Genomic DNA, 212,148 nt, shown 5'->3' on the forward strand with positions numbered 1-212,148 from the left:
CGCCTGTTCCTGCGGCTGGCTGCACTGGCGCTGGCCGCTGTGCTGGCGCTGGGGCTTACCGCCTGTGACAGCAACGGCGGACACATCGTCAAGCCCTCCACCGGGGCAAGCCAGCCCTTTGAGATGCACTTCATTGACGTAGGGCAGGCGTTGAGCGTATTGGTAGAGTGTGACGGACAGTTCATGCTCTACGATGGCGGCAATGTGGACGACGGCAGTCTGGTGGTATCCTACCTGCAAAAGCAGGGGGTGGAGCAGCTGCAATATGTATTCTGCTCCCACGCCCACGAGGACCATGTGGGCGGCCTTGCCGCCGTAATGGCAAAGTTCCCGGCTGGGCACGCTTACAGCCCGGTGACCGAGAGCAGCACCAAATGCTTCAACGATTTTGTCAAGTACACCCAGCAGCAGGGCTTGCAGCTGGAGGTGCCCTCCGTGGGCACGGTCTGGCCGCTGGGCAGCGCCACCGTTACCCTGCTTGGCCCGGTAACGCAGTACAGCGAGACCAACAATACCTCGCTGGTGCTGCGCATCGACTACGGCAATACCAGCTTTCTGCTGACCGGTGACATGGAAAATACCGCTGAGACCGACCTTGTGAACAGCGGTGCCAACCTGAAAGCCGATGTGCTGCAGGTAGGGCACCACGGCTCCAGCACCAGCACCGGCTACTTGTTTTTGAACGCTGTTCTGCCGGAAATGGGCGTCATCTCCTGCGGCAAGAACAACAAGTACGGCCACCCCCACGAGGAGACGTTAAGCATCCTGCGGGACGCAAAGGTGGACGTCTACCGCACCGACCTGCAAGGTACCATCACCATTGGCAGCGACGGTCAGAACTTCACCGTGGGCACCGAGCACTTTGTGCCGGACAGCCAACTGAACCCCACCGACCCGTCGTCCTCCAGCACGGCGCAGCAGGCCTACATCGGCAACGTGAACAGCAAAAAGTTCCACCTGCCCACCTGCGCAAACCTGCCTGCGGGAAAGAACCAAATCCTCTTTTCCAGCTATGACGAAGCCATCGCTGCAGGCTATACCCCCTGCGCAAGCTGCATCAAATAAAAATATTTTTATAAAAAGAAAGACACCGGCGGCCTGCAAGGCTGTCCGGTGTCTTTCTTTCATAATCGTTACTGTGCAGCGGGAAACTCCTTCTCCCGCTCTTCTTTCAGGATGGCAGTGGCGCGCTGCATGGTGGCAGCGGCGCGGCGCAGCTCCTCGTCCCCAAGTTCGGCACGCATCCGGCGGTAGCAGCGCTGCAAAAGTGCCTGCTCCTCCGCCATCAGCTCCACCGCCTTGCTGGAAAGCTCCACATAGGTGCGCCCGGCCTCGCGGTCGGTTTTCCATGTTACAAAGCCGCTGTCCTGCAGCTTCTCGATGCCCTTGGAAAGCTCGGTCACCCGCAGCCCCATGGCGGCGGCAAGGTCGGCAAGATAGAGTTTTTCGCCGGGGTGTTTCTCCTGCGCCACCTTGATATAATACAGGATGAGATAATCTGCCCGCTGGATGGTGCTGAACACCTTATCCACGTTGAGCTCGTGGAGGAAGAACCATTCCCCCTGATGCTGCTGCATTTCTTCCATGCCGATGCCCTCCCTTTATGCCCGCTGGCTGCGCGGGATATAATCGTGGGTGCCGCCAAGGCTCTTGTAGGCCGGGCGGATGATCTTGTTGGCGCTGAGCAGCTCCTCGATGCGGTGGGCGCTCCAGCCCATGACGCGCGCCACGGCAAACAGCGGGGTGTACAGCTCCATGGGGATGCCCAGCATCTCGTACACAAAGCCGCTGTAAAAGTCCACATTGGGGCTGACGCCCTTGAAGATCTTGCGCTCCTGCGCAATGAGCTGGGGTGCCATGCGCTCGATGCGGGTGTAGAGGGAAAGATCCTTGTCCCGGCCTTTTTCGTGGGCAAGCTGCTCCACATAGCCCTTGAACACCACCTCGCGCGGGTCGCTGAGGGAGTAGACGGCGTGCCCCATGCCGTAGATCAGCCCCTTGCGGTCGAAGGCCTCGCCATGGAGCAGCTTTTTCAGGTAGGCTTCCAGCTCCTCATCGTCCTCGATGTCGTGGAGGTTGTCCCGGATGTTCTGCATCATGTGCATGACCATCAGGTTTGCACCGCCGTGGCGCGGGCCCTTGAGGGAGCACAGCGCTGCCGCCATGGCCGAGTAGGTGTCGGTGCCGGAGGAGGTGACCACGCGGGTGGTAAAGGTGGAGTTGTTGCCGCCGCCGTGCTCGGCGTGCAGCAGCAGCGCCACGTCCAGCACGCGGGCTTCCAGCGGGGTGTACTGCATATCCGGGCGCAGCATCCTCAAGAAATTCTCTGCGGTGGAAAGGCTGGGGTCCGGGCGGTGGATATACATACTGGCGTCTTTTTCGTAGTGGTTATAGGCGTGGTAGCTGTACACCGCCAGCATGGGGAAGATACCCGCCAGCTGGATGCTCTGGCGCAGCACGTTGGCGGTATCTAAATCTGCCGCCTTGGGGTCGTAGGAAGCCAGCGTCAGCACGCTGCGCGCCATGCTGTTCATGATATCGTGGCTGGGTGCCTTCATAATGACATCGCGGGTAAAGTTGGTGGGCATGGTGCGGCACTCGCCCAGCACCGCGCAGAACTGTTCCAGCTGCTCCGGGGTGGGCAGCTGACCAAACAGCAGCAGATATCCCGCCTCCTCAAAGGCAAAGCGGCTGCCGCGGCTGCCGTTGATGAGGTCTTTTACGTCATAGCCGCGGTACAGCAGCTGACCGTCTGCCGGGTGCTTGACCCCGTCCACATACTGGAACGCCCGGATGTCCGAGATGTTGGTCAGACCTGCCAGCACGCCCTTGCCGGTCTCGTCGCGCAAACCGGCCTTGACCCCGAACTCCCGATAGAGGTCCTTGGGGATGCGGTCATGCTCTGCGCAAAGGGGCTGCTGCTGGTCGAAGTAGCTTAATACATTCTGCAAATGATCCATGTGTCTGGCTGCTCCTTTCCTGTTCGTCCATATCAGTTTCTCGTTTTTTAATAGCTTTTATATTACAGAACGGATACTTCGCTGTCAACCAACATTTTGTAAAAAAATATGAAACAATTCAACCGTAGGGGTCGTACAGGTCGTACTCCTCCGTCTCCTGATGCTTCTCCTCCAACACCCGGATGGCCTGCTCCAAGGCGCTCTGAGAGCAGCCGCTCTCGCTTACCAGCGCATGAACGGCGGCGGCAAGGTCGCCGTCAAACAGGGTGTCCAGCCGCTGCCGCATACAGTACACGCCGTACGCCCGCCGGGTGACCAGCGGCACATACACGTTGCAGTTGCCCTGCTTTGCCGACCTGACCCAGCCTTTTTCCTCCAACCGGTAGAGAAAATTCAGCACCGTAGCCGCCGCCCAGCCGGTGGCCTTGAGCTTTTGGCTGATGTCCCGCCGCGCCGCCGCGCCCGGGCACGCCCACACGGCAAGCATCACCTGTTCTTCTGCCGCCGAAAGCGGCCGCAGGGTATCCGGTAAGCCATACATCTGTTGTACCTCCATAAATTTTTTTAGCGGGAGCGCCCTCTCAGTCAAAGCCTATCGGCTTTGCCAGCTCCCCCAAAGGGGGAGCCAAGGTTTAAAGCCCATTGCTAAAGCGTTATGCGTAATGCGAAAGTTTCCGGCAGTGCTCTTGCCTCTCCCTTTGGGAGAGGTGGCACGGCGTAAGCCGTGACGGAGAGGGCGCACGCCGTCGCCCTCAGTGCTAAAGTATCAAATGCAATAAGAAACCTTCCCGCCATGCCAGAGCCTCCCTCTCTGAGGGAGCTGGCAAAACCATCAGGTTTTGCCTGAGGAAGTTTTCTTTTACATTTGTCTTAGTATTTCCAGTATACCGCATTTCTGCCAAAGGTGCAAGGGCGGAAAATCCGCATGGAATCAAGGCATAGTGCGCTTCTTTTACAATTGTCTTATATTTTGTCTCCGCATGGCGTACATTTGTATGCTTTGTGCCATCAGGCGGGGTACAGGGGCCATATCTTTGTGCAAAGATGCTCTTGTTTTCGGCAGGGAAAAACCGGTATACTACGGCTACGGAAAGTAACAGACGCACCGCAAAACAGGCGGTACTGCGTAATAGGTGTATCACAGGAAAAGGAGAGGTTCATTATGGCACGAGTATATAACTTCAGCGCAGGCCCCAGCATGCTGCCCGAAAAGGTACTGCGGCAAGCACAGGCCGAGCTGCTGGAATACGGCGACAGTGGTCAGAGCGTGATGGAGATGAGCCACCGCAGCAAGTGGTTCGACGCCATCATCAAGGACACCGAAGCTTCCCTGCGCCGGGTGATGAACATTCCCGATAACTACAAGGTGGGCTTCTTTCAGGGCGGTGCCACCCAGCAGTTTGCCATGGTGCCGCTGAACTTTATGACCACCGGCAAGGCAGACTACATCGTGTCCGGCAACTTCTCGGGTCTGGCTGCCAAGGAAGCCGCCAAGTTTGGTGAAGCCAAGATCGTAGCATCCAGCAAGGATAAAAATTTCACTTATATCCCGGATGTAAACGCTATCGACTACGACAAGGACGCCAGCTACATCCACATCTGCCAGAACAACACCATCTTCGGCACTCAGTATGTGGAGCTGCCGCAGGTGGAGGGCGTGCCGCTGGTGGCAGATATGAGCTCCATGATCCTTTCCAAGCCCGTGGATGTCAGCAAGTACGGCTGCATCTACTTTGGCGTGCAGAAGAACGTAGCCCCCGCCGGTATGGCCATTGCCATCATCCGGGACGACCTGCTGGGTCACGCCGCAGATAACGTGCCCACCATGATGAACTACACCACCCTGCTGGCGAAGGACAGCATGTACAACACCCCGCCGTGCTGGTGCATCTACATGACCGGTCTGGTGCTCAAGTATCTGGAAAACGACATCGGCGGTCTGGCCAATATGCAAAAGATCAACGAAGCCAAGGCCAAGGTGCTGTACGACTATCTGGATGGGCAGGAGTTCTTCACGAACCCTGTGGAGCACCGCTACCGCAGCACCATGAACGTCACCTTCACCAGCCCCAACCCGGACATGGACAAAAAGTTCTGCGCTGAGGCCGCCGAGGCGGGCTTTGTGAACCTGAAGGGTCACCGTCTGGTAGGCGGTATGCGCGCTTCCATCTACAACGCCATGCCTGCTGAGGGCGTGGATAAGCTGGTGGACTTCATGGAGAAGTTCCGCAAAGAGAATGCATAAAGAGGGGTTTCAGATATGTACACCATTAAAACGCTCAACGCCATCAGCCCGGTGGGGCTGGCAAAGCTGCCCAAGAACCAGTTCGATGTCACGGTGGATGCCGACGCCCCGGACGGTATTCTGGTGCGCAGCGCCGACCTTTTGAACACCACCTTCAACGATAATCTGCTGGCCATCGCCCGCGCCGGTGCGGGTGTGAACAACATCCCGCTGGAGCGCTGCAGCGAGCAGGGCATCGTGGTGTTCAACACCCCGGGTGCCAACGCCAACGCCGTGGCGGAGCTGGTCATCGGGATGCTCATCGCAGGCAGCCGCAATGTGGCCGCCGCCGCCCAGTGGTGTCAGGGTCTGGCCGGTGACCCCGCCATGGCAAAGAGCGTGGAAAAGGGCAAAAAGCAGTTCGTGGGCAACGAGATCAAGGGCAAGACCCTTGGCGTCATCGGTCTGGGTGCCATCGGCTCCCGGGTGGCAAACTGCGCCATCGAGCTGGGCATGGAGGTCTACGGCTACGACCCCTACATCTCCATTGAAGCCGCATGGAACCTGAGCAGTCAGGTGCACCACTGCGTAAACCTGAACGATATGCTGCCCCTGTGCGACTACATCACCATCCATGTGCCCTACCTGCCCACCACCAAGGACACCATCAACACCCAGACCCTTGCCCTGTGCAAGGACGGCGTCAAGATTTTGAACTACGCCCGCGGCGAGCTGGTGAACACCGCCGCCCTGCTGGAAGCCATGGACAACGGCAAGGTGTCCGGCTACATGACCGACTTCCCCTCCGAGGCCATTCTGGGCCGTCCCGGCATCGTGTGCACCCCGCACCTTGGCGCTTCCACCCCGGAAGCCGAGGACAACTGCGCCATCATGGCGGCACAGGAACTGAGCGATTACCTGCGCAACGGCAATATTACCCACTCGGTCAACCTGCCGGAGGTGCACCAGCCCCGCGCCGGCGGCAAGCGCATCTGCATCATCCACAAGAATGAGCCGGGCATGATCAGCCAGATCACTGCCCTGACCACCGAAGCCGGCCTGAACATTGAAAACATGGTGAACAAGAGCAAAAAGAACATGGCCTACACCATGCTGGACGCCACCGGTGCTGTGGACGCCCGCCTGAGCGAGAAGCTGAGCAGCATCCCCGCCGTCATCCGGGTGCGTATCCTGTAAACCACCCAAAGCAGTACCAAAAAAACCCGCCCTGCCGGAGCACCTTCTGCCCCGCCGGGCGGGTTTTGTGCACTGCGGGCGCTTTTGCCGCCCGCCGGGCTTTCCGCTTCGCACCCCGTAATACGGCCTTTTTTCCTGAAAACGTCCTTTTCTTTTGCTGCAAAAAGAGGTATAATAGTTTTGTATTATGCGTTCTTCCCTGTTTTGCGCGTATTTTTCGCGCTTTTCCGGTGAAGTTTGCTATTACAACTTATCCCCGCAAGGGGACGGTAACTAAGCACCCATATTTCTTATTCACAAAATCATTTAAGATTACAACTTATCCCCGCAAGGGGACGGCAACCTTCGGCTTAATGTCTGTTCCGAAAAAACAGGCTGATTACAGTTTCTCCCCGTAAGGGGACGGAAACCTATCTGATACGAGATGGTAAATGACATACTCAGAATTACAACTTATCCCCGCAAGGGGACAAAAAAGCCCCTCCGCGCTGGTATGAACCAGTGCGGAGGGGCTTTGCTTTTCAGGATTCTTCTGTTTTAGGGTCAGCGGGCGGGCGTTCCGGCGGGGATGGCCGCGTCAACGGGAATTTCCTCGATGTCCTGCGGGACGTTCCGCTTCAAGGGGCGGATCTCATTCAGATAGGCGGTGATCTTTTGCAGGGTCTCTTTAATGCTCTCGGTATCCAGCGGCAAAACGTGCTTGCTCTGCAAGCCCAGGTCGTTGGCGCTGGCGTGATTGATCTGGTTGCGGTACTGCATCACACACTGGTAGTGCAGGGCAGCCTGCTCCAGCTGCGGGCGGATGGCAGGGTCGATGACCAGCTGGTCAGAGGCAAGTACCCTATTCAGATATTTGTGCATTTCTTCATCGTTTGCTACGCCGAACAGCATATTGCCGCCCGCATCATCTTTACTTTTGGTCAGGCACAAATTAGTTGTACAAACTTCTTTCCAGCGCCCTTTCTGTAACAATGCCAACCGGCAGAAATGGAAATGGAACAGCGGGTACACCCACGGCTTGCCCTTGTTCTGCTTCTGATCTGCCAGATAGTCCCAGCCTTTGGAGGTGGGCTGCACAAAGAGATGCTGGCAGACATATTCCGGCATCTGCTCGCACAGCAGGGTCAGCGCCTGCTGGTACATCCCGTGGTCGGCGCACCAGCTCACCAGTGCAGGCAACGCCTTTTCGCCGGAGGAAAGCAGCTCTGCAAACTCGGTGCTGAAACGGTCTTTCAGCATCCGGAAGAACAGGTCGGTCAGGTTCTGGCTCTTCTCGGGCGTTTCTTTCAGTGCCTGATCGATCTGGTTCAGATCGTCGTTCAATTTCTGCACCCGACACAGCGCCAGATCTTCCGAGAACTGGTTGATGCGGGTCAGCAGCGTGTGCAGCACCGGGTCTTTTTCGCCCTCGCTCCACAGATAGCTCTTCAGCTTTTGCGCGGTGCCGGTGGAGAAGAACGCGTCCATGGCGGTAACAAAGTCGAACAGATCATACAGCTGGGTGCGGTCGTGCGCGACAGGCTCTTCCCCGCGCAGCTCTGCATAGATCACCCGGCGGGTCTGCACACCGCGCAGGTCCCGCATGCAGCGGGCAGCGGTCACCAGCAGCATGGCAGTGTCCCGCATACCGCCGGAAAGGTCGATGGAAAGGGTGTCCCCTTCGTTGATCTTTTCCAGCAGCTGCGAGATGGCCTGAAACTGCTTTTTTTCGTCATCCATGCTGTCCGGCACTTCGATCACCACCAGCCGCTCTGCCGGGATGCCCACCCTGCGCAACGCATCGCGGAAATATTCCAGCGTGGTGCAGGTGCTGCCGTCCGGCATTTCCACCACAGCTTTTTTGCGCACCGTCTCGCTGCACAGTGCCAGAATGCAGTCCGGGGTCTCCTTTTCCTTTATCAGGTACCGCACCGCGCCCTCGTTGGTCTGGGTCGTGTACTTCGGGTTTTTCGGGCTCATATATAAAAGTAAAACATCGCGTCCCATCTTATATGTCCTCCTGTTCCGTTTTCATCTGCACCAGTTTTTGCTGCCATGTTTTGCGCCGCTGCGACACCGCCGCCCGGCTCACACCAAGAAATTCTGCCACGGTCTTATCCTGCGCCGGGTTGCGCTCCGGGTCCAGCAGAGCGTGGAGCGCGGCGCATTCCAGCGCTTTGGGTGCATAGGGCGGCTGAACGGTAAACGCCACATACTTATGCAGCAGCAGGATGTCCCACAGACAGTTGTCCTGTTCCAGCGGACGCAGATCATCGCAGTTTGCCAGCCGCGCGGGGGTATCCTCTGCCGGGGGCAGCACGTCCCTGTTGCGCAAAAAGCCCAGCAGTACGCTGCTCCACAGCGGGCCGGCAGTCTTGCCGTACTGCTCCTTCTGCTGCAAGCTCATCAGCCCAATGCCGCGGTGCAGCCATGCCAGCAGCTCACCGGTCTGCTCGGCCTGCTCCTCCACGCTTTGCGCAGGGGCGGCGACCCGCGTTTCCAGTGCCGTCTCCTCGCCGTCGGTGCCGTCCAAGCTGAGGATCGACTGCTTGTTGCGCAGCGCCTCCCGCAGGGTCTTGACCCCGACCCCAGCAATATCGGCCACCAGCTGCTCTTTTTCCGGGTCGTGGCAGAGCTTTTCCTCGGTGATCTGGTTCTTCGCCATATAAGCCAAGGCATTTTTGATCTTGCGGTTGGTCTCCCGGCCAAAGCCGGTCACCGCCATTTGTTCCTGCTGCGCGTCATGGGCGTTCTGGTGCTTCAGGGCGCTGCGCAGATAGGCGCTGAAGGTCTGCCCGGGCTTCGGCACCCAGAAGTCGAACGCCTTCAGGAAGATGCGGCAAAAGTCCCCGCCGTCCACCGGCTGCCCAAGGGTCAGCGCAGCGGCAAAGCAATCTCCCCAGAGGGTGCGGAACTGTTCATCCCCCGCCTCGTGCAGCGCTTTGCGCTGCTCCGGCGGCAGCTGCAGCAGGGGCGAAGCATCGATCTTATCCCATACTTTATCATTCTTCATGGCAGTTCAGTCCTCCCGGTGCTGGCTCATCCAGATCAGCTGACGGAACACCTCTTCTGCGGTCTTGCTGTCCCGCATGGTGCCCACCAGCCCGGCCAGCTGGTACAGTGCCGACATTTCGTAAAGCCGCGCACCCACCACCTTTCCGTTCTCCCGCTTGACCTCGCCATAATAGACGCCGCCCACCTCCAGCTCGGTGTGGGTGGCTTCGGCGCAGCTAAGCGCGGTCAGCGTGACCACCGGGATGCTCTTGGATCCGTAGGTGATGCAGGCATACACCCGGGTGACCTGCGGCAGGGCATCCACCAGATCCCGGCACAGGCCGATCAGCGTTTCCGGGCGCTGATCCTCAGGCAGGTGCACCAGTTCCACCTGCGCTTCTGCAATGCCCAGCTGCGCCAGCTCTTCCAGCAGGCGCTGATAGTTGCGGGCAGTATCGGCGTTTTCCTGCCGGATAGCCAGCAGCCGCACCGTGTCCCCGGGTTCAAGGGTATCCCGCATTACCTGCACGATGGGAAAGCAGGTGGCCGTGGGGGCCTCTGCCCGCTCCCGCTGGTACAGCATGGGGTCCAGCTTTCCCTGCAAAGGCACGGTGGTGATATAAGTCTTTAGCACAGGGCAACACTCCTTTTTATAAGATTTATTATCTGCATCATACCATAAAAAGGCCGCTGCTACAATGGTTTAAAAAATTTATGCAGATTTATTTTTTTCCGCCTTAACTGCACCCTTGCCATGGGCTTTTGGTAGGTGAAAGGAGGTGAAAAACATGTTCGAGCTGATCTCTACTCTGGGCTGCGCCGCAGCCGGCGCCGTCGCAGGCGCCGTGAAGGGCGCCACCATCGGCATCGCCGTGGGCGGCCCTGTCGGCGCCATTGCCGGCACCATCCCCTGCGCCATCGTTGGCGGCGTTACCGGCGCTCTGGCCGGCAACAACGTTGGCCACCGCATCGACGAGCGGTGAGCCCCGCGCCAGCGCTCCCGTCCGTTTTGTGCGGACGGGAGCCTTTTTTAAAGAACCGGGAGGTACACGCTATGTTCATCAACTTTTCCAACCACCCCTACGCCCTGTGGAGCGCCGAGCAGCAGGCGGCTGCACAGCGCTACGGCACGGTGGTCGATCTTGCGTTTCCCGCCATCGACCCCGCCGCTGACGAGGCCGCGCTGGACTCCCTTGCCACGGTATACGCCGACCACATCCTGCACCTTAACCCGGACGCCGTGCTCTGTCAGGGCGAGTGCACCTTTGTGTACCGGGTAGTCCAGCGGCTGGAAGCCGCGGGCATCCCCACGCTGGCCGCCTGCTCCCGCCGCAAGAGCCAGGAGACCACCTGCCCGGACGGCAGCACCCTAAAGCGCAGCATCTTCGCCTTTGCAGGCTTCCGCCGCTATGGCTCGCCCTGAGCTTCCCGGTGCAGCTGTCCCCATTCAGCCGCCTGTTTCTCCATTTCGGTGAGCGGCTCGCACCCGCTTTTCCAGCCTCCTGCCAAAATGCTCTTTTATTTTTCGTATGGTTGTGGTATATTGGTCTTGAAATTGTGAAAGCTGCCCTGAAATCAAGTATTTTTCTCTTTTTCTTAGAACAGCTTTGCTATTTCAACTTATCCCCGCAAGGGGACGGAAACTCGAAAGTAGCCATGAATCCATTAGGATGGACAAATTTCAACTTATCCCCGCAAGGGGACGGAAACTCTTTAACTTCGTCTTCGCTATAAGTCTTATTGAAATTTCAACTTATCCCCGCAAGGGGACGGAAACATCCGCAGTTACCGATACCCACAACAGAGATGTTTAGATTTCAACTTATCCCCGCAAGGGGACGGAAACCCTTTGATCAGAGGCATGACTCTGATATCATCACCATTTCAACTTATCCCCGCAAGGGGACGGAAACTTTTCAGTCTCTGCGCGGAGACGCTTTTCTTCGGATTTCAACTTATCCCCGCAAAACCCTCTCAGGCGCTGCGCGCCAGCTCTCCCGAAGGGAGAGCTTTTCCAGCTGCCACTTACCTTGTACTAAGCTCCCCCTTTCGGGGGAGCTGGCACGGCGTAAGCCGTGACTGAGAGGGTTCTCCCCGCAAGGGGACGGAAACAAGAAATTATAATCACCAAACTTGCCCTCACCGTATTTCAACTTATCCCCGCAAGGGGACGGAAACGATCATGAACCATCTTGGTGAACCGGTCAAGACCAATTTCAACTTATCCCCGCAAGGGGGCAAAAAACTCCGCACCAAAAATGGTGCGGAGTTTTTCTTTTGCGTGCCTTAACTTTTCGGTTTTCGTGGGCTTTTTCTCTATGAACAGAGCTGCTGCGGCATTTTCTCTGCCATGGCTTTTGTATTGCGACAAAATGTGCTATAATAGAGCCAAATTAAAGCATCTCTCACAAAATATACAATTATACTCTTCGTTTGTTGTGCAACTCTTCCACAATTTGTAAAGGAGATGGTATTTTGAACGTTCTCACCCTGCAGTCCACCTATGGCGGGCTGCTGCACGACACCGGCAAAGCGGTGTACCGTGCCGGTGGGCAGCGCGGCAGCCACAGTGAACAGGGCTGCCAGTTTTTGCGCGGTGTTTTGTCCGGCGCAGACTGGGCCCCGGTTCTGGACTGCGTGCGTTACCACCACGCCGCCGCGCTGCGCGGTGCTGCAAAGGCGCTGCCGGCCGATTCTCCGGCGTATCTGGTCTATCTGGCCAACCTGCTTTCCGGCGCGGCTGACCGCCGGGAGACCGAAGGCGAAAGCGATGCCTACCGGCGGGAGCTTCCGCTGGATGCGGTGTTCACCCACCTGAACGGTTCCCACCCCGGCTGGGCGATGCCCGCGCAGCCGCAGGACGGCAGCCTGAAATTGCCGCAGAAGTCCCAGCCGCTTTCCGCTGCCGTCTATGTTGAGGCCGTGCGCACGCTGGAGGAGCAGCTGCCGCAGTTGCAGCCCCAGCCGGAACAGCTCGGCAAGCTGCTGGGGCTGCTGGAAACGCAGCTTGGCTGTTTCCCGTCCAGCATCTATCCCGGGGATGGCGCGGATATTTCTCTGTTCGACCACGCCAAGACCACCGCAGCCATTGCGGCGTGCCTTAGCGAATATGTGCAGGCGAACCACATCACCGACCTGCGTAAAACGCTTTTTGAGCAAAAGAACGATTTTTGCCGGAAGGGCGTTTTTCTGCTTTACACCGCAGATTTTTCTCGCATCCAGAAGTTCCTTTATACCGTCCGCACCGAAAACGCCCTGCGCTCCCTGCGCAGCCGGTCGTTCTTTCTGGAGCTGTTCATGGAGCACTATCTGGACGAACTTCTGGCCGGGTGCGGCGTGTCCCGCGCCAACCTGATTTACAGCGGCGGCGGGCACTGCTATGTGCTGCTGCCCAACACCGCCGCCGTAACCGATACCCTGACCCGCTGGAACCGGCAGTTCAACCGCTGGCTGCAACAGCAGTTCGGCACCCAGCTGTTTCTGGCAAACGCATGGACGCCCTGCTCCGGCAACGACCTGACCAACACCCCCGCCCAGAGCAGCCCCTATAAGGAGCTGTTCCGCCGGGTGAACCGGCTGCTGGAGCAGCACAAATTCCATCGCTACACCGCCGAAGATCTGCGGCTGCTGAACGATGCCGCCGCATTTCCGGGTGGCCGGGAATGCAAGGTGTGCGGCACCAGCGCCGCCCTTGCGGACGAACTTTGCCCGTGGTGCAGGCTGTTTGTGAAGTTTTCTGACAAAATTCAGCACAGGAGCGTTCTGGTGGTAAGCCGTCAGCCCTCGGCAGCCGATGACTGCACGCTGCCCACGCTGGACGGCGGCAGCGTCTACCTGACCACGACCGACCGGGCTTCGGCGCAAAAGCGCCTTGCTTCCGGCGAGCCGGTCCTGCGGATGTACACCAAAAACACCCCGTACAGCCCCCTTCCCTCCACCACCAACCTGTATGTGGGCGATTACGCCGCCAAAAACAGCATGGATGAACTGGCCGAGCAGGCTGCGGGCGTGCGCCGCATTGCGGTCTGCCGCATGGATGTGGACAATCTCGGCCACGCGTTCATCTCCGGTTTTGAGCAGGAGAACGAAAAAGACCCAGTGCGGCGGATGCGCTATGTCAACCTGTCCCGCACCTCGGCATTCTCCCGGCAGATGTCCCTGTTTTTCAAGGGTTATATCAATGGCATTCTGGACGGCTTGCAGGTGAGCATCGTCTATGCCGGCGGCGATGACGTATTCCTTGTGGGCGCATGGAACGATGTTCTGGAAGCCGCGCAGCGCATCCAGCGCAATCTGACCGCCTTTTCCTGCGGGGCGCTGACCCTCAGCGCAGGCATCGGCATCTTCGACCCCCACTACCCCATCCGGCTTTCTGCCGAGGAAACCGCCGCACTGGAGGAAGCCGCCAAGCATCTGCCCGGTAAAAATGCCGTGGCGCTGTTTACGCCGGAGCGCAAAGCCGTCCGGGATGCAAAGGGCAATCTGCTGGTGCAGCCGGAGCAGGGGCATACCTATGCGTGGGACACCTTCCGCACAAAGGTGCTGGAAGAAAAGGTTGGCTGCTTGCAGCGCTTCTTCCAAGCCTATGACCGCAGCTGCGCAGACAAAGGCGAGACCCCGCGCGGAAATTCCATGCTCTACAATTTGCTGGCACTGCTGCGGGAAGCGGAGAACGACCGCATCAACCTTGCGCGGTATGCCTATCTGCTGGCGCGGCTCTCCCCCAAAAAGAACGCGCCGGACTATCCGCTCTACGAACAATTTTCTCACAGCATGATGGACGACTGGGCCTTTGATGCCGTGCAGCGTCACCAGCTCATCACCGCGATCTACATTTATGTGTATCAGAACAGAAAGGGTGGCGACACAGATGGCAGAACAGAATAACAACAGCCGCGGCGGCAAAGACCCGCAGAAGGCGCTCCCGCCGGAGACCATACCGAGAAAGGTGCCGGAGAATTATGTGGACGAGGCCGAGCGCATTATGCGCGCCCTGATAAGCAGCGGCACGACCGTGACCACCAGCAAGATCCGCAACTTGCTAAGCCTTGTGACCGATATCTATAATGACGAAAGCATCCGCACCGAGGACAAGCTGAAACCGGACAGTGTGGTCAAGCTCAACCTGATGCGGGTGCGCGTAGCCTACGAGTATGGCCGCGACAACGGAGAAAGTGTCGGTAAAGATAAAGTTTATCCCATGAGAGAGTTTATTACACAAGCGCATCTGCGGGAATACCTCAAGGGCATTTCCACCGACCGTGCGGATCTGATCCGTTTTGCACACTACATGGAAGCGCTGGTCGCTTTCCACCGCTACCTTGGCGGCAAGGAGAATTGATTATGTATGGAAAAATTCTGATCCGGTGCGATCTGATCGTGCGCACCGGTATGCACATCGGCGGTTCCTCTGCGTTTTCTGCCATCGGTGCTGTGGACAGCCCGGTGGTGCGCGACCCCTATACCGGTCTGCCCATCGTGCCCGGAAGCAGCCTGAAGGGCAAGCTGCGCACCCTGCTGGCCCGCAGCCTCTGTCAGGATATTGAGAATATGCCCGATCTCAGTGCGGACGACGCACGCATTCTGCGCCTGTTCGGCTCCGCCGAGCCGGTGCGCCGCTCCCGCCTGCAATTTGCAGACGCCTTTCTGACCAATGCAGAGGCACTTTCCAGCAAGGGCGTGCGCGTGACCGAGGTCAAGACTGAAAACACGATTTCCCGTGCAAACGCGCAGGCAACCCCCCGCCAGATCGAGCGCGTGATCGCCGGTGCAGTGTTTGGCGTCAGCATTGTTTACGATGTAACCGACCCGGCACAGGTGGAGGAAGATCTTGCCCTGCTGGCCAAGGGCATGAAGCTGCTGCAATGGGATTATCTGGGCGGTCACGGCTCCCGCGGCAGCGGCCGCGTCAGCCTGAAAAACTTTACGCTGAAAAACTACGGCGCACCGGTGGAACTTGACAGCCTGAACGCCCTCTTTGATGAGGTGGACAGCTATGAACTATTTTCTGTTTAAGCTTCAGTTCGACACCGCTGTGCATTTCGGCGGTTCGGACTCCGCATTGTCGCTCTACACCTCCGAGGAGACACTGCGGGCAGATACCCTGTTTTCTGCCCTCTGCCACGAGACCCTCGTCCAGCAGGGGGAAGCCGCGCTGGAGCGGCTATGCGAAAGTGTCCGGCAGGGCAAACTCCTGTTCAGCGATACGATGCCGTGGTACGACAAAACGTTCTATCTGCCCAAACCCATCGCTGCATCGGAATCCACCGAGGAGGTGGAGACCACCCTGCGCAAAAAAGTCAAAAAGATGGCGTGGATCCCTGTGCTGGCCTTTGACCGCTATGCCAAAAGCCTGCACGCAGGGCATTTTACGCCCGATGACCAGCCGGAAAGCTTCGGCACGCATTACGAGCAGACCAAGGCAAAGATCCCCGCGCAGGGAGACACCGAGCCCTATCAGGTAGGGCTGTTCCGCTTTGCACCGGACTGCGGGCTGTATTTCATCTGCGGCGTCTCGGAAAGCGGACAGGACAAAAAGCTGCACGCCCTGCTGGAAGGGCTGGGCATCACCGGGATCGGCGGCAGGGTCAGCACCGGTTACGGCAAATTCCATGTGGTGCAAAAGCTCTGCCTGAATACGCCCCCTGACGCGCAGGCCAAGTGGCTGCGCCGTGCACTTGCTGCCAACCGTGCGCCCTATCTGCTGCTGACCACCAGCCTGCCGCAGGCGAACGAGTTGGACAGCGCTTTAAAAGACGCCTCCTTCCAGTTGGTGCGCCGCAGCGGCTTTATGGCCTCGGACCGCGTGGAAACGCCGCTGAAGAAAAAAACGCAGTATGCCCTTGCCGCCGGCTCTGTGCTGCAGCACTCCTATCAGGGGGCGCTGTACGATGTCAGCCTGACCGATGCGCACCCGGCATACCGTTATTCCAAACCGATCCTGATGGGGGTGACCTTATGACGAAACAGCAGGATCATCTGCAAATATTCGACCTGACCCTGACCGTGCGGTCGCCCCTGTTCATCGGTGACGGCCGCATGTACACGAAAGCAGAGTACCTGTATTGCACCCGCAACGGAAGAGCCTCCTTGCTGGACGAACAGAAATTTTTCACCTTTCTGACAGATCGCGGGCTGATCGACCGGTACATCCAGTTCATGCTCTGCAATCAGTCCAATCTCCGGGATTTTCTGACCGAGGACTGCGGCGTTTCTGATACGGATCTGAACGCGCTGACCCGCTATACGATCGAGGCGGGAGATGCCGTTACAAATCCGCCGAAAAATCTCTACACCTTCCAGCGGGATGCCCATGACAGGGCGTACATTCCCGGCAGCAGCCTTAAGGGTGCACTGCGCACCGTATGGCTCTTGCAGGCCGTTCGGGCCGACCAGAGCACCGGGCACAGCCTTGCGTCAGACGATAACGCCGCATTCCCGGAGGAAAAATACATCAATCAGCTGCATCTGCGCCTTCAGGAGGACGGCAGCATCGCTTCCGATGCGGTCAACAGCCTGTTCCGGGGTGTTCAGGTCTCCGACAGTAAGCCCATCCCGAATGAGCGGATGGCTCTTTGCGGAAAATTCGATGTACTTCCGGACGGTTCCTTTCCAAAGAACAGCAAGAAAGGCCTTCCCCTGTTCCGGGAATGCGCGATCCCCGGCGCTAAGGTTCGTTTTAAGCTGACGCTGGATCAATCGGTGCTGAAGGGGCGTATTACCAAAGAGTCCCTTATGGATGCCATCCAGCAGTTTGATACTTATTACGAGCAGACATACAGCAGGCACTTCACCGCGCCAAGCGGTGCCGTCAACCTGCCGCAGCAGCCACACCTGATCCTTGGCGGCGGCTCCGGCTTTTTTGCCAAGTCGCTGGCGTATCCCTATCTGGGCGAAGAAAAGGGGCTGCGCTGGACGGCAGAACAGATGACGCAAATGTTCTCCAACCACAAGCATCAGGATGACGTGAAGCCGTATGGCATCTCCCCGCACACCATGAAATACGCCCGCTTTCGCGGCCAGTTCTATCCCTATGGGTATTGCGAGGTGAGTATCCTATGATCCAGCAGCTTCAGCTTGTTTTAGCGCCACCCACAGGGGTACGCGTCCCGCAGGCATGGGCCTACCGCCTGTATGGCTGGCTGATGGCACAGCTTCCGGCAGACGTTGGCGATGCCCTGCATCTGCAAGGGGAGCACCCCATTGCGCATTTCCTGCATTTTTCGCCGGAAAAGCAGGCGCTGATCTGGACGGTCAACCTGCTGAACGAAACCGTCCGGCAGAGCGTCTCTCCCCTTCTGACGTCCGTAAAGGAGATTTCTCTGCACGAACTGACCCTGCCGGTCACAGAAGTCCGTGTTTCCCCGGCAGTCTCCGCCGCCGAGCTGATCCGCTTTGGTCGTTCCTTCGATGAAAACCGCGCAAAGCTTGTTTTTCTGTCGCCCTGCGCCTTCAAGCAGTCCGGCCGCTATGCTATTTTTCCGCAGGAAACGCTGCTTTTGCAAAGCCTGACCGCGCATTGGAACGCCGCTTTCCCGGAATACGCTCTTACGGATGATGATGCGCTGCTGGCCTTGCAGCAGGGGCTGCATATCGTGGACTACAACCTGCGCACCACACGTTATCCGCTGAAGGAAACGCGCATTCCGTCCTTTCAGGGCAGCGTAACGGTCGAAGCGCATCTTGCGCCGCCGCTTCTGGAGCTTTGGAACGCGTTGCTTTCTTTCGCGCCCTACGGCGGGGTCGGCATCAAAACGACCCTCGGTATGGGCGGCACAGTCTGCTCCATCGGGCGCACCGGTGCGCCATAAAAGCACAGTTTACCGCAAACAAAAAAGGTGAAGTGGCCAGCGGTCACTTTACTTTTTTATAAAGGATCCACGCCCGGCAAAAGCTGGCCGGACAGGCCTTGCCTGAACTGCTTTCACTCATGATATGAACCAGATGAAAAAACAGACGGGTCATATCCCTTGACTTCAGTCCCCCATGGGAGTATACTCCGGGCAGTGAAATATTCGGCTATGACGAGAAAGAGTACCCGGAAAGAATGTTACAGAGAGCTGCCGGTTGGTGTAAGGCAGTGCAGGGCATCCGTGGGAAGATCCTCTCCGAGCTTTCCGGCTGAATGGGCGGTGTCTACGCCCCAGTAAGCGGGAACGGCAGGCCCCCGTTATCACGGGCCGCGCATTGTTGGATGCGCACTGAGGGGCCGGGCTTTGCACCGGCAATAAGAGTGGTACCGCAGAGGAGTTTATACGCCTTTGTCTCTTACGAACCGTAAGGGGCAAAGGCGTTTTTATTTGCGGGAAAGCCATTTCCCGGATGTTTCATTGCCTTTACATCCGCAAAAATAAGTGTTCAGGAAAAAGGAGAGTTTATCATGAAAACATTGGAAAAAGTAAGCGACTTTGTGGGCAAGTATATGGCCGCCATCGTCATTGTGGTGGCGGCACTGGCGCTGCTGTTCCCCGGCACCTTCAGCGTGGTAAAGACCGCATGGGTCAACACCTTGCTGGGCATCGTCATGTTCGGCATGGGTCTTACCCTGAAGCCGGAGGACTTCAAGGTGGTGTTCAGCCGCCCGAAAGACGTGATCATTGGCTGCATTGCGCAGTTCACCCTGATGCCCTTCCTTGCATGGGCGCTGACGCAGCTGTTCCACCTGCCCACCGAGCTGGCTATCGGTGTCATCCTTGTGGGTACCTGCCCCGGCGGCACCTCCTCTAACGTGATGACCTATCTGTCCAAGGGTGACGTTGCACTGTCCGTCGGTATGACTGCCGTTTCCACCGTGCTGGCACCCTTCCTGACTCCCCTGCTGACCCTGCTGTATGCCGGTCAGCGCGTGGATGTGAACCCTGTAAATATGTTCCTGTCCATCGTCAAAGTAGTGCTGGTGCCCATCGCACTGGGCTTTGTGGTCAACCACTTCTTCCACGCCTTCACTCAGAATGCTGTCCGCGTGCTGCCGCTGGTCTCCACCACCGCCATCGTGCTCATCATCTGCGCCGTTGTTTCTGCAAACTCCGCCAAGATCATGACCAGCGGCCTGCTGATCCTTGCCGTGGTCATCCTGCACAACCTGCTGGGCTACCTCACCGGTTTTGGCGTGGGCAAGCTGCTGAAGCTGGATACCACCAAGTGCCGCGCGATCTCCATCGAGGTCGGCATGCAGAACTCCGGTCTGGCCACCTCGCTGGCCGCTGCTCACTTTGCACAGTATCCGCTGGCAACTATCCCCGGCGCTGTGTTCTCGGTGTGGCATAACATTTCCGGTGCTGTCCTTGCCAACTTCTTTGCCCGCACCGCAGAGAAGAAGGACTGATCTTATACAATCAATAAGGGGCTGCTGCACAAGGTTTCTTCCCTGTACAGCAGCCCCTGTTTTGTTTATTGCAGGCAGCGTCTCAGCTCCGGTATTCCGCCGGCAGCTGCTCCATGGTCTGCCACTTGTCCATGGCTTCTTCCAACTTCATGCCCTTGGCCACTGCATCGCGGCGGCAGGCGTTGACAGCCTGTATTTCCTTCATCTTGGCACCGGTCAGGGTGTAGCCCTTCATGGCGATGAGGGTAGCTGCCCAAGCCACCATGGGGATGATGCAGAACAGCACGATGACCACCCAGTTCATGCCCGGAGTGTAGGGGTCATACTGAGTGGGCAGGCTCTGCAGGCCCACAAAGCTGACAGCAATACCCACAACGGTAGCGGAAAGGCTGGACACCAGCTTGTCCACCAAACTGAACAGGGTGCCCATGATGCCGGGGATGTAGTTGCCGCTGCGGTAGGTCTCGTAGTCGGAGCAGTCGGCAACCATGGGGATGGGCATATCGGCGGTTGCGTAGTAAGCGCCGTAGCCGATGCCAAAGAAGGCGATGAACAGGATGGTGTACAGGTTCAGGGACAGGCCGTTCTCCCCCAGAATGGACAGGGTGAAGGCATCGCCGCGGCCCCAGAGCAGCAGCAGTACCAGCACGCCCACATAGCACACCAGCGCCACGGTGACGTACTTCATCAGGCTGGCCTTCTGGCCCTCTTTCTGGCTGGTGCGGACGGTCAGCAGGAAGAAGGGCACGCTGCACACATAGCCCAGCACCATCATGGGCAGGTACAGACCATCATAGTTGCCCATCATGCAGCCGTACAGCATGCACAGCACGGTGGTGTTGGTGGCGATGGAAAGTGCCAGCTTGCAGCCAGCACCGGCCACCATCAGCCGCTGCATGGGGTTATTGTTTTTGATGATCTGGAGGTACTCGCGCAGCTTGACCTTCTCGCTGACCTCGCCGCCGATGCCGAAGTACTTGGGCTGATCCTTCTCCCAGATGCCGATAACGGCCAGCAGGGTGAGCAGAATGGAGATGACGATGCCCACCGGCGCCAGCGTGCGGAAGAACCCGGCAGAGGCGTAGCCGCCCTCATAGTTCTTGGCAAGGATGGGAGCAAAGAACTGCATAGCGCCCATGCCCAGCAGACTGCCCACGGTGTTGAAGATGGTAAACAGCGGACGCTGCTTCGGATCATTGGTCAAAACGGTCTGGCCGGAGCGGGTGCAGCTGGTCTGGAAGGTGTAGCCGATGACCCACACGGCGTACAGCCCCACAAAGGCAGCGTAGCGCAGCCCCATGGCACTGGCGGGGATGAGCGGGGTAAGGCAGTACAGCACCAGAATGCTGACTGCCATGATGAGGTTGCCGATGACCATAAAAGGCCGGAACTTGCCGAATTTGCCGTTGGTGCGGTCCATGAGGGCACCGATGATGGGGTCGGTGATGGCGTCAAACAGACGCATACCGGTGACCATCACCGAAGCAAACAGCATGCTCAGCGCCAGCACCTTGCTGCCGAAGGTGGCGATGTAGGAAAGCACCAGCACATAGTACACATTCGTTGCGCCGTTGTTCAGCGGAAACAGCACCAGCTGGTAGGTTTTGGCGCGGTTCACACTCGACGCCGTTGTTTTTTGTTCGCCCATTGCGGTCTCTCCTTTTGTCTTTGATAAAAAAGCGGCAGCCTGCCCCGCCTTCGGGGCAGGCTGCCGCATTCTTTTATAGGGATCAGCCTTCCTTACGGTTCTTCAGGAAAGCACCCACGATCAATGCCAGAATCGCCGCCACAAAGCAGACAATGCAGGCAATCGAGACATAGAACACGCGCCAGCCGATCATATTCTGGGAGTTCCAGGAGAACAGACCGGAGATCAGCAGGATGCGGCTGCTGATGATCTCGCCGATGTTCAGGGTCAACAGTGCGATAGCGCACATGACAGCCAGCAGGCTGACAACGTCCTTCTTGCGGTTTGCCGCTGCAATCGAAGCGCACACCAGCACCATAGCCAGCACGGCAAATGCAACCAGCTTGCCAAAGGAGTTCAGCGGGTTTGCAGTGTCCATCGTGTGGCATACGCTCATCACGATCGTGCCTGCGATGCCCAGGATCACTGCCACTGCGTCAGCATAAAACGCAGGGCCTTGTTTTTTGATAGCAGACATATTACTGAGCCTCGCTTTCTTCTTTCTTTTTGCGGTTGCTTACCGTGTACATTGCAAAGCTGCCAACCATCAGCACACCAGAAACTGCGATCAGTGCAATGTAAGCGCCACGCCACCAGGTCATGGTCTGCTTAATGCAGGTCGTGCTGTTATAGCGGTTCATCAGGTTTGAATTTGCCAATGCATACAGGATATTGTGAGTAGCCTGCTTGACTTTGCGCTGGAGATTTGCATCACCGTTCAGCAGCGTTGCGCTGACCTTGGTGCCATCGTTCTGCGCAGCGAAAGTAGAGCAGTTTTCCAGCGTGGTGCTGCCATGGAAGCCGGAAATGCCGCGGGTATCAAAGCAGGTGACACCGGAGTTCAGCACTGCACCGTACAGATCGGTATCATCATAGATATCGGTCACGGCATAGCCCTTGAAGCCCCACTCGTTCATCAGGATCTCGGTCATCAGGCCGGTGCTGACGGTGCACTCCACACCGCCGATCTTGGAGAAAGAAGTCATCAGACCACGCATACCTGCATCGTAGTCGTCGGTGTCGTACTTGGATGCCTCAAATGCGATCTGGTATGCACGCAGGTCAACTTCGCGGGCACGCTGTTCCGTCATATAGGGAGCAACGCCTGCACGGTTGGTCTCCTGGTCATTGAATGCATAATGCTTGGGAGCTGCGATCAGGCCGTACTCCAGAGCGCCGATGGCAAATTCCATGGCAGCGTTGCCTGCGAGGACGGGATCCTCCGAATAGTATTCACCGTTGCGGCCGTTGTAAGCCTGACGATGGGTATTCAGGCCGGGGCCCCACAGAATGGGAATACCAACAAACAGGGATTCCTCACCAACGAATTCGCCGACTTCCTTGTACAGATCCGGGTTGAAGGAGGAAGCCACAAGCGGTGCGCTTGCAAAGACGATGGGATACCAGTTGCCGTTCGGATCGTCCGCACTGATGTTCCAGGGGGCACCGGTGTCCTTGGAAGCGTTCAGATTGACATCGATGCCGTTTCCGGCATTCTCAGTCGCATAAGTCTCAATGGTGCCAATGGACTCAATGCCGGGGATGCTGGGGCCGCCAAAAGTTGCCATGTACTGTGCTTCTTCCAGCGTGATCTTGTCCAGCAGCTCATCCCACGCGGGATCGTCAAAGTTCTTGCCGTACATCTGGTAGAACATCAGATCGCTGTTCTTGCCCCACTGGATGTCCGAGGTATCATCGGTGGTGTTGATGGTGTAGTAGTTGCCGTTCAGGTCGCTGATCAGCTGCTCGCTGGTCAGGGTCATGCTGTCATAGGTCTTGGGGAAGGTGCCTGCCCAGTCCGCACGGGACAGGTAGGTGACCTCGCCATCCTGATAGTAGTTCCAGTCTGCATACGGCAGCTGGTTGGAGATCTTTGCACCGGTCTTGGAAATGGAGAACGCGGTCTTGGAGATCATGTTCTCGTCGATCTCCTGTGCAACTGCTGCGGCAGCGCTGCCAGTGCCAACCATCTTGGAGGCATCTGCGCCCTGAAGGGTCAGGATGTTGTTCAGTGCGTCATGTGCGCCGTTGCCCACTGCAAAGAAGTAGGTGCCGGGATCAAGGATGTAAGTGCCGGTGGTACCGTCGCCGTTGTCGTAGGTGGAATCGTAGCTTGCGATATACTCCATATCGACCTTGATCGGCATCACAACGGATTCACCGGGCTGGAGGGTCGGGGTCTTGTCAAAGCCCAGCAGCTGGATCGCAGACTTTTCCACACCGCCCACGGTGTAAGGAGCCTGACCATAAATCTGGACAGGAGTCTTTGCGGCAACGTTACCGGTGTTGGTCACCTTCACGTTGAAGGTCGCGTAGATGCTGGGTGCGCCCGTCTCATCATCGTAATCGATGCTGAACTCCGGCTGCCCCTGAAGCTCACGCTCAAAGGTGGTGTAGCTCAGACCATAGCCAAAGCCGTATGTCACCTCGTTGTCGTAGTTCCACTCGGTGGAAGAAGCGTATGCACCCACCGGAGAAGCAGCGTTGCCCACGCCATTCACAGCATCAGCATATCGAGTCTCATAGTAGCGGTAGCCGACATAGATTCCCTCCGCCTCGATGATGTAGTTCTGGGACTTTGCGCGGGTGACGACATCCTCTGCGTTGGTGTAGGTAAAGTTGCCCATGTTCTGCATTGCGGGAGCAGACATGTTATAGGTCGCGTAGATATCGGACATTGCGCCAGAGGGGCTGACACGACCGCACAGGATATCTGCCACGCCCAGCATACCATAGCAGCCGGGCAAACCGATCCACAGGATCGCATCAATATCGGGGTCATTCTTCAGGTCGCCGATCTCCACTGCGTTTGCGGTGTTGATCAGGACGATGACCTTATCACTTGCCTTCTTTGCAGTCTCGATCACGTCACGCTCGTTGGTGGTCAGTTCCAGCGGCTCAGAAGCGCCGGTGCCCTCTGCTACGCTGCCGGGCAGGTAGTCCTTGGATTCTGCAGTCGGGCGGCTGATCACAACGATCGCAGCATCGCCGTACTGTGCAAAGCTTGCCTCGTAATCGGGGTTCGTTGCTTTAACCTCTGCCAGAGACGGCTCCTGCGGATCGTAGTTTGCAAACGGAGTCTCATTCTCAGAATGCTGATAGGTCTCGTTCAGCTTGGTGTAGACGTCCACCATGGTGGGGTTGACATTGAAGCCTGCACCCTCAAACTCGAACTCGTCGCCGTTCCACTCGCTCAGTGAAAGAGCGCGGGTGACTTCGCCGGTCTTATAGTTTGTGTTCAGGGTGTAAGCGATGGTGTTATGGAAGTCCGTCTTGTTCTGGCTCAGCGCCTGCTCCAGGCTGATGTAAGGACCCTTTGCCTTCACGCCGAAGCTGGAGCCCAGCAGAGAAATATGAGAACGGATGCCCAGCAGCGTCACATTGGAGCCGCTTGCAAGGGGCAGAGTGTTGTTCTCATTCTTCAGCAGAACAGCGCCCTCCACTGCCTGCTTGTGACCCAGATCAATTGCCTTCTGGATCAGGGCATGAGAGTTGCCGGTTCCGTCCGCATTCAAAACTTCAGCAGAGGGAGTGAACTTGTCATAAAGCGGGTCGTCAGCGGTATTTTCCGAGACGAACTTTTCACTCTGGGTGCCAAGGTTGGTGTCGATCGTCGCTTTATAGCCTTCCAAGATCGTGCCTGCCACACAGGACAGGGTGAACACAAAGGCAAACAGCGCAGAAAGACCGCGCCAAAGCGTTTTTCTTTTAGCCATGGTTTTCTCCTTTTCTTTTTGTGTTGTCCTTATCCTGCCACACCAGACAGCCGTTTTCCGGTTCTGACTCCTCCTTTGGATTCAATTTCTTCAAAGTGCAAAACCGATGCTCAGACCCAGTTCGCACTCTTCGACTTGGTTTTTACCAGCTTGTAGCTGGGGTTCGGGGCCGCCACACTGCGGAAGCAGGCGGTGTCGATGCAGTCGCCTGCAACGGCTTTCAGCTCCACCTTCCCGTGCAGCGGCACGCGGAACTTAAAGATATGCTCCCCGGTCTGCTCTGCCAGCTTTTTGCCGTCCGCATACAGGGTAACGGATTTCTGGTTGGAGTAGACCTTGACCTCGATCTCCTTCTCGGTGCGGTCGGTGAACCGCTTGGAGCAGATGTGGACGAAGTTCTCCTCGCTCCACCATGCTTTATAGAGGTAAAAGCTGTCCTTTTTGGTTTTTCGGTCAAAGGTGACCAGACCCTTGTGGTTCATGCCCGGCTCGCCGCCCTGATCCCGGGCGTCTGCTGCAAAGTCGAACATATTCCAGACGTGGGTCGCCCACAGCCACGGGTGGCGGTCAAAGCACTTCAGCATGTACTCGTGGTACTTGGCCTGATACTCCTCGGTGTGGTCGCCCCGGCGGGGATGGGCACTGTGGAGGTTGGGCATACCCTCCGCGCCGTACTCGGAGAAGCCCAGCGGACGATTGGGATACACCAGATGGAAAAAGCCCATCCACAGGTCGTTCAGGAACAAGCCCGGCACATACCAGCCCAGATACAGGTTCCAGCTGACAAGGTCGGTGATGTGCGCCACCGGGTTGAAGGGGCCGCACATGGCGTAGCATGCCAGCGTAGTCAGGCGGGTGGGATCCATCTTGTGGCACAGCTCGTTGAGCACCCGATGGTTATCCAGCATATCCGCCTTATCCTTGGTGGAGATGGTGATCTCGTTGGACACGCCCCAGCAGACGATGGAGGGGTGGTTGTAGTTCTGGTAGATCAGCTCTTTCATCTGGCTGATGGTGTTTTCCCGGCCATTGGGCAGGTGCTCAGAGATATAGGGGATCTCTGCCCAGACCACCATGCCGTACTTGTCGCACAGGTCGTAGAAATACTGGTCGTGCTGGTAGTGCGCCAGCCGGACGGTGTTTGCACCCAGCTCCCGGATCAGCGCCATATCCTCGTCGTGCATCTCCCGGGTGATGGCATTGCCCAGACCCTTGCGGTCCTGATGGCGGGAAACGCCGTGGAGCGGGTAGGGCTTGCCGTTGAGGAAAAAGCCCTTTTTTGCATCCACCGAGAAGCTGCGGATGCCCACCTTGGTGGTCACTTCGTCCACCGGCTTGCCGTCCTGCATCAAACGGACGATGCAGGTGTACAGGTAGGGGTCCTTCACGCCGTTCCACAGGTGGGGAGCATCCAAATGGAGGGAAGCCTTTTCGCCCTCGCCCTTTGCAACGGTGCTGCCCTCGGCATCCAGCAGTTCCACCACAACCGTGCCCTCGCCTTCCACCAGCGTTTCCACCTGAATGTCGGCGCTGCCCTCTTTCAGATCGGGGGTGATTTTCACGCCGGTGTCGCCAAAGTGACCCAGTGCAACGTGGTTTTTGTTCACCACCAGCAGGCTCACATCCCGATAGATGCCGCCGTAGAAGGTAAAGTCTGCTTTCTGGGGATAAACGCGGTCGTTGACGCTGTTGTCTACCTGCACCGTGAGCTGGTTTTCTGCCTGCAAAAGCTCCGTGACCTCTGCTCGGAAGGTAGAATAGCCGCCGTCATGGGTGCAGAGCTGCTGACCGTTCAGCAGCACGGTGGCGCTGGAATTGACGCCCTCAAACTGCAGCCAGACCTGCTGCTGTGCCGGGTCAAAGGCCGGTGCTGCAAAGCTGGTACGGTAGGTGCAGGTACCCCGCCAGTAATCGTTACCGCCATCCTGACCGTCCACGGCGTTCCAAGTGTGGGGCAGTACTACGGCAGCGGTCACGCCGTCCGGGCCGGTGAACTGCCAGTCCTTCATAAGCTTTGCAATACTACGCATCCGATTCCTCCTGTTTTTTGCTGTGCTCCGGTAATTTTTCCGTACATTTTTCTTTCGTTGTTATTTTATCAAAGCGACCAATTTTCGCAAGATGCCCGCGAAAATCGGTCGCTTTGCGTGCGCATTCGGTTTTCGGCTCCCAAATGTGAACCGATATATTTGTATATTTTTCACAAACAGATGTATCCAACAAGTTCTAAAAAGAAAGCCGCCGCAGGACTTCCGTTTTCGGAAATACTGCGGCGGCTGCCGTTTCCTTAACTTATTTTTGCAGCGGAAAGATGATCTTTTCCGCAAAGAATTCGCCCTGTTCCTCCAAGGTCAGCGTGCCTTTATATTTCTGTACGATACGCCGGATCACCTTCAGCTCATACTGTGCAGAACGGTTTGCCTGCTTTTCCGGCGGGCGCAGCGGACTGATGATATTCACCACCACAAAGCCCTGCCGCACACAGACCAGCAGGTCGATGACCCGGCACTCCGGGCGGGCGGTCTGCACTGCGCTTTCCACAGCATGGTCCAGCGCATTGGCAAACAGCGCGTACAGATCCCCTGCCTCGATAAAGCCAAGACAACTGCCGTTTGCCACGGCATTCAACTGGATCCCCCGGGACTCGCACAGCAGGCTCTTCTCGGTCAGCACCACATCCAGCACCTCGTTGCCGGTGTTGCGGTTCGCATCATAAAGGCGGGCTGCGCGCTCGGCCTCCTCGATGCGCTCCGGCGGCACCGCTTCAGGCGACAGCTTGCGGAGATTGGCGATCTGCACCTTCAGTTCATGGCAGCGCTTATTGATGATCTGCACATTCTGCCGGGCGACCTGATACTGCTGGCGCTGGCGCTCGTACAGCAGATTCAGGGCATTCATCTCTTTTTCCATGGCAGACTTCTTGAACAGCTCACTTTGAAAATACAGCAGGGTGATAAAATAGAACTGCCCGATCAGAATGGTGGCTATAACGCTCCGCGGAAACTGTTCCGCGCGGAAATTGTCCAGCACTGCTGCCTGTACCATGAACAGGATGCCGATAAAAAATGCGCTGAATAGCTGCCGGGGACCGATATGATACTCTCCTTTATAAGGCAGCTGCCGTGCCAGCAGGATGTACACTGCCGCAAAGAATACCGCCCCGGACAGCAATTGTACCAGAACCGCCCAAGGGGAAGCCATGTTCAGCGGGTGTCCGTACCGGGCAAATTGCAGCTCTAGAAAGCACCAGCCCTCGTAGGCGCACTGCGCGATGAGCAGACTCCACACCGCGCAGTACATCGCCCCTTTTTTATTGATATCCGTACACAGGTAGATCATCCCACCCAGCAGCGCAAAAAAGGAAACATAAAGTACCAGCAACAAGAGCTGCTGCTGCCACAGTGTTGTGGACTGTGCCAGTGGGTCCAGCAGCTGCGCCAGCAAAAGCAGCGGAAACAGCATCCCGCAGGCGCGCGCCCAGAAATGGGAACGATGCCGCAAGGGCAGACAAAAGACCATTGCTGCACCCCAGCGCAGCAGCGCCCGGAGCAGGCTGTTCAGCAGGGATGTGGTCACAGCACACCTCCCATGTAGGACGCCACTGCGGTAAGAAAGGCCGTGCGCTGCCGTCGGCTGATCTCCAGCCGGTCGTCTTTCACAAGGGCAAAGTCGCTTTCAATGCCCTTGACGTAGGCCAAGTTGACCAGATAGCACTGGTTGCAGCGGACAAAATGATACTCTGCAAGCTGCTTTTCGGCGCTTTGCAGGCTGGCGCGCACCGCAAATTCTCCTTTGGCGGTGTGGTAGTACAGCATCCGGCTGCGGGTCTCCAGATAATAGATATCCGCCGTGTCCAGCAGCTGGATGCCGCCGCCCGCCAGCTGCAACACCACCTGCCCGCCTCTGCGCCGCTGTACCCGCTGAATGGCGCGGGAGAGCTTTGTGCAGAACTGATAATAATTCACCGGCTTCAGCACATAATCCAGTGCGTCTACCTCGTACCCTCGGATGGCATACTGCGCCATGTTGGTCACAAAGACCAGCACCACCTCCGCATCCACTGCCCGGATGGCTTCGGCAGCGCCAAAGCCGTCCAGCCGGGGCATCTCCACATCCATAAAAATGATGTCGAACCCCGGCGTATAGTGCTCTGCGATTTCGGAGCCGTCTGTAATGAGGCTGATCTCCACCTGTACTCCCTGCTCCTCGGCATATTGCCGGACGAACCGGTTCAGGCATTCCCGTGTTTCATCCTGATCCTCCACGATCGCGATTCTGAACATCCTGCCCCCACCTTCTCTCTGCGTCTGATCGCCGTATCACTCTTTTTATTGAAACACACTTTTCCGTGAAATGCAATGGAAAACCTTGTTTGAAACAAGGCTGTTTTTAGACGCCTGTCTTGTAGGAAGCGGTCAGGCTCGCACAACGCAATTTTCCTTCTGCAAAGCAAAAAGGCAGGATACCATCGCCGTGATGATACCCTGCCTTTGATCGTTTACCGCTCCGTTGCGTAAACGCAAACCTCCGTGGACAAAAAGCACACCTGAACCCCAGACCCTGCGTGTGATGCATGATGACTTTTCAATTTTTTGACGACGATTCGTTAAATGAAAGCAATTGCTACAGATCTGCTACAAACGGCAGTTTTTCGACTTGCATCAGTAACCTGTTTTTTTATATTCTCACTGGCCAAACTTTCAACTCCTATACTCTCCCCTCGCCAAAAAAGTCTCAAATGTTTTGTGTGGTTTGATGATAGTATTTTCAATTGACGTATGATACACTGAATTTTAAGGAGTTATTCAGTTGTACTGTGACTACTTATCTAAGCATTTTTACGGACACCAAATCTTGCATACAAAAATGCGAAATCTGCTTTGAATGGGGTATTTGCTTATGTTTAAAATCAACAATCTGGCAAATCAGACAAGTCACATCGTCACCGAACAGAAGGGTATCTTTTCCATTGTTGAGCACAATGTCGATTTCTCCGTAGCGCCTTGCAATGCAATGGAAGAATACTATATGAGCCAGATGAATGTCAAACGGAAACAGGCCATTGCCAATCTCAACGGAAAAGTTGGGCTTGTTCTCCAAGCGGGCGCAATGCAGTACATTGTTGGCAACGTGCAAGCAACCACCGGATTGAAGGGTGTTGGCGACTTCTTAGGCAAAATGGTAAAAAGTTCCGTCACAAAAGAAAGCGCAATCAAGCCGGAGTACGTCGGAACGGGTGTGCTCGTGACCGAACCCACCTATAAATATCTTCTGACCGAAAATGTCGGTGACTGGACAGGCGGTCTTGTAATGGAAGACGGCATGTTCCTAGCCTGTGAATCCACTGTCAAGCACGAGATTCAGGCACGCTCCTCGCTTTCTTCTGCAGCACTCGGAAATGAAGGACTCTTCAATCTACGGCTTGCTGGCAATGGTGTATGTGTACTGGAAAGCAATGTTCCCCGTTCGGAAATCGTAGAAATCGACCTTCAAGACGACGTTTTAAAAATTGATGGCAGCTTTGCGATTTGCTGGTCCGGCAGTCTCAGCTTTACGGTTGAACGTTCCGGAAAAACCTTGCTTGGTTCTGCCGCATCCGGTGAGGGTCTGGTAAATGTTTATAAGGGAACTGGCAAAGTATGGCTTGCTCCATTAACGCCTTCTCAATCACTGGTTAGCGCAACGCATGCAAAAAATGCAAAGTAATTGACCACCTGTTCTTATTGCTTTCACTGTTTTACTTCTTTACAGCATCATCTTTGCAAAAAGCTCTTGGCCTTTAATATAGAGGTCAAGAGCTTTTTTGCTTGCCGCTGAACTTCTGTTTCAGGAGGTCATCAGCGTATTTGTTTTCGGACACCTTGCTGGGGTTGTGGTAGGTCTCACCGTCAATCTCGATTGCAATTTTGGACTCAGGAGATTCCAGCGCAAAGTCGATATAGCGGTGCCGACCATAGATGTCCACGCAGGGGTACTGGACCTGCAAATTCTCGGTTTTCTCAGGTCCAAAAGCCTCACAGAAAAGCTGTACAAACAGCTCCTCTGCACGGCTGTTGACACCGGTTGCTTTTGGCTCCATGATGGTCGCCTGTTATTTTAACCCTTATCACCTTTTAGAGGTTCTGACAATCTATAATAAATCATTTTTATTTTACTCCTGCAACCAACCGAAAGCAATGCACGGGTTGCACTGCATCAGTCTCTTTTTATTGTAGCATCATAACCTGTATGCTCTCTCAGACAGTCCCGTTTTGCTGGGGGAACTACAGGCACTTTTGCAGTATCAATATGACCGCATTGATTTTATCGACGAACCTGTGGATGTGGGCTTTGATTGTCCGCTGGATTTGCACTGTACTTATACCCGTGACCAGCTACTGGTGGCGCTGGACTTTTTGAAGCCTGCTACCGTCCGCGAGGGTGTGAAGTGGCTGCCGGAAAAGCAGCTGGACGTATTCTTTGTGACCCTGAACAAAGCGGATAAGGATTACTCTCCCACCACCATGTACAAGGATTATTCCATCAACGAAAGCCTGTTCCACTGGCAGAGCCAGAGCACCACCGCCGAAAACTCTGCCACCGGGCAGCGCTACATCCATCACCGGGAAAAAGGAAGCCGGGTGCTGCTGTTCGTGCGCGAGTTCAAGGCAGATGCCCGTTTTGGCGGTGCAGGAGCGTATACCTATCTGTGCCCGGTGCAACCAGCCCATCAAGAGGGTCAAGTTGAAGGATGGCTCCATCATGCAGGCGGCAGAGTTTGCAGCCACCCATGAAGGGATGTGCGCAGACTGCTGCAAAGCCACCAGATTGAACGTAGCATAATAAAACTGCTCTATTTCGATGTCACTTAATTCTTGTATGATTCTATATTTCATGGTACACTTACAGTAGTGAGTTCTGAAAGCTCTCCTCTGTGAGCGGAAAGGAGCATTGCATGAAAGATTTGCAGTTTCCTGTCGGAATCTCGAATTTTGAGAAGATTCGAGAAGGCGGGTATTATTATATCGACAAGACCAATCTGATTTCTGAACTTCTTAGCGGTGGTATCGCTGAAGTAACATTGATCACTCGTCCTCGCCGTTTCGGAAAATCACTTGGTATGAGCACTCTCGCAAATTTTCTGGATATCCGCAAAGACAGCAAGCAACTGTTTGAGGAATTGGCGATTTCCAAAAATACAGAGCTTTGCAAAAAATGGATGAACCAGTGTCCTGTGGTATTTTTCTCTTTCAAGGACACGGACGGTCTGACCTTTGAAAGTGCCTATGGAATGCTGCGCATGAAACTGGCATTTGCATTTCAGGATTATCAGTTTCTTCTGGATGACGCTGCTATTTCCGACGATGACAAAGGCATCTTTAAGCGGATTCTAGGACGCACTGCATCCATGGATGAAACAAAAAGCTGCTTTCTGCTGTTGACCCGGATGCTGGAAATCCACTTCAAAAAATCGGCGGTCGTCATTCTGGATGAGTATGATGTTCCCATTGCAAAAGCCAGCAGCAACGGATATTATTCGCAGATGCTGGACGTGATGCGGGCTATGATGAGCACCACGCTCAAAGACAACACCTCCCTCAACTTTGCTGTTGTTACTGGCTGCCTGAAAATTGCCAAAGAAAGCATTTTTACCGGGACGAACAATTTCGTTTCGGACACGATTCTTTCTCCCCGGTTGAGCGAATCCTTTGGTTTCACACAGGCAGATGTAGATCAAATGCTGAAAGATGCTGGTCTTGAATCGCAGTCTGCTGAAATCAAGGCATGGTACGACGGTTATCATTTTGGCGATGCAGACATTTATTGTCCGTGGGACGTGATCAGTTATCTGCGAGATTTCCAGTATGGTGTAGCACAGAAGCCGAAAAGCTATTGGAAAAACACCAGCGATAATGCTATTATCCGTTCTTTTATCGACTATGCAGGTGACAATATCACCACAAAGCTTGAAACTCTGATGGCTGGCGGCTCTATTGTTCAGCATATTGAAGAAAACCTGACCTACGATTATCTACACTCCTCTGAGGAAAATCTTTGGAGTGTGCTGTATCTGACAGGCTATCTGACCAAGGTGCGGGATAAGGATCTGACAGATTCGCTGCCGGATGGCTGCTCTGCGCTGATGATTCCCAATGCAGAGATTCGGGAAATTTTTGAAACCACCGTAAGCAAATGGTTTGACGACAGCGCTAAGGCATGGAACCGCAGCCCGTTGTTTGATGCAGTCTGGAGTGGAAACAACGAAGCTCTGACAAAAGAGATGACCAAGCTGCTGCGTATCACCATCAGCTACCATGACTATCGGGAGGATTTTTACCACGCTTTCCTTGCAGGCATCTTTACTGGTGCTGGCTATGTGGTGGAATCCAACAAAGAGCATGGCGAGGGGCGCAGCGATGTTATTGTAAAGGATATCCGCAATGGCCGTGTGGCAATTTTTGAAGCCAAGTATGCCAAAACTCTGGATGCTCTGCCGGATGCCTGTGATACTGCCATTCAGCAGATCAATGACCGGATGTATGCGGCAGATTTCCGGGACGACTATGATGACATCCTCTGCTATGGCATCGCATTCTTTAAAAAACGCTGTATGGTAAGGAAAAAATAATTATCTACTGGGGAGTATCTTCGGATGCTCCTCTTTACTTTTGCAGGGCAGTCCGAGTGGATTGTCCTGTTTTTATTTGGAGGTACACAATGGAAGAAGAAAAAATCAAAGTCCTTGCGCTCCTGCCAATGGAGTTGCCAAAGGAGATCGAGCTGGACAACACGCTTGAAGCCATGCAGAACTTTGTAGGCGGGCTGATCGAATGCATCACATTGAGTGACACCGGTTCAGCGGTCACACTGGTCTGCAATGATGAAGGCAAGCTGCTTGGCCTGGCGCTCAATCGTCCGCTGTGGGATGGAGCCGATGTTCTTGCCGGGCCGGGATTTCTGGCCGGATGCGACAACGAAGGGAATCTGACTTCCCTGCCGCAAAGTGCAATGGATTTCTACAAAGAGAAATTCAGAGCTTTTATCGAAAAAATCAAAAAGCGCAAGCTGAACTACGCTGCCATGCGTGCAGACGGCGAACTGCCAAGAGAGGAATACCAAGCCCTCTGCAAACAGGCAGATGACGAGATTGCACACTTAGAGCAGGAGCTGAAAGCCATCTCCCCTGCGCCCGATCCCCAGACGGTTTCTTCGGACATGAAAGAGATCCACGATTTTCTCTTTCAGAAGTTCGATGTGCACGGTGCCCGTCTTGCTCCCGAATTGATTGACCGGTTCGTTGAAGTGGTCACCCCCCATTGCCGATTACTCCTACCGCTGGAAGCTGAACACCGGCTGCAAGAAGTCCAAAGAGGAGCGCACCGATTTGATGGCTGTATCGGAAAAGCCCATCCTTACCTTCACCATCGACTTTGAAACTGCCAAGCGTTACTGGGAAGCCAGCAAGATGCCCCACCAGTTCCGCCGTGCAGCGTGGACCGACCTGACTGTGGAGGTGTATCTGTGATGCTTCTGGAAAGCAGCCCTGTGTTAAACGCAATTCATCTCATAAATGAGAAAACAAATAAGGCCCACCGTCAAAATTGACGGTGAGTCTTATTTTAATCTTGATTTTTAACGATAGCTCGCTATAAAGCTCTTATGCTCTCGTTTTTTAATAGCAGCCTGAGCGGGTGCCAAAATTACAGAGCATTGGGCATCATTCTTCTCCCTCCGGGTACTGCTCAACGCTTCCTTTTGAACTGAGCAGCATCGGCTTGCGATGTTTTTTTACTTCTTCTATTTTCATCACACGGATGGCAAACATCCAATCGTCGCCAAAGTCATAATGGAGCGAGAATTTTTGTCCTTCGATCAGCCCCAGTTCATCCAATGCAATATCGGTTCCTTCTGCATCATCTTCGTCAAACAGGTCATCTTCCATCGGATTGAATCGATAGCAGTCTTCGCTGTACATCTTGTTGTCCATGCAAAATTCATACAGATGCTCTGCCGTAAAATCAAATGCATTCAAAATCGCCATGCAGAGCTGATCCAGTGTATCCGTACCACAGATGGTTATCGTTCTGTATACGCTGCGCCCAAGCCCTGCCGGATAAACCTTTAATGTATACTGTATCCTCATTACGATTCCACTTTCTTTTGATTTTATTTCAATTCGACTTTCTGCATCTGTCCCAAAATCGCGTTTTTCACACCATCCCTCAGATAGGCCTCATTCAGCGTTTTCTTAGTATAATTCAGATATGTCCCAGCCGCTTTCTCTATCAAAAGTGCCGTAAAGTAGCGCTCCCAGCTAAAATATTCCTTACTATCGATGTAGCCAGACGGTGTTTGCAAAATCTGTGTGGTCTCTGCATCTTTCAAAATTCCAGAGGAAAGGATCAGCCATTCAAAAGATTCTGGCAAATAAAGTGCCAGATTCTCTCTTGTCTGCACCAACTGCAACACTCTGTCCATTTCCGGGCCAAAGGCAGCGCCATCTGCAATTACCAAGATTTTTTCATTCCTATGAGCTTTCAAATAGGAAAACACATTTGACTTTCCGTTTGCAGTGTCACACTGCATTTGATGCTCTGCGCAGACCGCATCAAAGAATTGATACCCCGAATTGCTGTCCTCTGTCAAGATCTTCTCCGGTTTAATATTTTCAGTCGTACTATCCGGGTAAATTCGATAGAACGAATGATAACTCTGTTTCAGTGTCCCATACTTTCCAGAGGTTCGGATTCCATACACTTCTTCCACACTGTATGGCAAGGCTGGCAAACCCTCTCTGGTCACGATAACATAATAGTTATCCGTCTGCTGAATCGCACGCGCAAAATCTTTGGTCCTGACAAACTCGTTTCCTTCGTCGATAAAAACAATGCCGTCCTGAATATTGTCAAGTTGTCCCTTCCAAAGATTTCCTTCTACCACGTAGCAACTTTTATCACAATTTAGAGTGACCGGTCCACTCTCTCCATCGTTCATATGGGTACGAATCATATCTACGAGAGTCGTTTTACCCGTTGCGCTATCCCCGCGAATGATGGTCAAGTTGCGTCGCAGTTCAAATTCATATTTCAGGTACTTTGTGCCAACGACCACTTTATGAATGCCTTTCATTTCTGTCAGCCCCTTTACACAAACTCACCTGCGGCCAAAATCAGCTCTTCCATACTGTGAACGATTTGATTCGTATTCAGCACTTTTATTGTAAACGGCTTTTTGCCAAAATCCATCAGGTGACGCAAATTCACCGTGCGATCCTCCTGCTCTGCAATTTTGAGCAGCCACTTTGCACAGTTGTCACCGCAAGTCGATACATTGAACACTTTCTCCGGCTCAAACTTTACCAAAATCAGTGTCTTTACGCCACCAGACAAACCAATCGGTGGAATTTTACCCAAGACCGGGCTGTCAATTACACCACTGTCGATAACGGTAGACTTATCCACATCCTGAATCATTTCCTTGACCATCGGGTCAACGATCCAGCCTTCCTCGTAATCATATTTGAAATAGGAAGCTGTATTATACACAGCTTCCTTCATATCACCGTAAAAAATGTTCAGCATCTTATCACCTCATTGATGTGCGTACTTCTGTTACCATTGTACCCTCTTTCAGCTTACAAAACAAGATGCAAAAAGCTCTTGGCCTCCATTACAGAAACCAAGAGCTTTTATCTTCTTTGTCCTATCAGATTTTATTTCCGGGGAGACTTAATCGCAGCCTGGGCGGGTTCCAAAATTACAGAGCGCTCGGAGTAACGATGATACGTTATTTGTGAATTTCCAGTGTGTTTTACCCCATCTCCGCAATGATCTTCTCCAAATTTTCTTCCTGCAAATAGAATTCCGGCAGTTTTGCCTTGTCATACCGCATATAGGAAATGTCTTTCGTTCGCTGTTCCAGCAAGTTCGTGAAGAATCGCTCCCAGCTGAAGAATTCGCTGCTCTCGATGAAATCTGCCGGATGTTCCAGAATTTCAAGAACGTCCGGCTGTCCTAGCAAATCCGCTTTCAGAAGTAGCCATTCCAGCGATTCCGGCAGGTACAAGCTGAACTTTGTGCTATCCTCCTGCATCAGACGATAAATGTCGTTCATCTGCGGGCCAAACGCCGCACCATCCGCAATTACCAGAACCTTCTCGGATTTCATTGGGAAGATCTTTTGTTTGATATTATCTTTTCCTGCCGCAGAGATACAGACAATGCCGTATTTCTCACCGATTTTTGTAAACAGCTGATACCCGGAATTTGCATCCTCTGTCAGCAGCTTTTCAACACCTTCCAGCTGCACATTGCTGGCTGTCAGCGAATCATAGATCGGGTACGCTTTGTTATAAGTCCGTTTGAAGCGGCTCGTGGTCTTTTTTAGTTCCAGAATCGCGGTTACGCTGTACGGCAGGGTGCTCAAATCTTCTCTTGTGACCAGCACATAGTAGTTGTCCGAATGCTGAATCGCACGGGCAAAGTCCAAACTCGAAACAAAGGTACTGCCTTCATCCACAAACATGATGCTGTCATGGGTCGCATTCAGCTGCAATTCCCAGTTGACACCCGACAGCACCCGGCACGGTTTATCACAACTCACCGTCACGCCGCTCTGTCTGCCGTAGGTCTCGTATGCTTGCAGCATCTCTACCAGCGTTGTTTTTCCGGTGGCGCTGTCCCCTCGCAGAATCGTAATGTTCCGTTCCAGTTCGATCGTGAAAACGACCCGTCCGCTTCGGACTTCGATTTTATGTTTTCCCTTCATCCTATCGCCTCACACAAACTGAAATGCAATCGGCATCAGTTCTTCCATGCTGTGCACCACATCACCGGTGTTCAGGACTTTCACATCCACCGGGAATTTTTTCTTACCAAAGTCCATGAGGTGCCGCAGGTTGATGGTCAAGTCCTTCTTTTTCGCCAGCTTCAGAATGAAGGGTGCACAGTTGTCACCGCAAGTTGAGGCATTGAATACCTTTTCCGGGTCGTTTGCCATCAACAAAAGTGTTTTCGTGCCGCCGGACAGTTTTTCCGGCGAGATGACACCCAGAACCGGACTTTCCACCGCATGAGGGCCTTTGACATCGGACTTATCAATTTTCTTGATGACCTCTTTGGCAAAGTCAGAAGTCAGCCATTCATCCTCATAAGTGTAATTGAAATAGACCGAAGTATTGTAGACAGCCTCCGGCATATCTCCAAAGTAGATGTTCAGCATGGTATCACCTCGCAGATGTGAGTCATTTGCTATTATTGTACCTTCTTTCCACTCACAAAACAAGACACAAAATGCCCGCTGGCTCTTGATAAAGAAAACCAGACCTGTCTGATCGGACGAAAACCATCCCAAATGTCGAAACTGGATTTATTGCAGTCTGTAATGATTTTTCCATTTGTCACAATGAAATTGAAGGGCAGAGATCGAAAATACACTACCTTTGATCAAATCGCCCTATAAGAAATCCCAAAAAGCAGTTTATTATCATCCTATTAGATTTCGATCTATGGATAACAGTGTCATAAATCACCAGATAGAATGCTATGCGTTTTTATAGTAGTTGTTCCTCCTGATCAATTTCTATTTGATTCATAACATCCTGATAAATCACAAAATGAGGTGTTTTTATGGCAATGGCAAAGAAGCTCCCACTTTTAGCACCTTCCATTCATACGTTTGAAGTGAATGGAACGTATACCGATTGCGAAGCGAAGCGCACTGTATTTATAGCAATTCAAAAAATGGTATCCGCTGGAAAATACTATCGGATTCCGTATCATGGCTCCTCGAAAAAAGGCTACTCTTATAAAAGAAAAGATGGCGGTTTGACCATCACATTGGCAGATTATCCAGATTTTAAGAAGCGATACATAACGTTATCTGGTGTGAACCTCGCTCGGATCGCAGGTGATCCATCTCGTTTAAGTTTAACAGACTTATCACCAGAAGGTTTGGTCATGCAAGAGCAGGCATTTCTGGATGAATTGGAGCAGCTTGGACTCCTTGAAATTGAGGATTCTGTTAAATGGAAAATGCATCGGTTGGATATTACACAAGACTTCTATGTGAAATGCGATCCCTCGCTGATGGTAAAAATTATTCGCTATGCAGGAAGCGTTGACCCGTACAGAAAAGGTCGCGCACTACACTATAACCAGCACAATGAGATCCGAAGCTGTAAATTTGAAAAAACGTGGTACGGTTTTGCACTCTATGACAAGCATCAGCAGCTCTTGAATTGTAAAAAAGAGAACTATCCGATTTCTCCAGATGATCTGGAACGCTCAAAAAATCTGGTTCGATATGAAATTCAATTAAAGCGCCCCAGTCTGAAAGAATTTGAACACGATAAGTTGGAATCGAAATCTTCAAAGTTCCAGTTTGAAAATCATGCGCTGTTTCATTATTTTGACAAAATCAGCGATGATATTCCGCTCTTTCTATATCGGTATGCCGTCGATTATTTTGGCAAGCATTCGTGGTATAACGTCCCAACTGCCCTGAAAGCCGTACAAACGAGCAACCTTGATGACGATACCAAGGAACTTGTCGCTGCGTACATCGAAGCGCAGGATGAGCCGGAACTGACCGATAAGATACATCATAAAAAGAAAATCGCAAAGGCTTTGGAAAAATTAGAGATCAACGACGTGGTCATCCCTTGTCGCATCCTGAACGATCGTCAATGCGGCAGATTTCCATGTGCGCCCTTATGCACAAGGGTACAAGGGCTTTGAGCGAACAAAAAATGATCCGTGCAAAACAGAACGAAAATTCACCATAATCACAAGAATGGAGTTGATTTTCAATGCTAGACAACTATCCCGATGTTCTGAGCTTCCGGCAGGTCATGGAAATTACGCATGTTGGCAGAAATCTACTGCTTCGTCTTCTGAACAGCGGCGAAATTCCCGCCTTCAAGATGGGAAAACTCTGGAAGGTTTACAAACAAGACCTGATCCAGTATATGAGCCAATGTCAGTGAGCCTTATCTTTCGTTTGGGGCAAAAAGAATCCCGTTGGACTCCGCAATAGGAATCCAGCGGGATTTAATCTTATTGATTTTTAATGCACTTGCTCGTTACTTAGTTGAAGATCATGTCCGCATTATTCTTCTCTGCAAGAGCAAGAACTTCATCTACATAATATCCGGCCTCATCATCTGTTTCCATTCCAGTCGGCGCATTATTATAGATACTATCATAATCCTTCAAGCGTTCACTTCCAAAAATGCCCTCGTAAAAGTCCAGATAATCGCCAAACTGTTCCCATGCAACCAGATAGCCATATCTTCCCCAGCACCGATATACATCGCTATACATTGCGTCTTGCCATGCCGAATAAAAAGCATTCTCTCCGTAGCTCCGGAACTCTGCTTTTTGTTCTTCTGTCATATTTCCACTTGTATAATCACCGATAGAGATATAGATATCTTCAGCCAGACTGTTTTGGTGGATCTCATATCCAGTGCTATCAGACTCTGTCTGATTTTGTGTATACTCCTCCGGTTCATCGTATACCGTACTTTCTGCAACACTCACCGTTTCGCTCTCAGGTTCTGCCATGCTGACGCTGGAAGATGAATCCGCAAGAGCATCATCCAGTGCATTTTCCAGTTCATCGAATGCACTGTCCAGCGCATTGCTGCTGGCAAGGCCGTGAGATTCCCGGTAGCTGTCGTTCAGAGCTGAGATCACGCCAAGCTGTTCCAAGGTATTCATGGTATCGCCGTTCCATGTCATCCGGTCGATGCCAAAGGTTTTATCGCTGTTCAGCTTGAAATAAATGCCAATCACGATCTTCTCACCGGTCTGCGTATTCTGCCCGATGCCAGTATAGCTGACATAGGTCACGCCGTTCTGCTCGTAGTTGTCCCATTTGCCGTCCGCAAAGAAGTCATCCAGCACTTCTCCCACGGTAGCTTCCGACGGGAACACATTCAGATAGCTGTCCGAGATACCTTTGGAGCGGGCACTATCCGAATAGAGCGTGGTATAGAGCACATACGCCGCGAATGCAACAAATGCTGCTGTAATCGCCAGTTCAATGACCAGAGGCATCTTGTGTGCGCCGAACAGCTTCCGGACTGCTGCCTTTTCTTCTTCCACCTGCTCCGCAGAAATTTTTTCAGGGTACAGGATGGCGATCACCTGCGACAGCAGAACGCTGCTGAAAACTGCATACAGATATTCTTTCTTACTGCTTTTGGACGGTTTGGTCAGGATGGTCATTTTCAGACCATCGGCTGTGTTTTTCAGCTGATAGGTACCACGCTTTTTGCTGTAAAAGGTCACGGCATCCGCAGTATCCGTAACCTGTTCAACGTCCGGGTTGGCAAATCCGCGGCGGATGCGGTCTACAGCTTCTTCCCAGCTCATTCCTTCCGGCAAAGGAAGCTGACCTCTGTCATGCTCCGGGCCGTATACTTTTTTGTAGATATCATCCCGGAAGCCGAAGTAGATCACTGCGGCGATCAGAAGCCCCAAAAGGACGGATACCGCTCCGGCACCGGTTGCAACACCTGTCACCACGCCCACAACGAACCCCAGCAGCAGCCAGATCTTTAAGGAATCCAGCGCAATGCTTCTGCGCGCAGCTGCGGTAAACAGCGGATGAAAGCCGCTCAGATTTTTGGATTTTCCTTTGGCTTTTTTAGCTTCTGCACTACCATCATAGATTTCAAATCGCTCTTTCATGGTTTTTTTCCTCCCATCTCAATGGATGCGTAGCCTTTTCCGTTCGGAATGATTCGATTGAATCATTTTGATGCTTTTATTATAAAGCGTTGATTGGACACCAATATTGTCCATCCGGCAAACTTTCATTGGGATTTTTCTATATAGCCTTACATAGAAAAACCGCCCCGGCTTCCTGTAACGGAAACCGAGGCGGTTCGTTTACTTTATGGGTGCTTTTTCAAACACTTAATGCCTACCAACTGGCATTCAGTTTTTGAAGTTTTAGTCATATCTGTATTTAGAGGACTTTCCGTACACCTTCCGGAGCGATTTTTTCAGGTTGACCACCGTTTCTTTGATGATCTTTGCCTCATCGGCAGAGCAATCCGCAAGCTGTTCGGTCATCCAGCTGTCGAACACCGGCTTTGCTTTTTTGATCTCGATGCACAGCAGCTCATCCGCGGAGCAGTTCAGTGCGTTGATGATGTCGATCAGCGTTTTCAGGCTGGGCACGGAGTTTCCTGTTTCGATATGGCTGATGTGCGTGACCACCACGCCGACCTCATTGGCCAGCTGTTCCTGCGTCATGCCCTTTGCAAGGCGGCAGGCACGGATGCGTTTTCCGATGTCGGCGTAGTCCACCATAATACAAGTCCCCTCCGTTTTGTGAAGTGATACTTGTATTGTATGTGCAATTTGAACCGTTTGTAATGTCCTAAAAGTGCAGTAGACTTTTAAGAGACTCTCTTTTTAACTTTTTAGTACAGGTTCTCGATGAATTGCTTCAGATTTTTTCCTGTAGAGGTTACATCCTCTGTCTCATGATCCCAGAAAACAACCTCATTCTTATCCAGCGCGTAACAAATATAATTGCCAAACGGATCGATTGCAAATGGAATCAGTTTCTTATTTTTGATTGCATCCAATGCCGGATACACACGATCCGCTTCTGTTTCCGACTCATCATATGAGAGCACGGCACCAAACACACGTTCTGTCGAGCCCACCATAAAATGATAGTTCGACGGTGTTGCTGCATTATGCTCTTCAATAAACTGCCTTAATTCTTTGGGAATACGAATTTCTCGCAGCGTTTCCACCTTTGCAAATGCCTGCGGGTCTTTTAAATCAATCTTATATTTCCATGCATTTTCCATTTATCACACGCTCCTTATCTGCACTCTGAGCCGCCGCCCCAGACGCTCCGGCCACCGGTATGGCGGCATTTACTATGTACATCTGAGTCTATCAACTGCATCTGTCCAGGATGCTCTGTATGGTGCCATGTCAAACCGGATATCCTAGGTTCGCCGTTCTTGATTTGTTCCAGCTGACGAGGCGTAAATTGCTTAGCAAGTGATGGGTCTTGTTCAATTTTTTTCGCCAATGCTCTTGTGCAATACGAAAATTGTTGATCGTCAGATGCCTCGTATAGTTTTCTTGGTAGCACCTCTCTGTCTTTTCCTTCAAATTGAGGAAATACCCCCTCAATTTTTTCACCGTGATACTGAATACGGACACGCTTGTATTCCACATTCGTTCCGGGGTAGGTTTTTCCTTCGTACTGCTCATTGATTGTATGAATGCGTTTTACTTCCTTCGCATCTGCTTTTTTATCATTTTCAAATGCAGTACTGGTCTTCTTCTTTTCCGTCTCAGAGGTTTCGTTTGCCTCTGCAACTTCCTTGAAATAATTGCTCATTACAGCACCTTCCTTTTGCAGAAATCCTGCCACTGCGTCAGGTATGTTTCAGGACGGCCAAAACGTTCTATCTGCTCGCGTAAGATCAATTCTCCTATCTGGTTCTGCACATTGCGGCTCAAATCCGACAATTCCACATTTCCAGAATAGACGATCACATCACGCCATTCTTCAATGGATTCTACGTTGTCCAACTCTTTTTCCACTACAGATGTGCAGACCAAATCATACACTACAGCTTGAATATCCTTTTGCGTACACCGGCCATTCTTCTGCAGTGCTTTTAACGCTGCGATTTTTGTTTTTGTTGGAACTGGCAACCGCAGCAAAATTTGCCTCAGCTGCTGTATATTTAGCTCCAACGATTCTCCTTCTTCTTTTTTCAAAAGATTTTGCAGCAAGAGCTTTTCACCCGATGCAGTCTTGATATTATCCAATGTCCGTTTGTGCACATACGGCTTTTCTTCACCATCGAACTTTCCAATCTTGCACAACACCGGCTCAACCCAATCATTTTGATATACAACCGCCACACCTTTGGGCAAACGCGCAATTTCATCCAGCTGATTTTCCTTCAACGCAGCAGCCTTACCGGCCAGCTGACGATCCTGCTCGTCCGGCAGACGCATGATGATCTTCGTATTGGTGTTGCGGATCGCTGAAATATCAACCGCACTCGGAGACTGGTCTGCAATAATGAAGCCCTCGCCGTAAGTGCGCATTTCTGCAATAGAGTTTGCAATCATCTCCACCGATTTTCCCGCTACATTAGAGCCCTCTTCTGATTGCTCTGTAGAAGTCCGGCGCAGAATGTTGTGTGCTTCTTCCAGCACCGTAACATGACGCAGCGGAGCGTTCATTTCCGTGCAGGAAGTCATCCGATATTCATTCAGCCGCATAATAAGGATGCCCATGATCAGCGCTTTAGATTCTGCCGAACCGACCCGGCTCAAATCTATAATAACATTTTCATCAAACAGGATCTTCTCCAGAATTTCATTTGCCGAGAAGATCTGCCCGTTCAGTCCATTTGCCAGTGACCGAACACGGGTCTCCAATGAACCACGATAGTTGCTCTTGACTTCCTGATCGTAGGCAGAACGATTGATCACATCCACCAATTCCGTCAGCAAGTCTTGAAAGGTCGGGAACAGTTCTTCACTGTATTCATTCTCTGAGGTCTGCAAATCCCATCCGCATACTTCATAGGCCTGCAGCATGGCGTCCTTGAGAACCGCGGGCATTGCCGCATACATCGGCCAGCAGACATTGAAGATCTCGGTCAGACGGTCGATGTGCTCCAGTACATGGATGCCCTCCGGGAAGCGGAACGGATTGATCCGCAGCAGTTCTGTGATCTTCGGGTTTGTGCCATACACATGAACATCCGAACGGTTACCAAACACATTCTTGTACTCGCCCTTGGCCGGTTCCACGACCATAAAATTTACGCCGCCGGCATCCAGCTGGCTGAGTATTTCATACACGGTATTGCTCTTGCCGGAACCTGTAGAGCCGGTTACAAAGGTGTGCATCGCCAGACTATTGCGGTTGAGCCGTACTGTATTTTTGCAGACACTGCCCATATTGAAAATCTTGCCTAGCAGAAGGTCTGCGCCTTCTTCCTTCTGGTTATAGGAGACCACTTCCTTGCCAAAATCTGCGTGCTCTACCACCGGAAGTCCGCACACCGACCGCCGAGGCAGCCCCATGTGGATCGCCAGTTCGTTGCCGCTGACCAGTGAGCAGGGGGTCACCTGCAAGCGGCCAGCCGGGCCGTTATACCAAAATACTGGGTGGATAAAGTTGGCAACATATTGCCCTACCTGTTCTGTCTGTTGCTGTCCCTGTCCCCACAGGTTAATCGCAGCCACCTCTACGCCAGAGTTTTCGCCGCGCATCAATGCTTTATAGGTAGCTGCCGCCATTTCTGCCGCATACTGATCCTCTGAGGTAAAGTACGCTGCGCACTCAAACATACCCAGGCTTTCAAATTCATCCATGCGTTTCAGCTGCTTGTTAATGCGTTCCAGCATATCTTCCACAGTTTTGTTATGCATGGTAACCGTCATGCCCTCGCCGCTGCTGTTCGTGGTGCCGTTTGCTTCCGTTGTGCTTTGGTTGCTGCTATCCGACCAGTTTTTGCTGGAGCTGTAGGTCTTGGAATTGGTTTCCGACTGCGATGTGCCATTGCTTTCGCTGCGAGAGATAAACGAGCCCGCCATTCCGACTGCACCGGAAACAATACCGCCTACCGCCATACTGGCTCCGCCTGTAAATGGTGCCAGCGCGGCTCCGACGAGTGTAGCCGCTGCTGCTACGCCCTTAACTGCTTTAGCCGCTGCATTCTCCTGCGAAACGCTGTGAGATGTGCCGGACGAGGTACTTTCGCTTTCCGAGGTGGATTTTGATTTTCCTTCCGTATGGCTGGTTCCGCTGGTGTTGGAAAGCGTATAGCTTTGCGCCCGGTTCTGGGTATAATTCACCTGCGTACTTGCAAAGGAGGAAAGCTGGCTGTATACGGTCTCGTACCCGCGGCGCAGTTCGCGGAGCTGCGCCTGCGTAGTGCCATTGGCCATGATGATCCCTGTATATTTTTCGCCCTGCATGGAGAGCACCAGTTTTTCCAGTCCCTGTACAAAGTTAGCATTCGTATGCTCCTGCTGGAGTTTATTATTGGCCACACAGGTGACTGCCGCAATGCTATTTGTCTTGATCCGTCCCAGAACTTCCTGCACTTCATCCAAGGTGTCATAATCCCGTGTTTTCACCCCGGGGAACTGCCCCTTGAGTGTTTTTTCCACCAGATTCTTCAAAGAACTGGTCGTTCGTTCTTCGTCCGATGCACGGATGCCCATGTAAAAATCCGTTTTTACACCGTCGCTGTTGATGATCACATACACAGCGCTTTCGGTCAGCGCTAGCGTATTGAACACGCTGGCAAACTTGTGGACAGCTTCTTCCTCTTTTTCGTAGACCATTTCGGTGATCTTAAAAAAGTCCACATTATCCCGGATATTATTTTTGAGCGCTTCCTTATCCAGCGGCACGATCTCCATCTGCGACAGGTCTGTGACATAATTTTTCAGGATCATGTCATCCACTGCACATAAGGCCGTCTGATAGTCATGGTTCAGCTTTTGCATCGTAATGCTTTTTTCGCCGACATTCTGCAAGGCCACAGTATTCTGGTTTCCTTCATCCATTTGCACAACCTCCGTTCTTCAGGAAAAACGCGGCCACAAGGAGCATAATCACCACAAGTACCACACCAGCTGCCACCCAAATACCGCCGGACAGCTTGCCCCGCTCCGGTGCGGACGTTTCCGTCCGTTCTGTCGGTGCAGCAGTTTCCGCTTTTTCTCCAAACAGCGCCGCTGCCATCTTTTTCAGCAGCGCCACCCGTTCTCGTGAAAAATTGCCGACGAGCTTTGTCATCTGTTCATTGAAATAATTAGCTGTCCACTGCTCCGGCTGGTTTAGCAAGGTCTCTTCATCATGTGCTTCATACAGTTCCGGCACGCGCTCTGCGGCATACTGCTCCATCTTGTCAAACGTATCGCCGGTTTTGTCCAGCAGAAACGCATCCTTGAGCATAATGCGGACCCGCAGCCGGTTTTTCTGCTCAACAGCATCTGTAAACTCTTTCGTAAATTTCATAGCTCTCACCTTTTTGTCGGCAGATTGTCTTTATACTGTCTGACTGCATTCAAAATACGGTTAGCCGCCTTTTCCATGTCATCCACATCTTTCTTAGTCCATTTCCTTCCTGCTGCTTCGGTGTGCTCAAGTACCTCTTTGATATTGTCGCCTTCAGTTCTCATAGTGGCAAGTGCTTCGCCAATTGAATCGTTAGAGGCCTTCCACTTGATTATCGTCTTACCGTTTTTGTTTCCCTGTGCGCCAAGTACTGTTTTTGTCATCGAACGCAAATTTCGGATTCGATTTTCTGAGAAATTATTCATCAGTTTTGCAAGTTCATCGTTCAGTGCAGCACGATTCCATTCACCGGAAAATCTTTTCATAGCACCGCCATCATAAGGTTCCATGAGTTTAAGTCCATTATCTTTCGCATACTGGAGCATCTCGTCCACCAGTGCACAGCTCGGGTCTGTCACAAAAGCGTCTTTGATCATGATCCTTGTACGGAGAACATTACGGCTTTTTACCGCCTCTTTAAATTTCGGAGAAAGCATTTTTCCACCTCCTCAGATATCCAGAATCGCATTCAGCTGGTTCTGGACATCCTCCAGCCATGCCTGCTTTTCCTGCGATTCCTTCAAGCGCTTTTCAGCATTTTTCTTATCGTCAACGCATTCATTCAGTTCGTCCATCTTTGCCCGCAAAAGACGATCCAACTCATCAAATTTCAGTGAGAACTGTCGTTTTACTTCCCGGGTCTGCTGCTGGGCAAACCGAATCGCATTTTCACGGTTCATGAACAGGTTTTCCTCAATGGGCGCAAAGAACTGCTGTGCCAACTGGTTTTTATCAATGAAAGTCCGGTCTTCCATCACATCCCTCCAGTGGCCTTTTTTCTGGAGCCAGGTCCACGGCTTATACCACCGCTTGCTGGTATTTTCCACCCACTCTTCGTCCACTTTGACCTGTTCTGTCTGAGACAGCTGCGTGATCAACTCCGACACATTGGAATTGATTGCACCGGACATCAGGCTGATCGGCGCAATGTTTACACTGCCCACTTCCAGATCTTCTGCCAGATCCGAGAGCCTTTTGCGGTATTCTTCCAGCAGCTTTCCGGCATTTTTCTTCACATGGTTCTCGATCAGGTTTTCCAGTTTTACCTGCATATCCTCCTGCAGGTTCTCAGCGAACTGAGCAAACTCTGTGCAAAGTTGTTCTGCCTGTTCCGGGCTGAGTTTTTCTTCGCCCTCTGTCAGTTCCGTTGTAATTCGTTTCTGTGCCTCCTCAACTGTACGGTTTGCTTCGCGCTGGATCTCCTGATCGTAGTTGATTGCCTGCACCTTCTGCTTGAACGCTTTCGCAGTCTCACCATCTTCCAGCTTCTGCTTGATCTGCTCGATCTGCTGTTTGTACTCTTCCGCCCGGTCGCTCTGCTCCACGATCTCCTGCTTGACCTTTTCCATGGCATGGGCACTTTCCAGATTTGCGGTAAAGGTATCCACAATGTTCTTGATCTTTGCCGTCTTGGCGTATTTCTGCACATACATACGGATCGCAGCTTCCACCGAGGGGATTCCGCAATGGATCAGCGCTTCGCCCTTAGCGTCCTTGGCTTCTTTTGCCGCAGCCAATTTCTGCTCGATCTGATTGCGGACGGAGGGTGTAAGCGGTGCCATCGTTTCAAAGTGCTTTTCTTCCTGCTTATTGAATTTTTTCACTCTACTCATAGCATCTTCGACATCATCCTCGTCCGCATCAGGGTCTGCCAGCAATGTGCGAATTTCCAGTGCCGTTAATGCCGATACCGGATAAATATTGGGGTTCTCGATACCGTGGTTCTTCAAGATGGTTTGTGCTTTTTTCAGTGCAGAAGGAACACTGTCCTCTCCCTTTTTGAATTCATCCAGCTTGTTCACCACAAAAATAAATCGATCGCGCGACTGTTTACCGCCCGTTTTCATACTCTCAGCCACTTCGCTCAGCAGGATGTTATCATCATCCACGCCAAGCTGCGTTGCATTCATGACATACAGTACCAATGCCTTGGAAGATTCCGAAAGCATTCTTCTGGTTGCGATCCGGTGGGAGGGGTCGCAGGCATTGTTGGGACCCGGCGTATCGATCAATACCAGCGATACATCATCAGCCGGTACAAAGGGGATATTTCCCTTCGCGCGCACTCTGAACGCCTTACTTTCCTTCTTGTTCAGTTCGTTCATTACGCCCAGCGTAAGGTTCTCATAACGTCCGAGCAGTTTACCAGCTTTATCGAAAGCCTCTGCCGAGAAGCAAGGCTGGTCATTATCATGGATCTCCGTGATTTTAGCTGTACACGCCTCATTCTTAGCCGGCATTAGTTTCTGCCCCAGCAGCGCATTGATCAATGTAGATTTGCCGGAGCTCATGGTCGCTACCACGCTCACCTCAAAGTCGCTGCTTTTGGCCAGTGTGAATGCGCGCTTGATATCCGGCGTTTTCAGTTCTTTAAAGGGACCGTTCTGAATCTCCTGAAAGATCCTGTCAATGCTGGCCTCCTTATCTGCCACTTCCCTTGCCGGTAAGTGCTCCAACGAAATGTGAAGGCCGATTTTTTCTGCATCAATTGCCATTGCCTCCACATCTTCATAGTCCGGGTTCGTACCATGAAATGTAAGCTGATACTCCGTATCGCGGCACTCCTCCTTCAGGATCTCCGGCATATCCTCAATCCACTCCTGCAAACGGCGATCCTTTACCTGTAGACGGCTGTTGCGCTTGGGTGTCACGTCATCCACAAGAATTTTTGTTTCGACCTTGTAAGGATTGTACTCAAGATAGATTTTTCTCATTTTACTGCTCCTTTATATGATAAATCATATTTTCCAAATTCAAAATGCCGGAATGCAGCATCAGCTGCTCTGCCTCACTGCAATCAGCAGGCAAGTCAGACCCTGCGCTCTCTTTCGGATAAAGGACATCCAACCGGAATGCATCACGTTTCAGCTTATGTGCCAGACGTTCCATGTCGTCCGCTTCTTCTTCCTCCATCGGCTCTCCCCAATAGGCCTGCTTGGCCAGAAAAGCCGCATATGCAGATACCGGCACCACACAGGGAGATTGGAACCCGACCTTTTCCAATTCCTTCCGGGTAGTTTCCAGTGTTTGCCGGATCGAGTCTTCATTTTTACGGTAGGAATCTACTTTGTTGATTACAAACAGGATCCGGCATCTGCACTGCTCCTTAAGGAAGAGTAGATGCTTTCTTTCATCGTCCGTTCCGATTGCCTGTCCATTCAGCACACAAATCACCATGTCAGGGTCTGTTTCCCGAATCAATTTTTCCGTGATTATTTTATGTTCTACGTTATCCGCAGAATTCACACCCGGCGTATCAATCAGCCAAACCCGGCGTGTTTCTGGAAAACATGAACGGAAAAACGTACCAACAGAAATATATTCCGCCTGGTTGTCCACGCTGTCATTCATCAGGTCTTCCAGACCGGCATTCAGATTCAAGGCGCCATCCCATTCATAGCTGAATCCATCCTCATACGGTTTATTAAAAATAGAATGGATCTTTGCAGTGCAGGCTTCGTTCTGCGTTTTGTTTACTTTTTTGCCTGCAAGCGCATTCAGAAGAGTAGATTTTCCGGCACTCATCGTTGCGGTGATCAAAACTTTTATCGGAACCTGCTGCTGAAATGCCCTGTTTTTCGTCCAGCAGTCTCGGAAGTATTCAAGTTGACTGATACCTTTCAACGAATTTTCTGCTCCATACAAAAATTCAAAAACTTCTCGCAGCTTTTTCCGATATCGCTTCTGGTACAACGCTTCCAGCTCCGCAAAGATCTTTTTGCCCTTTTCCCTGTCCGAAAATGCTGCTATAAAAATGCAATCTGCCAGCAGGCAATACCGGTAAGAAAAAAACTTGAACGCACGGAATTTAGTTGCAGTCGCCACCTTCAGGTTCTTCGGCAGTCCTCTTTCGGTATGTTCAGGTTCTTTTCCATCCAGCAATACCGAACGATACAGCGTTAAAGCTGCATTGGCCCAATCATCTTCTGTAGAATACTTACGAACCACATAGTCCAATACCCAAAGGTATCGCTGCCGGTATCCTTCCTGCTCGTTTTTTATTGGGTGTTCCTGAAGCATCTGTGCCACAGAAAGGCGATCCAATTTCATATTCTCACTCTTTTCCATTCTTAAAGTACCTTTACATAGTCCCCCTGACTACGTATCCACATCTGGATACCCGTGCCAAACACCTCCGCTTCCACGACCCAGCCCTTTTCCGTTACCTGCAAAACCTTTGCAGTGGGCAGTCGGTCAAGCACCGATTCCAGACTAGGCCCAGTATACTCGAAGCGGATGGTCTGCAATTCACCACCGTACATAAACTGGATGCGCTTCCGCATCTCACCTTCCTGAAAGCGGTTGACATACCGCTGTGTGAAATGTCGGTCAAGCGTCTTATAGCTCTGGATACGGTCAATTCGGTAAATGGTAGGTGAGTTATCCTGTGGGTTCTTGAAGTGCTTATCCTTGTCGATGCCCTCGATGAACGCTGCCAGATAAAAATAATACTCACTGAACAGGATGCCAACCGGCTCAATAGTGCGCACACGGGTCTCGCCGTCATGGGTGCGGCAGTAGGTAATTTCCATAACATTGTGATTTTCTACTGCCGTACCGATCTCCCACAGGCTCTCGATGAACTTCCGGCCGTGCTGCGGCTCAACGTAATGGAAACGCTCATTGCTGATGAGGCTCTTCACCTGATTCAACCGGTCCAGCGGGGTGCACACCTGCACCAACTTGTCCAGAATGGGGAACATCTCCTCCTTGACCATGGAGCGGCTCTCCAGCAGGATCTTGCACACTGCCAGAATCTCGCTGCTGGTGAGGAAGCGTGAAAGCGTGTCATCCAGCAGATAGCCGCCCTTTGCGGAGTTGTATAAGATCTCCCGGCGCGGCTCGCTGTCTGCAAAATGATTGCGCAGGGTGTCAAGGTCGCGCTGGATGGTTTTCTCACTGACACCGAAGCGGTCAGCCGTCTGCTGTTTGTTCAGCACACCGCCCTGTACCAGCACCTGTTGGATATAGAGTATACGGTCCAATCTACTATTACGCACAGTTCATTCTCCTTCTCTGCTCATTGTAACACAGTGCAACAGCAGTCGCAATTCTTTGTGTGATTTTTGTCGTTTTACAGAATTACAAAAAAATTTTTGTCTCTTTTGCACAACTCCAGTATACAAAAAAAGATGGACAAGCAGCCTGTCCATCTTCTAAAAAGTCAAGGTAGACTATTCTTAAATTGCCAACCTTTTTTGAAGCGATATGCACTGTTCATCAGCTCGTCTGTGATTGTGTAAAGCGCCCGGCGTGGCGAACCATATCCGCCAATCAGCCCAATCACAATTGTAAGATTCAGCACAAATGCAATGCTCAACAGTACCATCAAAAATTTTTTCATACGCTCTTCTCCTTCTGTCTTATGATTCCGTCACTTTTCTGCCCTCATTATACAGATTTGGCTGGACGGTATGGTTGTCCATCCTACACAAGCCACAAAAAAGGAACACGGCATTCTCATTTTGAATGTACCGTGTTCCTTCTGTCCGCTTTTGCAGCACTTCTTCTACATAGAAGTCAATCCTTCATTTCAGCGTCCTCCCGAATCTGACGCTTATATTTATAATAGGTATTCCGGGCAAGACCTGTGAGTTTCATGCACTCGGCATCGTCAAGTGTGCCGCCAAAGGTCTTGCAGTGGGTGCGGATGATCTGCTTGGCTTCTCTGGATTTTTTCGTTTCAAATCCAGTACCCTTTTTCCGGCCGATCTGTTTTCCGTTCAGCTTCGCTGTCACAAGCCCCTCACGGGTGCGCTGGTGCAAGTCGGCAACTTCTTTTTCGGATTGATCAAAGGCCAGCTTGATCTGCTCCTTGGCCAACGCCATCAGATATTCATTGATGCCCTTCAAGATGAAATCCACATTTGTCCCTGTCATGGCGATGCTGCCGGACAGGGCTTTTTTGTAGGTTTCGGTGTCGATGTGGTGCTCTCTCAAGAACACCAGTCGGATACCCTTGTGGTAGAGGTCTTCGTACAAAGAAAAACCTTCTTCTGCATTTCTGGACATCCGGAATACTGAATCGAATACCACTATATCACCAGATTTCAAAATCCGATAGAGCTTCAGCCACTCCGGGCGAAAAATGGATGTACCGGTGTAAGCTTCCTGCACGATATGGGCAGTCGGGTATTCTGCCTTGATGTTGCGGATCTGGCGGTCAATGCTCTGCTTTGCCGTAGAGATGCGGCAATAGCCATAGATGCTCATAACTCTTTTCTTTCTGTATCAAAAATGCCGAACGTCATTTTAGCGTTGCCGATTTGCTGACGCACCTCTCTCAAATGATAGAGAATTTGATACTCTTTTACCTCTACGGCATTTTTAATACTTTTCCGGCACAAGTTTTCTGTCATTTCTGCTTCACATAGGTCTTTATAAATTCTTCCACTGTGACACATGGCTTTTGATTTTTCTCTGTTCCTCCAAACGGAGCATAATTCCAGTCCGTTTCCTCGTCAATATATCGCCGCCCATCGTCCAGCGGTTCCGCAAGGATGATGGTGCCCCAGTGGTTGACCATCACAAAGGGTGCGATCTCACACGGGATGCCCCGGCACTCATTGTCGTGCCGGACATCGTAGGTGTACAGACCATCCGGGACAGTATCTCTCTTGATGCGGATGCTGGTGAACAGCGCAGGCTTTCCGCAAACCGTAATTTCTTCGTAGTGTTCGGTCATTGCATGAAAGGTCATAATCTGTCTTCTCCTTATATAAAGAAGCAGGACAATCCACACGGACTGCCCTGCAAAAGTAAAGGGAGAGCATCCGAAGACGCTCCCCCAGTTGTACATATAATTTTTTTCTTAGCTGATGCCGAATTCTTTCATCAGCCGAGTGCGATAATCCTTATCTTCAGAAGCCTGCTTTGCATCTTCGATACGGTTCTGATCGAACAATTTCTTCATCAGTAAAGCCAGCGTATCTTCGCCTTCGATTTTGCCTTCAGCCTTGCCTTTTGCAATGCCTTTCGCAATGCCACGGTTTTCCACTTTATCAAGCACATCGCACATATTGTGTGGGCCTCCGGTCTTATCGAATGCCAAATTCTTTTATCAACTGATCGCGGTACACTTCATCTTCAGAAGCCCGCTTGACATCATCAATACGGCCTTGATCGAGGAGTTTCTTGACAAGGAGAGCCATTTGATTTTTGCCTTCAATTTCACCCTCAGCCTTACCTTTCACAACGCCTTTTGCAATGCCTTTTTCAATGCCTCTGCTTTCCACTTTATCAAGCACATCACACATATTGCGTGGGCCTCCTTTCTGGCCATCGGTATTTGTATTGTACGCTTCCTCAAACCGATTATCATTCGTCATAATACTCAGCAGTTGAAGCGTTTCCTGCACATGAGTCAAATCCTGTGAACTCGGAATATAGTCGCCGTTTTCCCGCTTCTGTACAAAGTAGTCTGCAACGACCTTAAAATCACTCCGGAAAAGCTCCACTTGCTCATGGGTCAAATAGGCAATCTGGAACAGATTGATCTTATAGTCGTTGATATACGGCTCAAACTCTTTGGGAATATTCAGCCGTTCCTTCAGGGACAGTGGGCCATTCCACGGTTTATCATGGCCGAAGTAGAGCACCAGCGTCACAACAGGATAAAGATTTTCGCTGTCGTTGAGCAGTTGCGTCCGATATTCTGCGCCATCATAGCCCATGACACGGAGCGGCATATTGGGATCAGAAGCGGTCTGGTTTTCAAAACCGATACAGGCCACGCGAATATTTCCGTTCTTCCAGCGTTTGGCAACATCTCGCTCAATTTCACGAATCTTGCCATCTGCCTTGTAGTAGGAGCGTGGAGCCTGATCTTCCAGTTCATCTGCAGACAGAACCTGTTTGCCGTTGAACAGAAGCACATTCACAATGTCCGAAAAGACATCGTTATAGGATTCCAGAATTTTTTCAGATGTATCCTTTTGCGCCATCCCATCACCTTCTTTTCTCCTGTTATTATAGTAGCATACAGATGTGAAATTTACAAGCATTTGCCTTATGCTACGTTCAATCTGGTGGCTTTGTAGCAGTCTGCGCACATTCCCTCATGGGTAGCTGCAAACTCTGCGGCCTGCATGATGGAGCCATCCTTCAGTTTGACCCTCTTGATAGGTTGATTGCACCGAGCACAGATGCACGGCACTGGTGGCTTTTCTTGCTTTTGGCTGGTGGATTTCGGCTTCGGCTGCTGTTGCGGTTCTGCCTCCGGCTGCGGTGCAGCATCTTCCGGCAAACCCTCTCCGGCATAAACGTACAGGCCCAGCCCAAACATAGCGAGGTTCTTCACCAAGCACCGCATGATAGCCTTATTCACATCGAACATGGAGGCTGCTTCTACGGTGCGTTCTTCCATGCCGATCTTTTCACGGCGGCGGGTCTGCGGATTGTAGTCTCATTTCGGGGTGGTGTAGGGTAATCTGTTGTTGCCTGCACAGTCATAGAAATAGTGCCGTCCGCTTCTTTTAAGCAGAGGTTCGCACGGTCTGCCTTATCTTCCATGACAAGGACAAAATCACCCACAACCGCCGTATATTCTGGAAATCCTGCCTTGCCTGTCTGGTGCTTTGACGCTGTTTTCAGTGCATCATTGATAGGAACAATATTACTGCCTTGTGTGTCTGCCTGAATGCCAGTTTCAACCAACAAATCATGTAGGTATAAGTCAAAATTTGCTTCTTTCTTTGACATAGTTTCGCGCCCCAACTTTCTGTATGTATTTTAGGTGCAAAATCCAAATACAGGAATATCATAAATCGGAGGAAATCTCAATCCGGCTATCATGAAAATCCATGAATAAAATTTGTTGCTTACCCTATTCTTTCTATCACTTATCATTTTCCATCTTCCAGTATCTTACAGTCTGCATTGTTTTCAACCTGCTTCACACCTTACATAAGAAAAAACTCCCCCTGATCTCCTGTTGCGGAAATCAGGGGGAGTTGATGCTTTACTTGTGCTTTTTCAAGCGCTCACGCAATCACTTGCGGGGGTTCTTGATCGCAGCCTGAGCAGCAGCCAGACGTGCGATAGGCACACGGAAGGGAGAGCAGCTGACGTAGTCCAGACCGACGTTGTGGCAGAACTCCACGCTCGTGGGGTCGCCGCCGTGCTCGCCGCAGATGCCCAGACCCAGATCGGGGCGGGTCTCACGGCCGTCGTGAGCAGCCATCTTGACCAGCTTGCCGACACCGATCTGATCCAGATGCTGGAACGGATCGCTCTCGTAGATCTTGTTCTCGTAGTATGCGCCCAGGAACTTGGCAGCGTCATCACGGCTGAAGCCGAAGGTCATCTGGGTCAGGTCATTGGTGCCGAAGCTGAAGAACTCAGCTTCCTTAGCGATCTCGCCGGCAGTCAGGGCTGCACGGGGGATCTCGATCATGGTACCGACCTGATACTTCATATCAACGCCAGCAGCAGCGATCAGCTCGTCAGCAACCTTGACGACAACGTCCTTGACGAACTTCAGCTCCTTGACCTCGCCGACCAGCGGGATCATGATGTGCGGGGTGATCACATGGCCGGTCTCAGCAGAGACGTTCAGAGCAGCCTTGATCACAGCGCGGGTCTGCATAGCAGCGATCTCGGGGTAGGTAACAGCCAGACGGCAACCACGGTGACCCATCATGGGGTTGAACTCGTGCAGAGAAGCAACCACATTCTTCAGGTCTTCGTAGGTCATGCCCATGTCGGCAGCCAGTTCCTTGATGTCCTCGTCCTTGGTGGGCAGGAACTCGTGCAGGGGCGGGTCCAGATAACGGATGGTCATCGGGCGCTCACCCATGATGCGATACATGGCCTCGAAGTCGCCCTGCTGGAACGGCTCAACCTTGGCCAGAGCAGCCTCGCGCTCTTCCACGGTGCGTGCGCAGATCATCTCGCGGACAGCCTTGATGCGGTCCTCAGCGAAGAACATGTGCTCGGTACGGCACAGGCCGATGCCCTCAGCACCCAGATCCACTGCCTGCTGTGCGTCACGCGGGTTATCAGCGTTGGTCATGACCAGCAGCTGACGAGCTGCGTCTGCCCAGCCCATGAAGCGGTTGAAGTTCTTGTTGCCGGTAGCTGCCACGGTAGCGACCTGCTCGCCGTAGATGTTGCCGGTGGAGCCATCAATGGAGATCCAGTCGCCCTCAACGAACTTGTGGCCGTTGATCTCGAAGGTCTTGGCCTCCTCATCGATCTTGACCTCGTTGTCGTTGCCGCAGCCGGAGACACAGCAGGTGCCCATACCACGGGCAACAACGGCTGCGTGGCTGGTCATGCCGCCGCGAACGGTCAGGATGCCCTGAGAGACCTGCATACCCACGATATCCTCGGGGCTGGTCTCCAGACGCACCAGAACGACCTTCTTCATCTTGCCGGACTTGACCATCTCCTCTGCCTCTTCAGCAGTAAAGACGATCTGGCCACAGGCAGAACCGGGAGAAGCTGCCAGACCCTTGCCGACGACCTCTGCAGCCTTCAGGGCAGCAGCGTCGAACTGGGGATGCAGCAGGGTATCCAGCTGCTTGGGCTCCACGCGCAGGACAGCCTCCTGCTCGGTGATCATGCCCTCGTCCACCAGATCGCAGGCGATCTGCAGAGCAGCCTGTGCAGTACGCTTGCCGTTACGGGTCTGCAGCATATACAGGTGGCCGTCCTCAATGGTGAACTCCATATCCTGCATATCGCGGAAGTAGTTCTCCAGACGGGTAGCGATCTCGACAAACTGATCGTACACCTCAGGCATCTGATCCTTCAGGTGGCTGATGGGAGAAGGAGTGCGCACGCCGGCAACAACGTCCTCGCCCTGTGCATTGATCAGGTACTCGCCCATCAGCTTCTTAGCGCCGGTGGCGGGGTCACGGGTGAAAGCAACGCCGGTGCCGGAACGGTCGCCGGAGTTACCAAAGGCCATCTGCTGCACGTTGACAGCGGTGCCCCACTCGTAGGGGATCTCGTTCATCTTACGGTAGACGTTTGCACGGGGGTTATCCCAGCTGCGGAACACAGCCTTGACAGCCTCGATCAGCTGATCGCGGGGATCCTGCGGGAAGGGACGGCCTTCGTTCTCCTCGTAGATCTTCTTGAAGGTGCCGACCAGTTCCTTCAGGTCGTCAGCAGTCAGGTCCACGTCATTCTTGACGCCCTTGGCTTCCTTCATCTTGTCGATCTCGACCTCGAACAGGCTCTTCGGGACCATCATAACGACGTCGGCGAACATCTGCACAAAGCGGCGGTAGCAGTCGTATGCAAAGCGGGTGTTGCCGGTCTTTTTAGCCAGACCCTCAACAGCCTCGTCATTCAGGCCCAAGTTCAGGATGGTGTCCATCATACCGGGCATGGACTGACGTGCGCCGGAACGGACGGAGACCAGCAGGGGGTTGGTGTTGTCGCCGAACTTCTTGCCGGTGATCTTCTCCAAGCCCTTGAGGTGCTCAAAGATGTCAGCAGTAATTTCGTCATTGATCTGACGGCCGTCTGCGTAGTACTGGGTGCAGGCGTCGGTGGTGATGGTGAAGCCCTGCGGCACCGGCATACCGGCTGCGGTCATCTCGGCCAGACCGGCACCCTTGCCGCCCAGCGTGTTCTTCATGGTGACCTTGTCACCGCCGAAAGCTTCATTGCCTTCGCTGAAGTAGTACAGATACTTTTTGCTCATGCGTTGTTTACCTCCCATTCGTGACCGGCGGCATGGCAGCCGCGGTCTCATCGTTTGCCTTGTCTTGAACGTACGATGAACATTGTTTTATGAATGCTAAACTATTATACCAGAAAATCCATTCCTTTCCACCATGCAAAATCCCGAATTTGTCTGTTATTTTTTATGCAAATCCCTTGAAATTTGCCAAGTTTTAAGGTAGTATAGAATGGGAGAAAGTTCGAGAGGTTTTTTGTTTGTACACGCGATTTCTCGTCCTGTTGGATACAACTTTCTATCCCTGTAACTTTTCAAATTCTATTTTGTCGGAACAAAGCTTTCCGTAGCGGGGTGCTGGGGCGGACAGGCAACATTTTTTCCGGTCGCCTTTTCTGTCTCTCTTCCGCCGCGCGCTTTGGTGGGAAGGGAGATTTTTTTCATGCAGAATCCTATTTCTGAGCAGGCCCGTGCCGCTGCTCTGGCACAGCTGGACGCCGCCGAGGCTGCCCGCGAGGACATCCTTGTGCAGCACATTGCAAACGGCGTGGTCATTGACAGCCGCACCGTGCAGATCGCCCCGGAAGTGGTCATTGCCCCGGGTGCTGTCATTCTTGCAGGCACCATCCTGCGGGGCAAGACGGTCATCGGCGCAGGCTGCGTCATCGGCCCCAACACCCTGATCGAGGACAGCACCGTGGACGAAGGCACCACCGTGAACGCCAGCCAGATCTACGGCAGCCATATCGGCCCCCACAACAACATCGGCCCCTTCACCCATGTGCGGGTGAACACTGTCACCGATTACGGCGTGCATCTGGGTGCCTATGTGGAGACCAAGAACTCCAACTTTGCCCGCGGCAACACCGTGAGCCACCTGACCTACATCGGCGACAGCGATGTGGGCAAGTACTGCAACTTTGGCTGCGGCACCGTCACCTGCAACTACGACGGCAAGGATAAGTTCCGTACCCAGATCGGCGACTACTGCTTCATCGGCTGCAACACCAACCTTGTGGCCCCGGTCAAGGTGGGCAACGGTGCTTACACCGCCGCCGGCAGCACCATCACCAAGGATGTGCCCGCACAGGCACTGGGCATTGCCCGGGAGCGCCAGACCAATCTGGACGGCTGGGCAGCGCCCAAGATGGAAGCCTACATCGCCAAAAAGCAGAAGCTGGAAAACGAGCAGAGCAAGTAACGCTCTGTCGGAAGGGAGCTGCCTATGAAGTCTGAAAACTTTCGCAAGCAGGCGCTGAGCCTTGTCCTTTTCTTCGCGGCTGTTGCCGCCGTGTTTGCCCTGACCCGTCTGCGCAGCGACCCCGCCAAAAAGCAGGCCGAGTTCGTGGTGCAGCAGCTGCTCTCCTGCTCCTCTGCCGTAGAGCAGGCCGTGGATGCCGCCGCGCCCGCCGGCAGTGAACCGGGGCTTGCTGCTGTGGACACCGATGGTCTGTACGCCTTTCTTCAGGCGCAGCTGGGCGATGCCATGACAGCCGACTGCCTGAACAAAGTCATGGCAAACCGCCTGCCCACCCGCATCACCGCGCTGGCCGGGCAGTCCGGCGGCAAGCTGGTGCCCAGCGACCTCACCCTGAAAAAGCGCGCCGGGGCAGAAAACTGCTACGATTTTTCCGCCGCCCTGCTGACCGCCACGGACAGCACCGCCGCCGCGCAGGTGTCCGGCACCATCACCATGGTGAAGGAGGATGGCCGCTGGAAGGCCTCTGCCATCACGCTGAACCTGTAATATAATGCTTCCCTGCCCCTGTGCCCTGCGGCATGGGGGCATTTTTTTGCCCATTTTTCGCTTATAATGTATATCTTTTTGCGCGCGCGTATGTTATACTTAGATGTTGTATCACACTATTATCAGAAAAAGGTATTATCACATCATGAATGAAAACGATATCTGGCTCATTGCAGGGCTGGGCAATCCCGAAGCAAAGTACGATGGCACCCGCCACAACGCCGGTTTTGCCGCGCTGGACGCGCTGGCCGACAAGTGGCATATCTCTGTGTCCAAGACTAAGTTCCAAGGCCTGTGGGGACAGGGCCAGGTGGACGGCCACAAGGTAGTGCTGCTGAAGCCCCTGACCTACATGAATCTCTCCGGCGATTCCATCGCCCCCATGGCGGGCTTTTTCAAGATCCCCGCCGACCATGTGCTGGTGCTGTGCGATGACATTACGCAGGCACCCGGCAAGCTGCGCATCCGCCCCTCCGGCTCTGCGGGCGGGCACAACGGCCTGAAGAGCATCATTGCCCGGCTGGGCGGGGAGAATTTCCCCCGCATCCGCATCGGCATCGGCGCAAAACCCCACCCGGACTACGACCTTGCCGCATGGGTGCTGGGCAAGTTCCCGCCGGAGGACGCCAAGGCCATCGCCGACCGTTACGCTGACCTTGAAGCCGCCGCAAAGCTTATCATGGACGGTAAGCTGGGTCTGGCGCAGAGCAAGTATAACGGGTAAGCGGAATGAACCCTCTCAGTCGCCTGACGGCGACAGCTCCCCCGAGGGGGGAGCTTTTCCGCATCACCCCATAAACTTTCCCTTAAACGATAAACAAAATCTCTTTGTCAAAAGCTCCCCCTTTCGGGGGAGCTGGCATCGCGTCAGCGATGACTGAGAGGGTTTTGAGAAAGGAGGTTTTTCCATGTACGAAGCCTTACTCAAGGCCACCCCGGAATATCAGAAGGTCGCCGCAAGCTTTGGCTCGGCAGGGCCGGCGGCGCTGTTCGGCTTGCCGCCCGCAGGCAGGGCGCTGCTGTATGCCGCCCTGCAAAAAGACCTTGACCGGGTGCTGTGCATCGTGACCCCCGGCGAGGCCGAGGCCACCCACTTTGCGGACGACCTCAAGGCGCTGGGGCTTACTGCTGCGGTGTTCCCCCCGCGCGACTTTATGCTGCGCCCGGTGGAGGGCGCAGGCCGCGAGTACGAGTACCGCCGCCTTTCGGTGCTGGGCGCACTGGCGGGCGGGCGGCTGCAGGCCGTCTGCGTGCCCGCCGAAGCGCTTTTGCAGTACACCGTGCCCCGGGCTGAGTTCATTCAGAATACCCTCACCTTAAAGCCCGGCATGGTGTATAACCGCGAAGCACTGGTGGCGCGTCTGTTCGCCGCCGGGTATGTGCGGCGCAGTCAGGTGGATGGCCCAGGGCAGTTCAGCGTGCGCGGCGATATTGTGGATATCTACGCGCCGGATATGCGTCAGCCTGCCCGCGTGGAGTACTGGGACGACGAGATCGACTCCATGTCCTCCTTTGACCTGCTGACCCAGCGGCGGGACGGCGCACTGGAAAAAATATACCTCTCCCCTGCCCGCGAGGTGCTGTTCGGCAGCACCGCCGAGACTGCCGAAGCGCTGCGCGATGCCATCAAAAAGGCGCGCGGCAAGCGCCGCACTGCGCTGGAAAAGGCCACCGAAGCCGATCTTTCCCAGCTGGATTCCGGCCTGATGCCGGAGGCTATGGATAAATATTACGGCATCCGTTACCCCGCCCCCGCCACGCTGCTGGACCATCTGGACGCGCCGCTGTTCATTCTGGATGAAGTTGGCGGCATCCGGGATGCCCAAAAGGCCACTGAGTTCCGCCGCAGCGAGGAGCTGACCGGACTGCTGGAAGAGGGCGTACTCTGCCCCGGGCTGGATGTGCTGTACCAGACCATGGACGATCTTGTCATTGCCGCCCAGAACCACAGCACCCTGCTGTGCGAGAATTTTCTGCGCGGGATGAACGAGTTCAAACTGAAAGACCTCATCAACGCCGAGGCCTTTGCCGCCCCTAACTGGAACGGCGACCTTGCCTCCCTGCGGGAGGACTTAGACCCGCTCATCGCCCAAGGCTATGCCGTCACCCTGTTTGCCGGTACCCCCAAGGGCGCAGCTGCCCTGACCCGCGACCTTGCCGACAAGGGCTATTCCGTGAGCATGAGCCGGGATGTGCGCCCTGCCAAGGGGATTTTGCAGGTGCTGCCCGGGCACCTGACCGCCGGGTGCACCTTCCCCTTTGCCCATGCGGCGGTGCTTTCCAGCCGCCGCCACGGGCTGGACGAGGAAGCCGCCGCCGAAGCAAAAAAGCGCAAGAAGAACAAAAACGCCCTGTCCAGCCTTTCAGACATCAAGCCCGGAGACTATGTGGTGCACCAGAGCCACGGCATCGGGATGTACGCCGGGATCCAGCGGTTAGAGGTGCAGGGCGCTACCAAGGACTACCTCAAGGTGCAGTATTCCGGCTCGGACGTGCTGTATGTGCCGGTGACCCAGCTGGATCTGCTCAGCCGCTACACCGCCCCCGGCGATGAGGAAAAGGTAAAGCTGGCAAAGCTGGGCGGCACCGAGTGGCAGCGCACCCGCGCCAAGGTGAAAAAGGCCACCGAGGAGATGGCGCAGGAGCTGATCGAGCTTTACGCCCGCCGCCGTCAGGCCACGGGCTACGCCTTCCCGCCGGACGGCGACTGGCAGCGGGACTTTGAGACCCGCTTTGACTACGACGAAACCGACGACCAGCTGCACGCCACCGCCGAGATCAAGCAGGACATGGAAAAGGGCTACCCCATGGATCGTCTGCTCTGCGGCGATGTGGGCGTGGGCAAGACCGAAGTGGCGCTGCGCGCCGCCTTCAAGTGCATCATGGGCGGCAAGCAATGCGCCCTGCTGGCACCCACCACCCTGCTGGCGTGGCAGCACTACAACACCCTGCTCTCCCGCATGGAGGCCTTCCCGGTGAAGATCGGGATGCTGTCCCGCTTCCGCACCGCAAAACAGCAGAAGGAGACGTTGCGCGGCTTACAGGCCGGCAGCGTGGATATCGTGGTGGGCACCCACCGGCTGCTGTCCAAGGACGTAAAGTTCCACGACCTCGGTCTTGTCATCATCGACGAGGAACAGCGCTTTGGCGTGAAGCACAAGGAAAAGCTGAAGGAAAACTTCATCGGGGTGGATATGCTCACCCTGTCGGCCACCCCCATTCCCCGCACATTGAACATGGCAATGAGCGGCATCCGGGATCTTTCCACCATCGAGCAGCCGCCCATCGAGCGCCAGCCGGTGGAAACCTTTGTGCTGGAATACAACGATGTTATTCTGGCCGAAGCCATGAAGAAGGAGCTTGCCCGGGGCGGGCAGGTGTACTACCTGCACAACCGGGTAGACAACATTGAAGCCTGCGCCGCCCATGTCAGCCAGATGGTGCCGGGTGCGCGGGTGGGCATCGCCCACGGCAAGATGACCGAGGAGGAGCTGAACCCCGTGTGGCAGCACCTGCTGAACGGCGAGATCGACATTCTGGTCTGCACCACCCTTATCGAGACCGGCATTGATGTGCGCAACTGCAACACCCTCATCATTGAGGATGCAGACCGCATGGGTCTGGCGCAGCTGTACCAGATCCGCGGGCGGGTGGGGCGCTCCGGCCGCAAGGCCTACGCCTACTTCACCTTCCGCCGGGACAAGACCCTGACCGATATCGCCCAGAAGCGGCTTTCTGCCATCCGGGAGTTCACCGCCTTCGGCTCCGGCTTCCGCATCGCCATGCGGGATCTGCAGATCCGCGGCGCGGGCAGTCTGCTGGGGCACAGCCAGCACGGCCACATGGAAGCCGTGGGCTACGACCTCTACGTTAAAATGCTGGGACAGGCCATCTCCCGGGCACGGGGCGAGCCTGTCCAGCGGGACAAGAGCGATTGTCTTGTAGACCTGCGGGTGGACGCCTTCATCCCGGAAAAGTATATCCCGGACGGCGCGGGACGTATCGAAGCCTACAAGCGTATTGCCGCCATCCAGACCCCGGAGGACGCCGCCGATGTGCTGGACGAACTTATCGACCGCTACGGCGACCCGCCGCCCTCGGTGAGCGATCTGGTCAACGTCTCCCTTGTCCGCGTGCAGGCCGCTGCCGTGGGCGTGTACGAGGTGACCCAGAAGAAGGATACGCTCGTGCTGAATCTGGAAACGCTGGACCTTGCCATGATCCGCGGCCTGTTACAGGCTTTCAATGGCCGTGTCACCGCCGGGGCGGGCACAAAGCCCTATCTCTCGGTGGTATTACAGCCGGACGAAAAGCCGCTGGAACTGCTGCAAAACATCCTGAAAGCAATGGCAGATATCCTGACCGGCACCGAACGCGAAAAAGCTCCCCAAACAGGGGGAGCTGGCACGCGCAAGCGTGACTGAGCAGGTTTTATAAAAACAAACAAGGAGCAAAACGCATGAAAAAGAAACTGCTTGCGCTGGTATGCGCACTTGCACTGACCGTCAGCCTTGTGGGCTGTGCACTCTCCACCCCGGACACCGTAGGCAAGATCGGCGATTTTGAGGTGACCAGCGGCCTGTATCTGCTGGCGCAGTACGATGCCTACCAGCAGGCTGCGCAGCTGGCAGACTCTGAGCAGGACACCAGCAAGGTAAAGTCCTTCCTCAAGGCCACCATCACCACCGATGCCGACACCGGCGAGACCGCCGTGGTAAAGGACTATGTGGCGCAAAAGACCCTTGAGACCCTGCAGACCCTTGCCGCCGTAGACGCCCGCTTTACTGAACTGGGCGGCGAGCTGACTGAGGAACAGAAGTCTGCCGCCGACAGCTACGCCCAGCAGCTGATGGATAACTACGGCGACACCTACACCGCCAACGGCATCGGGCTGGAGACTTTGAAGCTGTTCCAGCAGCTGCAATACAAGCACACCCTGCTGCTGGATCTTGTCTACGGCAAGGACGGCGAGACCCCTGTGGAGGACGGCGAGCTGACCGAGCATCTGGACAGCACCATGTACGAGATCGGTTTTATCACCGTGCCCCTGTACAACACCAGCACCTTCGCTTTTGCCAGCGATGACCAGAAGGCCGAGATGCTCTCCCTTGCCCAGAAGGCTGCGGACAGCTACAACGCCGCCGCCCCGGAGGACACTTCCAGCCAACTGACCGCCTTCAACAGCATCGCAAGCAGCGCACTGACCGATATCTGCGCCGTGCTGGACGCCGAGGTTCCCTCCACCAGCACCCTGCAGACCGACCTGCTGAGTGAAAGCGACTTGACCGACGCCTTTACGCAGGAGGGTGCCGCCGATACCCTGCGCGGCCTTGCCTACGGGCAGGCAGCTGCCATCCAGTACTCCGGCTATGCCCTGATGCTGGCCGTCCGTCTGGACCCGCTGGGCGTCTCCACGCTGGATGCTCTGCGCAGCCAGATTCTGAGCGACCTGAAGGGCGAGGAGCTGGACGACGCCCTTTCCGCCTACGGTGCTCAGATGGCGAGCAGCCTGAGCAGCTCTGCCATGAGCAAGCTGCCCGCCGCCAAGATCGTGAACGCCACCAGCACCAACAGCGCCAACAGCTAATGGCTTTGTAAAAACAACAACGCCCGGGTTTTCCACATCCTTTCTGCGGAAGGTGGAAAACCCGGGCGTTGTTGTTATTTTATTACTTTTGCAAACTCTGCGGCAAGGGCGGCGTTCACCGAACGGACGGCGTTGGCGTCCGGCTTGATGGCGGTGCGATCGTAGGTGAACAGGCCGTTCACCTCGTCCTCCACGTCGGTCAGCTGGGTGTACACCAGCGCCGAAAGCCCCTTTTGCAGCTGCGGCAGCACCGTGCCCAGCTGCAATTTTTTGTAGCGGGCGGTCAGCTCCTCCCGGCTTTTGGCCGTGCCGTAGCCGTAGGTCCTGCGGGGCGGCTCGTGCCCGGGCATGGGCCATGCAATACCGCCGTATTCGCTCAGGGCCACGGTGCGGGTCTGCGGGCGCACCCGCAGGGGGTAGAAGTAGTTGTGCAGGGAGTATACATCCCCGCCGCCCTGATCGTACCAGCCGCTGGCTTCGTCCACAAGACGGGTGTCGTCCAGTGCGCGGATGGCTTGCACTGCCCCAGCGGCATCGTACTGTCCCCAGCCCTCATTGAAGGGCACCCAGCAGCCCACGCAGGGGTGACAGCGCAGCACCTTCACCGTATCTTCCAGCTCCCGGCGGTATTCGGTGCGGCTGCTTTCGCTGCCCCGGCTCAGCAGTCCCCACAGCGCCGCCTTGTCCGGCAGGCGGCGCATAAGCGGCTGCAAAACATTGGTCAGGTAGGTGACGAACCACAGGTTATACTTACTGCCGCCGTTGACCATATCCTGCCAGACTACAAGCCCCAGCCTGTCGCAGTGGTAGTACCAGCGCTGCGGCTCTATCTTTGCGTGCTTGCGCAGCAGGTTGTAGCCCAGCGCCTTTACCTCGCTCAGCTCCCGTTCCACCGCCGCATCCGAGGGCGGGGTGTACAGTCCCTCCGGCCAGTAGCCCTGATCCAGCAGGCCGTTGAGCAGGATAGGCTTGTCGTTCAGGCAGAAGCGCAGCACGCCCCTTGCGTCCGGTGTGCAGCTCCACTTGCGCAGGGCAAAGTAGCTGTGCACGGTGTCGAACTGCTCTTCCTCTCCCTGCGTAGTGCCCACGGTCAAATCGTACAAAAAGGGCGTGTCCGGGCTCCATGGGAAGAAATACTCGTCCGCAATATGCAGCGTCACCTCACCGTCCTGGTCGGCCTCATCACCGCCCCAGTCCTCGGCAATGGTCACGCCCCCGGCGCGCACCACCGCCCACAGGTTCGCCGCGCCGCCGGGTGCAGAGGTATGGGCTTTCACGGTCACGGTGCGGGCATCGTAGTCCGGCGTAACGGTGAGAGACTGGATGTAATTTTCCGGCACCCGCTCCAGCCAGACCGTCTGCCAGATGCCGCTCTGCGCGGGGTAGAACATCCCACCGGGCTGCAAAGTCTGCTTGCCCCGCGCCTGTGTGCCGTGGCCGGTGGGATCCTGCACCGCCACCCACAGGCTGTTGCGGCCTGTGCCGTTGAGCTGCGCGGTGATATCCAGCGTAAAGGGCCAGTAGCCGCCCCGGTGACCGCCCACCAGATGGCCGTTCACCTGCACGGCACAGGCGTAGTCCACTGCACCGAAATGCAGCAGCACCCTGCCGCCCGTCCCGGCGGGCGGCGCAAAGTACCGGTGGTAGTGCAGCCACTGCCCGGGCTGCAATGTGCGCCCCACCCCGGAGGCGCGGCACTCCGGCGCGTAGGGCACTAAGATCTCACCGTCCCAGCCCGCCGGGCGCTGTGCCGAGGCGGTGATGGCGTACTGCCACGGGCCGTTCAGGTTCTCGTAGCTGTCCCGGCGCATGGCGGGGCGGGGATATTCCGTCAAAGGATGCATACACTCACCAGCCTTTTCTACTCGTTTGCTCCATTCTAGCACAGCCCGGGGCATTTGTATACCGGGGAGCGGACGATTTTCACGGGAGAGGTCACAGCGGGAAATCGCAGACACAATGGGAAACAAGCGTCTGCCTTTACAGCCATATAAAATCGTGTTATACTTTATTTTATCGACAATGACAGGAGCGTGGAGATAATAATTCTGACGGTTCTCGGTAATTTAGACCCTACTCCACTTATTTCAACATTTGGGCATCTACAAACCACGGAAGTCATTATAACAGATGAGAGAATCGCTCATATCAAGGAACGCCATCCAGAAGATTATAATTTGTTTGAACAGTACGGGCGTGACTCTATACTTTCTCCAGACATCCTGCTTCAAGACTTAAAGAACGCAGGCACGATATTTGCTGTAAAGAAGCTTCCTGATACAAATCTGAATGTCGTTATCCGTTTAGTCTTGGATACAGATAACCCGGATTTTAAAAATTCCGTTATGACATTTTATCGGATTCGCGATAAAAATCTGAAAAAACTCATGGAGCGGAACCCCATTCTTTACATCAAAGAATAAAAATGCTATAATAATCATAGGATAAGGTTGCATTTGAAGTAGAGAATGTGCTGCTACACGCCCATCGGGCCAAAAGAAATGTGGGAAGGGGCACACCCACCAAATGCCAATCGATGGGGAACGGTTTCAACGCCGTTCCCCGTTCCTGTTCATAGGCCTGTTTAACCACGATGCGCACCACGCACCGTGGTTTTTCTTTTTTATAATATAAAAAGAGCCGCCACACGGCGGCATGGCTGTGCGGCGGCTTTGTGAGAAGGTTGGAAATTGCTTAGTTCTCGGCCAGATTACCGGTATAAAGCTGGTAATACTTGCCCTTTTTGGCGATCAGCTCGTCGTGGCTGCCGCGCTCGATGATGCGGCCCTGCTCCAGCACCACGATGCAGTCTGCATTGCGGACGGTGGACAGGCGGTGCGCAATGACAAAGCTGGTGCGGCCGTACATCAGGCCGTCCATGCCGCGCTGCACCAGCGCCTCGGTGCGGGTATCAATGGAAGAGGTCGCCTCGTCCAGAATCAGCACCGGCGGGTCTGCCACGGCTGCACGGGCAATGGCAAGCAGCTGGCGCTGTCCCTGCGAGAGGTTGGCACCATCGCCGGTCAGCATGGTGTTGTAGCCCTCCGGCAGGCGCTTGATAAAGCCATCGGCGTTGGCAAGGCGGGCGGCGGCGATGCACTCCTCATCGCTGGCCTCCAGCCGGCCGTAGCGGATGTTCTCCATCACCGTGCCGGTGAACAGGTGGGTGTCCTGCAGCACGATGCCCAGCGAGCGGCGCAGGTCGGCTTTTTTGATCTTATGGATGTTGATGCCGTCATAGCGGATCTTGCCGTCCTGAATATCGTAGAAGCGGTTGATCAGGTTGGTAATGGTAGTCTTGCCCGCACCGGTAGAGCCGACAAAGGCGATCTTCTGTCCCGGACGGCCATACAGGTTGATGTCATGCAGCACCGTCTTTTCCGGCACATAGCCAAAGTCTACGTCCGTAAAGGTGATATCGCCCGCCAGCTTGTGGTAGGTGGTAGTGCCGTCGTGGTGGGGGTGCTTCCACGCCCACAGGCCGGTGCGCTCGTTCGTCTCCACCAGCTGGTCGTTGCGGTCGTACTTGGCATTTACCAGCGTCACATAGCCCTCGTCGGTCTCGCTGGGCTCATCCATCATCTTGAAGATGCGCTCGGCACCAGCCAGTGCCATAATGACGCTGTTGGCCTGCATGGACACCTGACTGATGGGCATATTGAAGCCCTTGTTCAGGCTGAGGAAAGCCACCACGGTTCCAAGGGTCATGCCGCCAACGCCGCCCACGGCCATGGCTGCGCCTACCAGTGCACAGATGGCGTAGCTGATGTTGCCCAGCTGGGCATTGACCGGCATCATGATGTTGGAGAAGCTGTTGGCCTGCTTGGCGCTTTCCTTCAGCTGGTCGTTCAACTCACGGAAGCCGGCAAGGGTCTGCTGCTCATGGGTGAACACCTTGACCACCTTCTGGCCCTCCATCATCTCCTCGATGTAGCCGTTCACCTTGCCCAGATCCCGCTGCTGCTGGATGAAGTACTTGGAGGAGCTTTTTGCGATCTGCTTGGAGCAGAACAGCATCAGCGCCACCATGAGCATGGTAACGATGGTCAGCTGCCAGCTGAGCATGCACATGCTGAAAAACACCGATACGATGGTGATGACGCTGGACACCAGCTGCGGGATGCTCTGGCTGAGCATCTGGCGCAGGGTATCCACATCGTTGGTGTACACGGACATGATATCGCCGTGAGGATGGGCGTCAAAATACCGGATGGGCAGGCTTTCCATGTGGGTGAACAGCTTGGTGCGCAGATTGCGCAGCGTGCCCTGCGTTACGTTGACCATGATGCGGGCGTTGGCCCATGCGGCCAGAATACCCACAAGGTAGATGCAGCACATCCGCACCAATGCACCGGCCAGCGGTGCAAAGCTGGGGTTCTGCTGGCGGGTCATGGGGACGATGTAATCGTCCATCAAAGTCTGCAAGAACAGGCTGGCCTGCACATTGGCCAGCGCACTGACCACGATGCAGACAAGCACAAGGATGCAGTGGGGCAGATAGTTGCGGAACACCTCATCCATGATGCGCTTCAGCAGCTTGCCCGGGTTTTCCACCTTGGGGCGCGGCCCCCGTGCGCCCCGCGGGCCGGGGCCATGTACTTCTTTTACTGCCATTACTGCGCACCTCCCTGCTTGTCAAAATCGCCGCCGCCCTGCGTCTGGCTGTTGTAGACCTCCTGATAGATGGCGTTGGTCGCCAGCAGCTCTGCGTGGGTGCCCAGACCGTTGATCTGACCGTTCTCCAGCACCAGAATGCGGTCTGCATCCTGCACCGAGGAGATGCGCTGTGCAATGATGATCTTGGTCGTGCCGGGGATCTCCTCCCGGAAGGCCTTGCGGATCTTGGCATCGGTCGCGGTATCCACGGCGCTGGTGGAGTCGTCCAAGATCAGTACCTTGGGCTTGCGCAGCAGGGCGCGGGCAATGGTCAGGCGCTGCTTCTGACCGCCGGACACGTTGGAGCCACCCTGTTCGATCCATGTATTGTACTTATCCGGGAAGCGCTGGATGAACTCATCCGCGCAGGCCAGTTTTGCCATGCGGATGCACTCTTCCTCGGTGGCGTTGGCATCGCCCCAGCGCAGGTTATCCAGAATAGTACCGCTGAACAGCACATTCTTCTGCAGCACCATGGAGACCTCGCGGCGCAGCACGTCAAGGTTATAATCCCGCACGTCCACGCCGCCCACCCGCACGGTGCCGCTCTCGGCATCGTACAGGCGGGGGATCAGCTGCACCAGACTGGACTTTGCACTGCCGGTGCCGCCGATGATGCCCAGCGTCTCGCCGGGCCGGATGGTAAAGCTGATATCGTTCAGCACCGGCTGACCGCTGCCGTGCTTATACTTGAAGGTAACGTGGTCAAACTGGATGCTGCCGTCCGCCACCTGCTGCACCGGCTGCTTTGCCGGGGGCAGGTCGGTGTGCTCGTCCAGCACCTCCACGATACGCTTGGCAGAAGCGGCGGACATGGCGATCATGACAAAGGCCATGCTCAGCATCATCAGTGCCATGAGGATGTTCATGATATAGCCGAACAGGGCGTTCAGCTGGCCGGTGGTAATGGCACCGTGCAGCACATACTTTGCGCCGAACCAGCTCAGCGCGATGTTGCAGCCGTACACCGCCACCAGCATGGCGGGGTTATTGAAGCTCAGGCGGCTTTCCGCGTTGACGAACTGCTTGTACAGGCTCTCGCAGGCGGCGGTGTATTTTTCGTTCTCGAAGCCCTCGCGCACAAAGCTCTTGACCACGCGGATGGCAGAAACGTTCTCCTGCACCGAGGCGTTGAGGTTATCATAGTTCTTGAACACTCGGTCAAAGATGCGGAAAGTGGGGATCATGATGGCAGCCAGCACCGCCACCAGGAAGGCCACTGCCACCACGAACACCAGCGACAGCGGGCCGCCGATGACCACAGCCATGAACATGGCAAACACCAGATGCACCGGGGCGCGCACACACATGCGCAGGATCATCTGGAAGGCGTTCTGCACGTTGGTCACGTCGGTGGTCATGCGGGTGACAAGACCCGCCGTGGAGAATTTGTCGATGTTGGAAAAAGAGTAATGCTGGATATTTTCATACATGGCATCGCGCAGATTTCCGGCAAAGCCGGTGGATGCCTCGGCGGCATACTTGCCTGCCAGCACGCCCAGCACCAGCGCAATGGCTGCCACCAGAAAGGTAAGCAGGCCGTAGCGGATGATGGCGTTCATGTCGCCCTTTTCAATGCCCTGGTCGATGATAAAGGCCATGATGGTGGGCAGCAGCACATCCATAATGGCTTCCAGCGCAGCAAAGAGCGGTGTCTTGATCGAGGCGGCTTTATACTCGCCCAGATGCGACACAAGCTTTTTGATCATCTGAGTTCCCTCCTGTTGAATTTATTTGTTTGGTACAAAACAATTTTATACATAACAATTTAAATGTCAAGACGTTTCGTGAAATGTTCATAATTACTAATTTAACAAGCCCTTTTTCGGCGCTTTGACGGAAAAGGTGGGGTACCCCTTCCCCAAGGGACGAACCCTCTCAGTCATCGCTGCGCGATGCCAGCTCCCCCGAAGGGGGAGCTTTTTTGCGGCGGCGGGAAAGTTTTGGCTTAACCACAAAGTTTGCGGGCGCGCTCGCTCCCCGGGGGGGAGCTGTCGCGCAGCGACTGAGGGGCTTTGAATCGGCGGAGCCGAAAAAAACGGTTAAAAGATCTTCACGCCGAACAGGCGTGAATCTTCAGGTTTTTCCGGTGGAGCCCACCCCTTTGGGGTTAAAAGGGGCGAGCAGCCCCTTTTTCGTGGCTCCAGCGCGTCGAAATCGCTGGTGGTTTTCTGGTTCTCTTTTGCCACCAAAAGAGAACACCCCTCGGCAAGCATCGTTATTTTAATGCTTCCCGCAGCTTGTTCAGCAGCCGCAGCAGTTCTGCGTTCTCCTCCTCGGTCAGCAGTCCGGCCACATAATCGTCGGTCTGGTGGAAGGAAAGCAGGGTCTTTTCGTGCCGTTGGATGCCCTCCTCGGTCAAAACCAGCTGCTTGAGCCGGGCGTCCTGCGGCACGCTCTGCCGCCGGATGTAGCCCTTGCGCTCCATCAGCTGCAAAATGTTCGTCACCGTGGAGCGGGTGATGGAAAATTCCCGCTCGATGTCCCGCTGGAACACCGGCTCGTCCCGGTGGCGGTAAAGATACTCGATGATCCACCCGTGCATGGGGGTGGTCTGCTCTACCCCGTTGGCGCGGGAAAACTGGTTCAGCCTGCGGAAGATCAGGTTATCCACCCGGCGCAGCTGGGCGGGAATGACCTGCGGCCCATCCCACGGCGGGTCCAGCTTGCAGTGCTCTTCAATAGGGTGTTGTGTACACATAATGGTTTTCCTCTGTTTCGGTCAAATTGTTTGATGTGAAACTGTTTGATACAATACATATATTACTCATCTCCCCGCTCAATGTCAAGGGGCGGGGTGCAAAAAAGGCCGCTTCGGAAAATTTTCCGAAGCGGCCTTGATTTTTATGGATACGGGATACGCTTACAGCTTTTTGCCGGTCAGCAGCTCGTAAGCCTCCAGATACTTGGCAATGGTCTTGTCAATGACATCCTGCGGCAGGTCGTAGTTGCTGTCGGGGTTGGCCTTCAGCCAGTCGCGCACGAACTGCTTGTCGAAGGAGGGCTGGCTGTGACCCGGCTCGTAGCCCTCCAGCGGCCAGAAGCGGGAGGAGTCCGGGGTCAGCATCTCATCGCCCAGCACCACGTTGCCGTCCTCGTCCAGACCAAACTCGAACTTGGTGTCGGCAATGATGATGCCGCGGGACAGTGCATACTCGGCGCACTTCTTGTACAGGGCAATGGTGTAGTCCCGCAGCTTAGTGGCGTACTCCAGACCGTGGCCGGGGAACTTCTTCTCCAGCACGTCGATGCTCTGCTCGTAGGAGATGTTCTCGTCGTGGTCGCCGATCTCTGCCTTGGTGGAGGGGGTGTAGATGGGCTCAGGCAGCTTATCGGACTCCTTCAGACCCTCGGGCAGCTGGATGCCGCACACCTTGCCGGTCTTTTGGTAGCTTGCCCAGCCGCTGCCGGTAATGTAGCCGCGCACAATGCACTCGATGGGCAGCATGGTCAGCTTGCGGCACATCATGCTGTTGCCGGTGAACTGGGGCTGGCGGAAGAACTCCGGCATATCCTGCACATCCACGCTCAGCATGTGGTTGGGCAGCAGATCGCGGGTGTAATCGAACCAGAACTTGCTCATCTGGGTGAGCACGGTGCCCTTTTTGGTGACCTTGTTTTTCAGGATGACGTCAAACGCAGAAATGCGGTCGGTGGCAACCATGATCAGGCTGTCGCCATTGTCGTAGATCTCGCGGACCTTGCCTTCTTTGATGGGTTTGAACTCTGTCATAATCAAACACTCCATTTTCCATGTTCTCAGCAGCGCAGCAGCGCAGCGCAGTTCTTACCCTATTATTCTACCATACTGCCGCGCGGTTTAAAAGGAACAGAATAAAAGAAAAACAGGCAAGTTTTGTGTTTTTATCGTGAAAAGTGCGCAAAAAACAGCAGGAAATTTCGGCGTTTTGACGATAAAAGTCGTACTTTATCCCCAAATACACCCACCTTTGCAAAATGCAGTCATGGACAAGCGCCGCCGGTTGCGGTATCATAGTAGTATGAGTATATCTGCGCTCCGCAGGGGCGCAAAAGTAAACAAGGAGGTAAAGAGTATGGGCAAATTTCCCAAGGGCTTTTTGTGGGGCGGCGCTACTGCCGCCAACCAGTGCGAGGGTGCATGGCAGGCAGACGGCAAGGGTCTGGCTACGGTGGATGTGACCCCCTTCGGCCCGGACCGTTTTCCGGTGGCAACGGGCGATATGGAAATGCTGGGCTGCGATGACGCACATTTCTACCCCAGCCACGAGGCTATTGACCTGTATCACCATTATAAAGAGGATATCGCCCTGTTTGCAGAGATGGGCTTCAAGTGCTTCCGGCTGTCCATTGCATGGACCCGCATCCTGCCCAACGGCGATGACGCTCAGCCCAACGAGGCAGGACTGGCCTTCTACGACAGCATTTTTGACGAGTGCCATAAGCACGGCATCGAGCCGCTGGTCACCATCTGCCACTTTGACACTCCCATTGCCCTCATCAAAAAATACGGCGGCTGGAAAGACCGCCGCATGGTGGACGCCTACGTCCACTACTGCGAGGTGCTGTTCGACCGCTTCAAAGGCAAGGTGAAGTACTGGCTCACCTTTAATGAGATCAACATGCTGCTGCACCTGTCCTTTACCGGCGCAGGGCTGGTGTTCTACCCCGGCGAAAATGTGGAGCAGGTCAAGTATCAGGCTGCCCATCACGAGCTGGTGGCCAGCGCAAAGGCGGTAAAGCTGGCGCACGAAAAAATGCCGGACGCCATGGTGGGCTGTATGCTGGCGGCAGGGCAGTTCTACCCCCGCACCTGCGCCCCGGAGGATGTGCGGGCGGCGCAGGAGGCCGACCGGGACAACTACTTCTTTACCGACGTACAGGTGCGCGGCACCTACCCCGTGTGGGCTAAAAAACGGATGGAGCGTGCCGGGGTGCAGCTGTGCACCCAACCGGAGGATGACCGCACGCTGCGGGAGGGCACGGTGGATTTTGTATCCTTCAGCTACTATTCCAGCCGTTGCATCACGGTGGATAAGGAGCTGATGGCGGCAGAAAATGCGGAAGGCAACGCCGTGTCTGCATCGGTGAAGAACCCCTACCTGAAAGTCAGCGAGTGGGGCTGGGCCATCGACCCGGTGGGTCTGCGGGTGACCCTGAACACCATTTACGACCGGTACGAAAAGCCCATGTTCATCGTGGAAAACGGTCTGGGCGCAGTGGATACCGTAGAGCCGGACGGCTCCATCCACGACAGCTACCGCATCGACTATCTGCGGGCGCACATCGAAGAGATGGAAAAGGCCATCAACGAGGACGGTCTGCCCCTGATGGGCTACACCACATGGGGCCCCATCGACCTTGTAAGCGCCTCCACCGGCGAGATGAAAAAGCGGTACGGCTTTATCTATGTGGACAAGGACAACGACGGCAACGGCACCCTTGCCCGCAGCCGGAAGGACAGCTTTTACTGGTACAAAAAGGTCATTGCCTCGGACGGCGAGGACTTGGCTTGAGCAAGCGCCCCGGCACTGTTTGCGGTATGGCAGCGCCGGGGCGTAAACGTGTGAGGACGAACCGATAACGGAGAAAATTTATGACACCACAGATCATTGCACACCGCGGTGCTTCCTATCTTGCACCGGAAAATACCCTGACAGCCTTTAAAAAAGCCATGGAGATTGGCGCGGACGGCGTAGAGATGGACGTACAGCAGACCATTGACGCCGGGCTTGTGATCCACCATGACTATATGATCGATCTGCACACGGATATTTCCGGCAAGATCTACGATATGACCATGGGCGATCTGAAAGAGCTGGATTTCGGCAGCTGGAAGGACGCCATCTATCAGGACGAAAAGATTGCTACCTTACAGGAAGCCATGGAGCTGTGCAAGCAGATGCCGGAATGCACCGTGCATCTGGAACTGAAATCCACCATGGACAACGACCCGGACTTTGTGCCCCGGGTGCTGGAAGTGTTGCAGCAGACCGAGATGGTAGAACAGGTGATCCTTGTTTCCTTCAACCACGCGCTGCTGCGGCAGGCTAAGCAGCTGCTGCCCGAACTGCGGGTGGGTGCGCTGGTATACGGCGAGCTGGAAAGCATGCTGCTGCCGCCGCCCATCATCTGGAAGGATCTGGGACTGACCAACGGTATGGAGGACATGGAAGCCATGGATGCCGCCCTGCCGGAGAGCGCAGCCGACGAGGAAAATTGCAGCTGGATGACCCGCTGGATGAGCGATAAGGTAAGTATGCTGCGGGCAAGCTTTCCCGGCGAGAGCCTGAACGAGATCTACAAAAACCTGATGGCGCAGCGGGATCTGCCCGGCTACATCCGCAGTCTGGACTTTGTGCCGGAGTGGGTCAGCTGCGAGTACCACACCGCCTACAAAAACGCCGGTTTCATTGACAAACTGCACGAGATGGGCATCAAGGTGTCTTTGTGGACGGTGGATACGGAAGATTCCGTCCGCAGCCTGCTGCGCACCAGCGCCGATGCCTACATCACCAACCGCCCCGACCGCGTGCGGGAGTGGGTGGAGAAGGAGCAGGCGGCGACCGCCCCAACAGAAACCGCCACGGCAGAGTCTGCCCCCACTGCTGAAGCAGACGCCGGGACAGCCGCCGCAGAGTAAGCCAGCTTGGAATAAGCACAAATAACCCCAGCAAAAAAGAGATAGGCTTTCCCGAAAGGGATCGCCTATCTCTTTTTGCATTCATTTTATTCTGCTGCTTCGGTCAGCACAAAGGTCAGCTCTGCGGTGACAGCGCACTTGCCGTCCACCCATGCCGAGGCCTTGCCTACGCCCACAGCGCCGTGCTGCTGCACCAGCTCACAGTGGAGGGTGAGCACGTCCCCGGGGACGACCTGTTTGCGGAAGCGGGCACTCTTGATGCCGCCGAACAGCGCCAGCTTGCCCTTGTTTTCCGGCAGGCTCAGTGCCGCCACAGCGCCGGTCTGTGCCAGTGCTTCCAGCAGCAGCACGCCGGGCATGACCGGCTGTGCCGGGAAGTGGCCGTTGAAAAATTCCTCGTTGCGGGTAACGCACTTGCGGCCGATGGCCCACTGCCCCGGCTCGTAGTCCAGAACACGGTCCACGAGGGCAAAGGGGTAGCGGTGGGGCAGAATTTCTGCAATCTGCACACTGCTCAGGGTGTTGGCGTTTTCACGCACGGTACGGGGCTCTGCCATGGGTCAGCCCTCCCATCTGCGCAGGGCAATGCAGGCGTTGTGGCCGCCAAAGCCCAGACTGTTGCTCAGCGCATACTGCATAGCCTGCTGCCGCCCGGTGTTGGGCACATAATCCAGATCACACTCCGGGTCAGGCTGAGCGTAGTGGATGGTGGGCGGTGCAAACTGATCCCGCAGTGCCAGCGCAGTGAACACAGCTTCAATGCCGCCCGCACCGCCCAGCAGATGACCGGTCATGCTCTTGGTGCTGACCACGGTCATCTCCTTGGCGTGTGCGCCGAACACTGCGTGAATGGCAGCAGTCTCGCAGGCATCGTTCATGTGGGTGCCGGTGCCGTGAGCGTTGATGTGGTCCACCTGCTCCGGTGCAATCCCAGCATCCGCCAAGGTCAGCTTCATGCAGTCGATGGCACCTGCGCCGCCGGGTGCGGGCGCGGTAAAGTGGTAGGCGTCGCAGTTGGCACCGTAGCCCACCACCTCGGCATAGATGTGTGCCCCGCGTGCCCTTGCGTGCTCCAGCTCTTCCAGCACCAGCACACCGCTGCCCTCGCCCATGACAAAGCCGCCGCGGCGGGCGTCAAAGGGCAGACTGGCAGCGTCCGGGTCGGTGGCGGTGGAAAGCGCCTTCATGCTGGTAAAGCCGCCGATGCCCAAGGGGCTGATGCAGCTCTCCGCGCCGCCGCAGACCATCACCGACTCGTAGCCGTCCCGGATGCGGTGGAAGGCGTCGCCCACGGCATTGGTGCCGCCGGCGCAGGCCGTGACCGGACAGGTGCACATGCCCTTCAGACCAAAGCGGATAGCCACCTGTGCCGCTGCCATGTTGGCAATGGCCATGGGCACAAAGTAGGGGCTTACCTTCTCCATGCCCTTTTCCTCGCCGCGGGCGTGCTGCTCCTCAATGGTGGGCAGACCGCCGATGCCGCTGGACAGGATGACGCCGATGTCCTTGCCCTCGGCCTCGGTATCAAGGCCGCTGTCTGCAATGGCTTCGGCGGCAGCGCCCAGTGCCAGCAGGGTGAAGCGTGCCATCTTGCGGACTTCCTTTTTGTCCACCACGGTCGCGGGGTCAAAATCCTTTACCTCACCGGCCAGCTTGCACTTGAAGTCGGTGGTGTCGAACTGGGTGATGGGGCCGATGCCGCATTTACCGGCACGGGCTGCTGCCCAGCTGTCGGCCACATTGTTGCCCAGCGGGTTCACCGTGCCAAGGCCGGTGATCACAACTCTGCGTTTTTCCATAAGGGTTCTCCTTTACATTGCCATGCCGCCGTCCACACAGAGCACCTGCCCGGTGAGATAGCTGCTTTGTTCTGCGGCAAAAAACGCCACTGCCTGCGCCACGTCCTCCGGCTGGCCTGCGCGGCCTGCGGGGATGCCCTGCGTCATGCCGGTGCGCACAGCTTCCGGCAGCACGGCAGTCATGTCGGTGTCGATAAAGCCGGGCGCTACCGCGTTCACGGTCACGTTCCGCGCGGCCAGCTCCCGGGCAAGGCTCTTGGTCAGGCCGATGAGCCCCGCCTTGCTGGCGGCGTAGTTGGTCTGCCCGGCGTTGCCCCGCAGCGCCACCACGCTGGAAAGGTTCACGATGCGGCCATAGCGCTGGCGCACCATGCGGCGGGCCGCCTCCTTGCAGCAGAGAAAGGCGCTTTTCAGGTTGGTGTCCAGCACCGCTTCAAAATCCTGCTCGGTCAGGCGCAAAATCAGGTTGTCCCGGGTGATGCCCGCGTTGTTCACCAGCACATCTACCCGGCCAAAAGCCTCGGCGGCGGCATCGAACAGCGCCTTGCAGCCCTCGGCGGTGGATACATCCGCCTGCACGGTCACCGCCTGCACGCCCTCGGCGCGGCAGAGCGCTGCCGTCTGCTCCGCAGGCTCTGCGCCGTGGCAGTAGTTCACCACCACATTGCAGCCCTGCTTTGCCAGTGCCACGCACACTGCGCGGCCAATGCCCCGGCTGCCGCCGGTAACAATGGCGGCGCGGGTCAGCTTTTCTTCACTCATTCTGCATCCTTCCATGCGGTCAGCACCGCATCCAGCTGTTCCGGGGTCTCCACTGCGGTGCAGACCACCCCGGGCAGGGTCTTTTTCACAAAACCGCTCAGGGCGCTGCCGGGGCCGACTTCCAGAATGTGGTCCACACCCAGCTCGCCCAGACGGCGCAGGGTATCTTCCATGTAGACGCTGCTCTGCACCTGCTTTACCAGCAGCTGCGGGATGCTGTCGGTCTCGGCCTTTTCATGCCCCAGACAGTTGAACAGCACCGGCGTCTCCATGGTGCCGAAGGTCTCACCCGCAAAGCGCTGTGCCAGCGCATCCCCTGCGGGAGCCATCAGCTTTGTGTGGAAGGGGCCGCTGACCTTCAGCGGGATGCAGCGGCGGGCACCGGCTTCCTTTGCCAGCGCGGCAGCCTGCTCCACAGCGGCCTTTTCACCGCCGATGACCAGCTGCCCCGGGCAGTTGTAGTTGCAGATCTGCACACAGCCTGCCTCAGCCGCCTGTTCGCAGCAGGCAGACAGTTTTTCTCTGTCCAGCCCCAGCACGGCGGTCATGCCGCAGTCGAGGCCCTTTGCAGCCTCGGCCATAGCCTTGCCCCGGAAGGCGGTCAACTCGATGGCCTGCTTTGCGGTGAACACCCCGGCTGCCTGCAGCGCGGAGTATTCGCCCAGCGAAAGCCCCGCCAGATAGGCGGGCTTTACGCCCTTTTCGGCCAGCACAGCGGTCACGCCGCAGGCAAAGGCCACCATGCAGGGCTGGGTGTATTCGGTCTGATTCAAAACGCCGTCCGGGTCCTCAAAGCAGACGCGGTGCAGGTCAAAATCCAGCGCTGCGCTGTCAAAGGCCGCCCGGAAGGCGGGAGATGCTTCGTAAAATTCCTTGCCCATGCCGGGGTGCTGCGCACCCTGACCGGCGTAAAGTACGGCAAGCTTCATAAGTTCTGCCTCCATTCGGTCACAAGTTCGTCCATCAGCTCGCGCACGGTGCGCATCCGGTCCAGCCTGCCCACGTTTTCGCCGCAGAAAAAGAGCCCTTCCTCCACGTTGCCCTTCACCGCCTCGATGAGGGCGTGGGTGATGCAGTAGGGCACAGCGGCGGGGTCGCAGGTCTTGAGACACCGGGCGCAGTGCTTGGGCGGGAAGCGCTTGCCCTCGGCCAGCGCCTGCACCAGCGGGGTGTTCAGCGCGCGGCCGGGCATTCCCACCGGGCTGTGGATGATGCGCACATCCTCCGGCTTTGCGGCCAGCAGCACGTCCTTGTAGGTCTGGGAGGCGTCGCACTCGTAGGTGGGGATAAAGCGGGTGGCAAGCTGCACGCCCGCAGCGCCAAGCTTTGTAAAGTGTGCCATGTCGGCACCGGTGTACACGCCGCCCGCCACAAATACCGGGATGGCGTGGCCGTATTGCTCCTCGTAGGGTTTTACCTCCGCCAGCACCCCGGGCAGAATTTCGTCCAAGGTCTGGCAGCGGTCGGCCAGCAGGTCCTCCTCGGCAAAGCCGAGATGCCCGCCCGCCTTGCAGCCCTCGATGACCATAAAATCGGCGGTGCGGTCAAAGCCCTTTGCCCAGCGGCGCAGGATGAGCTTTGCCGCCCGGGCACTGGATACGATGGGCGCAATGGCTACCTCTTTGGTGCCCACGATGCCCGGCAGTTCCAGCGGCAGACCCGCACCGGAGACCACGGCATCCACCCCCGCCGCCACAGCGGTGCGGATGGCGTCGGCATAGTCCCGGGTGGCTACCATGGCGTTGATGGCCACCAGACCCATGCCTTTGGCAATGGCCTTGGCCTTTTGAATTTCTGCGGTCAGGGCGCGGTGATTGGCTGCCACCGGGTCGCGGGCAAAATCCGGCTCGCGGTAACCTGCATCGGCGGTGGAGATGCACCCCATGCCGCCGCAGGCTGCTACCGCACCGGCCAGCCCGCCCAGCGAGACGCCCACGCCCATGCCGCCCTGCAAAATGGGTACTTGCAGGGGCTTGCCGCCAAGGGTCAGCATTCGGTGTTCAGCGCGGCAATGCGCTGCCTCCCGCCCTGCCACAGGTCGGCAAGGATGTCCGCCACGGGGCGTACCTCGTGCAGCATTCCGGCCACCTGACCGGCCATCAGGCTGCCGCTTACCGTGTCGCCCTCAAAGACGGCGCGGCGCAGGCTGCCCAGCGTGTATTTTTCCAGTTCCATCTTATCCGTGCCCGCCTTTTCCTGACGGACATACTCCCGGCTCATGCGGTTTTTCAGCACACGCACCGGCGCACCCACGGTGCGCCCGGTGACGATAGTGTCACTGTCCCCGGCTTTGAGCAGCGCAGCCTTGTAGTTGGGATGAATGGGGCATTCCTCGCTTGCCAGCAGGCAGGTGCCCACCTGCACCCCGCAAGCGCCCAGCGCCAGCGCAGCCGCCAGCTGACGGCCATCGGCAATGCCGCCCGCCGCGATGACCGGCACGCTGACCGCGTCCACCACCTGCGGCACCAGCGCCATGGTGGTCATCTCACCCACATGACCGCCGCTCTCGGTGCCCTCGGCAATGACGGCGTCAATGCCCAGCGGCTCCAGATGCCGTGCCAGCACGGCAGCAGCCACCACCGGGATCACCTTGATGCCGGCAGCTTTCCACATGGAAACGTACTTTCCCGGGTTGCCTGCGCCGGTGGTGACCACGGCGACCTTTTCCTCCACCACGATCTGGGCAAACTCATCTGCCTGCGGGTGCATGAGCATGATGTTCACACCAAAGGGCTTGTCGGTCAGCTCCCGGCAGCGGCGGATGTTCTGGCGCAGGGTATCGGCATTCATGCCGCCTGCACCGATGATGCCCAGTGCACCGGCGTTGGAGCAGGCGGCGGCAAACTCGCCGGTGGCAATGTTGGCCATGCCGCCCTGAATGATGGGGTATTTCGTCCCCAAGATCTCATTTAAAAGTTTCATTGAAAAACCCTCTCAGTCAATGCCTTCCGGCATTGCCAGCTCCCCCGAGGGGGGAGCTTTTTTCTGCTTTTCTGTCAGTTTAACCTTTCCTTGGAAAGCACGCTGACCCTACCCGCCCATAAAGCTCCCCCTTCGGGGGAGCTGGCGCGTCAGCGCCTGAGAGGGTCATATTCCACGATCATGCCGCCCCATGTCAGGCCGCCGCCAAAGCCGATGCAGGCAAGGGTCTGGCCGGGGTGCAGCTGGCCGCTCTCAGCCAGCTCGTTCAGTGCCACCGGGATGCTGGCAGCACTGGTGTTGCCGTGGCGATCCATGTTTTTGTAGAACTTTGCACCGTCGGCGTGCAGCGCCTTGACGCAGTGGTCAATGATGCGGCTGTTGGCCTGATGACAGACCACCCAGTCCAGATTGTCCAGCGTAAGGCCGGTCTCGTCCAGCACGGTGTGCAGACATTTGGGCAGGGCATCCACCGCAAAGCGGAACACCGCCCTGCCGTCCATGCTGATGGGTGCCGAGCCTGCGCGGCTGGGGCCGCCGGCATGGATGGCGGCATCGCCCCGGGCGCCCAGCGTGATGGCAAAGGGCACCGAGGTGTCGGTCAGTTCAAACACCGCCGCACCGGCACCATCGCCGAACAGCACACAGGTGGAGCGGTCGGCGGGGTCCATCAGGCGGGAGAGCGCCTCTGTGCCGATGACCAGCGCGTACTGCCCGCCCAGCGTAGCCAGCAGGCCGCGCGCCACCGCCGTGCCGTACAAAAAGCCGGAGCAGGCGGCGTTCACGTCCAGTGCAGGGCGGTTTTCCGGCAGTGCCAGCGCCGCCTGCACCTGACAGGCCACGCTTGGGGTGGCATCCGGCGCGGAAAGGGTGGCGCAGACGCAGCAGGCAATGTCTGCCGGAGCAAGACCGCTGCGCTGCAGCGCCTGCTTTGCGGCGGCAATGGCCAGTGTGGCGGCGTTTTCGCCCTCGGTGCAGTAGTGCCGGGTACGGATGCCGGTGCGGGTGGTGATCCACTCGTCGCTGGTATCCACGGTGCGGCTCAGCTCTTCGTTGGTGACCGTGCGGCCGGGCAAAGCCCCGCCGGTGGCGATCAGACGCAAACCCTTCATGCTTTCCTCATTTCTCCGATCTGACGGAATTTCTGGTAGCGCTGCTCGGCCAGCTGACGGCCGTTCATGCGGGCAAGGCTGCGCAGCTGACGCCGCAGTGCCTCATCCAGATCACCGAACAGTACCCCGTGGGCGCGCTGTGCGCCGCCCACCGGCTCCGGGATGATCTCCTCCACGATGCCGTCCTTGTACAGATCCTGTGCGGTCAGCTTCATGATCTCGCAGGCTTCGCCGCTGCGGGAGGAATCCTTCCACAGGATGCTGGCAAAGCCCTCGGGGCTCAGCACCGAGTAGACGGCGTTTTCCAGCATCAGGATGCGGTTTGCCACACCCAGCGCCAGTGCGCCGCCGGAGGAGCCTTCACCGGTGACCACTGCGATCACCGGCACGGTCAGGCCGCTCATCTCCATCAGGTTGCGGGCAATGGCTTCGCCCTGTCCGCGCTCCTCGGCGTCCTTGCCGGGGTATGCGCCCGGGGTGTCAATGAAGGTGATGATGGGACGGTCAAACTTTTCGGCCTGCTTCATCAGGCGCAGGGCCTTGCGGTAGCCCTCCGGCCCGGGCATACCGAAGTTGCAGCGCAGGTTTTCTTCCAGCGTGCTGCCCTTGCGGTGGCCGATGACTGTGACCGGCTGGCCGTGGAACAGCGCCACACCGCCCAGAATGGCGGCATCTTCCTTGCACTGGCGGTCGCCGCACTGCTCAAAGAAGTCGGTGAACAGTGCATCCACGATCTCATCGATGTGGGGGCGCTCCGGGTGACGGGCCAGAAAGACCCTGTCCTCTGCGGTCAGTGCCCCGCAGCCGGACAGCAAAGCGTCCTCCTGTGCGGAAAGCTCTGCCAGCTCGGCAGCGTGGTTGGTGATATCGGTCATGTTCTCGTCCGCCGGGTCGCCGCGCAGGGCGGCGATCTTTTCATCCAACGGTGCGAGCTGTTGTAAGATGTCCTTGATCATAAGGCGCTCCCTCCCTCAGGCGTGCAGCCGCAGCAGCTGCGCCAGTGTTTCGCGCATCTCGGTACGGGGCACTACCTTGTCCACAAAGCCGTGCTCGTACTGGAACTCGCTGCGCTGGAAGCCTGCGGGCAGCTTTTCGCCGATGGTCTGTTCAATGACCCGGGGGCCCGCAAAGCCGATCAGCGCCCCGGGCTCGGCCAGCATAATATCGCCAAGGCTGGCAAAGCTGGCGGTCACGCCGCCGGTGGTGGGGTGGGTCAGCACGCTGATGTACAGCCCGCCCCGGGCAGAGAACCGCTCGATGGCGGCAGAGGTCTTTGCCATCTGCATCAGGCTGAAAATGCCCTCCTGCATCCGGGCGCCGCCGCTGGCCGAGAAGATAATCAGCGGCAGGTGCTTTGCTGTGGCGTGCTCCACGGCGCGGGTGATCTTTTCACCCACAGTGGTGCTCATACTGCCCATAAAGAACCGGCTGTCCAGCACTGCTGCCACCACCGGGGTGCCCTCAATGCGCCCCGTGGCGGTGATGACGGCTTCCTTCAGGCCGGTCTTGCCGGTCTGTGCTTCCAGCTTTTCCGGGTAGCCGGGAAACTGCAGCACATCCTGCGGGGCAAGGTCGGCATCCAGCTCCCGGAAGCTGCCCTTGTCAAGGATCAAGCTCAGGCGGTAGTACCCGCCGATGGGCAGGTGCACCCCGCAGTTGGGGCAGACGTACTGCGCCTTGTTCCAGATCTGGCGGGTGGCGCGGCGTCCGCACTTTTTGCATTCCACGAACTGCGGGTCGTTCCACACGGCACCCGCATCCCGCCGGGCTTTCAGCTGGAAGGTGCGCTCCCGCATACTGCCCGGCAGCAGGTCTTTGATACTGTTCATCGCGTTTCGCCTCGGTCAGCCTCAGACATGGGCATTGATGTAGTTGAAGATATCGCCCACGGTCTTGAGGTTTGCCAGCTCCTCATCGGGGATGGACACGCCGCAGGCCTCCTCCAGTGCCATGTTCAGCTCCACAGCGTCCAGGCTGTCGGCCTCCAGATCCTCGGTCAGGCTGGCCTCCATGGTCACCTTGTCCTCATCGCAGCTCAGGGTATCGACAACGATCTTCTTCATTTCCTCGAAAGTCATGGTAGTATTCTCCTTTATGTTTACTGCTTGTGTTTAATTATTTACCTAAAATTTATGAGGTATCGAACACGACCATTATAATCAAACCGTCGGATAAGTCAATGGTTTTAGTTAAAGATTTTTATCTTTTACATTTCTGACACAGTTTGCTTCCTTTTTATATAGGGGCTCCCAAAGGGCACAAAAAGGCCGCTGCACAGTAACCCTCTCAGTCAAAGCCTTTCGGCTTTGCCAGCTCCCCCGAAAGGGGGAGCTTTTTAACATCTACCGGTCAGCAGCAATAAAGCTCTCCCTTCGAGGAAAGACTTCCCCCGCTCCGGGGGAAGATGTCACCGCAGGTGACAAAAGGGGGAATCTGGCGCGCAGCACCTGAGAGGGTTCATTCTCGTGAAAAACAAATGAATCTTCAACAAAAATCCACGATTTCCCCATAAAAACAAAACACCGAAGCATCCGCAGACGCTCCGGTGTTCCTGAATCCAACTATTCTTTTTTGCTTATTCCAGCCCGATCTGCTGTGCGTATTCTTCCAGCAGCTCCCGCTCAAGGAAGGGGGTCTTGACGCCCTCGCGGTCGCGGTAGGTCTCGTGCCCCTTGCCGATGACGGCGATCAAATCGCCCTCCTGTGCGTGATCCACTGCGTAGTGCAGCGCATCCAGACGGTCGGGGATCTCCACGAACTTTGCGTCTGGGTTGCCCTTGTTCATGCCCTCGCGGATATCCGCAAGGATGTCCTCCACCTTTTCAAAGCGGTTGTTGTCCTCGGTGAGGATGGAGAAATCGGCCATCTTGGCGCAGATCTCGCCCATGCCGTAGCGGCGCAGCTTGGAGCGGTTGCCGCCGCAGCCGAACACCACCACCAGACGGTGGGGCTTGTAGGCGCGCAGGGTGGTAAGCAGGCTCTCGGTGGATACCTCGTTGTGAGCGTAGTCCAGCAGGATGGTGAACTTTTTGCTGATGGGCACCAGCTCCACACGGCCCTTCACCACGCACTTGCCCAGACCATCGTGGATGGCGGCATCCGGCAGACCCAGCACCTTGCCCACGGCCAGTGCAGCCAGCGCGTTGTACACGCTGAACTCGCCGGGCATATTCACCTTGACGTCCATCTCGTCCTTGCCGGTAACGTGGAAGGCAACGCCCAGAAAATCGTGGGTGCGCAGCAGTTTGTAGCCGGTCTCGCGGTAGTCGGCCTTTTCATCGCGGCCGTAGGTCACCAGCTTGCAGGTGTGGCCCTCCAGCAGGGCGGCGGTGTTCTCGTCATCGATATTCACCACGCCCACGTCGCAGCGCTTGAACAGCTGTCCCTTCCAGCTGCGGTACTCCTCAAAGGTCTTGTGCTCACCGGGGCCGATGTGATCCGGCGAAAGGTTGGTGAACACGCCCACATCGTAGTGCACGCCCGCCACGCGATCCATCATCAGACCCTGACTGGATACCTCCATCAGCGCGGTGTCGCAGCCGGCATCCAGAAACTCCCGGAAGGTCTTTTGCAGCTCGTAGCTTTCCGGGGTGGTGTTGGCGGTGTCCTTGTGGCGTCCCATATAGTAGATGCCGTTGGTGCCGATCATGCCCACCTTGCGGCCTGCGGCCTCAAGCACGCTTTTGATCATGTGGGTGGTGGTGGTCTTGCCCTTGGTACCGGTGACGCCGATCATGGTCATCTGGCGGGCAGGATTGCCGAAGAGGTTGGCGCTCATCAGCGCCATGGCATAGCGGCTGCTCTCCACCTTGACCACGGTCACCCCGGACAGAGCAGAAAGGTCGATGTCGTGCTGGATGACCAGCGCGCTGACCCCCTTGGCGGCGCAGTCGGCGGCAAACGCGTGGCTGTCCCGCTGGGTGCCCACGATGCACACGAACAAAAGCCCCGGGGCAGCCTTGCGGCTGTCGTAGATGATATCTGCGATCTCAGTATCCAGACTGCCCTGCACAAGGGTAAAGGGCACGCCTTCCATCAGTTGTTCCAGCTTCATACAGTCTCCTCCAAAAAGCTTCTTTACATGGGGTTTTCTTCTTCGTTGGCCGTCATACGGTCAGGGTGGGTCAGGGGCAGCTGCTCGGTGTCCGCGTCAGCTGCCGGTTCGGTGGTGTCGGCAGCATCCGCGCTTTCCGTGCTGTCCGTGCTGTCGGCGGCGTCCTCTGCCGGGGCGGGTTCCTCGACCTTAGGCGGCACCACATAGCCGGAGGGCAAAGCAGGCTCGCCCTGTGCAAAATAGATCTTGCGGGTGCTGCTGGCGCTGGTATGGCTGAAATCCAGCCGTCCGGTGTCGGTGGGGCCGCAGCCTTTGCCATCGGCGTTGGTCAGCACATAGCGGGCGCGGTCCAGCTTATAATCCAGATCGTTCAGCGTACCCAGCAGCACGCTGATGCGGTCCTGATACAAAAATGCAAGCTGCTCGGTGTCTGCCACTTCCAGCCGCGTCACATCCTGCGACAGGCCGTATTCCTCCAGCTTGCTGCGCAAGGTGCGCAGCGCTTCCATGCGGGCGGTTTCGGTGCTCACCGTGCTTTCACTTTCGGCGGTTTCCGACCCGGAGGCGCTTGCCGCGTCCGCATCGTCCACGAACCAGAAGCCCTGTCCCGGAGTGGTGTCCTGCAGCTTGCCGCCGTACAGGGTGCAAAGCCCCTCGGGCTGGGTGCTTTCCTCGGACAGGATCTTCCATTTGTCCGAGATCACAAGCCATTTATTGCCGTTTTGCACCGCGTAGGCGGGCACGGCCTCGGTCACCTGCACCACCACGGTGTTGGGGTAGTCCCGGATCACCTTGATGGAGCCCAGCAGTGGGAAATTCTGCTCCAGCACAGCGGCCTTTTCGCCGGGTTCAAAGCTGAAGATGTTCTCTTCCAGCTGCACGCCCATCTGCTGTAAAATGCTGTCTGCGGAGTAGCCCGCGATCTCAGTCACCTGCTTGCCGTCCGGGGTCTGCACCTGAATGGAGTTGATACGGAACAGCATGGTCATGGTCAGGTAGATGCCTGCGCCAATGACGCACAGCAGCATGGCAAAGGCGGTCAGGCGGCGCAGTATCCGGCGGCGGCGCAGGGTAGCGCGGGTCACCTTGCGCTTTTTGCGCATTTCCCGCCGGGCAGGGTTTTGCTGCGGGGCGCTTTGCGCCGGGCGCAGGCGCTGACCGTTGCCCGCCGGGTGCTGCCGGTTCGGGTGGTTCTGCGCGTTCTGGTTTTTCCGGCTGTTCTGCCCGCTGCGGGCATTGTTTGCCGGGCGGCGCTGCTTGCCGCCGGACTTCGCGTTTTTGGGTCTGCTGCCCGCCGGACGGCTGCCAGAGGGGTACTGGGTGGTATTGCTCCCCTGCCCCTGCGCCGGGCGGCGGGTCTGGGACTGGGTGGGGAACTGGATGCTGTTATCTGCCCGGGAGGAGCGCACACTGCCGTTGGCGCTGCGGGAGGGCGGGCGGCTGAGCGGCTCGCCGTTGTAGCCGTAGCGGCTGCTACCGGTGCTCCGGGGCGTATGATCCTGCGAAGGCGCAGAGGTGCGCGCTACATCCCGGTTCAGATCATAGGGTCTCGTGTTCCGGGGTCTGCCGTTGCGGTCACGGTTCTGCTGCATCATTCGCACCTTCTTTCCTGTTTATTCCACGTCTGCATCACGGGGTCTTGACCAGCTTGAGCAGCGCCGCAGTGATGCGGTCCAGACTGTCGTCCACCGACAGACTGTGGGCATTTTTGCCCATTTCGGCCAGCTTGCCGGGCTGTGCCAGCATAGTAGAAACAGTCTGCACCAGCTTTTCGCCGGTCAGGTCTTTTTCTTCAATGACCACAGCCGCCCCGGCCTTTTGCAGCTCCATGGCGTTGTAGTACTGGTGGTTCTCCGCCACATTGGGGCTGGGGATCAGCACAGCGGCGCGTCCCACGGCTTCCAGTTCGGCCAGCGTCAGCGCACCGGCGCGGCTGATGACGAGGTCTGCCGCAGCCAGCAGCTCCGGCATATTGTTGATGTATTCCTTTACCACAAGGCTGTCGCCGGGGGCAAAGCCCTTCTGCTTTTGCAGCTGCTCAAACAGCTGCACCCCATACTGCCCGGTGGCGTGCAGATGCAGCACCGGCTTGTGCTCGTGCTGCTCCCATGCGCACAGGTCTGCCACCACCTCGTTGACCCGGCGTGCACCCAAGCTGCCGCCGAAGGACAGGATGACGGTGCGGTCGCCCGCACCCAGCTGTGCACGGATGGCCTCGCGATTCGCGGCCTGTACAAACACCTCCGGTCGCACGGGATTGCCCACCACAAGGGTCTTGTCCGGTGCGCCCAGCTTTTCCACAGCGGCGGGCACGGCGGCAAACACGATATCCACATCCGGGGCCAGCAGCTTGTTGGTCACACCGGGGAAGGCGTTCTGCTCGTGCAGGGCGGTGTGGATGCCCATTTTGGCGGCGCAGCGCACCACCGGGCCGGACACATAGCCGCCGCAGCCGATGACAAGATCCGGCTTTACTTCCTTCATCATGGCCTTGGCCTTGGGGCCGGAGAGGGCCAGATTCCACAGGGTAATGATATTGCGCTTGATGTTGTGCAGACTGAGCTTGCGCTGAAACCCGGTGATCTCGATGTGGTGGAAGGGGTAGCCCGCCTGTGTGACCAGACGGTACTCCATGCCCTCCTTACGGCCTGCAAAGTGGATCTCGGCGGTAGGGTCAGCCTTTTTCAGAGCACCGGCAATGGCCAGTGCAGGGTTGATATGTCCGGCAGTGCCGCCGGCTGCGATGAGAACGCGCATGGTGATTCCTCCTTATAAACGCCCGGCCTGCGGCCGAGCGGGCTTGCGGTTTGTTTTACTGTTCTGTGCGGGCTGCGCGGGCAGAAGCCAAGTCAATGGTCTTGCGGGCAAGTTCTGCTTCCCGCTCAGCGCGGGCGGCTTCCCGCTGGGCACGCATCTGCTCCCGCTGCTGCGCCACCCGCTCGCCGTTGCGGCCTATGTTCACCATCACGCCCATTTCTGCCAGCAGCAAAATCAGGCTTGTGCCGCCGGAGGAGAAGAAGGGCAGGCTGATGCCGGTGTTGGGCAGGGTGTTGGTGACCACGGCGATATTGCAGAACACCTGCCACGCGATCTGTGCCATGATGCCGATGCCCACCATGGTGCAGTACAGGTTCTCGGCCTTATAGGCGATGAGTAACCCCTGCACGATGAACAGCACGAACAGCACGATAATGAGCACTGCGCCAATGAAGCCCAGCTCCTCGCACACCACGCTGAAGATGAAGTCGTTGGTGCTTTCCGGCAGCCAGAGTTGCTTTTCCACGCTGTTGCCCAGCCCCAGCCCCTTCAGCCCGCCGGAGCCGATGGCGTAAAGGCTCTGCACGGTCTGGTCGGTCATCTTGCTCAGATCCTGTGTCCATCCGTCCAGACGCTTTTGCAGGTAGGGGATGGAGTCCACATGGGAGAGCAGGGTCTCCAGCAGGGCGCCTGCCGTGATGGCACCCGCCCATGTCAGCACACCGCCGCTGCCGGACAGCAGCAGGATGGTGCCCACCACTGCCACCGTCAGCACGATGCCGGACATGTGCGGCTCCATCGCCAGCAGGATGACCACCGGTATAAGGGGCAGCACCGGCACCACCAGCTGCTTCCACACCCGCACCCGCAGCCACTCCCGGGGGGTAAGCAGGATGCGGCGCTCCGGGTCCAGCCGCTCCACCTGCGGCGCTTTTGCCGCAAGATGGGAGCTGAACAGGATCATTTCAAACTTTGCCACCTCGGAGGATTGCAGTGTAAGCCCGCCGAAGCGGATCCAGCGGCGGCAGCCGTTCAAAGGGGCCATGGTCAGGGTGACGGCCAGCATGGCCAGCACGATGATGTAGCCCGGCACCACCATCTTGCGCAAAAAGCGGTGATCCATATAACTCATCAGGAACATACAGGCCAGCCCGATCATCATGCACAGCGCCTGCTGCTTGATGTAGTGGAAGCTGTCGCCCATGCGCAGGTAACCGGTGGTGTAGCTGGCGCTGAACAGCATCACCAGCCCAAAGATCATAATAACAGCCAGCGTAGCCAGCCAGTCGATCAGCAGCCGGGACCACGGGCCCGGGTCTCGCTGGAACACCGACACCGGCGCTCTGTGTTTTTTGCGGATAGTCGCCATCTGCGCTCCCTTCCCTCTCTGTGCCCGGTCAGCACCAGCGCAGCAGCGCCAGCGCCAGCACATAGCCGACAGCGCTCAGCGCAAAGCTGCACAGGAACACCGTCTCCGGGCTCATTTTATGCTTTTTTACCCAGCAGCGCAAGGGCTTGCCGGTGCGCTTTGCACACAGCAGCTGCGCTGCCAAAAGACCGCCCGCCACCCAGAAGGGCAGCGCCAGCGGCACGGTCAGGCTGGTCATGTCCAGACTGAGCGGGATACAGCCGACAGCACCCGCCGCCAGCAGACTGCCGCAGCAGCCCACCCCCAGCCTTGCCGGAGGGAACGCCCACAGCCCCAGTGCCACCAGTGCCCCGGCCAGCGCTCCGGGCAGCACCGCCAGCCCGGAAACACCCAGACCGGCCTCTACCATCATCAGCGCCAGCATGGCCACAAAGGCCGCACCGCACACCGCGCCCTCGTCCCGCTCGGCAATGCGAGCGCACTCGGCCAGTGCCACCATGAGCACCGCCCACAAAAAGGGCACGGCGCTGCCCAGCAGCACATACCCCGCCCCGGGCACGCCCAGCCCCCGGGGCAGACAGCCCGCTGCCCGCAGCAGCAAAAGGACAAAGGCCGCAGCCAGTGCTTCCAGCAAAAGCCGCACGTCCCGCCGCAGCCCCAGCGCCGCCGGGCTGCGCATCCGGGCAAGGTCCTCTGCAAAACCCACTGCCCCAAAGGCAAGGCTCCCAGCCAGCGCCGTGAGCAGCCGCGTCATCAACCGGCCTTCGCTGCCCAACAGCTCCGGCTGGCCCACGCAGGCGGCAAGCCAGCCCACGCCCACCGCAGCCACCGTGCCCGCCGCAGCACACAGCCCACCCCACAGCGGGGCGCGCAGGGGTGCAGGCCGGGGCTGCTCAGACTGTACCGGCTGCTGCTGTTGTTCGCGGCGTTCCAGCACCCGCCGCAGCGGCACAAACAGGCTGCACAGGGCTGCCGTAAGGGCAAAGCCCAGCACCACCGCCGCTGCCAAGGCGAAACGCTCCATAGATCAGACACTCCATTTCGCCAAATAGTTATACTTCCGCTTCTTTATGCTCTGCGTAGAAGATATCCAACACTTTTTCCAGTGCCATGCCGTGGCTGGCCTTTACCAGAATGGCATCGCCGGGCTGCACCCGGCTCAGCAGGGCATCGGCAGCCTCGCGGTAGCTGTCCGCGTGCAGGGTCTCTACCCCCTTGGCCGCAGCCACCACAGCGGTGCGCTTGGCCTGCTCGCCGTAAGTGATCAGGCAGTACAGCCCGCTCTCGGCGGCAAGGCGTCCCAGCTCCTCATGTGCTTCGCGGCTCAGCTCGCCCAGCTCCAGCATATCGCCCAGCAGGGCAAAGCGGCGCTTGCAGGGGAAATCTTTAAACATCGCCAGCGCGGCCTTCATGCTGTCCGGGTTTGCGTTGTAGCAGTCCTCGATGACGGTCACGCCCTCGCTGTCCACCACCTTCTGGCGGCGGCCGGTCTGCTCAAAGTTGGAAAGGCCATGGATGACCTTCTTGGCGTCGCAGCCCAGACGGGTGGCGGCGCAGTAGGCAGCCAGAGCGTTTGCCACATTATGGCGTCCCATGGCGGGGATGTTCACCACAAAGGTGCCGTGCTCCTGATCTTCCAGCACAAAACTCATGCCGTCGGTCTCCTGCCGGATGGACAGGGCGCAGACGTCTGCGTTTTCATCGCTCAGGCTGAACCACACCGGGCGCACATGGGCGGGGAGCGCTGCCTTGCGCAGGAAGGGGTCGTCGTAGTTCAGCACCAGCGGTGCGCCCTCCGGCAGACCGTTGCAGATCTCCAGCTTTGCCTTGCAGATGTTCTCCTGACTGCCCAGATTGCCGATGTGAGACACGCCGATGCAGGTGATGATGCCCACATCCGGCCGTGCTGCCCGCGCCAGACGGTCGATCTCGCCCGCGTGGCTCATGCCCATCTCGATGACTGCGTACTCGGTGCTGCTTTCCAGCCGCATCAGGGTGCGGGGCATGCCCAGTTCATTGTTCTGGTTGCCCTCGGTCTTGATGGTCTCGCCAAAGCCGCTCAGGGCGGCGTAGGTCATCTGCTTGGTGGTGGTCTTGCCCACGCTGCCGGTCACACCCACCATTTTGGGGTGGTACTGGCTGCGGTAGTTTGCGCCCATCACCATCATGGCGTGGTAGCTGTCCGGGCAAAGGATGGCCTTTTCCTCTGGCACACCGGGCACGGGGTGGTTGACCACCACATACTCCGCGCCCTGCTCCAGCGCACGGGCGGCGAAATCATGGCCGTCGAACCGCTCGCCGGGGAAGGCCACAAAAATGCAGCCGGGTTTTACCTCGCGGCTGTCGGTGGTGACCAGTGCCACCTCCGGGTCACTGGTCAGTTTTCCGGCAGGCACCAGCCCTGCCAGAAGCTTGCTTGCATGGATCTTTTCCATTGTTCTATCCCCTCTCGTTCTATTGAATGCTGCACCCTCATCCGTCACTGCCTTGCGGCAGTGCTTTATGCCGAAAGCCTTGGTCGAGGATGCCGAAAAAGCTGTTTTACCCACAGGTCAGGGTGATGATGGTGCCGCGCTGCACGCTGGAGCCGGGCTCGTCGCTTTGCGCCTGCACCGTGCCGCTGCCCTCCACCACGCAGTTCAGCCCGGCGGCGCTCAGCATCTGGCGGGCAAAGTCCGGGCTCTTGCCTGTCACATCCGGCACCTCGGTGTGGCTGCCCTCGTAGGTATCGGTATACAGGTAGATGGTGGTGCCGTAGGGCACCTTTGCGCCCGCGTGGGGGTACTGGTAGGTGACCGGGGCAGCAGACTGGCTGCTCTGACTCTCCTGCAGCTGATGCTTCAGGCCCTGAATATTCAGGCTTACCTGCGCGTTGCTCCACTCGGTGCCCACAAGGTTCGGCACGGTGACGATGGTGCCGCTGCGGTCCTCGCCGTCGGTGGCGATGCCCAGATAGGGAGCCACCTCGCTGATGATATTGCCCGCCACAGGGGCTGCAAGGATGGAGGAATAGTCCGTCCGGGCGTTGTTGGGGTCGTCCAGCATGACGTAGACCAGAATTTCCGGGTCGTTGGCGGGCAGCACTGCCACGAAAGAAGCCACCTTTTTATAGTCGCCGTCGGCGCGGCGGTGCATATTCAGCTGCTCGGAGGTACCGGACTTGCCGCCAATGCGGTAGCCGGACACATAGGCGTTTTTGCCGCCGCCGGTACCGTTGCCCACCTCGTACTCCATCATCTCCCGGATGACCTCGCTGGCGCTCTGGCTGATGACCTGGCGGCGCACGTTTGCGCCGATCTCCTGAATGACGTTTCCGTTGGCATCGGTGATCTTATCCACCACATGGGGGGTGACCAGATACCCGCCGTTGACGGTGGCCGCAATGGCGGTGCACATCTGCAGCGGGGTGATAGCCATGGCCTGACCGAAGGAGGAGGAAGCCAGCTGCACCTCGCCCAGCTGGTCGGCGCGGTAGTACTGCATAAAGTTGGTCTCGCTGGGCAGGTCTACCCCGGTGCGGGCGGTAAAGCCGAAGGCATCGAAGTAGTTATAGAACTGCTGCGAGCCGACACGCTGCCCCAGCTGGATGTAGTAGATGTTGCAGCTCTTGCGCAGCGCCTCGGCCATATTGAGCAGGCCGTGCGCCTTGCGCCCTGCGCAGTGGTAGGTTTCCTTGGCTACGCCGTAAGCGCCGGAGCAGGTAAAGGTGGTGTTCATGGTCGCCACGCCGGAGTCGATGCCCATGGCGGAAGTGATGACCTTGAACACAGAGCCCGGGTAGTACAGCTCGGTGATGGCCTTGTTTTTCCACAGGATATCCCGGTAGTAGCCGGAATAGTCCGCTTCCTCGTCCAGAATTTTGTTGCCCTGTTCATCGGTGATGTAGTTGCCGTCGGCGTCCTTTTTATAGACGCCGTAAAGCTCCGGCTCTGCGTGCACCAGCTCGTTGAGATAAGCCTCGTTGGCGGTGTAGTTCAGCGGGTCGTTGGGGTCAAAGTCCGGCTTGGAAGCCATGGCAAGGATAGCGCCGGTCTTAACGTTCATTACAATGGCGCAGCCGCGGTTTTCCACCGTATTGGCTGCAATGGCCTCGTTCAGGTACCGCTCCGCGATTTCCTGCACATTCACGTCCAGCGACAGCACCAGATTGGAGCCGTCCTTGGCGGCAAAGGTGGTGGCGTTGGCGTCTGCAATGGCGTTGCCCACCGCGTTGCGCTGGGTGATGGTGCGGCCATCTACACCGGCCAAGGTGGACTGGTAGGATTTTTCCAGTCCGTAGGTGCCGACGCCATCCGCATCCGTAAAGCCCAGCACCGCTGCGGCAAAGGCACCGTAGGGGTAGTTGCGCTGGAAGCTCTTTTCCGAGGACACCGAGATGCGCCCCTTGCGGGAGGTATCGGTGGCCTTTTTGTGCGCCTTGTTGAAGCTGGTGACGTACTTTTCAATGGAAAGCTTCACCGCGTTGTTCACCTTGGTGGCAAGGGTGACGTAGGCAGAATCCAGCCGGGAAAGTGCATCGTACACGGTCTGGTACTGCTGCTGGTACTCTGCCGAGGAGGTATCCACGCTGTCCAAGCTCTCGCCGTCCCCGGAGAGCAGACGCAACGTCAGCTCCCGGCTCACCTCGGCACACATGGCGGGGTCCAGCGTTTTGGTCACGGTGTCGTCATCATTGGTCTTGCTGGTATAAAGGATGCTGCTGTAACTGGGGTCTGCCCAGATGGTCCACACCACACTGGTGGAGGCAAGGGTGATGCCGGAAGCATCATAGATCTCGCCCCGGGTGGCCTTGATGGTGGTATCCAGCAGCTGCTGCTGGGCGGCGTACTGGCGGTACTCTGCTCCGTGGATGATCTGGATATTATACAGGCTGCGGATGACGATGGCTGCCGCCACCACCACCGCAAGGATGCCCAGACGGCTGCAAATCCGCCGCACCCGGCTGTCCAGCCGATCCCGTCCGGTGGCCGGACGCAGGCGGTAGCCCCTGCTTTTTTTGTTACGGAAAGGTTCTTGCATTGGTTCTCTCCTGCGGGGCGTGCACTGCATTCCGCACGCCCTGCGCTGTTATATTTGTTCAGACTGTGGTGTCCATAAACCGAAAAAAGCGTGCGCTGCCGCACGCTTTTTCCGTTTATCTCACGGTGCCCAGAATGTTCACCGCACCGGTGTACAAAAAGTCGGTCCATTGCCGCACGGTGGATTCCCGGCGCACCAGTGCGCCGCTTTCCCCCAAGCGGATGTAGGTGATCTGGCTGGGGTCTACTTTCATCAGACCCAGCCGCCCTGCGGTCTCCTCCACGCTGGCAATGTTGGTCTTGCTGTTCAGAGTGCTGTTGTAGTAGGTATACTGGCTCTGTTCGCTGACCAGCTGCGCCTTAGTGGATTGGATCTGGTCGTTCAGCTCCACCAGCTGTGCCTCGCTCCACAGCAGGCTGATGGCAAAGCCCACCAGCAGTGCTGCCGCCACCAGATTCATGGCATTATGTACAGCGGCCTGCAGCGGGTTCAACCGCCGCTTGCCGCCCTTTGCTACCCGCAGGTTTGCTTTGCGCTGGGGCTGCGGTGCCCTGCGGCGGCGCACCGCGTTACGATCGTATGCTGGCTGACCCATGATTCCTCTCCTCCTCACGATGCCGGTGCTTTCGGCATCTCAGCATTTTTCCAGTACACGCAGGTGGGCGGAACGGCTGCGCCGGTTCTCCTCCAGCTCCTGCGTATCAGCTTCAATGGGTTTGCGGGTGATAAGCTTTGCCTTTGCCTTGCCTCCGCATACACACACCGGAAACTCCGGCGGGCAGGTACAGGCTGTGGACCAGCGGCGGAACTTGTTCTTGACCAGCCGGTCCTCCAGAGAGTGGAAGGTGATCACGCACAACCGGCCGCCCGGTGCAAGGTGATCGAAAATGGTATCCAAGCCCTCTTCCAGCGCGTCCAGTTCGTGGTTCACTGCAATGCGCAGTGCCTGAAAGGTGCGGCGGGAAGGGTTCTTGTTTTTGCGGCGCTCTGCCGGAGGCATGGCGCTTGCCACGATATCTGCCAGCTGCAGGGTGGTCAGGATGGGAGCAGTTTCCCGCGCCTCCACGATCTTTCCTGCGATCTGCCATGCGTAGGGTTCCTCGCCGTAATCCCGCAGGATGCGGGCAAGCTCCTCGCGGCTTTCGGTGTTCACAAGGTCTGCGGCGGTCTCGCCCTGCTGGCTCATGCGCATATCCAGCGGTGCATCTGCCCGGTAGGAAAAGCCCCGGGCGGCATCGTCCAGCTGATGGCTGGAAACGCCAAGATCCAGCAGCGCGCCGTTGATCTTTTCAATGCCCAGCTGCTCCAGCGCCTGTCCCGCATAACGGAAATTGATCTGCACCACGGTGGCAGGCAGCCCGGCCAGACGGGAGCGCGCGGTCTGCACCGCGTCCGGATCCTGATCCAGCGAGATGAGCCTGCCGCCCTTGGCGGCGTCCAGCCGCAAAGCGATCTGGCGGGAATGTCCCGCGCCGCCAGCGGTGCCGTCCAGATAGGTGCCCGCCGGGTCGATGGCAAGCCCTGTCAGGCACTCGTTCAGCAAAACGGGGATATGCTCAAACGAGGCCGGGTCAAAGGGCTGCTGTTCTTCAAAGGCCATTGGCACGGCCTCCTTTCTCGGTTTTAGTTTTTTGCATCAGAGGTGCAGCTTGCGCAGCCGCTCGGCGCGCTGGTCGTTGGTCACGGCGGCGCGGCGGGCGTTCCAGACCTCGGTGGCCCAGATCTCGGCGTGGTTGCGGTTGCCGATGATGGTCACGTCCTTTTCCAGCCCGGCGTAGGCGCGCAACTCTGCGGGCAGCAGAATACGTCCCTGCTTGTCCGGCACCACCTCGCAGGCGGTGCTGAACAGATCGCCGGAGATGGCCCAGCTGTCCATCAACTCATCGCTTTCCAGCTTGTCCGCCAGCCGCTCCACTTCTTCCATGGGCAGCGCGAACAGGCAGTTGTCCACCCATTCCAGCACCACGAAGCTCTCGCCCATGGCATCGCGGAATTTTGCGGGGAAGTTCAGCCGCCCCTTGGCGTCGATGGTGTAATCATAACGGCCAAAAAACACGCGCTGCTCCCCCTTTCAGGGGCGTTTGCAGGGCGTGTGCCCTACTTTTACCCACTTTGCCCCACCGATACATCTTTATTGTAGCAAATCAGACCCGTGAATGCAAGGGTTTTCGGGCGGCTTTTGGCCGCAAAAATCCACAAAAAAAGTCCCTGTGAGCCGTCATTTTTGCTCACAGGGACTGCATTTTCCGCAATGTGTGGAATTTGTGTGGAAAGTTGACCGTTATCAGCCGTTTTTCTTGGCGTTCTGGCGCAGGCTGTTACGGATGTTTTTGACCTGTGCGGCGTTTTCCACCATGGTATCCTCGGTGGTGCGCAGCATATTCTCGCAGTAGTCGGTCACGGTCTGGCGCAGGGTGCGTGCCTCGGTCTGGGCTGCGGAGGTGATCTCAGAAGCACGCTGCTGGGCGGCCTTGACGATCTCGGCGTCGCTGACCAGAATGCGGGCGCGCTCCTCGGCCTTTTTCACAATAGCCTGTGCCTGTGCGTTGGCGCTGTCCACGATCTGTGCCCGGTCGTTCACGATCTGCTGCGCCTGCCGCAGCTCGCCGGGCAGAGCCGCCCGCACCTCGTCCAGATAATCCCGGATCTGCTCCACGTTCACGATGCGCTTGCCGCCGGAAAGGGGCACATTTGCGCTCTCTTCCAGTGCATCCTCAATGGTATCCAAAAGCTCGTTCACGTTCATAAGGCTTCTCCCTCCTGCTCAGCGGCGGGCTGCATGGGCTTTGTGTACTTCCACAGCAGCACCTTGCCGTATTTATACTGTTTTTGCAGGGTCAGACTGCCCGCCTGCGCGGGCAGCACGATGCCTGTTTCGCTCTCGCACAGCACGATGCCGCCGGGGGCAACGCACTTTTCCACGGCCGGCAGGATCTTTTCCAGCGTGCCGCCGCGGAAGGGCGGGTCCAGCAGCACCAGATCGAACTGTTCCCGGCAGGCCGACAAAAACCGCGCAGCCTCGCCGATATTCACCCGGCTGCGGTCAAACACGCCGCAGGCCTTGCAGTTGCGCATCACGATGCTTACAGCCTCCCGGTTCTCGTCCAGAAAGACGCACCGGGCCGCACCCCGGCTCAGCGCCTCGATGCCCAGCTGGCCGCTGCCGGCGTACAGATCCAGCACCCGTGCCCCGGGCAGGTCAAACTGTACGATGCTGAACATCGCCTCCTTCACCTGCGAGAGGGTGGGGCGGGTGACATCGGTGCCGGGCAGTGCTTCCAGCCTGCGGCCCCGGGCTTCTCCTGCGATCACGCGCATGATGTTACCTCCTTGCCGTAGCTGCCGCCCCCGCGGCAGCCGGTTTGAACTCTTTCGTATCCTTTATTATCTCCCAACTGCATAGCATTGTCAAGAGCCCGCATTGCGCTGCGGGCGGCTTTGTGCTACAATCATAGCAGCAATATTGCGCATTTTACGGCGCATTTCAGCAAAGGAGAGTATACAGCATGAAAGTTCTGCTCATCAACGGCAGCCCCCACGAGAAGGGCTGCACCTACACCGCCCTTTCCCTTATTGCCGGGGAGCTGAAGGCACAGGGCATCGAAACCGAGATCCTGCACGTCGGCGGTCAGCCCGTGGGCGGCTGCATCGGCTGCGGCGGCTGCCGCAGCGGCAACGGATGCGTGTTCGGCGGCGTGGTCAACGAAGCCATTGAGAAGGCCAAGACCGCCGACGCCTTCGTGTTCGGCAGCCCGGTGCACTACGCCTCCGCTGCGGGCAACATGGCCAGCTTTATGGACCGTCTGGCCTACGCGGGCGGCAAGTATCTGGCCTACAAGCCCGCCGCCATCTGCTGCTCTGCCCGCCGCGCCGGTACCACCTCCACTCTTGACCAGCTGGTCAAGTACCCCCAGTTCTTCCACATGCCGCTGGTCAATGGCTCTTACTGGGCCATGGTGCACGGCTCCAACCCCGAGCAGGTGCTGCAGGACGCCGAGGGCTGCGCCGTGATGCAGGAGCTTGGCCGCAACATGGCATGGCTGCTGCACTGCATCGAGGCCGGTAAGGCCGCCGGGATCGACCACCCGCAGAACCCGCCCCGCCCCATGACCAACTTTATCCGCTGAGATAAAAGATTTGTTATGCGCTCCGCGTTGCTCTGCGCATCTTCAGCGGAAGAATTATTTTAAATTTATGGATTGGGAAACTCCACAGAGTTTCCCAATCCATTTTTTCACATACAGCCCCTCTCGTGAAAATGATTTCAGAGCCCCGGAACGCCGCCGGCGTTCCGGGGCTCCATTTCTATGGGCGATTTTGTACAATTTTCCCAAGTATTTCTTGGGCAACCTGCCACCGGCGGCTTTCGCAGCGCAGCAAAATTTCTGCTGTTCCGGCACAAAAGGGGCGCGAATGCTTTTTTCGTTCATAACTTTGTGATACCATACCTCTATAAGCTTATCACTCAGACGGAGATCCTGCTATGGAACACTACGATTGGAACGAGGGCTGGCTGTTCACCCCCACATTCGACCCGGCGCTGGTGCGCCCGGAGTGCCCGGAGCTTCCCCTTACCCCGGTGCGGCTGCCCCACACGGTCAAGCCCCTGCCTTATAACTACTGCAATGAGAACGACTACCAGCGCCTGTGCGGCTACCGGCGGGAGTTTTTTGCGCCCAAGGAGTGGCTGGGCCGCACCGTGCTGCTTACCTTCGGGGCGGTGGCGCACGATGCCACCGTGTTCTGCAACGGGCGGCGGCTGTTCCACCATGGCTGCGGCTATACCGCCTTTACGGTGGACCTGACCGGCGCGCTGCGTCTGGGACAAAAAAACGTGGTGGCTGTGCGCTGCGACAGCCGGGAGGATCTGAACATCCCGCCCTTCGGCGGGCAGCTGGATGCGCTGACCTACGGCGGCATCTACCGCGCCGTCAGTCTGGATATCAAGGAGCCCGCCTACCTGCGGGACGTGTTCATTGAAGCAAAGGCGGAGGGCGATTTCCGCATCTACACCGCCACCGTGGGCGAGACGGTCGGCTGCACCCTGCAGGCCGAGATCCGCAGCCCCGCCGGGAGCCGAGCGGTGTACAGCGGCGAGCTTTCCCTGCCCATCACCGGCACGTTGAACAACGTGCACCCGTGGAGCTTAGAGCACCCTACCCTGTACACCCTGACCGTGCGGCTCATCCGCCCCGGCACCGGCGGTCTGCCCGACCGGGTGCTGGACGAAAAAACGGTGCGGTTCGGCTTCCGCACTGTGCAGTTCGTGGCAGGCGGGCTGTACCTGAACGGTCAACGGGTGGAGCTGCGCGGTCTTGACCGGCACCAGAGCTACCCCTATCAGGGCTACGCCATGCCGGACAGCATCCAGCGGCTGGACGCCCAGCTGCTGAAAAAGGAGCTGGGCTGCAACGCCGTGCGCACCTGCTATGCGCCCCCCAGCCCGGCGTTTCTGGACGCCTGCGATGAACTGGGTCTGCTGGTATTTACCGAGATGCCCGGCTGGCAGCACATCGGCGATGAGGTCTGGCAGGCGCAGGCGCTGCAAAACTGCCGGGAGATGGTGTGCCAGTACCGCAACCATCCCAGCATCTTTTTGTGGGGTGCCCGCATCAGCGGCAGCCCCGACAACGAGACCTTTTATAAACGCACCAACGAAGCCATCCACCGGCTGGACCCCACCCGCCCCACGGCGGGCACCCGCAGCATCCGTAAGAGCCAGCTGCTGGAGGACGTGTACGCCTACAACGATTATTCCTACGCTGGGCGCGGCGCGGGCTGCGAAAACCGCGCCGCCGTGACCCCCGACACCCGCAAGGGCTACCTCATCAGCGAGTTCGGCGGACAGAACTTCCCCGCCAAGCCCTTTGACGATGAACCTCACCGTCTGGTGCAGGCGCTGCACCACGCCGCCGTGCTGAACGACAGCATTGCCCAGCCGGGCGTGGCGGGCAGCTTTGGCTGGTGCATGACCGACTACAACACCCACCGGGAATTCGGCAGCGGCGACCGCATCTGCTACCATGGTGTGATGGATCTGTTCCGCAACCCGAAGCTTTCTGCCGCCGTTTATGCCAGCCAGAAAACGCCCCGCGCCCCCTCCGACATCGTGCTGGAGATCTCCTCTGCCATGACGCTGGGCGACCTGCCCGGCGGCGCAGCCGCCGCCTGCTGGGTGTTCACCAACGCCGAGAGCGTGCGGCTGTACCGCGGCAATGACTTTGTGGCCGAGTTTGGCCCCGACCGCCGGGGACGCTTTGCCGCCCTGCCCCACCCGCCCATTGAGATCAATGATTTTGTGGGCTCGCTGCTGGAAAAGTACGAAGGCATGGATCACGCCACCGGCGCACAGGTCGCCGCCATCCTCAATGAGCTGCGGCGGGACGCCATGGCGCTTTCGCCCCTTTCCAAGGCGCGGATGCTCTCGCTGCGGCTGAGCTGGAACGAGCTGCTGCGGATGTACTACAAGTACATCGGTGTGCTGGGCAGCTCCGCGCCGGTGTACCGGTTCGAGGCGGTGTGGCATGGCCGCGCCGTCCGCACCGTGGTGCGGGAGCCGGTGCAGAGCGTCCGGCTGGAGTGCACCGTGCACAATCCCCTGCTGACCGATGGCCCCACATGGGACTGTGCCGCCGTCAGCCTGCGCGCCATCGACCAGAACGGCAACCTGCTGCCCTACTGCGGCGAAGCCGTCTGCCTGTCTGTGGAAGGGCCGCTGAAAATTCTGGGTCCCAGCGTGGTGCCCCTGCGGGGCGGCATGGCGGGCACCTACCTTGCCACCACCGGCGAGGCCGGACGCGCCGTGCTGCACTGCCGCATGGAAGGCGCGCTGGACACCGAAGCCGTGCTCACTGTGCGCAGCCGGGAAGGGTAGACGCACTTAAAGTCCGTCCTTTCATGATAGATTTGCAGTCTGTTCAAAATTTTATCATGGTTGGCTGATATTCTAGAGGTACAAAGTATTCCGCAGGGCGGCGCTGCTGCCCTGCGTTTCCATGTGTAAAGCCCCAGAGAAGAGGATGCGAAAACCTATGAGAGAAAAATTCCGTCAATTCATGATCGGGCGCTACGGCACCGATGGCCTGAACCAGTTTTTGAGCATGAGCTCCATCGTGATGCTGCTGGTATCGCTGCTCACCCGCGTTTCCCTGTTCACATGGCTGGGCGCGGCACTGCTGATTTTGTGCTACTACCGCAGCCTGAGCCGCAACATCTCCAAGCGCACTGAGGAGAACTACCGCTTTTACAGCCTGAAGGACCGGTTCAACAACAAGTTCCGCAGCCTGAAGGAGCAGTGGGCCAACCGCAAGCTGTACCACTACTATCGCTGCCCCCAGTGCCGTCAGAAGCTGCGGGTGCCCCGGGGACGCGGACGCATCCAGATCTCCTGTCCGCGCTGCGGCACCCAGTTCATCAAAAAGAGCTGAGCCGCCATGTTTGGATATGTGATCCCGGATCGGGCCAGCCTCAGCCCCGAGGCGCAGAGCCGCTACCGCTCAGCCTACTGCGGGCTGTGCCGCCGCATCGACGCCTTGCACGGGCTGCGGGGACGATTCAGCCTGAGCTATGACCTGACCTTTTTAAATATCCTGCTGTGCAGCCTGTACGAGGGCGAAACGCCCGCAGACAGCGGCATCGACCGCTGTCCCGTCCACCCGGTACACGGTGTACTTTGGCGCAGCGCCGACCCCACCGACTACTGTGCCGACCTGAGCGTGGCGTTGCACTACTATAATGCGCAGGACAAATGGCAGGACGACCACAACCTGCTGGCGCTGGGCTACAGCGCTTTGCTGGACAACAGTACCGCCGAGGCCGCCCAGCGCTGGCCGCGGCAGTGCAATGCGATCCGCACTTGTCTTGCCAAGCTTGCCGAGTATGAGGCCGCCGGCAGCACCGACCTTGACGCGGTGTCCGGCTGCTTTGGTGCACTGATGGCAGAGCTGTTCGACTACCGGCAGGATCGCTGGGCACCGGAGCTGCGCAGCATCGGCTTCCATCTGGGCAAGTTCATCTACCTGCTGGACGCCTACGATGACCTGCCCCGCGACAAGCGCCGGGGCGCGTACAACCCCCTGCGGGAGCTGAGCACCCACCCGGACTACGAGGAAGAGATGCTGGACATCTTCGAGCTGCTGCTGGCACGCTGCGCGCAGAACTTTGAGCGTCTGCCCTGCGTGGAGGACGCAGATCTGCTGCGCAACATCCTGTATTCCGGCGTGTGGCTGAAATACAACTGCAAAAACGCAAAACGCACCGGAAAGCCCGATGCGTCTTGATTTTGTGCCGATGTTCCGGTAAAATAAAACGGATGCGGTGCAGCGATGCTGTACCGTCAGTATAATGAGTGAGGAAGTATACCGAGCATGAGAGATCCCTATGAGGTGCTGGGCGTTCAGCGCGGCGCAAGCGACGACGAGATCAAAAAAGCATACCGCGCCAAGTGCAAGCGCTGGCACCCGGATTTGAACCCCAACGACCCCACGGCGGAGGAGCATTTCAAGGAGGTGCAAGCCGCCTACGATGCCATTACCAAGGGCGATACCGGCCCCCAGATGGGCGGCAACCCCTACGGCGGCTACCAGCAGCAGAGCTATAACCAGCAAGGCTATGGGCAGCAGGGCTACGGCCAGCAGAACTACGGTTACACCGGCTTTGATGGCTTTGACGGGTTTGAGGGCTTCGACCCCTTTGGCTTCGGTTTTGGCTTTGGCGGCTATCAGCAGGCCGGGCCCAGTGCCTCCGGCACCGACACCCCGGAGATGCAGGCCGCCCGCAATTTTGTGGCCAATGGCCGCTACGCCGAGGCGCGCCGCGTACTGGACGGCATGACCGGTCGCAATGCGCGGTGGTATTATCTCTCCTCGCTGGCCAATCAGGGGCTTGGCAAAAGTGTGGACGCTTTGCAGGACGCCCGCCGCGCCGTGCAGCTGGACCCGAACAACACCGAGTACCAGATGCATCTGCGCCGGATGCAGAACCCCGGTCAGACCTACCGCACCCAGACCACCTACGCCCAGCCCGGCGGGCTTTTGCGCTGGTGCTGGAGCATGATTTTGCTGAACCTGCTGTGCAACTGCTGCTGCGGCGGCTGGGGCTTCCGTGGGTTCAGGATGTGATGGGAAGAGAACGATTTGAATGCGCTCCGCGATGCTCTGCGCATAATTAGCGGAAAGAATGTTTTTATTTGTAAATCGGGAAAATCTGCGGATTTTCCCGATTTGCTTTTTCACGAGGAAGGGGTCGTAGCGGTAAACGGCATTTGCAGCAAGCTAAGCACTCCCCCAGTCGCGGCTATCGCCGCGCCAGCCCCCTCGGAGATGGGGCCTTTGGCATAGAGATAAACCTTCCGGCTAAAGTGCAAAGTTTGCGGGCGCGCCAGAGGCTCCCTCCCAGAGGGAGCTGGCAAAACCGTCAGGCTTTGACTGAGGGAGTTTTACTCTGTCGCGGAAGCCATTTCAAATCATCCACTCTGCCAAAAAAGGCTGCTGCACGCACGGTGCAGCAGCCTTTTTCTATTTGCGGATGTAAGGGGTCGCTCTTACTTCTGGGGAGCCTCGAAAGCAATAGCGGTAGCACCGGCAGCAGCGTCCACGCTCTTCAGAGAGATGGGAGCCACCTCATAGTGCAGGGTGTCAAAGCTCTGGGTGTTGCCGTCCTCGGTGGTGAACTCCAGAACGTAGACAACGTCAGCCTGCTTGTCAGCCTCGACATCGCGGGTGATGACGATGCTCTCGCCGTCAGCCAGACCCTCGCCTGCCAGGTTCTCGCCCTTGTCCTCAGAGCCTGCATCGTACAGGTACAGCTCGGTCACCTTGCTGCCGGTGGTGTTGTACACGGTGTACTCGGCAGAAGTAGCCTCAGCCTCAGAGGAAACGACCTCGGAGGAAGCAGCCTCGGAAGAGGCAGCAGCAGAGGATGCGGTGGAGGATGCAGCGGTAGAGGCAGCACCGCCGCAGGCGGTCATGCCGACAGCCAGTGCCAGAGCGGCAGCGGCAATTGCAACAGTCTTGAGCTTCATAGGGATATCTCCTTTTTTCTTATGTTGGTGTCAGGCCTCCGGCAGCATACCAACTGCCTTGGTTGGGCTGATGTTCTCTTATTATACGCACATTGACAAAAAAAGCAAGCTTTTTTCGTCAAAAATCAACGATGAAACAAGAACTGTTACCATTTTGACATGAATTTGGTACATTTTAGGTGGCAGAAACATGAAACAGGTTGCATATATGCAGCTTTCGTTTCCTGCCGCTGTGCAGACGGCGAAATAGAGCTACAAAAAATTTTATTTTCCCCTTGACAACAGCCCACCGCCGCTGTATACTATGCATCGTGAACGTTGTTCATGTTGGAGGGTGAGTGTATGAATCCAATGGCAACATCCAAGGCGGACATCCTGAAAACCAGCCGGGAGCTGATCCAGCAGAACGGCTGGGCAGCGGTCAACATCCGTGCGGTCGCGGCCGCCTGCGGGGTCTCCGTAGGCTGCATCTATAATTACTTCGGCTCCAAGACCGAGCTGGTGAGTGCGGCAGTGGAAAGCATCTGGAACGACATCTTCCACCACCCGGAGGATGAGACTGTGTTTCAGGACACCCTGTCCTGCATCCGGTGGATGTACCGGCAGATGGAATACGGCTGCCAGCAGTATCCCGGCTTCTTCACACACCATGCGCTGGGTTTTGTGCGGCAGGACACGGACGACGGCAAGCAGCAGATGCGGCAGACATGGCAGCACATTCTGGATGCTTTGTGCAACGTGCTGCGCCACGATGCCAAAGTCCGTCCGGGCGCTTTTACCGAGCAGTTCACCCCGGAACAGTTTGCGGGCATCCTGTTCTCCCTGATGCTGTCCGCGGTGGTGCAGCAGAACTTCGACCCCTCTGCGGTGCTGGAGATCGTGCGCAGAACCATTTATTAAGCAAAAAAACATCCCACAAGCCTTGTGGGAGTTTTTTAAGCCCGAATGTGAACATGGTTCAATTTGGTTTTTGCGCCCCTCGAAACATACTATTACCAGCCTTTTTCCCTACGATGCTTCCGGTACGGCTCTGCCGCGCCGGTTCACTATAAAATCAAAAAACTGCAATCAAAACAAATAAAGGAGAAAAACGTATGAGAGCAATCATTGAGACCGTTTTCGACATCTTCTATCTGATCACCGTACTCACGGTGGGCATCCGCATGATCTGCGGCAGCAAGGCTGGCACCCAGTTCCGCCTGTTCGGCCTGATGGCCGTTGTGCTGGGCGCGGGCGACTCCTTCCATCTGGTGCCCCGCGCACTGGCACTGTGCACCACCGGTCTGGAAAACTACGCTGTGCCGCTGGGTCTGGGCAAGTGGATCACCTCTGTGACCATGACCGTGTTCTATGTGCTGCTGTACTACGTCTGGCGCAAGCGCTACCAGATCGAAGGACAGAAGAACGTGACCGCCGCAGTGTACGCCCTGTCCGCTGTGCGCGTTGTGCTGTGCATGATGCCGCAGAACCAATGGCTCACCAACCACACCCCGCTGGCATGGGGCATCCTGCGCAATGTGCCCTTTGCCCTGCTGGGTCTGCTGATCATCGTGCTGTTCTACCGCAGCGCCAAGCAGAACAACGACAAGGCTTTCCGCTGGATGTGGCTGACCATCGTGCTGAGCTTCGGCTTCTATATCCCCGTGGTGCTGTGGGCAGACGTGAACCCCATGATCGGTATGCTGATGATCCCCAAGACCTGCGCCTACGTCTGGACCGTGCTCATCGGCTACAACGCCATGAAGGCTGAGGCCGGCAAGCAGAACTAACCTTTTTCCCTGCTGCTTAACAGAAAACCCGCCGACAGACAGCGATGCACTGCTCTGCCGGCGGGCTTTTTATATTGTATAAATAAATGTGGCTCCACATTTAAACAGTTTCTTTTCACTCCTCGGTGAAATACTCCGGGTGGACGCTGCGGGCCTGCTCCACCGAAAGCTTATAGCGGTTCAGGTGGCTTTCCAGCGCCTCGCCCAGTTCATCGGCGGTGCCATGCAGCAGCATTTCCAGAATGCGGGTGTGGGCAGCGCAGACGGATTTGTTCTCGTTGGTCTGCAAGCTGAACTTGCGGATACGCTCCACGTGCTGCAGCTCACCCAGCATGTGGTCAAAATGCGCCTCCATGCCGGTGATTTCAAAGGCCTTGCGGTGGAACTGGTTGTCCAGTTCCAGCAGGCGGGTCTCCCGGTTCGGCTGGGTCAGGTCGGCTTCCAGTAAGCGGTAGTTCTCGATGACCTGCCGGTACTCCTGCTCCTGCTGGTCTGTCAAGCGGCCGCGCACCCGGTTCAAGATCTCTTTTTCCAGCGTAAAGCGGGCAAACTGCTCCAGCTCCATCCGCTTCAGGTCGATGGGAGCCACATGGGTACCGCTTTGCGGCTTGATGTCCACCATGTGGGCAATGTTGAGCATGATCAGTGCCTCCCGCATGGGGGTGCGGCTGATGCCCATCTGCTCCGCAAGTTCCCTGTCGTTCAGGGGGTCGCCGGGCTTCAGCTCCATGGTGATGATCCGGCTGCGGATGGTCTGATACGCCTGTTCCCTCGCACTCAAAGATGCCATTGCAGTGTTCTCCCTTCGGGGTCAGTTGGTGATATACTAGTATATGACCATATTACCCAACTGCCGGGCAACTGTCAATAGCAGGAGCGACCGAAAATCAAGGGCAATTTTTTGCTATTTTGTTCAATGAAGTGCCCGCGCCGGGCGGTACACCACCGGCAGCCACACAAAAGCCACCGCCAAGCCGCAGGCCACATCAATGACCGAGTGCTGCTTGGTGAACACGGTGGACAGGCAGATCAGCGCCGCCCACGCCCATGCCAGCACCTTGCGCAGAGGCTTGCCCTCTGCCAGCTTGCTGTGGCTGAAAGCCATTGCCATGCAGGCAGAGCTCTGGCAGTGGATGGAGGGGCAGACGTTCACGGCGGCGTCAGCCTTCCACAGCAGCTGCATGATCCGCAGCGCAGGGTTATCCCGGCCAAGGGTCTCCACGGCGGGGCGCAACTCCAGCCCGTTGGGCAGGATCATGTACACGATCAGGCAGAAGGTCATGCCGGAAAACATGGTCAGGCAAAGCTTATCGTAGGTGGCGGTATCGCACCACCACAGTGCCGCCGTCACCCCTGCCAGCAGCAAAAACCAGCTGCAATAAGGGATCACGAACCACTCGTTGAAGGGGATCAGATCGTCCAGCGGGCTGTGCAGGATATATTTTGGGGCAGTGATGGCGAGATCCAGCCAGAAGAACCAGATCAGGTACACCACCCAGTACAGCTGGTACCACAGGTGCGGGCGGCACCGGCTGCGCAGTTGGTCAAACTTCATGTCGTTTCTCCTATTTTTTATGTGAATTGACGTGTTATTATAGCATATTCCGTCCACTTGCGCAATTGCCGCCCCTGCGCTACAATAAAAATAAACTGTATCTTATTTATAAAAGGAGTACGTCATGCCACAAGAATTTCCCGCCATCCGTCTGGTCGCGCTGGATCTGGACGGCACCCTGCTGAACCGCGAGGGGCACGTCACCCCCCGCACCCGCGCCGCTCTGCAAGCTGCCGTGGACAAAGGCGTGTACATCGTGCCCGCCACCGGGCGTCCGCTGGCCAGTCTGCCGCCGGAGGTGGCGCAGCTGCCCGGCATCCGCTACGCCATCACCTGCAACGGTGCCGCCGTGTGGGACTTGGGCAGCGACCCCGTGGGCGCAGTGTACAGCCGCTATTCCAACGCAAAAGAGCACCGCACCAGCACCCCGGTCTGCCTGCTGCACAGCCTGATGCCGGTGGAGACTGCCCGTGAAGCCTTTGCCGTCTGCGAGAGCTGCCACGCCGACCTGCGCATTTTCTCGGACGGATACGCCTGCACCGATGCCCGCAGCATTGCGCTGGCCGCCGCCCGGGCAGCAAAGAAGGACGGCACCGAAGCGTGCCAGCCCAACGATGGCCGCTTTACCATTCTGCGGGACGCAGCCGAGTGGATGAGCCGCAACGCCTTTGCCATTGAAAAGCTCTGCGTATTCTTTGAAACCCCGCAGCAGGCTGCGGCTGCCTTGCCCCGCTTCCGCGCCGTCCCGGGCGTAGAGATCGTACAGGGGTCGCCGAAAAACGTGGAGGTGACCGCCGCCGGTGTGGACAAGGGCGAGGCGCTGCGCGCACTGGCCGACCGGCTGGGCGTCCCGCACGCGTGCACTCTTGCGGTGGGCGACAGCGAGAACGACCGCGCCATGCTGCAAAAGGCCGGGGTGGCCGCTGTAATGGCCAACGGTATGCCGGAGATCCGGGCGCTGGCGCACCTTGTCAGCAAGGCCGACTGCGACCACGACGGCGTGGCCGAGATACTGGAAACCCTTGGCATCTGAGCCAGTTTTTGCAGCAATTTTCCAGCATTTTTACCGGCTTCTGCCCCAATTTTTCGGGTCATTCGTCATTTTTGTGCAATGTATACAAGCTATTATGCCAAACATTGTGCTTGTTGAGCATTACCAAAGACGGGCTGTTCGTTTATACTAGTATCATAAGCGCGTATGGGGGTATTGCGCCCACAGGAGCAAACCCGACGCACCGAGAGAGTTCAAATATAAAAGGAGAAATGCGTTATGAATCCCATCGTAGAAAAGGTCTATCAGATCGGCATTATCCCTGTTATCGCTTTCAACAGCGTTGATGAGGCCCTGCCCCTGTGCAAGGCTCTGTCTGAGGGCGGTCTGCCCGCAGCTGAGGTCACCTTCCGCACTGCCTGTGCTGAAGAGTGCATCCGCAAGATCCACGAGGAGATGCCCGAGATGCTGCTGGGCGCCGGCACCGTTCTGACCTGCGAGCAGGCCGACCGTGCTATGGCTGCCGGTGCTTCCTTTATCGTTGCTCCCGGCTTCGACCCCGAGGTCTGCAAGCACGTCATCGCCAAGGGCGGCATCATGATGCCCGGCACCTGCTCCGCAGGCGAGATGCAGCAGGCCATGAACATGGGCTGCGAGGCTCTGAAGTTCTTCCCCGCTGAGGCAAACGGCGGCGTGGGCATGCTGAAGAACATCGGCGCTGCCCTGAAGGGTGCTCGCTGGATGTGCACCGGCGGCGTCAACGCCAAGAACGTCAACGATTATCTGGGCTATGACCAGATCTTTGCCGTGGGCGGCACCTGGATGTGCAAGAGCGACGTGATCAAGGCCGGCGACTGGGCAAAGATCACCGCACAGAGCAAGGAAGCTGTTGACACCATGCTGGGCCTGAAGCTGCTGCACGTCGGCATCAACACCGGCAACGAGGAAGAGGCCATGAAGGTGGCTAACCTGATCGGCGCTATGCTGAACATGAAGGTCGCTCCCGGCAACTCCAGCATCTTTGTCGGCAACAAGGAGTTCGAGATCATGAAGAAGCCCGGCCGCGGCACCAATGGCCACATCGCCATCGGCTGCAACAACGTGGACCGCGCCATCTACCACCTGTCTCAGCGCGGCGTGAAGTTCGATCTGGACAGCAAGAACGTGAAGAACGGCAAGACCGTTGCCTGCTACATGGCAGACGAGATCGCCGGCTTTGCCTTCCATCTGGTGCAGGCATAAGCGCCTGTCCCCTTTTACCCGTAAAAGCCCCGCCGCAGCGGGTATGCCCTGCGGCGGGATGAATGAAACACCTGATATAAAGGAGAATAACCAATGAAAGTCGTTACTTTTGGCGAACTGATGGTCCGTCTGCAGCCCTTCAACTACGAGCGTTTCGTTCAGGCTAACAGCCTGGAGTTCAGCTTCGGCGGCGGCGAGGCCAACGTTGCTGTTTCTCTGGCCAACTACGGTCTGGACGCAGCTTTCGTTACCAAGCTGCCCGCACACGCGATCGGTCAGGCCGCTGTCAACAGCCTGCGCCGCTACGGCGTTGATACCAGCATGATCACCCGCGGTGGTGACCGTGTGGGCATCTACTACAACGAGAAGGGCGCTTCTCAGCGTGGTTCCGTCTGCATCTACGACCGTGCCAACAGCGCTATCCAGCTGGCTCAGCCCTCCGACTTTGATTGGGATAAGATCTTCGAGGGCGTGGATTGGTTCCACTTCACCGGCATCACCCCGGCTCTGGGCGAGAACGTTGTCGAGATCTGCCGCGAGGCCTGCAAGGCTGCTAAGGCTCATGGCGTGAAGATCAGCTGCGACCTGAACTACCGCGGCAAGCTGTGGACCCGTGAGCAGGCCCGCGCTGCCATGACCGATCTGTGCCAGTACGTTGACGTCTGCATCTCCAACGAGGAGGACGCAAAGGACGTGTTCGGCATCGAGGCCGAGGCTACCGATATCTACGGCGGCAAGCTGAACGCTGAGGGCTACAAGAGCGTTGCCAAGCAGCTGGCTGACAAGTTCCACTTCGAGAAGGTGGCCATCACCCTGCGTGAGAGCCACAGCGCCTTCGACAACGGCTGGAGCGCTATGCTGTACGATGTTGCTTCTAACGAGTACTGCTTCTCCAAGAAGTACGACCTGCACATCATCGACCGCGTTGGCGGCGGCGACTCCTTCGGCGGCGGCCTGATCTACAGCCTGCTGACCGGCAAGAGCACCCAGGAGGCTGTGGAGTTCGCAGTTGCAGCTTCCGCTCTGAAGCACTCCATCGAGGGCGACTACAACATGATGACCGTGTCCGAGGTCGAGAAGCTGGCCGGCGGCGATGGTTCCGGCCGTATCCAGCGCTAATTGCAGAAGGGAGTCCGCTATGGATATCCGTTATTCCTGCAACCAGAAGGATTTCAAGCGCTATACCACCGAGGAAATGCGGGACGAGATGCTGATCACCGGCCTGTACAAGGCAGATGAAGTGGTGGCCGTTTACAGCCATGTGGATCGTATGGTCACGCTGGGCTGCATGCCGGTACACGAGACCGTGTCTATCGACAAGGGCATCGACATCTGGGCCAACTTTGGCACCCATTATTTCCTGGAGCGCCGCGAGATCGGCATGTTCAACATCGGCAAGGATTCCACCGGTATCGTGGTGGCCGACGGCGTAAAGTACGAGCTGGGCTATAAGGACTGCCTGTACATTACGCAGGGCACCAAGGAAGTCACCTTTGCTTCCGCCGACCCGAAGCATCCCGCCAAGTTCTATATGGTCTCTGCTCCGGCACATTGCGCTTACCAGACCCGTCTGATCAAGATGGCTGACGCAAACCACCGCCCGCTGGGCAGCGTGGATACCTGCAACAAGCGCACCATCAACCAGTTCATCCACCCGGATGTGCTCAAGACCTGCCAGCTGAGCATGGGTATGACCGAGCTGGCACCGGGTTCCAACTGGAACACGATGCCCAGCCACACCCACGAGCGGCGCATGGAGATCTATACCTACTTTGAACTGCCCGAGGGACAGGTGGTGTTCCATATGTGCGGCGAGCCTACCCAGACCCGCCACATCGTGATGCACAACGAGGATGCTGTCATCAGCCCCTCCTGGAGCATTCACAGCGGCGTAGGCACCTCGAACTATACGTTTATCTGGGCAATGGGCGGCGAGAACATGGAGTTTGACGACATGGACAACATCGCTACCACTGACCTGCGCTAAAAAGCACCAATCAAACGCCCCGTACCGGGTTGCCGGTACGGGGCGTTTTGCTAAAAAATTAACTTGGATACTGTAAAAAAGGAGAACATCATGGATCTGTCTGCATTCAACCTGCAGGGCAAGGTAGCCCTGATCACCGGCGGTGCCCACGGCATCGGTTTTTCCATCGCAGAGGGCATGGCCAAGTGCGGCGCCGTCATCTGCTTCAACTGCTCCTCTGAGGCCAGCTTGGAGAAGGGCATGGCTGCCTACAAGGCTGCCGGCATCGACGCCCACGGCTATGTGGCAGACGTTTCCGACGAGGACGCCGTAAACGCCATGGTGGCAAAGATCAAGGCCGAGGTCGGCTCTGTGGACATTCTGGTAAACAACGCCGGTCTGATGAAGCGCGTGCCCATGATCGAGATGAGCCACGCCGACTTTATGCGGGTGATCGACGTCCATGTGGGCGGTGCCTTCAACTGCTCCAAGGCCGTGCTGCCCGACATGATGGAAAAGCGCGCGGGCAAGATCATCAACATCTGCTCCATGATGAGCGAGCTGGGCCGCGAGACCGTCTCTGCCTACGCCGCCGCCAAGGGCGCCCTGAAGATGCTGACCAAGAACATCGCCTCCGAGTACGGCGAGTACAACATCCAGTGCAACGGCATGGGCCCCGGCTACATTGCCACCGCCCAGACCGCGCCCCTGCGCGAGATCCAGCCGGACGGCAGCCGTCATCCCTTTGACAGCTTCATCGTTGCCAAGACCCCCGCAGGCCGCTGGGGCGACCCGGAGGACATGGTTGGCCCCTGCGTGTTTCTTGCCAGCCACGCATCCGACTTTGTGAACGGCCAGATCCTCTACGCCGACGGCGGCATTCTGGCTTATATTGGCCGCCAGCCTAAGTAAATCCTGAAAAAAATCCCCCCGGCGCTGCTCGCCGGGGGGATTTTTTATAGGCAAATTAGACGATTTTGAATGCGCTCCGCTTTGCTCTGCGCATAATCAGCGGAAAGATTATTTTTAATAGAGCAATGCCGGAGCGTCTGCGGACGCTCCGGCATTGCATTTTCACAGGAGGGGTTTGGAACGAACTCCCTCAGTCAAAACCTGACGGTTTTGCCAGCTCCCTCGGGGAGGGAGCCTTTGGCATAACGGCAAAGTTTCTGGCTCAAGCGCAAAGCTTCCGGGAGTGCTCGCTCCCCCTCGGGGGAGCTGTCGCGCAGCGACTGAGGGGTTTTAAATGGAGAAGCGAAAAAAGCGTTAAAGCGATAGCGCCGACTGGCGCAGCGCTAGCTTTTTTGTGCTTCGACTTCTTCTTTAGGATTGTTAAGGGCGTGTAGCCCTTGACCCGTTGCGGGGTGGGTGGAGTCCAGAGGTAGGGAGGGGGGAGTCGGAACACCCCTCCCTGCCTCTGGCCCAGCGGAGCGTCTTTGCACGCTGAATACAAGCAGAAAATTCCCCTGCGGAGCGCTCCAAACGCATTTTCACAGGAGGGGTCGTAACCAAAAACCGGCTGCCGCACGTTTTGTGTGCAGCAGCCGATCGGTGTTTTATTTAGAGGTCATTCTGCCAAAGTGGCCTTTTTCCTCTTCGTCCTTTTTAGTCTCAGGCTTTTCCGCCGGGGTCAGACGCACCTCGGTCACGCGGCGCTTGGCGGTGCGGGTGACCACGCCGTCGTAGCTGCCCAGCGTAAAGCGGTCGCCCACCTTGGGCAGACGGCAGGTCTTTTCCTGCACCAGACCGTTCACTGTGTTGGAGTCGATATCCTCGTCCTCCGGCAGTCCCAGCCGCTCGTACAGGTCGTCCACACCAGCGCTGCCCAGTACGATCCAGCTGCCGTCCGACTGCTTGCGGAAGTCCTCGGTCACCTCATCGTGTTCATCCCAGATCTCGCCTACCAGCTCCTCCAGAATGTCCTCCAGCGTGATGATGCCCTCGGTGCCGCCGTACTCGTCCACCACCACAGCCATGTGATGGTGCTGCTCGCGCAGGGTGCGCAGCAGCTGGGAGATCTGGGTGGAGCCGGTGGTGTAGAGGGTGGGCTTGACCAGATCCTCCAGCTTGACCTCCTTTTTCAGGCGTGCCATGTAGAAGTCCTTTTCATGTACCACGCCAATGATGTTATCAATAGTGTCGTGGTACACCGGCAGACGGGAGTAGCCGGACTCCGCAAAGGTCTGTGCCACCTCTTCCAGCGGCAGATCGTCCTCCACCGCGATCACATCCACGCGGGGGGTCAGGATCTCCTCCACCTCCACGTCATCAAACTCGATGGCGCTGCGGATCAGCTCGCTTTCCCGGTCGGTCAGCTCGCCGTCATTCTCGGCTTCGCTGACCATGGTCATCAGCTCACCCTCGGTGATGGTGTCCTCCTCAGTGCTGTGGACAAAGTGCCCCAGAAAGCGCTTCCACTGGCTGAACAGCCACGTCAGCGGGGTAAATACCAGCATCAGCAGGCTGAGCACCGGTGCAACTGCGGTGGCAACCGTTTCCGGCATCTCCTTTGCAAGGCTCTTGGGGGTCACCTCGCCAAAAATCAGCACCACCACGGTCAGCACCATGGTGGACACCGTAGCGCCCCGCTCTGCACCCAGCATCTTGGTGAAAATGATGGTGCCGATAGAAGCTGCGGCAATGTTTACGATATTGTTGCCGATGAGGATAGTGGAAAGCAGCTTATCGTATTTTTCAGCCATTGCCAGCACCCGGGCGGCAGAGGTATCGCCGTCCTCGGCGCGGCTTTTCAGGCGGATCTGATTCAGGGAAGAAAATGCGGTCTCGGAGGCGGAGAAAAAGGCAGAGAGTGCCACCAATACTACCAGCGCTACCCAGAGCGTCATACTGCCATCGTCCATAAAAAGGAAAATCACACTCAACTTTCTGTTTTGATTTGCCCCGCTCCGGCAACGCGCCTGAGCGGGTTTTGTCTATAAACTTTCCTACATACAAAAATGTGCTTTCCATCGTTGCCGTTTCCGCGATGAAAAGCACATCAATGTTACTTTTTATAATAGCATATTCTGCACACGGGTGCAAGCTTTTGGCCTGTTATCCGCGTACAAAAGCTGTAAAATTTAGCGTAAAACCAGTGCACTGCCGTCATAATCCACCGTCAGGGTATTGCCCTCGGCATAATTGCCCTTGATGATGGCCTTGGCGATCAGGGTCTCCACGCGGCTCTGGATGAAGCGCTTGATGGGACGTGCACCATAAACACTGTCGTAGGCAGAATCAATGATGAAGTCCTTGGCGGCGGTGGTCACCTCCAGCTTGAGTTGCTTGCCCTCCTCCATGCGGTTACGCAGATCCTGCAGCTGCAGATCCACGATCTTGCGCATCTCGTCCTTGGTCAGGCTCTTGTAGTAGACGATCTCGTCCAGACGGTTCAGGAATTCGGGACGGAACTTGCTCTTGAGCAGCAGGTCGATCTGGTGCTTTGCATCCTCGCTCAGCTCGTTAGAGCCCTGCGCACGGCGCTGCTCCAGATCGTTCAGGATGATATCGCTGCCAAGGTTGGAGGTCAGGATGATGACTGTGTTCTTGAAGTCCACGGTGCGACCCTGACTATCCGTGATGCGGCCATCGTCCAGCACCTGCAGCAGGATGTTGAACACATCGGGGTGGGCTTTTTCCACCTCATCGAACAGCACCACGCTGTAAGGTTTGCGGCGCACAGCCTCGGTCAGCTGGCCGCCCTCTTCATAACCGACATATCCCGGAGGCGCGCCGATCAGGCGGCTGACGCTGAACTTCTCCATATATTCGGTCATGTCGATACGCACCATGTTGCGCTCGTCGTCAAACAGAGCCTGTGCCAGTGCCTTAGCCAGCTCGGTCTTGCCCACGCCGGTGGGGCCGAGGAACAGGAAGCTGCCGATGGGGCGGTTGGGATTGGCGATACCAGCGCGGCTGCGCAGAATAGCTTCGCTTACCTTGGTCACAGCCTCGTCCTGACCGATGACCCGCTGGTGCAGCACATCGTCCAGATGCAGCAGCTTCTCGCGCTCACCCTCCACCAGCTTCTCCACCGGGATGCCGGTCCAGCGTGCCACGATGCGGGCGATCTCCTCATCGGTCACGCGGTCACGCAGCAGGCTGTCCTCCTTCTTGGCGGCAGCCACCTTTTCTTCCTCGGCCAGCTGTTTTTGCAGCTGGGGCAGCTTGCCATACTTCAGCTCGGCGGCCTTGTTCAGGTCGTACTCACGCTGGGCTTTCTCGATGGCGGCATTGGTCTGCTCGATCTGCTCGCGCAGGGTCTGCACCTTGCCAATGGCGTTCTTCTCGTTCTCCCACTTTGCCTTCATGCTGCGGAACTTATCCTGCAACTCGGCAAGCTCCTTTTCCAGATCCTTCAAGCGGCTCTGGCTCAGGGCGTCAGTCTCCTTTTTCAGGCTCACCTGCTCGATCTGCAGCTGGGTGATGCGGTGTGCCAGATCGTCCATCTCGCTGGGCATACTGTCCATCTCGGTCTTGATCATGGCGCAGGCTTCATCCACAAGGTCGATGGCCTTATCCGGCAGGAAGCGGTCGGTGATATAGCGGTCGGAAAGGGTAGCAGCAGCGATCAGGGCGTTGTCGTTGATCTTTACGCCGTGGAACACCTCATACCGCTCCTTCAAGCCGCGCAGAATGGAGATGGTATCCTCCACGGTAGGCTCATCCACCTGCACCGGCTGGAACCGGCGCTCCAGCGCGGGGTCTTTTTCGATATACTGGCGGTACTCGTCCAGCGTGGTCGCACCGATGCAGTGCAGCTCGCCCCGGGCCAGCATGGGCTTGAGCAGGTTGCCTGCGTCCATGGCGCCATCGGTCTTGCCGGCACCCACGATGGTGTGCAGCTCATCAATGAAGAGGATGATCTTGCCCTCGCTCTTCTTCACCTCGTTCAGCACGCTCTTCAGACGTTCCTCGAACTCGCCGCGGTACTTTGCACCGGCCACCAGAGCGCCCATGTCCAGGCTGAACACGGTGCGGTTCTTCAGGTTTTCGGGCACATCGCCGCGCACGATGCGCTGCGCCAGACCCTCGGCGATGGCAGTTTTACCAACGCCGGGCTCACCGATCAGGCAGGGGTTGTTTTTGGTCTTACGGGACAGGATACGGATCACATTGCGGATCTCCTGATCGCGGCCGATGACGGGGTCCAGCTTCTGCTTGCGGGCAAGCTCTACCAGATCCTGACCGTACTTCTGCAGCGCGTTGTAGGTGTCCTCCGGGTTATCGGTGGTCACCCGCTGGTTGCCGCGCACGGCGGTAAGCTGCTGCAAAAAGGCGTCCTTTTTCAGGTTGAAGGCGCGGAACAACTCGCTGGTGGTCTGGTCCTGCTCGTCCAGCAGGCCAAGGAACAGGTGCTCCACGCTGATGAAGTCATCCTTCATGGCCTTGGCTTCGCGGGCGGCGGCGCTGAGCACCTTATCAGTTGCCTGCGAGATATAGACCTTATCGGGGTCACGGCCGGAACCGGATACCCGGGGCAGCGCGGACAGCTTTTCCGCCACAGCGGCAGCAAAGCTGCCGGGGTCAACGTTCAGCTTTTGCAGCAGCTGAGGGATCAGGCCGTTCTCCTGCGCAGCCAGTGCGTGCAGCAGGTGGGCGGGCTCCAGCGCATTGTGCTGGTACTCCACAGCCAGCTGCTGGGCTGCCTGCAAAGCCTCAAGGGTCTTTTGGGTATATTGATTGGTATTCATAAAGTCAAGCCTCCATTCATACCGGAAGGTTTATTTTAGCGGACGGATATGTTCTGTGCTAACAGCTTCGCGTCCGGTGGCAGCAGAGCCGTGAGTTGATTATATCGATGTTCTTTTTCATGGTTTTGCACACCTCCTGCGGAGCAGTCCGTTTTGTTTTTAGCACTCTATCTGTTCGACTGCTAAAAATATACTCCTGTCCACCCACTTTGTCAATAGGGTTCACAAAAAGTTTGCAGAATAGACGCAAAACCATGCTTTTTATTTTAGGGTGTATCTGAACCTCCCATGAAAACAAAATACAGCCAAGCCCGCAGGCTTGGCTGAATTTCAAATCAAAAGTATTTTTCCGCTGAAAAAACGTTCCGCTTACAGCAGCGGGATGCCAGCCTTAGCGCAGGCTTCGCGGGTGGCCTTGTCCCAGACGCTGGCCTGCACCTCGCCAATGTGGACGCTGCCCAGCAGCAGCATGCACAGGCGGCTCTGGCCGATGCCGCCGCCGATGGTATAGGGCAGCTCGCCAGCCAGCACTGCCTTGTGGAAAGGCAGAGTGCGACGGTCGTCGCAGCCCGCCATGGTCAGTTGCCTGTCCATGCTCTCCGGGCTGACGCGGATGCCCATGCTGCTCAGCTCGTAGCTGCACTGCAGCGGATCGTTCCAGAACAGCAGATCACCGTTCAGATCCCAGTCGTCATAGTCCGGAGCGCGGCCATCATGGGGCTTGCCGCTGCGCAGGGGTGCACCGATCTTCATCAGGAAGGTGGTGCCATTCTCCTTGACAAAGGCATTCTCCCGCTCCTTCGGGGTCAGATCGGGGTACTTATCCTCCAGCTCCTGTGAGGTGACAAAGGTCACGTTGGGGGTGTGCAGGGGCAGATCCTGCAGCTGGGGGAACATGGCGTGCAGGTTCATCTCGGTGGCGCACACCGCAGACACGATGCAGCGCACCACGTTTTTCAGGTAGGTCTCGTTGCGGTCCTCCACCGTGATGATCTTTTCCCAGTCCCACTGGTCCACATAGACCGAGTGGAGGTTATCCAGCTCCTCGTCCCGGCGGATAGCGTTCATGTCGCAGTACAGACCCTTGCCCACGCGGAAGTCGTAGTCCTTCAGCGCCTGACGCTTCCACTTTGCCAGCGACTGCACCACCTGTGCCTCGGTGCCGCTGTCCTTGATGTCAAAGGTCACCTTGCGCTCCACGCCGTTCAGGTCGTCGTTCAGGCCGGTGGAAGCCTCCAGAAACAGCGGTGCGGACACGCGGTACAGGTTGAGCGTGGCGCACAGGGTATCGGCAAACAGCCGCTTCACCGTGCCGATGGCGCGCTGGGTGTCGTACAGGTTCAGCGCGGGTTTGTAGTTTGCCGGAATGATGATCTTGCTCATAACGTTTACCCCTCATTCTGTGTGGTTTGCGCCCCGCTTTCCCTAGCCGGGGCGTGGCTTTTGCAAAGCCGGAATACTGCACCCATTATGGCACAATTTTTTACGAAAGTAAAGTGATAGCAGAAAAAAGCAGTTCCGAAACGCCCTTGGGCGTTTCGGAACTGCAAATCAAACTATTTTTCCGTTTACCCGCCCAGATAGGCGCTGCGGACGCGCTCGTTGGTCAGCAGTTCGGCACCGGTGCCGTCCATGACTATGCGGCCGGTCTCCAGCACATAGGCGCGGTCGGCCACCGAAAGCGCCATCTGCGCGTTCTGCTCCACCAGCAGGATGGTCATGCCTTCCTTGTGGATGTCGCGGATGATGTCAAAGATCTCCTGCACCAGCAGCGGCGAAAGACCCATAGAAGGCTCGTCCAGCATCAGCATGGAGGCGTTGCTCATGAGCGCACGCCCCATGGCCAGCATCTGCTGCTCGCCGCCGGACATGGTGCCCGCCAGCTGTTTGCGGCGCTCCTTCAGGCGGGGGAACAGGGTGAACACCTTTTCCTTGTTGGCGGCGATGGTGGAAGCGGGCTGGGTGTAGGCGCCCATATCAAGGTTCTCGTCCACCGTCATGTGCAAAAACACATGGCGTCCCTCCGGTACCTGTGCAAGGCCGCTTTCCACGATCTTGTGGGCACGCACGCCCTTGATGCTCTTGCCCTTGTACAGCACATCGCCGGTGCGGGGCTTCAAAAGGCCGGAAATGGTTTTCAGGGTGGTGGATTTGCCCGCGCCGTTGGCACCGATCAGGGTGACGATCTCGCCTGCGTTGACGGTGAAAGAGATATCCTTTACGGCGTGGATGTTGCCGTAGTAGACGTTGATGCCGTCCACCTTCAGTAATGTATCAGCCATGGCTCAGCCCTCCTTTTTGCCCAGATAGGCCTCGATGACCTGCGGGTTATCGCGGATCTCGTCCGGGGTGCCCTTGGCGATGATGCGGCCAAAGTTCAGCACCGCAATGCCCTCGCAGATGCCCATGACAAGGCTCATGTCGTGCTCGATGAGCAGCACGGCAATGTTGAACTCGTCGCGGATGCGGCGGATGGTCTCGGTCAGCTCCGCAGTCTCGGAGGGGTTCATACCGGCGGCGGGCTCGTCCAGCAGCAGAAGCTTCGGGCCGGTAGCCAGTGCGCGCATGATCTCTAGCCGCCGCTGTGCGCCGTAGGGCAGGCTGCCAGCCTGCGCGTTGGCAAGGTCTGCCATGTGGAAAATGTCCAGCAGTTCCAGCGCACGCTCGGTGCACTTTTTTTCCTCTTTCCAGTAGTTCGGCATCCGCAGCAGGGAGGAGGCCAGATTATACTTCATGGACTCGTGCAGACCCACCTTGATGTTGTCGATGACGCTCAGCTCCTTGAACAAGCGGATGTTCTGGAAGGTGCGCGCCACGCCCATGCGGTTGACCTGATAGGTCTTTTTGCCGGCAGTGGGCATCCCATCGATCAGGATGGAGCCGCGGGTGGGCTGGTAGACGTTGGTGAGCAGGTTGAACACGGTGGTCTTGCCTGCGCCGTTGGGGCCGATGAGGCCGGTGATCTCGTTGCGGCCGATCATCAGGTTGAAGCCGTCCACGGCGGTCAGGCCGCCGAAGTCGATGCCCAGCTCACGCACGTCCAGAATGGGCTTTTTGTCCTTGTCGCGGTCGGTCAGAAAACCGCCGGAGGGAACACTGTGCAGTCTGGTCTTGAACTCACTCATGGTCAGCGGCCTCCTTTTCGGTATGTTTGCGGAACAGTTCGCCGTTCATGGCCTTTTCCACGATGCGGCTCAGGGAGAAATCGTAGCTGCCCAGCAGTCCGCCCGGGCGGAAGATCATCATCAGCACCAGCACCAGCGAGTAGACCACCATGCGGTAGCTGTCAAAGCTGCGGGTGGCCTCGGGCAGGATGGTCAGCACGGTAGCGGACAGGATGGAGCCCAGCATAGAGCCCATGCCGCCCAGCACCACCATGACCAGAATTTCGATAGACTTCATAAAGCCGAAGGTGGAGGGATCCAGCACGCCCAGATAGCAGGCGTACAGGCCGCCCGCCAAGCCTGCAAAGGCGGCGGAGAAGGCAAAGGCCATCACCTTATAGTAGGTGGTCTGGATGCCGCAGCTTTCGGCGGCGATCTCGTTGTCGCGGATAGCCAGCACGGCACGGCCGTGGCGGCTCTTCATCATGGCGTGGATGAGGAAGCAGGTGATGACCACGCACAGGAACACGTTCCAGTAGTTGGAGTACTTGGGGATGTTCTTCAGGCCCTTTGCGCCGTAGAACAGCTTGAAGCCCAGCACATCATCAATGTTGTTCAAGGTGATGCGGATGATCTCGCCAAAACCCAGCGTCAGGATGGCCAGATAGTCGCCGGTCAGGCGCAGGGCGGGGATGCCGATGAGCACCCCGAACAGCCCGGCCATGATCCATGCCAGCACCAGACCGATAACAAAGGCAACGCCCTTGGGCAGGTTGGAATACTTCGTAAACAGCGCGCAGGTGTAGGCACCCACGGCCATAAAACCGGCGTGACCCAGCGGCAGCTGCCCCAGATAACCGGTGGCAACGTTCAGCGAGACAGCCAGAATGATGTTGATGCCCACGGTCAGCAGCACCTTGTTCTGGTAGGTGGACAGCACATTCTGGGTGAGGAAGGAAAGCCCCACGAACAGCAGCGCCACCAGCACGGCGTTCATCAGGTAGCGCACGGGCATTTTGATGGTTTTACGGTTGGTTTTCATCGTTATGCCCCCTTACACCTTTTCCTGCACCTTGCGGCCAAGGAAGCCCGTGGGCTTGACCAGCAGCACGATGATCAAAATTGCAAACGTAACAGCGTCCTTCCAAGCGGAAAGGCCGATGGCGGAAACAAAGCACTCGCACAGACCGATGGCAATGCCGCCGATCATGGCACCCGGAATGGAACCGATGCCGCCCAGCACGGCAGCAACGAAGGCTTTCAGACCCAGCATGGAGCCCATGGTGGGGGTGGCCTGCGGGTAGGAGCAGCAGTACAGCACGCTGCCGATGCCCGCCAGCGCCGAGCCCACGGCAAAGGTAAAGGAGATGGTGCTGTTGACGTTGATGCCCATCAGGCGGGCAGCATCCATATCCTCCGAAACAGCGCGCATGGCCTTGCCAAGCTTAGTCTTTTGCACCAGAAAGGTGAGCACCAGCATGGACAGCACGGTGACCACCAGCGTGATGATCGAAGTAAGACCCAGCGGCACCTTGCCCAGATGGAAGGTCTGGTTGGTGTAGTAGGCGGGGATCACCTTTGCACCCGAGCCGAGGATCAGTTCTGCCGTGTACTCCAGAAAGAAGGAGACACCAATGGCGGTGATCAGCAGCGAGATACGGGGTGCGCTGCGCAGGGGGGTGTAGGCGATCTTTTCGATCACCACGCCCAGCAGCGTACAGGTGATGATGGTGGCGCACACAGCGGTGACCGGGCCAAGACCCAGCTGGTTCATGACGAACCACGACATGTATGCGCCCACCATGATGACATCGCCGTGGGCAAAGTTCAGCAGCAGGATAATGCCGTACACCATGCTGTAGCCCAGTGCGATCAGTGCATAGATGCTGCCAAGGGACAAGCCGTTGATCAGCTGGCTAAAGAACACTGTCATGGTTGGATACTTCCTTTCTTTGCGGCGTTTACACTTTTTGATATAAAAAACGGAGAACGCCTGACCAGAAAAAAGCTGTTCCGGCGTTCTCCAGAAAATCATGGGGTTTGCTCTGTGCGGGCGGCTCCATCACCGGTGGATGGAACGGCGCAGATCAGAACATTTCCTTCAGCACGGGGGTTGCGCCGTCGAAGCACAGGATAGCGGTCTGCTTGACGGGGTTGTGGTGCTCGTCGAAGGTAAAGGTGCCGGTGATGCCCTCGATGGTGCCGCCGGCAATGGCGTCGATAACGGCCTGCTTGTACTCGTCAGAGCCAGCCTCGAGACCCTGCTCCTCAGCTGCCTTGATGCCGTACACAACGGTCATGGCTGCATCGTAGCCCAGAGGTGCAAAGCCGTTGGGGTACTCCTCGCCGTACTCAGCCTTGTAGGCGTTCTCAAAGTCGGGGTTGGAGCCCTTTGCGTAGTTTGCGCAGAAGTAAGCATCCTTCAGCTGGTCGGCGGTAGCGTAGCCCTCCAGACCATCCCAGCCGTCGCCGCCTAGGAAGGGAACGTTCAGGCCAACGCTCTCGGCCTGCGCAAGGATCTGACCCACGTCCTGATAGTAGTTGGGGCAGAACACCACCTCGGGACCCTTGCCCAGAATGGTGGTCAGCTGGGTCTTGAAGTCCACATCGCCCTCGGAGTAGCTCTCCTGATCGACGACGGTGCCGCCCAGGCTCTCGAACTCGGTCACGAAGTTCTCGGCCAGACCCTCGTTGTAGTCAGCGCCCTTCAGGAAGATAACGGCTGCCTTGGTGTAGCCCAGCTTCTTGTAAGCGTAGTCAGCCATCTTGATGCCCTGGAACGGGTCGGTGAAGGTTGCACGGAACACGTTGGCGTTCACAGTGTCGGTCTCGGCATCGTAGGTGACAGCCTCGGCAGTAGCGGAAGCGGTGACCATGGGCATATTGTAATCGGCGCTCTCAGCGGCGACAGCCAGCGTCGGGGTGGTGGTAACATCGCCCACCAGAGCGGTGATGCCCTGATCGCACATCTTGGTAAAGCAGGTAACAGCCTGCGTAGCATCGCCCTGCTCGTCCATGGTGATGATCTCCAGCTGCTTGCCGTTGACACCGCCATCGGCATTGACCTGCTTCAGGTACAGGCTTGCGCCGTTGATAACAGCCAAACCGTAAACGGAAACATCGCCGGTCATGGGGCCCAGAACACCCACCTTGATGGTGCTGCCGGAGGCAGCAGCGGAACCGGCGGTAGAACCGGCAGCAGAAGAAGCGGCCGTGCTTGCGGAAGAACCGCCGCAGGCAGTCAGGGCGCTTGCTGCGGCAACAACACCGGCAGCAGCCATGAACTGACGACGAGTGATCATCTTTTTCATAAAAATCTCCTCCTTCGGAGTGTTCTATAAAGTAAACTGATAAAAACGGAAGCAAGGCCCTTCCCCTCTAAAGTGGCCTTGCTCCTGTTCTTATCTGTTATTATAGCTATCTGGGTTCAAATCCGCAATTCACAAACCGTCCATACTTTTGGGCGCATTTTCTCGGCTTTGTTGATACTTTATACAAAAATTAGAACACGATTTTGTGCACTATTTCAAATTGTTCATTTTGTTTATCTGTGAAATGAAATGGATTCACGGGTTGCAAAATGGTTACAGGGTCTCCATCTCGGCGTCGGCGGCAAATTCGGCCTCGGCGCGGGTCTCTGCGGCTTGTCCCTCAGCCTCGGCAACGGCCAGCGGCTCTGCCAGTGCCTTGCGGATGGCGGTGACGTAGAACACCATGGAAAGTGCCGTGCCGATGCACCAGCCCACAGGCCATGCCATCCAGATGCCGGTGGAGCCCAGCGCGGTGGCGCTGAGCACGGCGGCAATGCCCACGCGCAAAATCAGGTCGGTGAAGGTGGCGATCATAAACCGCACCATCAGGCCGCAGCCGCGCAGGATGCCGTCTGCCACCAGCTTGACTGACACCACAAAGTAGAAGGGGGAAAGGATGCGCAAAAACAGCATACCGGTGTCAATGGCAGGGCCCTGCGGGTCGTTCATGAACAGCAGCAGCAGGAAGCGACCAAAGAAGAAGTACAGCACCACCAGCGGCACGCACAGCAGCCACACCAGATTGCGGCCTGCGCCAAAGCCCGCCTTGACGCGGTCCATCTTGCCTGCGCCCATGTTCTGGGAGGTGTAGTTGGAGATGCCGTTGCCTAGGGTGGTAAAGGAGGTGATGACCATGTTGTTCAGCTTGACGGCGGCAGAGTAGCCTGCAATGACGCTGGCACCAAAGGTGTTGATGATGCTCTGCAGGATAATGTTACCCACCGAGACAAAGCTCTGCTGCAGGATGCTGGGCACAGCCACCACGGCCACCTTGCCCAGCATATTCCACGAGAACAGCTGCACATGACCCTCGGTGCGGAAGGCGCGGATGCGGCGGAACACCACCACCATAGCCAGCACGCAGCTGACACCCTGACACAGGAAGGTAGCCCATGCCACACCGGCAATGCCCATCTTGAAACCGGCGACGAACAGGATGTCCACGCCGATGTTGGACAGGGAAGAGACTGCAAGGAAGTAGAAGGGGGTCTTGCTGTCGCCAAGGGCAGAGAAGATGCCGGTGGCAATGTTGTAGAAGAACATAAAGGGCAGACCCAGAACGTAGATGTCCAGATACAGCGCAGAGTCTGCAAGGATCTCCTCCGGGGTGTTGATGAGCTCCAGCAAGGCGTCGCAGCCCAGCAGACCAATGCCCATCAGCACGGCGCACAGCACGGCAGAGCCGATGAGGGAGGTGTAGACCGAGGTCTTCATCTCGCGGTATTCCTTTGCGCCGAAGTAGCGGGACACGATGACCGAGCAGCCAATGTTGCAGCCAAAGGCAAAGGCGATGAAGATCAGGGTGATCTCGTAGCTGTTGCCCACCGCAGCCAGCGCATTTTCACCGATGAACTTGCCCGCCACCAGACTATCCGCGATGTTGTACAGCTGCTGGAAAATGATGCTGCCGAACATGGGCAGACAGAATTGCCACAATACCTGTGACGGCTTGCCCACCGTCAGATCCTTATTCATTGCAAAAATCCTCCTCTATAACGACTATAACTGGGAAAACAGCGTAAACGCCGCAATCAGTATAGAGCCGAGCCGCCAAAAAGTAAAGAGAATTTTTGGTATATCTGCCATACGAAATTTACATGGCGGTCATAGTGCATCCCCGCTGCCGCAAGGGGGCAGACTGTAAACGGGTTTTCCACGGCGGTTTGCGTCCCTGTTAAAAATTTAGGTCTGCAAACATCCGCACCGGCTCTTGCGCCGGGGTGCAAAGCGTGGTAGGATATTGATGGTTAGTTATGTATAACTATCTAAACAGGGCAGTTCCCCATCTGCCCGCCCGGGCAGTATGGGAGAGAAAATGATATTCAGGAGGGTTTCAAGATGAATTATCTGGAAATTGAATCTGTTGTAGGCCGCGAGATCTTAGACTCCCGCGGAAATCCCACCGTGGAAGCCGAGATCACGCTGGCGGACGGCACCGTGGCGCGCGGCTGCGCCCCTTCCGGTGCATCCACCGGCGAGTTTGAGGCGCTGGAGCTGCGGGACGGCGACAAGAGCCGCTATCTGGGCAAGGGCGTGACCAAGGCGGTGGAGAACATCAACACGGTCATTGCGGACGCAGTGGTGGGCATGGATGCTTCCGACATTTACGCCGTGGACGCCGCCATGCTCAAGGCAGACGGCACCAAGGATAAGTCCAATCTGGGCGCAAACGCCATTCTGGCGGTGTCCATTGCAGCCTGCCGCGCAGCAGCCGCTTCGCTGGAAATGCCGCTGTACCGTTTTCTGGGCGGCGTAAATGGCAACCGTCTGCCCGTGCCCATGATGAACATCCTGAACGGCGGCGCACACGCCGCCAACACCGTGGACACGCAGGAGTTCATGATCATGCCGGTGGGCGCCCCCTCTTTTAAGGAAGCGCTGCGCTGGTGCGCCGAGGTGTTCCACGCGCTGGCTGCCATCCTGAAGTCCAAGGGGCTGGCCACCTCCGTGGGTGACGAGGGCGGCTTTGCACCCAACCTTTCCAGCGATGAAGAGACCATCGAGACCATTCTGGCAGCCATCGAAAAGGCGGGCTATCTGCCGGGCAAGGACTTTATGCTGGCAATGGATGCCGCCGCTTCCGAGTGGAAGAGCCCCAAGGGCAAGGGCTTTTATAAGCTGCCCAAGGCGGGCACCGAGTTTACCTCTGCCGAGCTGATCGCACACTGGAAGAGCCTTGTGGAAAAGTACCCCATCATCTCCATCGAGGACGGTCTGGACGAAGAGGACTGGGAGGGCTGGCAGCAGATGACCCGCGAGCTGGGCGGCAAGGTGCAGCTGGTGGGCGACGACCTGTTTGTGACCAACACCGAGCGTCTGGCAAAGGGCATCCGGCTGGGTGCGGGCAACGCTATCCTGATCAAACTGAACCAGATCGGCTCTGTCTCCGAGACCTTGGAAGCCATCAAGATGGCACACAAGGCCGGTTACAATGCCATCAGCTCCCACCGCTCCGGCGAGACCGAGGACACCACCATTGCGGATCTGGCTGTGGCGCTGAACACCTGCCAGATCAAGACCGGTGCACCCAGCCGCACCGAGCGTGTGGCAAAGTACAACCAGCTGCTGCGCATTGAGGAGCAGCTGGGCGAAAGCGCCGTCTACCCCGGCATGGAAGCTTTTTGAGCAATTTTTTCACGGGAAACGGCGGCAGCCGCTGAACCCTCTCAGTCATCGCTGCGCGATGCCAGCTCCCCCGAAAGGGGGAGCTTTATTTATGCTGATCGGCAGAGGGCAAAAAGCTCCCCCTTCGGGGGAGCTGGCGAACGAATGTGAGCCTGAGAGGGTTTTCTTTCCAGCATTTACCACCACAGGATTTGCAATCCTGCGGCGGGCTGGTTCGTATATAAGGCAGACCGGCACCCGGCAGCAGCCGGGACGGAATGAAACGAAAGGAGCAAACCTTCCATGTTTCAAGGCCTTGGGCCGCTGCTCAACCTTTTGGGCGGCGGCAGCTTGACTAAGCTGCTTCTGTTTTTACTGAAGGGGCTGTTCGGCTGAAACGGACGGTCTGAAAGGAGAATACCATGCTGATCGTATTGGAGCATCTGCTGGGTCGGATCAACCTGCCCGGTATGTGGTGGATCATCTCTGAGCGCTGGCTGTGAGGTGACACCCCGCAAAGCCGCTGCACTTTTTGTGCGGCGGCTTTTTTGCTGCGCGGGACGGTCTGGAATGCCCCGCCGGGCTGAACGCTCTCAAGCGCTGACCGGCAGAAACAAAAAAGCTCCCCCTCGGGGGAGCTGGCATCGCGCAGCGATGCGTGAGCGGGTTCTTATTTCAGCGCTTCTTTCAGCACCTTCAGCAGGTGCGGGATATCCAGCGGCTTTGCGATATGGCCGTTCATGCCCGCATTCAGGGCGTTCTGCCGGTCCTCCTCAAAGGCGTTGGCGGTCATGGCAAAAATGGGGATGCCTGCCTTGCGGGGGTCGGGCAGGGCGCGGATGCGCCGGGTAGCTTCGTAGCCGTCCATCCGAGGCATCTGGATGTCCATCAAGATCAGGTCGTACTGCCCGGGCGCGGACTGCTCCATCTTTTCCACCGCTTCAACGCCGTCCTCGGCGGTATCCACAAGGAAGCCTGCTTCCTTTAAGATCTCCACGGCGATCTCCCGGTTCAGGGTGTTATCCTCCACCAGCAGCAGGCGCTTACCGCTGAAGTCCACCTTGGGCTGCTGGGCAGGCGTCTGCGCCGGCTGCACCCGGAAGGGCTCTGCCAGCACCTTGCGCAGTTCCGAGAGGAACAGCGGCTTTTCGCAGAAGGCGGTCACACCGGCGGCGCGCGCCTCCTCCTCGATATCTGCCCAGTCGTAGGCGGTCAGGATGATGATGGGGCAGCTGTCCCCGATGACCTTGCGGATCTGCCGCACGATCTCAATGCCGTTCATATCCGGGATGAGCCAGTCGATGATATACACACTGAAGGCATCGCCCTGCTCCACGGCGTACTTGGTGCGGATGACTGCTTCCTTGCCGGAGATGGTCCACTCCGGGCGCATCCCGATCTTGGAAAGCATGGTGCTGACGCTCAGGCAGGTGTTGGTGTCGTCATCTGCCACCAGTGCCCGCAGCCCTTCCAGCTGAGGCAGCTGTTTGATCTCCGCCTTCTGCCCGCTGAGGGTAAAGCAGAGGTTCACGATGAACTCGCTGCCCTTGCCCGGCTCGCTTTCAAGGGCGATGGTGCCGCCCATCAGGTCTACGATATTCTTGGTGATGGAAAGCCCCAGACCCGTACCCTGAATGCCGCTGACGGTGGAGCTTTCCTCCCGGGTGAACTCCTCAAAGATGTGCTTCTGGAACTCCTTGTTGATGCCGATGCCGTTATCCTTGATGCGGAACTCATAGTTGCCGCAGCCCTTGGGCGCACCGGGCTTCTGGGCAATGCGGATGCTCACCATGCCGCCGGTGGGGGTGAACTTGATAGCATTGGAAAGGATGTTCAGCAGCACCTGATTCAGCCGCAGCGGGTCGGTGATGATGTCCTCGTCCACCACGTCCATGGTGTCGATGAACAGTGCTAAGCGCTTGGAGCTGATGTTGGGCTGGATGATGGAGCGCACATCGTGCACGAGATCCGGCAGGTGCACTGCCTTTTCCTCGATCTTCACCTTGCCGCTCTCAATGCGGCTCATATCCAGCACATCGTTGATGAGGGAGAGCAGGTGCTGGCTGGAAGTGGAGATCTTTTTCAGATAATCCAGCACCTGCTCCTTATTCTCAATATGGGTCGCCGCCAGCGAGGTAAAGCCGATAATGGCGTTCATCGGGGTGCGGATGTCGTGGCTCATGTTGAACAAAAACTCCCGCTTGGCGCGGTTTGCCGCTGCCTCGTGCCGGACGGCAAGTTCCAGCTTGCGGTTCTGTTCCTCCAGCTGGGCGTGATACTTCTGCTCCTGCTCTTTCCGCTGCTGCTCCGCAGCCGCCGCCGAGCGGCGGCGCAGCGTTTGCAGCACCGCCACACAGATCAGATAGAAGATCAGCGCAGCCAGCAGTGCGCTGCTGGAATTGCGGAACACCGATTTTTCGTCGATATAGAGATACAGGTCAAAATTCTGTCCGTTGCTGTACATGCCGAAATAGCAGCCGGAATTTGCCCAGTCGCGGGTGTGGGTCAGAATGTCGGGCGCACCGGCCTTGCGGATGCCCTGCACCAGCGGGCTGTTCGTGGTATCCAGCCCGACAAGGCTCGGGTCGTTTGCGGCGATCACCTTGTTGTCCTGCACGATAAAGATGGTGCCGCTGATGTTCTTCGGGTAGCCGTCCAGCACGCTTTGGATGGACAGGGCTGTGCCCTCCACAAACTCCGGCGGGGTCACCCGGTACGCCAGCAGCACAGCGTCCCCTGCTGCGGCGCGGCGGGTGGCAACATCCACCGCCGTGCCATCCTGTAACAGAATGCGCTTGAGGTAGGTCTTTTGCGGGTTTTGCAGCACGTTCAGTGCGGCTTGCTCCCGCAGAGATTCCGCAAACTGCGCATAGTCGATATTACCATTTGTATACTCACACAGTAATTCTCCATTTTCGTCCAGCACGGCAATGCCGGTAAGCCAGAGGGACTCCGTTTCTGCCCGGAGGCTTTCGGGGTCGTAGAGGTCCAAAGCGTCATTTTCCGCCAGCTGCCGCACCGACACTGCCATCCGGCGCAGCGACTTTGCGGTGATGGTGTCATTGTATTTTTCGTAGCTGGTGGACTGCACCTTTACAAAGTTGATGGTGCGGTCAAAGTATTCCTCGGTAGCGCGGATGGACTCCCGCCCGGAGAAGAGGGTGACTGCCAGCAAAAGCAGCACGCCCATCAGCAGATAGAGCGCCGCCACCCGCATACCGGGCGTGAACGTTTTCTTGTTACGGTTCAAGGGCGTCCACCTCCAGATACTTTTCCGGGTCTGGCAGATACTTGCCTACGATCTGCTTCAGCGTGCCGTCGGCGCGCATGGCGGCAAGGGTCTCGGCCAGCTTTTCGTCCAGCCCGCGGGTGTCGTTCAGCGCAAAAGCCACGCCGATGCCGGTGACCAGCAGCGGCTCTTTCAGAATGCGGAAGTTGGCATTGCAGTCCTGCATATACTGCAAAATGGCGGTCTCGTGGGCGGCAATGGCGTCCACATAGCCACAGTTCAGCATGGCGTACTGCACGCTGCGGTCCTCGACGCTCAGCAGTTCACCAAACTGCGGGATGCGGGGGTCGGTGCCGCCGAGGAAAATTTCCTCCGGCTTGGTGGTGCTTTGCACCATCATGGTCTTGCCCGCAAGGTCGGCAAGCGTTTCAATGCTGCTGTCCGCATTGACCGCCACCACCTGACGGCTGACCATATAAGGGCCTACCCAGCGGTATAGCTGCTCCCGCCCGTCCATGGAAAAGCAGCCCCAGATGCAGTCGATGGCACCGCTTTCCACCAGCTTTGTTTTCTGCTCCCAGTCAATGATCTCCAGCCGCACCGCATACCCCATGCGGGCAAAGGCCTCGGTGGCAATGTCCACATCAATGCCGGTGGGGGTGCTGTCATTGTTCATGTAGATAAACGGCGGGTAGTTATCGCTGCCCACCGTGAGCTCAGGCAGCGCTGCCGCCGTCTGCATTTTGCCGCAGGCGGTCAGCCCGACCGCAGCCGCCGCGCACACCTTTAAAAAGGTGCGGCGGGGTATTTTATGGTTGGATCGCTGTTTTGTCACGCGTAGATGTCCTCACATTACCATTGTAAAATTTCCTGTTTCAGTTCCCCCTGCACGTCCAGCAGGCACTGGATCAGCAGCGGGTTGAAGGCTCCACACTCGCCGTCTGTGATCATCTGGACAGCAGTCTCGTGCGGGAAGGCCTTTTTGTAGCACCGCTCACTGGTCAGCGCGTCATACACATCTGCCATGGAGACCAGCTGCGCGCTGATGGGGATATCGTCCCCTTTCAGCCCGTCCGGGTAGCCTTTGCCGTCCCAGCGCTCGTGGTGCCAGCGGGCAATCTCGTAGGCGGTCTGCAACAGCGGCTGCTCGGCAAAGTTTTCGGTCTTGTGCAGCATCTCTGCGCCCAGCATACTGTGGGTCTTGATCACCGCAAATTCTTCTGCGGTCAGCTTGCCGGGCTTGTTCAGAATGGCTTCGTCAATGCCGATCTTGCCGATATCGTGCAGCGCCGACGCCAGCGGGATGTTATCCTGCTGCTCGGGGGTCAGGTCGTAGCGGCTGGTCAGCTCCATCAGCCGGTGCAGCAGCGTCTCGGTGATGATGCGGATGTGCCGTACATGAGAGCCGGACTCGCCGTTGCGGAACTCCACGATCTGGCTCAGCACGCCCACCAGCACATCGGTGTTCTTTTCCCTTGCGCGGATCTGGTCGGACACCATCTGCACCAGCCGCCGCTGCTTGGCGTACAGCTTGATGGTGTTGGACACCCGGCGATAGACGATCTTTGCGTCAAAGGGGCGGTTGACATAGTCGCTGGCACCCAGCTCGTAGGCCTTGCGGATAGCTTCCTCCGAGTCGTCGCTGGAGATCATGATCACCGGCACGTCCTCGATGGTGTGGTTGGTGTTCATGGTGCGCAGCACCTCAAAGCCGTCCATGACCGGCATATTGATATCCAGCAGCACCAGCGAGATCTGCCCAGCCTTTGCCCGCAGCAGCTCCAGACACTGCTTGCCGTTCTCGGCTTCCAGAATGCGGTAGTCCTCGCCCAGAATGCCGGCAAGCATCATGCGGTTCATCATGGAATCGTCCACCAGCAGGATGACGGGCTTTTCCTCCAGGACTTGCTCCTGAGCCGCCAACCGACTGTCCTGTGTGTCCACCGCTACCGCGTCCTTGTGGTTCTTGGCCTGATACATCAAAAGGTCTGCCCGGCGCACCACGTTCTCCATGGGGTCGGCAAGGGTCTGCATCGCGCCGCCGATGCTCAGCGAAAGCCGGAAGTGAGGGTAGCCCGGCACCACCGTTTGCTGCACGGCGGTGCGGATCTGCTCCAGCTTTGTCCTGAGGTAATCCGCCGGGATGCCGGGCAGCACCAGCAAAAACTCATCGCCGCCGTAGCGGATCAGCAGATCTGTTTCCCGGATGCAGCTGCGGATGGCCTTTGCAGCGGTTTCCAGCGCCAGATCTCCGGCGTGGTGGCCGTAGGTATCGTTGCAGATCTTGAAATCGTCGATATCCATCAGAGCAATGCACGACGGGCCGATGTTATTGCGCACCACTTCCTCGTAATAGCGGCGGTTGTAGGTGCCGGTCAGGGCGTCACGGTTCAGTCGCTGCCGGTAGTGCTTTTCTTTTTCCATATTCCGGGCGGCGGTCTGGGCAAACTGCGCTTTTTGCCTCTCCATCTGCTGCATCATCCGCAGCAGGTTATGGTTGGCGCTTTCCAGCGCTTCCCGCTGGGTACGGTTCTGCTGTTCCAGCTTTTCCCGCAGTTCCATATAGGGGGTAATATCCGTGACGGTGGCCACGATGTAGCCATCACCGTGCCATACGATTCTATTGGCGGCGCTGGAGACCCAGCGGTAGCCGTTTTTGCCCAACAGCCGGAAGATGCTGTCGCCCTCCTGTGCGTAGGCCCCACTGTTTTCCGCGTTCCGGTAGCGCAGCCCGGCCGCCAGATCATCCGGGTGCAGTAGCGCTGTATAGCGGTTATTGAACTTTGCCGCAAATTCTTCCCGCTCCCAGCCCAGTATCTCCAGAAAGCGGTCGCTGATATAGGTAAACGGATAGCCGTTTTCAGGATCCTCTGCGCAGCAGTGAAAGCCGCCCGGTATATTCTGTGCATAGCGTTCCAGCCGCAGAAGCTCTTCTTTTGTTGTCTCGTCTGTTTCCATTTTACCTTCCCTGCCTTTTTCTCCGCGCACCGCACCCCGGCAGCACATAGTACACTCTATTGCCGCAATGTCAAACTTTACCTTCCTGTGCATCCCGCTTTTGGGCGTACTATAACAGTATGATTTTATCATCAAAATTGCCTAGATGCAAGCATTTTTTACCAATTTTGCCAACAGAACGGCAAGTAAGGCGCATTAGAAAAAGTTATAAGGGCAGCGGGCTCCCCCTGCCTGAAAAAGCAGTTCTTACTGTATCCGATTCGTTACAGTTTCAGCCTGCAACAAAAAAGAGATAGACCTTCCCTTCCGAGAAAGTCTATCTCATTTTTATCCGTTTTCTTCTGTTTTCTATCAGCCCTGCTTTTTCCAGCGGCGCATAACGCCCATGCCCAAGGCATAGGGGCCGGTGTGCACCGCGATGGTGCAGCCGATCTGCAAAAGCCCTACCTCACACTGTGCGCCGGGGTACTTGGCGCGCAGGGCGGCACGGGTCTGCATCCACAAACGCTTGCCCTCGTCGGCATCGTAGCCGTAGCCCACCGTAATGCGGTAGTCGTCCGGGGTGCCGCCGTGGGCATCCAGATAGTTCATCAGCTGTTCCAGCGCCTTTTCAAAGCTCTTCTGTCGACCGCGGGCTACGCCGCCGGAGAAGATCTCGCCGTCCTTGAACAGGATCATGGGCTTGAGTCCCAGCATATTGGCGGCGCGGCCGGTCACCTTGCCGATGCGCCCGCCCTTGATGAGGTAATCCAGATCACCCACGGTGAAGAAGATCTGGTTGGTGGATTTTTCGGCTTCCAGCCAGGTCACAGTCTCGTCCAAGGTGCAGCCTGCGTCCCGCATGGCTACGGCATTTTCCACCATGGTGGATTCGGTCACCGTGGCAGCGGCAGAGTCGATGACCTCGATGCGGGCATCGGGGTAGTCCTCCAGCACCAGATCCCGGGCGTTGCGGGCGCTGCCCACGCAGCCGCTCATCTTTCCGGTGAACACCAGACACAATACCGCCCGACCCGCCTCGGCGTGTGCGCGGAAGACCTTTTCAAAGTCCTCGATGGAGGCCAGACTGGTCTTGGGATAGGCCGCCGGGTTATCTACCATGAACTGATAGAAGTCCCGCACAGGGATCTCCAGCCCTTCCTTGCGGTAATGCTCGCCGTCCAGCGATACATAAAAGGGCACGACCTCGATGCCAAGCTGCTTGGCGGTGTCCAGCGTCAGGTCGCAGGCGCTGTCGGTAATGATATCAAACATCTGTGACGCTTCCTTTTCTGAAACTCGGGGCTGCTTTTGGCGGCAGCTCAGCCGCGGTGGATGTAAGCCTCGCGCTCTGCGCCCACCGAGATATAGGTGATCTTGCAGCCCACAGCCTTTTCCAGATACTCCACATAATCGCGGGCCTGCTGGGGCAGGTCCTCCCACTTGCGGGCTGCGGTGATGTCGCAGTGCCAGCCGGGCAGATACTCCACCACGGGCTGTGCGGTATCCAGTGCCTCACCCATGGGGAAGCGAGTGGTGGTGGTGCCGTCGGTCAGCTTGTAGGCGGTGACCATGGGGATCTTTTCCATGTAGTCCAGCACGTCCAGCAGGGTCAGAGCGACCTCGTCGCAGCCCTGGCAGAACACGCCGTAGCGGCTTGCCACCAGATCGATGGGGCCCACGCGGCGGGGACGTCCGGTAGCTGCGCCGTACTCGTGGCCGGCCTCACGCAGGGCGTGCTTCTCTTCCTCGGTCATGGCCAGCTCGGCGGCGAAGGGGCCGTCGCCCACGCAGGAGGAGTAAGCCTTCATGACGCCGATGGAGTTGTGCAGCTTGTGGCCGGGGATGCCGGCACCGATGGGTGCATAAGCACCGATGACGTTGGAGGAGGTGGTGTAGGGGTAGATGCCAAAGTCGATATCGCGCAGGGCGCCCAGCTGTGCCTCAAACAGCACCTTCTTGCCGGCTGCATCGGCATCGGCCAGATACTGACCCACATCGCAGATGTAGTCCTTGAAGATGGCGGCATACTTTTCGAGCCAGTTCCACATCTCGTCTACGCTGATGGGGGAAGCGTTGTAGCTGCCCTCCATGACCAGATTCTTGGAATCCACCATGGTGACCAGACGCTTCTTCACAGCATCGTCCAGATGCAGCAGGTCGCCCATGCGCAGGGTCTTTTTCATGTACTTGTCGCCGTAAGCGTAAGCGATGCCGCGCTTGGTGGAGCCGAACTGTGCGCCGGTCTTGGACAGGCGTGCCTCTTCCAGACCATCCTGCTCCACATGGTAGGGCATGGTGATGGTTGCGCGGTCGGAGATCTTCAGGTTTTCCGGGGTGATCTTAATGCCCTGCTCGCGCAGCTTATTGATCTCACCGTCCAGATGATGCGGGTCGATGACCATGCCGTTGCCCATGACGCACACGACGTTGGGGCGCAGGATGCCGGAGGGCAGCAGGTTCAGCACGAACTTGCCGCGCTCGTTTTTAACGGTATGGCCTGCGTTGTTGCCGCCCTGATACCGTGCAACGATGTCGTACTCCTGGCTGATCAGGTCGACCATGCGGCCCTTGCCCTCATCGCCCCAGTTGATACCCGTAATTGCAGTAAGCATAATAAATGACCTCTTTATCCTTTTTTCAAAAGACAGCCTTTTCCGTGCACCTTGCCCGGGATACGCTACCTTGGGTAAAACGCACCGGCTCGCTGCCCTTGCGGCACGCACCAATGCAATTATAGTATAGCACAGTCTGCCGCGCAAAAAAAGAGGGAACGCACCTTTTTGCGGCGGATTCCTCCTTAAAACAAAAATGGCTCTGCCGAAGCAGAGCCGTAAAAGTGCATACTGAAATATAATCAGCGCTTGGTGAACTTCAAGGACTTGGTGCTGGCCATGCCAAACATCTGGTCATTTCTTCGCTTTCAGCCTGATTTTTGGCTTAATACTGTGGTTTTTCTACACATCAGATTTTAATTTTTATCCTCGTGCATAACGCACGAAAAGCAGGTTTTGCTCCTTATGTGTGCCTTGCGTATTGCTGCCCAGGGCGACGCAGGACAACGGTAGGGAAAGAAACCTCGTTGCTGTTCTTGTCATCACCTCAAAATTAAATTCACACACGGAGGACAGCATAATGAAAAAATACATTTTCGATCAAAGCAACGGCCTTTGGTATGAACTCCAGGGCGACTACTATATCCCCTGCTTAGTGTTGGATGAAACAGGGACATCTCCTATTGGTATGTGGGGCAGAAAGCACCAGCAATACCTGAAAGAACATCGTCCCGTGCTCTATTTCGACCTTGTTCTCAGCGGGAAATTGCACAGCTGTCTGGCTGATATTGATACCCAGGCACGAAACAAACTCCATCTGCTCATAACACAGCTGGCAGAGAAGGAGGGTATCAATGAGCAGCTGAAAGCGCAGGACCAGATGGCATGGGTCGGTGCCATGAACAACATCCGAAATCGGGCGGAAGAAATCATCCTCCAAGAGCTGATCTATGGGGAGGATGCCGTATGAGACTTCTTGAAGAATTTTGGTATGGTAACATTGAACCGACGGAATACGACACAAACTCCTGCAAGGAATACAAGGAAGTACTTCGCCTGATTACCCGAAATGAAGAAAAGCTTCTGGCTACCATAACAGATGCGCAGAAGGAGCTGTTCTCTCGGTACGCGGACGCTGTTCGTGAACATCAGACCATGGCAGAGTGCCTGCTGTTCCAGAATAGCTTTAAGCTGGGCGCCAGAATTATGCTTGAAGTTATGGAAGAATAAATCAGCAACTGAATGAAGGCAATCAGCCGGGCAGTGGGACGCTGCTCGGCTGATTTGTTACAATTTCCATTCGTCGTCATATTCCATCAACGGCATAGGCATAATCAACTTATTTTGAAGTTGGTCTCTGTTTTTCTGTTCTTCTACATGAACACACAAAGATACGCAAATAATTGCTTCTCGTACAATGTGCATTAATTCCAGTGTTAATGCGGAAAGTTCATCTTCAGTCACATATAGAGCAAGATCATCAATTTCACCATTAACTCTTGCAGGAAACCATCCATTAGTCACTTTGACATATTTATGCTCAAGTGCATTACGAACATCACTAATGCGCTTCAGACGAGGATTGGGAGAGTCCTCAAACTTGTCATAAAAATCTCTACTAATCCAATATAAAGATGCCAATGCAAAGTTTTCTTTGTGATTAAGAACATTTTTATATTCATAATGGTTCTTTCCCGCTCCAAATCCAGTTAACCATATATGATTAAAGCTAACATCTCTTTCATGTATCCCCAACTCGAAGTAGGAATTGAGAAAATACGCTATTTTGTCGAATAGACCATATAAAGTTTTGAAAGCAGACTTCAATTGCTCAATACGTATTCCATACTGTGGAAAATCAGCAAAGTTGATGAGGTGGGTTTCTTTGTCAGCATAATGTACTTCTTCACGAAATTGCAAAGATAAATAATACTGATACCTTGCATACACATATTCCTGCTTTATTTGGTTAAACATTCCATGAAAAATGGGTTTTGCATCTATAGATACAATCATATCCGGAAGCTGTAACACATCAGTAGCAAAACACAATTCTACTACCGGTAAGTCATTTAGAGTATTCAAAAACAAATTGTTTTCTACAGCCCATTCTCGATACATTTTTTCCTCACAGTTTTCATAAGAAAACTGTGGGATTTCCAAATCCTTTTGCAGAAATCCTTCAACATATTGAGGAATATATACAGCCATTGCCCTAAGGAAACAGTCTTTGGCTGCTTTATGAGTGTTGGGATCTTTGCATTCAACAGCCTTTTTTAGCAAAGAATATGCAAAATAGTGGAAATAATCTTGGTGTCCATCATCATAGTCCATGACACCATAGTCTTGATATACTCTTCCAAGATTTCCAATTGCCATTCCAAATAATGGATAAATGTTTATTGCCTTTTTATACTGTGCTATCGCCTCTATATTTCTCCCACAAGAACAAAGCGTATTTCCGTAATTAGTATACAAGAGGCACTTGAAAGGGTTTACATACGGCCCATATTCTTCTTTTGAATATTCCTCATCCTCGATAATGCCTACACTTTTTCTAAAAGCGTACAATTGTTTCCTTATTGATTTTTCGTGCGATAACGACTTCGCTTGTGCAACATCGCTGTATACAGTACCAATTGAATAGTACAATCGTGCTTGCGATGCGGCATCAACGTCAGGCAGTGTTCTTTCAATTTCGCATACTAACTGCTCAAGTAGCACAATATCTCCCGACATCGAGGCGTCATCAAGTTTTTGCGCATAGATTTCCGATACTTGAGAAAAAGGATTTATATATTCTTTTTGACTCATCTGCATTCTCTTTTCTCTTTATTTATGAAGAAGCGACCAGCCGTAGCTGATCGCCTTTCTGTTAGATATACAACATTAAAGTGTCCTGACTTAACTCCGGCAACAACTTAAAACTTTCTAACATTTTTTCATCGAAATACCGTTGTAAGCCCAATTGTCTTTCGGTATTAGCAAGATCCGAGGATGAAATTTCCTGGAGAATTTTATGAAAGTCAATTTGTCCAAGCACTTTTTTAGTAAATGGACGTTTTGCATCCAAGAAGGCAATAGTCAGAAGAAATTGTTGAACTTTTTCAGAGTTTAATATCAGCATAGCGGTATATGCCGTATCATACGTAGGAAGACAAATGAAATAGCTCGTATCATCAGTCATAACCGGTCTGTTGTCATTGGAAACAAGCACAGAAAATAAGGGCTTTTTATAGAATCCACTCACTCCAACCTTGTATTGTGCATATGAGTAATCACCAATTCCAAACATGGAATAATCGGGAGCATCCTTATAAATAGAACTTTTCCTTTTTGAAAAATACTCTTTATGCGATGTCAAATATGCCCATGTTTTAGGCGCGTCCCTCTCTATGTGAGCGGTATTCTCCCGAACTTTTTTCTGTGTGACAATTACATATTTTTTAAAATTGTAAACAACCGGAGCCTTGAACATACTGCTTTTTATAAGTGGAAACACATATTCTGATTCGATATCTACGGTCTCTTTTAAACCATTTACCAAATCTGTTCCTTGAGATGACAATTCCATAACTTTAGAACAATCGTGCTTTACTCCTTGCCTCCATTCAAAGCAACAAACTCCAGAAAAATCTGGAACATCCTTAGTAGCTTCACTGTAAAGCTTTCCATCTACATACCGGAAGGAGTCTTTAATTTCATTTGGTTTTTCAAAAGAATAGATATTACAAATTTCAGCAGAAGCTTCGCTTTCACAAAGCTCTATTACCAGCAAACAGGCACTTGCATTAATTCCAAACACCTTATTAGCATTAAACTCAAACAGATCACAAGCACTAAAATTTGTATGCGTGCGCTTCATCTCGACAAAAACATTTCTTGCCACAGAAGTTTTACAAAGCATGGCAATTGTCGTGTTTGTGTCAGATAGGGAAGCAATCAATTGTAGAATTATATACTCGCATATATCAAAATTGCTTGCACCGGTAAGCGCATCCATTCCCTTTAAGCCTTTAAAATTTGCTTTCACAGGAAGATTGTCGGAGTTTAATGTTGACAACGTGCTGTTATTAACCCATGGTGGATTTCCAACGATTAGCAGCCGATCCTTACCCTTCAACACAGACTTCAAATTAAAAGAAAAGAAATCTGCATTTATAATATGAACTCGAGGATCACTTATATTTTGTTTACATATCTCACAGTATTCCGGATTAACCTCGATACCAATGATTTCAGAAGAGTCGAAAATCAAACTGCTTTTCACAAAGCTGCCAACACCACACGTGGGTTCTATAATAACGGACGGTTTTAGCTTTCTTTGATCATGAAGATATTTACATACTTTCAAAGAGAAGAACTCTGGTGTTTGGTAATCCCCATATTCTCTCTTACCATTCATAGTTAATAACTCCATCAACTCTATTGTCCAATGCGATGACTCTTGCATACTGAAGTCTCCACTGGAGTGCATTGCTAATTGTTAAATAGCCCTGCTCAGGAGGATAAGTCAGGATTTCATCAGCCAAATCATTGTAAACAATATCATCACCAGGAACATTTCTGTCTTCCAAGAAGCCAATAATATCTTCCCTATTTGCTCCGTCAGCTACCATTTCTCTAAGGCGTCTTGTGATTGTAAAGTCTGCTGTTCTCATCTTGTCAATGAATGTACAATGGGTAAAGTGCAGGGAGCAACGATTTCCTACATCGTGTTTATCATATACAAAGACCAAGAGATTATATCCCAAGCCATATATTTTCTGGCGGGCATTTTTGAACGGGCAACTTGATTGCGGCTGGGTAATGGATGTTACTTTAATATCAGTTTGAATGTTTTCACCAGGCAGATCAATTCCTTTAGCACTGCTGCCAATTCTAACAGTATAACGTTCAGAAAGATAGCGCTGAAATCTATGTTCTACATATGTACCAACTGCTTTTCCATCAGTAACGCCTACTAATTCGGGATGGTTTTCCTGAGACATAAAATCGCAAAAAATCTTTGCTTCTCTAATCAAGTGGTCAATTGTCAATAAAGGCTTCATATTGTAAATTTCCTTTCTTATTTTTCATTCTGATACTGGAATTCAAGAATATCATCAACACTGCAATTAAGTGTTTTACAGATTTTTTCTATACTTTCCAACGAGATATATTCATTTCTTTTTAAACGAGTAATTATGTTTCCGCTTACTCCGGTCATCTCTTTTAACTGAGCATTGGTAATTTTCTTATCTATCATCATGTGGAATAGTCTGTTGTAACAAATGGCCATGCCACACCTCCTGAGTCAAATTTGCATCTTTGTCACCAATTCATATATATATTATCACGAATCCGTGATTTTTTCAATTGTTTCAGCAAAACGAATTCCCCTTCGCTTAATTCGAAAGGGAATATGGTTTGCTTTATCTATCGTTAATCTTTGTAGATACTTTCTCCTTGTGCCGTAAAAAATACGACCACAAATTATTCCGAGAAATTACATCTTCATATTTCCGGATTTTACTACGAAGCTCACTATTTTCCTTTTCCAAGTCCGCTGTGCGAAGTTGACCACGAACAGACTTGTACTCTGCCAGCTCTGCGGTCAATGCAGCGACCTTTGCCTTCAACTCACTTATCATTTTCAACGCTGCATCCAAAGCTTTTTGCAGTTTGGATTCCTTGCGCTCCTGGACATAGAACTTCTTTGCCGCAGCTGCCAGATTTTCATATTCGGATCGATCCAGCATGACTTTTGAGGAAAAAGGGACTGCATGGGGTTCTATTTGCTCCACTTCCTGAACAGCAACCTGTTGCTTTTGAATCTTCTCAATCTCCTTTTCCAGAGAAGCTGCTTGTTGCTCTTTCTGCTGCGTCTGTGCTGTAATTTCTTCCAATCGCTCCTGTTCCCGTTCCACCTTGAACTGGGTTACGGTCAAATGTTCCTCAGAACTTCCTCGTTCTCCACGCTCCACATCCGTATATCCGGCATTGCGCATGGCCTGGAAGAAATCATCCTGGAGGACGCTGTAAGACTTCCGCAGTACCGGCCTGCCATTCTTCTGGAGAATGGGCGCTCCCCGTTCGTCCAACGCCGGTTTAGACAGCCATTTTTTACTGCTGCTCACCTGCATAATCGTTTCCTTGACGGTTCCCACAAGTAATTTGTCTTTGCACCTCTTGGACCAGAGGATCTGCTTCTCCACAACCGGAACATAGACCACATGGAGATGATAATGGAATACATCCTGCCCCAGTGCTTCGGACATAGCCCGGTTGCGCTCATCGGCGTGCATAACAGCGGAGAGAATATATTGTTCGCCACCCACGATCTCTACGACTGCCCTGTAAGCGTCCTCATAAAATCGCTTGGCAAACTCATACCCACCATGGTTATAGAAGTAGGCGGAGTTTACATCAAAAATCAATTCTCCATAAAGGTTGGCATCTGTTTTCAGGCCACGAGTGGAGATTACGCCCTTCTGCTCCATCTGGGCAAACATCTCTGCATACCCGGCGGTAGGCTTCTTAAAGTGGATGTTCTGAGGGGTGCGTTCTGGTATAATATCTGGGTTGGTATAGGATTCTTTTTCTCGTTCATTGTGCCGCTGAGCATTGCCAATTTTGGCGGCGGTCAGGTTTGCGTTTCTTGCACTGGTACGGTCAATCCCATCGTTTCTCGCCATAGAGCTCCTTTCACGTTTGTACGGCCTGCGGGCCGGGGCGCACTTCCTGCGGAAGTGTAATAACCCATTATGATACTTTCATCCTGCGGCTGCAAAGTATCGTGGGCTCTCCGAGGGGGATGCGGCTCCTGCGGGAGCCTCCCTGACTTGTGTGTGCTATCCACACAGCAAGCCAGGTGTGTCCGACATCCTTCCTCCGGTAAGCAATCCTGCCGGCCATGGTTCGGGAAAATCCACCGGATTCTCCCGAACCATCCATCTCCAAAGCTGCGGATTTTTCGGTGGGGACGGTGGTGCGATACCAGAGTATAACTCTGTGCAGGAAATGCAATAAATGCAGAAAATTCCGGTTTCATGCTGCGGGGTTCACAATGATTTTCACATCGGCTGGTCTGCCTACCGACTGGCGTTCCGGTTCTTCCAGCCGAATGTATCCATGTCCCTCCAGCAGTTCCAGCGTCGGAAAAATCTCCTCCGTTTTCTTGAAGAACTTTCCTCGACACATCTGAAAAAGCTCAGAACGCTTGATCACCGATACGTTCTTCTTTTTCAGCTTTGCCAAGACAAATTTGGCTTTCTGGATGGTTAAGTCAGTGCCCATCATGGAATAGGCGTAGGTGGAATGAGCCAGAAAATATTTTCCGATCTGAATCGCCCTGCTCATCGTAGAAGCTGCCACTTCTGTTTTGTCATCTTCCATATCAGCACAGTGCAACAATCCCGCAATCCGGAGCACGGCACCGATATATTTGCTTGCCCAATCGGAAATTGCCTGTCCCTCGCCAACCAGAAACTTCTCATGTTCCTGAAAGTAATCGGCCATCAGATCAAAGGCTTTTTCGGAAAGGTATACCGTCTGGGCATTTCCAGCAATCGGCAGAGCCATCAGGCGAAAAATCAAGCTGCGATAAACGGCGGTTATTTCGGGCGGAATCGGCTGGGTACGAAAGACCCGACTGCCAATTCTGGATGGTGGAGACGCATACAGGAAGCGGGCAATTAAGCCCCGTCCGGTCATGGTGGTATTGGACATGATTTCATCCAGCACACTGGGCTGAATAGAGAGGATAGCCGACAGTGCCGGGTGCATGATGCACTCTGCTTCACGGGTCATTCGATCCACATAAATGGCATCTCCACAATGACCTTTCAGCCAGACATCAATGTTGGATTTGTTGGAATATCGTCCGGCCATGATGTCAAAGATACCGCCCTCGGTGGAAATCACGGAGAATACTCCGTTGTTAGCCGCCATCAAGCTGGTCAGCGCTTCGCTGGAACAATCGTCCGCAAAAAAGCGAACCGGCTTTAGTTCTGGAATTTCTTCCAGCTGCTCCTGAAGTTGCCGCAGCTCCAACTCCATTTCCCGGCTTTCCTTGCGCTCCAGCTTCTTTTGCAGACCGGAGATCTGGCGCTCCGTAGATTCCCGCTGCAAATGGTTTTCCCGTATTTCCATGCTGTGCGCCTTGTTATATTCCTGCTCATACTCATAGAGGAATGTGGTCATATCCCGCATGACGCTGGACTTTCGCTCCCCCGGTGCGGCGATCACCACTGTGTACAAGCTCAAAGGCTCACAGTATCCCGGCGTTCCCTCTATCTTGTATTTTCCCTGTAAACAGATAGCCAGCACACCCAGGCTGATCACCGCTGCCATGTCCGGGGCAGTCTGACTGTGTTCAGCTACCGCACTCACATAATTCCGAACCACATCCGGGAGAGCATCTACCGGAAATGCAGGCAGGTCACTCCACTGTGGAGTCAGCGGAACAATAGGTTGAAAAACCGGTGACGACTCCGCTTTTGGAGTGTAAATTTCCCGGCAATGCTCGATTGCTTTCTGAATGGTGATTGCACCATACGTTGTGCCGGATTGCTGCCGGTCCCATTTATCCCGCATCAATCCCGACTGCCGGAACATAGTGTCCATCTTGGCAGCATCCCGTCCTGTCCAAAAGGCGAGATGACTGCACAACGCCAGATCTGCCTCTGATGGGGACAAATATCCCTCCAATGAACCATTCCAAAGGGCTGTGAATGCTGCCCCATTCTTACTGCTTTTTGCCAGTTGCAGAAGCTGCTCCATGCTTAAATCAGAGTTTTTTTCATTTATTGCATTTTCTGCGCCTACCTCCGGCCTGCGCATGAACTTGTCCAGTAACACTTGCAGCTCCTGGGTCCGGTCACCATACTCATAATCCTCACAGCGGTTTCCGGTCACGGTGACATATTTGTTGGTTGCTCCCGCCACGTACACCTCAATTCCAGCCTGGTGGTTCATAATATAGAATCGTTTGGTATCATACTGAAACCCTTTTGCCGAAAAGAGAATGTGAAGACCGTTTCCGCTGGGGCTGTACTCGGTATAGCTGTGCATTAAGACCACAATTTCTGCGGCGGTCTGGGTGTAATAGCCGCTGTCCGAAACGCAGTTGTCCAGGTCAATCGCACAGATGCCGTTGAAAATTCCAATTCCAATGCCATCATATCCGCTGGCCTGTACTGCTGTTTTATAAGGTACGAAGCTGGAAGGATCGTTGCTTTTCGCTCCCAGACCGGTTTGCGGCTGGTATGGCACCTTCGTTTTCCTCTCATTCCGTTCCTCATACTTCCAGCAGCAGAACAGACCATTTTGTATGATGCTGTCTGGTAAAGCTGTCAAATTCTATTCCTCCTTAAATAATTGTTGAATTTGGCAGCTGTCATGTTATAATATCCTTGCTGAGTGATAGTCACACGGCAGCTGCCGTTTGTACTGTCCGTCAAGAGTTCTCATCTGCCAGGATGAGGGCTCTTTTTTTATGCGATTTCCGGTTGGAAGTATCCAATTTCCTCCCACACCTTTCTGTCGGGGCAGTAGTAGTTGTACTCGTTAGAGTTTTCCAGCTTGATCGCATAGCCGAATTTCAGGATTCCCTGCTGCAAACCAATGCGCACATACTGGGCATCCTTGTGCATGGCGACTGCAATCTCGGTGATGGGGACATTGCGTCCAGTGAAGGGCGGCAGTTCGACATAAACTTTCTTCTCCATGTGAATGACCTCCTTATTGCTAATATGCGAATTATTAGTTCGCATTTCGATTATAAGCCATCCAAGACCGCTTGTCAACACTAAATACGAAAAAGTTATTCGTATTACGACCTTGTAATTCGCACGACTTCGTGTTACAATACAAACGAGGTGATGACAATGCACAGCAACCCGGCTGAAATTGGCGAGAGAATCAAGGCAGCCCGCAAGGCCGCTCACTTGAGCCAAACGGAGCTGGCACAGCGTCTGGACAAGACGATGCGCACAGTTCAAAAATACGAAAACGGTGAAATTGAGCCATCCATAGCGATGATCAATGCCATCGCTAAAATCTTAAACATATCTCCGGCAGACCTGATTGGCTACCAGAAACCTGAAATCCAGCTGGACAGCCTGTCTGATGTAATTGCGGTTCTTTACCAATTAAACAAGAAGGCCGGTATCCGGTTCGAAATCGATGTCCAGCGCCCGCCCCACAGCGAAGAATGGTCCTGCTCCCTGAAATTCAAGGGAAATGACCACTCCGCAGAAATGAATGATTCCCTGTGCCTGATTTTGGAAGAGTTCCGGGACGAGCGTGAAAAGCTGGAAACCTATTGGACCGATCAAGAATCCTTTGACCGCTGGATTGAAAAAGAACTGGCTTACTACGCAGGTGCCAAGTTGCAGGACAAGGAAGTGGAAGCTCTCTCCGATTTGGAGCGCATTCAGCGGCGCAACGAACTGGATCAGCAGATGCTGGAGAAAATGAAAAGGGCCGCCGAAGAAAACGGCGACCAGAAATAACGGTGGGTGTTACATACCCCTGTCAAATTTAATTTGAAAACGCTGGGAGAAAGGAAGTTTGAGATTTTTTGAGATTACCCAACGGATATGGAAGCGTAAAGAAAATGTCCGGAAAGCGAAGAAGACCCTATGCAGTGAGTAAAACCGTAGGGTGGCATGTTAACCCAGAAACAGGCAAGTCCGTTCAAGAACAAATCACCATCGGCTATGCAGCAACCAGAGCAGAGGGGCTGCAAATGTTGGCAGAGTATAACAACAACCCCTTTGACATCAAGGCATCCAAAGCCACCTTCCAGGAGGTCTATGAACGCTGGTCAAAGGAGAAGTTTCCCACCATCTCCAAGTCAAATGTAAAAGGCTATGAGGCGTCCTATCGGGTGTGCGGAACACTTTACAACAAGGTGTTTCGGGATATTCGGCTGATGGACCTCCAATTTGTGGTGGACACCTGCGGGAAGAATTACCCCACCCTGAAAAAACTCAAGGGGCTGTTCAACCAACTATACGCCTACGCCATGAAAAACGACATCTGCAACAAGGATTACTCCGAGTTTGTAGATTTGAGCCGGTACAAGGATAAGAACCCCAACAAGCGTGACCGGAACAAATTCACAAAGGAGCAGATTGCCCGCCTGTGGGAGCTTACAGAGGACCCATACTATCAGATCGTGCTGATGCTGATCTACAACGGTTGCCGCATCTCGGAGTTCCTCGACTTAAAGAAGGAAAACGTACATTTGGAAGAACAGTACTTTGATGTGATCGCCAGCAAAACCGAAAATGGCCTGCGTAAAGTTCCTATTGCCGACAAGGTGCTGCCATTCTACAAAGCGTGGTACGAAGGTTCTCAGTGTGAATACCTGCTCCACACGCCGGATCAAAAGCACTTTGATTACAGGAACTACTACGACAGTTACTTCACGCCCCTGATGGAGCAGCTTGGATATGACCAGACGCCGCACTGTACCCGGCATACCTGCATCTCCATGCTGACAGAGGCCCATGTAGACCAAACCATGATCAAGAAGATTGTGGGACACTCCGGTGCCATGACGCTCACCGAACGTGTCTACACCCACCTGGATATTGAAACACTGGTGGAGGCAATCAACAAGATCTAAACGGAAGAAGGAAAAGCCGTGCAGCACAAAAAAGCAGGAGATGCACTCCTTGCGGAATGATCTCCTGCTTCATAAGGCTTTTTTCGCTTGCGATTCTTGTTCCTTGTGTGCTCCTTGCTTGCTTCTTACGAAGCAAAACGGACCACTTTCGAGGACCACGCACAGCTCCAAAAGTACTGAATTTTCCTGCAAATCGACGTCGTGAGACGTACTGAGAAGTAGGGAAAATTAGCGCTTGGAGAACTGGGGTGCACGACGTGCAGCCTTCAGACCGTACTTCTTACGCTCCTTCATACGGGGATCGCGGGTCAGGAAGCCAGCCTTCTTCAGCACAGAACGGTTCTCGTCGCTCTGCTGCAGCAGGGCGCGGCTCAGGCCGTGGCGGATAGCGCCAGCCTGACCGGAAACACCGCCGCCGGAAACGCGGACGACGACGTCGTACTTGCCCTCCAGGCCCAGCAGGACCAGCGGAGAACGGACGATCAGCTTCAGGGTCTCCAGACCGAAGTAGTTGTCGATATCACGATCGTTGATGGTGATCTTACCGGTGCCGGTGTAAACGCGAACGCGGGCAACGGAATCCTTACGACGACCAGTGCCGTAGAAATAAGGTTTGGTTTCGTACATATTCGATTGCCTCCTTCTTAGAACTCGATCTTCTCGGGCTTCTGAGCAGCGTGAGCGTGCTCGGCACCCTGGTAGCAGTGCAGGCGGGTCAGAGCCTTAGCACCGATGGTGTTGGAAGGGATCATGCCCTTGATAGCGTAGGTCATAGCCAGATCGCTGTTCTCAGCCATCAGCTTGCTGTACTGGACCTTCTTCAGGCCGCCGATGTACTTGCTGTGGGTGATGTGGAACTTCTGCTCGGCCTTCTTGCCGGTCAGAACAGCCTTGTCGCAGTTGATGACAACCACGAAATCGCCGCAGTCCACGTTGGGGGTGTAATCGACCTTCTGCTTGCCGCGCAGCAGAACAGCGGCCTCAGCAGCGACGTGGCCCAGGCTCTTGCCGGTAGCGTCGAGCAGGTACCACTTACGCTCGACTTCAGCGGGCTTTACGAGAGTAGTGCTCATATCTATTTCCTCCTGATAAGCTTTTTGTACGTTTCAGGCACCCTTTTGGGGCGCGAGTGTCAGTATACAACACAAAAACGCGCATGTCAACATGATTTTTGGATTTTTTCGGTGGAAATTTTTGAAACTCTCAAAATCGCTTGTTTTCTCTCAAATCCTCTTGATTTCTGAATTTCGATTTTTGTAAAAGTTTTTTGCCCGCACCGCCATATTTTTGCCATTTGCCCGCTACAAATCCCGCTGCAGTTGTGGTATACTATAAAGGATATGGGCAGTGCACCGCTGCCCTTGCCAACACAAGGAGAATACATCCATGCCAAATGAGATCGACCGCACTTCTTCGGCGCAGCGCCGCAGCTCCAAGCTGCTGACAGCGATGGCCATTTTCATCTGTCTGGGCATCGCAGCCTACATGGTACTCACCCTGCTGGTGAACCGGCAGACCCCCGCGACGCCTGACACCCACTATACCGGCACGAATGGCATCTCTGTCTACTACGACAGCAGCGTGTGGAGCGTGTGCCGCATGACCGAGGATTCCACCCTTGGCACCGTGCTGGAGCTGGCTACCGCCGACACGGCAGACAACGAGGATTATCAGGCCGTTTTGTTACAGCGGGGCACCGCCGACAGCTACGAAAACTTCATTGAGGATTCGGAAGCCGACCTTAAACAAGCTTACGGCGTCATCAAGCCCCGCAAGGTCAACCTGACCGTGGAGGGTGCAGCCGTAGAGGCGGTGCGCTGCGATATCCGCACCTACTACGCCGTGCTGGCTACCATCACCTACGACAGCGGCGATGTGGTCTATGTCTCGGCGCTGACAAAGCTGGCGTCCATCAGCGATGTGGTCAATCTGGTAGAAAGTGTGAGCCTGTCATGAGTGATCTTCGTGCAATGCAGCGGCTTTGCGGTTTAATGCGCAAGGCTGTACAGGACTATGAAATGATCGCCCCCGGCGACCGGGTGATGGTGGGCGTTTCCGGCGGCAAGGACAGTGTGGCGCTGACCATTGGCCTTTCCATGCTGCGCAAGTACATCGGCTTTGACTACGAGGTGGTGGCGGTCACGCTGGACCCGCAGTTCGACCATCAGCCCATGGACTACTCGGCGCTGGCAGAGCTGTTCCGGCAGCACGGCATCCCCTACGAGGTGCGCCGCACCGAGATCGGCCCTGTGGTGTTCGAGTACCGCAAGGAAAAGAACCCCTGTGCCCTGTGCGCCAAGCTGCGGCGGGGCGCGCTGCACACCGCCGCGCAGGAGCTGGGCTGCAACAAGGTGGCGCTGGGGCATCATCTGGACGATGCCGTGGAGACCTTTTATATGAACCTCTGGCGGGAAGGACGCATCGGCTGCTTCTCGCCGGTGACCTACCTCTCCCAGCGGGACCTCACCCTCATCCGTCCCATGTTGCTGGCAACCGAGTACGAGGTGCAGTGCGCCGTGCGGGAGGCGGGCTTGCCCATCGTGAAGAGCCGCTGCCCCGCCGACGGCGTTACCGTGCGGGAACAGACCAAGGAATTTGTGCAGGAGCGCTGCCGCACCGACCACGCCTTCCGCCAAAAGACCCTCCATGCCTTGCAGGAGAGCGGCATTGACGGCTGGCGTCCCGTCCACACGGGCCGGGGCAGCTTTATCGTACCAAAAAAGGAAACAGATCATGCAGAAACAACCATTTGAAAAACACGTCTGGGCCGAGATCGACCTCGAGGCCCTTCGGTATAATTTCCGGGAGGTAAAGGCCCGGGCAGGGGCGCTGCCCCTGTGCGCAGTGGTCAAGGCGGACAGCTACGGCCACGGCGCGGTACAGTGCGCCCGGGTGTTCGCCGAGGAGGGCGCCGCATGGCTGGCGGTCAGCTGCCTGACCGAAGCTGTGCAGCTGCGCAAGGCGGGGCAGACTTTGCCCATCCTCATTCTGGGGCATGTACAGCCTGCCTACGCCGCCGCCCTGATCCAGAACGACATCACCGTGGCCTGCTACTCCCTTGCGCAGGCACGCGCCCTGAGCGAAGCCGCCGTGGCGGCAGGCGGCAGGGTGCACATCCACCTCAAGGCCGACACCGGTATGGGGCGCATCGGCTTTGCCCTGCGCACCGATTTTGACGCCGCCATCCGGGAGATGCTGGAAGCCTGTGCGCTGCCCGGGCTGGAAATGACCGGCCTGTTCCAGCATTTTTCCGTGGCCGATGACACCGCCCCGGAGAATGTGGCCTACACCGCCGAGCAGCACGCACTGTTCGTGAAAGCCTTCCACGCACTGAAGGCCGCCGGGCGGGAGCCTGCCCTTGTACACTGCGATAACTCTGCCGGGGTCATGCTGCACCCGGACTGGCCGGAGGGCTTGCCCCGGGAGCGCTGCATGGCACGCCCCGGCATCATCCTGTACGGCTACGACCCCAGCGACGAGGTGCGCTTTGGGCGCTTTAAGCCGGTGATGACCCTCAAGACCGTGGTGAGCATGATCAAGGAGATGCAGCCCGGCCAGTGCGCCAGCTACGGCCGCCGCTTTACCGCCGAAAAGCCCACCAAGGTAGCCACCCTTTGCACCGGCTATGCCGACGGCTACCCCCGGCTTTTGAGCTGCGGCAAGGGCGTGGTGGAGATCCACGGCAAGGCCTGCCCTGTGCTTGGGCGGGTGTGCATGGATCAGATGATGGTGGACGTGACCGATGTGCCGGAAGTGCGCGAGGACGATGAAGCCATCCTGTGGGGCGGCACCGTGAGCGACACCGCAGAGACCATTGCCCGCAAGACCGATACCATTCCCTATGAAGTGCTGTGCGGCGTTTCCCGCCGCGTGCCCCGCGTCTACCGCGACCACGGACAGATCGTGGCCGTGGAGGACTGGATCTTAGAAGCATAAAGCTGCCCGGAGGAACTACATGGCAAGAGACAACATCCGCAACTTCTGCATCATTGCACATATCGACCACGGCAAATCCACCCTGTCCGACCGCATTCTGGAACTGACCAAGAGCGTGGACGAGCGCACCATGGAGGATCAGATCCTTGACAACATGGATATCGAGCGCGAGCGCGGCATTACCATCAAGGCGCGTGCCGTGACCATGAACTATACTGCAAAGGACGGCAAGACCTACGAGTTCAACCTGATCGACACCCCGGGTCATGTGGACTTTGCCTACGAGGTCAGCCGCAGTCTGGCCGCCTGTGAGGGCGCGATCCTGGTGGTAGACGCCACGCAGGGCGTGGAAGCGCAGACGCTGGCCAACACCTATATGGCACTGGAGCACGATCTGGAATTGGTGCCCATTCTGAACAAGATCGACCTGCCCAGCGCCCACCCGGACGAGGTGGCGCAGGAGGTGGAGGACGTGATCGGCCTGCCCTGCATGGACGCGCCCCGCGTCTCCGCCAAGACCGGCCTGAACGTCGATCAGGTGCTGGAGCGTGTGGTGAGCGATATCCCCGCCCCCACCGGCGACCCGGACGCCCCCTTAAAGGCGCTGATCTTCGACAGCATCTATGACAGCTACAAGGGCGTCATCGTTTATATCCGCGTGTTCGAGGGCACGGTGAAGCCCGGCGACACCATCCGCATGATGGCTACCGGCGCAGAGTTCACGCTGGTGGAGGTGGGTCACATGGGTGCCACCGCCCTGACCCCCTGTGCCCAGCTGCAGGCCGGTGAGGTAGGCTACCTGACCGCCAGCATCAAGACGGTGCAGGACACCCGCGTGGGCGATACCGTCACGCTGGCAGAGCGCCCCACCGCAGAAGCGCTGCCCGGCTACCGTCAGGTCAAGCCCATGGTGTTCTGCGGCATCTACCCCGCCGACGGTGCCAAGTACCCCGACCTGAAGGACGCGCTGGAAAAATTGCAGCTGAACGATGCCTCCCTGACCTTTGAGCTGGAAACCAGTGCCGCGCTGGGCTTCGGCTTCCGCTGCGGCTTCTTGGGTCTGCTGCACATGGAGATCATCACCGAGCGTCTGGAGCGGGAGTTCGATCTGGATATCATCACCACCACCCCCAGCGTGCGCTACCGTCTGACCCTGACCGACGGCACAGTGGAAATGATCGATAACCCCTCCAACTACCCGGACCCCAGCAATATCGTCAAACAGGAAGAGCCCTTTGTGGATGTGCATCTGTACACTCCCAACGACTATGTGGGCGGTCTGATGGATCTGTGCCAGAGCAAGCGCGGCGTGCTGATCGACATGAAGTATCTGGATGATGTGCGGGTGGACCTGCACTATGCGCTGCCGCTGGGCGAGATCGTGTACGACTTCTTTGACGCTATCAAGAGCCGCAGCCGGGGCTACGCCAGCTACGACTACGAGTTCAAGGAATACCGCGAGAGCGATCTGGTCAAGCTGGACTTTTTGCTCAACGGCGACCCCGTGGACGCTTTGTCCATGATCGTGTTCCGGGACAACGCCTACGCCAAGGGACGCCGCATCTGCGAAAAGCTGCGGGACAACATCCCGCGCAACCTGTTCGAGATCCCGGTACAGGCGGCCATCGGCGGCAAGATCATTGCCCGCGAGACGGTCAAGGCCATGCGCAAGGACGTGCTGGCCAAGTGCTACGGCGGCGATATCTCCCGTAAAAAGAAGCTGCTGGAAAAGCAGAAGGAAGGCAAAAAGAAGATGCGTCAGTTGGGCAGCGTTTCCCTGCCCAGTGAAGCCTTTACCGCCGTGCTCAAGCTGGACAGCGACGACGATTGATCTGCAAATATACAAAAGGGATGCTGCGTGTGCGGCATCCCTTTTTTGATGGGAACTCCCAAATGTGAAATCCGCTCATGGCAGAGATGCACTCTTTGCTTTTCACTATAAATATGTTATAATTTCTTTATATATCAATTTATGTATCCGTTTTTGGAGAGATGGACTGCGGCCTTGTGCTGCGCGCGTCTCCATGCAACGTTCCCCCACAGAAAGGATGTGGCCTTTATCAAAGCAAAGCACGGAAAAGGCGCAGTGCAAAACAGCAGACACACACACAGCGGCGGCGCACAGAGGACAGCATCTCTCTGGAAGCAGGTACTGCTGACCTTGCTGGTTCTTGTTGCCCTGCTCGCCCTGATCGGCGGGGCGCTGTGGCAGAATATCTGCTATAACCGTACCCACTATACCGCAGAGTTTTATCAGATCCATTCCCGCAAGCTGACCCAGAGCTGCCGGGTCGTTTTTCTCACCGATGTACATCTGCGGGAGTACGGGCAGGATAATTGCGATCTGGTGCAGGATATCCGCAGCCTTGCCCCGGATCTGATCCTGCTGGGCGGCGACCTTGTGACCTACGGCGAAGGTTCCAGCTATGATAATATGCTTTCCCTGTGCAGTCAGCTGAACCAGATCGCGCCGGTGTGCGGCGTGATGGGCAACCACGAGGACGAGCTGTATTTTCTGAACGGCGATCAGGCTCTGGTGGAAAAGTTCACCGCCGCCGGGGTGACCATCCTGCGCAATGAAGAGGCGCGCTATACCGTCCACGACAATGTCATCAGCATTCTGGGCGTGGAGGGCAGCCCGAAGGACTTTTACAACTACGGTGCCAGTACCTTTATGGACGCCGCAGAGCAGCAGACGGACTACGACCTGCGCATCTGTCTGGCGCATGTGCCCACCTACTTTACCGAGCATCTGGAAAATTATTCCTTTGAGCTGGGTCTTGCCGGGCATACCCACGGCGGCATCGTGCGACTGCCGAAGGTCGGCCCACTTTACAGTGCCGAGGAGGGCTTATTCCCCGACTATGCCGGGGGCAGCTATGGGCTTGCCAACAACGCCACCCTCATCGTAAGCCGGGGACTGGGCGATTCCAGCTGGGCGCCCCGCATCAACAATGTGCCGGAGCTTTCGGTCATTGACATCGACTAAGCAGTCTGCACCGCGCGTGCAGGCCGCTGCAAAAGGGTAGAATGCCATGGATGACATCAAAGAAAAGATCAAACAGGCGCTGCGCCATATCTGGACAAATAAATACCGCCTGTTTCTCTGCCTGCTGACCTTGTGCTGTCTGTTCGGGCTGGTTCACTATTTCAAAAGTGCGGACAGCGCCACCGCCAGCATCTCCTTCAATTACTCTGAGGCCGCGCTGGGCATGAACCCCAACAAGACCCGCTTCAACGCCTACGAGATCGTTTCGGACGAGGTGATGAAACGCGCCATCCGGCGGGTGGGCTTGCAGGACAGCCTGACTGCCTCCCAGCTGGCCCAGTGCCTTTATCTCAGCCCGGAAGGCACCGGCAGCGCCAATGGCAGCGAGTATATCAGCACCAACTACTATCTTTCCATCAACACCCGAAAGCTGGAGCTTGGCAGCCGCAAGGCTACGGATCTTTTGCAGAGCGTGTGCGAATCCTACCGGGAGATCTTTCAGAGCAACTACTGCGACAACCAGAGCCTGCTGAAGGAAAAGCTGGAAGTGACCTCTGCGTGTGAGCCTTATCTGCGGCTGAACGAGCTGGAGGTGCGCGCTGAGGGGCTGAACCGCTACCTGAACGCTCGTCTGCAGGAGAACAAAAGCTTTACGGACGAGGCAAACCCCGACTCTGCCACCAACAACTTTACCACGCTGGGTAAAAAGATCAACAATCTGGTGGATTACGATCTCCCCAATGCCATGGCCTTTGTCATTGAGGGCGGCGTTGCCCGCGACCCGTCCATGCTGACCAGCATTCTGGAATACAAGAACAAGATCGACGATCTTGCCATGCGCACCCAGCAGGCTTATTATGACGCCGATAAAAAGGGCATTTCCATCTACGAAAAGTCCATGACCTCCATCATGATGATCCCCACCGTGGATGAGGCCAGCGAATACTATATGTCCCGCACCAAGACCGCCATGGACGCGCTGGCGCGCTCGGCAGATGCTTCTCTGTCCGATGCCACCGATTACCAGTCCGAGATCGTGAGCACCAATTATGTGATCCAGAAGATCCGGGAGCTGGACGCCGGGCAGCCGCGCTTGGCCGAGGCACAGGCCATGGTAAACAAGCTGGAAGCTGCCATCAACGAGATCTCGGAGCAGCTGTTCGTGCTGGACAAAGCCTACGTCAAGTATAAATCCCAGAACTATATCACATTTGCCTACGGTTCATCCTCCTTTATCCAGCGGCTGAGCCTGAAAAAGACTCTGATGGAGTCTGTTGCCGTGATGCTGGGCGGCGCATGGCTGCTCCACGAACGGAAACGCAGAAAGGTAAGGCACCACAAATGAAAAAGTTTGAGATCCTGCGCTATCTGAAGCGTTTCAGCATCCTGATCTTTCTGGTCGCGCTGGCAGGTGCAGCCGCCATCTACCTGTATGCAGACGGGCGGCAGATGTACACAGCCTCTGTCATCATCCGCTATACCAACGACGGCATCTCGGACGGCTACACCCCGGACGGCAGCGATCTGGATGTCAACGAGATCTATTCCTCCACGGTCATTTCGCAAGCCATGGATGCGCTGGGCGCTTCCGGGCGGCTGAGCACTATCCGTTCCAACATTTCGGTGACACCGGTGATTTCAGAGGATCAGCAGACCATCAATGATGCCTTACTGGATAAGGGCGAAGAGGTGACCTACTTCCCCGACACCTACAAGGTGAGCCTCGTGGTAGACGGAGCGCTGGGCGCGGGCTATGCCCGCAATATGCTGGATGCTATCATCCAGAGCTACTGCACCTATTATACGGAAAAATATGTGGAGCAGAAGCTCTCGCTCAATCCTTCGTCCGGTCTGCTGGACAACGGCTACGACTACTACGAGTGCATCCGCATTCTGGAAAACGATACCACCGAGATGCAGAACTACCTGCTGAGCAAGCGGGAACATTACCCAGACTTCCGCTCCTCCCGCACCGGCTACACCTATGCAGATCTGTGCGATATCTATTCCGATTTCAAAAAATACACCATCCCGGCGCTGTACGCCTATGTGCTCAACGGCCCGCAGGTGCGGGACGGCACGGTGCTGCAGGAATATCTGGCCAACTGCATTGAGACTGCAAAGCAGGACGAGCAGATCACCACCGAACAGAGGGACAGCTTGTGGAACCTGACCGACCAGTATGTGTACAAGAATGCCGACCTGCTGAAAAACTACTTTACCGACCGGGGCGATGTGGTATCCTCAGAATACATCCTGAACAACATCGAGCTGGAGGGCTCGGGCGATAAGGCACAGACCACCTACGACGGTCTGGTGCTGAAGCTGGTGTCACTGGAGCAGCAGGTGGCTGCCAGTCAGATCGACCGGCAGTTTCAGGAGGAGATCCTGCAAAGCTTCCGCAACGTGGATTTTGGCGGCACAGACGAGCAGCACGCCAAGATGGAAAGCCTGATCAATGACTACGAGTCGCAGCTGAAAAGCTACTACGAGATCATCAATACCAGCAGCAAGGAGCTGAACCTGTACATCAGCGCGGATTATCTGAAGATGATCAGCTCGGTGCAGGTGGCTGCCGCCATCAATGTCAAGCTGTACCTGATGCTGGCGCTGGTGCTGTTCTTTGTGATCGGCTGCTGCGGTGCCGTTCTGCTGGGACGCCTCTCGGATGTGGTGGATTATCTGCTGTATGTGGACAAAAAGACCGGCCTGCCCAACCGCGAAAAGCTCAATGTGTACATCACCGGCATGGCCGGCCGCATCCTGCCGGAGGACTATACCTGCTTTGCCTTGCAGCTGGACAATCTGACCGAGATGAGCCGCCGCTTCGGCTACACCGTGGGCGACGGCATCCTGAAGGATTTTTCCGGTCTGGTGCAGCTGATGGGCGACACTGACGGCACGGTGGGCTACAACGGCGCGGGCAAGTTCCTTGCCTTCTTTGATGAATGCAGCAGCCGGAAGGCAGAAGTCATGATCCGCATCCTGCAAAGTCAGGTGGACGAGTACAACAAGCTGAACCCGGAGTACCCCATCCTGTTCACCGCTGCATGGGCGACCACCTCGGAGGAGGAGCTCTACCATGTGCGCGACCTTGTACGCTGCGCACAGAAAAAAATGGCCCTGACCGCAGAGGAGGGCGGCGCTATCCTTGGAATTTCTGAAACCTGAAAAAGCCGGAGAACTTAGATGAAACAATTGCTGAAAAAGCTGACCCATGGGAAACGGCGCACCGGCGCAGCTCCGTCTGCGCTGGCGTTTCCCGATGCAGCTGCCGCAGAGAACTACCTGAAAGCTCTTGCACCGATCCCCACAGGGACGATACAGGCCGACAACCGTATAACCCCGCAGTACGATCTGCACATTATTGTACCGTGCTACAATGTTGCGCGCACCATTGTCCGCTGTGTGGACTCGATCCTTTCACAAAAGACCGGCTATACATTTTTTGTGTCACTGGTCAACGATGGCTCTACCGATAAAACACCGGAGCTGCTGGAGCGATACCGCGCTGACCCCCGGGTAGAGATCCTCACACAATCTAACCGTGGGCTTTCCGGGGCACGAAACCGCGCACTGGAGCATATCCGGGGAAAGTACATCCTGTTTGTGGACTCAGATGACACGCTGCGCAAGGGTGCCGTACAGGCGCTGCTGTCCAAAGCGCTGGAAACGAATGCTGACATCGTGCAGGGCGGCTTTGTCAACATTACCGGACACGGCCTTGTTTTTGGCCGGACGGGCTACCGGGAGGGCTCTGTTGACGAAACCGGACAGACCCCCTACGGTATGGCATGGGGCAAGGTGATCCGCAGCAGCCTTTTTGCCCATCTGAAATTCCCGGAGGGCTACTGGTTCGAGGATACGATCTTTGCCTTCTGCATCGCCCCTTTCCGGCCTACCCATTATCTGATCCCGGCGTATGTCTATAACTATACCCGGAACCCGCTGGGCATCACACTGCGCTCCCGCAAAAAGGCAAAGGCGGTAGATACCGTATGGATCATGCGGTATCTGATGGCAGAGCTGGCACAGAAAAAAGAGGTGCACTCTGCGCAGGTGCAGCAGCTTTTGTTACAGCACATCGCGCTGGCGTGGTATCGGCTCTCCCGTTTGGACGAAGCCGTCCAGCAGGCGGCATTTCTGGTGATGCAGCAGATGTATGCTGCGTACTACGCCCCACAAGATATCTGTGTGCAGGACAGCCGTCTGCTGGCACTGCATCAGGCACTGGCGGTGAAAAACTATGGACAGTATCTTGCTGCCGCAGAAAACCTGACATAAGGGCTGCAAACACAGATAAAGGGAGAAATTTATGATACGAGTGCTGCATTCGGTCAGCAATATGGACCGCGGCGGGATCGAGACCATGCTGATGAACTACTACCGGCATATCGACCGCAGCAAGGTTCAGTTTGATTTTATCGTCAACAAGAAAAAGCCCGGCGACTACGATGATGAGATCCGCCGTCTGGGCGGGCATATCTACCAAAGCCCGGGGCTTGACCCGCTGCATTACCCGGCGTATCTGCGCTTTGTGCAGCAGACCGTGGCCGCAGACCCCCGCATCCGCATCCTGCACGCCCACAACGAGGCCATGGGGCTGTACGCCCTGAAGGGCGCGGAGAAGGCGGGGCTGCCCGTGCGCATTGCCCACGCCCATAATATCTGGATCGTCCGGGACTATAAGTGGCCGCTGAAGATGCTTTGCAAGCGGCTGCTGCCCGGCGCAGCCACCCACCTGTGGGCCTGCGGCCGGGACGCAGGCATCTACTATTTTGGCAAGGCGGACTGGGAGCGCCGGGGACAGATCATTCCCAACGCCATTGAGCCGGAAGCTTTTCGATTCTCCCCCGCCGTCCGCGCGGAAATGCGGGCGCGTTACGGGCTGGAGAACCGGGTGGTGCTTGGTCATGTGGGGCGCTTTGACATCCGCAAGAACCACGAGCGTCTGCTGGAGATCTTTGCTGCCTTTTTGCAGCTGGAGCCCCGGGCGGTGCTGGTGCTCATCGGCACCGGCAGGCTGGAACCGGCTGTCCGCGCACAGGCACAGGAACTGGGCATCACAGACCATATCCTGTTTGCCGGGCTGCAAAGCAATGTGGCAGACTGGTACCAGTTGATGGATCTCTTTGTCATGCCCTCCCGCTTCGAGGGTCTGCCGGTGGTGGGCATCGAGGCGCAGGCCGCCGGGCTGGGATGCGTATTTTCGGACGCAGTGCCGGAAGAGGTGCTGCTTTCGCCCCGCGCCATCCAGATCCCGCTTTCTGCCAGCAATGCAGACTGGGCGGCAGGCTTGCAGCGGATGCTCCAACAGCCCTGCGACCGTTCTGCCGGTGCAGAGCTGATCCGGCAGGCAGGCTACGATATCAACATCGCCGCCGCCCGCTTGCAGCAGCAGTACTTGCAGCTGAGCGGAGAGGCGTAAGTCACCTGCGGGAACACCCGCTACAAAAGGAGAACCCTTTTTCATGCGCACATTGGATCAGATTTTGACCAAAAAGGATTACAGCCGGAAAACTCCGGCCTCTTTGTTTTATAAGGACAGCCCGCTGTGGCAAAGACTGCTGACCATCAGCTGCGTATTCTTTCTGGCCGGAGCAGGGTTGGGAGAGTGGAAGCCCATCAACACCACACTGGGTGGCCTTCCCAAGGCCATCTCTCTGGGAGTGATCGGGCTTGCGGTGCTATACACTCTGTTTTACCCGGACGAAACACGCCTCCGGGAGATCTGGAAGCCTACCCTGCTGTATATGTCCCTGATGGCGGCACTGTTTTTCTGGTCGATGGTCATCTGGATCGAAAGCTTTGCTGCGGTGTCCTCCATGATCCGCAGCTGCTCCAAGCTTGTGTTCCAAAGCATTGCCATCCTCACTGCCGTGGCGCTGGTCTATCTGTTCCGGGAAAAAGCCATCGACCTGTTTACCATCAGCATCTGCATTGCCAACACGGCCATCATGCTGCTGAGCATTCCCGGCTACGGTCTTGCAGCCAGCCTCCAGTCTCTCATCACCTGTCTGGTCACCTTCGGCGATGCGGATGGCTATGCGCTGCAGCTGGAGATCCACGACCTGACCTTTGTGTTCGGACAGATGGTTTTGTATTACGCCGTCTTTGCGCCCCATTCCACCCCGCAGGAAAAACGCAAGCGTCGGCGGTATCTGCTGCTCTGCTGCTGGTTTTTTCTGGTCGGCATGAAGCGCATCGCCATCCCGGCAGTGGTCCTGTTCATCTTGATCGCTCTGCTTCTCCGCAAGCGCAAAGTCCCCAGCTGGTTTTACCCGGCAATGGGCGGGTGCTGCATCCTGTTTTTTCTGGCGTTCCTCTATTGTGTGCGCAATGGTATCATTACAGCGCTTCTACTGCGCTTTGGCATCGATATGATGGGACGGGACTACCTGTGGAGCATGGCAAACCCCTACTATGAATTTTCCATCACCTATCTCGGCCACGGCTTTGAATATGTGGATACCATCATTGCCCAGTGGTACAATGCGGGACTCCTCAACCAGGCCATTCCTTTCCACAACGACATCCTGAAGGTCTTTGTAGAGGTAGGATTTCCCGGCTTTCTGCTCTGGTCCGGCATCCAGTATGTTCTGACCCCGCTGTTCTGGCAGCGCTATGCAGACCAGCAGACTGCGCTTTTATATATGTGTGAGCTGGGCTATATGACGGTGACCTACCTGACCGATAATACTGCCTTTTATTTCTGGAGCGCGATGGCGCTGCGTCTGGTGACGCTTGCCTATGCCATGGAGCGCAAAAAGCCCCCGGAGCCCAAGGTGTGGATGCCGGACAGTCGGCAGGAGATGCGGGACCGCATCCGTATTCTGATGAAGGAAGTGTGACAGCAAGGAGTGAAAACAATGCCCTGTATTACGTTTATACTGCCCATTTATAATATGGAACGCCTGCTGCCCCGGGCGCTGCGCTCGCTGCGGGCGCAGACCATGACCGACTTCGAGGCCATCCTCATCAACGATGGCTCCAAGGACGGCAGCGCCGCGCTGTGCGCACAGGCTGCTGCCGAGGACGCGCGCTTTCACTTCATCGACCAGCCCAACGGCGGCGTAGCCGCTGCCCGCAACGCGGGTCTGGATGCCGCCCGGGGAGAATATATCTTCTTTCTGGATCCGGACGACTGGGTGGAGCCGGACGCCGCAGAGCTGCTGTACAGCGCCGCCCGGGACGCGGATGCGGACTGCGTGGAGTTTGGGTTGTATCTGGACAGCTATGATGAAAAGGACCAGCTGCTGCACACACAGACCAGCGGCTGCGCCCTCTCCGGCGTGTACCGGGGCGAGCCCTTCAAGGAGCATTTTGACGAGATGGCGTCCTCGTATCTGATCATCAATAAGCTGTTCCGCAGAGCGTTTCTGGAGCAGCACCATCTGCGCTTTCCCTGCCATCAGCTGGGGGAGGACGGGCTGTTTTTCGTAGCCTTCTATCGCAGGGACCCCGGCTGTCTGGTGGTGCTGGAAAAGCCGCTGTACCACTACACGATTGCCCGGCGGGGCAGTCTGTCCAACAGCTACCACCCGGAACGGTTGGAGGATAACTTTTATCTCAGTGACGCCGTGTGGGACACCGTTTCTGCGTGGGGCTTGCAGAACAGCCCCATGCACCGCGCAAAGGCGAACTACTGTACCGTCCGTGACCTGATGATGGGGATCAAGAACCTTGGGTGCAGTCCGCTTTCCCTTGCAGAGCAGACCGCCTGGCTGCGCAACACCTTGCAAAAGCCCCGCGTGCACACAGCAGTGCGCAGCACCCCGCTGCACGTCATGCAAAGCCGGAACGACCGGGTAAAGCTGCTGCTGCTCAAGCTGCGGCTGTGCCGCACAGTGCTGCTGCTCTCGGGCGCAAATCAGCGCAAGCATCCCTGAAGAGAAACGCAAAAAGCCCCCCGCTGCCGGCTGGCAGCGGGGGGCTTTGTTACCGATTTAAATGAAAATCAGCGCTTAGTTCTGCTTCATGCGAGCGAAGCAGTCGGAGCAGTAGACCGGACGGTCCTCACGGGGCTGGAAGGGAACCTTGCAGGCCTTGCCGCAAGCTGCGCAGACAGCGTCGAACATCTGACGCTCGCCGCTGTTGCTGCGTGCGCCGCCGTTCTTGCGGGCGTCACGGCAGGGCTTGCAGCGCTGGGGCTGGTTCTCGAAGCCGCGAGAAGCGTAGAACTCCTGCTCGCCGGCAGTCCAAACAAATTCCTTACCGCAGTCCTTGCAGACCAGAGTCTTGTCTTCAAACATAGTAGTATCTCCTCTTTAGTTAGTTCTTGCCCACGGAAGGATTGTAACCATACCTTTGGTTTTGGGACCATCGCGCTGATCAGTAAGCTTACCAGGGGCTTGAATAGATAAACGCCCTCGGATTGAGGACTTTCCTATTGTACCGTTATTTTTGAGATTTGTCAACCAAAAAACAACCGTTCGCCCTTTTATTTGTACACATGGCACAAACCGACAGCATATATTTGGGTAAAATCACCGCCGGAAGATAGAAAAGCGGCGCGTCGCACAGGTTTTGTGCAGCGGCAGATAATTTATGATTTGTGGTTCAGAAACACCCGCGGGTGTTTCTGAACCACTTTTTCACACAAACAAAAGGGGCTGCTGCACATCCTGTGCAGCAGCCCCTGCAAAGCCCTTTGGGAAAAGCTTACTTCTCGATGACTTCCTTGGTGTCGCGGGCGATCATCAGCTCCTCGTCGGTAGCAATGACCAGCGTGCGCACCTTTGCGCCCCAAGCGGTGATCTCGCACACATCGCCAACAGGGTGCTTGTTCTTCTCGGTGTCGATGCGGATGCCCAGCCAATCCATGTGGTGGCAGATCTTTGCACGGGCAATGGCATCGTGCTCGCCGATGCCGCCGGTAAAGACGATGGCATCCACGCCGCCCATGGCTGCAATGTAGCTGCCGATGGTCTTTTTGATCTGGTAGTTCAGCATATCGGAAGCCAGCTGTGCGCGCTTGTTGCCGGCCGCGGCAGCCTCTTCCACATCACGCTTGTCGCTGGAAACACCGGAGATGCCCAGCAGGCCGGACTTCTTGTTCAGGATCTCATCCAGCTCGTGGCCGGTGATGTTCAGGGTATACTTCAGGTAGTTGACCACAGAGGGATCCAGATCACCGCAGCGGGTGCCCATCATCAGGCCGGCCAGCGGGGTCATACCCATAGAGGTATCCACCACCTTGCCCTGATCGACTGCGGCAATGGAAGAACCGTTGCCCAGATGGCAGGTGATCAGCTTCAGGCGCTCAATGGGCTCCTCCAGATACTCGGCTGCCTTGTGGGCAACGTACTTGTGGCTGGTGCCGTGGAAGCCGTAGCGGCGCACGCCGTACTTCTCGTAGTACTCGTAGGGGATGGCGTACATATAAGCCTTCGGCGGCATGGTGCTGTGGAAAGCAGTGTCGAACACAGCCACCATGGGAATGTTGCCGAACACCTTGCGGGCGGCCTCGATACCCAGAATACCGGCGGGGTTGTGCAAAGGAGCCAGCGGGCTCAGCTCACGCAGAGTGTTGATGACCTCATCGGTGATCAGGCAGCTGCTCTTGAACTTCTCGCCGCCGTGCACAACGCGGTGACCGATGGCGTCGATCTCGCTCACGTCATTGATGCACTTGCCTGCACCGGTGGTCATCTTCTTCACGACCTCGGCAAAAGCCTCGGTGTGGGTGGGGAAGATCGCCGGGGTGGTAGCCTTGGTGCCGTTGGCCTCGTGAGTGATCATGCTGCTCTCCATGCCGATGCGCTCGCACAGGCCTTTGCACAGCACCTTCTCGCCGTCCATATCGATCAGCTGATACTTCAGGGAAGAAGAACCGCAGTTAATAACCAGAATCTTCATCTGTGTTGCCTCCTGAAAATTTTTGTACCATCCACAGCCTAAAAAAAAACTGCGGACAGAATTTTACAGATTCCTATGTTTATTATATAATAGGGATGGCGGCTTTTCAAGGCGCAACCCGGGCAAAGCGGTAAAACTTGTGTACAAGGTTTTTGTACATCCTGCCCACAAATCCCGGAAACGACAGGGTTTTTCTGTATATGCGATATAAATTTAACAATCTTTCGGCGAAAAGGAGCAGTTCCATGAAGTTTGCAGGCATCATTGCGGAGTACGACCCCTTCCACAACGGCCACGCATGGCAGCTGGCACAGGCGCGGGCGCTGGGGGCGCAGCGGGTGGCCGTAGCCATGAGCTGCGGGCTTACCCAGCGGGGGGCGCTGCCGCTGCTGCCGGAAGCGGTGCGGGTGCAGGCGGCGCTGGCCTGCGGGGCAGACCTTGTGTTTGCCCTGCCCGCACCCTGCGCCTGCGCCGGTGCCGAGGCCTTTGCCCGGGCGGGCGTGCGCCTTCTGGCCGCTGCCGGGTGCGATACGCTGGTCTTTGGGGCAGAGACCCCGGACACCACCCTGCTGCAAAAAGCCTCCCGGGTGCTGTGCAGCGAGGACTACCGTGCCGCGCTCAGGCAGCAGCTTGCCGCCGGGGCGCGCAGCTTTGCCGCCGCCCGGCAGGCGGCGGTGCAGGCACTGTGCCCGGGGTCGGATATTGCCGCCCTGCTGGACAAGCCCAACAACAATCTTGCCGTAGAGTATTGTAAAGCTATTATAGAACAAAATGTAGAAATGCAGCCCATTGCCCTGCCCCGGCAAGGAGCAGACCACGGGCAGGCGCTGACCGAAAGCGGCCATACAGCCTTTGCCAGCGCCAGCGCCCTGCGGGCGCTCTGGGCGGAGGGCGGCGCGGCGGCGCTGGCGCCCTATGTGCCGAAAAAGGCACTAAAATTGTATATACAAGCAGAATATGACGGAAAGTATACAGATTTTGCAGTCATGGGGCACTGTGAGTTGGCGCTGCTGCGGGCAGCCTGCACAGAGCAAGCCCCCTTTGCTGCGGTGCGCGGCGTATCCGAGGGCTTGGAGCACCGGCTGGAAAACGCCGTGCGGGAGACCGCAAGCCTGCCCGCTTTGCTGGATGCCCTGACCACCGTGCGCTACCCCCGGGCACGGATGCGGCGGCTGGCGATGGATGCGGCGCTGGGCTACACCGCCCAGACCCCGGCACTGCCGCCCTATCTGCACCTGCTGGGCGCGCGCAAGGAAGCGCTGCCCCTGCTCGGAGAAACGGCGCTGCCGCTGTCCCACTCGCTGGCGCGGCTTGCGCGGGAAAACGAGACCTGCGCCCAAATGGCTGCTGCCCAGAGCAGGGCCAGCGACCTTGGTGCGCTGTGCCGGGCAAAACCGGAGCCGATGGGCGGGATATATCGTCAAAAAATTATCTTTTTGACGAATTGACAAAAAATAACATGAAAAATTTTATATTGTGCCCTCTTGTATCCGGCGCAGTTCGGGTGTATGATTAAAGCAATGCAATGTTGGATACAACAAGCCTGTAAAAAACGACTGTCCCCGCAGGGGAAACACAAGGAGGAACCCATGGCACTTCATGTTCTGGACGAAGCCAACCGCTGCCTCGGCTGTAAAAAGCCGATGTGTCAGGAGGGCTGCCCCATCCACACCAATATCCCGGAGGTCATCCGTCTGCTCAAGGCAAACCAGATGGACGCTGCGGGCCGGATGCTGTTTGAAAACAACCCCCTGACCACTGTATGCAGTCTGGTGTGCAACCACGAAAAGCAGTGCGAGGGTCACTGCATCCGCAACCGGATGCCCAGCCACGACCCGGTGCACTTTTCCATCATCGAGGACTATATCTCCACCACCTACGCCAACAAGATGACCGCAGGCCCTGCCCCGAAAAACGGCATGAAGGCCGCTGTGGTGGGCTCCGGTCCGGCGGGCCTGACCATCGCCGTGCTGCTGGCACGCTGGGGCTACGATGTGACCATCTTTGACGCCCGGGATAAGATCGGCGGCGTGATGCGCTACGGCATCCCCAACTACCGCCTGCCGGACAGTGTACTGGACGATTTCCAGTACCGTCATCTGGAGCTGAAGGGCATCAAGGTGCGCCCCAACACCACCATCGGCAAGACCCTTACCATCGACGATTTGTTCCGCGACGGCTACAAGAGCGTGTTCATCGGTGCCGGTCTGTGGAAGGCCAACGCCATGCACATCAAGGGCGAAAGCCTTGGCAACGTGGCCTTTGGCATCGACTATCTGGCCAACTCCAAGGCCTTCCGTCTGGGCGATGACGTGGCCGTCATCGGCGTGGGCAACTCCGCTATGGATTGCGCCCGCACCGCCATCCGCAACGGTGCCCGCCACGTTACCTGCTACGCCCGCCGGGACGAAAGCTGCATCAGCGCTTCCGAGTACGAGGTCAGCTACGCCAAGTTGGAAGGCGTGGGCTTCCGGTTCTGCAAGGCACCGGTGGAGATCCGCGAGGACGGTCTGATCTGCCGTGACACCGTCAAGGGCGAGGATGGCAAGTTCACGCAGGTAGAGGGCAGCGAGACTTTGTACCCCCACACCGGCGTCATCGTGTCGGTCAGTCAGGGCTCTGAGAGCAACCTCGTCAAGACCACGACCGGCATCGAGACCAACCAGAAGGGCCTGCTGAGTGTCAGCGAGGACGGCCGTACCACCCGCGAGGGCGTATTTGCCGGCGGCGACGCCGTCATGGGCGCACGTACCGTGGTGGAGGCTGTGGCTGTTGCCAAGAAGGTGGCCGTCGCCATGGACGAGTATATGAAGAGCCTGCCCGCCGACACCGCTGCCGACCCCTATGCCGACGTCCCGGTGTTCCGGACCCCTACCTCTGACGTGCTGGCAAAGCAGCAATTATAATAAATAGTAAGGCGGGAAGGTCCGTGGACCTTCCCGCCTTACTATTATTTTTATAACTTATAACATTACCCGCAGGGTAAACTGCCCATCCTTGGCGGCAAAGCTGGTCAGGCCGCCGTACCGCTCCGAGATGGCGCAGATGCTGCGCACTCCAAGCCCGTGACCGGTGCGGTCAGTGACCGGGACGCCCTCCCGGAACTGCACGTCCGGCAGGCAGCTGTTGGTGATCTGCAAAAACAGCTTTTTCCCTTTTTCGTGCCCGGTGGTCTCAATAAAAGCCCCCTGCCCTGCTTCGCGGCAGCGCACGGCGGCGTGCAAGGCGTTTTCCAGCGCATTGGAAAGCAGCACGCACAGGTCGCTCTCCGAGACCGGCAGCGCCTGCGAGATGCCCGCCTGCACCGTGAACTGTACCCCGGCCTTGGCGGCGCGGTCGGCAAAGGCAGAAAAGATCAGGTTCGCCGCTTCGTTCTCGCAGTAGGCGGTCACCTTGCCGGCTTCGATCTCGCTGCACACGCTGCGGATGTAGCCCAGCGCCTGCTCGGTGCGGCCGTTCTCGATGCAGCCCGCCAGAAACTGCATGTGGTGGCGCAGGTCGTGGCGGTAGGTACTGGCGCGCTGCTGAGAAAGACGCAGCGCCTCGATCTCGCGCATGGCCTGCGTGACCTGTAAATTCAGGCTGGTTTGTAACTGCTCCATCTGGATACGCTGCCGCTCCACCCGGGAGGCGCGCAAAATGGAGCACAGAAAGGCTGCGCAGCACACAAAGAACATGAACTCCACCGCCGCCGGGTTCGCCTCGGATAAAAGGCTGGTGTAGACATGGGTGATGTAATCAAAAAGATAGCTCACCAACGGTACGATGCCAAACTGGCACTGCACCGAGGCCGGGTAGCGGGAAAGCTGCCGCATGGAGGGCGCAAGGAACCGGATGAACAACAGCAGCAGCGGCAGGGTGAACAGCAGCTCTGCCACCGGCTGCACCAGCGGATGCTGCGGAAAGAACAGCGCTACCGCCAACGCCGCCCAGCGCCGCACCTGACAGCACAAATAAGCCGTGAGCACTGCCACCAGCGGCCAGACCTTCTGCCCGCTGAGCAGCACCAGCACGACATACAGCGGCAGGTGGGTGATAAACGGGTAAAGATACTTGGCAGCCGTGGGGCTGGCACCAAAGTAGAACATCCCCTGCAGCGCCAGCAGCCCGGCGGTGCAGCCCGCCAGCGCCCAGCGCTTTTTGCCCGTCCAGCGGATGGGGCAGAACGCCGCACTGAGCAGGATGCCGAAAATGCCCACCGCTGCGCCGTCCAGCACTTCCGGCAGAATGCCCGGGGCGGTCACAGGACGACCTTCTTTCCCGCAAAGGAGTACTCCAGATACTGATCCCGCACGGCGGTAAAGCGCCCGTGGGGCAGCGGCACCTCGGCAAGGCTTTCCATGGTGATGCTCTTGGCGGTGATGTTCTGGATGTACTCCATGTTTACCAGATAGGAGCGGTGCGGGCGCAGAAAGCCCGGGTAATCTGCCAGCTGCCGCGCCAACTCGTCCATGCTGCCGCTGCTCTCGATGACGGTGCCGTCCAGTAGGTGGAACACCAGCGTGCGCCCCTGCACCTCGCAGTATTCCAGACTGTCCAGCGTAATGCGGGTCACGCCGCTTTTGCAGCGCAGGATCAGGCTGTGCTGGGTGCGTTTGCGGCACTCGGCCAAAACGGCATCGGTAAGGCGGAAAAAGCTGTCCTTCCAGATGGGCTTGAGCTGGTAGTAGTATGCGCCTACCACATAGGACTGTACGGCAAATTCCGAAGAAGAGGTCACAAAGATGATCTGCACCGCCGTGTCGTACCGGCGGATCTCCCGTGCGGCGTTGATGCCGTTGATGCCGGGCATAAGCACATCCAGAAACAGCACGTCAAAGCGCACCCCGGCCTCGATATCTGCCAGAAGCTCCATGGGCTTTGTATATGGGAACAGCTCCAGCTGCACTCCCCGCAGGGTGCGGTACTGCTCCAGAAAATCCTGCATCTGGTGCAGCAGGGCAGCATCGTCATCACAGAAAGCGATCCGGGTCATAGCAAAGAAATCCTTTCCGAACAAAAAAGTCTACCCCTTAACGATACCACATCCGCGCCGTTTCGTCACGTCTTTTTCGCAAATTTGCAAGCTTTTTACATCCCCGGCAGCTGCATTGCATCCCCGTTCGGCAGAGTGTTCAACGGCAGCGCGGTCCCCTTGTGCAGAACCTCCAAAAATCGCGCAGAAGCTTGTATTTTGCCTGCGGAGCGTGTACAATAAGCACAGAATATGTTTGCGCAGAGCAGGAGAGCGACAGACAGAGCAGATAGCTTTGTTTGGTGCGCTCTTTTTTGTTTTGCGCTCAAGCTTCAGAGCAAGGAGAGACGATCATGAGCCAGACCAAATACATCCTCTCATTAGATCAGGGCACTACCAGCAGCCGGGCGATCCTGTTTGACAACGAGCAGAACATCGTCTGCGTCCATCAGCGGGAATTTGAGCAGATCTACCCCCATCAGGGCTGGGTGGAGCACAACCCTATGGAGATCTGGTCCAGCCAGTACGGCGTAATGAACGAGGTCATCGCCCAGAGCGGCGTGGACCCCAGAGATATTGCGGGCATCGGCATCACCAATCAGCGCGAGACCACCATCCTGTGGGATAAGAACACCGGCCGCCCGGTGTATAACGCCATCGTCTGGCAGTGCCGCCGCACCGCGCCCCTTGTGGACGAACTGCTCAAGACCCCCGGCATGGCGGACTACATCCGGGAAAACACCGGCCTTGTGCCGGACGCCTATTTCTCTGCCACCAAGATCAAGTGGATCTTGGACAACGTCCCCGGTGCGCGGGAAAAGGCCGAGGCCGGGGAGCTTTTGTTCGGCACGGTGGACACTTGGCTGGTCTGGAAGCTGACCGGCGGCAAGGTGCACGTCACCGACCGCACCAACGCCAGCCGCACCATGCTGTACAACATCCGCACGCTGGACTGGGACGACACCCTGCTCAAGGCGCTGGACATCCCCCGCAGCATCCTGCCCAGCGTGAAGGATTCCAGCGAGGTGTACGGCTACACCAACATTCAGGGCGTGGATGTGCCGGTGGCGGGTATTGCGGGCGACCAGCAGGCCGCGCTGTTCGGGCAGGGCTGCTTTAAGCCCGGCGATGTGAAAAACACCTACGGCACCGGCTGTTTCCTGTTGATGAACACCGGCAACAAGATCTACCAGAGCAAAAACGGTCTGGTCACTACCATTGCCATCAGCCTTGACGGCGAGGTAGAATATGCGCTGGAAGGCTCCGTCTTTGTGGGCGGCGCGGTCATTCAGTGGATCCGGGACGGGATGCACCTCATTCAGGACAGCTGCGATTCCGAGTACTACGCCCAGAAGGTGCCGGACAACGGCGGCGTGTACATCGTGCCCGCCTTTACCGGTTTGGGCGCGCCTTATTGGGATATGTACGCCCGGGGTGCTATTCTGGGCATCACCCGTGGCACCACCCAGAACCACATCATCCGCGCGGCAGAGGAATCCATCGCCTACCAGAGCGCCGACCTGATGTGGGCCATGGAGAAGGACACCGACATCACCATCAGCACCCTGAAGGTGGACGGCGGTGCCAGCCGCGACCACTTCCTGATGCAGTTCCAGTCCGACATTCTGAACAAGGAGGTGCTGCGCCCGGCCATCCGGGAGACCACCGCCCTTGGTGCAGCGTATCTGGCTGGCCTTGCCACCGGCGTGTGGAAGAGCCGGGAGGAGATCAGCCACCTGTGGAGCTGCAACCAGCTGTTTGAGCCGAAAATGGACGCTGCCCAGCGGGAAAAGCTGGTCAAGGGCTGGCACAAGGCCGTGGGCCGCAGTCAGGACTGGGCCGAGCACGAGGTATAAGGTAGGAAAAAGTTTGACGGGATAACATAACACCCCCGGCAGGCTGCCACCGTGATGGTGATTGCCTGCCGGGGGTGTTTTAGTGGAGCATTGTATCACAAAATGACTACATACGCAAGGCGGATGCTCTTGTTAGGGCGTGCGGAGCCCCAAACCCTGCTGGGAACGAGTAGGGCAGGATGCCACCTTTCCTAGTGATGCCCGGCTCTTTGCGGGAGAGATTTCTATTTAAGTTTGATTGAACCATGCAACATAGTCAAAATCGTCGTAGTATTTTCTGATAGAAAAGCGGCTTCGATAACGCATACACATTCCGACGCACGATTCGCTTTCAAATCCTTTGATGTAAACGGCGGATTCAATATCGGGATACGGTTTGTGGCAAAGTACAGCCTTGTGTTTCAAATTCAATTGATCAAAGTCCAACAGATTTTGCTTGGTGCATCCATCACGGTCTGTAAAAAGAAAATAAAGATTGTCAAAATTTATTCGACCTTTTCGACGATTCCAAGCGAGAGAGGCTTCCTCTTCGGAAGAATAATGCTGAAAGTATAACTTAATGTCCTTCAGCAATGCAACAGGGTAAGTGATTTCTTTTTCGGCGGGTGTAATAAATACAAGGTCGTATTGGAGATAATCTTTCAGATTTTCGCAGAGTTTTATAAAGTCAGAAGGCTCGATCCATAGATTCACAAAGGGTGAATTAAATTTCAAACCGAGATCATGCAGAATGCAACAGCCATTGCAGTTACTGGCAATCAACGTAACATCCGTGTTTTTCAGTCGGATGCGATTGAAAAAATTATAAGCTGTTCGAAAAAGAGTCTTTAATTTGACAAGCACAGAATCCTCCAAAACAATTGAGTCCCAATGTTGCAAAAAAAATACCCGAACCCTTTCTCGTAAAGAATCGGGTTCGAGTACGAACTGTATGGTGGACGGTACAGGACTCGAACCTGTGACCTCCTGCACGTCAAGCAGATGCTCTACCAGCTGAGCTAACCGTCCATGTCATATCGACTTGGATAGTTTACCACAGCTTTTTGCAAAAAGCAAGACCTTTTGTGCTTTTTTATGCGTTCTTTTTTACTTTTCCGGCGAAAGTGCCCGGCGGATGATATCGTACAGCACCGGCTTCATGGCGTCGATGTTGTCCGGCTTGCCCTCCAGAATGCTGGAATAGCACACCGACATACACATACTGCCCAAGGCGGTGATGCGCTGGTAGACCTCCCGCTCGGTGCGGCCCGCCATTTCCGGGCTGGAAAGCACAATGGCCAGCAGCTTGCGCATCAGGGGCTCGGCTTCCCTGCTGGCTTCGATCTGGTCCAGCCCGGGCCAGACGAAGTTGCGCTCCAGAAACCGCAGCACCAGCGCATCCTGCCGCAAAGCCTCGATGATATGGTCGATGACGAACACTACCTGCGCGGTAAAGTCGGGCAGCTCGGGGTGCTGCTCGACCGCAAGGCAGGCATCGCTCAGCAGCTGGTAGCTCACCCGCCCCAGCAGCGCCTGCATCACCGCGCCCTTATCCTGAAAATACAGGTAAAACGTGCCTTTGCCCACCTTTGCCCGGCTGGTGATATCCTCCACGCTGGTCTTGGCGGTGCCCCGCTCCAGAAACAGCTCGTAGGCTGCATCCAGCAGGGCGCGGCGCTTTTCCTGTTTCTTACCTTCCACGGTGCTCATGCTCTGGGTAGATTCCTCTTTTCTCTGAATTTAGACGCAGGTATGTGCTGCGTCCGGTCTGCGTACCTTAGTTTAGCAGTCCTTGGCCGTTTGTGCAAGCCCGGTTTGCTATACAATTTTTTGCAGGTGATAAAAAAACTGACTTTCGGTCACTTTTCCTGCTTGACACTCTGCCCGGGGTGGATATAATAGTGTTTGCCCGGAAGATGACCGGTGGTCAGTTTCGCGGGCTTTCCCAATCAACTTTCTATTCTGGAGGGTTCTCATGAAAAAGATCGCACAAGGCATCGTGCGTCTGCGCAAGCTGATCTTAACAGTAGCCGTGCTGCTGTTGATCCCTTCCGCGATCGGCGCCATTGCCACCCGCATCAATTATGACATCCTCACCTACCTGCCGCAGGATCTGGACTCCATGATCGGCGAGGTAGCCCTTGAGGACGATTTCCATCTGGCCTCCACCGGTATGATCACGGTAGAGGGCCTGCCAACCAATGAACTCATCGCTATGAAAAAGGAGATAGAAGCCGTGCCCGGCGTCACCCAGACCTTCTGGCTCAGCGATGTGATCGACCCCAACATCCCCACCGCCATGCTGCCTGCCGATGTGCAGCAGTTCATGTTCGGCAAAAACGATTCCACCATGCTGATCGTCCGCTTTGACGCCCCCAGCGCCAGCGACGAGACCATGGAAGCCGTTAAGCAGATCGAAAAGCTGCTGCGTAAGGACTGCTTCTTCGGCGGCATGAGTGTCATTCTGCAGGACACCAAGGCGCTGGTCAATCAGGAAATGCCCCTGTACATCCTGATCGCCGTGGGCGCCAGCCTGCTGGTGCTGTTCCTCTCGCTGGAAAGCACCCTCACCCCGCTGCTGTTCATGCTGGGTCTGCTGTTCCCCATCGCGTACAACTTCGGCACCAACATCTTTCTGGGGCAGATCAGCTACATCACCGAGGCGCTTGCCACCGTGCTGCAGCTGGGCGTTACGATGGACTTCTCCATCTTCCTGCTGCACCGCTATGAGGAAGAAAAGGAGCTGCGCTCCACCAATGAAGAAGCCATGGTCAGCGCCATCTGCAAGACTATGACCTCCATCTCCGCTTCCAGTCTGACCACCATTGCAGGCTTCCTTGCACTGTGCGCCATGCGTCTGACGCTGGGCCGCGATATCGGCCTTGTCATGGCAAAGGGCGTGGCACTGGGCGTTATCTGCACCGTGGTCATTCTGCCCTCTTTGATCCTTACCTTTGATAAGTGGGTGGAAAAATACAAGCATCGCACCGTTATCCCCCGGCTGACCAAGCTGAGCTACTTTGTTTCCAAGCATTCCGTGCCCATCGTGGCCGTCTTTATCCTCATCCTTATCCCCTTTGCCATTGCGCAGAACAAGACCAGCGTGTACTACACCCTGTTCGACTCCCTGCCTCAGGACCTGACCGGCATCGTAGGCACCAACAAGCTGGGCGAGGACTTCGGCATGACCACCAGCCACTTCATTTTGGTGCATGACGATCTGACCGCTACGCAGGTGTCCGACCTGTGCGATGAGCTGAAGGATGTGGACGGTATCACGCAGGTGGTAAGTCTGGATTCCATCACCGGCCCCGGCTTTGACACCGAGCTGCTGCCCGACAGCGTGATGGAGATCCTGCAGTCCGGCGGCTACAAGCTGATTTTGGCCAACAGCTCCTACAAGACCGGCACGGATGCCATCAACAGCCAGCTGGACAAGATGATCGGCCTGATCAAAAATGTAGATCCCGAGGGCGTTATCACCGGTGAAGGCGCTATGACCAAAGACCTGATCGAGGTGGCAGACGTGGACTTCAAGAACGTCAACGTCTGGTCGATCATGGCCGTGCTGGTCATCATCGCCATCTCCTTCAAGAGTATCTCCATCCCGGTGCTGCTGGTTGCCAGCATCGAAGCCGCAATTGCCATCAATATGGGCATCCCGTACTTTACCGGTACGCAGCTGCCCTTTATCGCCAGCATCGTTATCGGTACCATCCAGCTGGGCGCTACCGTGGACTACTCCATCCTGATGACCACTCGTTATCACGAGGAGCGCGCCTTTGGCCGCACCCCCAAGGAAGCTGCCCAGCAGTCGCTGGAGCATTGCAGCCAGTCCATCCTGACCAGCGGCCTGACCTTCTTTGCCGCTACGGTCGGCGTGGCCGCCATCAGTAAGATGGAACTGCTGCGGAGCATCTGCCTGCTGATCTCCCGCGGCGCTCTGATCAGTATGCTGGTCATTCTGTTGGTGCTGCCCGCCGCCCTGATGCTGTGTGACTGGATCATCCGTCACACCACCCTGAAGTGGATGGTGCCTGAATCTGCCAACGCCAAGAAGTCTGAAAAGGAGTAATGCGTTATGAAAAAATCGCTTCGTTTCGCCAGTGCGGCGCTGGCAGTTGCCCTTGCCGCCAGCTGTGCAGCCCCGGCTTTTGCCGCAGGCGGCAGCAGCTTTACCAAGTCTGAGACCGTGTACGCTGTGATGAACGCCGATGGCTCCATCCAGAGCACCACCGTCAGCGAGCATGTTTACAGCGCCTCCGGTCTATCCAAAGTGACCGACCAGAGCACCCTGACCAATATCCAGAACACCGAGAGCAGCGCCGAGTTCACACAGGACGGCGAAAAGCTGGTGTGGAACACCGATGATACCGATGTGTATTATAAAGGTGACACTACCCGCGCCCTGCCCATTCAGGCTACCGTCACCTACGCGCTGGACGGTCAGGAAGCCGCACTGGAAGATCTGATCGGCAAGAGCGGTCATCTGACCATGACCATCGCCCTGAAGAACAACGAGACCGGCACCGTGAACGTAAACGGCACTGACCGCACCATCGTCACCCCGCTGGTCACCGCTGTGGGCGTGATCTTCGGGCAGGATGCCACCAACGTGGTGGCTGCCCACGGTCTGGTGGAAAGCGCCGCCAAGAGCAATGTGGCTGCCTTTGTCACCCTGCCGGGCGTGAAGGATTCCCTGTCCGGTCTGCTGCCGGACGAGCTGGACACCATTGAGGACTATCTGCAGGACACCATCACGGTGGAAGCAGATGTCACCGGGCTGACCTGCCCGCAGGTGATGATGGCCTGCGCCACCAGCGCTGCGGCTCTGGGCACTGACAATGTGTTTGACCTGAGCAGCATCAACGACCTGACCGACGGCATCAACCAGCTGAACGATGCCATGAGCCAGCTGCTGGACGGCGCTTCTCAGCTGGAGGATGGCACCAGTCAGCTGGCCAGCGGCGTGCTGGCACTGCTGGACGGCGCCAACACCCTGAACAATGGTGCAGCCGCACTGGACGAGGGTCTGGGGCAGCTGACCACCGGTCTGGACACCCTGAGCTCCAACAACAGCGCCCTGAACAGCGGCGCACAGCAGGTGGCGGACGGCGTGCTGGCTTCTGCCAACAAGACCCTGAAAGAGGGCGGTCTGATCGACACTGATATGACCTGGGATAACTACGCCGCGGTCATCGACAACATTCTGACCATCAACGACAAGACGCTGGCTGCCGGCCGCCGCAAGATGGTGCGCACCATCTGGGAGCAGGCGCCCAGCTTCAAGGACAGCCAGCTGGATCTGGCGCTGTACCTTTCCGCTACCAAGACGAACCATGATCTGGAGGCTGCTCTGCACCTGATGCAGAACTACGACCCCTCCATGCTGTGCGGTCTGGTGCAGCTGCTGACCAGTCAGGAGGCTAAGGACACCGCCAAGGCAGAGCTGAAGTATCAGGTAGAGAACAGTCAGGATATCGCGGATGTGCGCGCCCTGAAGGACAGCCTTTCCAAGATCCAGTACTTCGTTTCCAGCGTGGGTCAGTACACCGCCGGTGTGCAGACCGCCGCAGATGGTGCCCATTCTGCCAAGGACGGCAGCGCACAGCTTGCCGCCGGTACCAAGACCCTGTACGACGGTGTGAACACCCTGAACGAGGGCGCAAGCCAGCTGAACGACGGCACCCATCAGCTGAACGATGGCCTGAACCAGTTCAACGAGGAGGGCATCTCCAAGCTGACCGGCGCACTGGATCAGGATCAGCTGCACGGCCTTAAGACCGTGCTGGACGAGATGAGCGACCGGCTGGAAAGCTACACCAGCTTTGCCGGTGCACCCGAGGACGCTGAGAGCAGCGTGAAGTTTGTCTACAAGACCGCCGAGACCGTGGCCTCTGCCAACAATGTTGTGGCTGAGACTGAGACGGTGAAGGAGGGCAACATCTTCACCCGCCTGTGGCAGCGCATCGTGGACCTGTTCAAGTTCTGATAATGCCAACATCCTTCCAGAATCGTAGATAGAGACGCAGAAGCGCCCCGCAGCCGAATGACTGCGGGGCGCTTCTGCGTCTGCGGGAATATTTCAGGGTGAAAAGCATACAATAAAAAGAAAGCATCTTGATTGCATTTTGCTTTCTCATGTGGTAAAATCAAAGAAAGAAGGAGGTGCTGGATATGGCACAGATCAGTGTACGCGTGGATGATGCCGTGAAGCATGAAGCAGAACAGACCTTTGACGAGATCGGCCTGAGTATGAACACGGCTATCACGATCTTTCTCAAGGCCTGCGCCCGGGAAAAGCGCATTCCGTTCGAGCTGACCGCAGACCCCTTTTATTCCTCTGCCAATCAGCGTTATCTGGAAGGCATCATGCGGGATGTGCGCAGCGGCAAGGCGCATTTTGCCCCGCATGATCTCATCGAGGAAGCCTGATGCGGTTGCTGTGGGAGGATCGCGCATGGGAGGATTATCTTTATTGGCAGATGCAGGACAAAAAGACATTGAAACGCATCAACGCGCTGATCAAAGATATCTCCCGCAACGCCTTTGACGGCATCGGCAAGCCGGAACCGCTGCGCGGTACGCTCAGCGGCTGGTGGAGCCGCCGTATCGACGATGTGAACCGCATCGTTTACTACGAAGAAAACGGCATTGTGTTTATCGTTTCCTGCCGCGGACATTACGATGACACCTGACAGCAGCCGCTGTATCTAAAAAAGGACACCGGACAGCCCGCAGGCTGTCCGGTGTCCCTTTTAAATAAACTTACTGATCCTTTTCCACCATCATCTTGCTGGCTTTATAGATATCGCCGCAGCCGAGGGTGATGACCAGATCGCCGGGCTGGGCGTTCTGCTTTACCCAGTCGGCGGCTTCCTGCAGGCTGTTCACCAGCACGGAGCCGGGGATCTGCGCTGCCAGCTTTGCGCTGGTAATGGTGGGGTCGTTGGGCTCGCGGCTGCCCATGATGGGGGTCAGCACCGTGATGTCCGGGATCTTGAGCACATCCACAAAGTCGTTGAACAGCATCTTGGTGCGGCTGTATGTAAACGGCTGGTGGACGGCGATCAGGCGCTTGTAGCCCATCTCCTTGGCGGTGTTCAGGGTGGCGCGCAGCTCGGTGGGGTGGTGGGCGTAGTCGTCGATGACCAGCGCACCGTTGCACTCACCGTACACCTCAAAGCGGCGGCCTGCGCCCTTGAAGTTCAGGGCAGCTTCGGCGCACTGCTCTGCGCTCAGACCCACAAAGCGGCACACGGCGCACATGGCCAGTGCATTATAAATATTGTGGCGGCCGGGCACGGACAGGCGGATGCGGGTGGTGTCGGTCGTATTCCACTCCTTCAGGTCGAACTCAAAGAAGCCGGGCTTATACTCGTTGACGTTGATAGCGCGGTAGTCGGCGTGGTTGTCGATGGCAAAGGTGCGCACCCGGCGATCCAGTGTGTACATCACGTCCATGGTGTTCTTATCGTCGGCGTTGGCAAAGATCATGAACTGGGTCATCAGGGCAAAGCGCTTGAAGGCGAACTTCAGCTCACCCATGCTGCCGTAGTAGTCCAGATGGTCGTTGTCGATGTTCAGCACCACAGACAGGTAGGGGGTCAGCTTCAGGAAGGTCTCGGCAAACTCGCAGGCCTCGATAACGATATCATCGCCCTTGCCGGCCTTGCCGTATCCGTTGATGAGGGGCAGCTTGCCGCCGATGACGGCAGAGGGATCGCGCCCTGCCAGTTCCAGCGCAGTGGTGATCATGGAGGTGGTAGTGGTCTTGCCGTGGGTGCCGGACACGCAGATGCTCTGCTTGTACAGGCGGCTCACATAGCCCAGCAGCACACTGCGCTCCACGGTGGGAATGCCGTAGGAGGCGGCTGCGTTCAGCTCCACGTTATCCTTGGAGATGGCGGCAGAGTACACCACCATGTCCGCACCGACAACGTTATCCGCATTGTGGCCAAGGCTGACCTTCACGCCCATCTCCCGCTCGTAGCGGATGATGCTGCCGTCCAGCACATCGCTGCCGGACAGCTCGTAGCCCTTGGCAGCCAAGATCTGGATCAGCGGGTACATTCCGCTGCCGCCGCAGCCGATAAAATGGATCTTCTTTACATGGTCCAGCAGATGCTGGCTATAATCCGAGTACATGAACATAGTAAGGCTCTCCTCCAAATATTAACGGCTGCAGCGCAGACCGATTCCTTCCAAATATGGGGACACACTCTTATTATATATTTTTTGCAGCATAAAATAAACAGGTAAGGCCGAATTTTCGGAAAGAACCATAATTTTTTTGTGAATTTTGTGATATGTGTACAACAAAATCCCGGCAGTATTACTTTGCCCGCCGCTGCAGGATCTCGTCCAGAATGGCATCGGCCACGTCTGCCTTGCTCATCAAAGGCAGTTCCCGGGTGCCGTCCGGGGTGATGAAGGTGACCACGTTGGTGTCCACCCCAAAGCCTGCACCGGCCACCTTGAGGTTGTTTGCCACCACCATGTCCAGATTTTTCTTGGCAAGTTTCGCGGAAGAGTTTTCCACAAGATCCCGGGTCTCCATGGAAAAACCGCACAGGAACTGGTGGGTCTTGCGGGGGCCGATGGTGCCAAGGATATCCTCGGTGCGCTCCACGGGGATGGAAAGGTCGCCCTCCTTCTTTTTGATCTTGTCGTCTGCCACGGTGGCGGGGCGGTAGTCCGCCACGGCAGCGGCCATGATGAGCACATCGGTGGTGTCAAAGCGGTCCGTCACCGCCTCGTACATCTGCCGGGCGGTGGTCACCGGCACATCGGTGGTGAACTTGACCGGCGGCAGCGCGGTCTGCCCATGGATCAGGGTCACTTCGGCGCCCCGCATGGCGGCGGCGCGGGCAAGGGCGTAGCCCATCTTGCCGGTGGAGTGGTTGGTCAGGTAGCGCACCGGGTCCAGCGCCTCCTGCGTGGGGCCGGCAGTCACCGCGATGCGCACCCCTGCTAAGTCCTTCGGGCGGGCGATGGTGTGCAGAATGTGCTCCAGCAGCACTTCCTCCTTGGGCAGGCGTCCGCTGCCCACATCCTTGCAGGCCAGCACGCCGCTTTCGGAGGGGATGACAGTAAAGCCGTACCGCTCCAGCGTGGCAAGGTTATCCTGCGTGATGGGGTTTTCCAGCATCCCGGTGTTCATGGCGGGGGCTACCAGCTTCGGGCACTTAGCGGCCAGCACCACGGTGGTAAGCATATCGTCCGCAATGCCGTGCGCCATTTTGGCAATGACGTTGGCGGTGGCAGGGGCTACAAGGATCACATCCGCCTTTTTTGCCAGCGAGATGTGGGTGACCTCAAACTTGAAATCCCGGTCAAAGGTGTCCACCATGCACTTGTGGCCGGTCAGGGTCTCAAAGGTGAGAGGGGTGATGAACTGGGTGGCGTTTTTGGTCATGATGACCTCCACATCTGCCCCCAGCTTGCGCAGTGCACTGGCCACGTTGGCCATCTTATAGGCGGCAATGCCGCCGCTCACGCCCAGCAGGACGCACTTGCCGTTCAGATCCATGGTTCGTTTACCTCCCGGAAAAACAGTTCTTTTCCACATATCTTATCTTAGTATAATGCAAAACTTCCACCAGCACAACAAAATCTTTGCCGGGAACTTGTATCCTGAGCAAAAATGCGGTAAAATACGCTTGACAAAGAGCAAACCGGTTCTTTTCTTTTACTTTGAAAAGGAAAACAGAATTATGATCTTAGCCATTGATATAGGCAACACCACCGTCGCCCTTGGGGGCATCCGGGACGGACGTGTATGCTTTGTGGCGCGCATGGACACGGTGCGCACCCGCACGGCTGCGGAATATCGTGCCGAGATGGATAAAATTTTTGCGCACCGCCGCCACCCGGAGCGCCCCATGCGCTTTGAGGGTGCGGTGCTTACCAGCGTAGTGCCCCAGATCACCGGGGCACTGGCCGAGTGCGCCCGTCACTATACCGGCAAAAAGCCGGTCATCGTTTCGCCGGACATCCGCACCGGGCTGACCATAGGGGTGGACGAGCCCCGCGCCGTGGGCAAGGACCGGCTGGTGGATGCCGCCTACGCGGCGGCAAACTTTCCGCTGCCAGTGGTCACGGTAGACCTTGGCACCGCCACCACCTTTAATGTGGTGGACAAGGATCGGGTATTCCGGGGCGGCGTGATCTGCCCCGGCCTTTCCACCGGGCTGCGCGCACTGGGCGAGCGCTGTGCCCAGCTGCCGCAGGTGCATCTGGGCTCCCCGAAAAAAGCCATTGGCACCAATACCGAAAGCTGTATGCTGTCCGGCTCGGTGCTGGGCACCGCCGTGCTCATTGACGGCATGGTGCAGCGCATTGAAGAGGAATTGGGCAGCCCGGCCACGCTGGTGGTCACCGGCGGGCTGGCAAAGTACGTCACCCCGCTGTGCCGCCACCCCCTGGCCTATGACCCGGAGCTGCTGATGAAGGGGCTGGCACTGCTGTACCAGCTGAACGCCCCGCAGGAGCACAGCCGCAGCCATGGCGGCGGCAGACACTACGGTCAGCAGGGACGCCCCCGGGCAAAGCACCCGTACCCCAACCGCCGCACCCGCCGCGAGCCGGAGACGCTGGTAGGCTGAGGGGACAAGAGGATAAGGGAGAGCATTATGAAACTGGGCATTCTTGGCACGGGTAAGATCGTGCAGGAATTTTTGCCATGGCTTGTGGAGCACACGCCGTTTACTGTGCAGGCGGTGTGCAGCACCCCACGCTCGGCGGCAAAAGCCGCAGAGCTGTGTGCGCAATATCAGATCCCACAGTACACCACCAATTATTTTGAGCTGCTGCAATGGGTAGACGCGATCTACATCGCCGTGCCCAATTTGCAGCACGCCCGCTACGCCCGGGTGGCGCTGGAGGCGGGCAAGCACGTCATTGTGGAAAAGCCCATGGCGGTGACCGCCGCCGAGACCGAGGAACTGGCTGCGCTGGCACAGCGCAAGCGGCTGTTCCTCTTTGAGGCTATGACCACCCAGTACCAGCCCAACTACGCAAAGCTCCGGGAGCTGCTGCCCCGGGTGGGTACAGTGCGCATGGTACAGTGCAGCTTCAGTCAGTATTCCAGCCGGTACGATGCCTTTTGCGCCGGCCAGACCCCGCCGGTGTTCGACCCGCTGTGCGCGGGCGGCGCACTGATGGACTTGGGCGTGTACAACGTCAGCTACATCGTGGGTCTGTTCGGTGAGCCCAACAAGGCGGTGTATGCCGCCAACATGGAGCGCAATATCGACACCAGCGGTGTGCTAATGATGGATTACAGCGGCTTCAAGGCGGTAAGCCTTGCCGCCAAGGACTGCGCAGCCCCTGCCCGCTGCATCATTCAGGGCACAAAGGGCTACATTCTGCAAAAATCCACCCCGAACTACTGCGGCGGCGTAACCTTCCACCCCAACGAGGGCAAGGAGGAGCACTACAACCTGAACGGGGACCGTCCCCGGCAGGCGGCAGAGTTCGAGGCCTTTTACCGCGCCATAACCACCGGAGACCAGGAGCTGTGTGCCCGGATGCTGGATACCAGCATCGCGGTGAGCCGGGTGCTCACGGTGGCGCGCCGCAGCGCTGGGGTACGCTTCCCCGGTGACAGATTTTAACGCATTTTTCTCTGGAACACGCCCTGACAACTACGCGCTTCCAAAGATTTGAATATTCACCTAAAACCCGCACAGAGCGGGCAGGTTTGCGCCGTATCCGACAAAAAGGGCGGAACGGCAGCAGGAGGAAAACTGAATTATGAAGAATACCAATACGAAGACTCTGACCCGTGTGGCCCTGCTGGTGGCCATTGAACTGGTGATGAAGCTTGTCGGTCTGGGCAGTGTGCCCGTGGGCCCGCTGTACATGAGCTTCCTCACCCTGCCTATCGCCGTGGGCGCCATCACCATGGGCCCCGCCGTGGGTGCCCTGCTGGGCGGCGTGTTCGGCGCTGTGAGCTTCTACGATGCCATCACCGGCGCATCTGCCATGACTGGTGCACTGTTTCAGGTCAGCCCGCTGAACACCTTTATCCTGTGCGTGGGTATGCGTGTGCTCATGGGTCTGTGCTGCGGCCTGATCTTCAAGGGCCTGCAGAAGCTGGATAAGTCCCGCACCTGGAGCTACATCCTCAGCGCCATGACCGCACCCGCCCTGAACACCCTGTTCTTCATGGGCTACATCGTGCTGGCTTTCTACGGCTGCGACTATGTGCAGAATCTGGTGTCCGTCAAGGGCGCTGCCAATCCCTTCATGTTCGTGGTGCTGCTGGTCGGCGTGCAGGGCGTAGCCGAATTTCTGGTGTCCGGCATTCTGGGCGGCATCGTCGCCCGCGCCGTGGCAAAGTTCCTGAAGTAAGACCGGCTGCGCACCATGTCAGGGCGGCGCATCCGTGTTTAAAATAGAAAAATGAATGCTCCTCCGGCAACTGCCGGGGGAGTTTTTTTGTTGGGAGACTTAGAAAGCCCCCCTTCAGGCGCTGCGCGCCAGAGGCTCCCTCTCCGAGGGAGCTGTCAAAACCGTCAGGTTTTGACTGAGGGAGTTCGTTCCCAAAATCCTTCCGTGAAAAAGGGGTTCTGAAAAGCCCGCAGGCTTTTCAGAACCCCAAATTTCAAATATTCTTCCGCTAAACATGGCTAGAGCGCAGCGGAAGCCATTCTAAATCGTCCCGTCTGCCCGGCAGCCTTTACTTTTTCTCCCGCAGCTGTTCCAGATAGCCATCGGCCTTGATGGCCTCCGGGGTGAAGGAGTTATTCTTCCACCAGTTCACAAGGGCGGCGGTCACGGTCAGGCCGGTGGTCACCAGCTGCTCCACGGTGGCGCTCTCGATGGGCAGCATGGGCTTGCCGCAGGCGCTCAGCACCTGGTTGGTCAGTGCCAGCGCCAGCACAGCCGTGCGCGCCAGGGTGGCGGCAGAAATTTTGCAATGGGTATCGTTCATAGGTTCAGTTCCTCTCTTTCTCTAAATCTGCGATGCGGTGGTTGGCCACCTTCATCTGTTCTTCTAAAATGGGTACGCGGCGGGCAAAGTTGTTATGCTCCCGCACCTCCCGGGTCAGTTCCTCCAGCTTTGTGTCGGTCACCGCTTGGCTTTTTCCGTTGGCGATCAGCACGCCGATCAGGGTCACCGCACCTGCGATGATGGCTGAGATGATGCTTGTCATTGCGCTCACCCCCTCCATCTGCTCTTTGTCGCCCGGGTGTCCACGTGTACCCAGCCGGTGGCTCTGCCCGCCTTCACCGGGTAGCGTCCCACGCCGCCCCAGTCCGGCATCAGGCTTTCGGCGTAGGCGGCTACGTCCTCCACGCTTACTCCCTGCACCCGGATGTCTGCCGCCCGGCCCAGCAGGTGCTGGCTGCTCTTGGCACCGCCCACGGCCGCGTTGTGCGCCGCCGTCCGGTAGCCGCTGGTGATCACCACCGCCTTGCCGAAGTGCTCCCGGATGCATTGCAGCACCACGGTCAGCGCCTCGTCCACCATAACGGTGTCGCTGCCGTCCCGGCAGCGCAGCTCCCGCACCTTAAAGTCCGGTGCAAGCAACTTTGCCCCGTCCTTGGCAAGGCTGTACTTTCGGATCATCTCTCTGCCTCCTTTCCGCATCACAGTCCCCGCATCCAGTTCTCAATGATGGTGCTGCGGTACTCATGCGCCCGCAGACCCGGATGGCCGTTGTAGAGGGCAAGTTGAAAGGCATCGTTGCGCAGCTGCTTTGCCGTAGGGCTGGCGTCCGCGCGTCCTGCGCTGTGTGCGGTCAGCAGCAGCGGGTGCTGCTCGTCGTTCAGGTCCAGTACCGGTACACCCCAGTAGGCACAGATCTCCTTCACCGTTGTCCGGTAGGCTGCACTCATCCATCCGTCCGCAAGGATCACGCCCAGCTTCGCGTAGGGGATGTTCTTCATCAGATACTCAAAAACGATATTGTACGCGCCCCACACCGTTGTGTTGGTGGTATCTGTTTTAGTGCCGACAATGGCGGTCGGGTCAAAGCCCTGTGCCGTGTCCGGCTCGCACTCGTTCAGACCGAACATCAGGGTGATGTAGTCCGCATCCTTCGGTACGGCCTTGTACCGCTCCACCGAGAACGGCGAAAGCCGCCCGGTGATATTGGTGAACACAGAGCCGCTCACAGCCTCGTTCACCAGCGTCATGTCGTTGCGCTTCGCGATCCACCACGGGTATGTTTTCCATGCTTTCAGCTTCTGGTCGTAAAAATCCGAGTTCATGCCGGTGTTGCCGGCAGCATCCGTGTAGCCGGTCGCGTCGCCTGCGGTAAAGCTGTCTCCGCAGGCCACATATTTCTTCCCGTACAGCACGTTGCCGCTTGCTGTACCGAGGGGATCACCATGTACATCATAGATCATACCGTGCCCTCCTGAATGAACTTGTTGATCTTCGTATCGCTCAGCAGTCCTTTGTACACCTTACACTGGTACAGTGTGCCGTCCCAGCAGCGGGTCATCTCGCCGCCATTCGTGCCCGGAGCACCACCGATCAGCAGGCTCTCCGGCACATCCGTAAGGGTATGTTTGGTTACCTTCCAGCCACTCAGCGTGCAGTGGGTGCTGCCGCCGCGATACTTCTGGCCGTCCAGCTGGATCACGTACCGTGTGCGGGTCTTGAGGTGCGCAACACTGTCCGATAGCGTCACATCGCAATAGTCGTAATAAGCAATACTGGTGGTGCCGTTGTTGGGGTTCAGATTGATGTTGATACCCGGCAGATTGAAGTTATCGCCGGTCTCGGTCATGCAGTGCACAAACACGATCCATGCTTTGTCGTTAAAGCTGTCGCTGGCCTTTGCATCCAGCAAAATGGTGTACTGCGGTGTCTCAGTGCCCGCGTGCTCCAGCATCTTTACACCGGTATCAATGCCCTTTGTCAGTGCCGTTTCACCGGGCAGGTCGTAGAGCAGCTGCGCCGTCTCCACCTCTGCCACCGTCACCGTACAGCTTGCACTCTTGCCGCCTGCGGTGGCAGTCACGGTGCAGCTGCCCGCTTTGATGCCCGTCACCACGCCGTTTGCCACCGTGACAAACCCGGCAGGTGCAACGCGCCACACCACTACATGGCTGGTGGCGTTTGCGGGCAGCACGGTAGCCGTCAGGGTCTTGCTTTCGCCCTCGTTCAGGGTCAGGGCGCTGCTGCTCAGGCTCACGCTCTGCACCGGAATATCCTGTGCACTTCTGCCCCACTCTACACGCAAGGCGTTCAGGGTATCTTGTGCATCGCTGGTTTTGTAGGCTGCATTCTCAAACAGGTTCAGCAGCAGCTCTTTCGCAGTTTCACTCACTCCCTCGCCCGGGTCGCCCTTATCGCCCTTTACCCCTGCGGCTGCCGCAATGCCCGCTTCCATGTGGTTCAGGTGGGCAGCCGTCAGAGTCTGGCCGTCCACAAAATTCTGTTTTACGTAGCTCATATTAACTCCTTCCAAGGATCATTCTGCCCAGCACTGCAAGGCTCAGCCGGGCAGTCGTCTTGTTTTCCGGCTTTTCCGGCTGCGTGATGCTCCACAGCGCCGCCAAGCGGTCATAGGCGGCCATGGCTGCATCATTGCCCGCCGCCAGAAGCCGCAGGATCGCCAGCAGTTCCCGCTTTTCCGCGGTGGTAATGCCGCCGGTTCCCAGCAGCCCTACCAGCGCCTCCCACGCCGGGGTGTCCGGTGCAGGCATCGCGCCCTCTGCCGTGCCGCTGTTGGCACATACTTTGCACCGCACATCGGCGCTTGTCACAGTACGGCTGCCGTCCGTACCCTCAAAGGTGATGCAGCCCACTCCGGGCATTGCCGTTACCGCCGCCGGAACGGTCAGCACACCGTTTTCCACCAGCGTGGCCGCGCTTGCGCCGGGGGTGTGCCAGTGGGCGCATACGGTCAGCCCCTTCCACTCGCCCCGCTGCTCAATGCGCAGCCGATAGTTGCCCCGGTTGCCCGCGTAGCCCAGCAGCAGCTGCCCGCCGGGCACTGCTGCCGCGCCGTTGCGCTCCAGCCGGATGGTCATCTCATTCATGCTGCACCCCACCCTTACACATACTGGTAACCCTCTACGTTAAAGGGGTACTCAAAGCTGAGGCTCGAGTCCGTTCTCACAACGCCGATACTCAGCACGCCGCTGGCTGCAAAGCTCATCCGCACAGGCGCTGCACCGCTACACTTCACGCCGTTGCTGAAGTCATAGCTTACACCGCCCACCATGGCCACCGCCGTGCCGCCCCGCACAATGCGGGTGCTGCCGTACTCCGCAGCAGCGGCGACCGGGGTCGTGCTGTTTTCTGCCGTGGGTGCCACCATCCGCACCACAATGTAATCCACCGTCTCCGGCACGGTCAGGCTCGTTGCGGCCTTGCCCGCAGTGCCCGCACCGGTGTATACCAGCTTTCCGTCCATGTCCATCATCCTTTCCAGTCGTTTCAGTTTTTCGGCCAGACTAAAACCCAGCACTGTGTCAAGGTTTTCCGCTGTCACTTCCAGCGTGCCGTCCGCGCTCACGGTTAACCCCCGCCCGGGCTTTACGCCGCCCAGCACGGCTGCGGTGGCACACGGCAGTGTGTAGCCCGTGCTGAATTTCCGGTCTGCCTCCGCCTTAGAATAAAACCGGTCATCTGCACCCAGCTGCAACAGTGCTGCCGTCTTTTCCTGCGCCGACCAGCTTGCTGCCCCGGCGGCACTGGTCAGCGCCTTTTTTACACCGTAGGGCAGCAGCGCCGGGGTCAGGGGCGCGTAGGCCTCGGTCATGCGGTCCAGCTGTGCCGCCGTGGCGGGCACGGTAGTCAGGGTGGCATCTGCCCGCACCGCAACACCGTACTGCCCGTCTGCCCGCACCGCGCCGGGCGTTGCCGCCGTGGGCACGGTCTCGCTGCGCACATAGGGGCGCAGGTTCGGCAGCGGGGTGGTGTCGGTCTGTACCGCGCCGGTGGCGGTATCCACACTGAGGATGCGCACCACCTCGCCGGGCAAAGGCTGCGCCGGGAGCGGCACCGCTTCCACATCCTGTGCGTCCAAATGCACCGCGCCGCCCTTGCTGTTCACGCTCAGCACGGTGCCGTCCTTGGGCGCGTAGCTCTCGGCACGCAGCGCGGCGTCCTCCGCCCGCTTTGCGCAGGCATCGGCATCGGTGCGGTCGGCCAGAATTTTGTCCGCCGCCTTTTGCGCCAGCGCCGCCTGTACGGCGGTGTCTGCTGCGCCGTTCTCGGCGCGGCGGGCGCTCTCCGCTGCGGCGCGGGCACTTTCCAGCACGCGGGCCACGAACTGCTCGTACACCGAGGGCGGCAGCTCCTCGCTGCCGCCGTCCGTAGGCAGGGTGGCGTACACATCGTAGCTGCCGGGGCGGGTGTAGGCGGTGTAGCCGCCGCTGCCCATGGCGGCCAGCATCCACTGTCCCCGCACGCTGCCGGTCAGGCGGCGGTCCACCGTCACGCTGCCGTCGGTGTCCAGCGGAATAGCCGCCAGCTGCACCCCATCGCTGCGGCGCAGGTACAGCGCCATGGTGCACCCCGCCCACGCTGCGGGCAGGATGAACTGCAGCCGGTCCACCCCCTCGGCGTTCTGTGCGCCAAGGTGCAGCCGGTGCGGCTGGGGCACAAATTCGGTGCCGCCGCACTGCTGCTTGAGGATCTCGATCTCCATGCAAAACCTCCTTTTCTGTTTGCTGTCCCGATTGTACCGCTGGAGGTGCAAAACTATCCAGAGTGTACAGAAAATGTGAAATTTTCTGCTCTTCGGCATTTTGCTAAACGGGGTTTTTGCACCGCAAATACAGGCCGTTTTCCCCTGCCGGAAGCGGGTAATTCCCTTGCAGGTTTTCTATGCAAAACCCGCGATGTGGGGCAGCTTGTTTTGAGCGCAGCGGCCGCCGCTGCGGCCTTATTTGCAGGGAAAGAAGCCGGCACAAATGTTAAAAATTCATGAACAAATCACACGCAGAAAAAAGGAAAAAATCAGATGGAAACTACCTAAAAACCAAAATATCAAAGAAAACACTGTGGAAATTGCACAAAAAACAATGTTACAAATCTAACAAAGCACATGACGCAAATTTGACAGATGCTTTACGGTCTGGTAAAATAACGTTTGTGCAACGAACGTTGCAGCGTTTAAATTCTATCTGGATGAAGTAAAAAGCCGTCCTGCGTACGGCACGGCACGGGCAGATGCGGCCCGTGCTTGGGCAGTTTTGTGGTCTGCCCGAAGCGGATTCCAACCTGTAATACGATGCTCCGCTTTTTACCCAAAGAGAGCATCGTATTTGACTGTGCGGCGCTTATATCCCCAGCCGCCGCAGTCCGGGCGGCCGGGGGTGCTGATGCACTGCCCGCAGCCGCGCAAAATACGACAAAGAGAGGAGTTGTCTCGTATCGCTTCCGTTAAATTGAAGAAAGCAGTTACTGCCGCAAAGCAGGCAGTATCTCCCCGTGTGCTGGCATTTTGTGTCATGGTGGTATGCCTTGTGGCTACCCTTGGCGTCACCGCTGCAAATCTGCGGCTGACCTACGTCACCGACTCCAATGGTGCACGGCAGGTCCTTGTGACCGATGCCGATGCTTCTCCCGCACAGGTCATGCACCTTTCCGGCATCCGCTCTGAAGAGGGCGATGAGGTCTACTACACCGCGTTCAGCGGCAATCTTGCCTCCCTGAACATCGAGCGTGCATTCTCCGTCAGCATCACCGCCGACGGGCAGGAGTACCCGGTCAAACTGGTGTTCGGCACCGTAGCCGATGCACTGGAGCGCGCCGGTATCACCCTTGAAGGGGACGACTACACCGAGCCGGCGCTGGATCATGTTGTGACCGCCGGCAGCAAGATCGTGGTCCATCGCGTGGACTACGCTGAGCGTGTGGAGACCCAGGCCATCCCCTACGACACCCAGTATGTCTACACCAGCCTGTACTTCCGCAATACCGGTCGCACCACCACCCTGCAGCACGGCGCAGCCGGTCAGCAGACCGTGACCACCCGTGACCGCTATGTGGACGGCGAGCTGGAGAACAGCACCGTTGTGGATACCACCACCACGGTGGAGCCCACCGACCACGTCATCAAGACCTACGGCGCAGGCGCGCCGGTGTCCCCCCTGACCGGTGCGGACGGCACCACCAACGCCCCCACCTCTTATAGCAAGGTGCTTACCGGCAAGGCCACCGGCTACTATTCCCGCACCGGCAAGGGTTCTTCCGGTCTGGGTCTGGGCTACGGCACCGTGGCTGTGGACCCGGATGTGATCCCCTACGGCACCAAGCTCTACATCACCTCCACCGACGGCAAGTTCGTCTACGGCTACGCCGTAGCCACCGATACCGGCATCGCCGTCCAGAAGGGGCAGATCCTTGTAGACCTGTTCTACGAGACCTACGCCGAAAGCGTTATCAACGGCGCCATTCAGGTCAACGTCTACGTTGTGGGCTGAGCTGTAAACAAAACACAATAACCACGCAAAGAGACCGCTGTACAAACTGTGCAGCGGTCTCTTTTGATGTTAATCAGAATACTATTTTTATTTCGGGATCGGGGAAAGTCTGCGGGCTTTCCCCGATCCCTTTCCCGTTTTCGCAACGCTTTCGCTGAAACCATTTGGCAAATGAGCAGTTTACACGATGTCGAGCTGCAAATTTTGGATGGTATGCCCACAACATACAGAGAAGTCCAGAAAATTTGTGGTAATTGTATTTGAATTTTGGACAAAAAGTCTTGCAAATCTGGTCAAAACCTTTTAATATAAAAGAGTACAAAGCTGTGGAAGCCGCTTTCGGCTTCCACACGGGGAGGAGCAGTCTATGAAACCGACCGAAGAAAAGATTCAGAGCAATACATCGGATCTGCCGGTGTACCTGTTCAAGCAGGGCAATAACTGCGAGGCTTATCGCTACTTCGGCGCACATCTGGAAACGCGGGTCGGGGAGTCCGGCGTCGTGTTCCGTGTATGGGCACCGCACGCCGCAGCCATCAGTGTGGTAGGCGACTTCAACAGCTGGAAGCCCGGCAGCCATCCCATGCGCAAGGTTGATGGCGATTCCGTGTGGGAATTGTTCATTCCCGGCATGAAGGAATACGATGTTTATAAATATTGCGTGACCACCCGCGCAGGCGACCTTGTCTACAAGGCCGATCCTTACGCCTTCCACGCCGAGACCCGGCCGTCCAACGGCAGCAAGGTCTATGATCTGTCCGGCTTTGCATGGCACGACGCCGCATGGCAGACCGCGCAGAAAAAGGCGGACGTGATCAACGGCCCGATGAATATCTACGAGATGCACGCCGGAAGCTGGAAGCAGAAGGAGGGCGGCAAGCCCTACAACTATTCCGAGCTGGCGGACGAGCTGATCCCGTACATCAAGGATATGGGCTATACCCATGTAGAGCTGCTGCCGGTGATGGAATATCCGTTTGACGGCAGCTGGGGCTATCAGGTCACCGGCTATTTTGCACCCACCAGCCGCTACGGCACCCCCAAGGACTTTATGGCCTTCGTGGATAAGATGCACGCCGCAGGCATTGGCGTCATCATGGACTGGGTGCCCGCCCACTTCCCCAAAGACCAGTTCGGCCTGTACAATTTTGACGGCGAGGCCTGCTACGAGGACCCCAACCCCAAGCGCGGCGAGCACAAGGAGTGGGGCACCATGGTGTTCGATTTTGGCCGCAACGAGGTGCAGAGCTTCCTCATTTCCAGCGCACTGTACTGGCTGGAGCAGTACCACATCGACGGTCTGCGGGTGGACGCCGTGGCCTCCATGCTGTATCTGGACTACAACCGCAAGCAGGGCGAATGGGAGCCCAATAAGGACGGCGGCAAGGAGAACCTTGAAGCGATCGCTTTCCTGCGCAAGCTGAACAACACCGTGCTAGGCCGTCACCCCCACAAGTACATGATCGCCGAGGAGTCCACCGCGTGGCCCATGGTCACAAAGCCCGCTTCGGACGGCGGTTTAGGCTTCAACTTCAAGTGGAACATGGGCTGGATGAACGATATGCTCAGCTACATGAAGACCGACCCGCTGTTCCGCTCCGGCAACCACAACAAGGTGACTTTCAGCTTCTTCTACGCTTTCAGTGAGAACTTTGTGCTGCCCATCAGCCACGATGAGGTCGTGCACGGCAAGGGCAGCCTGCTGAACAAGATGCCCGGCGAGTATGACGACAAGTTTGCCAATCTGCGCACCTTCTTCGGCTATATGATGGCACACCCCGGCAAGAAGCTGCTGTTCATGGGACAGGAGTTCGGTCAGTTTGCCGAGTGGAACGAGACAAAGCAGCTGGACTGGATGCTGCTGGATTACGACAAGCACGCCGAGCTACAGAACTACGTCCGCACCCTGAACGCCTTCTATAAAGAGCACCCTGCCCTCTGGCAGATCGATTACAGCTGGGAGGGCTTCCAGTGGATCGTGCCGGACGACTCGCAGCAGAGCGTCATCGCCTTCCTGCGCAAGGACGCCGCCGGTAAGCAGATCCTTGTCATCTGCAACTTCAACCCCGTCCTGCGTGAGGGCTACACCCTCGGTGCACCGGTGTCCGGCACCTATAAAGAGATCCTGAACAGTGACGATGCCGCTTTCGGCGGCTCCGGCACCGTGCACAACAAGCCGGTGCGTACCCACAAAAAGCCGCAGCACGGCTTTGAGCAGAGCATCACCGTCACCCTGCCGCCCATGAGCACCCTGTACTTTGAGGTGCCCACAAAGCGCACCCGCAAGGCAGCAGAGGACAGCACGGACAAACCGGCAAAAAAGACCGCCAAAAAATCCACCGTCAAGGGCGCCGTGGAAAAGGCGGTAAAAAAGACGACCCGCAAGGCCAAGGCCGAGCCGGACGCCGACAAGCCGGTAAAAAAGACCCGCACCACCAAGGCCAAGGCCGCCGAAACGGCGGATGAAAAACCGGAAAAAGCAAAAAAGGCCGCTGCCAAGTCCAAGGCCGCAGCGGACAAGCCGGTAAAGAAAACCGCCGCCAAGGCAAAGACCGCGGCAAAAGCAAAACCTGAGACCGAAGCAGAAACCAAACCCGCAAAGCGCACCCGCAAAGCAAAAGCACCCAAGGAGTAAGGATGCCCACACGGATGCACGCACGAACATTCTGATCTGTTGACTATCATTTCCAAAAAGGAAATGCTAAAGGGGAGAATAAAGCTATGGCAAAAGAAATCGTGGCAATGATCCTTGCCGGTGGACGTGGCTCGCGCTTATACGCGCTGACACAAAAGACGGCAAAACCTGCGGTGTCCTTCGGCGGTAAGTACCGCATCGTGGACTTCCCGCTGTCCAACTGCGTCAACTCCGATATCGACACCGTTGGTATCGCAACGCAGTACCAGCCCCAGAAGCTGAACGAGTACATCGGTAACGGTCAGCCCTGGGATCTGGACCGTCTGCACGGCGGTGTGCACACCCTGCCCCCTTACGAGCAGGCAAACGGCACCGACTGGTACAAGGGCACTGCAAACGCCATCTATCAGAACATCGGCTTCATCGACAGCTATGATCCCGAGTACGTCATCATCCTGTCCGGCGACCAGATCTGCAAGCAGGACTACGCCGACTTCCTGCGCTTCCACAAGGAAAAGGGCGCAGAGTTCTCTGTGGCCGTCATGGAAGTGGACTGGAAGGAAGCTTCCCGCTTCGGCCTGATGGTGGCGGACGAGACCGACCGCATCACCGAGTTCCAGGAGAAGCCCCCGGTGCCCAAGTCCAATCTGGCATCCATGGGCATCTACATCTTCAACTGGGATGTGCTTAAGAAGTATCTGATCGAGGACGAGGCTGACCCCAACTCCAAGAACGACTTCGGCATGAACATCATCCCCGCCCTGCTGCGTGACGGCCGCAAGATGTACGCTTACCGCTTTGCCGGTTACTGGCGCGACGTGGGCACCATCGACAGCCTGTGGGAAGCCAACATGGAAGTGCTGGACCCCGAAAACTCCGGCATTGATATCTTTGATAAGACTTGGAAAATTTACAGCCGCAACCCCGTGCTGCCCGCCCAGAAGATCGGCGAGCGCGCCGTTGTACAGGACTCCCTCATCACCGAGGGCTGCAAGATCTACGGCAACGTCAAGCACTCTGTCCTGAGCGCAGGCGTCGTTGTGGAAGAGGGCGCTACCGTTGAGGACGCCGTGCTGATGGACGGTGTCGTGGTCAAGGCAGGTGCCGTGGTCAAGCGCTGCATCCTTGCTGAGGACGTTGTTGTGGGCGCAGGTGCAAAGGTCGGCGGCGAGGGCGCTATTGCCCACGTTGGCACCGGTCTGACCATCGGCGCAGGCGCTACCGTCAAGGAGGGCGCAAAAGTGTTTGAATCCGTCAAGGAGGGTGTGGAAGTATGCTGAGACAGAACACCAATGCGTTGGGTATCATTTTCCCCAACAGCTATGACAATACCGTTCCCGAGCTGGTGACCGAGCGCGCAATGGCCTCGATCCCCTTTGCGGGCCGTTACCGCATGGTAGACTTTGTGCTGTCCAGCATGGCCAACTGCGGCATTTCCAACGTTTCCATCGTGGTGCGTAAAAACTACCACTCCCTGATGGATCATCTGGGCACCGGCCGCGAGTGGGATATGGCACGCCGTCACGGCGGCCTGAACATCGTGCCTCCCTTTGCAGAAAAGGGCGTGCGCATCTACTCCGGCCGTGTGGAGGCGCTGGGCTCCATTCTGAGCTTCCTCGAGCACCAGAAGGAGAAGTATGTGGTCATGAGCGATGCCAACATCGCCGTCAACTACGACTTCAACGCCCTGCTGGCTGCTCATCAGGCCAGCGGTGCCGACGTGACTGTGGCCTATCAAAAGACCGAGATCCCCGAGGGCCGCAAGAACGACAACTACACCCTGACCATTGATGCCGATGGCCGCGTGACCGAGCTGCTGTTCAACGACTACCGCTCCGGCGTGCAGAATCTGGATCTGAACATCTATGTGCTGGAGCGCGAGACCCTGATCAAGCTGGTCAAGGACGCTACCGCCCGCGGCCTGATCTATTTCGAGCGCGACATTCTGGCGCACAACGTCAACATTCTGAACATCCATGCTTTGGAGTACACCGGCTATGTGGCTCATATCTGCGACATGAAGAGCTACTTTGACGAGAACCTGAAGCTGATCGATGACCGCAATCTGGAAGCGCTGTTCCCCAAGGGCAGCCCCATCTACACCAAGATCCGCGATGATAACCCCACCCGTTACGTCACCGGCTCCAAGGTCTCGGATTCCATTCTGGCCGATGGCTGCGTCATCGAGGGCACCGTGGAGAACTGCGTGCTCTTCCGCGGCGTCAAGGTCAAGAAGGGTGCTGTGGTCAAGAACTGTGTCCTGATGCAGGATACCGTGGTCGAGCCCAACGTGGAGCTGGACTGCGTTGTCACCGACAAGAACGTGAAGATCACCGCCGGCAAAAAGCTGTCCGGCACCGAGAGCTTCCCGGTCTACGTCCAGAAGAACCACACCGTCTGATCGATGCAATATCCATAGGGGCGGCTTCCTCCCCGGTAGCCCCTCTTGAGAGGGGCGGGGGCACCTGTGTGCCCCCGCCTGCTCTTTTGTATGCAAGGTTCGCGCCGCTTTTCATGGCGGCGGGGAGCGCGAACATCTGCCTGTATCATGGAAGGAGCGAATCCTATGAAGATCCTGTATGCTGCTTCGGAAGCCAATCCCTTTGCCAAATCCGGCGGTCTGGCCGATGTGGCAGGTGCCCTGCCCAAAGCGCTGGTCAAGGACGGCGTGGACGCCCGCGTCATCATGCCCCTGTACGGCGATTTGAAGTACCGCGATAAGCTGGAATACGTTACCAACTACTCCGTGCCTGTGGGCTGGCGCAGCCAGTACTGCGGCCTGTTCAAGGCCGATGTGGACGGCGTGACCTACTACTTCCTGGACAACGAATATTACTTCAAGCGCCGTGGTCTGTACGGCTTCTACGATGACGGCGAGCGCTTCGCCTTCTTCTCCCGCGCCGTACTGGAGACTTTGTTCTACATCGACTTCACCCCCGATATCATCAACTGCAACGACTGGCAGACCGCTCTGGTGCCGGTGTACCTGAACCTGTACTATCGTCATCTGGACAAATTCAACCGCATCAAGACCGTGTTCACCATCCACAACATTGCCTATCAGGGCAAGTATGGCACCGATATTCTGGAGGACACCTGCGGCATCGGCCACCGGGACCAGCATATCGTGGAGTACGACGGCTGCGCCAACTTCATGAAGGGCGCCTTCGAGACCGCCGACAAGATCACCACCGTCAGCCCCACCTACGCACAGGAGATTTTGGATCCGTGGTTCAGCTACGGTCTGGACGCTCTGCTGCGTGAGAAGCAGTACAAGCTGTGCGGCATCCTGAACGGCATCGATATGGACGCCAACGACCCCGCCACCGACAAGAACATCCCCTTCAATTACAGCATCAAGACCTTTGAGACCGGCAAGGCCAAGTGCAAGGAAGCTTTGCAGGACAGGTTTGGTCTGAACAAAGACGGCAGCCCCGTCTTTGGCATGGTCAGCCGCATGGTTGGCATGAAGGGCTTTGACCTTGTGCAGAGCATCGCTGACGGTCTGGTGGACCGCGGCATCCAGCTGGTCATTCTGGGCAGCGGCGAGAGCCAGTACGAGAGCTTCTTCTCTGACCTGTGCGGCCGTCACCCGGGCCGCGTAGGCACCTACATCGGCTTTGAGCCCAAGCTCTCGCAGGAGATCTACGCCGGTGCCGACGCTTTCATCATGCCCTCCAAGAGCGAGCCCTGCGGTCTGGCACAGATGGTGGCCTGCCGCTACGGCACACCTCCCATCGTCCGCGAGACCGGCGGCCTGCGCGACTCCATCCACGACAGCACCATGGGTGACGGCAACGGCTTTACCTTTGCCGGTTACAACGCCCACGAGCTGTATGTGGCCTGCTGCAACGCACAGGATGCCTACAACAACAAGGAAAACTGGAAGAACCTCGTGCGTCACTGCATGGAGTGCGATTTCAGCTGGGACGTTTCCGCCAAGAGCTACGAGGGTCTGTACAACGAGACCGCAAACCTCTGGTAAGCGCCTGAATCCCAAAGCACCCGCCGGGGCTGCCGCACAAACGTGCGGCAGCCCCTTTTTTGCTTCTTTTTCCGCTTTTTTACATTCTGCACAAACTTTTCCGCAAAGTTTGTGCAATGATGTTTCCGCAGGCGTACAATGTGTGCTATCGGCGCACACCCGTGAAATCAGTCTGAACAAACTATGAAATTTCACTATATTTCGGTGGAGAATTGATTGCAATATCCAACGTTTTGAAGTATACTGAGGGCATAGATTTTTTGCTGCCTGTCCATCTCTGGCAATACTTCCAGATACTGGAACACAGGCAGCACCCGCAGAAAGGAGCGGCGCAGGACTTGAAAGGCTGGTATAAAGCTTTAGAGGATCTGGTCTGGCTGACCCAGCTGGGGCTGAATATGCTGCTGCCGCTGGTGCTCTGCCTTGCCGGGTGCTGGTGGGCTGTGGAACACTGGGGCTGGCCGGAATGGCTGTTTTTGCCCGCTGTGGGGCTGGGGCTTGCCGCCGGGGCGCAGAACTTCTGGGTGTTCTGCAAGGAACGGCTGGAGCGCTCCAAACACGAAAAAAATCATCGGGTGGGCTTTAACTCCCACCAGTAATGGAGGTCCGTTTTTATGAAATTGCAGCCGGAATCCAAAAAGGAGCTGCTGCGCATCGCCTGCGGCGTGTCCTTATGCACCGCCGTGATGTGGGTGGTGTTTGCAGCGCTGCATCTGGTGGGCTGGGTGGTCTTTGACTACCGGGTGCTGCTGGGCGGCATCATCGGCGCGCTGGTGGCTATCGGCAACTTTGCCGGCATCTGCTTTGTGGTGCAGAAGGTCATTGACGAGCCGGACGAAAAAAAGCGTAAAGCACAGCTGCAGATATCCTATAATACAAGGATGCTGCTGCAGGCGTTGTGGATCATCATAGCCATTGCGGCTCCCTGTTTCCAGGCGTTTGCAGGCGTTCTGCCGCTGCTGTTCCCCAGAGTTACGATCTATTATCTCCAGATAACCGGGAAGTACAAGCCGCTCACGCCCCCGCAGGAGCCGGTGGACATCTCTGTGGAAGATGACCCCGCCCCCGCCAAGGCGTCTGCGGTGCAGCCCCGTGACGAAGGGGGTGAACAAGAATAAATGGAACTGAACGGCGCAAAGATCCTGTATACCATCCACACCAATATCCCCCTGCTGGGTGATTTTAAAATTACCCAGACCTTGGTAAGCACTTGGATCGTCATGGCGCTGCTCTCGGGTTTTGCCATCTGGCTGGGGCACGACCTCAAGCTGGAAAATGTGTCTAAACGACAGGCCGCAGCCGAGTTCATCGTAACGCGGCTGGAGCAGTTCGTGCACGACAACATGGGCTTCCACTTCGATCAGTATATCCCTCTGGTCGGTGCTATTTTTGCACTGAGCATCGGGTGCAACCTGATCAGCGTTGTCGGCCTGTGGAGCCCCACGGCCGACCTGAACACCGAGGCGGCGTGGGCCATCGTGGTGTTTGTTCTGATCATGTATTACAAGATCAAAACGAACGGCATTCTGGCCTACCTCAAGGGTCTGCTCGATCCGATCTTTATCATGGCACCCATCAATGTGCTGTCGGAGGTCTCCACCCCTGTCAGCATGGCGTTCCGTCACTTCGGCAACATCCTATCCGGTACAGTCATCTCCACACTGCTGTACTGGGCACTGGCAAGTCTGAGCCACGTCATCTTTGGCTGGCTGCCGGGCTTCCTGAGTCAGATCCAGCTGTTCCAGATCGGCATCCCGGCCTTTACCGGTTTGTATTTCGACTGGTTCGGCGGCTGCATTCAGGCGTTCATCTTCTGTACCCTGACCACAATCTTCATCAAACGTGCTGCCGGTGAGGACTAAGGCCTTCCGGCATCCCCCAAAACACAAACACATTTTAGGAGGACAAATCTTATGACTGATTTCCAGTATCTGGCTCGTGGTATCGCTCTGGCAGGCTGCGGCATCGGCGCAGGCTGCGCACTGATCGCAGGTATCGGCCCCGGTATCGGCGAAGGCAACGCTGCTGCCGCTGCCTGTGAGGCCGTTGGCCGTCAGCCGGAGTGCAAGAGCGACGTTACCAGCACCCTGATCCTCGGCGTTGCCCTTTCCGAGACCACCGGTATCTACGGCTTTGTTACCGGCCTGCTGCTGATCTTCCTGGCTCCCGGTATGTTCATGAAGTATCTGGCATAAGCCTCCCGATCCGAAAAAATAACGAAAGGAGACGCTTATGGAACTGTATCAGGCGTTGATCACGCTGGATGGCTGGACCTTTCTGGCCCAGATCTGCAACCTGATGATCCAGCTGGTCATCTTCAAAAAGTTCCTGCTGAAGCCGATCAAACAGGTGATCGCCGACCGCAAGGCCAAGGCCGACAGCGAGATCGCAGATGCGCAGAAGCTGCGCACCGAGGCCGAGGCCATGAAGGCGGAGTACGAGCAGAACCTGCAGAACGCCCGCACCGAGGCCAACCAGATCGTGACCGCAGCGCAAAAGACCGCCACCGCCCGCTCGGAAGAGATCGTGGGCGAGGCCCGTGCACAGGCCGCTGCGCTGAAGCAGAAGGCCGAGGCCGACATTGCGCAGGAGCGTAAGAAGGCCGTGAACGAGGTCAAGGACGAGATCGGTGGCATTGCCATGGAGATCGCATCCAAGGTGGTGGAGCGCGAGATCAGCGAAAAGGACCACAAGGACCTGATCGACGAATTTATCAAAAACGTGGGTGAAGCATCATGACCGAAACTGCAAAGATGTACGGCGGCAGTCTGTACGATCTGGCGGCAGAGGAAGGGCTGGAGACCCGCATTCTGGGCGAACTTGACGAGGTGCAACAGCTTCTGAAGCAAAACCCGGACTATCTGCGGCTGCTCAGCACCCCCAGCATCCCCAAAAAGGAGCGCTGCGGCCTGCTGGACGAAGCCCTGCGCGGGCAGGTCCACCTCTATGTGCTGAACTTTTTAAAGATCCTGTGCGAGAAGGGCTCCCTGCGGGAGTTGTCCGGCTGCGCACGGGCCTACCGCATCCGCTACAATCAGGCGCACGGCATTCTGGAAGCTACGGCCATCTCGGCTGTCCCGCTGACAGAGCCGCAGCGCGCGGCGCTGCACGCCAAGCTGGAAAGCCTGACCGGCAAGACCATCGACCTTAAGACCAAGGTGGATGCCAAGGTGCTGGGCGGTATCCGGCTGGATATCGAGGGCACCGAGCTGGACGGCACCGTCCAGAACCGCCTTGCCGCCCTGCGCCGGGATATTGCGGCGGTCACTTTGTAACTTTTTCCCTGCCCTTTGCAAACGGGGCAGAGCACAGAACGAATTTCCACCCGAAATGACTATTATGAATTGAGTGGTGAACAAACAAAGATGCAACTGAAACCTGAAGAGATCTCCAAGATCATCCGTGCGCAGATCAAGCATTACGAAAATGCCATCGAGCAGAGCGAGACCGGCACGGTCATTATGGTGGGCGATGGCATCGCCCGGGCCAGCGGTCTGGAAAAGTGCATGGCAGGCGAGCTGCTCCAGTTTGACAACGGCGAATACGGTATGGCCCAGAACCTTGAGGAAAATACCGTTTCCATCGTGCTGCTGGGCTCGGATGTCGGCATCAAAGAAGGCAGCATCGTCAAGCGCACCGGCAAGGTAGTTTCCGTGCCGGTGGGCGATGCCATGATCGGCCGCGTGGTCAACGCACTGGGCCAGCCCATCGACGGCGCAGGCCCCATCGAGACCACCGAGTACCGCGCTATCGAGAGCCGCGCTCCCGGCATCATCGAGCGCCAGCCCGTCAAGGAGCCGCTGCAAACCGGTATCAAGGCCATCGACTCCATGATCCCCATCGGACGCGGTCAGCGCGAGCTGATCATCGGTGACCGCCAGACCGGCAAGACCACCATCGCTTCCGATACCATCATCAACCAGAAGGGCAAGGACGTCATCTGCATTTACGTTGCCATCGGTCAGAAGCGCTCTACCGTGGCAAACCTTGTGCAGAGCCTGACCGAAGCCGGTGCCATGGGCTACACCATCGTGGTGTCCGCTACCGCCTCCGAGCTGTCTCCCCTGCAGTATATCGCCCCCTACTCCGGCTGCGCCATGGGCGAATACTTCATGCAGCAGGGCAAGCACGTCCTCATCATCTACGATGACCTTTCCAAGCATGCGGTGGCTTACCGTGCCCTGTCGCTGCTGATCCGCCGTCCCCCGGGACGCGAGGCTTACCCCGGCGACGTTTTCTATCTGCACTCCCGTCTGCTGGAGCGCGCTGCCAAGCTTTCCAATGAGCTGGGCGGCGGCAGCCTGACGGCTCTGCCCATTATCGAGACGCAGGCGGGCGACGTTTCCGCCTACATTCCCACCAACGTCATCTCCATCACCGATGGTCAGATCTTCCTTGAGACCGAGCTGTTCCACTCCGGTGTCATGCCGGCAGTCAACCCCGGTATCTCAGTGTCCCGTGTCGGCGGCAACGCCCAGATCAAGGCCATGAAGAAGGTGGCCGGTACCCTGAAGCTGATCTACTCCCAGTACCGCGAACTGCAATCCTTTGCACAGTTCGGCTCTGATCTGGACGCCGATACCAAGGCGCGTCTGGCACAGGGCGAGCGCATCGTGGAGGTGCTCAAGCAGAACCGCTCCGCGCCCGTACCTGTGGAAAAGCAGGTCGCCATCCTGTACGCCACGATCCACGACTACCTTGTCAACGTCAAGGTGCCGGATGTGGCAGAGTACGAGAAGAGCCTGTACGAGTATCTGGACAACGATGCCGCCGGGGCTGCCGTGATGGACACCATCCGCACCACCGGCAATCTGGATAAGGACACCGAGGAGCAGCTCAAGACCGTGCTGACCCGGTATACCGAAAGCTTTGTCAAGGCGCATTAAAGGGAAGGAGGCGTAACGCATGGCTGGTTCCATGAAGGACATCAAGCTGCGCATCAAAAGCGTAGAGAGCACCATGCAGATCACCAAGGCCATGGAGCTGGTGGCTTCCTCCAAAATGCGCCGTGCCAAGGAGCGGGTCGAGCACAGCCGACCCTATTTTGAAACGCTGTACAAGACCCTGACCGAGATCGCGGCAGCGGACCCCCGGGCCCGCAACCCCTACCTGCGCCGCAGCGAGATCAAGCGCACGCTGCTGGTGGTCATTGCCGGTGACCGCGGCCTTGCCGGCGGTTACAACGCCAATGTGCTCAAACTGGCCGCGCAGGAAAGCGGCAACGTGGAGGTGCTGCCCATCGGCAAGCGCTCGGCAGAATACTTTGTCCACCACGAAGCCGAACTGTTCACGCAGGAAGTGCTGCTGGCCGCCGATATTTCAGTGGGACAGTGCTTCCAGCTGGCGCGCCAGATCACCGAAGGGTACCGCAAGGGCGAGTTTGACGCCGTAAAGCTTTGCTACACCCGGTTCGATTCCATGATGACCCAGACGGCTGTCTCCATTGAGGTGCTGCCGCTGGCCATGGAGCCCACCGAGCAGCAGAAGGCCGAGGCACGCCGCAGTCAGATCTTGTACAAACCCAGCAGCGAGGAAGTATTCAGCGCGATCATCCCGGAGTATGTGGCCGGTGTCGTCTACGGTGCTGTGTGCGAGAGCGTGGCCAGCGAGCTGGCTGCCCGCCGCACCGCCATGGACGCTGCCACCAAGAACGCCGGCGAGATGATCGACCATCTCAACCTGTATTATAACCGTGCCCGTCAGGCTGCTATCACGCAGGAGATCACCGAGATCGTGGCCGGCGCGGAGAACTAAGACTATCAAGAAGGAGTTGTAGCCTATGTCCGAAAAACATATCGGCAAGGTGATCCAGGTCATTGGCCCGGTGCTGGACATCCAGTTCAAGGATGGCGAGCTGCCGGAGCTGCTCAACGCCATTGAGATCGACAACCACGGCCAGAAGCTGGTGGTGGAGGTCGCTCAGTTGACCGGCGACAATGTAGCGCGCTGCATTGCCATGAGCAGCACCGATGGTCTGGTGCGCGGCACAGATGCCGTGGACACCGGCGAGTCCATCAAGGTGCCCGTAGGCGACCAGTGTCTGGGGCGCGTGTTCAACCTGCTGGGCGAGCCGGTGGATAACAAGCCCGCCCCCACCCCGGATGCCTACTGGCCCATCCATCGTCCCGCTCCCAGCTACGAGGAGCAGCAGTCCACCACCGAGATCCTTGAGACCGGCATCAAGGTCGTGGACCTGATCTGCCCCTACGCCAAGGGCGGTAAGATCGGCCTGTTCGGCGGCGCCGGTGTCGGCAAGACCGTTCTGATTCAGGAACTGATCTATAACATCGCCACCGAGCACAACGGTTACTCGGTATTTACCGGCGTTGGCGAGCGCACCCGTGAGGGCAACGACCTGTACGGCGAAATGACCGAGAGCGGCGTTATCAACAAGACCGCGCTGGTCTACGGCCAGATGAACGAGCCCCCGGGAGCCCGTATGCGCGTGGCACTGTCCGGCCTGACCATGGCAGAGTACTTCCGCGATGTGAAAAATCAGGACGTGCTGCTGTTCATTGATAACATCTTCCGCTTCACGCAGGCCGGTTCCGAGGTGTCCGCACTGCTGGGCCGTATGCCCTCTGCCGTTGGTTACCAGCCCACGCTGGCCACCGAGATGGGCGCCCTGCAGGAGCGCATCACCTCCACCCGCAAGGGCTCCATCACCTCGGTGCAGGCCGTCTACGTTCCCGCCGACGACCTGACCGACCCCGCCCCTGCCACCACCTTTACCCATCTGGATGCCACCACGGTTCTAAGCCGTGACATTGCATCGCAGGGCATCTACCCCGCTGTGGACCCGCTGGACTCCACCAGCCGCATCCTCAGCCCGGAGGTCGTGGGTCAGGAGCACTACGAGATCGCCCGCGCCGTCCAGAAGGTGCTGCAGCGCTACAAGGAGCTGCAGGACATCATCGCCATCATGGGCATGGACGAGCTGAGCGAGGAGGACAAGCGTACCGTCAGCCGCGCCCGCAAGGTGCAGCGCTTCCTGAGCCAGAGCTTCCATGTGGCAGAGCAGTTCACCGGTATGCCCGGCCAGTATGTGCCGCTGAAGGAGACCCTGCGGGGCTTTAAGATGATCCTGAACGGCGAGTGCGACGAGCTGCCCGAGAGCGCATTCCTGTTCGCGGGCACCATCGACGACGTGTTCGCAAAAGCGAAGAAGGGGTAAGCCATGACGACCTTTCATCTGACGGTGGTCACGCCGGACGGCTGCGCCTTTGAAGGTCAGGCCGAGCGCATCGTCTGCCGCGCCATCGATGGCGATATCGCCATTCTGGCAAAGCACGGCGACTACTGCACGGCACTGGGCATGGGCGAGGCACACATTGTAGATGCCGACGGTCAGCGCCGCCGTGCAGCCTGCATGGGCGGCCTGCTCAGCGTGCTGGACGGGGACGTGCGTCTGGTGGCTACCACTTGGGAATGGGCGGAGGACATCGATCAGGCGCGTGCGGAGGCTTCCAAGAAGCGCGCCGAGGAGATCCTTGCCCGCAAGAACCTGAACGACCGTGAGTACGAGATGGCACAGGCGCGCCTGAAACGCGCGCTGGTGCGCACCTCTGTCCGTTAAACCCTGTATGCAAAAAAGCACCCACAGCCGGATGGCTGTGGGTGCCTTTTGTTTTGTGATGGACAATTGGGAATGCGCTCCGCAGGAGAAGTTACTACCTGCCGTCAGCGTGCAGGGACGCTCCGCTGGGCCAGAGGCAGGGAGGGGTGTTCCGACTCCCCCCTCCCTACCTCTGGACTCCACCCACCCCGCAACGGGCCAAGGGCTGCACGCCCTTGACAATCCTAAAGAAGAAGTCGAAGCACAAAAAAGCTAGCGCTGCGCCAGTCGGCGCTATCGCTTTAACGCTTTTTTCGCTTCTCCATCTATAACCCCTCAGTCGCTGCGCGACAGCTCCCCCAAGGGGGAGCGAGCGCCCGCCCCCAGCGCCGCGCTTTCGCAGAAAGCGGCGCTGCAAATGCCGTTTTCCTCTACGACCCCACCTGTGGAAATGGGGTTCTGAAAAGCCCGCAGGCTTTTCAGAACCCCAAAATTAAAAATATTCTTTCCGCTGAACATGGCTAGAGCGCAGCGGAAGCCATTCTAAATCGTCTTACCCCCGGTTCGCCTTCTCGATCAGGGTGCGGATGTGGTGCGCCAGCATCTCCACGGCGGTGCTGTTCTCGCCGCCATTGGGCACAATGATGTCCGCGTTGCGCTTGCTGGGCTCTACAAAGGCTTCGTGCATCGGCTTGACCGTGGTAAGATACTGGTCGATCACGCTGTCCAAGCTGCGCCCCCGCTCCTTTACGTCCCGCAGAATGCGCCGCAGGATGCGCTCGTCCGCGTCCGTGTCCACAAAGATCTTGTAGTCGAATAGGGCGCACAGCTCCGGCTCTACAAAGGGCAGAATGCCCTCTACGATCAGCACCGGGGCAGGCTCGATGTGCTGCACTTCGTTGCTGCGGTTGTGGTTGGAGTAATCGTACACCGGGCAGTCGATGGCGCGTCCGGCCTTCAGCTCCTGTAAATGGTAGATGAGCAGGGCGTTGTCGAAGGCGTCCGGGTGGTCGTAATTCAGCTTGCAGCGCTCTTCAAAGGGCAACTCGTCGTGACGCTTGTAGTAGCTGTCGTGGGAGATCAAGCGCACCTCGTTCTCCTCAAAGCGCTCCTTCAGCCGCAGTGCAAGGGTGGTCTTGCCGCTGCCCGAGCCGCCCGCAATGCCAATGATCAGGTTGTTCATGATGCAAACTCCTTCTGTACAAAATCTGCCGGTTTCTGTGGAAAAACCGGCCGGAATGGATTATAATAGATTTGTATATATTCTGCTGCCCCGGGGCTGTTGCCGCCCGGCAGCAGCTCTTCCCTTTTATCATAGCACAAAATGTGTCGTTTGGACAGGGTTTGCAGGCCATCCTCCGACACATTCCAAAAAAAGGACGGTCAAAATGTCAAAAGAAACATTGCAGCACACCATGAGAAGCAAGGTCCGGGTATTTGAGGACGGCGGCATCCGTCTGCTCCGTAAAGGCCAGAAAGGGCTGATCCATGCCATCTTCAGCCGCTTTGGGCTGGTGCTGGTGCTGCTGGTGCTGCAATTCGGGGCGCTCTTCAGCCTGATGCGCTGGTTCAGTAACCTGCTGCCCCATTACTTGGGCGGCACCTTGCTGGTCACCGCGGTCATGATGGTCTACCTGCTCAATCAGGACATGAACAACAGCGTGCGCATTCCGTGGCTGGTGGTCACGGCGCTTGCCCCGGTACTGGGTGTGCTGCTGTTCTGCTACACCAAGGAGGATGTCGGCCACCGGATGCTCAAAAAGCGCCTGCTGGAGCTGGAGGGGCAGACCCGCAGTCAACTGCCGCAGAACAAAAAGACGGGCAAGGCGCTGGATGCCGACTGCCCCGGCGCGGCCTCTCTGGCGCAGTATCTGCGCGGACGGGGCGGCGGCTTCCCGGTGTACGAAAACACGCAGGTGACCTATTTCCCCAGCGGAGAAGCCAAGTTTGCTGCGCTGCTGCCCCAGCTGGAAAGCGCCACCCAGTACATTTTTCTGGAATACTTCATCATCGATGAGGGTCTGATGTGGGGGCGCATTCTGGAAATTCTGGCACGCAAGGCCGCGCAGGGCGTGGATGTGCGGGTAATGTATGACGGCACCTGCGAGTTCTCCACCCTGCCCCGGGACTACCCCAGACGGCTGGAGGCGTTGGGTATCCAGTGCAAGGTATTTGCGCCGGTCACACCCTTTGTTTCCACCCACTACAACTACCGCGACCACCGCAAGATCCTTGTCGTGGATGGTCGTGTGGGCTTTACCGGCGGCGTGAATCTGGCCGATGAGTACATCAACCACGTTGAAAAATACGGCCGCTGGAAGGACGCCGCGGTCATGCTGGAGGGCGAGGGTGTGCGCACCATGACCGCCCTGTTTTTGCAGATGTGGAGCATCCAGCGCGAGCCGGAGTTTGCGCAGTTTCTTACCCGGCCCCTCCCGGAAACGCAGGCCAACGGCTTTGTCATCCCCTACGGCGACTGCCCGCTGGACGGCGAGCGTGTAGGCGAGATGGTGTACATCGACCTGCTCAACCGCGCCCGGCACAGCGTACATATCATCACGCCCTACCTCATTCTGGACGGCGAGCTGGAGACCGCCCTGCGCTTTGCCGCAGAGCGCGGCGTGGATGTGCACCTGATTTTACCCGGCAAGCCGGACAAGTGGTTTGCTTATGCGCTGGCTAAGACCCATTACCTGCCGCTGCTGTCCTCCGGTGTGAAGATCAGCGAGTGGGTGCCCGGCTTCACCCACGCCAAGGTGATGATCATGGAGGGGCAGGAGGCCGTTGTGGGCACCATCAATCTGGATTACCGCAGTCTGTACCACCACTTTGAAAACGCGGTCTGGATGCGCGGTGTGGACTGTCTGCCTCGCATTGAGGCTGATTTTCAAGATACACTGGCACAGTGCCGCACGGTAGAGCCCACCCGCCAGAGCGTCTGGCAGGGCAAAAAGCTGCTGCATCTGGTGGGTATGATGCTCAAGTTCATCGCCCCGCTGATCTAAACGAAAAACGCCCCGGAAACGCTGTCAAACGTTTCCGGGGCGTTCTTTGCTTATGCTTTTGTGCCGACCAGCACTTTTTCTTTTTTCAGGGTGGAGGGCATCGCCATCAGCGGATCACCCACCACATGATGATAGACTTCCTCGTAACGATCCAGCATCACATCGTACTCAAAATTTGTATGGACGTACTCGATCTGCTGCTGCCGCATTGCGTCCGGGTACTCCTGTGCGCATTCTCGCTCCAGCGCCCGGGCAAGGTCGTCCGTATCCTCCGGTTTGAAGGCCGCGCCGTAAATGTCGGTCACGACCGTATTCTCGGGGATATCGCTCACCAGACACCGTGCACCGATAGACAGCCCCTCCAGCAAAGAAAGGGAAAGTCCCTCGGTGTGGCTGGGCAAAACGAACAGCCCGCAGTTGCTGTAAAGCTCCTTCAGCGGGTCACCCACCACATAGTCTGTCATGATGATATTGGGGTCATCCTGTGCCTGCTGCTGTACCGCTCTGCAATATTCGCTGTCATCCAGCGGGCCGACCAGTACAAGCTTTTTCCCTGTCTTGGCCTTGCGGTAGCCCTCCACCAGATCCATCGTGCCCTTTTCCGGCGAGATGCGCCCCACATACAGGATGTACTCTCCCTGCTTCAGCCCATATTTTTCCCGGATCAGATTACAGGGGCGCTTTTCATAAAAGCGAATGGCATTGGGGATCAGAATGGAGGCGCGGTCATATTTCTGCAAAAAATAGTTCCACTCCGTCTCCGAAAGCACCACCAGATCATCCGCATATTTTGCGGCGATCTTCTCTCCCAGCTTCATGTAACGGCTTGCAAAGCCGCGCCACTTGTCCACCTTCCAGTTCAAACCGTGCACCGTACATACGGTGTGCTTGCCGAATATCTTAGCGATCAGCAGCGGTACGCTGGGTCCGATGGCGTGGTAATGGATCACATCAAAGCCCCGGAACAGCGCATCAAAAGTAGCCAGAAAAGAGTAGATTGTGGCATTCAGTGCAGGCTTTTGCAGGGTAAACACCCGCCGTGCGTGAACGCCGTCCACATCGTACACATTATGGTGCTTTTCCAAGCCGCGGTTATACACGGTAACGTCATAGCCGCGTTCCACCAGACTTCTGGCCAGCCCGCCAACCATGACCTCCACACCGCCCGAGCGACTCGGAAAATCCTTGTGCCCGATCATCGCCACCTTCACCGCAACTACTTCCTTTCATTTTGTAATACATCCCCGTCAAATCCCATTTTTCATCACAATAGCATATTATTATTGTATCATAAGCATCCCTTAGCTGCAACTAATTCCTATAAAGTACTTTAACAAAACATGAATTTTCAATTATATCTTGCTTTATTTGTAGAAAATTCATCTTCTATACGTAAAAAAGCCCTGAGACTTTCATCTCAGAGCTCTTTGTTAAGTCGGCGACTAC

186 protein-coding genes, 1 tRNA gene, 1 pseudogene, 1 CRISPR repeat array and 1 other annotated feature (1 of these 190 cut by a window edge) are annotated in these 212,148 nt (G+C 56.7%); of the genes and pseudogenes, 81 read left to right on the plus strand and 107 right to left on the minus strand.

The window, feature by feature from the left end; genetic code table 11:
- Positions 1-1,065, plus strand: the 3' portion of a protein-coding gene (locus DXB44_RS03875) for an MBL fold metallo-hydrolase (protein WP_118657805.1). Its footprint begins 42 nt before the window's first position; 1,065 of the gene's 1,107 nt are visible here — the last part of the coding sequence; its start codon lies off the left edge, out of view; it ends in the stop codon at positions 1,063-1,065.
- 68 nt (positions 1,066-1,133) lie between these two features.
- On the opposite strand, the gene DXB44_RS03880 is transcribed toward DXB44_RS03875, so the two are convergent.
- The 3 genes from DXB44_RS03880 to DXB44_RS03890 form a co-directional block, all read right to left on the minus strand.
- Positions 1,134-1,586: a MarR family transcriptional regulator gene (locus DXB44_RS03880; protein WP_118657806.1), complete on the minus strand. Its 453-nt coding sequence runs from the start codon at positions 1,584-1,586 to the stop codon at positions 1,134-1,136.
- A 15-nt stretch (positions 1,587-1,601) separates the two neighbouring features.
- Positions 1,602-2,960 (minus strand): citrate/2-methylcitrate synthase, encoded by a 1,359-nt coding sequence (locus tag DXB44_RS03885; RefSeq protein ID WP_097778542.1) that lies wholly within the window; start codon positions 2,958-2,960, stop codon positions 1,602-1,604.
- Positions 2,961-3,078: 118 nt separating this feature from the next.
- Positions 3,079-3,501 (minus strand): BlaI/MecI/CopY family transcriptional regulator, encoded by a 423-nt coding sequence (locus DXB44_RS03890; RefSeq protein WP_015536612.1) that lies wholly within the window; start codon positions 3,499-3,501, stop codon positions 3,079-3,081.
- A gap of 621 nt (positions 3,502-4,122) precedes the next feature.
- Between DXB44_RS03890 and serC the strand changes: the two genes are divergently transcribed.
- A complete protein-coding gene (gene serC, locus DXB44_RS03895) occupies positions 4,123-5,205 on the plus strand; it encodes a 3-phosphoserine/phosphohydroxythreonine transaminase (RefSeq protein WP_015536611.1) in 1,083 nt (360 codons plus the stop codon).
- Positions 5,206-5,220: 15 nt separating this feature from the next.
- Positions 5,221-6,381, plus strand: coding sequence for a phosphoglycerate dehydrogenase (locus tag DXB44_RS03900; protein WP_055186891.1), 1,161 nt, complete (start codon positions 5,221-5,223; stop codon positions 6,379-6,381).
- A 543-nt stretch (positions 6,382-6,924) separates the two neighbouring features.
- On the opposite strand, the gene DXB44_RS03905 is transcribed toward DXB44_RS03900, so the two are convergent.
- Genes DXB44_RS03905 through DXB44_RS03915 form a run of 3 tightly spaced genes read right to left on the minus strand, consistent with a single transcriptional unit; the run spans position 6,925 to position 9,988 of the window.
- The gene (locus tag DXB44_RS03905) at positions 6,925-8,367 is read right to left on the minus strand and encodes a TM1812 family CRISPR-associated protein (RefSeq protein ID WP_118657807.1); all 1,443 of its coding nucleotides are present in this window, start codon (positions 8,365-8,367) and stop codon (positions 6,925-6,927) included.
- A 1-nt stretch (position 8,368) separates the two neighbouring features.
- Positions 8,369-9,373 carry a hypothetical protein gene (locus DXB44_RS03910; RefSeq protein WP_118657808.1) on the minus strand — a complete coding sequence of 335 codons (1,005 nt, stop codon included), beginning with the start codon at positions 9,371-9,373 and terminating at the stop codon, positions 8,369-8,371.
- Positions 9,374-9,379: 6 nt separating this feature from the next.
- Positions 9,380-9,988 (minus strand): TM1812 family CRISPR-associated protein, encoded by a 609-nt coding sequence (locus DXB44_RS03915; protein WP_118657809.1) that lies wholly within the window; start codon positions 9,986-9,988, stop codon positions 9,380-9,382.
- A 154-nt stretch (positions 9,989-10,142) separates the two neighbouring features.
- On the opposite strand from DXB44_RS03915, the gene DXB44_RS03920 reads away from it, so the two are divergent.
- The 9 genes from DXB44_RS03920 (at position 10,143) to DXB44_RS03960 (ending at position 19,678) form a co-directional block, all read left to right on the plus strand.
- A complete protein-coding gene (locus tag DXB44_RS03920) occupies positions 10,143-10,337 on the plus strand; it encodes a hypothetical protein (RefSeq protein ID WP_055186895.1) in 195 nt (64 codons plus the stop codon).
- Positions 10,338-10,408: 71 nt separating this feature from the next.
- Positions 10,409-10,777: a hypothetical protein gene (locus tag DXB44_RS03925; RefSeq protein ID WP_118657810.1), complete on the plus strand. Its 369-nt coding sequence runs from the start codon at positions 10,409-10,411 to the stop codon at positions 10,775-10,777.
- Between the two features lie 189 nt (positions 10,778-10,966).
- Positions 10,967-11,333: direct repeats of the CRISPR family, unit length 32 nt; unit sequence ATTTCAACTTATCCCCGCAAGGGGACGGAAAC.
- A gap of 496 nt (positions 11,334-11,829) precedes the next feature.
- A complete protein-coding gene (cas10, locus tag DXB44_RS03930) occupies positions 11,830-14,241 on the plus strand; it encodes a type III-A CRISPR-associated protein Cas10/Csm1 (RefSeq protein ID WP_158581869.1) in 2,412 nt (803 codons plus the stop codon).
- Positions 14,225-14,695 carry a type III-A CRISPR-associated protein Csm2 gene (csm2, locus tag DXB44_RS03935; RefSeq protein WP_158581870.1) on the plus strand — a complete coding sequence of 157 codons (471 nt, stop codon included), beginning with the start codon at positions 14,225-14,227 and terminating at the stop codon, positions 14,693-14,695. Before cas10 ends, csm2 begins: the two co-directional genes overlap by 17 nt.
- Before the next feature lie 2 nt (positions 14,696-14,697).
- The gene (csm3, locus tag DXB44_RS03940) at positions 14,698-15,369 is read left to right on the plus strand and encodes a type III-A CRISPR-associated RAMP protein Csm3 (protein WP_118657813.1); all 672 of its coding nucleotides are present in this window, start codon (positions 14,698-14,700) and stop codon (positions 15,367-15,369) included.
- On the plus strand, positions 15,350-16,315 hold the full coding sequence (csm4, locus tag DXB44_RS03945; protein ID WP_158581871.1) for a type III-A CRISPR-associated RAMP protein Csm4: 966 nt from the start codon (positions 15,350-15,352) through the stop codon (positions 16,313-16,315). Before csm3 ends, csm4 begins: the two co-directional genes overlap by 20 nt.
- Positions 16,312-17,415: a type III-A CRISPR-associated RAMP protein Csm5 gene (gene csm5 / locus DXB44_RS03950; protein ID WP_118657815.1), complete on the plus strand. Its 1,104-nt coding sequence runs from the start codon at positions 16,312-16,314 to the stop codon at positions 17,413-17,415. The genes csm4 and csm5 overlap by 4 nt, the downstream gene beginning before the upstream one ends.
- Positions 17,412-18,164, plus strand: a complete 753-nt coding sequence (cas6, locus tag DXB44_RS03955) for a CRISPR-associated endoribonuclease Cas6 (protein WP_118657816.1) — start codon at positions 17,412-17,414, stop codon at positions 18,162-18,164. Before csm5 ends, cas6 begins: the two co-directional genes overlap by 4 nt.
- Positions 18,165-18,365: 201 nt before the next feature.
- Positions 18,366-18,625, plus strand: a binding site (T-box leader).
- A gap of 108 nt (positions 18,626-18,733) precedes the next feature.
- Positions 18,734-19,678: a bile acid:sodium symporter family protein gene (locus DXB44_RS03960; protein ID WP_097778528.1), complete on the plus strand. Its 945-nt coding sequence runs from the start codon at positions 18,734-18,736 to the stop codon at positions 19,676-19,678.
- An 82-nt stretch (positions 19,679-19,760) separates the two neighbouring features.
- Here the strand turns inward: DXB44_RS03960 and DXB44_RS03965 are convergent, their stop codons facing one another.
- The 6 genes from DXB44_RS03965 to DXB44_RS03990 form a co-directional block, all read right to left on the minus strand.
- Complete coding sequence (locus DXB44_RS03965) at positions 19,761-21,326, minus strand: MFS transporter (protein ID WP_118657817.1); 1,566 nt, start codon at positions 21,324-21,326, stop codon at positions 19,761-19,763.
- Between the two features lie 82 nt (positions 21,327-21,408).
- On the minus strand, positions 21,409-21,843 hold the full coding sequence (locus tag DXB44_RS03970; protein WP_118657818.1) for a hypothetical protein: 435 nt from the start codon (positions 21,841-21,843) through the stop codon (positions 21,409-21,411).
- 1 nt (position 21,844) lies between these two features.
- A complete protein-coding gene (locus DXB44_RS03975) occupies positions 21,845-25,081 on the minus strand; it encodes a glycoside hydrolase family 3 C-terminal domain-containing protein (RefSeq protein ID WP_118657819.1) in 3,237 nt (1,078 codons plus the stop codon).
- 110 nt (positions 25,082-25,191) lie between these two features.
- Positions 25,192-27,111, minus strand: coding sequence for a glycoside hydrolase family 2 TIM barrel-domain containing protein (locus tag DXB44_RS03980; protein ID WP_118657820.1), 1,920 nt, complete (start codon positions 27,109-27,111; stop codon positions 25,192-25,194).
- A gap of 262 nt (positions 27,112-27,373) precedes the next feature.
- On the minus strand, positions 27,374-28,657 hold the full coding sequence (locus DXB44_RS03985; RefSeq protein WP_118657821.1) for a GHKL domain-containing protein: 1,284 nt from the start codon (positions 28,655-28,657) through the stop codon (positions 27,374-27,376).
- On the minus strand, positions 28,654-29,364 hold the full coding sequence (locus DXB44_RS03990) for a LytTR family DNA-binding domain-containing protein (protein WP_118657822.1): 711 nt from the start codon (positions 29,362-29,364) through the stop codon (positions 28,654-28,656). Before DXB44_RS03990 ends, DXB44_RS03985 begins: the two co-directional genes overlap by 4 nt.
- A 616-nt stretch (positions 29,365-29,980) precedes the next feature.
- On the opposite strand from DXB44_RS03990, the gene DXB44_RS03995 reads away from it, so the two are divergent.
- The gene (locus DXB44_RS03995) at positions 29,981-30,787 is read left to right on the plus strand and encodes an AIM24 family protein (RefSeq protein WP_118657823.1); all 807 of its coding nucleotides are present in this window, start codon (positions 29,981-29,983) and stop codon (positions 30,785-30,787) included.
- 85 nt (positions 30,788-30,872) lie between these two features.
- Here DXB44_RS03995 and DXB44_RS04000 read toward each other — a convergent pair whose 3' ends face one another.
- Positions 30,873-31,160 carry a hypothetical protein gene (locus DXB44_RS04000; protein WP_055185439.1) on the minus strand — a complete coding sequence of 96 codons (288 nt, stop codon included), beginning with the start codon at positions 31,158-31,160 and terminating at the stop codon, positions 30,873-30,875.
- Positions 31,161-31,302: 142 nt separating this feature from the next.
- On the opposite strand from DXB44_RS04000, the pseudogene DXB44_RS04005 reads away from it, so the two are divergent.
- The 4 genes and pseudogenes from DXB44_RS04005 to DXB44_RS14495 form a co-directional block, all read left to right on the plus strand.
- Positions 31,303-31,770, plus strand: a pseudogene (locus tag DXB44_RS04005) (DUF3427 domain-containing protein); the annotation flags it as partial.
- 245 nt (positions 31,771-32,015) lie between these two features.
- Positions 32,016-33,689, plus strand: coding sequence for an AAA family ATPase (locus DXB44_RS04015; RefSeq protein ID WP_118657824.1), 1,674 nt, complete (start codon positions 32,016-32,018; stop codon positions 33,687-33,689).
- 89 nt (positions 33,690-33,778) lie between these two features.
- The gene (locus DXB44_RS14760) at positions 33,779-34,495 is read left to right on the plus strand and encodes a DUF3846 domain-containing protein (protein WP_243111019.1); all 717 of its coding nucleotides are present in this window, start codon (positions 33,779-33,781) and stop codon (positions 34,493-34,495) included.
- Positions 34,446-34,586 carry a hypothetical protein gene (locus DXB44_RS14495; protein ID WP_155515368.1) on the plus strand — a complete coding sequence of 47 codons (141 nt, stop codon included), beginning with the start codon at positions 34,446-34,448 and terminating at the stop codon, positions 34,584-34,586. The genes DXB44_RS14760 and DXB44_RS14495 overlap by 50 nt, the downstream gene beginning before the upstream one ends.
- 192 nt (positions 34,587-34,778) lie before the next feature.
- Here the strand turns inward: DXB44_RS14495 and DXB44_RS04025 are convergent, their stop codons facing one another.
- From DXB44_RS04025 to DXB44_RS04045, 5 genes are all read right to left on the minus strand, one after another.
- A complete protein-coding gene (locus DXB44_RS04025; RefSeq protein ID WP_005920837.1) occupies positions 34,779-35,204 on the minus strand; it encodes a hypothetical protein in 426 nt (141 codons plus the stop codon).
- Between the two features lie 23 nt (positions 35,205-35,227).
- On the minus strand, positions 35,228-36,190 hold the full coding sequence (locus tag DXB44_RS04030) for a translation initiation factor 2 (RefSeq protein WP_097778519.1): 963 nt from the start codon (positions 36,188-36,190) through the stop codon (positions 35,228-35,230).
- 14 nt (positions 36,191-36,204) lie between these two features.
- A complete protein-coding gene (locus DXB44_RS04035) occupies positions 36,205-36,642 on the minus strand; it encodes a DUF4869 domain-containing protein (RefSeq protein ID WP_118657825.1) in 438 nt (145 codons plus the stop codon).
- A gap of 229 nt (positions 36,643-36,871) precedes the next feature.
- Complete coding sequence (locus DXB44_RS04040) at positions 36,872-37,828, minus strand: hypothetical protein (protein WP_118657826.1); 957 nt, start codon at positions 37,826-37,828, stop codon at positions 36,872-36,874.
- 9 nt (positions 37,829-37,837) lie between these two features.
- The gene (locus DXB44_RS04045; RefSeq protein ID WP_005936657.1) at positions 37,838-38,281 is read right to left on the minus strand and encodes a DUF4869 domain-containing protein; all 444 of its coding nucleotides are present in this window, start codon (positions 38,279-38,281) and stop codon (positions 37,838-37,840) included.
- Between the two features lie 407 nt (positions 38,282-38,688).
- On the opposite strand from DXB44_RS04045, the gene DXB44_RS04050 reads away from it, so the two are divergent.
- Both DXB44_RS04050 and DXB44_RS04055 read left to right on the plus strand, forming a co-directional pair.
- Complete coding sequence (locus DXB44_RS04050; protein ID WP_243111020.1) at positions 38,689-39,798, plus strand: hypothetical protein; 1,110 nt, start codon at positions 38,689-38,691, stop codon at positions 39,796-39,798.
- A gap of 71 nt (positions 39,799-39,869) precedes the next feature.
- A complete protein-coding gene (locus tag DXB44_RS04055) occupies positions 39,870-40,046 on the plus strand; it encodes a helix-turn-helix domain-containing protein (RefSeq protein ID WP_005920908.1) in 177 nt (58 codons plus the stop codon).
- Positions 40,047-40,146: 100 nt separating this feature from the next.
- On the opposite strand, the gene DXB44_RS04060 is transcribed toward DXB44_RS04055, so the two are convergent.
- The 18 genes from DXB44_RS04060 to ppdK all read right to left on the minus strand — a co-directional run bounded on the left by DXB44_RS04060 (position 40,147) and on the right by ppdK (position 58,856).
- A complete protein-coding gene (locus tag DXB44_RS04060) occupies positions 40,147-41,757 on the minus strand; it encodes a hypothetical protein (protein ID WP_118657828.1) in 1,611 nt (536 codons plus the stop codon).
- 264 nt (positions 41,758-42,021) lie between these two features.
- A complete protein-coding gene (locus DXB44_RS04065; protein WP_118657829.1) occupies positions 42,022-42,384 on the minus strand; it encodes a helix-turn-helix transcriptional regulator in 363 nt (120 codons plus the stop codon).
- A gap of 113 nt (positions 42,385-42,497) precedes the next feature.
- A complete protein-coding gene (locus DXB44_RS04070) occupies positions 42,498-42,896 on the minus strand; it encodes an SMI1/KNR4 family protein (protein WP_118657830.1) in 399 nt (132 codons plus the stop codon).
- Between the two features lie 14 nt (positions 42,897-42,910).
- Positions 42,911-43,441 (minus strand): HNH endonuclease, encoded by a 531-nt coding sequence (locus tag DXB44_RS04075; RefSeq protein WP_118657831.1) that lies wholly within the window; start codon positions 43,439-43,441, stop codon positions 42,911-42,913.
- Positions 43,441-46,647: an ATP-binding protein gene (locus DXB44_RS04080; protein ID WP_118657832.1), complete on the minus strand. Its 3,207-nt coding sequence runs from the start codon at positions 46,645-46,647 to the stop codon at positions 43,441-43,443. Before DXB44_RS04080 ends, DXB44_RS04075 begins: the two co-directional genes overlap by 1 nt.
- Entirely contained in the window at positions 46,640-47,038 is a 399-nt protein-coding gene (locus DXB44_RS04085; RefSeq protein ID WP_158581872.1) for a hypothetical protein, read from the minus strand. Before DXB44_RS04085 ends, DXB44_RS04080 begins: the two co-directional genes overlap by 8 nt.
- Before the next feature lie 68 nt (positions 47,039-47,106).
- Positions 47,107-47,637 carry a hypothetical protein gene (locus DXB44_RS04090; RefSeq protein WP_118657834.1) on the minus strand — a complete coding sequence of 177 codons (531 nt, stop codon included), beginning with the start codon at positions 47,635-47,637 and terminating at the stop codon, positions 47,107-47,109.
- 12 nt (positions 47,638-47,649) lie between these two features.
- Positions 47,650-49,914, minus strand: coding sequence for a dynamin family protein (locus DXB44_RS04095; protein WP_118657835.1), 2,265 nt, complete (start codon positions 49,912-49,914; stop codon positions 47,650-47,652).
- A 1-nt stretch (position 49,915) separates the two neighbouring features.
- Positions 49,916-51,250 carry a dynamin family protein gene (locus DXB44_RS04100; protein WP_158581873.1) on the minus strand — a complete coding sequence of 445 codons (1,335 nt, stop codon included), beginning with the start codon at positions 51,248-51,250 and terminating at the stop codon, positions 49,916-49,918.
- A gap of 20 nt (positions 51,251-51,270) precedes the next feature.
- On the minus strand, positions 51,271-52,200 hold the full coding sequence (locus DXB44_RS04105) for a WYL domain-containing protein (RefSeq protein ID WP_118657837.1): 930 nt from the start codon (positions 52,198-52,200) through the stop codon (positions 51,271-51,273).
- 164 nt (positions 52,201-52,364) lie between these two features.
- Positions 52,365-52,544: a hypothetical protein gene (locus DXB44_RS04110; protein WP_118657838.1), complete on the minus strand. Its 180-nt coding sequence runs from the start codon at positions 52,542-52,544 to the stop codon at positions 52,365-52,367.
- 176 nt (positions 52,545-52,720) lie between these two features.
- On the minus strand, positions 52,721-53,413 hold the full coding sequence (locus DXB44_RS04115) for a recombinase family protein (RefSeq protein WP_118657839.1): 693 nt from the start codon (positions 53,411-53,413) through the stop codon (positions 52,721-52,723).
- Between the two features lie 142 nt (positions 53,414-53,555).
- Positions 53,556-53,900, minus strand: a complete 345-nt coding sequence (locus tag DXB44_RS04120; protein WP_118657840.1) for an LPD28 domain-containing protein — start codon at positions 53,898-53,900, stop codon at positions 53,556-53,558.
- Between the two features lie 111 nt (positions 53,901-54,011).
- Entirely contained in the window at positions 54,012-54,218 is a 207-nt protein-coding gene (locus tag DXB44_RS04125) for a hypothetical protein (RefSeq protein ID WP_118657841.1), read from the minus strand.
- 19 nt (positions 54,219-54,237) lie between these two features.
- Entirely contained in the window at positions 54,238-55,143 is a 906-nt protein-coding gene (locus DXB44_RS04130; protein WP_118657842.1) for an Rpn family recombination-promoting nuclease/putative transposase, read from the minus strand.
- A gap of 65 nt (positions 55,144-55,208) precedes the next feature.
- Positions 55,209-55,565, minus strand: coding sequence for a DUF1071 domain-containing protein (locus tag DXB44_RS04135; protein WP_243111021.1), 357 nt, complete (start codon positions 55,563-55,565; stop codon positions 55,209-55,211).
- Positions 55,547-55,900, minus strand: a complete 354-nt coding sequence (locus DXB44_RS04140; RefSeq protein WP_199680567.1) for a hypothetical protein — start codon at positions 55,898-55,900, stop codon at positions 55,547-55,549. Before DXB44_RS04140 ends, DXB44_RS04135 begins: the two co-directional genes overlap by 19 nt.
- A gap of 289 nt (positions 55,901-56,189) precedes the next feature.
- The gene (gene ppdK, locus DXB44_RS04145; RefSeq protein ID WP_055185467.1) at positions 56,190-58,856 is read right to left on the minus strand and encodes a pyruvate, phosphate dikinase; all 2,667 of its coding nucleotides are present in this window, start codon (positions 58,854-58,856) and stop codon (positions 56,190-56,192) included.
- Positions 58,857-59,274: 418 nt separating this feature from the next.
- Between ppdK and DXB44_RS04155 the strand changes: the two genes are divergently transcribed.
- From DXB44_RS04155 to DXB44_RS04175, 5 genes are all read left to right on the plus strand, one after another.
- Complete coding sequence (locus DXB44_RS04155; RefSeq protein ID WP_118657843.1) at positions 59,275-60,033, plus strand: UDP-N-acetylglucosamine diphosphorylase; 759 nt, start codon at positions 59,275-59,277, stop codon at positions 60,031-60,033.
- A 24-nt stretch (positions 60,034-60,057) separates the two neighbouring features.
- Positions 60,058-60,579, plus strand: a complete 522-nt coding sequence (locus tag DXB44_RS04160; RefSeq protein ID WP_118657844.1) for a hypothetical protein — start codon at positions 60,058-60,060, stop codon at positions 60,577-60,579.
- A gap of 145 nt (positions 60,580-60,724) precedes the next feature.
- A complete protein-coding gene (gene pth, locus DXB44_RS04165; RefSeq protein ID WP_118657845.1) occupies positions 60,725-61,303 on the plus strand; it encodes an aminoacyl-tRNA hydrolase in 579 nt (192 codons plus the stop codon).
- A 184-nt stretch (positions 61,304-61,487) separates the two neighbouring features.
- Positions 61,488-65,003, plus strand: coding sequence for a transcription-repair coupling factor (mfd, locus tag DXB44_RS04170; RefSeq protein WP_118657846.1), 3,516 nt, complete (start codon positions 61,488-61,490; stop codon positions 65,001-65,003).
- 35 nt (positions 65,004-65,038) lie between these two features.
- Positions 65,039-66,166, plus strand: a complete 1,128-nt coding sequence (locus tag DXB44_RS04175) for a foldase (RefSeq protein ID WP_118657847.1) — start codon at positions 65,039-65,041, stop codon at positions 66,164-66,166.
- A gap of 74 nt (positions 66,167-66,240) precedes the next feature.
- On the opposite strand, the gene DXB44_RS04180 is transcribed toward DXB44_RS04175, so the two are convergent.
- Positions 66,241-68,010 carry a sugar-binding domain-containing protein gene (locus DXB44_RS04180; RefSeq protein ID WP_118657848.1) on the minus strand — a complete coding sequence of 590 codons (1,770 nt, stop codon included), beginning with the start codon at positions 68,008-68,010 and terminating at the stop codon, positions 66,241-66,243.
- 189 nt (positions 68,011-68,199) lie between these two features.
- Between DXB44_RS04180 and DXB44_RS04185 the strand changes: the two genes are divergently transcribed.
- On the plus strand, positions 68,200-68,589 hold the full coding sequence (locus DXB44_RS04185) for a hypothetical protein (RefSeq protein WP_118657849.1): 390 nt from the start codon (positions 68,200-68,202) through the stop codon (positions 68,587-68,589).
- Positions 68,590-68,860: 271 nt separating this feature from the next.
- On the opposite strand, the gene DXB44_RS04190 is transcribed toward DXB44_RS04185, so the two are convergent.
- From DXB44_RS04190 to DXB44_RS04205, 4 genes are all read right to left on the minus strand, one after another.
- Positions 68,861-70,780 carry an ABC transporter ATP-binding protein gene (locus DXB44_RS04190; RefSeq protein WP_118657850.1) on the minus strand — a complete coding sequence of 640 codons (1,920 nt, stop codon included), beginning with the start codon at positions 70,778-70,780 and terminating at the stop codon, positions 68,861-68,863.
- Positions 70,780-72,531: an ABC transporter ATP-binding protein gene (locus DXB44_RS04195; protein WP_118657851.1), complete on the minus strand. Its 1,752-nt coding sequence runs from the start codon at positions 72,529-72,531 to the stop codon at positions 70,780-70,782. Before DXB44_RS04195 ends, DXB44_RS04190 begins: the two co-directional genes overlap by 1 nt.
- Positions 72,532-73,040: 509 nt before the next feature.
- Positions 73,041-73,523: a MarR family winged helix-turn-helix transcriptional regulator gene (locus DXB44_RS04200; protein ID WP_118657852.1), complete on the minus strand. Its 483-nt coding sequence runs from the start codon at positions 73,521-73,523 to the stop codon at positions 73,041-73,043.
- Between the two features lie 162 nt (positions 73,524-73,685).
- Positions 73,686-74,555 carry a phosphoribosylaminoimidazolesuccinocarboxamide synthase gene (locus DXB44_RS04205; RefSeq protein WP_118657853.1) on the minus strand — a complete coding sequence of 290 codons (870 nt, stop codon included), beginning with the start codon at positions 74,553-74,555 and terminating at the stop codon, positions 73,686-73,688.
- A gap of 322 nt (positions 74,556-74,877) precedes the next feature.
- On the opposite strand from DXB44_RS04205, the gene DXB44_RS04210 reads away from it, so the two are divergent.
- Entirely contained in the window at positions 74,878-76,317 is a 1,440-nt protein-coding gene (locus DXB44_RS04210; RefSeq protein ID WP_118657854.1) for a 6-phospho-beta-glucosidase, read from the plus strand.
- A gap of 80 nt (positions 76,318-76,397) precedes the next feature.
- Positions 76,398-77,444: a glycerophosphodiester phosphodiesterase family protein gene (locus DXB44_RS04215; protein ID WP_118657855.1), complete on the plus strand. Its 1,047-nt coding sequence runs from the start codon at positions 76,398-76,400 to the stop codon at positions 77,442-77,444.
- An 86-nt stretch (positions 77,445-77,530) separates the two neighbouring features.
- Here DXB44_RS04215 and fabZ read toward each other — a convergent pair whose 3' ends face one another.
- From fabZ to rsmD, 22 genes are all read right to left on the minus strand, one after another.
- Positions 77,531-78,001 (minus strand): 3-hydroxyacyl-ACP dehydratase FabZ, encoded by a 471-nt coding sequence (fabZ, locus tag DXB44_RS04220; protein ID WP_118657856.1) that lies wholly within the window; start codon positions 77,999-78,001, stop codon positions 77,531-77,533.
- Between the two features lie 3 nt (positions 78,002-78,004).
- The gene (gene fabF, locus DXB44_RS04225; protein ID WP_118657857.1) at positions 78,005-79,243 is read right to left on the minus strand and encodes a beta-ketoacyl-ACP synthase II; all 1,239 of its coding nucleotides are present in this window, start codon (positions 79,241-79,243) and stop codon (positions 78,005-78,007) included.
- A 12-nt stretch (positions 79,244-79,255) separates the two neighbouring features.
- On the minus strand, positions 79,256-80,005 hold the full coding sequence (gene fabG, locus DXB44_RS04230) for a 3-oxoacyl-[acyl-carrier-protein] reductase (RefSeq protein WP_117526405.1): 750 nt from the start codon (positions 80,003-80,005) through the stop codon (positions 79,256-79,258).
- On the minus strand, positions 80,002-80,934 hold the full coding sequence (fabD, locus tag DXB44_RS04235) for an ACP S-malonyltransferase (protein ID WP_118657858.1): 933 nt from the start codon (positions 80,932-80,934) through the stop codon (positions 80,002-80,004). The genes fabG and fabD overlap by 4 nt, the downstream gene beginning before the upstream one ends.
- Complete coding sequence (locus DXB44_RS04240; protein ID WP_118657859.1) at positions 80,931-81,998, minus strand: nitronate monooxygenase family protein; 1,068 nt, start codon at positions 81,996-81,998, stop codon at positions 80,931-80,933. Before DXB44_RS04240 ends, fabD begins: the two co-directional genes overlap by 4 nt.
- A complete protein-coding gene (locus DXB44_RS04245) occupies positions 81,992-82,927 on the minus strand; it encodes a nitronate monooxygenase (protein WP_118657860.1) in 936 nt (311 codons plus the stop codon). The genes DXB44_RS04240 and DXB44_RS04245 overlap by 7 nt, the downstream gene beginning before the upstream one ends.
- Before the next feature lie 149 nt (positions 82,928-83,076).
- Positions 83,077-84,036, minus strand: a complete 960-nt coding sequence (locus tag DXB44_RS04250) for a beta-ketoacyl-ACP synthase 3 (RefSeq protein ID WP_118657861.1) — start codon at positions 84,034-84,036, stop codon at positions 83,077-83,079.
- On the minus strand, positions 84,033-84,992 hold the full coding sequence (locus DXB44_RS04255) for an acetyl-CoA carboxylase carboxyltransferase subunit alpha (protein WP_118657862.1): 960 nt from the start codon (positions 84,990-84,992) through the stop codon (positions 84,033-84,035). The genes DXB44_RS04250 and DXB44_RS04255 overlap by 4 nt, the downstream gene beginning before the upstream one ends.
- 15 nt (positions 84,993-85,007) lie before the next feature.
- Positions 85,008-85,865: an acetyl-CoA carboxylase, carboxyltransferase subunit beta gene (gene accD, locus DXB44_RS04260; protein ID WP_097778494.1), complete on the minus strand. Its 858-nt coding sequence runs from the start codon at positions 85,863-85,865 to the stop codon at positions 85,008-85,010.
- Positions 85,866-85,886: 21 nt separating this feature from the next.
- Entirely contained in the window at positions 85,887-86,114 is a 228-nt protein-coding gene (acpP, locus tag DXB44_RS04265; protein WP_015537410.1) for an acyl carrier protein, read from the minus strand.
- Positions 86,115-86,611: 497 nt separating this feature from the next.
- The gene (locus DXB44_RS04270; RefSeq protein WP_118657863.1) at positions 86,612-88,090 is read right to left on the minus strand and encodes a UDP-N-acetylmuramoyl-L-alanyl-D-glutamate--2,6-diaminopimelate ligase; all 1,479 of its coding nucleotides are present in this window, start codon (positions 88,088-88,090) and stop codon (positions 86,612-86,614) included.
- Between the two features lie 23 nt (positions 88,091-88,113).
- On the minus strand, positions 88,114-89,685 hold the full coding sequence (locus DXB44_RS04275; protein WP_118657864.1) for an FtsQ-type POTRA domain-containing protein: 1,572 nt from the start codon (positions 89,683-89,685) through the stop codon (positions 88,114-88,116).
- A gap of 34 nt (positions 89,686-89,719) precedes the next feature.
- Positions 89,720-90,847, minus strand: coding sequence for an undecaprenyldiphospho-muramoylpentapeptide beta-N-acetylglucosaminyltransferase (gene murG / locus DXB44_RS04280; RefSeq protein ID WP_118657865.1), 1,128 nt, complete (start codon positions 90,845-90,847; stop codon positions 89,720-89,722).
- Between the two features lie 55 nt (positions 90,848-90,902).
- Positions 90,903-92,216 (minus strand): FtsW/RodA/SpoVE family cell cycle protein, encoded by a 1,314-nt coding sequence (locus DXB44_RS04285; RefSeq protein ID WP_097778490.1) that lies wholly within the window; start codon positions 92,214-92,216, stop codon positions 90,903-90,905.
- A gap of 28 nt (positions 92,217-92,244) precedes the next feature.
- The gene (locus DXB44_RS04290) at positions 92,245-93,240 is read right to left on the minus strand and encodes a glycosyl transferase family 4 (RefSeq protein WP_118657866.1); all 996 of its coding nucleotides are present in this window, start codon (positions 93,238-93,240) and stop codon (positions 92,245-92,247) included.
- Positions 93,241-93,268: 28 nt separating this feature from the next.
- Positions 93,269-94,651, minus strand: a complete 1,383-nt coding sequence (murF, locus tag DXB44_RS04295) for a UDP-N-acetylmuramoyl-tripeptide--D-alanyl-D-alanine ligase (protein WP_118657867.1) — start codon at positions 94,649-94,651, stop codon at positions 93,269-93,271.
- A 106-nt stretch (positions 94,652-94,757) separates the two neighbouring features.
- Entirely contained in the window at positions 94,758-97,235 is a 2,478-nt protein-coding gene (locus tag DXB44_RS04300) for a PASTA domain-containing penicillin-binding protein (protein WP_118657868.1), read from the minus strand.
- 115 nt (positions 97,236-97,350) lie between these two features.
- Complete coding sequence (locus DXB44_RS04305) at positions 97,351-97,830, minus strand: hypothetical protein (RefSeq protein WP_055185494.1); 480 nt, start codon at positions 97,828-97,830, stop codon at positions 97,351-97,353.
- Positions 97,831-97,869: 39 nt separating this feature from the next.
- Positions 97,870-98,835, minus strand: coding sequence for a 16S rRNA (cytosine(1402)-N(4))-methyltransferase RsmH (gene rsmH / locus DXB44_RS04310; protein WP_055185495.1), 966 nt, complete (start codon positions 98,833-98,835; stop codon positions 97,870-97,872).
- 36 nt (positions 98,836-98,871) lie between these two features.
- Positions 98,872-99,291: a division/cell wall cluster transcriptional repressor MraZ gene (gene mraZ / locus DXB44_RS04315; protein ID WP_118657869.1), complete on the minus strand. Its 420-nt coding sequence runs from the start codon at positions 99,289-99,291 to the stop codon at positions 98,872-98,874.
- A 228-nt stretch (positions 99,292-99,519) separates the two neighbouring features.
- Entirely contained in the window at positions 99,520-99,981 is a 462-nt protein-coding gene (locus DXB44_RS04320) for an ATPase (protein ID WP_118657870.1), read from the minus strand.
- Complete coding sequence (gene rsmD / locus DXB44_RS04325) at positions 99,978-100,553, minus strand: 16S rRNA (guanine(966)-N(2))-methyltransferase RsmD (RefSeq protein WP_097778484.1); 576 nt, start codon at positions 100,551-100,553, stop codon at positions 99,978-99,980. Before rsmD ends, DXB44_RS04320 begins: the two co-directional genes overlap by 4 nt.
- A gap of 188 nt (positions 100,554-100,741) precedes the next feature.
- Here rsmD and DXB44_RS04330 point away from each other — a divergent pair, with 188 nt between their 5' ends.
- The 5 genes from DXB44_RS04330 to DXB44_RS04350 all read left to right on the plus strand — a co-directional run bounded on the left by DXB44_RS04330 (position 100,742) and on the right by DXB44_RS04350 (position 106,354).
- Positions 100,742-101,362: a flavodoxin family protein gene (locus DXB44_RS04330; protein ID WP_055185498.1), complete on the plus strand. Its 621-nt coding sequence runs from the start codon at positions 100,742-100,744 to the stop codon at positions 101,360-101,362.
- Between the two features lie 356 nt (positions 101,363-101,718).
- Positions 101,719-104,109, plus strand: a complete 2,391-nt coding sequence (locus DXB44_RS04335; RefSeq protein WP_118657871.1) for a glycoside hydrolase family 2 TIM barrel-domain containing protein — start codon at positions 101,719-101,721, stop codon at positions 104,107-104,109.
- Positions 104,110-104,266: 157 nt separating this feature from the next.
- Positions 104,267-104,662: a hypothetical protein gene (locus DXB44_RS04340; RefSeq protein ID WP_055185500.1), complete on the plus strand. Its 396-nt coding sequence runs from the start codon at positions 104,267-104,269 to the stop codon at positions 104,660-104,662.
- Positions 104,663-104,668: 6 nt separating this feature from the next.
- A complete protein-coding gene (locus tag DXB44_RS04345; protein WP_118657872.1) occupies positions 104,669-105,514 on the plus strand; it encodes a DUF5685 family protein in 846 nt (281 codons plus the stop codon).
- An 87-nt stretch (positions 105,515-105,601) separates the two neighbouring features.
- On the plus strand, positions 105,602-106,354 hold the full coding sequence (locus DXB44_RS04350) for a J domain-containing protein (protein WP_118657873.1): 753 nt from the start codon (positions 105,602-105,604) through the stop codon (positions 106,352-106,354).
- Between the two features lie 422 nt (positions 106,355-106,776).
- Here the strand turns inward: DXB44_RS04350 and DXB44_RS04355 are convergent, their stop codons facing one another.
- Entirely contained in the window at positions 106,777-107,256 is a 480-nt protein-coding gene (locus tag DXB44_RS04355) for a hypothetical protein (protein WP_015537396.1), read from the minus strand.
- A gap of 342 nt (positions 107,257-107,598) precedes the next feature.
- Between DXB44_RS04355 and DXB44_RS04360 the strand changes: the two genes are divergently transcribed.
- Both DXB44_RS04360 and DXB44_RS04365 read left to right on the plus strand, forming a co-directional pair.
- Positions 107,599-108,156, plus strand: coding sequence for a TetR/AcrR family transcriptional regulator (locus tag DXB44_RS04360; protein WP_118657874.1), 558 nt, complete (start codon positions 107,599-107,601; stop codon positions 108,154-108,156).
- 194 nt (positions 108,157-108,350) lie between these two features.
- Complete coding sequence (locus DXB44_RS04365; protein ID WP_118657875.1) at positions 108,351-109,025, plus strand: hypothetical protein; 675 nt, start codon at positions 108,351-108,353, stop codon at positions 109,023-109,025.
- A 115-nt stretch (positions 109,026-109,140) separates the two neighbouring features.
- On the opposite strand, the gene DXB44_RS04370 is transcribed toward DXB44_RS04365, so the two are convergent.
- Entirely contained in the window at positions 109,141-109,815 is a 675-nt protein-coding gene (locus DXB44_RS04370; RefSeq protein ID WP_055185506.1) for a GntR family transcriptional regulator, read from the minus strand.
- Between the two features lie 123 nt (positions 109,816-109,938).
- Positions 109,939-110,580, minus strand: coding sequence for a phosphatase PAP2 family protein (locus tag DXB44_RS04375; RefSeq protein ID WP_118657876.1), 642 nt, complete (start codon positions 110,578-110,580; stop codon positions 109,939-109,941).
- 124 nt (positions 110,581-110,704) lie between these two features.
- On the opposite strand from DXB44_RS04375, the gene DXB44_RS04380 reads away from it, so the two are divergent.
- The 5 genes from DXB44_RS04380 (at position 110,705) to DXB44_RS04400 (ending at position 115,691) form a co-directional block, all read left to right on the plus strand.
- On the plus strand, positions 110,705-111,613 hold the full coding sequence (locus DXB44_RS04380; protein WP_118657877.1) for a Cof-type HAD-IIB family hydrolase: 909 nt from the start codon (positions 110,705-110,707) through the stop codon (positions 111,611-111,613).
- 237 nt (positions 111,614-111,850) lie between these two features.
- Positions 111,851-112,813 carry a bifunctional 4-hydroxy-2-oxoglutarate aldolase/2-dehydro-3-deoxy-phosphogluconate aldolase gene (gene eda, locus DXB44_RS04385; protein ID WP_097778473.1) on the plus strand — a complete coding sequence of 321 codons (963 nt, stop codon included), beginning with the start codon at positions 111,851-111,853 and terminating at the stop codon, positions 112,811-112,813.
- 93 nt (positions 112,814-112,906) lie between these two features.
- Positions 112,907-113,932 carry a sugar kinase gene (locus DXB44_RS04390; RefSeq protein ID WP_055185510.1) on the plus strand — a complete coding sequence of 342 codons (1,026 nt, stop codon included), beginning with the start codon at positions 112,907-112,909 and terminating at the stop codon, positions 113,930-113,932.
- 19 nt (positions 113,933-113,951) lie between these two features.
- Positions 113,952-114,800 (plus strand): 5-dehydro-4-deoxy-D-glucuronate isomerase, encoded by an 849-nt coding sequence (kduI, locus tag DXB44_RS04395; protein WP_118657878.1) that lies wholly within the window; start codon positions 113,952-113,954, stop codon positions 114,798-114,800.
- Positions 114,801-114,890: 90 nt separating this feature from the next.
- On the plus strand, positions 114,891-115,691 hold the full coding sequence (locus tag DXB44_RS04400) for a gluconate 5-dehydrogenase (RefSeq protein ID WP_118657879.1): 801 nt from the start codon (positions 114,891-114,893) through the stop codon (positions 115,689-115,691).
- Positions 115,692-116,335: 644 nt separating this feature from the next.
- Here the strand turns inward: DXB44_RS04400 and DXB44_RS04410 are convergent.
- The 9 genes from DXB44_RS04410 to DXB44_RS04450 all read right to left on the minus strand — a co-directional run bounded on the left by DXB44_RS04410 (position 116,336) and on the right by DXB44_RS04450 (position 128,582).
- Complete coding sequence (locus tag DXB44_RS04410; RefSeq protein WP_118657934.1) at positions 116,336-117,640, minus strand: hemolysin family protein; 1,305 nt, start codon at positions 117,638-117,640, stop codon at positions 116,336-116,338.
- A gap of 219 nt (positions 117,641-117,859) precedes the next feature.
- Positions 117,860-120,472, minus strand: coding sequence for an ATP-dependent chaperone ClpB (clpB, locus tag DXB44_RS04415; RefSeq protein ID WP_118657880.1), 2,613 nt, complete (start codon positions 120,470-120,472; stop codon positions 117,860-117,862).
- A gap of 369 nt (positions 120,473-120,841) precedes the next feature.
- Positions 120,842-121,855 carry an aspartate--ammonia ligase gene (gene asnA / locus DXB44_RS04420; RefSeq protein ID WP_118657881.1) on the minus strand — a complete coding sequence of 338 codons (1,014 nt, stop codon included), beginning with the start codon at positions 121,853-121,855 and terminating at the stop codon, positions 120,842-120,844.
- A 185-nt stretch (positions 121,856-122,040) separates the two neighbouring features.
- Complete coding sequence (locus tag DXB44_RS04425; RefSeq protein WP_055185514.1) at positions 122,041-122,754, minus strand: ABC transporter ATP-binding protein; 714 nt, start codon at positions 122,752-122,754, stop codon at positions 122,041-122,043.
- Between the two features lie 3 nt (positions 122,755-122,757).
- Positions 122,758-123,597: an ABC transporter ATP-binding protein gene (locus DXB44_RS04430; protein ID WP_118657882.1), complete on the minus strand. Its 840-nt coding sequence runs from the start codon at positions 123,595-123,597 to the stop codon at positions 122,758-122,760.
- Positions 123,590-124,618: a branched-chain amino acid ABC transporter permease gene (locus DXB44_RS04435; protein ID WP_097778470.1), complete on the minus strand. Its 1,029-nt coding sequence runs from the start codon at positions 124,616-124,618 to the stop codon at positions 123,590-123,592. The genes DXB44_RS04430 and DXB44_RS04435 overlap by 8 nt, the downstream gene beginning before the upstream one ends.
- A 12-nt stretch (positions 124,619-124,630) precedes the next feature.
- Positions 124,631-125,509 (minus strand): branched-chain amino acid ABC transporter permease, encoded by an 879-nt coding sequence (locus DXB44_RS04440; protein ID WP_055185517.1) that lies wholly within the window; start codon positions 125,507-125,509, stop codon positions 124,631-124,633.
- Between the two features lie 154 nt (positions 125,510-125,663).
- Positions 125,664-126,887, minus strand: a complete 1,224-nt coding sequence (locus DXB44_RS04445; protein ID WP_118657883.1) for an ABC transporter substrate-binding protein — start codon at positions 126,885-126,887, stop codon at positions 125,664-125,666.
- 273 nt (positions 126,888-127,160) lie between these two features.
- Positions 127,161-128,582: an MATE family efflux transporter gene (locus DXB44_RS04450; RefSeq protein WP_118657884.1), complete on the minus strand. Its 1,422-nt coding sequence runs from the start codon at positions 128,580-128,582 to the stop codon at positions 127,161-127,163.
- A gap of 363 nt (positions 128,583-128,945) precedes the next feature.
- Between DXB44_RS04450 and eno the strand changes: the two genes are divergently transcribed.
- The gene (gene eno / locus DXB44_RS04455; protein ID WP_118657885.1) at positions 128,946-130,232 is read left to right on the plus strand and encodes a phosphopyruvate hydratase; all 1,287 of its coding nucleotides are present in this window, start codon (positions 128,946-128,948) and stop codon (positions 130,230-130,232) included.
- Between the two features lie 649 nt (positions 130,233-130,881).
- Here eno and DXB44_RS04460 read toward each other — a convergent pair.
- From DXB44_RS04460 to DXB44_RS04480, 5 genes are all read right to left on the minus strand, one after another.
- Positions 130,882-133,461 carry a response regulator gene (locus DXB44_RS04460; RefSeq protein ID WP_243111022.1) on the minus strand — a complete coding sequence of 860 codons (2,580 nt, stop codon included), beginning with the start codon at positions 133,459-133,461 and terminating at the stop codon, positions 130,882-130,884.
- Positions 133,451-134,275, minus strand: coding sequence for a transporter substrate-binding domain-containing protein (locus tag DXB44_RS04465; RefSeq protein ID WP_243111023.1), 825 nt, complete (start codon positions 134,273-134,275; stop codon positions 133,451-133,453). Before DXB44_RS04465 ends, DXB44_RS04460 begins: the two co-directional genes overlap by 11 nt.
- Before the next feature lie 17 nt (positions 134,276-134,292).
- On the minus strand, positions 134,293-136,398 hold the full coding sequence (locus DXB44_RS04470; RefSeq protein ID WP_118657937.1) for a diguanylate cyclase: 2,106 nt from the start codon (positions 136,396-136,398) through the stop codon (positions 134,293-134,295).
- 351 nt (positions 136,399-136,749) lie between these two features.
- Positions 136,750-137,652, minus strand: coding sequence for a DegV family protein (locus DXB44_RS04475; RefSeq protein WP_118657886.1), 903 nt, complete (start codon positions 137,650-137,652; stop codon positions 136,750-136,752).
- 47 nt (positions 137,653-137,699) lie between these two features.
- Positions 137,700-138,992 (minus strand): adenylosuccinate synthase, encoded by a 1,293-nt coding sequence (locus tag DXB44_RS04480; RefSeq protein ID WP_055185523.1) that lies wholly within the window; start codon positions 138,990-138,992, stop codon positions 137,700-137,702.
- Positions 138,993-139,512: 520 nt separating this feature from the next.
- On the opposite strand from DXB44_RS04480, the gene DXB44_RS04485 reads away from it, so the two are divergent.
- Positions 139,513-139,902 carry a TnpV protein gene (locus DXB44_RS04485; RefSeq protein WP_118657887.1) on the plus strand — a complete coding sequence of 130 codons (390 nt, stop codon included), beginning with the start codon at positions 139,513-139,515 and terminating at the stop codon, positions 139,900-139,902.
- The gene (locus DXB44_RS04490; RefSeq protein WP_118657888.1) at positions 139,899-140,162 is read left to right on the plus strand and encodes a DUF6809 family protein; all 264 of its coding nucleotides are present in this window, start codon (positions 139,899-139,901) and stop codon (positions 140,160-140,162) included. The genes DXB44_RS04485 and DXB44_RS04490 overlap by 4 nt, the downstream gene beginning before the upstream one ends.
- Positions 140,163-140,219: 57 nt before the next feature.
- Here DXB44_RS04490 and DXB44_RS04495 read toward each other — a convergent pair whose 3' ends face one another.
- The 7 genes from DXB44_RS04495 to DXB44_RS04525 all read right to left on the minus strand — a co-directional run bounded on the left by DXB44_RS04495 (position 140,220) and on the right by DXB44_RS04525 (position 148,642).
- Positions 140,220-141,746: an LA2681 family HEPN domain-containing protein gene (locus DXB44_RS04495; protein ID WP_147366378.1), complete on the minus strand. Its 1,527-nt coding sequence runs from the start codon at positions 141,744-141,746 to the stop codon at positions 140,220-140,222.
- 61 nt (positions 141,747-141,807) lie between these two features.
- Entirely contained in the window at positions 141,808-143,337 is a 1,530-nt protein-coding gene (locus DXB44_RS04500; RefSeq protein ID WP_118657890.1) for a methyltransferase, read from the minus strand.
- The gene (locus tag DXB44_RS04505) at positions 143,327-143,983 is read right to left on the minus strand and encodes a restriction endonuclease (RefSeq protein ID WP_118657891.1); all 657 of its coding nucleotides are present in this window, start codon (positions 143,981-143,983) and stop codon (positions 143,327-143,329) included. Before DXB44_RS04505 ends, DXB44_RS04500 begins: the two co-directional genes overlap by 11 nt.
- A 17-nt stretch (positions 143,984-144,000) precedes the next feature.
- Positions 144,001-144,213 (minus strand): helix-turn-helix transcriptional regulator, encoded by a 213-nt coding sequence (locus DXB44_RS04510; RefSeq protein ID WP_118657892.1) that lies wholly within the window; start codon positions 144,211-144,213, stop codon positions 144,001-144,003.
- 133 nt (positions 144,214-144,346) lie between these two features.
- Complete coding sequence (locus DXB44_RS04515; RefSeq protein WP_118657893.1) at positions 144,347-145,609, minus strand: plasmid recombination protein; 1,263 nt, start codon at positions 145,607-145,609, stop codon at positions 144,347-144,349.
- A 352-nt stretch (positions 145,610-145,961) separates the two neighbouring features.
- Positions 145,962-148,271, minus strand: coding sequence for a DUF3987 domain-containing protein (locus DXB44_RS04520; RefSeq protein ID WP_118657894.1), 2,310 nt, complete (start codon positions 148,269-148,271; stop codon positions 145,962-145,964).
- A gap of 137 nt (positions 148,272-148,408) precedes the next feature.
- The gene (locus DXB44_RS04525; protein ID WP_118657895.1) at positions 148,409-148,642 is read right to left on the minus strand and encodes a hypothetical protein; all 234 of its coding nucleotides are present in this window, start codon (positions 148,640-148,642) and stop codon (positions 148,409-148,411) included.
- 159 nt (positions 148,643-148,801) lie between these two features.
- Between DXB44_RS04525 and DXB44_RS04530 the strand changes: the two genes are divergently transcribed.
- Complete coding sequence (locus DXB44_RS04530) at positions 148,802-149,428, plus strand: helix-turn-helix transcriptional regulator (RefSeq protein ID WP_158581874.1); 627 nt, start codon at positions 148,802-148,804, stop codon at positions 149,426-149,428.
- 236 nt (positions 149,429-149,664) lie between these two features.
- Positions 149,665-150,549: a tyrosine-type recombinase/integrase gene (locus DXB44_RS04535; protein ID WP_347561799.1), complete on the plus strand. Its 885-nt coding sequence runs from the start codon at positions 149,665-149,667 to the stop codon at positions 150,547-150,549.
- 228 nt (positions 150,550-150,777) lie between these two features.
- On the opposite strand, the gene rpsI is transcribed toward DXB44_RS04535, so the two are convergent.
- The gene (gene rpsI / locus DXB44_RS04540) at positions 150,778-151,176 is read right to left on the minus strand and encodes a 30S ribosomal protein S9 (protein ID WP_005929995.1); all 399 of its coding nucleotides are present in this window, start codon (positions 151,174-151,176) and stop codon (positions 150,778-150,780) included.
- Between the two features lie 17 nt (positions 151,177-151,193).
- Positions 151,194-151,622 (minus strand): 50S ribosomal protein L13, encoded by a 429-nt coding sequence (gene rplM, locus DXB44_RS04545; RefSeq protein WP_055185524.1) that lies wholly within the window; start codon positions 151,620-151,622, stop codon positions 151,194-151,196.
- Positions 151,623-151,935: 313 nt separating this feature from the next.
- Between rplM and DXB44_RS04550 the strand changes: the two genes are divergently transcribed.
- The 11 genes from DXB44_RS04550 (at position 151,936) to DXB44_RS04600 (ending at position 165,363) form a co-directional block, all read left to right on the plus strand.
- Complete coding sequence (locus tag DXB44_RS04550; RefSeq protein WP_118657898.1) at positions 151,936-152,505, plus strand: hypothetical protein; 570 nt, start codon at positions 151,936-151,938, stop codon at positions 152,503-152,505.
- A complete protein-coding gene (locus tag DXB44_RS04555; RefSeq protein ID WP_112090743.1) occupies positions 152,502-153,302 on the plus strand; it encodes a tRNA 2-thiocytidine biosynthesis TtcA family protein in 801 nt (266 codons plus the stop codon). The genes DXB44_RS04550 and DXB44_RS04555 overlap by 4 nt, the downstream gene beginning before the upstream one ends.
- A complete protein-coding gene (gene alr / locus DXB44_RS04560; RefSeq protein WP_097783053.1) occupies positions 153,283-154,485 on the plus strand; it encodes an alanine racemase in 1,203 nt (400 codons plus the stop codon). The genes DXB44_RS04555 and alr overlap by 20 nt, the downstream gene beginning before the upstream one ends.
- 19 nt (positions 154,486-154,504) lie before the next feature.
- The gene (gene lepA, locus DXB44_RS04565) at positions 154,505-156,316 is read left to right on the plus strand and encodes a translation elongation factor 4 (RefSeq protein WP_118657899.1); all 1,812 of its coding nucleotides are present in this window, start codon (positions 154,505-154,507) and stop codon (positions 156,314-156,316) included.
- A gap of 330 nt (positions 156,317-156,646) precedes the next feature.
- The gene (locus DXB44_RS04570; protein ID WP_243111024.1) at positions 156,647-157,474 is read left to right on the plus strand and encodes a metallophosphoesterase; all 828 of its coding nucleotides are present in this window, start codon (positions 156,647-156,649) and stop codon (positions 157,472-157,474) included.
- Between the two features lie 46 nt (positions 157,475-157,520).
- The gene (locus tag DXB44_RS04575) at positions 157,521-158,819 is read left to right on the plus strand and encodes a hypothetical protein (protein WP_118657901.1); all 1,299 of its coding nucleotides are present in this window, start codon (positions 157,521-157,523) and stop codon (positions 158,817-158,819) included.
- Positions 158,816-160,645, plus strand: a complete 1,830-nt coding sequence (locus tag DXB44_RS04580) for a GGDEF domain-containing protein (RefSeq protein ID WP_118657902.1) — start codon at positions 158,816-158,818, stop codon at positions 160,643-160,645. Before DXB44_RS04575 ends, DXB44_RS04580 begins: the two co-directional genes overlap by 4 nt.
- Positions 160,646-160,663: 18 nt before the next feature.
- On the plus strand, positions 160,664-161,758 hold the full coding sequence (locus DXB44_RS04585) for a glycosyltransferase (RefSeq protein ID WP_118657903.1): 1,095 nt from the start codon (positions 160,664-160,666) through the stop codon (positions 161,756-161,758).
- 31 nt (positions 161,759-161,789) lie between these two features.
- Positions 161,790-162,902 carry a glycosyltransferase family 1 protein gene (locus DXB44_RS04590; protein WP_118657904.1) on the plus strand — a complete coding sequence of 371 codons (1,113 nt, stop codon included), beginning with the start codon at positions 161,790-161,792 and terminating at the stop codon, positions 162,900-162,902.
- 43 nt (positions 162,903-162,945) lie between these two features.
- Complete coding sequence (locus DXB44_RS04595) at positions 162,946-164,325, plus strand: O-antigen ligase family protein (RefSeq protein ID WP_118657905.1); 1,380 nt, start codon at positions 162,946-162,948, stop codon at positions 164,323-164,325.
- A gap of 18 nt (positions 164,326-164,343) precedes the next feature.
- Positions 164,344-165,363: a glycosyltransferase family A protein gene (locus DXB44_RS04600; RefSeq protein ID WP_118657906.1), complete on the plus strand. Its 1,020-nt coding sequence runs from the start codon at positions 164,344-164,346 to the stop codon at positions 165,361-165,363.
- A gap of 75 nt (positions 165,364-165,438) precedes the next feature.
- Here DXB44_RS04600 and DXB44_RS04605 read toward each other — a convergent pair whose 3' ends face one another.
- Both DXB44_RS04605 and DXB44_RS04610 read right to left on the minus strand, forming a co-directional pair.
- The gene (locus tag DXB44_RS04605) at positions 165,439-165,726 is read right to left on the minus strand and encodes a zinc-ribbon domain containing protein (protein WP_005921120.1); all 288 of its coding nucleotides are present in this window, start codon (positions 165,724-165,726) and stop codon (positions 165,439-165,441) included.
- Positions 165,727-166,135: 409 nt separating this feature from the next.
- Complete coding sequence (locus DXB44_RS04610) at positions 166,136-167,332, minus strand: acetate kinase (protein WP_005921122.1); 1,197 nt, start codon at positions 167,330-167,332, stop codon at positions 166,136-166,138.
- Between the two features lie 245 nt (positions 167,333-167,577).
- Between DXB44_RS04610 and DXB44_RS04615 the strand changes: the two genes are divergently transcribed.
- Together DXB44_RS04615 and DXB44_RS04620 are read left to right on the plus strand one after the other, a co-directional pair.
- Positions 167,578-168,780 (plus strand): nucleotidyltransferase family protein, encoded by a 1,203-nt coding sequence (locus DXB44_RS04615; RefSeq protein WP_118657907.1) that lies wholly within the window; start codon positions 167,578-167,580, stop codon positions 168,778-168,780.
- Between the two features lie 141 nt (positions 168,781-168,921).
- A complete protein-coding gene (locus tag DXB44_RS04620; RefSeq protein ID WP_118657908.1) occupies positions 168,922-170,238 on the plus strand; it encodes an NAD(P)-dependent oxidoreductase in 1,317 nt (438 codons plus the stop codon).
- 57 nt (positions 170,239-170,295) lie between these two features.
- Here the strand turns inward: DXB44_RS04620 and DXB44_RS04625 are convergent, their stop codons facing one another.
- Together DXB44_RS04625 and DXB44_RS04630 are read right to left on the minus strand one after the other, a co-directional pair.
- Positions 170,296-171,576, minus strand: a complete 1,281-nt coding sequence (locus DXB44_RS04625) for a GHKL domain-containing protein (protein ID WP_243111025.1) — start codon at positions 171,574-171,576, stop codon at positions 170,296-170,298.
- Positions 171,573-172,307, minus strand: coding sequence for a response regulator transcription factor (locus tag DXB44_RS04630; RefSeq protein ID WP_055185548.1), 735 nt, complete (start codon positions 172,305-172,307; stop codon positions 171,573-171,575). The genes DXB44_RS04625 and DXB44_RS04630 overlap by 4 nt, the downstream gene beginning before the upstream one ends.
- Before the next feature lie 332 nt (positions 172,308-172,639).
- Between DXB44_RS04630 and glpK the strand changes: the two genes are divergently transcribed.
- Positions 172,640-174,142, plus strand: a complete 1,503-nt coding sequence (gene glpK / locus DXB44_RS04635) for a glycerol kinase GlpK (RefSeq protein ID WP_118657909.1) — start codon at positions 172,640-172,642, stop codon at positions 174,140-174,142.
- A 228-nt stretch (positions 174,143-174,370) separates the two neighbouring features.
- On the opposite strand, the gene DXB44_RS04640 is transcribed toward glpK, so the two are convergent.
- From DXB44_RS04640 to DXB44_RS04650, 3 genes are all read right to left on the minus strand, one after another.
- The gene (locus DXB44_RS04640; protein WP_158581875.1) at positions 174,371-174,985 is read right to left on the minus strand and encodes a DUF1919 domain-containing protein; all 615 of its coding nucleotides are present in this window, start codon (positions 174,983-174,985) and stop codon (positions 174,371-174,373) included.
- A gap of 89 nt (positions 174,986-175,074) precedes the next feature.
- Positions 175,075-175,150 (minus strand) — tRNA-Val (locus DXB44_RS04645).
- Between the two features lie 78 nt (positions 175,151-175,228).
- Entirely contained in the window at positions 175,229-175,831 is a 603-nt protein-coding gene (locus DXB44_RS04650; protein ID WP_113993190.1) for a TetR/AcrR family transcriptional regulator, read from the minus strand.
- A 265-nt stretch (positions 175,832-176,096) separates the two neighbouring features.
- Here DXB44_RS04650 and DXB44_RS04655 point away from each other — a divergent pair, with 265 nt between their 5' ends.
- From DXB44_RS04655 to DXB44_RS04670, 4 genes are all read left to right on the plus strand, one after another.
- Positions 176,097-178,196 carry an MMPL family transporter gene (locus tag DXB44_RS04655; protein WP_118657911.1) on the plus strand — a complete coding sequence of 700 codons (2,100 nt, stop codon included), beginning with the start codon at positions 176,097-176,099 and terminating at the stop codon, positions 178,194-178,196.
- Positions 178,197-178,202: 6 nt separating this feature from the next.
- Positions 178,203-180,113 carry a hypothetical protein gene (locus tag DXB44_RS04660; protein ID WP_118657912.1) on the plus strand — a complete coding sequence of 637 codons (1,911 nt, stop codon included), beginning with the start codon at positions 178,203-178,205 and terminating at the stop codon, positions 180,111-180,113.
- A gap of 185 nt (positions 180,114-180,298) precedes the next feature.
- The gene (locus tag DXB44_RS04665) at positions 180,299-180,556 is read left to right on the plus strand and encodes a type II toxin-antitoxin system RelB/DinJ family antitoxin (RefSeq protein WP_112090901.1); all 258 of its coding nucleotides are present in this window, start codon (positions 180,299-180,301) and stop codon (positions 180,554-180,556) included.
- On the plus strand, positions 180,556-180,819 hold the full coding sequence (locus DXB44_RS04670) for a Txe/YoeB family addiction module toxin (protein ID WP_118657913.1): 264 nt from the start codon (positions 180,556-180,558) through the stop codon (positions 180,817-180,819). The genes DXB44_RS04665 and DXB44_RS04670 overlap by 1 nt, the downstream gene beginning before the upstream one ends.
- A gap of 70 nt (positions 180,820-180,889) precedes the next feature.
- Here DXB44_RS04670 and murC read toward each other — a convergent pair whose 3' ends face one another.
- The gene (murC, locus tag DXB44_RS04675; protein ID WP_055186801.1) at positions 180,890-182,275 is read right to left on the minus strand and encodes a UDP-N-acetylmuramate--L-alanine ligase; all 1,386 of its coding nucleotides are present in this window, start codon (positions 182,273-182,275) and stop codon (positions 180,890-180,892) included.
- Positions 182,276-182,456: 181 nt separating this feature from the next.
- Positions 182,457-183,653: a bifunctional phosphopantothenoylcysteine decarboxylase/phosphopantothenate--cysteine ligase CoaBC gene (gene coaBC, locus DXB44_RS04680; RefSeq protein ID WP_118657914.1), complete on the minus strand. Its 1,197-nt coding sequence runs from the start codon at positions 183,651-183,653 to the stop codon at positions 182,457-182,459.
- 184 nt (positions 183,654-183,837) lie between these two features.
- Between coaBC and DXB44_RS04685 the strand changes: the two genes are divergently transcribed.
- The 3 genes from DXB44_RS04685 (at position 183,838) to DXB44_RS04695 (ending at position 186,478) form a co-directional block, all read left to right on the plus strand.
- The gene (locus tag DXB44_RS04685) at positions 183,838-184,728 is read left to right on the plus strand and encodes a type III pantothenate kinase (RefSeq protein WP_118657915.1); all 891 of its coding nucleotides are present in this window, start codon (positions 183,838-183,840) and stop codon (positions 184,726-184,728) included.
- Between the two features lie 27 nt (positions 184,729-184,755).
- Entirely contained in the window at positions 184,756-185,739 is a 984-nt protein-coding gene (locus tag DXB44_RS04690; RefSeq protein WP_118657916.1) for a Gfo/Idh/MocA family oxidoreductase, read from the plus strand.
- A 139-nt stretch (positions 185,740-185,878) separates the two neighbouring features.
- Positions 185,879-186,478, plus strand: coding sequence for an ECF transporter S component (locus DXB44_RS04695; RefSeq protein WP_005921554.1), 600 nt, complete (start codon positions 185,879-185,881; stop codon positions 186,476-186,478).
- Positions 186,479-186,806: 328 nt separating this feature from the next.
- On the opposite strand, the gene DXB44_RS04700 is transcribed toward DXB44_RS04695, so the two are convergent.
- The 7 genes from DXB44_RS04700 to DXB44_RS04730 are packed head-to-tail and all read right to left on the minus strand — an operon-like array spanning position 186,807 to position 191,742.
- Positions 186,807-187,061 carry a phage holin gene (locus DXB44_RS04700; RefSeq protein WP_118657917.1) on the minus strand — a complete coding sequence of 85 codons (255 nt, stop codon included), beginning with the start codon at positions 187,059-187,061 and terminating at the stop codon, positions 186,807-186,809.
- Between the two features lie 4 nt (positions 187,062-187,065).
- Positions 187,066-187,284 carry a hypothetical protein gene (locus DXB44_RS04705; RefSeq protein ID WP_055186805.1) on the minus strand — a complete coding sequence of 73 codons (219 nt, stop codon included), beginning with the start codon at positions 187,282-187,284 and terminating at the stop codon, positions 187,066-187,068.
- 5 nt (positions 187,285-187,289) lie between these two features.
- Positions 187,290-187,700 (minus strand): D-Ala-D-Ala carboxypeptidase family metallohydrolase, encoded by a 411-nt coding sequence (locus DXB44_RS04710; RefSeq protein WP_118657918.1) that lies wholly within the window; start codon positions 187,698-187,700, stop codon positions 187,290-187,292.
- A 20-nt stretch (positions 187,701-187,720) separates the two neighbouring features.
- Positions 187,721-188,482: a GDSL-type esterase/lipase family protein gene (locus DXB44_RS04715; RefSeq protein ID WP_118657919.1), complete on the minus strand. Its 762-nt coding sequence runs from the start codon at positions 188,480-188,482 to the stop codon at positions 187,721-187,723.
- Positions 188,479-189,537 carry an Ig-like domain-containing protein gene (locus DXB44_RS04720; protein WP_118657920.1) on the minus strand — a complete coding sequence of 353 codons (1,059 nt, stop codon included), beginning with the start codon at positions 189,535-189,537 and terminating at the stop codon, positions 188,479-188,481. The genes DXB44_RS04715 and DXB44_RS04720 overlap by 4 nt, the downstream gene beginning before the upstream one ends.
- Before the next feature lies 1 nt (position 189,538).
- Complete coding sequence (locus tag DXB44_RS04725; protein WP_118657921.1) at positions 189,539-190,126, minus strand: hypothetical protein; 588 nt, start codon at positions 190,124-190,126, stop codon at positions 189,539-189,541.
- Positions 190,127-190,140: 14 nt separating this feature from the next.
- Positions 190,141-191,742, minus strand: a complete 1,602-nt coding sequence (locus DXB44_RS04730) for a hypothetical protein (RefSeq protein WP_118657922.1) — start codon at positions 191,740-191,742, stop codon at positions 190,141-190,143.
- Positions 191,743-192,529: 787 nt separating this feature from the next.
- Here DXB44_RS04730 and DXB44_RS04735 point away from each other — a divergent pair.
- The 15 genes from DXB44_RS04735 (at position 192,530) to atpC (ending at position 207,718) form a co-directional block, all read left to right on the plus strand.
- Positions 192,530-193,522, plus strand: a complete 993-nt coding sequence (locus DXB44_RS04735; protein WP_242958475.1) for a 3D domain-containing protein — start codon at positions 192,530-192,532, stop codon at positions 193,520-193,522.
- 367 nt (positions 193,523-193,889) lie between these two features.
- A complete protein-coding gene (glgB, locus tag DXB44_RS04740) occupies positions 193,890-196,157 on the plus strand; it encodes a 1,4-alpha-glucan branching protein GlgB (RefSeq protein ID WP_118657923.1) in 2,268 nt (755 codons plus the stop codon).
- 86 nt (positions 196,158-196,243) lie between these two features.
- Complete coding sequence (locus DXB44_RS04745) at positions 196,244-197,437, plus strand: glucose-1-phosphate adenylyltransferase (RefSeq protein ID WP_005921531.1); 1,194 nt, start codon at positions 196,244-196,246, stop codon at positions 197,435-197,437.
- The gene (gene glgD / locus DXB44_RS04750) at positions 197,431-198,558 is read left to right on the plus strand and encodes a glucose-1-phosphate adenylyltransferase subunit GlgD (RefSeq protein ID WP_118657924.1); all 1,128 of its coding nucleotides are present in this window, start codon (positions 197,431-197,433) and stop codon (positions 198,556-198,558) included. Before DXB44_RS04745 ends, glgD begins: the two co-directional genes overlap by 7 nt.
- Before the next feature lie 165 nt (positions 198,559-198,723).
- Positions 198,724-200,142 (plus strand): glycogen synthase GlgA, encoded by a 1,419-nt coding sequence (gene glgA / locus DXB44_RS04755; protein ID WP_055186788.1) that lies wholly within the window; start codon positions 198,724-198,726, stop codon positions 200,140-200,142.
- Between the two features lie 338 nt (positions 200,143-200,480).
- Positions 200,481-200,741 carry an AtpZ/AtpI family protein gene (locus DXB44_RS04760; protein WP_172679811.1) on the plus strand — a complete coding sequence of 87 codons (261 nt, stop codon included), beginning with the start codon at positions 200,481-200,483 and terminating at the stop codon, positions 200,739-200,741.
- A 15-nt stretch (positions 200,742-200,756) separates the two neighbouring features.
- The gene (locus tag DXB44_RS04765) at positions 200,757-201,260 is read left to right on the plus strand and encodes an ATP synthase subunit I (RefSeq protein WP_112090729.1); all 504 of its coding nucleotides are present in this window, start codon (positions 200,757-200,759) and stop codon (positions 201,258-201,260) included.
- Positions 201,261-202,004 (plus strand): F0F1 ATP synthase subunit A, encoded by a 744-nt coding sequence (locus DXB44_RS04770; RefSeq protein ID WP_097778429.1) that lies wholly within the window; start codon positions 201,261-201,263, stop codon positions 202,002-202,004.
- A gap of 51 nt (positions 202,005-202,055) precedes the next feature.
- Positions 202,056-202,337, plus strand: coding sequence for an ATP synthase F0 subunit C (atpE, locus tag DXB44_RS04775; RefSeq protein ID WP_005921517.1), 282 nt, complete (start codon positions 202,056-202,058; stop codon positions 202,335-202,337).
- A gap of 37 nt (positions 202,338-202,374) precedes the next feature.
- A complete protein-coding gene (gene atpF, locus DXB44_RS04780) occupies positions 202,375-202,881 on the plus strand; it encodes a F0F1 ATP synthase subunit B (RefSeq protein ID WP_005921515.1) in 507 nt (168 codons plus the stop codon).
- Positions 202,878-203,417, plus strand: coding sequence for an ATP synthase F1 subunit delta (gene atpH / locus DXB44_RS04785; protein WP_118657925.1), 540 nt, complete (start codon positions 202,878-202,880; stop codon positions 203,415-203,417). Before atpF ends, atpH begins: the two co-directional genes overlap by 4 nt.
- 90 nt (positions 203,418-203,507) lie before the next feature.
- The gene (atpA, locus tag DXB44_RS04790; protein ID WP_118657926.1) at positions 203,508-205,028 is read left to right on the plus strand and encodes a F0F1 ATP synthase subunit alpha; all 1,521 of its coding nucleotides are present in this window, start codon (positions 203,508-203,510) and stop codon (positions 205,026-205,028) included.
- Between the two features lie 19 nt (positions 205,029-205,047).
- A complete protein-coding gene (gene atpG, locus DXB44_RS04795) occupies positions 205,048-205,896 on the plus strand; it encodes an ATP synthase F1 subunit gamma (protein ID WP_112090725.1) in 849 nt (282 codons plus the stop codon).
- 25 nt (positions 205,897-205,921) lie between these two features.
- Positions 205,922-207,316: a F0F1 ATP synthase subunit beta gene (gene atpD / locus DXB44_RS04800; protein WP_055186784.1), complete on the plus strand. Its 1,395-nt coding sequence runs from the start codon at positions 205,922-205,924 to the stop codon at positions 207,314-207,316.
- Between the two features lie 3 nt (positions 207,317-207,319).
- Positions 207,320-207,718, plus strand: a complete 399-nt coding sequence (atpC, locus tag DXB44_RS04805) for an ATP synthase F1 subunit epsilon (RefSeq protein WP_118657927.1) — start codon at positions 207,320-207,322, stop codon at positions 207,716-207,718.
- A 532-nt stretch (positions 207,719-208,250) separates the two neighbouring features.
- Here atpC and udk read toward each other — a convergent pair.
- Complete coding sequence (udk, locus tag DXB44_RS04820; protein WP_118657930.1) at positions 208,251-208,880, minus strand: uridine kinase; 630 nt, start codon at positions 208,878-208,880, stop codon at positions 208,251-208,253.
- Between the two features lie 205 nt (positions 208,881-209,085).
- Between udk and DXB44_RS04825 the strand changes: the two genes are divergently transcribed.
- Positions 209,086-210,702: a phospholipase D-like domain-containing protein gene (locus DXB44_RS04825; protein WP_118657931.1), complete on the plus strand. Its 1,617-nt coding sequence runs from the start codon at positions 209,086-209,088 to the stop codon at positions 210,700-210,702.
- Between the two features lie 50 nt (positions 210,703-210,752).
- Here DXB44_RS04825 and DXB44_RS04830 read toward each other — a convergent pair whose 3' ends face one another.
- A complete protein-coding gene (locus DXB44_RS04830; protein ID WP_118657932.1) occupies positions 210,753-211,913 on the minus strand; it encodes a glycosyltransferase family 4 protein in 1,161 nt (386 codons plus the stop codon).
- Positions 211,914-212,148 lie beyond the last annotated feature (235 nt).

Source organism: Faecalibacterium sp. OM04-11BH, assembly GCF_003482185.1.
GTDB classification, from domain to species: Bacteria; Bacillota; Clostridia; order Oscillospirales; family Ruminococcaceae; genus Faecalibacterium; species Faecalibacterium tardum.

What these genes read in the sequence shown, in the direction of transcription:
- DXB44_RS04470 (WP_118657937.1), bottom strand. Translation starts at nt 136,398, where the DNA reads ATGGAAACAGACGAGACAACAAAAGAAGAGCTTCTGCGGCTGGAACGC.
- DXB44_RS04605 (WP_005921120.1), bottom strand. Translation starts at nt 165,726, where the DNA reads ATGTTTGAAGACAAGACTCTGGTCTGCAAGGACTGCGGTAAGGAATTT.
- kduI (WP_118657878.1), top strand. Translation starts at nt 113,952, where the DNA reads ATGGATATCCGTTATTCCTGCAACCAGAAGGATTTCAAGCGCTATACC.
- DXB44_RS04620 (WP_118657908.1), top strand. Translation starts at nt 168,922, where the DNA reads ATGGCACTTCATGTTCTGGACGAAGCCAACCGCTGCCTCGGCTGTAAA.
- DXB44_RS04390 (WP_055185510.1), top strand. Translation starts at nt 112,907, where the DNA reads ATGAAAGTCGTTACTTTTGGCGAACTGATGGTCCGTCTGCAGCCCTTC.
- DXB44_RS04095 (WP_118657835.1), bottom strand. Translation starts at nt 49,914, where the DNA reads ATGAGAAAAATCTATCTTGAGTACAATCCTTACAAGGTCGAAACAAAA.
- murF (WP_118657867.1), bottom strand. Translation starts at nt 94,651, where the DNA reads ATGGAAAAGATCCATGCAAGCAAGCTTCTGGCAGGGCTGGTGCCTGCC.
- DXB44_RS04050 (WP_243111020.1), top strand. Translation starts at nt 38,689, where the DNA reads ATGGCAATGGCAAAGAAGCTCCCACTTTTAGCACCTTCCATTCATACG.
- DXB44_RS04725 (WP_118657921.1), bottom strand. Translation starts at nt 190,126, where the DNA reads ATGAATGAGATGACCATCCGGCTGGAGCGCAACGGCGCGGCAGCAGTG.
- DXB44_RS04585 (WP_118657903.1), top strand. Translation starts at nt 160,664, where the DNA reads ATGAAACAATTGCTGAAAAAGCTGACCCATGGGAAACGGCGCACCGGC.
- rsmD (WP_097778484.1), bottom strand. Translation starts at nt 100,553, where the DNA reads ATGCGCGTGATCGCAGGAGAAGCCCGGGGCCGCAGGCTGGAAGCACTG.
- serC (WP_015536611.1), top strand. Translation starts at nt 4,123, where the DNA reads ATGGCACGAGTATATAACTTCAGCGCAGGCCCCAGCATGCTGCCCGAA.
- DXB44_RS04475 (WP_118657886.1), bottom strand. Translation starts at nt 137,652, where the DNA reads ATGTTTGATATCATTACCGACAGCGCCTGCGACCTGACGCTGGACACC.
- DXB44_RS04340 (WP_055185500.1), top strand. Translation starts at nt 104,267, where the DNA reads ATGAGAGAAAAATTCCGTCAATTCATGATCGGGCGCTACGGCACCGAT.
- DXB44_RS04135 (WP_243111021.1), bottom strand. Translation starts at nt 55,565, where the DNA reads ATGGAAGAACGCACCGTAGAAGCAGCCTCCATGTTCGATGTGAATAAG.
- DXB44_RS03900 (WP_055186891.1), top strand. Translation starts at nt 5,221, where the DNA reads ATGTACACCATTAAAACGCTCAACGCCATCAGCCCGGTGGGGCTGGCA.
- DXB44_RS04335 (WP_118657871.1), top strand. Translation starts at nt 101,719, where the DNA reads ATGGAACACTACGATTGGAACGAGGGCTGGCTGTTCACCCCCACATTC.
- coaBC (WP_118657914.1), bottom strand. Translation starts at nt 183,653, where the DNA reads ATGGATCTGAACGGCAAGTGCGTCCTGCTGGGCGTGAGCGGCGGCATT.
- DXB44_RS04655 (WP_118657911.1), top strand. Translation starts at nt 176,097, where the DNA reads ATGAAAAAGATCGCACAAGGCATCGTGCGTCTGCGCAAGCTGATCTTA.
- rsmH (WP_055185495.1), bottom strand. Translation starts at nt 98,835, where the DNA reads ATGGCCTTTGAAGAACAGCAGCCCTTTGACCCGGCCTCGTTTGAGCAT.
- DXB44_RS04120 (WP_118657840.1), bottom strand. Translation starts at nt 53,900, where the DNA reads ATGACCTTTCATGCAATGACCGAACACTACGAAGAAATTACGGTTTGC.
- DXB44_RS04200 (WP_118657852.1), bottom strand. Translation starts at nt 73,523, where the DNA reads ATGTGTACACAACACCCTATTGAAGAGCACTGCAAGCTGGACCCGCCG.
- DXB44_RS04435 (WP_097778470.1), bottom strand. Translation starts at nt 124,618, where the DNA reads ATGAAAACCAACCGTAAAACCATCAAAATGCCCGTGCGCTACCTGATG.
- DXB44_RS04015 (WP_118657824.1), top strand. Translation starts at nt 32,016, where the DNA reads ATGAAAGATTTGCAGTTTCCTGTCGGAATCTCGAATTTTGAGAAGATT.
- DXB44_RS04600 (WP_118657906.1), top strand. Translation starts at nt 164,344, where the DNA reads ATGCCCTGTATTACGTTTATACTGCCCATTTATAATATGGAACGCCTG.
- DXB44_RS04290 (WP_118657866.1), bottom strand. Translation starts at nt 93,240, where the DNA reads ATGGAGCGTTTCGCCTTGGCAGCGGCGGTGGTGCTGGGCTTTGCCCTT.
- DXB44_RS04490 (WP_118657888.1), top strand. Translation starts at nt 139,899, where the DNA reads ATGAGACTTCTTGAAGAATTTTGGTATGGTAACATTGAACCGACGGAA.
- DXB44_RS04535 (WP_347561799.1), top strand. Translation starts at nt 149,665, where the DNA reads ATGTTGGCAGAGTATAACAACAACCCCTTTGACATCAAGGCATCCAAA.
- DXB44_RS04035 (WP_118657825.1), bottom strand. Translation starts at nt 36,642, where the DNA reads ATGCTGAACATTTTTTACGGTGATATGAAGGAAGCTGTGTATAATACA.
- DXB44_RS04070 (WP_118657830.1), bottom strand. Translation starts at nt 42,896, where the DNA reads ATGGAAAATGCATGGAAATATAAGATTGATTTAAAAGACCCGCAGGCA.
- DXB44_RS04425 (WP_055185514.1), bottom strand. Translation starts at nt 122,754, where the DNA reads ATGGCTGATACATTACTGAAGGTGGACGGCATCAACGTCTACTACGGC.
- DXB44_RS04365 (WP_118657875.1), top strand. Translation starts at nt 108,351, where the DNA reads ATGAGAGCAATCATTGAGACCGTTTTCGACATCTTCTATCTGATCACC.
- glpK (WP_118657909.1), top strand. Translation starts at nt 172,640, where the DNA reads ATGAGCCAGACCAAATACATCCTCTCATTAGATCAGGGCACTACCAGC.
- DXB44_RS04700 (WP_118657917.1), bottom strand. Translation starts at nt 187,061, where the DNA reads ATGAACGATACCCATTGCAAAATTTCTGCCGCCACCCTGGCGCGCACG.
- DXB44_RS04175 (WP_118657847.1), top strand. Translation starts at nt 65,039, where the DNA reads ATGAAAAAGAAACTGCTTGCGCTGGTATGCGCACTTGCACTGACCGTC.
- atpD (WP_055186784.1), top strand. Translation starts at nt 205,922, where the DNA reads ATGTCCGAAAAACATATCGGCAAGGTGATCCAGGTCATTGGCCCGGTG.
- pth (WP_118657845.1), top strand. Translation starts at nt 60,725, where the DNA reads ATGAATGAAAACGATATCTGGCTCATTGCAGGGCTGGGCAATCCCGAA.
- glgA (WP_055186788.1), top strand. Translation starts at nt 198,724, where the DNA reads ATGAAGATCCTGTATGCTGCTTCGGAAGCCAATCCCTTTGCCAAATCC.
- DXB44_RS04685 (WP_118657915.1), top strand. Translation starts at nt 183,838, where the DNA reads ATGATCTTAGCCATTGATATAGGCAACACCACCGTCGCCCTTGGGGGC.
- atpC (WP_118657927.1), top strand. Translation starts at nt 207,320, where the DNA reads ATGACGACCTTTCATCTGACGGTGGTCACGCCGGACGGCTGCGCCTTT.
- DXB44_RS03965 (WP_118657817.1), bottom strand. Translation starts at nt 21,326, where the DNA reads ATGGGCGAACAAAAAACAACGGCGTCGAGTGTGAACCGCGCCAAAACC.
- DXB44_RS04495 (WP_147366378.1), bottom strand. Translation starts at nt 141,746, where the DNA reads ATGAGTCAAAAAGAATATATAAATCCTTTTTCTCAAGTATCGGAAATC.
- fabF (WP_118657857.1), bottom strand. Translation starts at nt 79,243, where the DNA reads ATGGAAAAACGCAGAGTTGTGATCACCGGCCTTGGCACGGTGAACCCG.
- DXB44_RS04195 (WP_118657851.1), bottom strand. Translation starts at nt 72,531, where the DNA reads ATGATCAAAAAGCTTGTGTCGCATCTGGGCGAGTATAAAGCCGCCTCG.
- DXB44_RS04510 (WP_118657892.1), bottom strand. Translation starts at nt 144,213, where the DNA reads ATGGCCATTTGTTACAACAGACTATTCCACATGATGATAGATAAGAAA.
- udk (WP_118657930.1), bottom strand. Translation starts at nt 208,880, where the DNA reads ATGAACAACCTGATCATTGGCATTGCGGGCGGCTCGGGCAGCGGCAAG.
- csm5 (WP_118657815.1), top strand. Translation starts at nt 16,312, where the DNA reads ATGACGAAACAGCAGGATCATCTGCAAATATTCGACCTGACCCTGACC.
- DXB44_RS04710 (WP_118657918.1), bottom strand. Translation starts at nt 187,700, where the DNA reads ATGATCCGAAAGTACAGCCTTGCCAAGGACGGGGCAAAGTTGCTTGCA.
- DXB44_RS03880 (WP_118657806.1), bottom strand. Translation starts at nt 1,586, where the DNA reads ATGGAAGAAATGCAGCAGCATCAGGGGGAATGGTTCTTCCTCCACGAG.
- DXB44_RS04370 (WP_055185506.1), bottom strand. Translation starts at nt 109,815, where the DNA reads ATGGCATCTTTGAGTGCGAGGGAACAGGCGTATCAGACCATCCGCAGC.
- DXB44_RS04215 (WP_118657855.1), top strand. Translation starts at nt 76,398, where the DNA reads ATGACACCACAGATCATTGCACACCGCGGTGCTTCCTATCTTGCACCG.
- csm2 (WP_158581870.1), top strand. Translation starts at nt 14,225, where the DNA reads ATGGCAGAACAGAATAACAACAGCCGCGGCGGCAAAGACCCGCAGAAG.
- DXB44_RS04300 (WP_118657868.1), bottom strand. Translation starts at nt 97,235, where the DNA reads ATGCAAGAACCTTTCCGTAACAAAAAAAGCAGGGGCTACCGCCTGCGT.
- DXB44_RS04085 (WP_158581872.1), bottom strand. Translation starts at nt 47,038, where the DNA reads ATGCTCAAGGATGCGTTTCTGCTGGACAAAACCGGCGATACGTTTGAC.
- DXB44_RS04660 (WP_118657912.1), top strand. Translation starts at nt 178,203, where the DNA reads ATGAAAAAATCGCTTCGTTTCGCCAGTGCGGCGCTGGCAGTTGCCCTT.
- DXB44_RS04695 (WP_005921554.1), top strand. Translation starts at nt 185,879, where the DNA reads ATGAAGAATACCAATACGAAGACTCTGACCCGTGTGGCCCTGCTGGTG.
- DXB44_RS04245 (WP_118657860.1), bottom strand. Translation starts at nt 82,927, where the DNA reads ATGAAACTTTTAAATGAGATCTTGGGGACGAAATACCCCATCATTCAG.
- DXB44_RS04205 (WP_118657853.1), bottom strand. Translation starts at nt 74,555, where the DNA reads ATGACAGAGTTCAAACCCATCAAAGAAGGCAAGGTCCGCGAGATCTAC.
- DXB44_RS04065 (WP_118657829.1), bottom strand. Translation starts at nt 42,384, where the DNA reads ATGGTGGACTACGCCGACATCGGAAAACGCATCCGTGCCTGCCGCCTT.
- DXB44_RS03975 (WP_118657819.1), bottom strand. Translation starts at nt 25,081, where the DNA reads ATGGCTAAAAGAAAAACGCTTTGGCGCGGTCTTTCTGCGCTGTTTGCC.
- DXB44_RS04045 (WP_005936657.1), bottom strand. Translation starts at nt 38,281, where the DNA reads ATGCTGAACATCTACTTTGGAGATATGCCGGAGGCTGTCTACAATACT.
- DXB44_RS04555 (WP_112090743.1), top strand. Translation starts at nt 152,502, where the DNA reads ATGAGTGATCTTCGTGCAATGCAGCGGCTTTGCGGTTTAATGCGCAAG.
- DXB44_RS04115 (WP_118657839.1), bottom strand. Translation starts at nt 53,413, where the DNA reads ATGAGCATCTATGGCTATTGCCGCATCTCTACGGCAAAGCAGAGCATT.
- DXB44_RS04320 (WP_118657870.1), bottom strand. Translation starts at nt 99,981, where the DNA reads ATGAACGTGAACGAGCTTTTGGATACCATTGAGGATGCACTGGAAGAG.
- DXB44_RS04100 (WP_158581873.1), bottom strand. Translation starts at nt 51,250, where the DNA reads ATGAAATTGGATCGCCTTTCTGTGGCACAGATGCTTCAGGAACACCCA.
- DXB44_RS04360 (WP_118657874.1), top strand. Translation starts at nt 107,599, where the DNA reads ATGAATCCAATGGCAACATCCAAGGCGGACATCCTGAAAACCAGCCGG.
- DXB44_RS04080 (WP_118657832.1), bottom strand. Translation starts at nt 46,647, where the DNA reads ATGGATGAAGGAAACCAGAATACTGTGGCCTTGCAGAATGTCGGCGAA.
- DXB44_RS04030 (WP_097778519.1), bottom strand. Translation starts at nt 36,190, where the DNA reads ATGAAAGGCATTCATAAAGTGGTCGTTGGCACAAAGTACCTGAAATAT.
- DXB44_RS04730 (WP_118657922.1), bottom strand. Translation starts at nt 191,742, where the DNA reads ATGGAGATCGAGATCCTCAAGCAGCAGTGCGGCGGCACCGAATTTGTG.
- DXB44_RS04055 (WP_005920908.1), top strand. Translation starts at nt 39,870, where the DNA reads ATGCTAGACAACTATCCCGATGTTCTGAGCTTCCGGCAGGTCATGGAA.
- DXB44_RS04040 (WP_118657826.1), bottom strand. Translation starts at nt 37,828, where the DNA reads ATGAAGGGAAAACATAAAATCGAAGTCCGAAGCGGACGGGTCGTTTTC.
- DXB44_RS03990 (WP_118657822.1), bottom strand. Translation starts at nt 29,364, where the DNA reads ATGTTCAGAATCGCGATCGTGGAGGATCAGGATGAAACACGGGAATGC.
- DXB44_RS03980 (WP_118657820.1), bottom strand. Translation starts at nt 27,111, where the DNA reads ATGCGTAGTATTGCAAAGCTTATGAAGGACTGGCAGTTCACCGGCCCG.
- DXB44_RS04270 (WP_118657863.1), bottom strand. Translation starts at nt 88,090, where the DNA reads ATGAAGCTGGAACAACTGATGGAAGGCGTGCCCTTTACCCTTGTGCAG.
- DXB44_RS04590 (WP_118657904.1), top strand. Translation starts at nt 161,790, where the DNA reads ATGATACGAGTGCTGCATTCGGTCAGCAATATGGACCGCGGCGGGATC.
- lepA (WP_118657899.1), top strand. Translation starts at nt 154,505, where the DNA reads ATGGCAAGAGACAACATCCGCAACTTCTGCATCATTGCACATATCGAC.
- murC (WP_055186801.1), bottom strand. Translation starts at nt 182,275, where the DNA reads ATGTTCATGTACTCGGATTATAGCCAGCATCTGCTGGACCATGTAAAG.
- DXB44_RS03925 (WP_118657810.1), top strand. Translation starts at nt 10,409, where the DNA reads ATGTTCATCAACTTTTCCAACCACCCCTACGCCCTGTGGAGCGCCGAG.
- cas6 (WP_118657816.1), top strand. Translation starts at nt 17,412, where the DNA reads ATGATCCAGCAGCTTCAGCTTGTTTTAGCGCCACCCACAGGGGTACGC.
- DXB44_RS04125 (WP_118657841.1), bottom strand. Translation starts at nt 54,218, where the DNA reads ATGTGCGATGTGCTTGATAAAGTGGAAAACCGTGGCATTGCGAAAGGC.
- DXB44_RS04825 (WP_118657931.1), top strand. Translation starts at nt 209,086, where the DNA reads ATGTCAAAAGAAACATTGCAGCACACCATGAGAAGCAAGGTCCGGGTA.
- DXB44_RS04525 (WP_118657895.1), bottom strand. Translation starts at nt 148,642, where the DNA reads ATGGAGAAGAAAGTTTATGTCGAACTGCCGCCCTTCACTGGACGCAAT.
- DXB44_RS04190 (WP_118657850.1), bottom strand. Translation starts at nt 70,780, where the DNA reads ATGGCAGTAAAAGAAGTACATGGCCCCGGCCCGCGGGGCGCACGGGGG.
- DXB44_RS04630 (WP_055185548.1), bottom strand. Translation starts at nt 172,307, where the DNA reads ATGACCCGGATCGCTTTCTGTGATGACGATGCTGCCCTGCTGCACCAG.
- DXB44_RS04350 (WP_118657873.1), top strand. Translation starts at nt 105,602, where the DNA reads ATGAGAGATCCCTATGAGGTGCTGGGCGTTCAGCGCGGCGCAAGCGAC.
- DXB44_RS04480 (WP_055185523.1), bottom strand. Translation starts at nt 138,992, where the DNA reads ATGCTTACTGCAATTACGGGTATCAACTGGGGCGATGAGGGCAAGGGC.
- fabZ (WP_118657856.1), bottom strand. Translation starts at nt 78,001, where the DNA reads ATGGCAGAGCCCCGTACCGTGCGTGAAAACGCCAACACCCTGAGCAGT.
- DXB44_RS04060 (WP_118657828.1), bottom strand. Translation starts at nt 41,757, where the DNA reads ATGAAAGAGCGATTTGAAATCTATGATGGTAGTGCAGAAGCTAAAAAA.
- DXB44_RS04665 (WP_112090901.1), top strand. Translation starts at nt 180,299, where the DNA reads ATGGCACAGATCAGTGTACGCGTGGATGATGCCGTGAAGCATGAAGCA.
- DXB44_RS04130 (WP_118657842.1), bottom strand. Translation starts at nt 55,143, where the DNA reads ATGGCGCAAAAGGATACATCTGAAAAAATTCTGGAATCCTATAACGAT.
- DXB44_RS04440 (WP_055185517.1), bottom strand. Translation starts at nt 125,509, where the DNA reads ATGACAGTGTTCTTTAGCCAGCTGATCAACGGCTTGTCCCTTGGCAGC.
- DXB44_RS04155 (WP_118657843.1), top strand. Translation starts at nt 59,275, where the DNA reads ATGCAGAATCCTATTTCTGAGCAGGCCCGTGCCGCTGCTCTGGCACAG.
- DXB44_RS04240 (WP_118657859.1), bottom strand. Translation starts at nt 81,998, where the DNA reads ATGCTGACCCTTGGCGGCAAGCCCCTGCAAGTACCCATTTTGCAGGGC.
- DXB44_RS04615 (WP_118657907.1), top strand. Translation starts at nt 167,578, where the DNA reads ATGAAGTTTGCAGGCATCATTGCGGAGTACGACCCCTTCCACAACGGC.
- DXB44_RS04255 (WP_118657862.1), bottom strand. Translation starts at nt 84,992, where the DNA reads ATGATCAAGGACATCTTACAACAGCTCGCACCGTTGGATGAAAAGATC.
- DXB44_RS03905 (WP_118657807.1), bottom strand. Translation starts at nt 8,367, where the DNA reads ATGGGACGCGATGTTTTACTTTTATATATGAGCCCGAAAAACCCGAAG.
- DXB44_RS04610 (WP_005921122.1), bottom strand. Translation starts at nt 167,332, where the DNA reads ATGAAGATTCTGGTTATTAACTGCGGTTCTTCTTCCCTGAAGTATCAG.
- DXB44_RS04430 (WP_118657882.1), bottom strand. Translation starts at nt 123,597, where the DNA reads ATGAGTGAGTTCAAGACCAGACTGCACAGTGTTCCCTCCGGCGGTTTT.
- DXB44_RS04075 (WP_118657831.1), bottom strand. Translation starts at nt 43,441, where the DNA reads ATGAGCAATTATTTCAAGGAAGTTGCAGAGGCAAACGAAACCTCTGAG.
- ppdK (WP_055185467.1), bottom strand. Translation starts at nt 58,856, where the DNA reads ATGAGCAAAAAGTATCTGTACTACTTCAGCGAAGGCAATGAAGCTTTC.
- DXB44_RS04330 (WP_055185498.1), top strand. Translation starts at nt 100,742, where the DNA reads ATGAAAGTTCTGCTCATCAACGGCAGCCCCCACGAGAAGGGCTGCACC.
- accD (WP_097778494.1), bottom strand. Translation starts at nt 85,865, where the DNA reads ATGAACAGTATCAAAGACCTGCTGCCGGGCAGTATGCGGGAGCGCACC.
- DXB44_RS04515 (WP_118657893.1), bottom strand. Translation starts at nt 145,609, where the DNA reads ATGGCGAGAAACGATGGGATTGACCGTACCAGTGCAAGAAACGCAAAC.
- DXB44_RS04705 (WP_055186805.1), bottom strand. Translation starts at nt 187,284, where the DNA reads ATGACAAGCATCATCTCAGCCATCATCGCAGGTGCGGTGACCCTGATC.
- DXB44_RS03970 (WP_118657818.1), bottom strand. Translation starts at nt 21,843, where the DNA reads ATGTCTGCTATCAAAAAACAAGGCCCTGCGTTTTATGCTGACGCAGTG.
- murG (WP_118657865.1), bottom strand. Translation starts at nt 90,847, where the DNA reads ATGCGCGTTCTCATCGCAGCCGGCGGCACTGCCGGACATATCAACCCT.
- atpG (WP_112090725.1), top strand. Translation starts at nt 205,048, where the DNA reads ATGGCTGGTTCCATGAAGGACATCAAGCTGCGCATCAAAAGCGTAGAG.
- DXB44_RS04250 (WP_118657861.1), bottom strand. Translation starts at nt 84,036, where the DNA reads ATGAAGGGTTTGCGTCTGATCGCCACCGGCGGGGCTTTGCCCGGCCGC.
- DXB44_RS04770 (WP_097778429.1), top strand. Translation starts at nt 201,261, where the DNA reads ATGGAACTGAACGGCGCAAAGATCCTGTATACCATCCACACCAATATC.
- DXB44_RS04450 (WP_118657884.1), bottom strand. Translation starts at nt 128,582, where the DNA reads ATGAATAAGGATCTGACGGTGGGCAAGCCGTCACAGGTATTGTGGCAA.
- DXB44_RS04720 (WP_118657920.1), bottom strand. Translation starts at nt 189,537, where the DNA reads ATGAGCTACGTAAAACAGAATTTTGTGGACGGCCAGACTCTGACGGCT.
- DXB44_RS03885 (WP_097778542.1), bottom strand. Translation starts at nt 2,960, where the DNA reads ATGGATCATTTGCAGAATGTATTAAGCTACTTCGACCAGCAGCAGCCC.
- DXB44_RS04530 (WP_158581874.1), top strand. Translation starts at nt 148,802, where the DNA reads ATGCACAGCAACCCGGCTGAAATTGGCGAGAGAATCAAGGCAGCCCGC.
- DXB44_RS04285 (WP_097778490.1), bottom strand. Translation starts at nt 92,216, where the DNA reads ATGGCGACTATCCGCAAAAAACACAGAGCGCCGGTGTCGGTGTTCCAG.
- DXB44_RS04380 (WP_118657877.1), top strand. Translation starts at nt 110,705, where the DNA reads ATGCCACAAGAATTTCCCGCCATCCGTCTGGTCGCGCTGGATCTGGAC.
- DXB44_RS04160 (WP_118657844.1), top strand. Translation starts at nt 60,058, where the DNA reads ATGAAGTCTGAAAACTTTCGCAAGCAGGCGCTGAGCCTTGTCCTTTTC.
- atpA (WP_118657926.1), top strand. Translation starts at nt 203,508, where the DNA reads ATGCAACTGAAACCTGAAGAGATCTCCAAGATCATCCGTGCGCAGATC.
- DXB44_RS03995 (WP_118657823.1), top strand. Translation starts at nt 29,981, where the DNA reads ATGTTTAAAATCAACAATCTGGCAAATCAGACAAGTCACATCGTCACC.
- DXB44_RS03960 (WP_097778528.1), top strand. Translation starts at nt 18,734, where the DNA reads ATGAAAACATTGGAAAAAGTAAGCGACTTTGTGGGCAAGTATATGGCC.
- glgD (WP_118657924.1), top strand. Translation starts at nt 197,431, where the DNA reads ATGCTGAGACAGAACACCAATGCGTTGGGTATCATTTTCCCCAACAGC.
- DXB44_RS04485 (WP_118657887.1), top strand. Translation starts at nt 139,513, where the DNA reads ATGAAAAAATACATTTTCGATCAAAGCAACGGCCTTTGGTATGAACTC.
- mfd (WP_118657846.1), top strand. Translation starts at nt 61,488, where the DNA reads ATGTACGAAGCCTTACTCAAGGCCACCCCGGAATATCAGAAGGTCGCC.
- glgB (WP_118657923.1), top strand. Translation starts at nt 193,890, where the DNA reads ATGAAACCGACCGAAGAAAAGATTCAGAGCAATACATCGGATCTGCCG.
- DXB44_RS04000 (WP_055185439.1), bottom strand. Translation starts at nt 31,160, where the DNA reads ATGGAGCCAAAAGCAACCGGTGTCAACAGCCGTGCAGAGGAGCTGTTT.
- DXB44_RS14760 (WP_243111019.1), top strand. Translation starts at nt 33,779, where the DNA reads ATGGAAGAAGAAAAAATCAAAGTCCTTGCGCTCCTGCCAATGGAGTTG.
- DXB44_RS04275 (WP_118657864.1), bottom strand. Translation starts at nt 89,685, where the DNA reads ATGATGCAGCAGAACCGTGACCGCAACGGCAGACCCCGGAACACGAGA.
- DXB44_RS04210 (WP_118657854.1), top strand. Translation starts at nt 74,878, where the DNA reads ATGGGCAAATTTCCCAAGGGCTTTTTGTGGGGCGGCGCTACTGCCGCC.
- DXB44_RS03890 (WP_015536612.1), bottom strand. Translation starts at nt 3,501, where the DNA reads ATGTATGGCTTACCGGATACCCTGCGGCCGCTTTCGGCGGCAGAAGAA.
- DXB44_RS04580 (WP_118657902.1), top strand. Translation starts at nt 158,816, where the DNA reads ATGAAAAAGTTTGAGATCCTGCGCTATCTGAAGCGTTTCAGCATCCTG.
- DXB44_RS03910 (WP_118657808.1), bottom strand. Translation starts at nt 9,373, where the DNA reads ATGAAGAATGATAAAGTATGGGATAAGATCGATGCTTCGCCCCTGCTG.
- DXB44_RS04575 (WP_118657901.1), top strand. Translation starts at nt 157,521, where the DNA reads ATGGATGACATCAAAGAAAAGATCAAACAGGCGCTGCGCCATATCTGG.
- csm3 (WP_118657813.1), top strand. Translation starts at nt 14,698, where the DNA reads ATGTATGGAAAAATTCTGATCCGGTGCGATCTGATCGTGCGCACCGGT.
- atpE (WP_005921517.1), top strand. Translation starts at nt 202,056, where the DNA reads ATGACTGATTTCCAGTATCTGGCTCGTGGTATCGCTCTGGCAGGCTGC.
- DXB44_RS03920 (WP_055186895.1), top strand. Translation starts at nt 10,143, where the DNA reads ATGTTCGAGCTGATCTCTACTCTGGGCTGCGCCGCAGCCGGCGCCGTC.
- DXB44_RS04180 (WP_118657848.1), bottom strand. Translation starts at nt 68,010, where the DNA reads ATGCATCCTTTGACGGAATATCCCCGCCCCGCCATGCGCCGGGACAGC.
- DXB44_RS04650 (WP_113993190.1), bottom strand. Translation starts at nt 175,831, where the DNA reads ATGAGCACCGTGGAAGGTAAGAAACAGGAAAAGCGCCGCGCCCTGCTG.
- rplM (WP_055185524.1), bottom strand. Translation starts at nt 151,622, where the DNA reads ATGAGCACTACTCTCGTAAAGCCCGCTGAAGTCGAGCGTAAGTGGTAC.
- eda (WP_097778473.1), top strand. Translation starts at nt 111,851, where the DNA reads ATGAATCCCATCGTAGAAAAGGTCTATCAGATCGGCATTATCCCTGTT.
- csm4 (WP_158581871.1), top strand. Translation starts at nt 15,350, where the DNA reads ATGAACTATTTTCTGTTTAAGCTTCAGTTCGACACCGCTGTGCATTTC.
- DXB44_RS04375 (WP_118657876.1), bottom strand. Translation starts at nt 110,580, where the DNA reads ATGAAGTTTGACCAACTGCGCAGCCGGTGCCGCCCGCACCTGTGGTAC.
- asnA (WP_118657881.1), bottom strand. Translation starts at nt 121,855, where the DNA reads ATGAGCAAGATCATCATTCCGGCAAACTACAAACCCGCGCTGAACCTG.
- atpH (WP_118657925.1), top strand. Translation starts at nt 202,878, where the DNA reads ATGACCGAAACTGCAAAGATGTACGGCGGCAGTCTGTACGATCTGGCG.
- DXB44_RS04305 (WP_055185494.1), bottom strand. Translation starts at nt 97,830, where the DNA reads ATGGGTCAGCCAGCATACGATCGTAACGCGGTGCGCCGCCGCAGGGCA.
- DXB44_RS04140 (WP_199680567.1), bottom strand. Translation starts at nt 55,900, where the DNA reads ATGTCAAAGAAAGAAGCAAATTTTGACTTATACCTACATGATTTGTTG.
- rpsI (WP_005929995.1), bottom strand. Translation starts at nt 151,176, where the DNA reads ATGTACGAAACCAAACCTTATTTCTACGGCACTGGTCGTCGTAAGGAT.
- DXB44_RS04355 (WP_015537396.1), bottom strand. Translation starts at nt 107,256, where the DNA reads ATGAAGCTCAAGACTGTTGCAATTGCCGCTGCCGCTCTGGCACTGGCT.
- fabD (WP_118657858.1), bottom strand. Translation starts at nt 80,934, where the DNA reads ATGAAGCTTGCCGTACTTTACGCCGGTCAGGGTGCGCAGCACCCCGGC.
- DXB44_RS04715 (WP_118657919.1), bottom strand. Translation starts at nt 188,482, where the DNA reads ATGATCTATGATGTACATGGTGATCCCCTCGGTACAGCAAGCGGCAAC.
- DXB44_RS04550 (WP_118657898.1), top strand. Translation starts at nt 151,936, where the DNA reads ATGCCAAATGAGATCGACCGCACTTCTTCGGCGCAGCGCCGCAGCTCC.
- clpB (WP_118657880.1), bottom strand. Translation starts at nt 120,472, where the DNA reads ATGAATACCAATCAATATACCCAAAAGACCCTTGAGGCTTTGCAGGCA.
- DXB44_RS04595 (WP_118657905.1), top strand. Translation starts at nt 162,946, where the DNA reads ATGCGCACATTGGATCAGATTTTGACCAAAAAGGATTACAGCCGGAAA.
- DXB44_RS04090 (WP_118657834.1), bottom strand. Translation starts at nt 47,637, where the DNA reads ATGCTTTCTCCGAAATTTAAAGAGGCGGTAAAAAGCCGTAATGTTCTC.
- DXB44_RS04505 (WP_118657891.1), bottom strand. Translation starts at nt 143,983, where the DNA reads ATGAAGCCTTTATTGACAATTGACCACTTGATTAGAGAAGCAAAGATT.
- DXB44_RS04025 (WP_005920837.1), bottom strand. Translation starts at nt 35,204, where the DNA reads ATGAGGATACAGTATACATTAAAGGTTTATCCGGCAGGGCTTGGGCGC.
- DXB44_RS04670 (WP_118657913.1), top strand. Translation starts at nt 180,556, where the DNA reads ATGCGGTTGCTGTGGGAGGATCGCGCATGGGAGGATTATCTTTATTGG.
- fabG (WP_117526405.1), bottom strand. Translation starts at nt 80,005, where the DNA reads ATGAGTGAAGAAAAGCTGACCCGCGCCGCCATTGTTACCGGCGGCAGC.
- DXB44_RS04400 (WP_118657879.1), top strand. Translation starts at nt 114,891, where the DNA reads ATGGATCTGTCTGCATTCAACCTGCAGGGCAAGGTAGCCCTGATCACC.
- DXB44_RS04345 (WP_118657872.1), top strand. Translation starts at nt 104,669, where the DNA reads ATGTTTGGATATGTGATCCCGGATCGGGCCAGCCTCAGCCCCGAGGCG.
- acpP (WP_015537410.1), bottom strand. Translation starts at nt 86,114, where the DNA reads ATGACTTTCGAGGAAATGAAGAAGATCGTTGTCGATACCCTGAGCTGC.
- atpF (WP_005921515.1), top strand. Translation starts at nt 202,375, where the DNA reads ATGGAACTGTATCAGGCGTTGATCACGCTGGATGGCTGGACCTTTCTG.
- DXB44_RS04410 (WP_118657934.1), bottom strand. Translation starts at nt 117,640, where the DNA reads ATGGACGATGGCAGTATGACGCTCTGGGTAGCGCTGGTAGTATTGGTG.
- DXB44_RS04110 (WP_118657838.1), bottom strand. Translation starts at nt 52,544, where the DNA reads ATGAAAAAATTTTTGATGGTACTGTTGAGCATTGCATTTGTGCTGAAT.
- DXB44_RS04765 (WP_112090729.1), top strand. Translation starts at nt 200,757, where the DNA reads ATGAAATTGCAGCCGGAATCCAAAAAGGAGCTGCTGCGCATCGCCTGC.
- DXB44_RS04690 (WP_118657916.1), top strand. Translation starts at nt 184,756, where the DNA reads ATGAAACTGGGCATTCTTGGCACGGGTAAGATCGTGCAGGAATTTTTG.
- DXB44_RS04445 (WP_118657883.1), bottom strand. Translation starts at nt 126,887, where the DNA reads ATGAAAAAGATGATCACTCGTCGTCAGTTCATGGCTGCTGCCGGTGTT.
- DXB44_RS04745 (WP_005921531.1), top strand. Translation starts at nt 196,244, where the DNA reads ATGGCAAAAGAAATCGTGGCAATGATCCTTGCCGGTGGACGTGGCTCG.
- eno (WP_118657885.1), top strand. Translation starts at nt 128,946, where the DNA reads ATGAATTATCTGGAAATTGAATCTGTTGTAGGCCGCGAGATCTTAGAC.
- alr (WP_097783053.1), top strand. Translation starts at nt 153,283, where the DNA reads ATGCAGAAACAACCATTTGAAAAACACGTCTGGGCCGAGATCGACCTC.
- DXB44_RS04500 (WP_118657890.1), bottom strand. Translation starts at nt 143,337, where the DNA reads ATGAATGGTAAGAGAGAATATGGGGATTACCAAACACCAGAGTTCTTC.